Annotated in this window: 156 protein-coding genes and 1 tRNA gene (1 of these 157 cut by a window edge); 79 read left to right on the forward strand and 78 right to left on the reverse strand. The window is 55.8% G+C overall.

Translation table 11 applies throughout. The features are described 5' to 3' along the window. Positions 1-694, forward strand: the 3' portion of a protein-coding gene (locus tag K239x_RS14715) for a phosphate ABC transporter ATP-binding protein (RefSeq protein ID WP_145418934.1). It extends 65 nt beyond the left edge of the window; 694 of the gene's 759 nt are visible here — the last part of the coding sequence; its start codon lies beyond the left edge, outside the window; it ends in the stop codon at positions 692-694. Between the two features lie 43 nt (positions 695-737). Here the strand turns inward: K239x_RS14715 and K239x_RS14720 are convergent, their stop codons facing one another. After that, positions 738-1619, reverse strand: coding sequence for a helix-turn-helix domain-containing protein (locus tag K239x_RS14720; RefSeq protein ID WP_145418936.1), 882 nt, complete (start codon positions 1617-1619; stop codon positions 738-740). Between the two features lie 271 nt (positions 1620-1890). Between K239x_RS14720 and K239x_RS14725 the strand changes: the two genes are divergently transcribed. The 4 genes from K239x_RS14725 (at position 1891) to K239x_RS14740 (ending at position 8110) form a co-directional block, all read left to right on the forward strand. Then, a complete protein-coding gene (locus K239x_RS14725; RefSeq protein WP_145422374.1) occupies positions 1891-2613 on the forward strand; it encodes a PIG-L deacetylase family protein in 723 nt (240 codons plus the stop codon). A gap of 134 nt (positions 2614-2747) precedes the next feature. Further along, entirely contained in the window at positions 2748-3533 is a 786-nt protein-coding gene (gene nagB / locus K239x_RS14730) for a glucosamine-6-phosphate deaminase (protein WP_145418938.1), read from the forward strand. A gap of 283 nt (positions 3534-3816) precedes the next feature. Next, positions 3817-4473, forward strand: coding sequence for a hexitol phosphatase HxpB (hxpB, locus tag K239x_RS14735; protein WP_145418939.1), 657 nt, complete (start codon positions 3817-3819; stop codon positions 4471-4473). Positions 4474-4702: 229 nt separating this feature from the next. Continuing rightward, a complete protein-coding gene (locus K239x_RS14740; protein WP_419188969.1) occupies positions 4703-8110 on the forward strand; it encodes a mechanosensitive ion channel domain-containing protein in 3408 nt (1135 codons plus the stop codon). A gap of 7 nt (positions 8111-8117) precedes the next feature. On the opposite strand, the gene K239x_RS14745 is transcribed toward K239x_RS14740, so the two are convergent. From K239x_RS14745 to K239x_RS14760, 4 genes are all read right to left on the reverse strand, one after another. Further along, positions 8118-8753, reverse strand: a complete 636-nt coding sequence (locus tag K239x_RS14745; RefSeq protein ID WP_419188970.1) for a DUF3124 domain-containing protein — start codon at positions 8751-8753, stop codon at positions 8118-8120. Positions 8754-9008: 255 nt separating this feature from the next. Continuing rightward, positions 9009-9617 (reverse strand): DUF3124 domain-containing protein, encoded by a 609-nt coding sequence (locus tag K239x_RS14750; protein ID WP_145418943.1) that lies wholly within the window; start codon positions 9615-9617, stop codon positions 9009-9011. A gap of 199 nt (positions 9618-9816) precedes the next feature. Further along, a complete protein-coding gene (locus K239x_RS14755) occupies positions 9817-10179 on the reverse strand; it encodes a hypothetical protein (protein ID WP_145418944.1) in 363 nt (120 codons plus the stop codon). 107 nt (positions 10180-10286) lie between these two features. Continuing rightward, positions 10287-10469 (reverse strand): hypothetical protein, encoded by a 183-nt coding sequence (locus tag K239x_RS14760; protein ID WP_145418946.1) that lies wholly within the window; start codon positions 10467-10469, stop codon positions 10287-10289. A gap of 529 nt (positions 10470-10998) precedes the next feature. Here K239x_RS14760 and K239x_RS14765 point away from each other — a divergent pair. Next, positions 10999-11178 (forward strand): YqaE/Pmp3 family membrane protein, encoded by a 180-nt coding sequence (locus K239x_RS14765; RefSeq protein WP_145418948.1) that lies wholly within the window; start codon positions 10999-11001, stop codon positions 11176-11178. 104 nt (positions 11179-11282) lie between these two features. On the opposite strand, the gene K239x_RS14770 is transcribed toward K239x_RS14765, so the two are convergent. The 3 genes from K239x_RS14770 to K239x_RS14780 all read right to left on the reverse strand — a co-directional run bounded on the left by K239x_RS14770 (position 11283) and on the right by K239x_RS14780 (position 14877). Continuing rightward, positions 11283-12704, reverse strand: a complete 1422-nt coding sequence (locus K239x_RS14770; RefSeq protein WP_145418950.1) for a DUF2254 domain-containing protein — start codon at positions 12702-12704, stop codon at positions 11283-11285. Between the two features lie 77 nt (positions 12705-12781). Next, complete coding sequence (locus K239x_RS14775) at positions 12782-13699, reverse strand: YihY/virulence factor BrkB family protein (RefSeq protein WP_145418952.1); 918 nt, start codon at positions 13697-13699, stop codon at positions 12782-12784. A 53-nt stretch (positions 13700-13752) separates the two neighbouring features. Further along, the gene (locus K239x_RS14780) at positions 13753-14877 is read right to left on the reverse strand and encodes an endonuclease/exonuclease/phosphatase family protein (protein WP_145418954.1); all 1125 of its coding nucleotides are present in this window, start codon (positions 14875-14877) and stop codon (positions 13753-13755) included. Between the two features lie 610 nt (positions 14878-15487). Here K239x_RS14780 and K239x_RS14785 point away from each other — a divergent pair. Beyond that, a complete protein-coding gene (locus K239x_RS14785) occupies positions 15488-16240 on the forward strand; it encodes a response regulator (RefSeq protein WP_145418956.1) in 753 nt (250 codons plus the stop codon). A 113-nt stretch (positions 16241-16353) separates the two neighbouring features. After that, positions 16354-19185, forward strand: coding sequence for a response regulator (locus K239x_RS14790; protein ID WP_145418958.1), 2832 nt, complete (start codon positions 16354-16356; stop codon positions 19183-19185). A gap of 10 nt (positions 19186-19195) precedes the next feature. Here K239x_RS14790 and K239x_RS14795 read toward each other — a convergent pair whose 3' ends face one another. Beyond that, positions 19196-20407, reverse strand: a complete 1212-nt coding sequence (locus K239x_RS14795) for a mechanosensitive ion channel family protein (RefSeq protein WP_145418960.1) — start codon at positions 20405-20407, stop codon at positions 19196-19198. A gap of 396 nt (positions 20408-20803) precedes the next feature. Here K239x_RS14795 and K239x_RS14800 point away from each other — a divergent pair, with 396 nt between their 5' ends. Further along, complete coding sequence (locus tag K239x_RS14800) at positions 20804-21091, forward strand: hypothetical protein (RefSeq protein ID WP_145418962.1); 288 nt, start codon at positions 20804-20806, stop codon at positions 21089-21091. A 127-nt stretch (positions 21092-21218) separates the two neighbouring features. On the opposite strand, the gene K239x_RS14805 is transcribed toward K239x_RS14800, so the two are convergent. Continuing rightward, positions 21219-21641 carry a response regulator gene (locus K239x_RS14805; protein ID WP_419188971.1) on the reverse strand — a complete coding sequence of 141 codons (423 nt, stop codon included), beginning with the start codon at positions 21639-21641 and terminating at the stop codon, positions 21219-21221. A 361-nt stretch (positions 21642-22002) separates the two neighbouring features. On the opposite strand from K239x_RS14805, the gene K239x_RS14810 reads away from it, so the two are divergent. Beyond that, on the forward strand, positions 22003-22380 hold the full coding sequence (locus K239x_RS14810) for a hypothetical protein (RefSeq protein ID WP_145418966.1): 378 nt from the start codon (positions 22003-22005) through the stop codon (positions 22378-22380). A gap of 160 nt (positions 22381-22540) precedes the next feature. Here K239x_RS14810 and K239x_RS14815 read toward each other — a convergent pair whose 3' ends face one another. Next, positions 22541-22870, reverse strand: a complete 330-nt coding sequence (locus K239x_RS14815; RefSeq protein ID WP_145418968.1) for a hypothetical protein — start codon at positions 22868-22870, stop codon at positions 22541-22543. A 274-nt stretch (positions 22871-23144) separates the two neighbouring features. Between K239x_RS14815 and K239x_RS14820 the strand changes: the two genes are divergently transcribed. The 5 genes from K239x_RS14820 to K239x_RS14840 all read left to right on the forward strand — a co-directional run bounded on the left by K239x_RS14820 (position 23145) and on the right by K239x_RS14840 (position 27247). After that, a complete protein-coding gene (locus K239x_RS14820) occupies positions 23145-23603 on the forward strand; it encodes a hypothetical protein (protein WP_145418970.1) in 459 nt (152 codons plus the stop codon). Between the two features lie 158 nt (positions 23604-23761). Next, positions 23762-24589, forward strand: a complete 828-nt coding sequence (locus tag K239x_RS14825; RefSeq protein ID WP_419188972.1) for a CvfB family protein — start codon at positions 23762-23764, stop codon at positions 24587-24589. A gap of 361 nt (positions 24590-24950) precedes the next feature. Next, the gene (gene hflK, locus K239x_RS14830; protein WP_145418974.1) at positions 24951-25952 is read left to right on the forward strand and encodes an FtsH protease activity modulator HflK; all 1002 of its coding nucleotides are present in this window, start codon (positions 24951-24953) and stop codon (positions 25950-25952) included. Continuing rightward, the gene (gene hflC, locus K239x_RS14835; protein WP_145418976.1) at positions 25949-26929 is read left to right on the forward strand and encodes a protease modulator HflC; all 981 of its coding nucleotides are present in this window, start codon (positions 25949-25951) and stop codon (positions 26927-26929) included. The genes hflK and hflC overlap by 4 nt, the downstream gene beginning before the upstream one ends. 21 nt (positions 26930-26950) lie before the next feature. Further along, positions 26951-27247, forward strand: a complete 297-nt coding sequence (locus K239x_RS14840) for a hypothetical protein (protein ID WP_145418978.1) — start codon at positions 26951-26953, stop codon at positions 27245-27247. A 118-nt stretch (positions 27248-27365) separates the two neighbouring features. On the opposite strand, the gene K239x_RS14845 is transcribed toward K239x_RS14840, so the two are convergent. From K239x_RS14845 to K239x_RS14875, 7 genes are all read right to left on the reverse strand, one after another. Next, positions 27366-28820, reverse strand: coding sequence for a TonB-dependent receptor (locus K239x_RS14845; RefSeq protein WP_145418980.1), 1455 nt, complete (start codon positions 28818-28820; stop codon positions 27366-27368). A 244-nt stretch (positions 28821-29064) separates the two neighbouring features. Further along, positions 29065-30345, reverse strand: coding sequence for a Na+/H+ antiporter NhaA (locus K239x_RS14850; RefSeq protein WP_145418982.1), 1281 nt, complete (start codon positions 30343-30345; stop codon positions 29065-29067). Positions 30346-30608: 263 nt separating this feature from the next. Continuing rightward, the gene (locus K239x_RS14855; RefSeq protein ID WP_145418984.1) at positions 30609-31304 is read right to left on the reverse strand and encodes a potassium channel family protein; all 696 of its coding nucleotides are present in this window, start codon (positions 31302-31304) and stop codon (positions 30609-30611) included. 72 nt (positions 31305-31376) lie between these two features. Beyond that, positions 31377-32216, reverse strand: a complete 840-nt coding sequence (locus K239x_RS14860) for an HDOD domain-containing protein (RefSeq protein WP_145418986.1) — start codon at positions 32214-32216, stop codon at positions 31377-31379. Between the two features lie 96 nt (positions 32217-32312). After that, complete coding sequence (locus K239x_RS14865) at positions 32313-33062, reverse strand: flagellar motor protein MotB (RefSeq protein ID WP_145418988.1); 750 nt, start codon at positions 33060-33062, stop codon at positions 32313-32315. A 2-nt stretch (positions 33063-33064) separates the two neighbouring features. Continuing rightward, positions 33065-33712 (reverse strand): flagellar motor protein MotB, encoded by a 648-nt coding sequence (locus K239x_RS14870; RefSeq protein WP_145418990.1) that lies wholly within the window; start codon positions 33710-33712, stop codon positions 33065-33067. Continuing rightward, positions 33712-34503 carry a motility protein A gene (locus K239x_RS14875; RefSeq protein WP_419188973.1) on the reverse strand — a complete coding sequence of 264 codons (792 nt, stop codon included), beginning with the start codon at positions 34501-34503 and terminating at the stop codon, positions 33712-33714. The genes K239x_RS14870 and K239x_RS14875 overlap by 1 nt, the downstream gene beginning before the upstream one ends. Positions 34504-34799: 296 nt before the next feature. Here K239x_RS14875 and flgB point away from each other — a divergent pair, with 296 nt between their 5' ends. From flgB to K239x_RS14950, 15 genes are all read left to right on the forward strand, one after another. Beyond that, complete coding sequence (gene flgB, locus K239x_RS14880) at positions 34800-35162, forward strand: flagellar basal body rod protein FlgB (RefSeq protein WP_145418994.1); 363 nt, start codon at positions 34800-34802, stop codon at positions 35160-35162. A 46-nt stretch (positions 35163-35208) separates the two neighbouring features. Next, positions 35209-35643 carry a flagellar basal body rod protein FlgC gene (gene flgC, locus K239x_RS14885; RefSeq protein WP_145418996.1) on the forward strand — a complete coding sequence of 145 codons (435 nt, stop codon included), beginning with the start codon at positions 35209-35211 and terminating at the stop codon, positions 35641-35643. Then, complete coding sequence (gene fliE, locus K239x_RS14890; protein WP_145418998.1) at positions 35643-35939, forward strand: flagellar hook-basal body complex protein FliE; 297 nt, start codon at positions 35643-35645, stop codon at positions 35937-35939. Before flgC ends, fliE begins: the two co-directional genes overlap by 1 nt. Before the next feature lie 61 nt (positions 35940-36000). Then, positions 36001-37527: a flagellar basal-body MS-ring/collar protein FliF gene (fliF, locus tag K239x_RS14895; protein ID WP_419188974.1), complete on the forward strand. Its 1527-nt coding sequence runs from the start codon at positions 36001-36003 to the stop codon at positions 37525-37527. Between the two features lie 27 nt (positions 37528-37554). Continuing rightward, positions 37555-38568 (forward strand): FliG C-terminal domain-containing protein, encoded by a 1014-nt coding sequence (locus tag K239x_RS14900; protein ID WP_419188975.1) that lies wholly within the window; start codon positions 37555-37557, stop codon positions 38566-38568. A 1-nt stretch (position 38569) separates the two neighbouring features. Next, positions 38570-39100 (forward strand): FliH/SctL family protein, encoded by a 531-nt coding sequence (locus tag K239x_RS14905; protein ID WP_419188976.1) that lies wholly within the window; start codon positions 38570-38572, stop codon positions 39098-39100. Between the two features lie 59 nt (positions 39101-39159). Further along, positions 39160-40455: a FliI/YscN family ATPase gene (locus tag K239x_RS14910; RefSeq protein WP_145419006.1), complete on the forward strand. Its 1296-nt coding sequence runs from the start codon at positions 39160-39162 to the stop codon at positions 40453-40455. Continuing rightward, a complete protein-coding gene (locus K239x_RS14915; protein ID WP_145419008.1) occupies positions 40452-40886 on the forward strand; it encodes a hypothetical protein in 435 nt (144 codons plus the stop codon). Before K239x_RS14910 ends, K239x_RS14915 begins: the two co-directional genes overlap by 4 nt. 3 nt (positions 40887-40889) lie before the next feature. Continuing rightward, a complete protein-coding gene (locus tag K239x_RS14920) occupies positions 40890-41609 on the forward strand; it encodes a MotE family protein (protein WP_145419010.1) in 720 nt (239 codons plus the stop codon). A gap of 104 nt (positions 41610-41713) precedes the next feature. Continuing rightward, positions 41714-41983 (forward strand): flagellar biosynthetic protein FliQ, encoded by a 270-nt coding sequence (locus K239x_RS14925; protein ID WP_145419011.1) that lies wholly within the window; start codon positions 41714-41716, stop codon positions 41981-41983. Continuing rightward, positions 41980-42750 (forward strand): flagellar biosynthetic protein FliR, encoded by a 771-nt coding sequence (locus K239x_RS14930; RefSeq protein ID WP_145419013.1) that lies wholly within the window; start codon positions 41980-41982, stop codon positions 42748-42750. Before K239x_RS14925 ends, K239x_RS14930 begins: the two co-directional genes overlap by 4 nt. 71 nt (positions 42751-42821) lie before the next feature. After that, positions 42822-43889, forward strand: a complete 1068-nt coding sequence (locus tag K239x_RS14935) for an EscU/YscU/HrcU family type III secretion system export apparatus switch protein (RefSeq protein WP_145419015.1) — start codon at positions 42822-42824, stop codon at positions 43887-43889. 116 nt (positions 43890-44005) lie between these two features. Further along, positions 44006-44398 carry a GntR family transcriptional regulator gene (locus K239x_RS14940; RefSeq protein ID WP_145419017.1) on the forward strand — a complete coding sequence of 131 codons (393 nt, stop codon included), beginning with the start codon at positions 44006-44008 and terminating at the stop codon, positions 44396-44398. Continuing rightward, positions 44395-45345 carry an ABC transporter ATP-binding protein gene (locus K239x_RS14945; RefSeq protein WP_145419019.1) on the forward strand — a complete coding sequence of 317 codons (951 nt, stop codon included), beginning with the start codon at positions 44395-44397 and terminating at the stop codon, positions 45343-45345. Before K239x_RS14940 ends, K239x_RS14945 begins: the two co-directional genes overlap by 4 nt. After that, on the forward strand, positions 45338-47029 hold the full coding sequence (locus tag K239x_RS14950) for a hypothetical protein (protein WP_145419021.1): 1692 nt from the start codon (positions 45338-45340) through the stop codon (positions 47027-47029). The genes K239x_RS14945 and K239x_RS14950 overlap by 8 nt, the downstream gene beginning before the upstream one ends. 88 nt (positions 47030-47117) lie before the next feature. On the opposite strand, the gene K239x_RS14955 is transcribed toward K239x_RS14950, so the two are convergent. After that, positions 47118-48470: an SGNH/GDSL hydrolase family protein gene (locus K239x_RS14955; RefSeq protein WP_419188977.1), complete on the reverse strand. Its 1353-nt coding sequence runs from the start codon at positions 48468-48470 to the stop codon at positions 47118-47120. Between the two features lie 120 nt (positions 48471-48590). On the opposite strand from K239x_RS14955, the gene K239x_RS14960 reads away from it, so the two are divergent. The 4 genes from K239x_RS14960 (at position 48591) to K239x_RS14975 (ending at position 52586) form a co-directional block, all read left to right on the forward strand. Next, positions 48591-49019 carry an SRPBCC family protein gene (locus K239x_RS14960; protein WP_145419023.1) on the forward strand — a complete coding sequence of 143 codons (429 nt, stop codon included), beginning with the start codon at positions 48591-48593 and terminating at the stop codon, positions 49017-49019. Positions 49020-49061: 42 nt separating this feature from the next. Next, the gene (locus tag K239x_RS14965) at positions 49062-50387 is read left to right on the forward strand and encodes a Gfo/Idh/MocA family protein (RefSeq protein WP_145419025.1); all 1326 of its coding nucleotides are present in this window, start codon (positions 49062-49064) and stop codon (positions 50385-50387) included. A 123-nt stretch (positions 50388-50510) separates the two neighbouring features. Next, a complete protein-coding gene (locus tag K239x_RS14970) occupies positions 50511-51647 on the forward strand; it encodes a M20 family metallopeptidase (protein WP_145419027.1) in 1137 nt (378 codons plus the stop codon). A gap of 12 nt (positions 51648-51659) precedes the next feature. Next, on the forward strand, positions 51660-52586 hold the full coding sequence (locus K239x_RS14975) for an amidohydrolase family protein (protein WP_145419029.1): 927 nt from the start codon (positions 51660-51662) through the stop codon (positions 52584-52586). A 7-nt stretch (positions 52587-52593) separates the two neighbouring features. Here K239x_RS14975 and K239x_RS14980 read toward each other — a convergent pair whose 3' ends face one another. The 3 genes from K239x_RS14980 to K239x_RS14990 all read right to left on the reverse strand — a co-directional run bounded on the left by K239x_RS14980 (position 52594) and on the right by K239x_RS14990 (position 56515). Further along, complete coding sequence (locus tag K239x_RS14980; RefSeq protein ID WP_145419031.1) at positions 52594-53931, reverse strand: Gfo/Idh/MocA family protein; 1338 nt, start codon at positions 53929-53931, stop codon at positions 52594-52596. A 170-nt stretch (positions 53932-54101) separates the two neighbouring features. After that, entirely contained in the window at positions 54102-55667 is a 1566-nt protein-coding gene (locus K239x_RS14985; protein WP_145419033.1) for an SHD1 domain-containing protein, read from the reverse strand. Positions 55668-55738: 71 nt separating this feature from the next. Continuing rightward, positions 55739-56515, reverse strand: a complete 777-nt coding sequence (locus K239x_RS14990; protein WP_145419035.1) for a HEAT repeat domain-containing protein — start codon at positions 56513-56515, stop codon at positions 55739-55741. A gap of 433 nt (positions 56516-56948) precedes the next feature. Here K239x_RS14990 and K239x_RS14995 point away from each other — a divergent pair, with 433 nt between their 5' ends. Next, a complete protein-coding gene (locus K239x_RS14995; protein ID WP_145419037.1) occupies positions 56949-58280 on the forward strand; it encodes an SAM-dependent methyltransferase in 1332 nt (443 codons plus the stop codon). A 164-nt stretch (positions 58281-58444) separates the two neighbouring features. On the opposite strand, the gene K239x_RS15000 is transcribed toward K239x_RS14995, so the two are convergent. The 9 genes from K239x_RS15000 to K239x_RS15040 form a co-directional block, all read right to left on the reverse strand. After that, positions 58445-58648, reverse strand: coding sequence for a cold-shock protein (locus K239x_RS15000; protein ID WP_145419039.1), 204 nt, complete (start codon positions 58646-58648; stop codon positions 58445-58447). A gap of 242 nt (positions 58649-58890) precedes the next feature. Next, positions 58891-59916: a zinc-binding dehydrogenase gene (locus tag K239x_RS15005; RefSeq protein WP_145419041.1), complete on the reverse strand. Its 1026-nt coding sequence runs from the start codon at positions 59914-59916 to the stop codon at positions 58891-58893. Between the two features lie 162 nt (positions 59917-60078). Next, complete coding sequence (locus K239x_RS15010; protein ID WP_145419043.1) at positions 60079-63081, reverse strand: PVC-type heme-binding CxxCH protein; 3003 nt, start codon at positions 63079-63081, stop codon at positions 60079-60081. 189 nt (positions 63082-63270) lie between these two features. Then, complete coding sequence (locus tag K239x_RS15015; RefSeq protein ID WP_145419045.1) at positions 63271-65829, reverse strand: PVC-type heme-binding CxxCH protein; 2559 nt, start codon at positions 65827-65829, stop codon at positions 63271-63273. Positions 65830-66033: 204 nt separating this feature from the next. Then, complete coding sequence (locus K239x_RS15020; RefSeq protein WP_145419047.1) at positions 66034-68217, reverse strand: HlyD family efflux transporter periplasmic adaptor subunit; 2184 nt, start codon at positions 68215-68217, stop codon at positions 66034-66036. Between the two features lie 59 nt (positions 68218-68276). Next, on the reverse strand, positions 68277-70232 hold the full coding sequence (locus tag K239x_RS15025) for an efflux RND transporter periplasmic adaptor subunit (RefSeq protein WP_145419049.1): 1956 nt from the start codon (positions 70230-70232) through the stop codon (positions 68277-68279). Continuing rightward, complete coding sequence (locus K239x_RS15030) at positions 70233-71054, reverse strand: efflux RND transporter periplasmic adaptor subunit (RefSeq protein WP_419188978.1); 822 nt, start codon at positions 71052-71054, stop codon at positions 70233-70235. 142 nt (positions 71055-71196) lie between these two features. Continuing rightward, positions 71197-73122, reverse strand: a complete 1926-nt coding sequence (locus K239x_RS15035) for a preprotein translocase subunit SecA (RefSeq protein ID WP_145419053.1) — start codon at positions 73120-73122, stop codon at positions 71197-71199. A 101-nt stretch (positions 73123-73223) separates the two neighbouring features. Continuing rightward, positions 73224-93092, reverse strand: a complete 19869-nt coding sequence (locus K239x_RS15040; RefSeq protein WP_145419055.1) for an Ig-like domain-containing protein — start codon at positions 93090-93092, stop codon at positions 73224-73226. A 793-nt stretch (positions 93093-93885) separates the two neighbouring features. On the opposite strand from K239x_RS15040, the gene K239x_RS15045 reads away from it, so the two are divergent. The 3 genes from K239x_RS15045 (at position 93886) to K239x_RS15055 (ending at position 98640) form a co-directional block, all read left to right on the forward strand. Further along, the gene (locus tag K239x_RS15045; protein WP_145419058.1) at positions 93886-94518 is read left to right on the forward strand and encodes an RNA polymerase sigma factor; all 633 of its coding nucleotides are present in this window, start codon (positions 93886-93888) and stop codon (positions 94516-94518) included. After that, on the forward strand, positions 94515-95918 hold the full coding sequence (locus K239x_RS15050; protein WP_145419060.1) for a zf-HC2 domain-containing protein: 1404 nt from the start codon (positions 94515-94517) through the stop codon (positions 95916-95918). Before K239x_RS15045 ends, K239x_RS15050 begins: the two co-directional genes overlap by 4 nt. A gap of 112 nt (positions 95919-96030) precedes the next feature. After that, positions 96031-98640 carry a hypothetical protein gene (locus K239x_RS15055; protein ID WP_145419062.1) on the forward strand — a complete coding sequence of 870 codons (2610 nt, stop codon included), beginning with the start codon at positions 96031-96033 and terminating at the stop codon, positions 98638-98640. Here the strand turns inward: K239x_RS15055 and K239x_RS15060 are convergent. After that, positions 98531-99088 carry a methylated-DNA--[protein]-cysteine S-methyltransferase gene (locus tag K239x_RS15060; protein ID WP_145419064.1) on the reverse strand — a complete coding sequence of 186 codons (558 nt, stop codon included), beginning with the start codon at positions 99086-99088 and terminating at the stop codon, positions 98531-98533. The genes K239x_RS15055 and K239x_RS15060 overlap by 110 nt on opposite strands. A gap of 345 nt (positions 99089-99433) precedes the next feature. On the opposite strand from K239x_RS15060, the gene K239x_RS15065 reads away from it, so the two are divergent. From K239x_RS15065 to K239x_RS15075, 3 genes are all read left to right on the forward strand, one after another. Next, entirely contained in the window at positions 99434-99940 is a 507-nt protein-coding gene (locus K239x_RS15065) for a lactoylglutathione lyase family protein (protein ID WP_145419066.1), read from the forward strand. 36 nt (positions 99941-99976) lie between these two features. Then, entirely contained in the window at positions 99977-100438 is a 462-nt protein-coding gene (locus K239x_RS15070) for a DinB family protein (protein ID WP_145419068.1), read from the forward strand. 160 nt (positions 100439-100598) lie between these two features. Then, the gene (locus tag K239x_RS15075; RefSeq protein ID WP_145419070.1) at positions 100599-100985 is read left to right on the forward strand and encodes a hypothetical protein; all 387 of its coding nucleotides are present in this window, start codon (positions 100599-100601) and stop codon (positions 100983-100985) included. A 19-nt stretch (positions 100986-101004) separates the two neighbouring features. Here the strand turns inward: K239x_RS15075 and mnmE are convergent, their stop codons facing one another. The 5 genes from mnmE to tsaE form a co-directional block, all read right to left on the reverse strand. Further along, the gene (gene mnmE, locus K239x_RS15080; protein ID WP_145419072.1) at positions 101005-102381 is read right to left on the reverse strand and encodes a tRNA uridine-5-carboxymethylaminomethyl(34) synthesis GTPase MnmE; all 1377 of its coding nucleotides are present in this window, start codon (positions 102379-102381) and stop codon (positions 101005-101007) included. A gap of 36 nt (positions 102382-102417) precedes the next feature. Further along, positions 102418-102651, reverse strand: coding sequence for a hypothetical protein (locus K239x_RS15085; protein ID WP_145419074.1), 234 nt, complete (start codon positions 102649-102651; stop codon positions 102418-102420). Between the two features lie 72 nt (positions 102652-102723). Then, positions 102724-105297, reverse strand: coding sequence for a protein-disulfide reductase DsbD family protein (locus tag K239x_RS15090; protein WP_145419076.1), 2574 nt, complete (start codon positions 105295-105297; stop codon positions 102724-102726). A 124-nt stretch (positions 105298-105421) separates the two neighbouring features. Further along, a complete protein-coding gene (locus tag K239x_RS15095; RefSeq protein WP_145419078.1) occupies positions 105422-106540 on the reverse strand; it encodes a phosphotransferase in 1119 nt (372 codons plus the stop codon). Beyond that, positions 106537-107043, reverse strand: a complete 507-nt coding sequence (gene tsaE, locus K239x_RS15100) for a tRNA (adenosine(37)-N6)-threonylcarbamoyltransferase complex ATPase subunit type 1 TsaE (protein ID WP_419188979.1) — start codon at positions 107041-107043, stop codon at positions 106537-106539. The genes K239x_RS15095 and tsaE overlap by 4 nt, the downstream gene beginning before the upstream one ends. A 376-nt stretch (positions 107044-107419) precedes the next feature. Between tsaE and K239x_RS15105 the strand changes: the two genes are divergently transcribed. The 4 genes from K239x_RS15105 (at position 107420) to K239x_RS15120 (ending at position 114725) form a co-directional block, all read left to right on the forward strand. Further along, positions 107420-108505, forward strand: coding sequence for an MraY family glycosyltransferase (locus K239x_RS15105; RefSeq protein ID WP_145422377.1), 1086 nt, complete (start codon positions 107420-107422; stop codon positions 108503-108505). Continuing rightward, positions 108484-110973 (forward strand): O-antigen ligase family protein, encoded by a 2490-nt coding sequence (locus K239x_RS15110; protein ID WP_145419082.1) that lies wholly within the window; start codon positions 108484-108486, stop codon positions 110971-110973. The genes K239x_RS15105 and K239x_RS15110 overlap by 22 nt, the downstream gene beginning before the upstream one ends. A 99-nt stretch (positions 110974-111072) precedes the next feature. Beyond that, the gene (locus K239x_RS15115; protein WP_145419084.1) at positions 111073-112326 is read left to right on the forward strand and encodes a DUF1573 domain-containing protein; all 1254 of its coding nucleotides are present in this window, start codon (positions 111073-111075) and stop codon (positions 112324-112326) included. 77 nt (positions 112327-112403) lie between these two features. Next, entirely contained in the window at positions 112404-114725 is a 2322-nt protein-coding gene (locus K239x_RS15120) for a multiheme c-type cytochrome (RefSeq protein WP_419188980.1), read from the forward strand. Between the two features lie 62 nt (positions 114726-114787). Here K239x_RS15120 and K239x_RS15125 read toward each other — a convergent pair whose 3' ends face one another. Together K239x_RS15125 and K239x_RS15130 are read right to left on the reverse strand one after the other, a co-directional pair. Further along, positions 114788-115270, reverse strand: coding sequence for a GNAT family N-acetyltransferase (locus K239x_RS15125; protein WP_419188981.1), 483 nt, complete (start codon positions 115268-115270; stop codon positions 114788-114790). Beyond that, positions 115267-116133 (reverse strand): PhzF family phenazine biosynthesis protein, encoded by an 867-nt coding sequence (locus K239x_RS15130; protein ID WP_145419086.1) that lies wholly within the window; start codon positions 116131-116133, stop codon positions 115267-115269. Before K239x_RS15130 ends, K239x_RS15125 begins: the two co-directional genes overlap by 4 nt. A gap of 269 nt (positions 116134-116402) precedes the next feature. Between K239x_RS15130 and K239x_RS15135 the strand changes: the two genes are divergently transcribed. The 5 genes from K239x_RS15135 to K239x_RS15155 all read left to right on the forward strand — a co-directional run bounded on the left by K239x_RS15135 (position 116403) and on the right by K239x_RS15155 (position 122400). Further along, positions 116403-117299 (forward strand): EF-hand domain-containing protein, encoded by an 897-nt coding sequence (locus K239x_RS15135; protein ID WP_145419088.1) that lies wholly within the window; start codon positions 116403-116405, stop codon positions 117297-117299. Positions 117300-117320: 21 nt separating this feature from the next. Further along, positions 117321-119723 carry a DUF1592 domain-containing protein gene (locus K239x_RS15140; protein WP_145419090.1) on the forward strand — a complete coding sequence of 801 codons (2403 nt, stop codon included), beginning with the start codon at positions 117321-117323 and terminating at the stop codon, positions 119721-119723. Between the two features lie 56 nt (positions 119724-119779). Beyond that, positions 119780-121039 carry a DUF1552 domain-containing protein gene (locus K239x_RS15145; protein ID WP_145419092.1) on the forward strand — a complete coding sequence of 420 codons (1260 nt, stop codon included), beginning with the start codon at positions 119780-119782 and terminating at the stop codon, positions 121037-121039. A 323-nt stretch (positions 121040-121362) separates the two neighbouring features. Further along, positions 121363-122145: a zinc ribbon domain-containing protein gene (locus K239x_RS15150; RefSeq protein WP_145419094.1), complete on the forward strand. Its 783-nt coding sequence runs from the start codon at positions 121363-121365 to the stop codon at positions 122143-122145. 18 nt (positions 122146-122163) lie between these two features. Continuing rightward, a complete protein-coding gene (locus K239x_RS15155) occupies positions 122164-122400 on the forward strand; it encodes a hypothetical protein (protein WP_145419096.1) in 237 nt (78 codons plus the stop codon). Here the strand turns inward: K239x_RS15155 and K239x_RS15160 are convergent. Both K239x_RS15160 and K239x_RS15165 read right to left on the reverse strand, forming a co-directional pair. After that, a complete protein-coding gene (locus tag K239x_RS15160; RefSeq protein WP_145419098.1) occupies positions 122397-123371 on the reverse strand; it encodes a hypothetical protein in 975 nt (324 codons plus the stop codon). The genes K239x_RS15155 and K239x_RS15160 overlap by 4 nt on opposite strands. A 279-nt stretch (positions 123372-123650) precedes the next feature. Beyond that, entirely contained in the window at positions 123651-125336 is a 1686-nt protein-coding gene (locus K239x_RS15165) for a S1 RNA-binding domain-containing protein (protein WP_419188982.1), read from the reverse strand. Positions 125337-125553: 217 nt separating this feature from the next. Here K239x_RS15165 and K239x_RS15170 point away from each other — a divergent pair, with 217 nt between their 5' ends. The 4 genes from K239x_RS15170 to K239x_RS15180 all read left to right on the forward strand — a co-directional run bounded on the left by K239x_RS15170 (position 125554) and on the right by K239x_RS15180 (position 128366). After that, positions 125554-126060 carry a hypothetical protein gene (locus K239x_RS15170; RefSeq protein ID WP_145419100.1) on the forward strand — a complete coding sequence of 169 codons (507 nt, stop codon included), beginning with the start codon at positions 125554-125556 and terminating at the stop codon, positions 126058-126060. A gap of 10 nt (positions 126061-126070) precedes the next feature. Next, on the forward strand, positions 126071-126235 hold the full coding sequence (locus K239x_RS28680; RefSeq protein WP_419188983.1) for a hypothetical protein: 165 nt from the start codon (positions 126071-126073) through the stop codon (positions 126233-126235). A gap of 526 nt (positions 126236-126761) precedes the next feature. Next, positions 126762-127610, forward strand: coding sequence for a hypothetical protein (locus K239x_RS15175; RefSeq protein ID WP_145419102.1), 849 nt, complete (start codon positions 126762-126764; stop codon positions 127608-127610). A gap of 198 nt (positions 127611-127808) precedes the next feature. Next, complete coding sequence (locus K239x_RS15180; RefSeq protein WP_145419104.1) at positions 127809-128366, forward strand: hypothetical protein; 558 nt, start codon at positions 127809-127811, stop codon at positions 128364-128366. Between the two features lie 70 nt (positions 128367-128436). Here K239x_RS15180 and K239x_RS15185 read toward each other — a convergent pair whose 3' ends face one another. Beyond that, positions 128437-137937 carry a beta strand repeat-containing protein gene (locus K239x_RS15185; protein ID WP_419188984.1) on the reverse strand — a complete coding sequence of 3167 codons (9501 nt, stop codon included), beginning with the start codon at positions 137935-137937 and terminating at the stop codon, positions 128437-128439. A 789-nt stretch (positions 137938-138726) separates the two neighbouring features. Between K239x_RS15185 and K239x_RS15190 the strand changes: the two genes are divergently transcribed. Further along, the gene (locus K239x_RS15190; protein ID WP_145419106.1) at positions 138727-141573 is read left to right on the forward strand and encodes a protein kinase domain-containing protein; all 2847 of its coding nucleotides are present in this window, start codon (positions 138727-138729) and stop codon (positions 141571-141573) included. Positions 141574-141618: 45 nt separating this feature from the next. Here the strand turns inward: K239x_RS15190 and K239x_RS15195 are convergent, their stop codons facing one another. Continuing rightward, positions 141619-142341, reverse strand: a complete 723-nt coding sequence (locus K239x_RS15195; RefSeq protein WP_145419107.1) for an RNA polymerase sigma factor — start codon at positions 142339-142341, stop codon at positions 141619-141621. Positions 142342-142618: 277 nt separating this feature from the next. Here K239x_RS15195 and K239x_RS15200 point away from each other — a divergent pair, with 277 nt between their 5' ends. Beyond that, a complete protein-coding gene (locus K239x_RS15200; RefSeq protein WP_419188985.1) occupies positions 142619-143605 on the forward strand; it encodes a DUF4331 family protein in 987 nt (328 codons plus the stop codon). Positions 143606-143764: 159 nt separating this feature from the next. After that, positions 143765-145105: a tetratricopeptide repeat protein gene (locus tag K239x_RS15205; protein ID WP_145419109.1), complete on the forward strand. Its 1341-nt coding sequence runs from the start codon at positions 143765-143767 to the stop codon at positions 145103-145105. A 177-nt stretch (positions 145106-145282) separates the two neighbouring features. Here the strand turns inward: K239x_RS15205 and K239x_RS15210 are convergent, their stop codons facing one another. Together K239x_RS15210 and K239x_RS15215 are read right to left on the reverse strand one after the other, a co-directional pair. Next, on the reverse strand, positions 145283-146950 hold the full coding sequence (locus K239x_RS15210) for a BBP7 family outer membrane beta-barrel protein (RefSeq protein ID WP_145419110.1): 1668 nt from the start codon (positions 146948-146950) through the stop codon (positions 145283-145285). Positions 146951-147799: 849 nt separating this feature from the next. Beyond that, positions 147800-148411 carry an RDD family protein gene (locus tag K239x_RS15215; protein WP_419188986.1) on the reverse strand — a complete coding sequence of 204 codons (612 nt, stop codon included), beginning with the start codon at positions 148409-148411 and terminating at the stop codon, positions 147800-147802. 227 nt (positions 148412-148638) lie between these two features. On the opposite strand from K239x_RS15215, the gene K239x_RS15220 reads away from it, so the two are divergent. Further along, positions 148639-149910 carry a valine--pyruvate transaminase gene (locus K239x_RS15220; protein WP_145419112.1) on the forward strand — a complete coding sequence of 424 codons (1272 nt, stop codon included), beginning with the start codon at positions 148639-148641 and terminating at the stop codon, positions 149908-149910. Between the two features lie 89 nt (positions 149911-149999). Here the strand turns inward: K239x_RS15220 and K239x_RS15225 are convergent, their stop codons facing one another. From K239x_RS15225 to K239x_RS15240, 4 genes are all read right to left on the reverse strand, one after another. Next, entirely contained in the window at positions 150000-151055 is a 1056-nt protein-coding gene (locus K239x_RS15225) for a peptidase M42 (protein ID WP_419188987.1), read from the reverse strand. A gap of 75 nt (positions 151056-151130) precedes the next feature. Further along, positions 151131-153242, reverse strand: a complete 2112-nt coding sequence (locus K239x_RS15230) for an ABC transporter permease (RefSeq protein ID WP_145419113.1) — start codon at positions 153240-153242, stop codon at positions 151131-151133. Between the two features lie 233 nt (positions 153243-153475). Beyond that, on the reverse strand, positions 153476-154945 hold the full coding sequence (locus tag K239x_RS15235) for an efflux RND transporter periplasmic adaptor subunit (RefSeq protein WP_145419114.1): 1470 nt from the start codon (positions 154943-154945) through the stop codon (positions 153476-153478). Positions 154946-155161: 216 nt separating this feature from the next. Next, a complete protein-coding gene (locus K239x_RS15240) occupies positions 155162-157732 on the reverse strand; it encodes a TolC family protein (protein WP_145419115.1) in 2571 nt (856 codons plus the stop codon). 485 nt (positions 157733-158217) lie between these two features. Here K239x_RS15240 and K239x_RS15245 point away from each other — a divergent pair, with 485 nt between their 5' ends. The 3 genes from K239x_RS15245 to K239x_RS15255 all read left to right on the forward strand — a co-directional run bounded on the left by K239x_RS15245 (position 158218) and on the right by K239x_RS15255 (position 163244). Continuing rightward, positions 158218-159867, forward strand: coding sequence for a putative transporter (locus K239x_RS15245; protein ID WP_145419116.1), 1650 nt, complete (start codon positions 158218-158220; stop codon positions 159865-159867). 140 nt (positions 159868-160007) lie between these two features. Further along, entirely contained in the window at positions 160008-160535 is a 528-nt protein-coding gene (locus K239x_RS15250; RefSeq protein WP_145419117.1) for a hypothetical protein, read from the forward strand. A gap of 201 nt (positions 160536-160736) precedes the next feature. Continuing rightward, complete coding sequence (locus K239x_RS15255; RefSeq protein ID WP_145419118.1) at positions 160737-163244, forward strand: hypothetical protein; 2508 nt, start codon at positions 160737-160739, stop codon at positions 163242-163244. A gap of 228 nt (positions 163245-163472) precedes the next feature. Here the strand turns inward: K239x_RS15255 and K239x_RS15260 are convergent, their stop codons facing one another. From K239x_RS15260 to K239x_RS15270, 4 genes are all read right to left on the reverse strand, one after another. Next, positions 163473-164456, reverse strand: coding sequence for a CvpA family protein (locus K239x_RS15260; protein ID WP_145419119.1), 984 nt, complete (start codon positions 164454-164456; stop codon positions 163473-163475). A 115-nt stretch (positions 164457-164571) separates the two neighbouring features. Further along, on the reverse strand, positions 164572-164745 hold the full coding sequence (locus K239x_RS28685) for a hypothetical protein (RefSeq protein ID WP_419188988.1): 174 nt from the start codon (positions 164743-164745) through the stop codon (positions 164572-164574). Between the two features lie 145 nt (positions 164746-164890). Next, complete coding sequence (locus K239x_RS15265) at positions 164891-166546, reverse strand: ABC transporter permease (protein WP_145419120.1); 1656 nt, start codon at positions 166544-166546, stop codon at positions 164891-164893. Next, positions 166543-167739 carry a hypothetical protein gene (locus K239x_RS15270; protein WP_145419121.1) on the reverse strand — a complete coding sequence of 399 codons (1197 nt, stop codon included), beginning with the start codon at positions 167737-167739 and terminating at the stop codon, positions 166543-166545. Before K239x_RS15270 ends, K239x_RS15265 begins: the two co-directional genes overlap by 4 nt. A 402-nt stretch (positions 167740-168141) precedes the next feature. Between K239x_RS15270 and K239x_RS15275 the strand changes: the two genes are divergently transcribed. Together K239x_RS15275 and K239x_RS15280 are read left to right on the forward strand one after the other, a co-directional pair. Continuing rightward, entirely contained in the window at positions 168142-169209 is a 1068-nt protein-coding gene (locus tag K239x_RS15275) for a hypothetical protein (RefSeq protein ID WP_145419122.1), read from the forward strand. A gap of 302 nt (positions 169210-169511) precedes the next feature. Continuing rightward, complete coding sequence (locus K239x_RS15280; protein ID WP_145419123.1) at positions 169512-171302, forward strand: hypothetical protein; 1791 nt, start codon at positions 169512-169514, stop codon at positions 171300-171302. Between the two features lie 87 nt (positions 171303-171389). Here K239x_RS15280 and K239x_RS15285 read toward each other — a convergent pair whose 3' ends face one another. The 5 genes from K239x_RS15285 to K239x_RS15305 all read right to left on the reverse strand — a co-directional run bounded on the left by K239x_RS15285 (position 171390) and on the right by K239x_RS15305 (position 175184). After that, the gene (locus tag K239x_RS15285; protein WP_145419124.1) at positions 171390-171839 is read right to left on the reverse strand and encodes an outer membrane protein assembly factor BamE; all 450 of its coding nucleotides are present in this window, start codon (positions 171837-171839) and stop codon (positions 171390-171392) included. Positions 171840-171896: 57 nt separating this feature from the next. After that, a complete protein-coding gene (locus tag K239x_RS15290; RefSeq protein ID WP_145419125.1) occupies positions 171897-172727 on the reverse strand; it encodes a transglutaminase-like domain-containing protein in 831 nt (276 codons plus the stop codon). 82 nt (positions 172728-172809) lie between these two features. Continuing rightward, positions 172810-173532 carry an Ntn hydrolase family protein gene (locus K239x_RS15295; protein WP_145419126.1) on the reverse strand — a complete coding sequence of 241 codons (723 nt, stop codon included), beginning with the start codon at positions 173530-173532 and terminating at the stop codon, positions 172810-172812. A 373-nt stretch (positions 173533-173905) separates the two neighbouring features. After that, positions 173906-174295 carry a VOC family protein gene (locus tag K239x_RS15300; RefSeq protein ID WP_145419127.1) on the reverse strand — a complete coding sequence of 130 codons (390 nt, stop codon included), beginning with the start codon at positions 174293-174295 and terminating at the stop codon, positions 173906-173908. Between the two features lie 76 nt (positions 174296-174371). Continuing rightward, a complete protein-coding gene (locus K239x_RS15305; RefSeq protein ID WP_145419128.1) occupies positions 174372-175184 on the reverse strand; it encodes a sugar phosphate isomerase/epimerase family protein in 813 nt (270 codons plus the stop codon). Positions 175185-175439: 255 nt separating this feature from the next. On the opposite strand from K239x_RS15305, the gene K239x_RS15310 reads away from it, so the two are divergent. Beyond that, positions 175440-176714 (forward strand): PQQ-binding-like beta-propeller repeat protein, encoded by a 1275-nt coding sequence (locus K239x_RS15310; protein WP_145419129.1) that lies wholly within the window; start codon positions 175440-175442, stop codon positions 176712-176714. 135 nt (positions 176715-176849) lie between these two features. Here K239x_RS15310 and K239x_RS28690 read toward each other — a convergent pair whose 3' ends face one another. From K239x_RS28690 to K239x_RS15325, 3 genes are all read right to left on the reverse strand, one after another. Further along, positions 176850-178037, reverse strand: a complete 1188-nt coding sequence (locus K239x_RS28690; RefSeq protein ID WP_419188989.1) for a hypothetical protein — start codon at positions 178035-178037, stop codon at positions 176850-176852. Positions 178038-178476: 439 nt separating this feature from the next. Then, on the reverse strand, positions 178477-178692 hold the full coding sequence (locus K239x_RS15320; protein WP_145419130.1) for a BON domain-containing protein: 216 nt from the start codon (positions 178690-178692) through the stop codon (positions 178477-178479). A 363-nt stretch (positions 178693-179055) separates the two neighbouring features. Continuing rightward, positions 179056-179556, reverse strand: coding sequence for a DUF4112 domain-containing protein (locus K239x_RS15325; RefSeq protein ID WP_419188990.1), 501 nt, complete (start codon positions 179554-179556; stop codon positions 179056-179058). A gap of 467 nt (positions 179557-180023) precedes the next feature. Between K239x_RS15325 and K239x_RS15330 the strand changes: the two genes are divergently transcribed. Together K239x_RS15330 and K239x_RS15335 are read left to right on the forward strand one after the other, a co-directional pair. Continuing rightward, positions 180024-180956 (forward strand): EamA/RhaT family transporter, encoded by a 933-nt coding sequence (locus K239x_RS15330; protein WP_145419131.1) that lies wholly within the window; start codon positions 180024-180026, stop codon positions 180954-180956. Between the two features lie 308 nt (positions 180957-181264). After that, positions 181265-182611, forward strand: coding sequence for an excinuclease ABC subunit UvrC (locus tag K239x_RS15335; RefSeq protein ID WP_419188991.1), 1347 nt, complete (start codon positions 181265-181267; stop codon positions 182609-182611). A 14-nt stretch (positions 182612-182625) separates the two neighbouring features. Here K239x_RS15335 and K239x_RS15340 read toward each other — a convergent pair whose 3' ends face one another. The 3 genes from K239x_RS15340 to K239x_RS15350 all read right to left on the reverse strand — a co-directional run bounded on the left by K239x_RS15340 (position 182626) and on the right by K239x_RS15350 (position 187966). Beyond that, positions 182626-184629, reverse strand: a complete 2004-nt coding sequence (locus K239x_RS15340; protein ID WP_419188992.1) for a redoxin domain-containing protein — start codon at positions 184627-184629, stop codon at positions 182626-182628. 75 nt (positions 184630-184704) lie between these two features. Continuing rightward, positions 184705-185925 carry a serine hydrolase domain-containing protein gene (locus tag K239x_RS15345; protein WP_145419133.1) on the reverse strand — a complete coding sequence of 407 codons (1221 nt, stop codon included), beginning with the start codon at positions 185923-185925 and terminating at the stop codon, positions 184705-184707. Next, positions 185909-187966, reverse strand: coding sequence for a hypothetical protein (locus tag K239x_RS15350; RefSeq protein WP_419188993.1), 2058 nt, complete (start codon positions 187964-187966; stop codon positions 185909-185911). The genes K239x_RS15345 and K239x_RS15350 overlap by 17 nt, the downstream gene beginning before the upstream one ends. Positions 187967-188491: 525 nt before the next feature. Between K239x_RS15350 and K239x_RS15355 the strand changes: the two genes are divergently transcribed. Continuing rightward, positions 188492-189034, forward strand: coding sequence for a DOMON domain-containing protein (locus K239x_RS15355; RefSeq protein WP_145422384.1), 543 nt, complete (start codon positions 188492-188494; stop codon positions 189032-189034). A gap of 256 nt (positions 189035-189290) precedes the next feature. After that, entirely contained in the window at positions 189291-189680 is a 390-nt protein-coding gene (locus tag K239x_RS15360; protein ID WP_145419135.1) for a hypothetical protein, read from the forward strand. 42 nt (positions 189681-189722) lie between these two features. Here the strand turns inward: K239x_RS15360 and K239x_RS15365 are convergent, their stop codons facing one another. Next, a complete protein-coding gene (locus K239x_RS15365; protein ID WP_419188994.1) occupies positions 189723-191714 on the reverse strand; it encodes a Y-family DNA polymerase in 1992 nt (663 codons plus the stop codon). 1179 nt (positions 191715-192893) lie between these two features. Here K239x_RS15365 and K239x_RS15375 point away from each other — a divergent pair. Continuing rightward, complete coding sequence (locus K239x_RS15375) at positions 192894-193214, forward strand: lipopolysaccharide assembly protein LapA domain-containing protein (protein ID WP_419188995.1); 321 nt, start codon at positions 192894-192896, stop codon at positions 193212-193214. A gap of 96 nt (positions 193215-193310) precedes the next feature. Here K239x_RS15375 and K239x_RS15380 read toward each other — a convergent pair whose 3' ends face one another. Then, on the reverse strand, positions 193311-193604 hold the full coding sequence (locus K239x_RS15380; protein WP_145419139.1) for a hypothetical protein: 294 nt from the start codon (positions 193602-193604) through the stop codon (positions 193311-193313). 513 nt (positions 193605-194117) lie between these two features. Between K239x_RS15380 and K239x_RS15385 the strand changes: the two genes are divergently transcribed. Next, positions 194118-195113, forward strand: a complete 996-nt coding sequence (locus K239x_RS15385; protein ID WP_145419140.1) for a hypothetical protein — start codon at positions 194118-194120, stop codon at positions 195111-195113. A 225-nt stretch (positions 195114-195338) separates the two neighbouring features. After that, entirely contained in the window at positions 195339-195686 is a 348-nt protein-coding gene (locus tag K239x_RS15390; RefSeq protein ID WP_419188996.1) for a DUF4430 domain-containing protein, read from the forward strand. A 114-nt stretch (positions 195687-195800) separates the two neighbouring features. On the opposite strand, the gene K239x_RS15395 is transcribed toward K239x_RS15390, so the two are convergent. Next, complete coding sequence (locus K239x_RS15395) at positions 195801-197180, reverse strand: DUF1501 domain-containing protein (RefSeq protein ID WP_145419142.1); 1380 nt, start codon at positions 197178-197180, stop codon at positions 195801-195803. A gap of 4 nt (positions 197181-197184) precedes the next feature. After that, positions 197185-200076 carry a DUF1553 domain-containing protein gene (locus K239x_RS15400; protein WP_145419143.1) on the reverse strand — a complete coding sequence of 964 codons (2892 nt, stop codon included), beginning with the start codon at positions 200074-200076 and terminating at the stop codon, positions 197185-197187. A 189-nt stretch (positions 200077-200265) separates the two neighbouring features. Between K239x_RS15400 and K239x_RS15405 the strand changes: the two genes are divergently transcribed. Beyond that, positions 200266-200958 (forward strand): NAD-dependent deacylase, encoded by a 693-nt coding sequence (locus K239x_RS15405; protein WP_145419144.1) that lies wholly within the window; start codon positions 200266-200268, stop codon positions 200956-200958. Positions 200959-201130: 172 nt separating this feature from the next. Here the strand turns inward: K239x_RS15405 and K239x_RS15410 are convergent, their stop codons facing one another. The 3 genes from K239x_RS15410 to fae form a co-directional block, all read right to left on the reverse strand. Further along, complete coding sequence (locus K239x_RS15410; protein ID WP_145419145.1) at positions 201131-203341, reverse strand: carboxy terminal-processing peptidase; 2211 nt, start codon at positions 203339-203341, stop codon at positions 201131-201133. A gap of 472 nt (positions 203342-203813) precedes the next feature. Beyond that, entirely contained in the window at positions 203814-204677 is an 864-nt protein-coding gene (locus K239x_RS15415) for an NADP-dependent methylenetetrahydromethanopterin/methylenetetrahydrofolate dehydrogenase (RefSeq protein ID WP_145419146.1), read from the reverse strand. Between the two features lie 151 nt (positions 204678-204828). Further along, positions 204829-205326: a formaldehyde-activating enzyme gene (fae, locus tag K239x_RS15420; RefSeq protein WP_145419147.1), complete on the reverse strand. Its 498-nt coding sequence runs from the start codon at positions 205324-205326 to the stop codon at positions 204829-204831. A 251-nt stretch (positions 205327-205577) separates the two neighbouring features. Between fae and K239x_RS15425 the strand changes: the two genes are divergently transcribed. After that, the gene (locus tag K239x_RS15425) at positions 205578-207110 is read left to right on the forward strand and encodes an ATP-grasp domain-containing protein (RefSeq protein ID WP_145419148.1); all 1533 of its coding nucleotides are present in this window, start codon (positions 205578-205580) and stop codon (positions 207108-207110) included. A 54-nt stretch (positions 207111-207164) separates the two neighbouring features. Here K239x_RS15425 and K239x_RS28695 read toward each other — a convergent pair whose 3' ends face one another. From K239x_RS28695 to pilM, 3 genes are all read right to left on the reverse strand, one after another. Then, positions 207165-209243, reverse strand: a complete 2079-nt coding sequence (locus K239x_RS28695) for a hypothetical protein (RefSeq protein ID WP_419188997.1) — start codon at positions 209241-209243, stop codon at positions 207165-207167. A 149-nt stretch (positions 209244-209392) separates the two neighbouring features. Beyond that, positions 209393-211204, reverse strand: a complete 1812-nt coding sequence (locus K239x_RS15440; RefSeq protein WP_145419149.1) for a hypothetical protein — start codon at positions 211202-211204, stop codon at positions 209393-209395. Positions 211205-211323: 119 nt separating this feature from the next. After that, complete coding sequence (gene pilM / locus K239x_RS15445; protein WP_145419150.1) at positions 211324-213519, reverse strand: type IV pilus assembly protein PilM; 2196 nt, start codon at positions 213517-213519, stop codon at positions 211324-211326. 760 nt (positions 213520-214279) lie between these two features. On the opposite strand from pilM, the gene K239x_RS15450 reads away from it, so the two are divergent. The 3 genes from K239x_RS15450 to K239x_RS15460 all read left to right on the forward strand — a co-directional run bounded on the left by K239x_RS15450 (position 214280) and on the right by K239x_RS15460 (position 221903). Beyond that, positions 214280-217144, forward strand: coding sequence for a hypothetical protein (locus K239x_RS15450; RefSeq protein ID WP_145419151.1), 2865 nt, complete (start codon positions 214280-214282; stop codon positions 217142-217144). A 90-nt stretch (positions 217145-217234) separates the two neighbouring features. Continuing rightward, positions 217235-218548 carry a serine/threonine protein kinase gene (locus K239x_RS15455; RefSeq protein ID WP_145419152.1) on the forward strand — a complete coding sequence of 438 codons (1314 nt, stop codon included), beginning with the start codon at positions 217235-217237 and terminating at the stop codon, positions 218546-218548. 190 nt (positions 218549-218738) lie between these two features. Continuing rightward, a complete protein-coding gene (locus K239x_RS15460) occupies positions 218739-221903 on the forward strand; it encodes an FG-GAP-like repeat-containing protein (RefSeq protein ID WP_145419153.1) in 3165 nt (1054 codons plus the stop codon). A 75-nt stretch (positions 221904-221978) separates the two neighbouring features. Here K239x_RS15460 and tilS read toward each other — a convergent pair whose 3' ends face one another. Both tilS and K239x_RS28700 read right to left on the reverse strand, forming a co-directional pair. Next, entirely contained in the window at positions 221979-223124 is a 1146-nt protein-coding gene (gene tilS, locus K239x_RS15465; RefSeq protein WP_419188998.1) for a tRNA lysidine(34) synthetase TilS, read from the reverse strand. 294 nt (positions 223125-223418) lie between these two features. Then, the gene (locus K239x_RS28700; RefSeq protein ID WP_419188999.1) at positions 223419-223718 is read right to left on the reverse strand and encodes a hypothetical protein; all 300 of its coding nucleotides are present in this window, start codon (positions 223716-223718) and stop codon (positions 223419-223421) included. 59 nt (positions 223719-223777) lie between these two features. Here K239x_RS28700 and rny point away from each other — a divergent pair, with 59 nt between their 5' ends. Further along, positions 223778-225382, forward strand: coding sequence for a ribonuclease Y (rny, locus tag K239x_RS15475; RefSeq protein WP_419189000.1), 1605 nt, complete (start codon positions 223778-223780; stop codon positions 225380-225382). A 182-nt stretch (positions 225383-225564) separates the two neighbouring features. Here the strand turns inward: rny and K239x_RS15480 are convergent, their stop codons facing one another. Beyond that, a complete protein-coding gene (locus K239x_RS15480) occupies positions 225565-227457 on the reverse strand; it encodes a hypothetical protein (protein ID WP_145419155.1) in 1893 nt (630 codons plus the stop codon). A 788-nt stretch (positions 227458-228245) separates the two neighbouring features. Between K239x_RS15480 and K239x_RS15485 the strand changes: the two genes are divergently transcribed. After that, positions 228246-228947: a redox-sensing transcriptional repressor Rex gene (locus K239x_RS15485; RefSeq protein WP_419189001.1), complete on the forward strand. Its 702-nt coding sequence runs from the start codon at positions 228246-228248 to the stop codon at positions 228945-228947. A 220-nt stretch (positions 228948-229167) separates the two neighbouring features. After that, a tRNA-Gln gene (locus tag K239x_RS15490) sits at positions 229168-229239 on the forward strand. Here the strand turns inward: K239x_RS15490 and K239x_RS15495 are convergent. Then, positions 229214-230479, reverse strand: coding sequence for a tyrosine-type recombinase/integrase (locus K239x_RS15495; RefSeq protein ID WP_145419156.1), 1266 nt, complete (start codon positions 230477-230479; stop codon positions 229214-229216). The two genes, K239x_RS15490 and K239x_RS15495, sit on opposite strands and share 26 nt — an antisense overlap. Positions 230480-230686 lie beyond the last annotated feature (207 nt).

Here is a 230686-nt window from a genome sequence, read left to right on the forward strand (position 1 = left end):
TCATGCGCCAGCGGGAAAGATCACTGCGATCGTGGGCCCCTCGGGATGTGGCAAATCCACGTTTCTATCTTCGCTGAACCGAATGACGGACTTGATCCCCAGCGCTCGTATCGAAGGCCAAGTGATCGTGAATTGCTGCGATGTTCAGGATCGGAATCGCTCCCCGGCGGAACTCCGGCGCTGTGTCGGAATGATCTTTCAAAAACCTAATCCGTTTGCCATGTCGATTCGCAACAATATTCAATTGGCAGTGCGAGAACACGGGCAGCGTGACCGACAACAACTGAACCAAATTACTGAATCAGTCCTGCGAGATGTCGGGTTGTGGGACGAAGTAAAAGATCGGCTGGATGATTCCGCCTTGAAACTCTCCGGTGGTCAGCAACAACGACTCTGCATCGCCAGAGCGCTGGCGTTGAAGCCGAGTATCTTATTGATGGACGAACCGTGTAGCGCCTTGGATCCCATTGCATCAGCGACTGTCGAAGCTCTCATCCTGAGCCTCAAAGAGCGCTACACCATTTTGATTGTGACCCACAATTTGGCCCAAGCACGACGCATTTCGGACGAAGTCGCGATGTTCTGGATGAACGACGGAGCCGGCGAGATTATCGAACAAGGTCCAACGGAAACCGTCTTTTCCAAACCCAACCACCCGATCGCAGCAGCTTACTTTGCGGGAACGTCGGGATAGAAACTCAGCTCGGTGGAGCACACTGTGATCGCTTGGTGCTGTTCTAAACCGAAGTTCGAAAACCCGTGCGATATTCGCTCGGAGTCATCCCACGCAGTTGTCGAAATCGCCGATTGAAATTGGACAGATTTCCAAATCCCGCTTGATGGCAGATCGAAAGAATCGCATCGGAACGATCGACCAACAGTCGACACGCCAAACCGATTCTTAGTTCATTGATGTAAGCCGAAACGGTGCGACCGGTCGATTGTTTGAAAAATCGGCTGAACGCAGACGCGTTCATGTTGGCAAGTTCCGCCAGGTCGCGGTGCGACAGTTCTGGGTCTGACAAATGTTGCGAGATATGATCGCATACCTGTTGGATCCGTGACTCGGCTTGATCGCTGGCTCCGGACGTAGAAAAGTAAGGCAACTGTTCACTCGCCAGCGGCTGGCCAACACCGCTGTCAGCGAGTTCGCTCAGAATCGACAACAGCCCAATAAAGCGTGCGGCCCCCGAGCTAGTGACAAGCCGCGTCATTTGTTGACCGATCGTCGCAGCGATATTGGCCGGAAAAAATAGCCCGCGGCTTGACCTCTGCAACAAGATCGCGACTTCGCTCATTTCCCCGCACGCAAAAAAATCAGGTCCCAAAAATTCCGGATGGAACTGCAACACAATGGCAGTGTGACGGTCGTATCGCTCTCCGCGATATTCATCCGATGCCCACGTGTGCGGCAGGAACGATCCGATCAGCACCAGATCGTGATCGCCGTAACTGCCGATATGGTCGCCCACAATTCGGGAACCGGAGCCTTGGGGAATGTACGTCAGTTCCACTTCCGGATGCCGATGCCACTTGGTCGGTGAATCCAGCGCCGATCGATCAAAACAGCGATAGGACTGTCCGGAAGTCGGAACGAGCTTTTCGAAAGATGGTTTCATCACAAAACACCAGTGCGCAAACAAAGTATCAGACTAGGCGAATGGGCGCAAGCATTAGCCGAAAATCTCCCCCATGCGCAAAGAGCGTATCAGAAACCGGCGATCGTGATGAGGAACCGAGTCGATCCGCGTTGATAAAGTGCGGCTGAACCATTCCGTGTTCGTGATCCGATGCGGTGAATCCTGCCCATCGAAATCCTTGACCTAACTACTGGAGAACCCTGTGGTGCATTCGACTGAATCTGCCGATCGTAAAGTCGCGTTGGCTTTGATGGCCCATCCTGACGATGCCGAAATCACTTGTGCAGGAACTCTGATTCGCATGGTTGAATCCGGCTGGGAAGTTCACATCGCTTCGGTCACCGCAGGAGATTGCGGTGCTCTGACAGGGTCGCCTGCAGAAGTTTCGGCGATACGCATTGCCGAAGGCACTGGAGCTGCCGAAAGCGTTGGCATGAAATTTCATTGCCTGGGCCAACCCGACGGCAGGGTTGTGTACGACCGCGAGACATTGCAGGAGACGATCGACCTGTTTCGGCAAATCGCACCGACGTTGGTGATCACCATGCCAATGTCCGACTACCACGCCGACCATGAAATCACGGGACAACTTGGACGCGCAGCTAGTTTTGTGTACGCAGCTCCCAACGCGTCCCAACTGCCACTGGTCGACGGATCAGCCGTGCCGCATTTGTACTACTGCGACGGACATAGTGGCGAAGATCGACTCGGAAATCCTGTGGAGCCGACCACGTGTATCGAAATTACTGAACAACTCGATCGCAAAACCAAAATGCTAAGCTGCCACGCCAGCCAACGCGACTGGCTAAAGGCGCACAACCGTATCGACGAGTACCTTTCGGCGATGCGCGACTACGGCACGCAGCGCGGCGGTCAATGTGGTGTCGAAGCAGCCGAAGTGTTTGTGCAGCATCGAGGTCATGGACATCCAAACGACGACGTATTGGCGAAGATGTTTCCACTGAAAACTTAGCACGGGCCTAAGTTAGCACGGGCCTAAGTTTGCACGGGCTCAACTTAGCACAGCCTCAGTGCAGCAACTTTCAAGACGCCGCAACAGACCAAGACCTCTTCCCTCCAACCACTGCACGAACATTTTCGTTTCTGATGCCAGACCGACCCCAACACCATTTAATCAATGGAATCGACCTGCAAGCTTTCGCAGTCGCTGCAGATGCCAACCATAGCGTCGCCACCGAAATCGCGAGCTTGATTCGCCAACGACAAGCCGATGGACGCCAATGCGTGCTAGGTCTGGCGACCGGGTCGACACCGCTGGGTGTCTACGCAGAACTGATCGGCATGCACCGCGATGAAGGACTCTCGTTCGCGAATGTCGTCACGTTCAATTTGGACGAGTACTTTCCGATGCGGCCGGACGCTCCGCAAAGCTACCATCGATTTATGAACGAGAACCTGGTCGATCATATCGACATCGATCCCGCCAACGTTCACATCCCCTACGGCCTGTTATCGACCGGCGCAGTCGACGAATTCTGCCACAACTACGAACAACTTATCGATGACTCCGGCGGCATTGATTTGCAGCTCTTGGGCATCGGCCGCACAGGGCACATTGGCTTCAATGAACCAGGCTCCGATCGAAGTTCGCTCACCCGGCTGGTACAGCTCAATTCGGTCACGCGAGTTGACGCAGCAAGTGATTTTGCCGGCGTCGACAATGTCCCTCAATGGGCAATCACGATGGGCGTCCAAACCATCCTGGACTCACGTCGGATTCGACTACTTGCGTTCGGCAAACACAAAGCACCCATCGTCGCCCGCGCTGCGGCAGGCAAACAAAGCGACAGTGTCCCCGCTACGTTCCTGCAAAATCACGTCGACGTCCGCTACCTGCTCGACTCGGATGCGGCATCGGAACTGCCAGGCTGAAGCTTTCACAATTTCAGGCCCCGGAAAAACCACATCCTGTCTGGGCTGCCCCTAAATCGAAAATCGCTCCACTATTACCGGAACGGCGCAAACCGTCCGGTGCATCCAAGACCGGATGGCTTGCGCAATTCTGCTAATTACAAACCTTCTCTGTTCGTACCCTGATTCGTCCTCGCCGCGCACCGCAAGGGCCTGTCCGATCTGCCTTTGCATCGGTAGGGTTCATGCATTACCCGCTCAACCTCTGGGCGATACACAGGACTCCCCAAACTGACACAGTTCGATGAACATCCAAGCTGCGGTTTTCGACATGGATGGGCTGATGATTGATTCACAGCCCTACTGGCAAGATGCTCAGTTGGAGGTGATGCAAAACCTGGGCGTACCGATTACACGCCAGGACACCATTGAAACGACCGGCATGCGAGTCGATGAAATCGTGCAATCGTATTTTGCCAAGACACCGTGGGAATCGATTTCCACGGACCAAGTCTGCCAGCGAATTGTGCACCGAGTGGTCGATCTGGTCCAAGAACACAAACCAATCATGCCGGGATTGCACCACGCCATCGAAACTTGCCAGCAACTTGGCTTACAACTGGGGCTCGCTTCGTCTTCGCCGATGTCGTTGATTCGGGCAACGATCGACTCGTTTGATCTGCACGGCATCTTTGAAGTACAGGTCTCCGGAGCTGAGCTGAAACGTTCCAAACCTCATCCCGAAGTTTACTTGAACGCCTGTGATGCGCTGGGCGTTCCGCCGGCGAGATGTGTTGCGTTGGAAGATTCGTTCGTAGGATTGTTGGCCGCAAAGTCGGCTGAAATGAAGGCGATCATCGTGCCTGAGGCGTCAGCCTTTGCCGAACCGCGATTCGTGATCTCCGACAAGAAACTGTCCTCGCTCGGTGAATTGACAGTCGACTTGCTTGAATCGCTCTAAGGCTCCTGCGTCCCACCCGAAAGCGAACGGGCAAAACTAAGGACGTGAGCAAGCCAAGGACGTGAGCAAGCCAATCCCAGCCGAACGCCCGGAATCTTGCCTGTCGGCCTTTTCTATGGTGCCGAATCTCGGGCTCTCGGAGCCTTCTCTGGGGGCCGTCGTAATCCGCATCCAATTTCGCTACCGTTTGAATTCTTACGCACGGGAGTCTTTGCTAACCAAATTTGCCATGTCTTTGAATACATCTCTACGCCTGCTCGCAATCGTCGCCTTTACAAACGGTTTGATGGCATTGCCCTGCGTTTTTGCACAGTCCGAGCTGAATAAGCCGGGCCAAACAACGGCTGCAGAAGTCACCGAAGTGAGTGCCGAGTCGATTGCGGAGATTGCTGATCAGATCGACTTGGACACTGAACTGAACGACGAACTGAAAGCCAGTTTGAAGCAGCGTTTGGAGCGAACGAAGCAATCATTGCTGAGCGTCGAAAAATCAAAGAAGGAAACCGCCTCGTTTGCCGAGATGACGAAAGGTGTCGGCGACGAGATCAAGTCGCTGACACAAAAGATCGAGCGAGAAAAGGCGAGCCCCATCGCTTCGATTGACGCTCTGACTGCCGATCAACTTGCCACGCAGATTCCTGATGCCGAATTGCAATTAGCAAAGGCCACCAGCGAAAACCAGCAGTTGAGTACCGAGCCGACTCGCCGACAAACCCGATTGAGCGAGATCCCGGCTCAGTTGATCGAAGCAACGGAAGAACTTGCCAGTACGCAAAAGCAGTTGGCCGAGGGCAAAGCTGGCAACGAAACTGCCGTCGAAACCAAAGCGCGAACGCTTTGGCTGACCGCTCGTGCTCAAGAATTGAAGCAAGTGCTCGAACGCCTGGGGCAAGAACGGGCAGCCTATGCAGCGACTTCCGAACTGCTCCCACTGCGGCAGCAATTGGCCAACCAATCGGTCACGCTTTTGCGAAAGAAAGTCGACGCGATGAAAGAACGTCGAACCAAGCTGCAGCGTGAACAGGCAGCCGACACGGTACGCCACACGCAAGATTTAGTCGATCTGATTCCCGATGCTCTCAAGAGTCTGGCCGCGGACAATGTCGAACTTGCCAAACGCCAGCGAAAATTGATTTCCGAATCGGCAAAGGCAACGAACAATGTGAGCGAGATCGAAAATGCCAAAGAAGAAGTCGAAAACGAATTGGCGACCTCGATCAGCCGTGTCGAAACCGTCGGCCTGACAGACGCGCTGGGGGCGATTTTCCGAGAACGCCGCGACACGTTTTCGAATCTAGGCAACCAGTACCAACCGGACCTTTCGATCGGCGACAAGATCGCGGAATATCAAACGGAGTCCTTCCGGCTAGAAGATGCGATCCGAAAAGTGGATTTGGAACTTCAGGAACTCGAGGCTCCCGCGATTGAGTGGAAATCGAATTCCGTTGATTGGAAATCACTCTCGCCACCCGAAGCCCGCTGGGTGCTGCTTAAGAAGCATCGCGCATTGATGTCCGACACGCTGGAAGAACTCAATTCGATGATTCTATCGATTGGAACTGGCGACACCCGGCGTCGCGAACTGGCCAATGCGATCGAAAACTACAACGACTTTGTCAATCGTCGTCTGTTCTGGACGCGCAGCGCGCCGGTTGTTTCGATCGATGAATTGCGTCAATTGCCCGCGGCTGTCAGTTGGAGCGCCAACCCGGCAAAATGGCTTTCCGCTGCCGGCGCGATCGGACGTAGTTTTCGACTGCGGCCCGCGCAATCCGCTCTGGTGGTACTTTTGGGACTGGCGCTGATTGTTTGGCGTTCGCGGATGCGTCGCTTCATCGCCGAACAGGGAGTGCTGGCAAAACATTCGCACTCCACCTTTCATCCCACCTACCGCACGCTTCTAGCATCAATCGTTGCAGCGGCGGTATGGCCAGGCGTTTTGTTGGTCTTGGGGTTTCTACTCTCAAAAGGGGCGGACGAACCGTTCTCGCATATTCTCGGCTCCACGCTCAAATCGATCGCCATCTTTGTCGCGTCTCGAGAAGTACTGCGCGAGATTTGCCGCGATGGTGGACTTGCCGACGCGCACCTGAACTGGTCGGCCCAATTGAGATCCCACCTGCGGTTTCATTTGCACTGGTACACGTGCTTGGGAGCCGCCTGCCTGTTCCTAATGCTGATGCTGATGGGACACCCCGACTCCAACGCTCGGACTCTTGGATTTCGATGGCCAGCCACGATGCTGTTCGCAATCATCGCAGCGTTTCATCACGTTATCTTCAATAAGAAAAGCCCGCTGTATAGCGACGTGGTTCGCGGCAACCCAAAGTCCATTGTCTACCGACGACGCAATATCATTTGGGGCGTTTTGGTTTTGCTGCCTCTGTCCTTTTCGGTGCTCGCCTTGGTCGGCTATCTGGACACGGTTCTGAAACTGGGACGGTTGGTCCAGATCACATTGCTGTGGCTCTTGTTTGTCTTGCTGATTCTGGCCTTGGTTTATCGGTGGATTTCGATTCATCGCCGCGATGTCGCGCGACGGCAAGCCAAGGAAGCACGTCAAAGAAAACTCGCTGCACTGGCTGCCGAGGGTTCAAATGAAACAGGCGTCACGACGGGGGAAACCATCGACGAACCAGAGGTCGCGGATCTCCCCACGCTGGATCAACAGACACGTCAGACCGCTTGGGTGCTGGCTGCGTTTATCGCCGTCATGGGGCTGGGCGTGATTTGGCGTGACATCATGCCGGCGATTGAGTACTTCGACGAACTGACGCTCTGGAGAGTCGGAACGGGTGACAACATCGAATTCGTTTCACTGCTGGATCTGATGATGTCAATTCTGGTGGTGCTTGGATTGGTCTTTGCCGCTCGCAATTTTATCAGTCTGCTGGAACTGGTCATCCTCAGCCGCACGTCACTGGATTCCGGAGCCAGGTACGCGATGTCGATGCTGCTGCGATACGCCTTGTTCATTATCGGTGCGGTCGTGGTATTCAAGCTACTCAGTATTCCCGTGCAACAACTGGGATGGCTACTCGCAGCCGTATCGGTCGGCATCGGCTTTGGCCTGCAAGAGATCATCGCCAACTTTGTCTGCGGAATCATCTTGCTGCTTGAACGACCTGTCCGCGTGGGTGATGTGGTCACGATCGGCGACACCACCGGATCCGTGACGCGGATCCAAATGCGAGCCACCACGGTTACCAATTGGGATCGCAAAGAACTCTTGATCCCCAACAAAGATTTGATCACTCAGAACGTGCTCAACTGGTCACTCAGCAACGTCATTAATCGAATGACCTTGACCGTCGGTGTTCAATACGGCGTGGACCCTGATCGCGTCCGTGATCTCTTGCTGGAGGTCGTCGACGGACACCCCGAAGTGATGAAAGACCCTGCGCCGGCGATCAACTTGGAATCGTTCGGCGATAGTTCGCTCAATTTCATCGTTCGTTTTTACTTGGCAAACTTGAACAACCGAATCGCCGTCACCCACGAAGTGAACACGTCCATCGCGAAAGCGCTGGCAAACGCGAGCATCGAAATTCCGTTTCCGCAGCGTGATGTCAATTTGACGGTACTGTCCGATCAAGAGCCGATCCCTTTTCAGGCCAATCGCCCTGACGGAAACTAGTTACACGCTACTTCGCCGACTCGTTCGCCTGTGACGTCGATTCGCGAATGACCGAACCACGACGTGCAAAGGAGATGCCCTGCTGCGAATCCGTATCAATCATCACGGCTTCGATGATAGGCGCGGTGACTGGATTGTCGGCAAACCATTCCACCAAGAAATTTGCACCGCTTCCTCCCGTCGCGTCGTCCCGTGCGATGAGAATTTCCGTCGTCCCTAGCGCGGGCAAACGGACGGGCTTTGGCAAATACGACTTCACCAGCTTGCCTTTGGTATCGAAATAGCGAACCGCTTTCACCACGATCTCCTCATCCATGCTCGTATTGCGGACACTCAACGTAATCGTCAGCAGATAGGGAGCTCCATCGCCGTGATAGATGTGCGAATAGGCAGGAACGTAAACGACTTGGCCCTGGACAGGACTGGTAGCCAAGTGGAATAGGTCCGTGCGAGCGGCGTCATCGACCAGTAGAGTCTGCGGTCCGCTGTACTGCAGAGTTTCGGCAAAAGCGTCCAGTCGCCGTTGCATGAAGACCGCGTAGATGATCAGCGGGACGACGAAGAGCGCGACCACACCGGCCAAAAGCAGCTTGAACTGCCGCATGAAACGAGTGACTTCTTCGTCCGTGATATTCGTTGGCATGGCGTGTCTTCCTGGAACTCATATTTTCAGCGGGAAGTAGCGAGGGCCTGAAACGCCGCCTGCCGTGATCGCCGAACAAGGGATCACCAAAACAACATTCCGACAGAACGAATTTAGGGCGCCGGCGATGATTGATAAAGACGCCGCAATCCCCGTCGTGAATCTCCTTGCGAATCTCGTCGCAAATCCGTTCGCCAACCTCATCGGCCCACCAAACAGACCGACTGCGGCAAATCACTCAAACAAGCAGCAAGCTCACTCAGGCTTGGCAACTTCGTCCAGGACCGTGGCCGAACGCACAAACGAGATGCCTTGGGCGTTGCTGGTATCGATCATGACCGATTCGACGACTGGATGGCTCACCGGCTGACCGCTTTGCCAATCGACGATGAAACTGGCTCCGCTCCCGCCCTTCTTGTCTTTCTGTTCGACAACAAACTCCGTCGATGCCAACGGACTCAGTTTTAACGGCTTTCGCAACATCGAACGAACTTCCTTTCCGCTGGAGTCAAAGTACTTGACTGACGAAACAATAATTTCATTTTTGCGATCCGTGTTTCGGACACTTAACGTCACCGTCAACAATCGCGGCACGCCGTCCTGGTGAAAAATGTGGGAGTACGCTGGAACATAGAGCGTCTGTCCACTCACTGGATGCCATGGCAGTGAATCAATATCCACCCTGGCGGCGTCCCTGACGCTTGGCATGTGAAAGTTTGGATCTTCTTTCACTGACTGAAAACGCAATTGCATGATCGCCGCCAAGGCCACCATCGGAACGATCACGATCAAAAAAACGATCAATTTCAGGTAGCGAACGATCTTTTCAATCTTCTCGATTGGTTCGTCGGTAGCGTCAGACATGGTTCCCATTGGGGTCATCATAGAACGGCCCGTTGATCGGACAGTCGATGGGGCCGTCGATCAAAACTTTCGTAGCTCGACGGATCACAACGAGGAAAGGCTCAGCTCAATTCACAACGCACGTGTCATCACGCCACATCGCTTTTGGAACCGAGCCATTCAGTTTGTAAAACGCCGAATCAATTCGCGATTCGCTACATTAAACTTCTAACAGTTCGCTGGCTTCAAGCAACCTCCCCTGCTTTGCGCGCCGCCCGATATCCTGCCGACGTTTCAGTTTGGCGACGACGATACGTCGCGTGCGGCGGGCAGCTTCTGCGACTGCGGCCATGACTTTTTCATGTTTTGCACTCGCCGTAACCAACCCTAATCCGGGCATCATCAAATTGACGCGGCAGATCTTGTCTTCGCCTCCCCGTGGACCATTTTCGTCGATGATTTGCACTCTCACTTGCGAGATGCTGGACGAAAATCGAGCCAGTGTGCCTTGAATCATCTGGCTTATCGATTCGCGAGCATCAGAACTGATACGGTCGATTGACGAATTCACAGAAACGTGCATCTTAGCTTCTCCAATGGCGGTCGAAAAATAAGAATGATCGGTAGCTGATCTCGTTGACGAGGCTTGCGTTGCTTTCGTTTCGTAGTGCGGTGAAGTCAACTGATTCGCTACGTGCAAATCGAACGTAACAGTATCGCAATCAAGACTGCGGATATCAGTGCGACCAGGCCAGTGACCTGTTCGCTATATAACTGCTCACGCTGCGAAGGCTCACGGCGCGAATCGATTTCGCTGTGTGAACAGGCTTCTCCGTGATCTGTTTCGGGGTAGTTGGGGTCTCGTATCAACATGACTGTGGTCCCTGAGAAAGAAGTACGGTGACGTCCTCCTGTGACTTTCTGATCTCAAAGAATGCAACAGCCGTACCGCCGACACCGCGTGCCGGACGGCATTGTCGATTGCCCCACGATTTGCCGTATAAGTCATGTTTGTTCTCTCAATGGCCCCCTTCTTTCCCATGTCAACTTGCGTGCTTCGGCGTCAACTGTGGTTGACACTGCCAAGGCCAAATCGACGAAGTTGAATTGACCTGTCAGTCCCATACCGCAGCACGACAGCGCTCGCGCCGCATGAGTTCGCATCCCTAAAGAAATACGCTTCGGAAAATGTCCGACAAGTGTGCGTTTGTTCCGGGATCAACCGACCAAGATGTCCGCGCGATTTGACACCGCTCTGGCGGTCCAGCGACCATGCCATGGTGCTTCGACGCGGATGTCCCCCCTATATGCACGCGTATTGAGGCGGTTGACTGGTTTGGCACGACTTTCGCTGTCCTCTAGCTGTCACCAATTCAATCCTTCTGAAATCCGGAGCCCAGCCATGTCAGCGACTATCGCCAGCGAAAACAAAATCCTTAAAGTCATTCTCGCAATCCTACTTCCACCGTTGGCAGTATTCATGGACTCGGGATTGGGAACCCAATTCTGGCTCAACTTGGTGCTAACCATTGTCGGGTTCTGGATCGTCGGCGTCGTCCACGCACTGATTGTTGTGCTGTAGAAGTTCAGACTGCCATGGGCGATCTCAACGCTCTAACGATCGCTTAACTCTGCAAAGGTCTTGCCCATCCAGGTAAGACCTTTTCTTGTAGCGAGAGATAGCGTCTATCTTTCTGCTGCGCCGACCCACACTCCCGAAGCCTTTGCGTCGGCACGCGCGTCGACATCGCTCGCCAATCTCAACACATCGCGGTACCTTTGCCTCAATGCATTCAACGTCCTCGTGTCGTCCAACGCCTGCCGACACTCGCGAAGTAAGGCGCATGCGTGCTTTGCCAGAATTCGACGATCCTGCTTGTCTTCAACGTTCATCACGAGGTTGCCAATCATCTCGATCAGTTTGACGGACGCATTACGATCGACGGCGACATAGGGACGGAGTTGATCAAAAACCAACGAAGCAAACGCTGCAAACGTGACCGGTTCTGCGACCACCCGCAGTTTCTGGTCTTCATCATATCGGTGAGCATCGGGAAGCTCTCGGCTGGCTAGATTCTCCAAACAAGCCTGCACCCAATCCATGCAATTAAATGCCGTGAATGGATCGTTAACGCCAGGCGATAAGGCGCGCATTGCCACTTCGACTAGTTGGTCAATTTGGAAACGCAGATCCTGCGTCGCAGTCCGCTGCGTCCCCAAAATAAACATCGATGTCACTTCCTTTTCGACCCTATCGTCGATGCCACTTTCCGGAGACACCAAGGCCAACAAGCTCTGTTCGGTAATGAAATCTCCCGGACTAGGAAGCACTCGAATGACCAAATCGTGCTCGACGGCGATCTGCATCAGTCCATCACCGTCGACATAGTCCACGTAGCCAACGCTGACGGATGGAATCGGTTTCGCATTTTCACGAAACGAATCTCGCAAATCAGCTTCGACGTTGCGCTGCGATTCATCGTCGTTGGGAGATCCCACCCGGGCAGGAAACTGCTTCTCGATTCGTTCGTTTAGCCCACGCCCCACCCCTGCAACGATATTCGAAACGTGGATTGATTCGGGGATGTGATGTATGAAAAAGATCAGCACGCCGACACTCGCGATTGCCATCATCACTCCGATGATCACGGCGATTTGCGGCACAAAGGCGGCGACTAGTTCTGCACTCTGCGAATTATCAGCCGGCGTCGTTTCGGCATTCCGAACGGTCCGCAACACCATCAGGCAGTAGAGAAAGGTGGCGATGAATACTCCCAGCGTAAACTGGTTGGCTTTGTCGCCCATGAAGTTGTTCAACAACCGCGGTCCGACTTGGGAGGTCGTGTGCGAGATCGACAGAATGGTCATCGAAAACGTCACGCCGGCGACCGTAATCATCGAACCAGCGACCGTAGACAAAACCGCTCGAGCTCCAGCGGGTTTGTTCGCATAGAGCATCCCGATGCCTTCCATCCACTCGGATCCGATCCGACTATCGATCGCGGTCGTCAAAAAAGACAATGCGATCGCGGCAAGCGCCATCAAGGATGGCACAAACCAATAGCTCTTGCGAGTTCGTTCCCAGAGCGTGATTAGAAGTGCGTTCATAGAGGCGGCTAAATGCGGTAGATGGCGAGTTTTATACTAAGCGGGTGGATCATTTGATACGATCCAGCGTGCAAAAACTACGTCGCAGGCTCGCGGATCACTTTCTGCACCACTCGAACCGCGTTGCCTTCGGGCCGAATACCGTCGCCGAACATGACCGCGTAGACCTGCGTGGCTTCGGCCCCCAACAACACGATCATGGCGGTGTAGTAAACCCAAACCAATAATACGGCTAGCGATGCAGCAGCCGCGCCCAATTGCGCGCCAGGCTCGCTGAACGAAAAGTAGACTCCCATTGCGAAGCGACCGAGCAGAAATAGTGAAGTTGTAATGGCCGAGCCTACGAAAACGTCCCGCCACTGCACCTTCGCGTCGGGCATGAATCGAAAGATCGCAGCAAAGATTACGAAAACGACGACCGCCTGCACCAAGAAATTGATTGCGGCAGCGAATGTATCGGACAGCCCGAACCAAGCTCCCGCTTGGTCACCGACCCCGGCCAAGACTGATGACACCACGAGCGATACGAGTAACAAAAAGCCGAGCCCAAGAATCATTGCGAACGAAACCATGCGTTTGAAGACCAAGGTCAGAAATCCACTGGCATCCGGGTCCGGTTTGACTTCCCAAACTTGATTCAGGGCCGACTGCAGTGCAGCGACGACCCCTGTCGCTCCCGCGACAATCCCCAAAAAGCTCAGCAACGTTTTCCACCATTTGCCACGCGACTGCTGATTGTTTTCGATGATGGTAGTGATCTGATCCGAAACCATCGGGTTGCCAAGCATTTGAGCGGCTTGGCTAGTCAACACCGTCTGCGCTTTCGCTTCTGCCTGTTCGCTGTCATACATCGTCGACAAACCGAACGTGAGAATCGTCAGCAAGAGGTATAGCAGCGGAGGCAATGCGAACGCCGTGTAATACGCCAGCGCAGCCGCCAGCGAACTGCAATTATTCTTGGAAAATTCTGCCAGCGTTTGTTTCAGGAAATTCATGATTGTGTATTTGATTTTCTTTCGTCGGTGGATTGGCCAAGGCAATATGGGTTCTAAACGCTTACTGACTGTTCAGGTCTTTGTTCCGCGTTTTCGTCCGCACGCTCGATGCGTTCTTCGACCCTTTCCTGGTCCTCGTTCTTTTGATTCAGAGCACCATACGCGCGGACGTCTTCTGGTTCGCAGGGTTTCTCCGGCTCCAACTGCAGATCAATGAGGATTGGAAAGTGATCCGACCCGATTGACGGCAGACGCTGGATTCCAACGACCGTAAAGTGCGACGAATGAAACACATGGTCCAAGGGAAATCGCATCCACCAGCGTTCCGCGTGGAACGTGTTGAAAAGTCCTCGCCCGCGACGGGGATCCAGTAGTCCGGATGTTCGCAGAAAGAGACGTGTTGTTTGCGACCAAGCCACATCGTTCAGGTCCCCGCCGATGACAACCGGCCCTGATTCGTCTTTCAGCTTGCGTCCCCAGAGACTGAGTTCCGCATCGCGCGGGGTCGAATCGTTACCACGAACCGGCTCCGGAGGTCGGGGATGGACGCCGACAATTCGTACGGTCCGGCCGTTCTTCATTCGCAGAGTGGCGTCGATCGATGGAACGTCATCTTGGACCAGGAAGTGGATGTGGTGTTCCTCGATGGGACGACGCGACAGCAGCATCATCCCGTACCAATTTTCTTGATCGTAAATCACTCGATACGGAAAGTGTTTCTGCAGCGATCTGGTCTTTTCCACCCACCGCTTTCCCGGTTCTAATGCAATAACCACGTCGGGATCGGCCGTGCGAACACATTCACTCCATTCCTGACACGAATCATTCTCCAGCTCCAAGTTTGAAACCAAGATTCGCAAGCCAGCGTCATCGCTGGCTCGGCTGGCGAGCGTCGATTCTGCCTGCGGACGCATTAGTCGCGTGAAGGGGAGAATGCGGAAGGAATGCCAAAGCAAAACCGCCAGTGTCAGTAGGCCAATCGCCCAAGCGACTTCCACCGCGGGCGTGATCCACTGGGCAATAAAGACATGCAGAGCAAAGAAGCCTAAGGTGATCGCGACAATCTGTATTCGCGGAAAATCCCAAGCCCGAACAAACCAGTGAGAACGAGAGCTCAGGCTGAGCAGAGAACCACTCATCAGAAGGGCGATAAGCAACAGGAGCACACCGTGAATCATTCTGATCTCCTCATGAGGTCGACGGTGCACGACGGGCGCTGACAATCGGCTTGCGTGCTACTGGTGGGCGAAGGGCTGATAGCAACGACTACATTGCAAAACAAATGCCAACGTCTTTTCGGAGCCGATTCGTTGACGAAAACGACCTCAAAACGCAGATCTGGCGTATCATTGGTCGCTGCCAAAGCACGCTGGTCCAATACCAACCAAGTAAGACGCCTGCCCCCTTTTCATGCTGGGCGTTTGAAATGTTCCAAGAGCCGTGAATCGGCCCCAGTAGCCAAACAATCAAACGGATCGATACGGCAGGCACTGCGCTGTAGGTGCCCGAACCGCCGTCAGTACCCTCGTTGGAAGACCCGTCACCTGTCGCAAAATGCAGAGTGAGAGCTCCGCTCCGCATTGACACAAAATTTCCGCAACGACTAAAATTTCGGTGGCGAGTGCATGGAAAGACTCCGTGCTTTTGCATCAAAGGTTTTCGGCAAGATGTCGATCACTTGCCAACCGCACAATCGGTGGGCAGGTCCACCCAAACTTTGATTGTCTGGAAGCGTTTTGGCATCAACGAATACGTCCCCATGGGTCTTGGTTCGGAAAGGAGTCCACCATGTTAATTTTGTCGCGGAAAGAGAATCAGCGAGTTGTCTTCCCAAATCTCGGCGTCGCCATCGAGATCCTACAGCTGGAAGGAAACCGGGTTCGCGTCGGAGTCGATGCTCCGGACCACATCCGTATCCTTCGCGGCGAATTGATTGACGAAAAAGAGCTCGCTGCCGAAAGCGATGCGACACGCAAACGAGATCACGATCTTCGCAATCGACTCAATAGTGCAAACTTGGCCATGCATTTGCTTCAAAAACAACTTGATGCCGGCATGATCGAAGATGCTGAGATGACACTGGCCAGCGCGATCGATTCGTTTAAGGAACTGGATCGCCTAGCGTCGGACAGCGCGACACAGCGTTCCAACAAAGCATCAAATGGCCGTCGCGCTCTAGTCGTCGAAGACAACGCGAATGAACGCGAACTGCTGGCCGGTTACTTGCGTCTGTGCGGCTACGAAGTCGACACGGTTCGCGATGGCATCGACGCCATGCTGCATTTGGCAAATCACAACCAGCGTCCAGACGTCGTCTTGCTGGACATGCACATGCCTCGCATGGACGGCCCGAATACGATTCAGGCCATTCGTAACAATCCCGACTACAGAGACATCAAGATTTTTGCGGTCAGCGGTTCGGAGCGTGCGGCGACGGGTGTCGCCATGAGTCACAACGAAGGCGTCGACCGCTGGTTTTCCAAACCATTGCAGCCCGCAGACTTTGCAAAGGAACTCGGCCGAGAATGCTCCACGTTGTAGCCAGGACACTGTCGGCGCGACTACTAGCAGCAACAATCTAGCTGCGCCTCCCTGTGCAAGTGGAACTCCTACCGAGTTAGCGATTCCGCTGCTTCCAACCCGTTTGACCCCCGATGCCCGAACAACCATCGCTCGAATCGCTTCACATCGCGGCATTGTTTCTGGACAGTGATTATCGGATTCGTAGCTTCACGTCTGGAGCGACTGAGTTGTATGGGCTGATCGAATCGGACATTGGTCGACCACTGACGCAGTTGATGCCGCTGGTCGACGGCATGCCTGCTTTGCCCGAATTTGATGCATTGGTCGCTGATTCTCCGCTCGAACACTTGGTAAGTAACTCGTCGGGCAACCCGTCAGGCAAATCGTATATTCGCCGTGTGTTGCCGATTGAGTTTCCGGATGACACGTCTGGGATCGCAATCACTTTCACCGAGGTGAGTCAATTGTGCGCCAGTTACGACGCGCTCTCCCAATCGCATGCTGAATCACTACGATTTGCTCGGCGTCTAAAAACAATCACCGACGCGACGCCGACGATGATCGCGTACGTCAACGCTGACTTGCGTTATGAACTGGTCAACAAACGGCACGCAGAGCGTTTTGGAAAGTCTCCTGACGAAGTGCGTGGGCAAAAAGTCATCGATACGATCGGTGAGAAAAACTTTTCGATCGTCAAGCCTTACATGGATGCCGCGCTCCGAGGCGAAGGCGTCACGTTTGAATTTGAGCTGCAGACGCTCGAACACCCCGAGGCGATTTTCAAGAAAGTGACCTACGTGCCAGACGTCGACGCCACGCACACGGTTGTTGGGTTTCATGTCTTTGCGACCGACATCACCGATCAACGCAACACGCTGGAGAAGGTCACGCTGGCCGAAGAACGCCTTCGTTTGGCAGCCGAAGCTGCCGGATTCGGGACCTACCAAATCGACTTAGTCCTTGGCCGTACCTTTTGGTCCGCCGAATACAAAAAGTTGGTCGGTGTGCGCGACGACGCAGACTCGCGACTTGGCCCCTCCGAAGTCGCCAACTTTGTCCATCCGGACGATCGAAAACAGGTTGCTCGCCACCTGTCGCGTGCCAAGCGTGTTCTGGACGGGGGCGTGCATTCGTTTACGCACCGTATCATTTTGCCCGACGGTTCCTGCCGCTGGGTTCGGCGGCAGGGCCAAACCGTACTTTCACCTGATGGTCGACCGGTAAAGATTATCGGTACTTTGCTGGACATTACCGCTCAGAAAGAGATTCAGCAGTCACTGGAAGACGCCCGCCGAGTGGCCGAGGCAGCGAATGAGTCGAAGTCGGAGTTCTTGGCCAACATGAGTCATGAAATTCGCACGCCTATGAGCGCAATCATGGGTTACACCGACATTCTGAGCCGCCAGCTAACTGACCCAGACGACATCAAGTGTGCGTCGGTGATCCGGCACAATGGCAAATTCCTGCTCGAGATCATCAATGACATTTTGGATATCTCGAAAATCGAAGCCGGCAAACTTGAACTGAACAAGAAACGGTTTCGGCCAGACCGCTTGGTCGCGGACGTTTGTTCGCTGATGGAGATTCGCGCAGCAGAAAAATCGATTCCGCTTGAAGTGACGTTCAGCGGCGAAATCCCCAAAACGATTCGCAGTGACGATAAACGACTGAAGCAGATTTTGGTCAATCTGATCGGAAACGCCATCAAATTCACCATGGATGGCGGCGTCCGCGTCGTTGTCTCATTTCACAGCGGTAGTGAGCTCAAGTCATCTGCAAAAGCTACGACAGTCGGCCCCAGCCAGTGCATGCAATTCGACGTGATCGATACTGGCATCGGGATGGACGCCAAGCAGATCAAAACGATCTTCGATCCCTTCACGCAAGGTGATTCGTCCGTGGTCCGAAAGTTTGAAGGCACGGGGCTGGGACTGAGTATCAGTCAGCGGCTGGCCCGAATGCTGGGCGGCGACATTACGGTCGAGAGCACGGCGCAGGTCGGAAGCAAGTTTTCGCTCACGATTGCGACCGGATCGGTCAAGAACATTCCGATGAACCGGCCCAAGCTCAACGCAACTCGCATCACGACACCATCGAAATCGCTTGAATCGTCTGCCATCGCCGGTCACGTTTTGGTCGTTGATGATCGCCGCGACATGATCTTTCTCGCGCAACACTTAATCGAAGACGCCGGCGGTACGGTCACTTCTGCGGAGAACGGCGAAGTGGCCATTCAAAAAATCGCCGAGGCCAAGAAAGCAGGTCGTCCCTTTGATCTGATAACGATGGACATGCAGATGCCGGTGCTGGATGGATACGAAGCCACGCGACGGCTGCGCGAAACAGGTTGCACCACGCCGATCGTTGCCGTTACAGCCCATGCGATGCAAGGCGACCGCGAAAAATGCATCGACGCAGGATGCACGGACTACATTACCAAACCGCTCGACGGCCCCCGCTTTTTGGCACTACTGTCTGATCAACTTGTCATGCACCCTAGCCAGCCCGGTAGCGAGCCCCGCGATCTGCCCCATGACGATGCTGTTTTTTCGCCGATACTCAATCCAGCCAAAGTTGACTGGCAATCGCCCGACCAGCGGTGCAATGTCCTGCTAATTGATGACGCCAAAGACGCCTGTCATTCGTTGAAAACTCTGCTTGGCTTTAGCGGACACAAAGTCGTTATCGCACTCGATGGTCGCACGGGAATGGACATGGCAGTTGCGCTGTCACCCGCGGTGATCATTCTGGATTTAGGGCTCCCTGACATGAGCGGTTTTGATGTGATCGCTCAGTTAAAGAGCCACGAACTTCTGCAAAACACGATCTTCATTGCTGCAACAGGACGCGACAACCTTGCCGAAACAAAAGCGGCCGGCTTCGACCACCACCTAATCAAACCGATCGACGTCGAAGAATTGGAATCATTGATTGATGCCCAGTTGGCAAAGTCGCCTTTGTAGTTCAGCTCCTTTACGCCAGTTCCTCCAGACGCGTCGCGACTTCAGGATTCTTGAAGGTCAAAGTTCGATATGGGAACGGGATTTCGATTCCGGCATCGTCCAGAGATCGCTTGATCGTTGCGACGACTTGGTCACGACTGCGACGCAGGTCGAGCGGTTTGGAGCCAGTCCACCACGAGACTTCAAAATTGATGCTCGAATCAGCGAACTCGTTTGCGAACACTTCAACCGTCCGAATTCCTTCCACAGTGCTACAAGACTGGACGGCCTCGGTAATGACCTCGCGAGCTTGGTCCACGTCCACGTCGTAAGCGACCCCGCAGCTGATACGAACACGCCGTTGCGGCTGATTGGTCAACACGTCGACATTGTTCTTGAACAGGGTCGCGTTCGGAACAACAGACAATTCGCCATCAAGACGCCGAATCATCGTATTGCGTATCGTGATCCGTTCGACTTTTCCCGTCACGTCTCCACAAGTAATAAAGTCTCCGCGATCAAACGGATACCGCCAAAGAATCAGGATGCCGGCGAAGAAGTTTTCAAAAATGTCTTTAAACGCGAAGCCTATCGCCACGGATCCTAGCCCCAGAACGGTCAGTGCCTTGGAGGGCGTCATGCCAGGAAAAGCAACGACGGTGGCGGCCAGGATTCCGACGATCCAAACACCAATCGAAGTCAGCTGGTAGATCAGATCCTTCAGACTCGATCGCATGCTCCGCTGCTCGAACATCTTTGTCGCAGCCCACCCCATCAGCCTGGCCATGACGCCTGTCAAAAACAGGATCAAGACTGCGGCGGCTAGCAGCGGTGATCGAACCAAGAAATCCTGCCAGAGTGTGCTGAGACTTTTCTCGACCGTCTCCTTGCTGGACGTTAGGTCAACGACTGACTCAACGTCTAACTTGTTGATGACCGCGACAACATCCTCGGTCTTCTTGGCGACGTTGGTTGTCCATTGACTATGTTCTTCGCTATCACTGGTGCCTTCGATGGTGACGATTCCGTTGTCTGCTTTCACCATCAGATCAGTGAACCAACCCGATGAAGTGAAAATTTCGTTCAACCGTTGTTCGATCGAGGAGTCCTCCACGATGTCGTCGACCGCAACCGTTGCCGACGGACCGTTGTCATCGACCGCAACCGGATCGCTCGCTTCTTCTTGCGCATTCAGAGGAAGGGCGAGCAAAGAGATGAAGCAAATCGCTAAAAGTCGAATCATGGATATCTCACGAGGGTAGGTGTACAGCCCATGCGAAAGCAAATGATGTGCCGTCGCCGATTCGTCTCGCTTCACACGCTAGACTGGTCGCAAATCGCTCCAGTGTTCGATTGGCCACCACGCCGGCAACAGGCGGGGCAGCCCCATTGAGGTCAAAGCACGCAACGACGATTAAGACCGCCGCTGTGTCGGCATTGCACTGCTTACCTTGGCACCGAGCGAAGCTCAAACCGGCGGACGTCAAACGCTAGGTATTCGCGTCTCATTTGACGATCTGCTGACTGCCTACGTTCCGCGAGCAAGAAACGCACGCCCATCACCGGCAAAGAAGCTCCAGCATCCGCTCACATTGGCATGTGATTTGCGATTCTCACTCTCAACAAAACGCCAGTCGGCGTGACCAACTTCAAACACCGCATCGACACGGAGCAACAGATGAGCACGACGCAGAACGACGAAACCAACTTCATAGAAGAAACCAAGAAAGCAGTCACAGTAGATAATGAGGTGCCCATCGACAAGAAAGCCCCTGGATCGACCTTCGCTCTCGTCGCGTTGTCGTACCCCATTGTGTTGGCGGCGGGTGCATTGTTGTTCGCATTGGTGCTCTGGATGTCAGGCGTGTTCACTGGCGCCAGCCCCGGCCTAGACGCACCACTGGGCTGGTCAGCGTGGCTCCCTTAAACCCGGCATCGGGTCGGCTGCGAGCGACTTAACGAAGCCAACTTGGCTTGTAGTAGCACCACGTCCGCGCTGTGATCGCTTTCACGACGGTGTCCGCAAGCAATGGCTAAAGCAGCTGAACGCAGGACTATTGGTCCTTCAGCATCCCCGACCATCGTTTCACAATTCCGATCAACTCGCGGCGGTCAAACGGCTTGGCGACGTAAGCATCAAACCCCGCCTTGCGGCATTCTCTCGCTTCCATCGCCCCCGCTGTCATCGCAACTAGCGGCACATCAATGCCTCGCGATCGTAGCTCTTTCGCCGCCTGAAGCCCCGACATGACGGGCATCTGCAAATCCATCAACACGACATCAAACGGCGTGGCAGATTCGGTTGCCTCGACAACCTTCTGCACGGCTTCCAATCCGTTCCTGGCGATTGCAATGTCATCGCAGAAACCGCTAAGAAAGTGACTCAGCAGAAACACGATAGCCTCGGTATCTTCGACGATCAGCAGTGCGATACCGTTTTCACTAGGCGGCACCAGCTTTTTCGACGAATTGGGCATCTTGTGAATCATAGAAATCAGTCGGACTCGAGAAGGACGAATTGATTCCCAACGCAAATCATGTGCCAGATAGAGCGCAGAGTCCGTTAAGCCGGAGAGTAAGAACAGGGCCAGGCGAAATTCGATCGGTAGCGGTGGGCCGTCGGCGACAGGCGCCTAGTGATTCAATTCATGGTTGATCAAACACCGACCAACAAGGACTCGTGGCGAGCATCCATGGCTGTTCTTCACCCAATTTGATGGGGCTAAATGAAGTTATGCCGTCTGGCACACTGTTTGCATTTTATTTCATGCCGACGCCCGTGACGTCTCACGAGCCTGAACACTAAGAAGTCGCCCATTCCTCCCTCGGAGATATGAAATGAAAACTCTACAACTCTGTGCTGCAGCGCTGCTTACCTTCGCCACCATCGGTTGCGATGAGTCGGCACTAGAACGCGAAGCCGATGCGGTCCGCGACCAAACTCAGCAGCAGGCCGATAACATCCGTGAAGGTTCCCAGTCAGCCGCTGAAGCAACACGTGATGCGAGCCAGAATGCTGCTGAGGCAGTCCGTAACGCAACGGACAACGCATCCGACGCGGTACAAGATCGTGCGGAAACAAAAGCCGATGCCCTAGAAGAACGCGGCGAGACCGTCGCAGATCGCCAAGAGGAACTGGGCGAGAAGAAGGCTGACGCAGTTGAGAACAAAGGCGAAGCCAAAGCGGATGCTTTGGAAGACGCCGACGACAAGTAACCGTGGTCGGTAGCCGATCATTGCCGGCAACGCATTAGTTGGACACGGCAAGATAAACGTAACGCGGCCACAAGTAAAAGTGGCCGCGTGGCAATATTCACACGAAGCATGCCCCCCGTAGCCCGACGACTCGCCCGAGTCGCCGGGCTTTCTTTTTGATCTATGCCAACCGACGCGAACGGTTTGTCCAACCGTTCCATGCAGCGCGACCAGCCAGAGCCAAAGCAACCACCGCAATCAAACTGGCAATTGGGATTGTGTATCCGATAACCGATTCGCGAGACGCAATTTGTCCGAAAATCTCAACTTCGTACACAGCGTACGGTCGAGCTTTTGTCAGCAAGCGTAGACCTGGAGACGCAACTGCCCACGCTAGCCAAAACATGGCAACGCTAGCCAACACAAATGGCCGAACACGTCGTTTCGGGATGCCAGCCGATTCGCCGGCGGGGTTTGAAGAGATGATTTCGGCTGGTTTATACGGGTTCATGGCACGGATTCCACCGCGCGGTGACTTCGTAGCGAACGGCTCTGTGTAGCGGTGATCGTCGGCTAGACGCGTTCAACATCCAAGGTGACCACAAAAAAGGCACACTCAAATTCATTCGGTAACGCTCGGCTCTCAAGAGCGTCCAGCTGTCGCACCGTTTCGTTTGCGAACCGCCAATGATACGTTGAGCACCTCGGACGACTCGACAATTGTCGGGAAAAGTCCGCACGGGTGAAATTTGTTCCGATCAACTGTCATTCAGATTCAAGACGTCATGAAAGCCGCCACCATCAGCCAACTGAAAAAGGAACTGGTCCGATTAGACTACGACGACTTGATGGATGTGTGCGTACGTTTGGCCAAATTCAAAGTCGAAAGCAAAGAACTGCTGACGTATCTCCTGATGAGATCAGATGACGAACTGGGGTACGCCAACGATTTGTGTGACGAGATTGATCTGCAACTGACCACACCCGGTCGCATCCACAAAAAGACGCTTCGCAAAGTCGTTCGCTGGATGGACAAGTCGCTACGATTCTCCGGCAACAAGGAAACCGAGTTGCAAGTGCGAATTCATTTTTGCCGCCGAATCAAGGACAAGAAAATTCGCTTTGGAAATTGCCGTATCAGCGCGAACATGTACGCGACCCAAATAAAGAAGATCGACAAGGCAATCGGCAAAGTACACCCGGACCTGCAATTCGATTTTACTCAGCAGATGCAAGGCCTCTGAAAACGACTCGCTGTACGGCGTGTCGTCCAGCGCGGTTTCCCGAGCAATGCGTCCCGCCACAGCCTTGCCTGACAATCGTCTATCACGAACAACGTTCTTATTCCCCTCCGAACATCCAGTCGCATTCTTCCGCGGCGTTTTAGTGCCCCCACCAAATCATGATTGAAATCGGCAAGACCTATGACTTAGAGGTCATCAAAGAGACTGAGTTCGGCGTCTTTTTAGATGCAGAGGATCAGGGCGAGATCTTGCTCCCCGGCAAGTACATGCCGGACGACTTAGCGGTCGGTGACGTCATCGAAGTCTTCCTCTATTACGACTCAGAAGATCGACCGATTGCGACCACGCAAGTTCCCAAGGCAGAGCTGGGCGAATTCGCTTACTTGCAAGTCAAAGACAACACCCCCGTCGGTGCGTTCTTAGACTGGGGATTGGACAAAGATGTCTTGGTCCCATTTGCAGAGCAGCATCGGCCGATGGTCGAAGGAAGTTCTTACATCGTTTATCTCTACCTTGATAAACAGGGCCGAATCACAGCGACGTCCAAAATCGACAAGATCGTTTGTGAAGACAACGAGCACAATTTTCGTGCGGAGGATAAAGTCGAACTGATCATCGCGAGCAGCACCGACCTTGGTTTCAAAGCGATTGTGGATCAAAGCCACTGGGGTTTGCTTTACAAAGACGAAGTGGACCAGCGGCTCAGTTTCGGACAAACCATCCACGGCTACATCAAACAAGTACGAGCCGACGGAAAGATTGACCTGAGCCTCAAGAGCGGTCGACAAATCCGCGACGCCTACAGTCATTTGATCCACGAATACCTCAATGATCACGACGGCTTTGCCCCCGTTCATGACAAGTCGACACCGGAGGAGATTTCCGAACTGTTCGGGATGAGCAAAGGGCAATTCAAAAAGGCGATCGGTGGTCTGTACAAACGCAAAGTCATCACGATCGAGCCAGATGGAATACGTCTGCTGTGACCTTTTCGCAGCTTCAGCGCGATGTTCGAAGCAAAAGGGCAAAGCAGGACACTTCGTCAACACAAAAGCTGAAACAAGCGCAGAATGCAGGTTGGGCGGCGACACCCCCACCTTGCGGCTTCAAACACATTGGCATCCACTGCCAGCAGTGTTCTCGCTGATTAGCCGACGCATGCTGGCCAGGGGGACTCAATGTTGGCAAAGCCGACTATACTGCCTCCCGTCCTCCGACTGACCACACGTCGGGCGGATTCTTTTCCATCCTGCCCGAGTGCAACCCCGAGCCGACTGTCATCTTTTGTTGACGACTTGCTCCTGACGCGATGCACTGGCAACTCCTTAGTCACAATCGATCTTCTAGATGAGTTTTGACCGCGGCGACCGACGAGACATTGATTGGCGCAATATCGAATGGGGCAGGATCGAAGAAATTCGTCCGTACCTTTGGGCATTGCCTGTCATTCTGTTGGGCGCACTTGCCTACACGTCCATCTACACCGTCCAGGCGGAATCACAGGGAGTGGTGCTGCGATTTGGCAAGTATGTCAAAACCGTTGATCCCGGCCTGCGATTCAAGTTTCCTTTTGGTATCGATCGCGTGTCCGTTCTCCCCGTGAAGCGGCAACTGAAACAAGAGTTTGGTTTTGGCACCGCTGGCGGCACCGACGCGACGCAGTTCTCTACCGAACAAAACGAAGAACGCAGCATGGTCACAGGCGACCTCAATGCGGCTACAGTCGAATGGATCATTCAGTATCGAATCCGCGAACCGCAACTGTTCTTGTTTGAAGTCCGGAACCCAGGCGAAACACTTCGCGACATCTCCGAATCGGTCATGCGTACCGTCGTCGGTGATCGAACGGTCGACGAAGTGATCACGGTGGGACGTCAGGAGATTGAAGCCGACGCTTTGCTGCAGTTGCAAGAAGTCGTCAATAAGTACCGGCTTGGTTTAAGCATCGATCAAGTGCAACTGAAAAACGTCAATCCTCCATTGCCGGTTCAACCATCGTTCAATGAAGTCAATCAGGCTCAGCAAGAACGCGAAAAAATGATCAACGTCGCCAATGGCGAATACAACAAAGTCGTGCCTCGTGCCAGCGGCGAAGCCGAACAGAAGATCCAAGCTGCAGAGGGGTACGCGCTTAAACGCGTCAACGAAGCCGACGGCGATGTGTCGCGTTTTAATGCGGTTTTGACCGAATACTTAAAAGCCCCCGAGGTGACCAAGCGACGGATCTACATCGAAACGATGCGAAAAGTCGTTCCCAATATGGGCAGGAAAATCATCATCGACGAACAGGCCAGTCAAATTTTGCCGCTGCTACAACTGTCAACCGACACCCAAGGAGGCAAACGATGAAACGCTTCTCAATCCCCCTGCTCATTTTTGCGTTGGCATCGATTGCATTCCTTGCTTTCAGTTGCGTCTACACGGTATCGGAAACCGAACAAGTCATCATCACCCAGTTTGGCAAACCGGTTGATGAGCCGATCAGCGACGCCGGCCTGCATCTGAAGATCCCGTTCATCCAGGAAGTGACTCGCATCGAAAAACGCATTCTGGAATGGGATGGTCGGCCCAACGAGATGCCGACCAAAGACAAAACGTACATCTTGGTCGATACGTTTGGCCGCTGGCGTATCAGCAACGCAAAACAGTTCTTTCTACGACTACGTGACGAGCGAAGTGCCCAGTCCCGACTCGACGACATCCTGGGCAGTGAAACTCGAAACGCAATCGCCAAGCACGAACTGATCGAAATCATTCGAACGACCAAGGATCGCCAGCCCGATCGCGACGCGACGTTGGCCGGCGCACCGGGAAACCTAGGCATGCTTTACCCAATCGAAACGGGCCGTGCCAAAATCGAACACGAAATCTTCACCAAGGCGGCTGGCAAGCTGACTGATTTTGGAATCGAACTGCTAGACGTTCGGTTCAAGCGAATTAACTATAACGAAAGTGTGCGGATGCGAATTTTCGAGCGCATGATCAGCGAACGCCAGCAAATTGCTGAGCGTTTCCGCAGTGAGGGCGCTGGTGAAGCGGCCAAGATCATGGGCAAGAGCGAGCGTGATCTGTTGAGGATCGAATCCGAAGCGTACAAGAGCGTGCAAGAAATCCACGGCGTCGCGGATGCCCGGGCGACAGAGATCTACGCCAAGGCGTACAACCAAAGCGATGAATCCGTTGCGTTCTATGAGTTCATCATGACGATGGAGTCGTACCAAGAGATGCTGGACCAAGAGAGCACCCTGATTATGACGACGGGAAGCGACATTTTCGGATTCCTGAAGCACATCGATTTGAAGAAAACCGATGCGGCAGGAAATTAGCAAGGCAGCGATTGGGAACCAATGATCCAACCCACTCAAATCGTTCCCGGCATTTGTGTCGACGAGTCTGGGCAAGCGACGGTGGATCCGTCGATGCATGACGTTCTGTTCGATCTTGCTCTAAACTTAGAAGAGCCAACCGATTTGGCCGTCGACATGCAGCATGTAGTTGCGGCATTGGTGCTTGCACGTCGCGATGAACAGGTCGACGAATCGGCCCGCATCAAAGCCAACGATCAACAGCTCATCAAATTGCTGGTGCCTCACATCAAATCCGTGTTCTCTCTTTACAACGGACAACTGGGCGCCGACGAATAGGCGTCAACGAATAAGCGATTGGCCAAGCACTCCCTTGTGTCATCGCCTTTCACAGCATCCAGTATCGGAGCAGCGTGAGCTGTCCGATCTGGACCAGGACGACTAACCTGCCAAGGCACTACCGTACCGCGTAGCAGGCTTCTGCTTCTTCACGCTGGTAGCCAAAGAAGCAGTTGGCTTTGATGACTTCCGCGACCTTTGGCGGCACCATCGTTTCCCAGGTGCTGTCACCGTCTTTGATCTTTTGCAACACGTCGCGCGAGAAGATCTGCAAGCACTCGGGATCGAAATTGTCCAACGAATTAATAACGCCGCGGCCTTGCAGATACCCATACAGCTGACGCAGGTCAGGAGAAATTTTCAGGTCGTCGCTGGTCATCAGTTCGCCTGTGTCACGATCTTCGCACGGATAGCAGTAGATCTTCAGTTCGTTCTTAAACAGTTTGCCAAACGACTCCAGCACTCCGCCTTCGAGTTCGGTGTAGTACTTTTCGTCAAACACCTGACACAGGCTGTGGGCCCCCATGGTCAAGGCGATGTGTTCGCGAGTGTAGCGGGACAGGTAAGCAGCCAAGCGGTAGTATTCAAAGTAGTCGGAGATCAAAACCGTCATACCGCACGCCGCCATGACATCGGCACGCGCCAGGAAATCTCGCAGGTCAATTGTTCCGTCGGCTTTCAAGTTGCTCATGGTCAATTCCATGATCTGAGCAACTTCCTTGCCTTCGTTTTCGGGAAGCTGCGAAAATTTCTCGTTCGCACAATGCAGCATGTCCATGTTGACATTGCAGACCGGGCGAAAACTGCCACGTTCGATCAAGATGGGTTTCTTGTAGAAAAACTCCGATGGCTGAAGCACTTCGCCATCACTGGAGAACATCGCCGCACCGCTCAGTCCCAATTCCACCAAGCGTAGGCTCATCAATCGGTTGTCGACGTTGCGAAACGCGATTCCCGAAAATTCGATCATGTCGATTTCGATCCGGGAGGTTGACAGTCCATCCAACAACGAAGCGACCAATTGATCGGGTTCGTGATTGAGTGCAAACGCACCGTGCACCAAATTGACGCCGACGATCCCCAGAGCTTCCTGTTGTAAGGCCGCATCATTATCGAGCATGCGGACGTGGATAATGATCTGGCTGTCTTCGTCTCGCGGATGGGCTTGGAATTTGATCCCCATCCAACCGTGACACTCATTGGTGCCGCGGAAATTCCGAGCGGACACAGTGTCTGCAAAAGCGAAGAACGACGTCGTTTGGCCTCGTACATCGCTCAGTCGATCGAGGTTCAGCGAATGCTCTTGGTCCAGCATCGCTTGCAAACGTTCGCGGCAAACATATCGTTTTGCCCGACCGTAAATGGCATCGCTGACTTGCATGTCGTACGCCGACATGCTTTTGGCGATCGTGCCTGCTCCGCCGCCCACACGGAAGAACCAACGCACAACTTCTTGTCCCGCACCGATTTCAGCAAACGTGCCGTAGCAGCGAGGATCCAAATTAACTGCGAGTGCTTTCTGGCGAGTGTCCAGCGATCGCGTTTCGTTCTGATTGAGTGCTGTGCGATACATGGTGAGTTTGCCCCGATGGAAGTTTGTTTAGATGAAGTGTATTGGTCAATAAAACTTTTCTGTCGCGTGACCTCTCCCATCGGGAAAGTGCGTCGGATGCGACGAATGCTATGAGGCGATACGCCTGAGCCTTGTATTGTCTCGGTCCGCGTCCGCCCTCCTGAAACCAGCAGGGCAAACTTGGGATTTTAATCACGGGCGTTCGCATGGAATGTCTGTGATCGTTTGCTCAGTCGAGCGTCAATCAAACAGCAGCTTGGCTTTTCGACGGACGAGGCGCGGCCAAGCGTTTTTCGCCGAAGACGACGGGCCGAATTCCTAGCAACATGGCTGACCCGAACGCGGCGATGGGAGCCAAGAAGCTCAGCAACGCGCCCATTTTGATCGAATCCTGGATGCCACCGGGAACCGGGAATGCGGCCGTGGAAACAAACAGTGCCACCGTGAATCCGAAGCTTGCGATACAGCCCAGGACGATGACGTGTTTCATCGTCATTCCGCTTGGCAATTCCAACTTCAGGAAACGCACAGCAGCGTAGGTAAATAGTCCGATGCCAAGAGGTTTGCCCAGGAACAATCCGGCTGTCACCAGCCACGTGCCGGCGGCAAAACTGGAGAACACCACGCCTGCATTGGCGAGAGCAAACAAGCCCAGGATCAGTTCGACGGGGTTTTTCCACCAATGTTCAAACTGGTTCAGAGTATCGGTTTGCTTGCTGTCGTCAGCAAACAGTCCTTTGTCGGTTGCAGCGTGCGGTAGCGTGGGAATGATCGGAACCAGCCCCAGAGCCGCATGAATGCCCGACATGTAAAACGAGATCCAGCTGAGCACACCTGGGATGATCAGATACCACCAGAAACTACGGACTTTGAAACGTCGCATCGTCAATCCGATGCCAATAGCGGCAACGGTAAGCAGCAACCACGAAAAGCTGGTCGCGGCAGTCGGATAAAACACAGCCAAAATTGCTAACCCAATTGCATCGTCGGCGATCGCCAGCAACAGCAAGAACGAAATCGCGGGGTGACCGGGACCAAAGATCAGCTTTGCAATCAGGTAGCTAAAGGCGATGTCGGTCGCACAAGGGACGGCCCATCCGTTTCCGAGATCGTCAAAACGCCCCAGTAACAGTGCACCGCCAAGGTAAACAACAGCGGGCCCAATGACTCCACCTGCAGTACCGATCAGCGGAGTGGCTGCTTTGCGAATGTCCGAAAGTGCTCCTCCAGGCAGGACGGCTTCCCAGACTTCTTTTGCGGCAATGGCAAAGAACAATGCCATCAGAATATCGTTGACCAAGAAGTGAAACGTTGGCCCGTGACTTCCATGCCCATCGGCATGAACGGCACCGAAGAGCGCACGCAAGTCGAAGTGCATGAAGTGGTTGTACGTATCATGCCCCCACGCTGCGTCCAGGTTGGCCCACAACAGTGCGACCACCGAACCGGCGACAAGGAAGATGGAGTTTTCGTAGAGAAAATTGCGAATTCGGTCTTTGGTCGTCGTCGCTATTGGATCGTGCATATCGTCGTGCCCCGAAGAGTTTCCATTATTTTGCAAGGATGATCGATCCGCGATCGAACAATCGCATCGGCGGATCTTTGAACAGTAGGTCGGACAATCCTTTGTCGCTGCGATGTTGTGGGGTTTGTCCGCGATCCCTCGCGAAGGTCTGATTGATTGCTGCGAATTGTCGTTTGATGGGCAAAAGCGTGTTTCCGACGCGTGACGTTCGTCAAAAGTCGAAAACTTAGATCTACGTCTTGGTACTCGGATGCGGTCTGGCGCTAAGATTCGGATCGAATGAGTTGAGCAACGTGTTCGCCACCGATGATCAGAGGACAAACGACATCGTCGGCGCCCACTTTGAACATCCTGCTAGCCAATTCGTTGCTGTGCGCAAAACTGATCACTTGCAGATCGGTCCCTAGTCCTTTACCGCTGATCGTGATCAATAGGTTGTCGTAATCCGATTCGGTCGCCGCCACCAAGTATTTTGCCGCCAGCGCGTTAGAGTCCACCAACGCCATTTCCGATTTGGGATCGTCATCGATCACGGGCATTTCCGGTGCAATGCGACGGATCGATTCAATTTCGTCTTTGCTGTCCGCGATCGCGACGACCGGAGTTCCTTCGGCGATCAAGCGTCCGATGACCGTCATGGCTGTGACGCCACCGCCACACACGATGACGTGGTCTTTCATTTGGCTAATCATCTTCTTTTCCTTTTGCATCAAAAAGCGGCCACTCAGTTCGCCGCTCACCAAAATGGTTGTGATTCCGGCAGTCCAACATGCCATCAGCACGATCGAAACCGTGATCAGCATCGAAGTAAATATCCGACCCTGTGGCGTCAACTCTTGCACTTCGCCGAACCCCACGGTCGACAACGTGATCAATGTCATGTAAATCGAATCGGCGAACGGCCAGCCTTCGATCAAGACGTACCCACACGTTCCGCCGATGATCAGGATCGCGACCATCGATGTAAGCGTTCGTTGAAAACTGTTTCCAAACACCGTTGTCCCCTTTGCTTTTTGGCTATCAGCCGAGTGTTAGGCCGTACAAATTTCACGGATCGCGGCGTACTGTTCTGTTGATCGGGCGCGAAGTTCGTCGTCGTCCAGCGCAGTGATGTAGTCATCCAACGCAACGACGGGTTCAAACGAATCGACGGGGTCAAATCCGATGCCCCAACAACGTGCCGCGTAGTTGGCGGCAATCAGCGACATCGACGTTTGATCTGTTACGGCGTCGATGTTGGCATGGTGATTGTTGATGGCAAGCACGATCGAAGGAGGCAGTCCCCATTTTTGTCCGCATGTCTTGCCAAGTGCCGGGTGGGTAGTGCCGAATCGATTGCTTTCATGCTGGGTTGTATCGCCCTGAGCGTCTTCGGTGATCAGGTCGGCGTAGTCAGTGCCAGCTGCGTTCAGCAAAACCAGCTTGCCGATGTCATGCATTACGCCAGTCAGAAACGATTCGTCCGGATTGGGAGCCTTGCTTTTCCAAGCGATCTGGCGTGCAAGCGTGCCGATGGCCAACGACTGATAGTAGGTCTGTTGGCGTATCGCCTGGCATTCGCAGTCGCCTTGATCAAACATGGCGCCCGCCGCAGCGGTGAGTGCCAAGTTGGAAACCGATTTGAAACCCAGAATGACAACCGCGTGTCCGATCGTCGTGATGCTCCGCGAAGCTCCATACAATGGACTGTTGGCGATGTTCAGCACTCGCGAACTAATGGTAGGTTCGCATTCGACTAGTGCGATGATATCGCGAACGTGCGTTTCGTCGTTGTTCAGTGCGGCCACCAATTGAGCAGCCGTCGCGGGAAACGGCGGTAACGCGAACGTAAACTCCGTCGAAGGTAGCGGTGATTTGATCGTCTCTAACATGGTTTGCCCCCTGCAATCACGTTCAAATGTTTTCGTTTGACATCGGTTGAGGCTGAACCGCGTGGTTCAATCCCGTGCTATCGATTGGCGTGTCGCTCAAGGCGACGTATCTATTTTGGACATGACGACCGATAAAGTGGGCCGCTTGGCATCCGAAAACAACCAAGGTTTGGTGCGGTGGTTGATGCGGCCGCGGTCTTCCGGCTTCACCCAGAACAGCTTTTCGACTTGCCCTCGAAGAGCCACTGATTTTGACAGACTTCGTTGCAAACCCGTTTGGCTGGGGACGCTGGCCCAGACAATGATTTCGATCCGCATGTCAGGTTGCCGAAGCTTGCTGATCGATTCAGAAAGTAGCTCCATCGCATGACGGCTCATATCGCCGGTGTCAGGATCAAACGGTTCAAAAGAATCAAAAACGACTTGCCCTGTCAGCGGACTGTTCGTTTTCAGACCGATCGTCTTTTCCATCTCTTCCAAGAACTTCTGAAAGTTCTCTTTATCACGATCCTTGACCCGATCCTTCTTGTCGGAATCGTCCGGGCCGACGTTGCCGGCTTGGTCCTGATTCTTTTCCAGGTTTTCGGCGAGCGCGTAAATCGGTTTTTGCGATACCTGTTGAATCATGTCCGAAGAACGTTTGCCCGGCATGTGCCCAGGCATTCCGGAACTGGAGAACGCTTTGACAAACGACCCCGTGCCGGAGTACATGTTGGCGCCGGTTTGTTCTTTGGCCAGCGAATTGAGCACGATAAAGAACGCCAGCAACGCAGTCATTGTGTCGCCAAACGACACAAGGTACGCCTTGCTGGGCATGCTCGGTTCGATTTTTTTTCGTTTGCCCATCTTTAGCTCTCGTACCTTTCCATCACAAACCGGACGACTTCGGAATTCATTTCGCTGACAATTCCGATGCCGACTTGTCCAGGACGAGTCTTTTCGACGTGATAGAGGTGATGTGCAAACGCACTCGCACGCGGGGCCATGGACTGACTTGATATCTCAATCGCGCAATGCACTGGCAATGCTCGCAGTTGCTCGGACAGCTTGTTGGCTATCTCGACACCCTTGCGAGTCAGGTTGTTGTTTTGGTTGACCAGTTCAGACAATTTCAGCTCGAATGAAAACGAATTCATCACGTCCTTCTTGGCCTGTTCTTCGCTGACCGATTCCAATCCACGCCCGACCGCTTTGGTCACGCTGTCTTGAACCGTTGGTGGCATTTCGCTGCCATTCAGCGCGATCCGTGCCGCTCGCGGACGAAAACGCTGGCTCCAAGAATCTTTGTCGATCTGTTTGTGTTCATGGCCCGCGACCCCGGTCGATCCGGCTTCGCCATTAAAACTGACCGTGATTTTCTCGAACCGCTCCGGTTCAGTGGTTGCAAACGTCAGTAACAGAATGAAGAACGTCATCAGCAACGTGATCACGTCGCTGTACGTCATAAACCACGCTGGGATATCCTCAGGTGGATCGGATTTAATTTCCTTCTTCATCAGGCAGCCTGCTTGCTTTCGGTAGCGCGAGACTTAGGTGCCAGGAAGGTAACGAGTTGTTCTTCGATCGCACGTGGTGTGGCTCCTTCGCCCAACAGCGCAACACCACGGATAATCAATTCGCGCACCATGGTTTCTTCGGCGCTGCGTGCTTCCAGTTTTCCCGCCAACGGAATGCAGCAGACGTTTGCCACGATCGCGCCGTAGAGTGTGGTCAACAATGCCGTCGCCATACCACCACCGATCTTGCTGGGGTCGTCAAGTGCTCCCAACATCTGAACCAATCCGATCAGTGTACCGATCATGCCAAACGCAGGTGCAGCGGCCCCCATTGAATCGATCATTTTTTTGCCACCCTGGTGCCGTGACTGGATGTAACCCAGTTCGGTTTCCAGCATGTCGCTCACTTCGGTTGCCGACGAACCACCGACCAAAGATTCCAGCCCACGTCGCATGAAGTCATCGCTAACGTCAGCGGCCTTTTCTTCCAGAGCAAGTAGCCCATCTTTACGGACAACTTCAGCAAACGCTTTGAACTGCGCGATGGTTTCGGCTGGCGCGGGTAGTTTGAAAAGAAAACATTTCAACACGACCCCAAACGTACCGAACACACTTTTGAGTGGGAAGTTGATGAACGTTGCCGCCGTCGCACCTCCAAACACAATCATGCCACTGGGGATGTCAACAAACGGCATCAGTCCGCCGCTGCCCATCATGATCGAAACGAGGATCAATCCGAAGCCGAGGATCAGTCCGATGATGGTTGCAATGTCCATGAGCTTGTTTGTCACTTATCGCGAGTTTCACGCGAACAGAGGGATTGGTGTGCAATCGCACCGATTGAAAGTGCATCGGATGCGGGAGGTAGACCGAACAACCAAGGCGTAATGATTGAGTCAACTTGGTCGATCAATTGACTCTTACCCATGGCTTGCGTAAGAAGGCCGCAAATCGGGTTTTCACCCACTACATTGGCGACTTTGAGGGAATACCCTCAGCAGGAGAGTGCGGATATCACGTCTTTTGCGGGCCTGGACCAACACCGGGCATCTCAAGTCCCGTCGCCCGCAATGACGATACAAGTGGTATGACCGGAATCTTTTCACAACTGAATTCGTTGAACCATGCTCTGCAGGGAACGCAAGAAAACCATCGCGTTCTCAGTCAGAACATCGCCAACTACAACACGCCGGGATACAAAACCCAGCGGTTGGATTTTGACCAACTGATGAGCCAACTTCAGGCCGCCGGGAAGTCTCCCGATGAAGCTGCCAAGCTGATCGCCCAGGCCCCCGTCGAAGAAGCTCAGGGACTGGCCGAGCGTGTCGACGGCAACAACGTGGACCTGGAACGCGAAGTATCCGAACTGAAAAAGAACGCACTGACATCGCAGGCCTACACGCAATTGATGGCGTCCAAGCTGGCCATGATGCGTCGAGCCATTTCCTGATACACCCGAGCGGCTTCGGCTGGCACGACGAACTGAGGTATTCAACATGTCTGGTAACTTTTCTTCGATCGACATCAGCGCGTCCGGTCTCGCCGCCGAACGTCTGCGGATGGAAGTGGTCGCCAATAACATCGCCAACGCTGGCACGACGATGACCGACACCGGTGATCCGTACCGTAGGCAGAGTGTGGTGTTTTCCGCTGCGATGGACCAAGCAGCCGGCGCAAACGGAAACGGGCAACGCTACGGCGTCGAAGCGATTGGTTTGGAAGCCGATCAGTCGGAATTTCCGATGGTCTACAACCCCGGCCATCCACACGCTGACAAAGACGGATTTGTGAAGATGCCAAACGTGCAGATTTCACACGAAATGGTCGACTTGATCACCGCAAGCCGTTCCTACGAAGCGAATACGAAGGCGATCAGCGTCTACAAAGAGATGATTCAGCAAACCCTGTCGCTGCTGCAAGGAGGCCAGTAATGGCTGCGTTACCGCCAATTGGAGGTAGCCCTCCGGTGGCGCCGACGACTGCGGTATCACCTAACAAAAAGTCCGAAGGCGCGTCCGACAATCCGTTTGAAAAACTTCTTACGGAAACGGTACAGGATCAAAAATCATCGGAGGCCGCCGTTGCCGATTTGGTGGCGGGGAAAAATGACAACGTGCAACAAGTTGTGATGCAAGTTGTCAAATCCGAAATGTCGTTTCAACTGTTCATGGAAGTCCGAAACCAGTTGATCGAATCCTACAACGAACTGATGCGGATGCAGTTCTAAACTGCTCTAGCTGCTGGTCCATCACCTTCGACTGCCACTTAAACAAAGTCCCCCTGACCACGTGAACATCGTCAAACCCTCCATCGACGCCCTGCTAAAGATTTGGCAGGAAAATTCGCCCGCGGCCAGGATAGGCATCCTGTTGCTGGCTGCGTTGTGCGCGGTCGCCATTGGCGGGGTTGGATACTGGTCGGTGCAACCCAGCTACGTCGTGCTGGTCAGCGAATCAGAAAGCGGCAAAGTCGACAAAGTGGTCGACGCACTTGATAAAGCTGGCATCGACTACCAACTCTCGGGTGCTGGCGGCAATCTAATGGTCGATAAACGCGACTACGCCAAAGCACGCCTATTGGCTCGCAGCAATGGCGTTGCTGATTCCGCGACCGCGGCGGTGGGAAGTCTTGGTGGCGCCTTTGGCAGCCCCACCGAACGACGCAACATGGCTCGTGTTCAAAAACAATTGAACCTTGCCAGCACCATCAAGAAACTGACCGTCATCGAAAACGCCGACGTTCACTTGAACATCCCCGACAAGGGACCGTTCGAGCGAAAGAAATCAACGCCATCGGCCAGCGTACTGCTGACTTTGACGCCCGGTGCACGCTTGTCCGATCAACAAGCGCTGTCGATCGCTTCGTTTGTCGCCTACGCAGTCGAAGACTTGGCACCCAAGGCCGTTCAGATTACAGACAAGGATGGCCGCAGCTACACGATTCCGGATGACCAAGTCGCACAAATCAACAGCCAAGTCGAATACGTGGCCGAAGCGGAACGAAAACTGGAGCAAAAAGCCCAGACACAACTGCTGCATTTCCTGGGATTCGGAAATGCCAGCGTCCAAGTCAGCTTGGACTATACATTCAAATCCGGGTCGATCACCAAAACGGACTACGACCCGGACGGCAAAGTCGCCAGTGAAGAAGATCTGGTGTCCGAAACCACGTCCAACGTCGATGCCCCCGCGGTAGGCCCCGCCACCGTCGCGGCAAACGTGGACGGCAAACGGCGTGCAAAATCAAATGTTCAGAGCAAAACAGAGAACATCAAAACAACTTATCTGGTGCCCAAGACGGAAGAAACGCAGGCCAATTCCACTCCGGTTCGCAATTTGATGACCGTCAGTGTTCTGGTCAATTCGTCTGCCGAAGGCTTGAACGACAAGGACGGCAATCCACTGCCTGGCTTGAACGAGAAAGTCGCAGCGATTGTCAAAAACGCCGTCGGTTTTAAAGAAGACGTGGATGCCATTTCCGTCGAACTGCTGCCGTTTCCCTCAAACGACATCAGCGCCGAAGCCGTTGCGGCACCGTTTGATTGGTCCGGCCTGAAATCGATTATTGAAAGCGCGTCTTTGGCGATCGCTGCTTTGGCGGCATTTGTCATGGGCATCATGATGCTACGTCGATTTCGCCCCATGCCGGAACCCGAAGCAACCGCGTCCAGTCCTCAAATGGACCGTCAGCGGATGGAGAACGTCAATCAGTTGTCCAGCTTGATCAAGGATAACCCCGAAGTCTTTGCACAGATTGTTCGTTCGTGGTCCGGTGCCGAAGAGACCGATTCTTCCAAGGAACGCCGCGCGGCGTAAGGACGGGGGAACCGCTCAACCATGACCATGCTGACTCGACCCGAAAAACTCGCTCTGTTGCTCAATTTATTGGGCGACGACGCGGTTGCGCTGGCCAAAGACGGATTGCCCGGTGGGCTGAATGCTGACCTAAACACGGCGTTGGAGGACTTTAAACAGTATCCTCCCAACCAAGACGAAATCGATTTGGTGCTGGACGATTTCGAGGCGTACTTTTCGTTGGCCATGAAAGCCGTCGACAATCTCCAAGGTGACGAACCAGGCAGCGAGCCCGAGCCGACACCCACGCCGGTTCCGAAAGTACTCCGACTTCCTGAAGAACAGTTTGACGTTGAGTTCGGCCCGACCAAAAAATTCAATCCGCCCAAGCTAAGCGGCAATGCGGTCATGGATCTCAATCGCCTGCATCCGTATCAGGTCGCTCATGCACTTCGCAACGAGCGCCCCGAAATCATCGCGATCGTTGTCGGCAAACTGGCCAGCGAACACGCGGCAAAGACGTTGGAGAACTTGCCCGATGCACTGCGAGCAGGGGTGTTCATCGGTTTGGCAAAACCTCCTGTGACCAAACCGCGAATTCAAGATATCGTTTTGGAAAAGACCCTGGAGATGGCGTTGGCTGTCGAAGAGCGTCAAAGCGAAGAAGAGTCGTCGGAGAAAATGGCAAGCCTGATGCGATCGCTGCCAAAAGCCGTTCGCGGACCGATGCTGGAACAACTCGCCGAATCCGACCAAGCACTTGCCGATGAAGTCAAAAAGAATCTTTACCAGTTCGACGACCTAACGCGTCTGGAAGATCGAGATCTGCAAAAGATTCTGGGCCAGTGCCAAACCGATTCGTTGGTTGTCGCGTTACAAGGATCCGACGAAACCCTGTTGGCTCGCATCTTGGGCAACATGTCCAAACGAGCCAAGGAATCGTTGCAGGAAGAAATGGAATTCAAAACCAACGCCAAGGAAGAAGAGATCGATGCCGGACGGGCCGAAGTGGTCGCGATCCTGGTTTCGCTCGATGAATCCGGGGAGATCACGCTGGAATAACATGTCGCAATTTCATATCACTTTTCCCAAATCACTCGCATCGATTTCCTCGGTCGACTCTCGATTAACCGTGATCGATCGATCCAAGCTAGGCAGCACGCCACACGAAGAAAGGGCGGACGACCAAGCCATCGGCGCGCTTAACGCAATCGCGCGACGATTACATGAGATGCAGGATTCACTGAACACGCAGACGCATGACCTAAGCGAACAGGTTTCGCAAGCCGCCACCGAGATCGCCCGCGCCGTACTGAACGATCAAGAACTGGTCCAAAACCGAGCCTTGCAGTTTGTGCAAATCGCCATGGAACAGATTCAATCCGATGTCAAAAAAACAGCCTTCGTCCATCCGACTTGTGTGGAAACCATCCAAGCCTGGGTCGATCAATCGGACATGGATCAACTGAACGTCGTCGGTGACGCGATGGTCGCTCCGGGTGACTGCCGCGTGGATTGTGGCGACACCGGCGTGACCGCAACACTGGATGCCTTTTTGGAATCCATTCACGCTCAATCTCAACAACCACACTAACAAAACCAATCGTTCGCTCCATCGCAGCAAAGCCTCCCTCCCCCACAATCAACGACACGATGTCAGCTATTCAGCCAAGCCAATGGATTCGCGCCACCGGTCGCCTCAAGAGCGTCAGCGGCCGAATCTGCGCCAGCATCGACGCCGGTTTGGGCGAACTTGTGCAGATCATGTCATCGTGCGACAAACCGGTTTTGGCCGAAGTCATTGGGTTTGAAGACAACCTGGTCCAACTGATGCCGTTTGAATCGGAGAACAATTTCCGACGTGGCAACATGGTCATCGGCACGGGTCGCCGGATGAGAATCCCCGTTGGAATGCATCTACTGGGCCGCGTGCTTAACGCCGTCGGCCAGCCGATCGACTCACTCGGGCCGCTTCGTCGCGACCAAACGACTCCGTTCGTGATGCAATCACCCGATCCACTTTCACGACCAGCGATCACCGAACCACTGGTCACGGGCGTTCGAGCGATCGATTCGATGTTGACGATCGGCAAGGGCCAACGCGTTGGTTTGTTTGCTGGCAGTGGTGTCGGCAAGAGCACACTGCTTGGCGAAATCACGAAGCACGCGCAATCCGATGTCAACGTCGTCGCACTGGTCGGCGAACGGGGACGTGAAGTGCGTCCGTTTATCGAAGAAAGCTTGGGCGAAGAAGGCCTTCGGCGCAGCGTGGTCATCGTGTCGACATCGGACCAACCGCCATTGGCAAGAATTCGTGCCAGCGAAGCCGCCGTCGTCATGGCCGATTGGTTTCGTTCGCAAGGCAACAATGTTTTGTTGATGCTGGATTCGCTGACACGTCTGTCGCACGCCCAGCGTGAACTGGGTCTGCTGGTGGGCGAACCGCCCACATCGCGTGGCTACACGCCAAGCGTGTTTCAAAAAATGGCTCAGGTTTTGGAACAACTGGGCACTAACGAAAAAGGTTCCATCACCGGACTGGTCACTGTGTTGGTCGATGGCGATGACATGAACGAACCGGTCGCCGACGCAGCCCGTTCGATCTTGGATGGGCACATTGTTCTAAGCCGCAAATTGGCTCACCAAGGGCATTTCCCTGCCATTGATGTACTCAGTAGTGCCAGCCGTCTGTTCAATGACATCACCACGGACTCGCACAAATCGCACGTCAACCGCGCTCGCAACATCATTGCACGCTACCGCGAGGTCGAGGATTTGATTCAGATCGGAGCCTACAAACAAGGCGTCGTCCCGGAATCGGATCTTGCCGTCGCGAAGTTTCCAGCAGTGACTCAGTTTTTGCAGCAGCCTCTCAATGCATCCAGCGATTTCCCGACGACGCTGGCGGAACTTGACCAGCTAAACAGCATGATCGGAGTGGCGTCATGAGTGTTGGCAAACAAAAGATCACACGCGTTCAACGACTGCAATCGATCGAAGAAAACAAACTCAACGCTTTGTCGGTCGAGCTAGCCGTCGTCCAGGCTGAACTGGCCAAACTTCACGAAAAGGCTCAGTCCGTTCAATCCGCAATCAATTCAGCGACACTCCCCGACGACGCTCATCAAGTCGAAAGCCATCAGCAAAGCCTGGTCTGGCTCAGCCACCTAGAAAAACAACTTCAAAGCATCGCCGCCAAGGTCACTGAATCGGAAGCCATTCGGGACGACACTTTGCAGCGAATGATCGCACAGAAAGTAAAGGTCAACGGCTGGGAAAAGCTCACCGACCGGATGCAAACGGAACTTGACCACGAGACTCAAGCCGTCGAATCCCTTGATGCCGACGATCGCTACCTAAACAATCCAGTCAAGAGGTAAACCATGAAAACTATCATCGCCGCCGTCGTAACGTGCATGGTCTTGTTTGGCGTATCGGCCGCAACAACGCACCTATTTTTAAGCGAACCGCCAGCCGACGAAGAAACGGAAGTGGCAGAGAACGCCGAAGGCGAGGAGATCGCCGACGAATCGCCGGTCCGTGCGATGCCAGTCGCGTTTCGCCCGGAGAGTGCCGTTTCGGTCGAAGCGGTTTTGCAGATGAGCGATTCGATCAAGAAAATGGAGCAGCAGATGGCGACTCGTCAGCAGCGACTTGCCAAAGACGAACAACGCGTGCAGCTGCTGTTTGACGATCTGGCGACCGAGCAAGATGAACTGCGTGCATTCAGCGAAGGCATCGACGCAAAAGTCGACATGGTCAAGCGTTTGAATTCATCCCTTCGCGAGACTCTGGACCAACTGGACGCTCGCAAAGCAGAACTACAGAAACTGGAAAAAGACACCGGTTCGGACGAACAATCGCAGCAAGAAGACATGGACAGCCGCGTCAACGATGTCAAAAGTTGGTTCGCGGGTTTGGAAGCCGAACAGGCCGCAGATTACCTAAAGGAGTTTGCCAACAACGGCAAGCTTGCGTTCGCGGCGTCGCTGCTACAAAAGATGCCTGACCGACAGAAAGCAAAGATCTTAGAGGCAATGAGTGACCCGATTTTGGTCGATCAATTAATAGACGCACTAACGATTCGACCAAAGAAAAAATAGCCGAACCATCGAAAGGTCCCCTCGCGAAATCGCGTAATGTACGGGACTTGGCGAAACCGCCGAATCGATGACGTTGTTCGTTTACCCCACCTAAGGAAGCAACCATGGAATTTGAAGACGCAGTGGCGTTGGGGCATCAATTCTTTTGGATGGCATTGATACTTTCGGCGCCCGTCGTGATCGTCAGTCTGGTCGTTGGTTTGATGATCAGCATCGGTCAAACGGTCACCAGCATTCAAGAACAAACGCTTTCGTTTGCACCACGAATCGTTGCCGTGGCGTTCGTGCTAATGGCACTTGCAAACTGGTATCTGACGATGTTGCAAACCTACACCGTCAACTTGATGACTCAAATGGTCGAGTTTGTCAGATGATCCCGGCCGAGCAACTGACGCTCTTTATGCTGGTGCTGACACGAGTCTCCGCATTCATCGCGTTTTTTCCCCTGTTTAGCAAACGACAGCTCCCCAATCTGGTCAAGGTTGGAATGGCGGCGTCGTTGGCGATCTTCTGGACGCTGGAAGTGAATACCAGCGTGGATACATCAGAGATCGGCGACTTGGCCAGCCTGATGGGCATGCTAATGATCTTCAAAGAGATGATGATCGGGACCATTTTATCCATGGCTCTCGGACTATTCTTTTGGCCCTCCAAGATTGCCGGGGCCTATGTCGGCCAGGAACTGGGTTTGTCGTTGGCGTCGATCAGTGACCCGGGCAGTCAGGATTCGTCAACGTTGGTGACGCGACTGTTCGACACCTTTTTGATCCTGATGTTCTTTTCGCTCAATCTGCACCACTTCATCATCTTGGTGATCCACGAATCCTTTCAACACTTTTTGACCAGCGCCAATCTCTTTGAACTACCAACGGAGTACATGGCGCAGTGCATGAACGTGGTCAACGACTATGGCCTGCTAATCGCTGCACCGCTGATGATCTTGTTCATGATGGTGACACTTGTTTTGGCATTTCTGAACAAGGCCGCGCCCAGCTTGAACCTTTTCACCGTGGGCATGTCGCTGCGAGCCGGGTTGGGCGTGTTTTGCCTTTTCCTGTTCTGTCCCATCGTATTTGCAGCCATGCAAACGTACTTGTTTCGCGTTCAAGACGATATCGAAGAACTCTTGCGGATGATGTAGTCGTGCTTGCCGCCGACTGACCTGTTCGCTCCCGTCCCACACCGCAAATCCTAGCACCACACGATTGACCGATGGCTGGTGATCAAGATCGCGATCAACGTACCGAAGACGCAACTCCGCAGCGGATCGCGAAAGCCCGCGAAGACGGACAAGTCGGCTTCAGCGCAGACTTCATGAGCGGCATTGTGATCGCGACGGGTGTGTTGATGTTTTGGACGATGGGAGGAACTTTCTTCCAAGCGATTTGCGACGCGATCACCAATCGAATGACTGACTTCGAGGCGATGTTGGTCGATCCTCGCATGATGATCCCCGCGTTTATGGGCGACGCTGGTGCGATCGGCATTGCTTGTGGCGCTGTGTTGTTGCCGATCGGCATGGTCGCCGGCGTGAGCGGATTGATGCAGACAAGTTTCAATCTAAGCATGAAACCGATGGAACTGAAGCTTGACAAGATGAGCGTCAAGTCAGGGTTCGGCAGGATCTTTTCGACCAAGAGTTTGGTCAAAGGCGCTCAGTCGATCGCCAAAGCGTCGATCATCATTTACATCGTCTACTTCATCGCAAACTCCAAAAGCGACGAGATCGGTTTGGCGGGCTTCGGATCGTTTCGCGATCTGATGTTCTTGATGTGCGAAATCTTGATGTACGCGTCCGCCGCCATCGCCGCCATGATGCTGGTGTTGGGAATCATCGACCTTGGCTACCAGAAGTACAAACATTTGCAGGACCTGCAGATGAGCATGCAAGACATCAAGGACGAACACAAAGAGTCCGACGGTGACCCGATGATCAAGGCTCGTATTCGACGATTGCAAATGGAAATGGGTCGCAAGCGCATGCTGGACGACGTGCCCCAAGCCAGCGTCGTGATCACCAACCCGACTCACTTTGCCGTCGCGGTCCATTACGATCGAGACACGATGCAGGCCCCCGTGGTGCTGGCCAAAGGGGCCGACCACCTGGCTCGAAAGATCATTGCCATCGCCAAAGAAAACGGTGTCGAAGTGATCGAGCGAAAACCAGTCGCGCGATTCTTGTACGCAAACGTGGATATCGGCGGCGCCATCCCAGCAGAACTCTATGCCGCCGTTGCCGAAATTCTGAACTTCGTCAATCGCCTGCGTGCGGGAATCTAAACGAAGCGTCTCAGTTGCAAGACACCGCGTCACGGACGTGATCGGTGGATTTTGCAGAAAGTGCTTGACACGGCTTCGCGGCTCTTGTATTACTACAGTAACACAAGGGTGCAAGCATGTTATTACACATCTCTTCGGACGGGCCTCCAATCTATCAACAGATTGTCGAGCAAATTCGTTTTCGAATTGTTTCGGGCCAACTTCGTGTCGGCGATGAATTGCCAACCATTCGCGGCTTGGCGGAAACCTTACGGGTCAATCCCAACACCGTGGCGCGAGCGTATCGCGAACTCGCGCACGATTCTCTGGTCGAAAAACGCCGCACGACCGGGACTTTCGTCGCTGAATTGCCCAAACAAAAGGGCATCGCTCAGCGTCGAAAAATGATTGCTCCGGAAGTCGATCGACTGCTGATCAGTGCCCGCCAATTGGGCATCGAACTGAATGATCTAACGCAAATGCTAACCAAACGCGACCGTGAACTCACCGACAAAGAGGCCAAGTCATGAGCGATTCGATTCACACCAAAGTTGCCGTGTCCGTCGAAGGCCTTTCGCGGTCCTTTCGCGGCAAAGCGGCTCTTTCGGACGTCAATTTGTTGATCCCCGAGGGCAGCGTATTTGGGCTGGTGGGTCTAAACGGTGCGGGTAAAACGACGTTGATTCGGCATCTTATGGGACTCTTGAAAGCCAAACATGGCACCGTGCGTGTGTTTGGCCAAAACCCCGTCGAATCGCCCGATAAGCTGCTTAAACGCGTCGGCTACATGACCGAAGAAGACTCGTTGCCCAAGTGGATGCGAGTCGGCGACATGCTGGATTTTTCACGTGCGATCTATCCCAGTTGGGACAACGCTTACTGCGTGGAACTGTGCGACATGTTTGGATTGACTCGCACTGCCAAGCTGAGCGAAATGTCCAAAGGTCAACGTGCTCGAGTCGGTCTGCTGATCGCGATCGCGCACCGGCCCGAACTGTTGATCTTAGACGAACCCAGCAGTGGCCTGGATCCGATTGCCCGCAGCGACATCTTAGAAGCAATCATCCGTACGGTCAGCGAAGACGGCCGAACGGTTCTCTTTTCCAGCCATCTGTTGGACGAAGTCGACCGTGTTTGCGACAGTGTCGCGTTAATGCTTAACGGCACGATCATTGAATCGATCACGGTCGAAAAACTAGAAAGCCGATACAGCGAGATCATCTGTCGTCCAAACGAATCTTGGGCGCATGCTCCCAGTGTACCCGGTGTTTTTGGCTGGAAATCATCTGTCGATGAATGGTCTGCTGTCGTGGATGACACGGCCCTAAAAGATCGCTCGCAATTGGACGCTCTGCCAATCACACAGACTCGCGACATTTCGTTGCTTCGCTGGTTCGCGGCGAGAACGGGAAAAGTCCCCGTCGATGACGCCAATGAGTCCACAGCGAACGACGCGGAGGAACCAAGCCATGTCTGATGCAATTGCCCTGGCACGACTGATGCTGGCCCGAACCCGTTTTCAAATGGTGGCTTGGTCGGCTTGGATCGCACTGAGTCTGATGATCACGTTTATGGTCGGAGAGATCTTTGGCGACAAGAACGCGATTCCCATTTTGATCCTGCTGACCTTTCCAGCGATGCTTTGGTCGCTTGCCATGTTTGAGTTTGGCAATGTCGAAACTGCGTTTGCTGGTCAAAGCGGATACAGCCACTGGCTGATGCGATTGCCACTGTCGAACCACACGTTGGCCCTGGTGCCGTTAACGCTGCGGTTCGTTTGGATCATCGGATTCTTTGCGACGCTCTACGGCGTATCAGCCTTTTACGCTGAAGCGAAGGTTCCGTTCTGGTCGTTGTTACTGGTCTACATGGCTGGCGGCGTTTGGACGTCAGTGATTGCTTGGCGTCCCTGCCGAAATGCGTTGACGCGAATGATCATGATTCTGGTTGCCGGTTTTCTTTACTACTGCTTGTTCGCCTGCGTCATTCTGGCTGGCAGCCCCAGACGAATTGATGGATGGATGGTGCGAGACTATCCGGATTTAGTGCGTATCGTCGTTTACGTGGTAACAGCGATCGCGTTCGGCAGCGGACTTCTGATGGCACTGCGATCCCTTTCTCTTGCTCGCACCAACCACAATGGGCTGGTGCCCGAAACGAAAACAAAATTTGCTGGCTGGTGGGGGCGGATGGATGAGTTCTTTGCGCCCGACGCGTCAAAGGAAAAGTTCCACCCCAATGCACGGCGTGCACTCGCGTGGCATGATCTCCGACGCGCATTGCTAGTGAACGAGCAAACGTTACCGATTGTCATCGCCACCCTGATACTTTTGGGAATGGCTTTTCTGCCTTTGCAGGCGGCCAACTTTATCTTCGCGTTCCTGCTGCTTACGAACCTGGGAACGATCGCAGGAAACGGGTTAATTGAACCGACCAAACTGCGAGGCTCCAGCTTGCCTCCTTACATCGCTGCAAGCCCAATGACCTGTGCCGAGATTGGGTTTACGCGAGGAGCAACCACGATTCGGTTTGCGTTTGCCTGCTCGATGCTCTTTTGGATCTCATACGGTATCTGTTTGTTGATGCCGTACAACCAACCAAGACTGTCGGCTTGGATCAACAGCAACAACGTGGCATACGGCGACGACTGGGCCGGCTATCGCTGGATGGCACTAGTAGCGTTGGCTTGCGTGGCCATTGTGCCTTCTCGAATCCTGGGATTCGTTTGGCCGACGTTGACTGGCCGATCGCGATTAGCAATGTTTGCCTTGGTCGCGCCACTCTTGCTAGTTTTCGGCGGGATCTTCGTCGTGACCTTTTGGTTTTTGAAACAGACGGATTGGGAATCAGCTCAAGCCAATGCGCTTTACTGGGCCACATGGATTCCAACTGTCATTGCCGTGATGCTGGCCGTCAAGCTGGCCGCGACCTTCGCCGCCGCAAATCGCTCGCTGGCCAAAGATCTGATCACCTTCAAAACGGTAGCTCAAATCTCAGTCGTCTGGTTTGTCGCGACCATCGTCGTGGCGGGCATCAGCCAATGGTTGATTCCCGACGTTCGAGTGCATTTCGTTTGGACGTGGATGGTGACAGCCGTGGTTTTACCGATCGGAAGAATATTGATATTGCCGTATGCGGTTTGGCTCAATCGCTATCGATAGCCGCGACAGCGACGGGTGCGGTGATGCAACCGTTCGTCACCGATGCGGTCCGGCATGCGATCCAATCATCGCGTGCGAATCGCTGCATCTAGTCAACCGGCACGACTTGGATGACATGCGAAACTGGCACAAACGCTTGAGCGATCGCTGCAGCCAGCGGTGTTCGCTCGGCTTCCGTTTCCTTGACCGCCTTTTCCATGTCTTGCTTACCAGCTTTCCCGTGAAAGACTTTTTTGATTTGGTGAGTCTCGAACGCCTGTTTCTTGGCAACGGCTTCGTCAACGCTTCTAAAGGCTGATGAGAACGGATTGACCACAAAGCGGTCCGCCAAATTGATTCCCGCAGTCAATTCATTTGCGCTGAAGGTTTGCGACTGATCGCCCCAAATCACTTTTGCGCTGGCGGTCTGCAAACCGGTTACTTTGAGCATCAACTGGTTAAGTTCTTGGTTGAACGGGACCAATGTCATCCCGGAGCGAATTGCGTTTTCGTCGTCAATCGCTCCCGTGGCACAAAACGGATAGCGCGTGCTGGTGATGGATGCTTTGCCATCGGAAAACGAATCGACTGTGTGCCCGTTCTGCGCCGTTGCCTGCGAATCAGCCAAGCTAATCGTGATCGTTCCCAGGTCGCCGCTGAGCCCCATTGAGTGAAGGAAACCGTACGCCATCATTACATGACCGGCCCAACCCGGATGAATCCCGTCCTTGCCTGCGACACGGTAGGGTTTTTCTGGTGTCGAGTACTTTTGGTTGGCAAAAACTTGCTGTTGGTACATCGGCCAAAAGTGGTCTGTGAACCGGACACCTTCTGTTTGGGCAATGTCGATCGCGATATCACGCAACGCGCACAGGTTCAGATTGTGCTCGTCTAGCGTACCGCTTCGTTGTTTGACCCAAGTCGCGATCTTGCCACTGCAACCCGGCGATCCGACGACCACGCGGCAGTTGGCCGATTTCAGTTTCCGCACGACTGCGGTGTAATGATCGCGATACCAACGACCATTGGTGACATCAAACGGACGATAGCGAGCGTCGTTCATGCCGTAGCAAAGGGTGGCCAGCGTTGGTTCGAATCGCAAACAATCTTGATCCATCCGCCGCAGAAATCCGTCTGCTTTTTCGCCGCTCCAGCCATACTGACGAACCGTGACGGCAAGTTCGGGTTCACACACGGTCAAGTAAGTTTCGATCATTCGCGAATACATCAATTGCTGTGTGATCGAATCGCCGATAATTGCCAGCTTGTCGCCTTTGCGAATCAGCAGTGGCCCCACTGCGGGAGCCTTGCGCGGAAAGAATTTCGCAAACTGGTCACCATCGGGTTTGGCTTCGTATTCATACGGTCCGAAGGTGACGGCAGGTGATTGGTTCAATTTTTCTTGAGCATTGCCGGCGATTGCGCAAAGCAAAACGGCAAGCGTCATAACAGTACGAAACACGTAGAATCCTGTATTCAAAACGAGGGTGGTGTGCGATGGCGTCCCACAGCTTTGTGCTGGTGGCATATGATGGCCCCACATCATACTGAAAATTGTTCGTCTCGCTTCGGAGTCTCCCCCATGGGTGTTTGCTACAACTCGACCGTCGTCAACGCCCCCATCGATGTGGTTTGGCATCAGCTCCGTGATTTTCACGACATGAGCTGGGGTGTGGGCGTCATTACGAGTTGCGAAGCGGTGGGTGAAGTACCAGGCCATCAAGCCGGTGCAAAACGCATCTTGAATGGTTCATTTCATGAAACACTGCACCGGATGGAGGACAATAAATGCGCACTGAGTTACAGCATCGACGATGGTCCCGAGCCGGTGTCCAGTGATTCGCTTACCAGTTATCGAGCCAGTATTCAGTGCCGACCAGTGACCGACATCAACGGGACGTTTGTGCAGTGGGAATCCGTTTTCGAGGCCAAAGATGACGAACTGGTTCTGGCGTTCTGCACTCCCATCTACGCTGCGCTTTTAGAAGCCCTGAAATCCCATTTCGCTTAGAGTTACCTTTCTTCCTTCCCTCCCCCCTTCGGAGCCCCCACCATGATTCGTCGACGCGAATTTTTAGCTCAGACATCCGCCGCCGCGACCCTCTTGGCTTGCCCGGCCATCGTCCGCGGACAGAACTTGAACTCTCGTCTGCAAGTCGCCGGCATCGGCTGCGACGGCAAAGGCTGGTCGGATATCAAAGAGATGTCGGATCACGCCCAGACGCAAATGGTCGGGTTTTGCGACATTGATTTGGCACGGACCGAAAAAGTCAAACAGCTCGCTCCGGACGCGCCCGTCTTTCAAAATTTCAAAGACCTGTTGGCCGATCAAGGCGACAAGATTGATGCCGTCACGGTGTCGACCCCCGATCACATGCACGCGTACATCACGCTGGATGCTCTTGCCCAAGGCAAGCATGTGTATTGCCAAAAACCGTTGACGCACAATGTTGCCGAATCCCGCGCGGTCGCAAAGGCCGCCAAAGAGTCAGGTAAGATCACACGGCTTGGCAACCAGATTCATTCGCACACTTTCTACCGCAGCGCGGTGGCGGCGATTCAGGCCGGTCTGATCGGCAAAGTCAAACGAGTCCATTCTTGGTCATCTGCAACCGGGCACGGAAAATCCGGGCACATTTCCGTGCCTAAGAATCCGCCTCCGTTGCCGACCAGCGTCAATTGGGATTTGTGGGTCGGCGTGGCTCCGATGCGTGACTATGGCGGCGATCGCGTTTACCATCCATGGGGCTGGCGCGATTGGCAAGACTTTGGAAACGGCGCATTGGGCGATTTCGGTTGCCACATTTTTGATCCCGTCTTTACGGCCATCGAAATGAACAAGGCCCCGTTAAGCATGAAGGCCGACCACTCGGGCATGAACGATCAAGTTTGGCCAGCACAAACCCGAGTCGAATACCAATTTCCTGGCACCAAGTGGACCGCAGCGGACACGCTGGAGGTGACTTGGTATGACGGTGGGTTGCTGCCATCGGTTAGCGGATCGCATGTTCCGCCGACCGACGCACTTCCTAGCCAAGGTTCGTTGATCATCGGAGACAAAGGCACGATGGTGCTCAAGCACATGGGACGTGCCAAGCTGTATCCGCTGGATCAATATGCCACGGACGCGTTTGACGACTTGCCCAGCCTGAACCACTACCACGGCTGGGTCGACGGCTGCTTGAGCGGTCAACAGCCCAGCGACGGTTTCGACTACGGGGCCAAACTGACCGAATCGGTACTGCTAGGAAATATCGCAGTTCGGTACGCGAACAAGAAACTGCTTTGGGACGAACCGGCGATGAAGATCACGAATCACAACGAAGCAAACCAGTGGCTCCGACGCGACTATCGCGCCGGCTGGAAACTGGACGTCTAAGGTTTGCGACGCCTCAGTCTGGCGACGCGAAAGCCACGTGCGCGCAACCGTTGCATCGATCGGGCGGCACTGCCAATCACGATCGCCAATTGACCAACGGACTGTTCTTTTTGGACTTCGCTTATGGCCCCCGTTCTTCAAACGCTCGCTGACCTGATTCGCATCAACAGTGTGAACCCGAACTACGAAGGCGGTGTAAACGAATCGAAGATTGCCGGCTACGTGCAGGCCTTCTTCGATAGCCGCGGTATCGCCGTGCAATCTGCCGATGTATTGCCCGGACGTCCCAACGTGATCGCTAAGGTGCCCGGCGCAGACGCCGATCGACGCGTTGTTTTTGAGGCGCATCTGGACACGGTTTCAGTAGCCGACATGACGATCGATCCTTTTGATCCGGTCGTTCGCGATGGCATGATGTACGGCCGGGGAGCATGCGACACCAAAGGCGGCATGGCGGCAATGATGCATGCGGTCGCCCAGATTGCTAGTTCGGAGGAACCGCCGCCCTGCGAGATCGTGTTTGCCGCCACGATCGATGAAGAATACTCGTATCGCGGTGTCGTCGATTTCTGCGAAGGCTTGCAAGCTGATGCCGCGATTATCGCCGAGCCAACGATGCTGGCTCCCGTCATCGCCAGCAAAGGGCTGGTGCGGTTTATCATCGAAACAAAAGGCGTCGCCGCGCACAGCGCCAAGCCTCATTTGGGAAACAACGCGATCGAACAGATGATGGTCGTGGTGTCGCATATCGCGAAGGACAACGAAAAGCTAACCCGTGCTGTTCACCCTTTGCTCGGTTCTGCCACGTGTAACATCGGGGTCATCCGCGGAGGTGTTCAAATCAACTTGGTGCCGGCGACCTGCGAGATCGAAATCGACCGGCGAATTCTGCCGGGTGAAACCTACCAAAGCGTGTTGGCCGGATACGAAGCCCTGTTGCAGGCCATCATGACGCAGCATCCCAACATTGACGCGGTCATTCACCCGCCGCTTTTGACCGACTTGCCGCTGGAGACAGATCGCGAGAGCCCTGCGGTCACCTCGATGGGGGACGTGCTCAGCTTGCTTGGCCACGATCCAACTCCCATCGGGGTTCCGTTTTGCAGTGACGCCAGTAAGTTTGGTGCGATTGGAATACCAAGCATCATTCTTGGTCCCGGTAGCATCGACCAGGCGCACGGTGCGATCGAGTACATTGATTGCCAAAGTGTGGTCGATGCCGTCGAAGTGTATCGGCAGTTTGCGATTCGATTTCAATAGACAGGTCAAAGCATGTCAGGCTCTCATCTTTCCCGCCGACAATTTCAGCTAGCTACGGTTGCCGGTGTCCTGGGTTGCTGTTCTCCAGTTTCATCTGCCGAAAAGCACAAAGGGTTCATCGACGCGCACGTTCACGTTTGGACGCCAGACATCAAGAGTTACCCGCTTGACCAAGCTTTTGATGTCGGCGACATGCAACCGACCAGTTTTACGCCCGAAGAATTGTTTCGACACACCAAGCCCAGCGGTGTTGACCGAATCGTTCTGATCCAGATGAGCTTTTACAATTTTGACAATCGTTACATGCTCGACATGATGGCGAAGTTCCCCGGTGTGTTCGGAGGAGTCGGAATTGTTGACCACCAAGCCGCCGATGTCGCAAAACAAATGAAGAAATTGGCGTCAGCGGGCGTCAAAGGATTTCGGTTGCACTCGCGAGGCGGATCGGCCGCACAGTGGCCCAGCGATGCCGGCATGAAAACAGTTTGGAAGACAGCCGCTGACGAGAATCTTGCCGTCTGTCCGCTCATCAATCCCGAAGAATTGCCCCACGTGGATTCGCTGTGCAAGCAGTTTCCCAAAACCAAAGTCGTGATCGACCATTTTGCTCGTGTTGGCATCAGCGGCCAAGTCGAAGCCGAGCAATTAAAAACACTTTGCAGCCTTTCCAGGCACCAGCATACGCATGTCAAGACATCTGCGTTCTACGCGCTGGGCAAAAAGCAGCCGCCCTACACGGATCTGGAACCGATGATCAAAACCGTTGTCGACGCCTACGGTGCGGATCGATTGATGTGGGCCAGCGACTGCCCTTATCAAGTGCAGGGCGACCACACCTACGAAGCTTCGATTGCCTTGATCCGTGATCACTGCCAATTTCTTAGCGCCGAACAAAAGAGCGCAATCCTTCGCGGCACCGCCGAGAAGCTGTTCTTTTAAGGGGCGTTTAAGACACGCGCGGAATTTCGTAGCCGGCGCGTTGCTCTCTGGCAATCAACGCCGCTGCCACTTCGTCGCCAACGATAGTCTCTGCCTTGGGATCCCATTTGATCTTGCGGCCAAGTCGAGCCGCAATGGCAGCCAGATGACAGACGCTCATCGCCTGCGTATGGGTGAAGACATCGGAGACGGGCAAACCTCCTTCGCGGATGCAGCGATAGAAATTGCCTTTATGCCCTTCGACCACCTTGCCCTTGAAAAGTCGCTGTAGATCCGAATCATCGAACGAATCCTTGTCCCAATTTTCTTCGATCGGCGTCCCGACGATCTTGCTTCGATTAACGAACACGCGGCCTTTGGTGCCGGTAAACAGAATGCCGTTATCGCCACGGCTTTCGATGTCCATTTGGATTCCGTTGGCGTACTTGCAAACAATGTTGTAGTCGTGTGCAGTATTGAACGTGTCGTCGCTGGTCGGGTAACCGTCCTTGAATTCCACGGGATGCTTCGCGTCCGCCCCATCGATCGATACTGGCCCCTGTCCTTTGCCCTGCTGATCGATCGCCCACGTTGCGATGTCGACATGGTGGGCTCCCCAGTCGGTGAATTTGCCACCTGAATATTCGTACCACCAGCGAAACGTTCCATGGCAGCGTTCTTTGATGTAGGCGACCTTTGGAGCCTGGCCCAACCAAGCATCCCAATCTAAATTGGCAGGCGGCGTGGATTTCGTAAAATGTTTGCCCACCGATCCACCATTGATCCCGATCTTGATGTGTTTGATGTCGCCCAGCAATCCTTTTTGAACCATGTTAACGGCACGCAAAAACTTACTGCGCTCACTACGCTGTTGCGTTCCCACCATGAACACTCGGTCGGCATACTTTGTGCAAGCGGCACGAATCAGTTGGTTCTCTTCCAAGGTCAACGTCAAGGGTTTTTGGCAGAACACGTGCTTGCCGGCCTGGAGAGCTTCGATCGCAATCTTGACGTGCCAGTGGTCGGGAGTGGCAATACTGACAACGTCGATGTCATCGCGATCCAAAATTCGGCGATAGTCGGCGACCACGTCGGCTTTGCCTTTGCCGATTCGCTCATCATTCCGAGCTCTCTGAGCATGATTTTCGTCGACATCCGCAACCGCGACAATGTCGCCAAACTTGGCGTGACCGCGGCAGTCCCCCGAGCCCATTCCTCCCAAACCAATTCCGCCGATCACCGGGCGGTCATTCTTGGATTGATTCGCAAACGCAGATTGCGACCAAGGAAAGTAAGGCGTCAGACTAGCCAACCCGGTCGCCACGGCTGTTTGTTTCAGGAAACGACGACGCGTTTTCGGTTTCATCAGGAGGTGGCTTTCAAGCTGGCGGAGCACGGATGACGTCAGGAACACGTCATCAATTGTAGCAAATCGCCAAACGCTAATAGCACTGAACCAAGTCAACCCACGCCGGCATCACTCAGCAATCGCCAATGCCGCATGCAACCAATTGCACTCCGAATTTTGCATTCAGCCTATTTCAGGGACCGCAAACTTTGCGTGCCGATGCGTACATCACGGTCGCTCCAACTGCCAGATCCCCAGACGCTGCGCCCGGGCAGTTGCCAGTTGCTATTGATGGAGTCCGACACGTGCGAATCAATCCACTCCATCGCTTCGACCGCTCCGTCGTGCGGCATATCGACGATCGCGAGGGCTGATTCAGGGCGTTTTCGAAAGAGCGCTAATCGCCCGTCGGCTGACAGGATTCGCGTGCCGTTGAGATGGTAGCGCCAGAGTGCCGATTGGCGTTGCAAACTGTACAGGATGCCGCTGCTGGTCATGACCAAATCGGAATCGATCCATGTCGCTGAGCCGCTTCCCAAGCTACGTTTGCTGTCGATCTGCACTGCTTTGGCAGCCGATGCGAGATCCCAGACGACCATGCGACGCTGGCTGGTAACGGCCAATGCATGCGACTGTGACGAAAAGCTAACGGACGGAACAATCTTGGGCTCACTCGCGATCCGCCCCAGCACTTTTCCTTCGACAGAATCTACCAATAGCACTCCACCGGCGACCGGCACCGCAAGTTGTCGGCGTCCACCAGAGAGATCCGGGACGCTACCAGGATCGATCCCATCGATACGAAACGTCATGTCACCACTGACAAGATTCCAACCCATCAAAGAACGGTCGACAATCGCGATGACGTGCTCTTCATCGATCCAGCGTGCCCAACGCAAGTGCGCCTGCGAACCGATAATCCCTTGGGTCGCCTGGGATTCGGTCGGCAGCTTGCGCTGATAATTGATTTCTAATTCGTCGGCGCGCCAGCCGGTCGCGATTGCCAATCGCCCGCCCTTGCCAGCCGGACTGTGCCCGACCAAAACCAACGAACGCTTGCTCCTGATGTGATGATCCAACAACGTCAACGCTTCTTCGCTCTGGTGGATCACACTACTAGTGCGACTTTGCAAATCGAACTTGACAACGCGGTTGATCGAGTGCGAACCGGACAGAACAAACCCAACTGTAATCGACATGCCGATTGCGGGACTGCGGTCGGTCCCTACGTTGACCAGTTGTGAACATCGATCGTACGTATTGACTCCATCGAGCGAAAATTCAGCCAGAGGAAACGCGGGCGCGTCCGGACTGGGATCGGGCGTCTGAGGTGCTGGCGGATCAAAACTGGCGGTGGTTTCGGTGACCACACCCATCTGCAACTCTGAGTTTTCGCTGGCGATGGTCAGAGAGCGAGGCAAGTCCAACCGAGGCAAAGGCTGGTAGTCGGGCGTGTCAGTCAAAGTCGCTTTCGGCACCGACACCAAAGCGTCTCTTCGATCATTGTAGTTAGCCAAGTAGTCTTGATCGCGTTTGCTGATACGGTCGATCGGCATGGTTGATTCCCCGCCGTCTTTTCGGCGCAGAATAACGACCTGTCCATCGCGTCGGACCAAAGAAGCTTCGATGCTGTATCGTCCCGACGAATCAACCCAGATTCGCATGGGTTCGGCGGCAGTCGATTGAGCAGTTGGCAACCATGCAAGGCAAAGAGCCACCATAATGGCGCAGGACAACGCGGCGCGGATATTCATCAGAGTCGTGTTCGCCAGTTCGTTCAGGATAAGACACAATGATAAGAAATGACAATCAGCACCAATTTGCACTATCGAAGCTGAGTCGATCCGTTGCTATCAGCCGGAAGCGACGGGAACGACAGTTTTCCGTCGGCGACCTGGACGGCAGGGCCAGCACTAGGCGGCGCGCCGATTCCCGATGGCGAAGTCGTCGACGATTCTGATCCACCGATCGCTTTGAGCCACGCATCAGGTCGCTGTCCAAAATCTTTGCCAGTCACGCCACGCAGTGATTGCATGGCCAGACTTTGTGTCGCGGGGTTGCGATCGTTCAGAGCGATGCGAAGTGAATTGAGTGGAACCTGGCCTTTGTGATTTGCCAGAGCCGCTAAGGCAGCGTGCTGAACATCAAGCTCGGTTTCGCTGCCATACGTCGACGCCAACAGACTCGCTGCTTGGGCTTCGCGGCGATTCCCCAGAGCCCGGCATGCTTCCATGCGGACTTTTATGCTGTCGTCTTTCAAACCTTTTTCAATCAACCCAATCGCAGTACCGGTCCGCATTTTGCCAGCTGCACTGATCGCCAACCGACGCATCTCCGGATTGGGATCCATTTCCACCATTTTGCTAAGGTGAGTAGACCAATACGCTTGGCGATTGGCCGGAAGACTATCGATCGTGTCGGCCAGTTTCAGCAGTTGATTTCGACGTTCATGATCCGTGACGCCCAACTGATCGTCTGCACGCCATTCTTTCATCGTGAAATAGGGATTCACGTGTTTAAGAGCGTACAGAGGGCCATCATGGCATCCGCTTATCACACTGGTGACACCAAGCAACACACAGGCGACGAGGGTCCGTGCCATCAACTTTTGCATTGTTTGATTCCGCATCCTTGCTTCCAATTTTTGATGTGAAAAAGTGCTGGGCAATTCAGTTGTCCGCGACTTTCCCAGCGGGATTGCCAACGTCACCACCAGTCCAAATCCGTCGTCATCGTTAACCACGCTGGCGACGACGATGGGAATTGCCTTTCCATCTGCACTCTGCTGGTTGCCTGTATCAAAGTAATGCGATCATTTCCAAGGTCAGTTCCGACGGGAACGAAGACCGCAATGCTATCTTTGGAGGCGACTCAAGATTTGCAGTGACTTTGTACGCAGATTGGACTGAGTTTGGCAGCATCAACTTGCTACTCTTGCGTTCAGGTCTGGCAATGATTGCCAGCGAACAGTGAAAACCAGCAATCGCGACTGGCTGCAGCAGCGATCTACTCTTCTCAAGGTTGGAGTTCCAAGGATGGGCCATCTTTTTTCTGCCGAAAAGCAACTCAATTCGGTCAAAGACATTTTGGACCAAGTTGCCGGTCCACTGGACCTGAATGCGTCGGTCAAACTCTGGAACGGCGACATCATTCCGCTTGGAAACAACGCGGACGGTAAATACACGATCGAAATCACCAGCCCAGGTGTGATTGGCCGCTTGATGCGTTGGCCCACGTTGGAAACTTTGGTGCGACTCTACGCGACAGGACACGTCAATTTTGATGGTGGTGATCTGATCGAGTTTTCCGAAGCCCTCAATACGACTCGTTCGACCAGCAGTCGCAAACAGCTGAAAGAAATCAGCAAAACCATGTTGGCCAAGAACACGCTGCCATTCATGTTTGCCAACACTCCCAAACAGAGCTTGGAACACGGTTTTGACAGTGACGAAGTCGGTCGCGCCGAACAACGTCGCAACAACAAGGATTACATCCAGTTTCACTACGACGTCAGCAACGAATTCTACGAACTGTTCTTAGGTGAACAGATGCAGTACACGTGCGCGTATTTCACGGACTGGAACAATTCGCTGGATCAGGCGCAATTGGACAAGATGGAAATGATCTGCCGCAAACTACGGCTCAAGCCCGGCGATCGCATGCTGGACATCGGATTTGGCTGGGGCGGACTTCTGTGCTACGCCGCTCAGAATTACGGAGTCGTTGGACACGGAATTTCGCTCTCACAAAACCAGTTGGAATACACGCGGGCAAGAATTGATCGCCTGGGCCTGAACGACCAAGTCACAGTCGAACTGTGTGACTACGCCAATGTGAAAGGCGAGTATGACAAAGTCGTCAGCGTCGGCATGTCCGAACACATTGGCATCAAAAACTACCCTCGCTATTTCAACAAAATCAATTCGGTGCTGCGTGACCGCGGCATCTGTTTGAACCACGCGATCGCGCGTCGTGCCAAGAATACGCGACGAGGCGTCAAACGAATTCGCCCCGAACGCAAGTTCTTGTTGAAATACATTTTCCCAGGCTCCGAATTGACTCCCGTCGGGATGACCACGGACTTCATGGAAAAGAGCGGCTTTGAAGTCCACGATGTCGAATCGTGGCGAGAGCACTATGCATTGACGCTGAAGTACTGGTGCAAGAATTTATCAGCCAACAAAGAACGTGCGATCGAGCTCGTCGGCGAAGAACGTTATCGCTTGTGGGTCGCTTACTTGGCCGGCGGATCGGGCGGATTCAAAAATGGATCCATCAAGATCTTCCAAGTCCTGGGAACCAAACGTTCCAAGAAGGGGTTGTCGGGAATGCCACCCACGCGTGCTGACCTGTACCGTGCTGCTTGATCAACCGGCGTGATCCTCCGCGGCAAACTGCTGTCGCCGACGACCACCGCTTTGGTCGGCGCAAAAAAAATGCGTCTCGAAGCAGGGCTGATGGCGACATCATTTCTGCTTGGAGAGCGCAATACTTTTTTCAGCAAAGAAACTTTGCTACGCCGTCTTGCTCACTAGCCTTCGCTAGGAGTGACGTTCTCAGCACGAGGTCCCTTGGGGCCTTGTCCTTCGTTGAACGTCACGCGCTGACCTTCTCGCAAATCGTCGAAAGTAACTTCTTCAACGTTCGAGCAATGAAAGAACAAGTCTTTCTCTGATCCGGTGTCAATGAAACCAAAACCTTTGTCGGTCAACCGCTTGATAGTGCCTTCAGCCATCTAACTCTAATCCAAAAAACGAGATCTTGTGGTTTTGCCGCCGCAAACGCGCGTCGATCCATCCACCACATGCGTGAAAAGTGTAACACTGCCAGGCTTGGTTTTGCACACTCTGACGCGAAAAACTTTTGACATCGCTCCGGTGAAAGCATCAATGTGGCCGCAAATCGCCGGTTTTAACGCCAAAAACCGCCCCAAACGGTGCATTTGTGCAGTACGAAAAAGTCGACGGCTGGCGATGATTATTTTGGAGCCAAAACGCTTTTGACAACGTCACCTTGGTGCATCTTTTCAAAAGCTTCGTGCCACTGATCCAACGGCCAAACGCCACCAACGATCGGTGCGACGTCCAACTGACCACTGGCAAGCAGGGCGACGACGCGCTCCCAAATCGGCCAATTGTGGCTAAAACTGCCTTGCAAACGAACGTTCTTTTGCACCAACGGATCTAAGTTAAAACCAAGCGGCTGCGGTCCCCAGCCCACTTTGCTGATCCAACCAGCAGGCCGAACAATCTGCATCGCGATTTGCAAAGTCGCACTGGCCCCGGCCGCATCGATCACGCCGTCGCAACCCAAACCATCCCGTTCACGCGCCCATGGTTCAACGTCACCGATAATGGTTTCGCATCCATACTGCTGGGCGATTTTTAATCGATGCGAATCCGACTCCAATCCAACAATCGCGACTTGGGCTCCGCAAAGTTTGGCCATCGCAGCGCAGAGGATGCCGATGGTTCCTGGGCCCATGACGACAATGCGATCCCCCGGTTCGATGTTCGCGTTCCGGACGACTGCGTTGTAAGCGACGCAGCATGGTTCCGTCAGACAAGCGTGTTCCATCGGCAGCGAATCCGGCACGTGATGCAGAATTCTTGCGGGCACTTTAACGAACCGCGTCATCGCACCGTTGACGCCATACCCAAATCCCTTGCGAGTCGGATCCAGATTGTACAATCCCCGCCGCGTCATCGGATTGTCTTGAGAAATGATCGCAGCGGTTTCGCTGACCACGCGATCATCGACGTTCCAGTGATCGACGTGTTTGCCCACTTGCACGATCCGGCCACCAAATTCGTGCCCCAATACGACCGGATAGTTGACGGGCCACGAGTGGTTGGCGGTCCACTGGTGCAAATCACTTCCGCAAACCCCGACATTGGCAACTTCCAATAGCACGTCGTCGTCGCCAATCTTCGGCGGATCGACTTGCCGAATTTCCACGGCGCCGGATTGATTGGCGAAGTTCACCACAGCATCAGATTTCATCGTTCAGTCTTTTAGATAAAGGGGAAACGTTTGTGCCGGCACGCAGGCGGGTGTTTGCCAAAACGTCGACGGTTGTCGTAGACGCAGACGCCAGGTGTCATTGCACGAAACTTGGCACTTCAATCAACCGACGCATGATTTGCAGCGCCTACGTCGAGACGCCTAAGAATGGTCGCCTTTCAAATAGGCCAATAGATCGGCCATCTGCTGTGGAGTAATGTCCTTTTCAATGCCTTCGGGCATCATCGACACTTTGCTGACTTTGATCTCTTCGATCTCAGCGCGTCCGATCGTCTTCGACTTGCCCTCGGCCATCTTCAACACCACCGCCTCGGAAGACTCCGAAACAATCAGCCCGTTAAAAACTTGTCCATCGACGGACAGGATCGAATACGCCGTAAACCGCGGCTCGACTTTGGCATTGGGGTCCAAAATGTCGTACAGCAACGCGGCTTTGGAGCGATTCTGTGTGTCGCTTAAATCTGGTCCCGCGTCGTGCCCCACGCCGTTTCGACGATGGCAAGCAGCACAGATTCTCGCGAACACTTTGGCGCCTTCGCCGCCCGAAGCTTTCAGTTCCAACGCCGATTCGTAGTCCTTGGCCACCTGTTGCCGGTTCGTCGACACGGCCCCACCGAACAATTCGCTGGCTTGATTTTTGATGGATTCATCGCTGTGTTTCAGCAATCGCACGCGTTGGTCAATACTCAGTGTTGACGCGGACATTTTGCCAGCTGCCATTGCCTGGAGCGCCAACTTCGTCGAATCCGACCGCCGCAAAACCAGTTCCAGCGCCGGGCCTCGCACGACGGACCCCAGTTCTGACCACCGCTGCAACACGATTTCTGAAGCAGCGGTCGTGCCATTTTTTGCCAACGCACGGATGCTGGCCAGTTGCACCTCGACCGGTTGGTCACTGAGCAGCAAATCTGCCAACGTCGACGATGATTGCGAAAGCGGTTGATAGGCCAACACATTGACCGCGGCCGCACGTGCAACAGGATCTTGATCAGAATCGGTTGCTGTCAGCGAACATTGTTCAAAGAACGCCTGCGTCTGCGAGGCTGATTCGGCAAGCCGACTGGGCGGATCACTCAATAGTTTTGTCAGGGACAATCTGCCCAGCTTACCGCGGTATCGCGGCAGACCTTCGCCAAGGCCGCTTACGATTGCCGCACGCCACCAAGTCCCTTCGGCATCGGTCGCTACGTCTTGGTTTAATCTCTCAAGCAGCGTCGCCAAGGAATCCAAGTCGGCTCGAGCACCGATGACCGATGCAAAACGCTGCACCATCATGATCCGCTGAGCATCGCCGGGTTGCCGGAACTGGTCATCTCGGATCATCAAACTGAGCACGCGTTGTGATGTTGTTTGCGTCGATGTGAGCAAGCCATCCAAGAAATGTGTGTCCGCGCCGTCACGCAAAGCCAGTGCAGCGAGCAACTCGATCGCTTTGTCACTGTCTTGGTCGGCCAAGGCCAAAGCAACCGCATAGCGATCGGTGACCGTATCGCTTGTGGCAGCCTTTCCTAGTGCAGCAAACACGTCGGCTTGATCGATCCAAGTACGCGACAAACCGATCGCGTCGGAGCGAACGCGGGGATGAGCATCTTGGATCGCCGCGATCACGTCTTCCTTGGTCAATGCCGAAAGCCCATCGAGCGTCCACATCGCGTGCAGCCGCGTCGTGGGACTTGGGTGATGCAGTAGTTTGCCAACGGAGTCCACCGCGCGGAGGTCTTGCTGTTCGCAAAGCAGACGTTGACCTAGAAATTGCCGCCAACCGTTTTGATCGGCCAGCAAGTCAACTGTCTGGGCAAGCGTGCTGGGCGGACTGAAGGGACGTGTTTTGGCAGACGTTGGCACAATCCGGTAGATCCGCCCACGATCCTCGCCGGCACGCCAGTCCAACTTCGCGGCGATCTCGGGCGGCAAAAACTTCGGATGTTCGACCCACAATCGGTACATGTCCGCCAAGTACAACGCCCCGTCAGGCCCGGTCGCCAAACTGGACGGGCGAAACCAAGTATCGTCTGACGCTATAAAGTCGCTCTTCTCTTTGGCACGCGTGGCCACCAACCGGACTCCGTCGTTCTGCACGATGGATCGCGTCACCAGGTGACCGATCGGCTCGCAGACAAACACACTTTCGCCAAACGACTTTTCGCCAAGTTCTCCCAGGTAGGCCGTGGTTCCACAGGCCGACGTGTGAGTCCCAGCGTGCGAGAGGTAGTTGCTTTTCATATCGACGAGCGGGTAGACCCTCGTTTCGCCGCCTGCTTTTCCGACGTCGTAGTACGGCTTGGCGACCACATGGAACGGATTGCGTTTCAGAACGTTGGGAGCCAAGAAGGTCGTCATGATTGGATTTCGATTGGTGCAGTAAAAACGTCGCCCCCAACGATCGACCGTATTGCCAAACTGGCCCATCCCGCTGTCCGCCTGGAATTCTCGGGTCCCTGGGTGGAAGCGAAAATCTTTACGCGGCAACTTGGTTTTCTTATCTGGTGTCTTGGCGTCGAAAACTTCACCGGGCCCGTAGTTCATATAAACCCAGTTATCGATTCCCCAGCGAGGGTTCCCGATTTGCATCTGAGCATGAGCAGGCGTGAAACCGTCAAAAACCGTCTCGCGCACGTCGGCCACGTTGTCGCCGTCCGTGTCTTTCAGAAAAAGTACTTTGGTTTGCGCGCCAACCAGGAGGCCGCCGCGATAGCACATCATGCTGTGCGCAAAGTTCAGTTTGTCGGCGAACACAATCCGTCGGTCGGCCACCAGATCCCCGTCGGTGTCCGACACCATCACAATCTTGGACAGCGGGTCTTCGCCTTCGGGTGGCCCAATCGGGTAGTCACTGTATTCGGCAACAAACATTTCGCCGCGATGATCAAACGCAATCGCGACCGGGTCTCGCACCAACGGTTCGGCCGCAAACAATTTGACTTCGTATCCCGGTTCGATCTGCACGTGCTGCAGAGATTCCTGAGCTGATTTGGGCGGGGGCGTGTCACCGTCGACCCAGTGCCGGCCTCCACGCGTGCCTTCGATTACGTCCAAAGCCTTGGTTTTGGTGGACGGCTCAACCGTGTGTCCCTGGATCGCTGTCAACACGACCAAACTGAATGCCAAGGAACAACGAACTGCGAATCGGGTGGAATGATGCAAGGGAACAGCTCTTGGGGAACGCAAAGAGAGAGGGCGCAGAATGGCTGCAGTGGGATCAATCGATGCACGCGGTAGGCAGGACGTGCAAAAGGTGGGCAAGCTACGGGAGGGCTTCAGCGTATCATTTTACTGCATCGATCGGCAGCCAGGGGCAACCTCACCGATCGAGTCGGCAAACAAAAAACATTTCTACCGAGCACCGGAATCGGGCTCTGCGTCGAACTCGCGATCCAGGAACGCCAAGACGTCGCGGATTTCACGGCCGGTCATCGTGTCAATCAATCCGTCAGGCATCATGGACGTGCTGAGCTCTTTGCGAATCTCGATATCGGACGTCTTGATCATGCGTTCTTTGCCTGCGCTGTCACGGTAATATTCTCGCCCTCCGCCTCCGTCGCGAAGCATGATGCCGGTGAATGCTTTTCCTCCTTCCAGAATCAGCAACCGCGGGAAGTACTGCGGGTCAACGTCCAAACTTGGCTGAAGCAGTGCCTTGAGCAAACGATCGGGATCGCCCTGCGTCGACGCGGCACTCAGATCAGGCCCGACCACCCGGCCGCGTCCCGTGTGACGATGACATTTCCAACACGCTCCAATGGAGCGATGATGAAAGATCCGTCGTCCCGCATCGACATCGACGGGCTGCTCGATGGCCGCCAAACGATCACGCCATTGGATCGTCTGACTCGTTTCCGGCCGACCGCGCTGAATACTATCGGGATCAATCAATGCGTCGAATAAGTCTGCGGAGCCAGGGAAACGATCTCGCTGGCTGGTGAGTGCCGAAATCTGAGCCGCACTTAGTTGTCGCCCCCTGAGGTTTCGCAGAGCTTCTTCGCGGACCGCCAAGTCTTGAATCTGCGAAAGATCTCTAATCCAGTCGTCCAGCTCATCGTCCGCAACGGTCCTGGCTGCCATCGCGTCGGCTCGGATAACAACCGGCATAGATTGGTCTTTTGAAAACGCGACCAACTGCTCTCTGTGCCGATCAGATGATTGACCTTGGGCATTCAGCGTTGCGATCGCTTCTTGGACAAAAACATGATCGCTCGCAATTGCAGACTCGCTCCATTGCTTTGCCAGTTTCTTGCTGTCGGGATCTAACAGCCTCAGTGCAAACGCCCGCGACCGGCTACTCGCCTTTGGATCGAGCACTCGTTCCAGCAGCACGTCCTCGTCAACGATCCCCGCACGCGGATTTCCACTCAAAATGTTGTGCGCCGCCAAAGCAGCCTCAAACAACCGGTAGTCCGTCTCCGGTTCGCTCAGAATCGCTTTGACTTGCGGCAAGAACGAATCCAGTTGTTCATCAGCGATCCAGCGTAACGCTTCAAAGCGAACGCGCGAATCTACAGAATCCAAAAACACCGCGGCGTGCTCTTTGCTTTTCGGATTCGCTTTGCGTGTCGCCAACAACCACGACATCTGATCGCGGTCGATTCGCTGATTATTCAGGAGAGAGTCGTCTTGAGCGACCAGTGTCGCCAACGCGTCAATGGCTGCGCGAGCGATGAACGCATCGGTCGAATGTGTTTTCGCGAGCAAATCGGTGACGTCAAACGCGGATTCGCCCGATCGCAATTGCGTAGCCAGCGTGGCTTCTTGGGTTGGTTCGTCCAAATCCAAATCACCCAGTCGTGCATCCGCCGATGGGTCGATTTCCAGTTTCCAGAGCCGGCCTTTTCCGTGCAAGCTGTAAGACCCAACGACCCAGTCTGTCAAATAAAACACGGTCGGCGAGACTTGCGTGATACACGTGGGACGGAACTGATTCGATCCGGTGACTAAAGAGATGCGATCGGTTTTGAACGTCGCTCCTGACGGAGTCAGCGGATAAAAATCGATGCGATGGTCGGTCCAGCTGGTCACCAACAATCCGTTCCCCATCGGGGCAATCCCACAGGGGGCTTCGCCTAAACTGAAAAGCATCGGCAACGTTCCCGGCAGCTCGCCGTTCCAACAGACAAACGGATGATGCGGTGCGTTTCCGTATAAACGCTGATAGCCATACTTTCCGCCTTCGACGATCTGCAACAACCGACAAGGCGGCCTGGCACCGGGATCGTTTTCGCAGGCAAACATCGTGCCGTCACGACGAACACAGACGCCAAATGGATTCCAAAATCCTGCTGCGATACGCCTAAGTTTGGATCCATCAGGCGAGCACCGAAAAATGCCTCCTTCGCCCGTTCCGATCACATTTGCCCCGTCGGTTCCGGTCAGCGTCCATTGCTCCCAGTGGTTCTCGCCCAGAGCAAACACGAGGTCGCCACTGGGATGCCACGCCATTCCGCTCAGACCGTTGTGCGGATACGTCCCCTCGGTCACCAGCGTGACCAGAGTCTGTTCGGCATCACCCACCGAATCACCATCTGTGTCACGCACCACCAAAATCCGATCGCGCTGAGCCAGGAATACCGAACCGTCGGACGCGAGTTCCAGATCCATCGTCGCATCGGTCGCGTTGTAAAACACCGTGCGATCACCGTCGGGCGAAAGACGAACAACTTCATCGTGCTCCGGACCGTCGTAGTCGTCCGGACGAAAATGCGTGTGGCTGCATACAAAGAAAGCATTGCCATCCCGATCAACATCGACGCCCGTGGGTGTCATCACGACCGGATGCTCGGCAATCATAGTGAGCTTGACGCCCGGAACCAACGTCTTGATGTCTGCCGAAAGATCCACGTCGTCACACCAAGCCGGCGTTGCAATTAGGATCAACAATAGCGGGAGCGTTTTATGCATAGGTTCAGCACCGGGTTTTCGTTGCAAGTCGCGCAAGACGGGCCACTACAAAGCAGGTCACCACCGACTTGGCGAGATTCTCGTCCAGCATGATAACTAACACAGTCACCGCTGACGGCAATCTACTGAATCACCTGCGGCGGCAGAGTGTTGAAAGAGACATTCTTTCTACCGATCGTATGCGGCGGCAGAAACTTGACTGACTTAGAAACCGTGTGTTTCTTGCAAGCGATTTCCGACCCAGGATTTCGCTTGCTCCCAGACATAAGGACCAAGGCGTCCTGTACGAGTTCGCAGGTACGCGACCCCGGTCTGGCCGCTACGAAGCCGAGACGCGGTGGCTTCGTCGATGTCGATGTGCATCGCGTAACGTGGTTGCAGCAACACCAACTGCGACGTGTCGGGAGTAGCCACCGCGTCGGTGTACTGCGACCGATCGACGACCGTCAGCGGACCGCCGTACATGCCAGCAAACGAGAAATGCGGCAGATCGTTTTGCACTCGCGGCGTAATCTTGCTTACCTTGCCCGACAACGTTTCACCGTGCCCCCAGATCTTAAGCTTGACGGCTTGGCCGTTCGTATTGGTCAAGAAGCGTGCGTCGGACTGCGATACCAAGGCGACCGCTTCTTTTTGTTGTTCGCTTCCGACCGTAAACAGTTCCGTCCCGGGCGACACGTAAGTGCCAAGTAGATCGTTTGGGTCGTCGAACAAAACTTGCCCATCCATTGGTGCCTTGATCGTAAGACGCTGCACGCTGCGACTGGTTTCCAGCATTTGTTTTTCCAATGCAGCAATCGTCTGTTGCTGAATCTGCCAACCACCGATGTTGCGTTCATTCTGGCGAGCGGATGCGGACAGTTTTGCGGCCGCCAAACGGCTCTTTGTATCGATTAGCCTGGCGTCCAATTCCGGATTGAGCATTGTGGCCAGCAAGTCGCCTTTGCGAACCGATTCTCCAGGCACCACATGCACTGCGTCCACAAACCCAGTCGTCTCGCTACGAATCGTCATCGATGGTTCATAGTCGATCACAATTGGCGAAGTGATCACGCTGGGACTTGGGACAAGTGAACCGACACTCAAAGCAAACAACACGCACGCGATCGACACGGTTGCGAAGCGTAAGCGATTGGGTTGTTCAAACTCGTTCCCCAACACCACGAACTTTGCCAATTTCGCGACCGGTACCGCAAGCCAAAGCACGACCGCCAACAACGCAATCAAAAAACCAAAACCCGGCAGCAAATTCGCAGCCCCAAACACCAGCGAAGCACAGATCAGGACTTTCCAGATGATACTTGCAAACCCGTATCCTTTGACAATCGTGCCGCGTAACCCGGCCCAAGGAAGAGGCGATGCTCCCAGACCAAGAAAGAATCTGCGGCAGACGCCGATCACGTGCTGGTTGCCGTATTTGGCAAGGTTCGGCATCTCCAGGTAATCCGCCAGCATGTGGTAGCCGTCGAATTTCATCAGCGGGTTCGCATTGAACAGCAGCGTATTGACGCTGGCCGCAAACATCACGTTCGCCGCAATCTGACTGACCAGCCCCGCATCGACTCGCAACCAAACAATCGCGGCAATCGCGGCCAGAAAGATTTCCGCAATCATGCCTGCCGCTGATACTAGAATCCGATGGTACTTATCGGGAAACCGCCACGCACTCGTCACATCGACAAAGGGCAACGGAATTAGCAGCAGCAGTAACACACCGCAGCTTCGCACGCGTCCACCAAAACGTCGGCAAGTCAGTGCGTGCGCAAATTCGTGCACGATCTTGAGCACCATCCAAGTCAAACCCAGCAGCAACCAGTCGTAACGGCTAAAAACGGAGATGCTACCGCCACCGAATCGATCAAAGTTGGCACCCAGCGAGATTGCTGCGTAGATGCACGTCACTAGCCAAATGATCGCAGCGGGGCGACTGACCAGCCAACCGATCGATTGATTGGCGATCGCGACAATTCGATCGGGGTTCATCAACGGGATTCGCACCGAGATCGGATTGAGCATCCCCAGTATCTTTGCGGAATCGGAATTCTGGCGCCGCTCATTCAACCGCGCTGCCGACGTCGACGCGCGGGTTGCAGCAAGCCCAGTGTCGACCAGCCATTTGCAGATTTGCGCGGCGTCCTGTTCATCAAACGCTTTGGCACCCACGACGCTACAAGTCTTTGACAGAGCCGACGCGAGCGTGGTTTTGCCATCCAGCAGAGACAGAAAGGTGTACTCGGCTTCGCCCACTCGGTAAAAATCACCGGTCGCAAGATCTTCGATCAAAAATGTCTTGGAGTGACGGCCCCGTTGAGCCGAGAAACGCAAGTCATCACGCAGCGCGAGCGTCGCTTCGCCTAGCTCGAATGTCGTTGCGTCGTGCTTTGTCATGGATCTATCTTACGTGTCGTGCGAGAGGCAATCACTGCCAACATTGCTGGCCGAGTGACCTACCACCATGTCATTCGGGAAGCGACGTAGTCCCACGGTCCGTGAAAGAGATTCCACGCCAGCGGGTACTTTCCGCAATCGATCCGCACACTGCCCGTCATCCCTGGGCGAAGCAGATCGTTTTGATTATCAATCATGATCGTGGCCACAAACACATTCTGACCTTCGCGAAGTTCGCTACGTGGATGGATTCGATCGATCAATCCAACAAACGATTGCCCCGACATGCCGTCAATCCAAATCCGGACCATTTGACCTGCCGAAACGTGGGTGATTTCATCGGCGGCAATCGTCGCTTCGACTTTCATCTTTTCCAGAGGCGCGATCTCATAGATCACTTCGCCCGTATCAACCGCGGCCGCGTCGGAACGCTCCAAGGAACCCGACAGCACAACGCCTGCGATGGGGCTGCGGATTTCGACTTGGGATGCCTGATGTTGCAGCAACTTTGTTTGCGCCGCGAGTCGCTCGGCGTCCAACTGTGACAACAGGGAATCGGTGACATTGCGATCCGCCAGTGCGATCTCGCGTTTCTTGGCAGCATGTTCTTGTTCGGCGATCACGCTGGCCAATTCCCATCGAATCGACTGACCGTCCATGCGGGCAAGCAACTGGCCTTCGGTGACGACGTCGCCCGGTTTCGCAAATCCCTTTTCGATGAGGCCTTGAAACGGAGCGACGGCAAACCGCTGTGTGATTGGCTCCGTCGTGCAGTTACTGCGCACTCGGTAGCGGACCGGCATCAGACCGCTCGCGATTACCAGCAGAGCGATCAGTGCAAAAGTAAATCCACGCAGCGACGGAACCGCAGCCGAAATTCGCGACAAAGTCTGTCGCACCCTGCCAGCTTGTGCGCGTGACACGACTTCGATCGCCGAAGCGATTCGTGGGCTGGACGCGCGAACAAAGTTGGGAAGTTTTTCACCACGCACGAGCGTTTCATCGCCCGTCAACAAGATCGCACCAAACGCTTCTCCCTCCGGCGTCGTTAATGGCGAAGTCAAAACGGCGGGCACTTGCAGCGTACTACACAGCTGGCGGTGAGCGACCAAGAGGTGCGATTCGTCGCCTGCGGCAGGAGGATAAACGCCAACGCTCTGACGCAAAAGACTCTCGGAGAGCGTTAATTCGACTGCTTGATAAGTCTCGCCAGCTGGGTCCAGCTCCAATGTGCCCGAGAGCGATCGCACAATCAACTGACCGCCCTGGACCGTTCCGATCGCGACTTGACGAGCCCCTAGGTGCCGCACCAATTCGTTGGCAGCGACTTCGCAAGCGCCGGCAACCGTCTCCTGCGATTCAATTTGCGAGACCAATTCGATCAACGCTGCCAACGAAACAAGTTTCCAATCGTTGCCAGCGCTGCGGTGCGTCTTTCGGTAGAGCCGCAAGTATGCGTTGACGATCTCCAAAACAAAGATCGTGCCGGCAGTCTTGGATTCTTTCACCAGCACCAACAAAACGTCAGGCGATTCGTCGGCGTTATGAATCGGTGCATAGATCGCTTGCACCCCTAGGAAGTGCTCCAGCTGAATCGATCTTCTCGCCACGGTCACGTTGCATGACGCGCCGAATTTTTCGACGAAGTCAGCTCGCCGTGGAAGTCGTCCGGTGCTGTTTTCCTGAGTCAGTTCCCAGTTGTAGTTGCCGTCGGAAACCTTGCCGATCGACGTGATCAATCCCACGCCCATCGCGCCGGTATGCTGCATCACGATCTCGCGGATCTTCTGCAACACCGTGGCTTCATCCGCTTTTGACATCGTGATGTGATGAAGCTGCGAATGGAGTTCAGCAATGTCGACCGAACTGGGGTCGGTCGCTGAACCTTCGACGCGGCGGCTGCGCGGTCGCGTGCGTTTCGCGTCTGGATTCCCCGTTTCGCTATCACGGATCTCCGGCGTTACGATCACCGGTTTGGCCGGCACACCAGGCTCAGTCGTGTCGAAAGATGCCATCTAGCGCCGCGCCACCTTCGCTGCAGGGAGGCCAATCCAACGACAACGCGAACCACTTCGATAGTTCCCGGGCGCATTGTCGATCACGACGTCAACCCGTGCCGTTCCGCTGTCAGCGTCGGTCACAGGCGAAACAAACCGAATCGTGCCTGCAATTTGTTGTTGCCGATCGCCGACACGCAAAACCAAGGAGACTTGCTGATCTTTGGCCAACTGCACGACGGTGTCTTCAAACAAGTAAAAGCGCACCAACAGCTGATCGAGCTGCACGACGGTGGCGAACTGCGGTTTCGCGGTCGAAACGTATTCCCCCAAGCGATAGTGAAGTTCGCTGACGACTCCATCAATAGGCGATGCAATGGTGCGAGCTTTGATCTGTGCCTTGATCCGGTCGACCTCCAACCGATACTCGGCGTGTTTTTCGCGTGCGATCTCCACGTCCGACATGGCGATTTCGTGCTCGACGACAGCCTCTTCGACTTCGGCCGGGTTTGCATGGCCCTTTTCTAGCAGCGGCTCCAACGTGTCACGACGAGTTTTGCGGATTCGCAACGTCGCTTCGGCAGACCGAATTTCGGAAGTCGATTTGGCTCGTAACTCAGCGATCCGCAAACTCTGACGCAGCGCGTCGTGATCCAACATCGCCAGCGTGTCACCCCGACGGACCGTCTGACCTTCGGTGACGACGATGCTATCGATCACACCGGATTCTGCGGCGGCAACGTTGCTCTGCTGAACCGGTTCGGTGAAGCTATCGATGACTTGAGCGCTACACGGAGTGACCAACAACGCAAACGCAAGCACGGGAAAGATTTTGAGCATGTGCATCCTTTCGTTGTTGAAATCCATTTTTCCAAATTCCGTGCCGGGACCACAAAAGTCCTGCCGTCTCGTCTCTTATCACCTTCCAGCACGGTTGGCTCTGTGCGAGTCAATCGCGAGGCAGAGCAATCGTGTCTAGTCGTTACACCATGGTTTCGCGGATGCTGTCCATCCAGTTGTCGTGCTGCACCAGTTTGCACCGGGAATCAAAACTCACCCGTTCGATCATCTGTTGCAGAGCAAATAGATGGGCAGAGAAATCTTTGGGCGATTCACCCGTGGGTGTAGCTGCCGTTTTGATTTGTTCGCTCAGTTTTTCGCCGTGTTGTTGGAACAAGTCGTCATCCGCTGCTACAAAAAACTGACATGATCCGGGATCACCTTGGCGAGCCGACCGGCCAGCGAGCTGACGGTCGACACGATGAGATGAATTGCAGGACGTAGCTAAAACATGCAGCCCGCCCAGCGCGCGAGATTCCTCGCTTAATTTGATATCGGTTCCTCGACCGGCCATATTCGTGGCGATCATGAGCGATTCAGGTTGTCCGGCCTTTGCTATCACCTGGGCTTCGTCGTCATCTTGAACGCCATTAAGGATTGTGCCGATGATGCCGTGATTACCGAGCAATTCGCTGAGCAAAACGCTTTCGCGGATCGTTCGAGTGCCAATTAGAATCGGGCGGCGTGTTGCGACCAGGCGTTGCACTTCCACGACGATCGCTTTGCACTTGGAATCCCAACTGTCAAAGAATCGCGTTGGCATTTGAATTCGTTTGCAGGGCACGTTGGGCGGCAACGGAACGATCGGAGTCTTGTAAAAGTGAAGCAATTCGGCTTCGCTACCGGACGCCGTTCCCGTCATTCCGCAGACGGTGTCGTACATTTGGAAAAATCGTTGCCGTGTGATCCGCGCCAGCGATCGCGTGGGTGGATTGATCGTCAGCGTCTCCTTTGCTTCGACGGCTTGGTGAAGTCCACCGCGCAGGGTGCGATCGTCAAAGATTCGTCCGGTCAGTTGGTCAACCAGCGCGATCTCGTCTTCTTGAATGACATAGTGCTCGTCGCGGACCAGCAAGTACTGCGCAAACAGAGCGTTTTCGACGTAGGCTGTCCAAGGCCGACTGAGATCAAGTCGCCCGACATTTTTCAAAAAGTCATAACTCCGGTCGCGACCGGCATCGGTGAGTTCAATCTGCCGTGTTCGAAAATCGATCGTGTAGTCTGTATCGACTTCCAACTCAAACGCCAAATGCAGTGCGTCAGTGTAAGCTTCGGCCGATTCGGCGTATGTTTCGCTGCCACTTAGAATCAGCGGCGTCGCGGCTTCGTCGATCAGCACACTGTCGGCTTCATCGACGATGATGCAGGGGTGCGTCGTCTGAATCAGCGAATTGCGAATATCGGTTCCGTTGATGCACTGCAGCGTATCGCGTCCCAGTGTCAACGATTCAAATTCACGAATCGTCAGCTGGTCGCGAAGGTAGTCGAATCCGAAAGCATACCCCGGACCGTAGACGATGTCGCACTGGTATTTCTGTTTGCACTGCTCCGGTTTGTCTTCGCTTGAAAGTGCCGCCGAAGTCAAACCCAACAGAGCAAAGATCGGCTCGACGGCTTCGTGATCACGTTCAGCCAAATAGTCGGTCGTCGTCGCGACATGGACACTTTCGTCGATTGACGCGCGGATCACAGCAGCGACCCCCGACACGACCGTTTTGCCCTCCCCGGTTTGCATTTCGATGATCGCACCGCGTGCCGTGGCCAACGCGCCTTTCAATTGCACGTCGTGCATCGAAAACCCCATCGTTCGCCGCACCGCTGCACTTCCCAATGCCGCCGCACGAACCATCTTTTCGTCCAGAGCAACGTCGTCCGTTCGCAGCTGCGCAAATTCATCTGCCAGCTGCTTGTCCGTCACTGCGTCCTCCTGCGGATCATCTCCCTGCGATTCACACCATTGCAATTCGCCTCGCCGCGCAGCCGCCACCAGCGTGTCCAAGTCCTGGGACTTGAATCGGCTGGGCAACAAGTAGTTGCCGATGCGGTGCAGAGGAGTGGTCAGTTGCATAGGAGCGTGTGAAGACCGTCGAGGAATGCGTCGTCGTTTAAGCCGCGGATCGCCGCTGGAAGCTAGCCCCGGACGAATGTCCAGGGTTCGCCGGCCGATTGCTACAACAAACCCAGCGGATTCAAGTTCTGGCCAGCATGGGTCTCCAACGTTTTGCTCGCCGTTCCATCCAAGATCGAACCGGCCGTTGGTGACGGTTTGGAAGCCGCATCAAGTTGCATCGCACGGTAGGTGTCGTCCGTCAACTTCAGCGCCGTATTGCCCAACGCCACGTTCTCCGTTGCCACGTGTTCGATGACAACACGGGCGTGTGTCGTTGTTTTCGTTCCAAAGAAATGCATCGTCCAGTTTCCGCTTGGACCGACGGTCAGATTCGTCTCGCCAATGATACTGCCGCTGGAATCATAAATCCGTCCGATCAACACCGATCCCGGTGCCGCGTACCCAGCCAAAATCGGTTCGGGAGCCAGACGATCGATTTGCTCGGATAGCACCACGTCGCGGTGATGGATGTAGTCGCCGTAGCGGAGCTCTTTGCCTTCGTCACTGAAATCGTTGAACGAATCAAACGCAAATTCAAACGTATCAGTTCCGGAGATCGTCCAAGTGAATGTCTGCGAAGTACTTCGCCCGGTCGTATCGGTCGCCGTGATCGTAATCGGAAAGGTACCGATCTCAGCGGTGCCGATATCCGGGGTCCCCGTAATCTGCCCTGTCACCGGATCGAGGGTGAGGCCCGATGGCAACGTGCCTCCGTCGCCGAAGGTCAAGCTGTCGCCCGCGTCGGGATCGTCAAACCCATCTGCAATGCTGACCGGGTCGATCGGTTCGCCTTCGATGTCAACTTGATCGGGCAAGCTGAAGACGACTTCGGGACTGTCTTCCAACCCGCTAACGATGATCGTCACGGTCGTCGAATCGACTCCGCCTTCATCGTCCGTGATCGTGTAGTCGACTTGCGTAACGCGACTCTGGCCAGGCAAAAGATCGTCGAATTCACCGTTCGGATCGAACTGCAGACTTCCGTCGGATTGGATCGTAAACGAACCGCCGTTTGTCCCTGCGATTGGTTGCCCAACAGCGTTGGAATTTCCGTTGACATCGCTGACTCGCAGTGCATCTCCGTCGGGATCACTATCGATTCCGCTGCCGTTATTGTCGGTCAATACATTGAATGCCACCAGGGTGTCTTGATCCGTCAAATCCGAATCCGATTCCGCGATGGGCATCGGGTTGATGACCGCCCAGACAAATTGCTGCGTCGTCGATTCGCCCAGATCATCGGTCGCCGTGATCACGACGGTGTAAGGACCTGCCACGGAAGCGTCAGCAAGGTAAGTGCCTGTGACTTCGCCGGTGGTCGGATTGATCGACAATCCGGGAGGCAACGTGCCGCCATCGCTGAAGGTCAACACGTCGCCAGAATCGGAATCCGTGAAGTATCCTGCCAGGGGAATCGTTGGGATCGTATTGGCATCGACACCTTGTCGATCCGGAATCGTCCCAACCGTGGTGGGAGCATCGTTGGAGCCGACGACCGTAATCGTCAGAACAGCGGTGTCCGTGCCGCCTTCGCCATCGCTGACGCGGTACGTGAATGATTCGCTGAGCGTATCGCCTTCCGCAAGAGCGACGACCGAAGAATGCGAAACATCCAAATCGTAGCTGTACTGTCCAGTGGAATCGATCGTCAGCACTCCATAGAACGCCGAAATGGTCGCGTTTGGGTTGACCGACATGCCATCGATTTGCGTAACCACCAGATCGTCGCCGTCAGGATCGTTGTCCGTTTGCCCGGCCACGTCTTGGTTGGCAATCACATTGCCGCTGGCTTGCGTGGGTCCTGAATCGGACACCGTGTTGGTGTTGTTCTGGGCGGTTGGATTTGGATTGGTGACATCCCAGGCAAACGATTGCGACACACTGCCGCCTTTGCCATCCGCTGCCGTAACCGTGACCGCATAGGGACCGCTCATCGAAGCACTGTTATCGATCACTCCCGAGATCACACCTGTCGTCGGATGAATCGTAAGACCGCTCGGCAAATTGATCGCTGTAAACGTCAGCGTGTCGCTGGCATCAGGATCCGCAAAGCTACCACTGACATCAACCGGCGCGATGTTTTGACCGTCAACGTGGGCTTGAGGAGCAATTGTGGTCAAGATGACCGGAGCGTCGTTGGTTCCATTGACCGTTACGGTGACCGTCGCGGTGTCGCTGCCGCCTTCGCCATCACTGATGGTATAAGTCACCGACGTGGTTGCAGATTCGCCCACTGTCAAGGAAACAAAGTCGCTCAGTGGGTTAAACGCGACAACTCCTGCGGAATCAATCGTGAAACTACCGCCGTTGTTACCCGCAATCGGTGACGCAACGTTTGCGGCCAAACCATTGACAGCCGTGACCGTCAAATCGTCGCCGTCGACATCGCTGTCAATCGAATTGCCATTACTGACGGTCACAACTTGACCGGTAATCGCAGTGTCTTGATCCGTCGTAAATTCGTCGTCAGTCGCTACAGGACCTGGGTTAACGACTTCCCACGTAAACGTGCGAGTCAACGTGCCGCCTTGGCCATCCTCGACCGTGATGGCGACCGTGTAGGGACTGCCGACCGAAGCACTGTTGTCGAGGGTTCCGGTGATCACACCGCTCGATGAATTCAGCGAAAGTCCCGGTGGCAAGCTGCCGCCGTCGGCAAAGGTCAATACATCGGTGGTGTCCACGTCGTCAAAGAACACGCTGATATCCAACGGCGAAATCACGACATCGTCCGTTGACGATTGCGGCGGAATCATCCCGGTCGCGGTCGGCGTTTGGTTTGTGCCGTTGACGGTGACCGTCAGCGTCGCGGTATCCGTGCCGCCTTCGTTGTCAGTGATGGTGTAAGAAACGGAGGTCGTCGCGGATTCGCCCGCCGCCAACGAATCGAAATCGCCTTGCGGGTCAAAGGAGTACGATCCATCACTGGCTAACACAAATACTCCGCCATTCGTCCCGTCGACATTCGCCCCGACGTTGGCTCCCGTTCCGTTTACTTCATTCACGATGATGACATCGCCGTCAATGTCCGTATCGACTCCATGTCCGTCGGCATCGGCGATGACGTTGCCACCGATCGCCGCGTCTTGGCTGGTCGCGCGATCATTGTCCGTCGCGTCGGGTCCGGGATTGTTGACATTCCAAGTGAACGTTTGATTGACCGCGACTCCTTCGCTATCAGTCGCGGTGATCACGACCGAGTAAGGACCGCTTTGGCTGGCATCGGCGTCATAAGTGCCCGTCACCACGCCCGAAACAGAATCGATCGACAAACCTTCAGGCAGTGCCGTTCCCTTGAACACCAGTGCCCCGTCGACGTCGTCAAAGTACCCGGACAAATCCAAAGGTGCGATCGTCGTCGAATCGACGCCTACTTGAGGAGGAATGGTGCCATTGGTTGTCGGCACGTCATTGGTGCCGGTGACGTTGACGGTCAGAGTCGCCGTGGACGTGCCGCCTTCGGCATCGATGATCGTGTAAGTCACGCTCGTCGATACGACCTCGCCAGCCGCCAAGGAATCAAAATCCGTGCCCGGCAAAAACGCGTAGCTACCGTTAGGACTGACCGTGAAGGTTCCGCCCGAAGAACCAGCGATTGGCGCTCCGACATTTGCGGCTAAGCCATTGACCGCGTCAACACTCAGTACGTCTCCATCGGGATCGCTGTCGACGCCGCTGCCATTGTCGTCAGTGATGACATTACCGCTCCGTGAAGCGTTTTCTGTCGTCGAAACGGTGTTATCGGTCGCGATTGGAAGCGGGTTAGTTACCGTCCAATTGAAAGTCTGTTGTGCTTGTTGGCCGGTCAAGTCCGTTGCCGTAATCGTGACGGTGTACGGTCCGTTTGCCGATGCACTGCTGTCGTACGTTCCCGTGACGATGCCCGAAACGGGATCGATCGACAATCCGTAGGGAAGCGTGCCGTTGTCGTCAAACGACAGCACGTCGCTGGCATCTGGGTCAGCAAAGTAAACGCTCAGATCCAAAGGTGTTTCGGTGGTACTGTCGACGCCTGATTGCGGCGGGATGGTACCAACAGATGCCGGCGCTCCACTTGCACCGGTCACGGTAATCGTCACTGTCGCCGTCGCCGATCCGCCTTCATTGTCCGTGACGGTATAAGTCACCGAGGTCAAAGCCGATTCGCCGATGTTCAGATAACCAAAGTCGCTCGCCGTATCAAACGTGTAGCTACCGTCACTGGCGATCGTAAACGTACCGCCATTGGATCCGCTGACCGAATTGCCAACATTGCCCGCAACTGCGCCGACATGGCTGACCGTCAACGCATCACCGTCGGGGTCGTTATCAACTCCGGATCCTTCATCGTCGGTGATCACATTCGCCGTGTGCGATAGGCCTTCCTGAATTGTCGCGTCATTGTCGGTCGCCGTCGGAATCGGGTTGCTCACTTGCCAAGTAAACGTCTGGTCGATGACTTCGCCATGATCGTCCATGGCGGTGATCGTGACGTTGTAAGGTCCGCCTTGGGAAGCGTCGGCGCTAAGTGTCCCTGTGATGATTCCGGTTGTTAAACCGACTGACAGCCCACTTGGGAGCGTTCCATTGTCGCTGAAAGTCAGCGTATCGATTCGATCCACATCGACGAAGTAACCGGACACGTCGACTGGCGTAATCGTATCGCTATCGACATCACTCTGATCAGGAATCGTGCCAGTCGCATCCGGCCCGTCATTGGTCCCGGTGACATTAACCGTGACCGTCGCAGTCGATGTAAGGTCTCCGTCGCTGATCGTATAGGTGACCGTCGTATCGCGAGTTTGCCCCACAGCCAGATCATCAAAATCGTTTCCAGTATTAAACGAATAGCTGCCATCCGAATGGATGGTGAATGTACCACCGTCGGATCCATTTACGGATGAGGCCACATTGCCAGCGACACCGCCCACGGCAGTAACAGTGATCGCATCGCCGTCGACGTCACTATCGACACCGCCACCGTTATCGACGGTCATCACATTGCCAGAGATCGTGGCGTCCTGGTTGGTCGCAAATCCGTCATCTGTCGCGACGGGGCCGGGGTTCACGACGTCCCAGTTGAACGTTTGCGTGATACTGCCGCCGTTGCCGTCATCCGCCGTGATCGTGACCGTGTACGGTCCGCTGTCCGAAGCATCCGCTGTCGGAGTTCCCGAGATAATGCCGGTCGCCGTATCGATTGACAATCCTGGTGGTAGCGTGCCGCCATCGTCGAACGCAAACACGTCGGTCGTGTCCGTGTCGCCGAAGTATCCCGAAACGTCGACCGGAGTAATCGTGACCGAATCAGTATCACTCTGCGGTGGGATCGTTCCAATCGTAAACGGATCGTCATTTACGCCAGTCACCGTTACGGTGACCGTCGCGGTGGACGTGCCTCCCTCGCTATCAGTGATTGTGTACGCAATCTGCGTATCGCGCGTTTCACCGTTGGCCAAATCGTCAAAATCGTTGCCCGTTGCGAAGCTGTAGCTGCCGTTAGACGCAACAGTGAATGTTCCGCCGGCAGATCCAACCACTGCCGAACCCACGTTGCCGGTCGCTCCATTGACGTCCAACACCGTGATGGTGTCGCCATCGATGTCGCTGTCCACGCCGCTGCCGTTGTCGACAGCGATCAAGTTCCCACTGATCGTCGAATCTTGCGTGGTTGTGAAATCATCGTTCTGCGCGACCGGTCCGGGGTTGGTAACCGTCCAAGTAAACGACTGGGTGGTGCTGGCTCCATCGTTGTCCGTCGCCGTGATGACGACATTGTAAGGACCACTCTGGGACGAATCCGAGTCGTAGGTACCCGTGACAACGCCGGTCGCCGAGTCAATCGATAGCCCGGCTGGCAAAGTGCTGCCTGCCGAGAACGTTAGCGTGTTGGTTGCATCAACGTCACCGAAATATCCACTCAGGTCCAACGGAGCCACCACGGTCGAATCGACGCCTGACTGCGGCGGGATGGTTCCAATCGCGGTGGGGGTTTCGTTGGTTCCCGTTAGGGTAATCGTCAAAACTGCCGTGTCCGTGCCGCCTTCGTTGTCCGTGATCGTGTAAGCGACGGTTGTCGTTGCGGTTTCTCCCGTACCAAGCCAATCGAAGTCACCGCCGGGGGTAAACGTGTAGGCTCCTGCGGCATCAACGGTGAACGTTCCACCAGCGGATCCCGCAACTGAGGCGCCGACCAAAGCACTGCTGCCACTGATTTGCGAAACAACCAGCGTGTCACCGTCAACATCATTGTCCACGCCCAGCACGTCGACGTCCGTCAAGACGTTGCCGGTCGCTGCGGTGTTCTGGTCAGTCGTTTGACTATTGTCAATCGCGTCAGGACCCGGGTTGGTCACGGTCCATACGAACGACTGGGTGACCGTTGCTCCTTGATCGTCCGTCGCAGTGATCGTGACCGTGTAAGGCCCGCCGACCGAAGCACTCGCATCGTAAGTTCCGGTGACGATCCCGGTTGTCGAATCAATCGCCAGTCCTGGTGGCAACGTGCTGCCTGCCGTGAATGCAAGCGTGCTGCCATTGTCGACGTCGCCGAAATAGCCGGTCAGATCCAACGGGGAAACAACGGTGGAATCCACGCCCAATTGTGGCGGAATGGTTCCTTCGGCCGTCGGCGCGTCATTGGTTCCCGTGACGACCACGGTGACGGTCGCAGTGTCACTGCCGCCTTCGTTGTCGCTGATCGTGTACTGAATCGTCGTCGTTGCTGTTTGCCCCGCGTTAAGTGAATCAAAATCGCTGCCCGGTGCAAACGTGTACGCACCCGTCGAATCGATGGTGAACGAACCGCCGCCGCTGCCAGCGATCGCTGCGCCCACATCGCCGGCCGTTCCGTTGATCGCGACCACCGTGATGGTGTCGCCGTCGATATCACTATCAACGCCGTTTCCATCGTTGTCGGTCATCACGTTGCCCGACAAAGCTGCGTTTTCGGTCGTGCCTAAATCATTGTCCGTCGCGTCGGGACCAGGGTTAGTGACTGACCAAACAAAAGTCTGTGTCACAGTCGCACTGTCATCGTCCGTCGCGGTGATGACAACGGTGTAAGGACCACTTTGAGATGCGTCGGCATCGTAGGTGCCAGTCACAACACCGGTGGTAGAATCAATTGACAATCCGCCCGGCAAAGTGCCGCCGTCGGAAAAGCTCAACGTGTTGGACGTGTCCACATCGTCAAAGTACCCGCTCAAATCCAGCAGCGACAACGCAGTCGAATCGACTCCGGCCTGCGGTGGAATCGTGCCGGTTGCCGTTGGCGTATTGTTCACGCCTGTGACAACGACGCTGACGGTTGCCGTGTCCGTGCCGCCTTCACCATCGCTGATCGTGTACGTCACCGTGGTCGTGGCTGTTTCGCCTGCGGCCAGATAGTCAAAGTCACCCAGTGTGTCAAAAGTGTACGCACCTGCTGAATCGATCGTGAACGTTCCACCTGCGGATCCAGCCACGGTCGAATTGACGTTCGCAGCGGCCCCGTTGACTTCGGTGACCGTCAGCGTGTCGCCGTCAACGTCGCTGTCGACACCGCTGCCGTCGTTGTCCGTCATCACGTTACCGGTCAGCGTTGAACTTTCGGTCGTTCCCAGCAAGTTGTCGGTCGCGTCGGGGCCAGGGTTGGTGACCGTCCAAGTAAACGACTGGGTTACCGTAGCTCCGCCGTTGTCCGTCGCAGTTACTACGACCACGTACGGTCCGCCTTGAGAAGCATCGGCATCATAAGTGCCCGTCACCACACCCGTGGTGGGATGGATCGACAGTCCACCCGGCAACGTGGTTCCGGTCGAAAACGTCAATGTGTTGGACGTATCGGTGTCCGCAAAATAGCCACTCAAGTCCAGCGGCGCGACAACGGTTGAATCAACTCCCGCTTGCGGTGGGATCGTGCCAACAGCGGTGGGCGTGTCGTTGGTTCCGGTCACCGTCACCGTGACCGTCGCCGTATCACTTCCGCCTTCGTTGTCGCTGATCGTGTAATTGACGGTTGTCGTTGCCGTTTCGCCGGCTGCCAAGTAGTCAAAGTCTGCACCGGTGGCGAACGAGTAGGATCCGTCCGACAAAATCGTGAACGTCCCTCCCGTTGAACCCGCAACGCCTTGGGCCACATCGCCGGCCGTTCCGTTGATCGCGACCACCGTGATCGTGTCTCCGTCAATGTCGCTGTCGACGCCAGATCCGTCGCTATCGGACATGACATTGCCGCTGATCGTGGAACCTTGCGAGGTGCTTCGAGCATTGTCGGTGGCATCGGGCCCCGGATTGGTCACTGTCCAAGTAAACGATTGTGATACCGTCGTGCCGGCATCGTCCGTCGCGGTAATGACAACGGCGTACGGACCGCTCTGCGATGAATCGGCGTCGTAGGTTCCCGTGACGACTCCAGCTGAGTTGATCGAAAGTCCTTCGGGCAATGTGCCACCGTCGGTGAAAGTCAACGTGTTGCTGGCGTCGACGTCACCAAAGTAACCGCTTAGGTCCAACGGCGCAGCGACCGTCGAATCGACCCCGGTCTGCGGCGGAATCGTGCCGATCGCGGTGGGAGTGTCATTCGTTCCGGTGACCAAGACCGAAACGGTGGCCGTGTCTGTGCCGCCTTCGTCGTCTGTGATCGTGTGAGTAACGGTCGTCGTCGCCGTTTCGCCGGCTGCCAAGTATTCAAAATCACTGCCGGTCGCAAATGTGTAACCACCGTCGGCGTTGATCGTAAAGTTGCCGCCGTTGGATCCTGCAACAGCCGTCGCCACATTCGCAGCCACGCCATTAACTTCGCTAACCGTGATCGTGTCGCCATCGATGTCCGAATCGACACCGTGACCGTCGCTATCGGTCATCACGTTGCCGGTGAGTGTGGAACCTTCGCTGGTTCCCAAGTCATTGTCGGTCGCGTCCGGCCCCGGGTTGGTGACGGTCCAAGTGAACGTGCGAGTTGCAGTCGCTCCGGCAACGTCTGTCGCCGTAACGGTCACGCTGTAGGGGCTCGTCTGCGAAGCGTCGGCATCGTAAGTGCCAGTGATCACACCGGTCGCCGAGTCGATCGAAAGTCCGCCGGGTAGAGTCGAACCGGTGGAGAACGTCAGAACGTCACCAGAGTCGCCGTCGGAGAAATATCCGCTGACATCTAACGGTGCAATGACTGTGCTGTCGACGCCGGTTTGTGGAGGAATCGTGCCGCTGGCCGTCGGAGCTTGATTCGCTCCGCTGACCACCACCGTGACGGTCGCACTGTCCGTTCCACCTTCGCCATCGCTGATCGTGTAGGCGACCGTAGTTGTCCGCGTTTGGCCGAAACCAAGATCGTCGAAATCGCTACCAGTCGCAAATGTGTAGCTACCGTCAGCGGCAATCGTAAACGTGCCACCGTTGCTGCCAGCAACACCGCTAGCCACATTTCCAGCCACACCATTTACAGCGCTAACGACAATCGTATCGCCGTCAACATCGCTATCCACGCCGTGACCGTCGGCATCCGACATCACGTTGCCGGTCAGCGTTGAACCTTCGGCAGTACCCAGATCATTGTCCGTTGCCGTCGGGCCAGGATTGGTCACCGTCCAAGTAAACTCCTGCGTCACGGTGGCGCCGTTATCATCGGTCGCGGTGATCACCACCGCGTACGGACCACCTTGCGAAGAATCGGCATCATAGGTTCCGGTGATTACACCCGTGGTTGGATTGATCGACAAACCACCGGGGAGCGTCACACCATCACTAAACGTCAGCGTATCGGTGGCGTCGACATCGGCGAAAAAGCCGCTGACATCCAGTGGCGACTCGACCGTGCTATCCACGCCAGATTGTGGCGGGATCGTGCCGTTGGCTGTCGGAGCATCATTCGTGCCCGTAACGACTACGGTAACCGTGGCCGAATCGGTGCCGCCTTCGTTGTCCGTGATCGTGTAATCGACTGTCGTGGTGGCCGTCTCGCCAGCATCCAAGTATTCGAAATCGCTACCGGTCGCAAACGTGTAGCTACCGTCAGCGGCAATTGTAAACGTGCCACCGTTGCTGCCAGCAACACCGCTAGCCACATTTCCTGCTGTACCATTTACAGCGCTAACGACAATTGTATCAACATCAACATCGCTATCAACGCCATGACCATCGGCATCCGACATCACATTACCGGTCAGCGTTGAACCTTCACTGGTGCCTAGATCATTGTCCGTTGCCGTCGGGCCAGGATTGGTCACCGTCCAAGTAAATTCCTGCGTCACGGTCGCGCCGTTATCATCGGTCGCCGTGATCACGACTGCGTACGGACCACCTTGCGACGAATCGGCATCGTAAGTTCCCGTGATCACACCCGTGGTCGGATTGATTGACAATCCACCGGGTAGAGTCCCACCATCGCTAAACGTCAACGTATCGGTGGCATCAACATCGGCAAAGAAACCGCTCACGTCGAGTGGCGACTCGACCGTACTGTCGACCCCAGTTTGCGGCGGGATCGTGCCGTTGGCCGTCGGAGTATCATTCGTACCCGTAACGATCACGGTAACCGTGGCCGAATCAGTTCCGCCTTCGTTGTCCGTGATCGTGTAATCGACTGTCGTGGTGGCCGTTTCGCCAGCATCCAAGTATTCGAAATCGCTACCGGTCGCAAACGTGTAGCTACCGTTAGCGGCAATCGTAAAGGTACCGCCGTTGCTGCCAGCAACACCGCTAGCCACATTTCCAGCCACGCCGTTCACAGCGTTAACAACGATTGTGTCGCCATCAACGTCGCTATCCACGCCATGGCCATCGGCATCAGACATCACGTTGCCGGTCAGTGTTGACCCTTCACTGGTGCCCAGATCATTGTCCGTCGCCGTTGGACCAGGATTGGTCACCGTCCAAGTAAATTCCTGCGTCACGGTGGCGCCATTATCATCGGTCGCCGTAATCACGACGGCGTACGGACCACCTTGCGACGAATCCGCATCATAGGTTCCCGTGATCACACCCGTGGTCGGATTGATTGACAATCCACCGGGGAGCGTCCCACCATCGCTAAATGTCAACGTGTCACTCGCATCGACATCGCCGAAGTATCCACTCACATCGAGTGGCGATTCAACGGTGCTATCCACTCCAGATTGCGGCGGAATCGTACCGTTGGCCGTCGGTGTATCATTCGTACCCGTCACCACCACTGTGACCGTGGCGGAATCGGTGCCACCTTCGTTGTCCGTGATCGTGTAATCAACCGTCGTTGTCGCTGTCTCACCAGCATCCAAGTATTCAAAATCGCTGCCAGTCGCGAACGTGTAGCTACCGTTAGCGGCAATCGTAAACGTACCGCCGTTCGTACCAGCCACGCCACTCGCCACATTTCCAGCCACACCATTGACAGCACTGACCTCAATCGCGTCACCATCAACATCGCTATCCACGCCATGACCATCGGCGTCCGACATCACGTTGCCCGTCAGCGTTGAACCTTCACTGGTTCCCAGATCATTATCCGTGGCTGTCGGACCAGGATTGGTCACCGTCCAAGTAAATTCCTGCGTCACGGTCGCGCCATTATCATCGGTCGCCGTAATCACGACCGCGTACGGACCACCTTGCGACGAATCGGCATCGTAAGTGCCCGTGATCACACCCGTGGTTGGATTGATTGACAATCCACCGGGGAGCGTCCCACCATCGCTAAATGTCAACGTGTCACTCGCATCGACATCGCCGAAGTATCCACTCACATCCAGTGGCGACTCGACCGTGCTATCCACGCCAGATTGTGGCGGAATCGTGCCGTTAGCTGTTGGAGTATCGTTGGTACCCGTCACCACGATCGTAACCGTGGCCGAATCGGTTCCGCCTTCATTGTCTGTGATCGTGTAATCGACTGTCGTGGTAGCTGTTTCACCAGCATCCAAGTATTCAAAATCACTACCGGTCGCAAACGTGTAGCTACCGTTAGCGGCAATCGTAAACGTACCGCCGTTGCTGCCCGCCACGCTGCTCGCCACATTTCCAGCCACGCCGTTCACCGCGTTAACGACGATTGTGTCGCCGTCAACGTCGCTATCAACGCCATGGCCATCGGCATCCGACATCACGTTACCGGTCAGCGTTGACCCTTCGCTGGTACCCAGATCATTATCTGTTGCCGTCGGGCCAGGATTAGTTACCGTCCAAGCAAATTCCTGCGTTACGGTTGCGCCGTTGTCATCGGTCGCCGTGATCACGACTGTGTACGGACCGCCTTGCGACGAATCCGCATCGTAAGTTCCGGTGATCAAACCCGTGGTCGGGTGAATCGAAAGTCCGCCTGGTAGCGTTCCACCATCGCTAAATGTCAACGTATCGGTGGCATCAACGTCCGCAAAGAATCCGCTCACGTCGAGTGGCGACTCGACCGTGCTATCCACGCCCGATTGCGGCGGGATGGTTCCGTTGGCCGTCGGTGTATCGTTGGTGCCTGTCACCACCACCGTAACCGTGGCCGAATCAGTTCCGCCTTCGTTGTCCGTGATCGTGTAGTCGACCGTCGTGGTAGCTGTTTCGCCAGCATCCAGATATTCAAAATCGCTGCCAGTGGCAAACGTGTAGCTACCGTTAGCGGCAATCGTGAACGTGCCACCGTTGGTGCCCGCCACGCTACTCGCCACATTTCCAGCCACGCCGTTCACCGCGTTAACAACGATTGTGTCGCCATCAACGTCGCTATCCACGCCATGGCCATCGGCATCAGACATCACGTTGCCGGTCAGCGTTGAACCTTCACTGGTGCCTAGATCATTGTCCGTCGCCGTTGGGCCAGGATTGGTCACCGTCCAAGTAAATTCCTGCGTCACGGTCGCGCCGTTATCATCGGTCGCCGTGATCACGACTGCGTACGGACCACCTTGCGACGAATCGGCATCGTAAGTTCCCGTGATCACACCCGTGGTCGGATTGATTGACAATCCACCGGGTAGAGTCCCACCATCGCTAAACGTCAACGTATCGGTGGCATCAACATCGGCAAAGAAACCGCTCACGTCGAGTGGCGACTCGACCGTACTGTCGACCCCAGTTTGCGGCGGGATCGTGCCGTTGGCCGTCGGAGTATCATTCGTACCCGTAACGATCACGGTAACCGTGGCCGAATCAGTTCCGCCTTCGTTGTCCGTGATCGTGTAATCGACTGTCGTGGTGGCCGTTTCGCCAGCATCCAAGTATTCGAAATCGCTACCGGTCGCAAACGTGTAGCTACCGTTAGCGGCAATCGTAAAGGTACCGCCGTTGCTGCCAGCAACACCGCTAGCCACATTTCCAGCCACGCCGTTCACAGCGTTAACAACGATTGTGTCGCCATCAACGTCGCTATCCACGCCATGGCCATCGGCATCAGACATCACGTTGCCGGTCAGTGTTGACCCTTCACTGGTGCCCAGATCATTGTCCGTCGCCGTTGGACCAGGATTGGTCACCGTCCAAGTAAATTCCTGCGTCACGGTGGCGCCATTATCATCGGTCGCCGTAATCACGACGGCGTACGGACCACCTTGCGACGAATCCGCATCATAGGTTCCCGTGATCACACCCGTGGTCGGATTGATTGACAATCCACCGGGGAGCGTCCCACCATCGCTAAATGTCAACGTGTCACTCGCATCGACATCGCCGAAGTATCCACTCACATCGAGTGGCGATTCAACGGTGCTATCCACTCCAGATTGCGGCGGAATCGTACCGTTGGCCGTCGGTGTATCATTCGTACCCGTCACCACCACTGTGACCGTGGCGGAATCGGTGCCACCTTCGTTGTCCGTGATCGTGTAATCAACCGTCGTTGTCGCTGTCTCACCAGCATCCAAGTATTCAAAATCGCTGCCAGTCGCGAACGTGTAGCTACCGTTAGCGGCAATCGTAAACGTACCGCCGTTCGTACCAGCCACGCCACTCGCCACATTTCCAGCCACACCATTGACAGCACTGACCTCAATCGCGTCACCATCAACATCGCTATCCACGCCATGACCATCGGCGTCCGACATCACGTTGCCCGTCAGCGTTGAACCTTCACTGGTTCCCAGATCATTATCCGTGGCTGTCGGACCAGGATTGGTCACCGTCCAAGTAAATTCCTGCGTCACGGTCGCGCCATTATCATCGGTCGCCGTAATCACGACCGCGTACGGACCACCTTGCGACGAATCGGCATCGTAAGTGCCCGTGATCACACCCGTGGTTGGATTGATTGACAATCCACCGGGGAGCGTCCCACCATCGCTAAATGTCAACGTGTCACTCGCATCGACATCGCCGAAGTATCCACTCACATCCAGTGGCGACTCGACCGTGCTATCCACGCCAGATTGTGGCGGAATCGTGCCGTTAGCTGTTGGAGTATCGTTGGTACCCGTCACCACGATCGTAACCGTGGCCGAATCGGTTCCGCCTTCATTGTCTGTGATCGTGTAATCGACTGTCGTGGTAGCTGTTTCACCAGCATCCAAGTATTCAAAATCACTACCGGTCGCAAACGTGTAGCTACCGTTAGCGGCAATCGTAAACGTACCGCCGTTGCTGCCCGCCACGCTGCTCGCCACATTTCCAGCCACGCCGTTCACCGCGTTAACGACGATTGTGTCGCCGTCAACGTCGCTATCAACGCCATGGCCATCGGCATCCGACATCACGTTACCGGTCAGCGTTGACCCTTCGCTGGTACCCAGATCATTATCTGTTGCCGTCGGGCCAGGATTAGTTACCGTCCAAGCAAATTCCTGCGTTACGGTTGCGCCGTTGTCATCGGTCGCCGTGATCACGACTGTGTACGGACCGCCTTGCGACGAATCCGCATCGTAAGTTCCGGTGATCAAACCCGTGGTCGGGTGAATCGAAAGTCCGCCTGGTAGCGTTCCACCATCGCTAAATGTCAACGTATCGGTGGCATCAACGTCCGCAAAGAATCCGCTCACGTCGAGTGGCGACTCGACCGTGCTATCCACGCCCGATTGCGGCGGGATGGTTCCGTTGGCCGTCGGTGTATCGTTGGTGCCTGTCACCACCACCGTAACCGTGGCCGAATCAGTTCCGCCTTCGTTGTCCGTGATCGTGTAGTCGACCGTCGTGGTAGCTGTTTCGCCAGCATCCAGATATTCAAAATCGCTGCCAGTGGCAAACGTGTAGCTACCGTTAGCGGCAATCGTGAACGTGCCGCCGTTGGTGCCCGCCACGCTACTCGCCACATTTCCAGCCACGCCGTTCACCGCGTTAACAACGATTGTGTCGCCATCAACGTCGCTATCCACGCCATGGCCATCGGCATCAGACATCACGTTGCCGGTCAGCGTTGAACCTTCACTGGTGCCTAGATCATTGTCCGTCGCCGTTGGGCCAGGATTGGTCACCGTCCAAGTAAATTCCTGCGTCACGGTCGCGCCATTATCATCGGTCGCGGTAATCACGACGGCGTAGGGACCACCTTGCGACGAATCCGCATCGTAAGTTCCCGTGATCACACCCGTGGTTGGGTGAATCGAAAGTCCGCCTGGTAGCGTCCCACCATCGCTAAATGTCAGCGTATCGGTGGCATCAACGTCCGCAAAGAATCCACTCACGTCGAGTGGCGACTCGACCGTGCTATCCACGCCAGATTGTGGCGGAATCGTGCCGTTGGCTGTTGGAGTATCGTTGGTACCCGTCACCACGACCGTAACCGTGGCCGAATCAGTTCCACCTTCGTTGTCAGTAATTGTGTAGTTAACGGTCGTGGTAGCTGTCTCACCAGCGTCCAAGTATTCAAAATCGCTCCCGGTCGCGAACGTGTAGCTACCGTTAGCGGCAATCGTAAACGTGCCGCCGTTGCTGCCCGCCACGCTGCTCGCCACATTTCCAGCCACGCCGTTCACCGCGTTAACGACGATTGTGTCGCCGTCAACGTCGCTATCCACGCCATGACCATCGGCATCTGACATCACGTTGCCGGTCAGCGTTGAACCTTCGGCCGTGCCAAGATCATTGTCCGTTGCCGTCGGTCCGGGGTTCGTTACTGTCCACGTGAACGCTTGGACGACCGTCGCACCGTCGGGATCTTCGGCAGTGATGACGACGCTGTAGGGACCTCCGGTCGAAGCACTCGGGTCATAGGAGCCAGTCACGACACCCGTGGTCGGATTGATGGCTAGTCCTGGTGGCAGGGATCCGCCCGCGCTGTACGTCAGTGTGTCAGTTAGATCGGGGTCACCAAAGAATGAGCTCAGATCGAAGGTCGAAAGCGTTGTTCCATCGACGCCCGACTGCGGTGGAATCGTTCCAAAGGCAGTTGGGGAATCGTTGACTCCGGTGACGGTCACGGTCACGGTTGCCGTGTCGGTTCCGCCTTCGCCATCGCTGATCGTGTAATTGATGGTCGTCGCTGCTGTTTCGCCAGCTGCAAGATAATCAAAGTCCGTGCCGGGATTTAACGTGTACGCTCCGGTCGAACTGACCGTAAAAGCACCACCGCCGCTTCCAGTCACCGGGCCGCCCACATTGCCAGCGACGCCGTTGATCAGGGTGACCGTTAGTGTGTCGCCGTCGGGATCGCTATCGACGCCGTTGCCGTCACTGTCCGTAACGATATTTCCCGAGATCGATGTATTTTCGGTCGTCCCCAGGTCGTTGTCAGTTGCCGTTGGCGGCGGGTTGCTGATCGCCCAAGTAATCGTTTGCGAAACCGTCGATCCGTAGGCGTCTTCGGCCGTGATGGTCACGCTATAGGGACCACCCGTCGATGCACTAGGGTCAACCGTGCCTGTGATCAAGCCACTGGAATTGATCGATAGTCCGGGTGGCAAATTGGTTGCGGAGAATGTCAGCGTACCGGATTCCGGATCGCCAAAGTAAGTCGCCGCATTCACGCTGATGCCGGTTTCTGCATCGGCATCTGACTGATTGGGGATCGTCGAAGTCACCGTGGGGGCATCGTTGGTACCATCAATCGTGATCGTCAGCGTTGCGGTGTCGGTCAGCCCGGTGCCGTCGTCGATCGTGTACGTAAACGTGTCCGTCAAAGAATCGCCAGGGCCGAGCGCATTAACCGCGGCCAGCGTGTTATTCAATGTGTACGTGTACGATCCGTTCGCATTGATCTGAACCGAACCGTAAGAGCCAGCGACCGAACTGGCGACGCTGCCAGTTGCTCCGTCGACGGCAACAACATTTACCGTCGATCCGTTGGGGTCACTGTCGACTCCGTTGCCATCGTTGTCCGTGATCACGTTTCCGGTTTCGGTCAAATCCGTGTCTTCGGTGACCGATCCCGAGTTGTTGGTGGCGGTTGGCGGCGCGTTGACGAAGATCGAGATCGTGCCTGAATCGCTCAGCCCGCGTGGGTCCGTGACCGTGTAGTCCAAATCAGAAACGTTTCCGACAAAGCCACTGTTGGGCGTAAACACCAACTGGTTTAGCTGATCGGCAGTCAGCGTGGTGGATGTGGTGACAACCGGCCCGCCAACTCCGACCGTATACGTCCCTTGGCTTGACGGCGGAACGGAATCAAACGTGATGGTTAGCTCGGCGGACGAATTATCGACATCCGTGGGAGTCGTGATTGAGATCGGATTGTTGGTTGACCCAGCGACCACGGTCGTCTCGTAGTCAGACGCTTGGGGCGGATCATTGTCGCCTTGGATCGTGATCGTCAGTGTCGTCGTAACCTCGTCGCCATCGTCATCGACGACCGTGTAGGTAAAGGATTCCGTTAAGACCGTGCTGGGATTATGAGCACCGCTGATAGCGCCCGATCCATCCGTCGCTTCCAATACCGTGTTAAAAGTCGCTCCGGTAAGATCCCCGGACTCCAAATCGACTTGCTGAACAACATTGCCGGTAACTGAGAAAATTCGGCCGTCTTCGGTAGCCATCAATTGGCCGCGATATTCGGAGTTTAGTTGTTCAAACACGCCGGACGTCATGTCAAAACGCCAATACCCAGCGACCGTCGTTGATCCGTAGATTGCTCCGTTGGAGTAGATCAAGTCGCCAAAACCACCGACGTCGGGAAAACCCGCTGCGGCCGCAGCAGCATCGATGTTCAGTGCCGTTGTCGTTGCGACTAATTTGCCATCGGTTGAAAGCTCAAGTTCGTAGACATCCACCATGGGGCCGCCACCTACCGGTTCAGTTCCGATGAACAACGATCCGTCAAAGTAGGTTCCGCCACCGCTGAGCATGCCTTCGCCAGAAGGAATCCCCAACGAAACAAGTGTGCCGATGGTGTGATGAGTATTGGCGGCGACGTCCCAGTAGTAGAGATTCGTGTCGTCGCTGTAGTAGGCCAGATTGTTGTCCGCGTTTGCAGCCAGACCGTTGATGTAGGGAACTAGAGGCGAGGACGTAACGACCGTCGTTGCACCCGTCGTCAAATTGACCGCTTCGATCTGACCGGACGAACTGGACGCAGTGCCGCTGCCATCGTGGCTGCCGATGTAGACGACGTTGTCGAGTTCGTTGAGCGATTGAACTGCCGCATCGCTGTTGTCCAGGATGTACGTATAGTCGCCGTTTTGATCCAGTTGCAACGTGCCATGATTGCCAGTGATCGTCACCCCAACATTCGACGCGTTTCCGTTTACTTCGCTCACGGACAAATTGCCGATCAGTGTCGAATCGTTGTCGAGCACGTTTCCGGTGATTGGGTTCGACGCGTCGTCTTCGATGACCAGCGCCACATCCGCTGTCGCGTCGGGGAGCAGCCCGGATAGTTCCGAAATCGCCGTCCCACTCGTTACGGCCCAGTACTGACTGGTAATGGTAATCGTAATGCGACCGTTTGCGTCGGCCGTCATCACCGTCGCGAAATCTTCCAAGTCCGTCGTGCTATTGCCGATGCTTCCGTTGACCAACACATCGTCGGCACCGAAATACTTGTCCGCATGCGTGACCGTACCGTTGCCACCCGTGATCGCAACCGTCTGGAGAGAATTGAACGATGCATGTGAAAACGAATAGACCGCGTACTCCTGACCAGCCGTCAGTCCACTCCAGCGCAGTTGAACCTGTTCGGTACCGCCAGAATTGTCGTAAAGGCTGCCATCGATTCCCGTCAAATCATTGCTGTGATTGGGGATCGTTCCGGCCGTAGGATCGTTGTCTTCATTTGTCAGCGACCCCGTCGTCGTGATTCGCAACGAATAGCCGCTATTGATTCCGTTTTCGTTGACCAAGTTGTTGATCGTTCCGGTGCCGGTCGCATGCGTCCAGTTGGTCGGACTGGTCGTATCGCTACCGGGACCAATATCAACACCGGTCAGAACACCGGGCGTGAAATCCGCAAGGAATCCGAACCATTGCTCAAACGTCAGCGTTTCCGCTTCGATGCTGCCGGTTGCCACTTCCAAATCCCAGTCACCGCCCAATTCAGCGTTGCCGGTTCGATCGTCCGATGCCGCCACATCAGCGCCGGTCAGTTCGGCCAACGATTCTACAAACGCTTGTCCAGCCGAATCGCCAGCCAAGTCGCATCCGTAGAACAAGATGTCGGCATCGGTGGTCAACGAGTCTGCCCAGCCGACAAACTGCCCCGCGTAACCTGGCAGCGATCCGGCATTCAAGGTCGACGACCCCAGTGACAGGCTGCCTTCGCTACCGTGTGACAGAACATGAATGGCATCGTAGGACTGTCCGGAAGATTTAAGGATCTCCGAAATTTGATCGATCCCATCGGTGTCCACGTCCAACAACCGGACTTCCACGGTTCGATCCTGCCGTTGCTGCATGATCTCCGCAATCATCGCGTCAGCGTTGTCCACGTTGGCGTCGACCAAGATCAGTTCGCGAGGATACGTCTGCTGATCCGCGGCGACTGTCGTCTGCGTCGACATCTCTTGCGCGGGCAGATCGCGGGCGGCGTCGACCGGATTTTCCATACCGTCGGGCTGAAAGAGAAACCCACCGTCGGGGACAGCGTCAAAAAGGACGCGATCTTCCAGTTGCTCCATAATGCGGTGGAGTTTCTGATTGGGTTGATTTGACATGACCAGTTCGTTCCTAAAGTCGAGCCGTTAAGCGAGATATCCATAATTCCAGGCTGCCCACGGACGCAGACCAGGCGAATCCTTCGATAAGAAGCTCCACCCGTGCGACCACCGCGCACCGTTTTCGGCGCGCAGACCAAGAGTCAAATGAAAGATATGACACGCACGTTCACCTTGCGGGATATTTGCAAAGCGAAGTTTGCAGAAGGCACCCTGAGTGCGGGTGCTGTGCGTTTAGTGCGGGTCAATTCACTTTTTGATTTTTTCTCAACTTTTAACCCTCATCGGATGCGCCGGTCGTAACGATTATCACGGCGACCGGATCGGCCCCCCAGTCGCATTCGCCCCCTCGCTTTGCGTCCGCTCCCTCGCGCAGCGTGACGATCGACATGCAACTCTCTCCGCGGGATCCTAGCTGGCGACGGGGCGATCGATCGCCCATGGGATACCGCACGGAGGCCCGCTGCCGCATAAAACAACTAACCCAGCAGAGTGGCCCGTCAGAATCGCCCCTCAGCCGTCCCCGAGCAAAGTTTTCCCAAGCCATTTGGCCCTGCGGCATCGTTGCTGCGCCGTTACTGGCTTCAATTCATCTCAGCGGACTGGCTCAGTGGCCAGACAGCTCGATCGCTGTCAAGTCACCACCGACAACCTGCCCCAACAAGCTGCGAAACCATCGCCTGTCTCCGGGGTTGGATCTAGGTAGAATGGCATTGCGAAGGCCCAACGACGTGGCCATATTTCCTTCCTGAAAACCACGACAGATCGTTTGGCAGTCAGCGAATCGACCGCAATGCGTTATCAGCAATCCGACCCGGATGTTCGATTGATGCTGCGCGTAAAAGAAGACGACGTGAACGCATTTACCGACCTGATGCGAAAGTATCAACCTCGGCTCATTCGCCTGATGCATACCCTGGGCCCGCGTCACGATTTGGCCGAAGACTTGATGCAAGAAACCTTTATGAGGGTCTATCGGGCTAGGAAATCTTACGTGCCCGGAGCTAAGTTTTCGACTTGGCTATTCACGATCGCCGGCAATGTGGCTCGCAATGCGAATCGTTCGGTGGGACGTCGCCAAGAAGTCAACGAAGTCGACGCCCCCAAAACACCTGACACTCCCAGCGGCGCCCAGCTGTTGGCTTCCAAAGCAATCGACGCGAGCGGCCTGATGCCCAACCGGCTGGCCGAAGGCGTCGAGCGGGCCGAATTGGTTCGTGCGGCCGTCAGTACACTTGGCGAACGCCAACGGATGGCACTGATGCTGTCGCGTTTCGAGAACATGAGTTACATCGAGATCGCCGAGGCCATGGGATTGACCACCAAAGCAGTGAAATCGTTGCTCAGCCGCGCACGGGTCAATCTGCGGGAGATCCTTGAGCCGTATGTTGATTCAGGCTTGTTGAAACAGGAGGACGACCAATGAGTACTGACACATCGACCGAAGAAGTCAGCCCGCTTGATCCAGACGACGAGCTACTGGTCGCGTACTTGGATGGCGAATTGGATTCGCGGGAACGTGACGAACTGGAAGATCGCCTACTGCAGGACGAATCATTGCGTCAGAAACTGCAGAGTCTGCAAACCGGCTGGGAAATGCTGGATGAGCTCCCCGCCCCCACTACCAATGAACGCCTGGTCGAATCGACTCTGGAATTAGTCGTATCGGACATCCTGAAAGCCGCTCCGGAACAACCCGAAGAAAAGTCACCGCAACGTTTTCGTATCCCGCTGTTGATTGGAGCGTTTGCCTTATTGGCCGCCATCGCCGGATGGTCCGCTGGCTTTTTCAATCGAAGTTCGATCGAACACCATCAGTTGCAGAACCTTGCTCTGGCCGAAAACTTGGACGCGTATCTCTGGGGCAGCGACCTCACTCTGATGCGGATTCTGCAGAACGATCCCGCTTGGCTGAACATGGTGTCGACCGCCAAAGAAATGGGCCAACTGAACTACGAACCGATGACCAAGATCCAAACCACGCCGGTCAGCGGGCGGTTCGAGGTGATCGCGTCGATGGTACCAGAGAGTCGAGCGATCTTGGAAACTCGCTGGGAAGAACTGGCACAGCTGGACGCTGACTCAAGAGAGAAAATCAAACAGACAGCTGCCAAGATCGAGATTCAACCCGAATCAGAATTGTTAATCAAAACGATGTCTCAGTACGCGGCTTGGCGATCAACCTTGCCGGCTGAAATGCGAGACGCGATCGAGCAAACCGAAGGCATCGAGCGAAAGAAGGCAATCGCCGAAGCCATCACTTACACGCTGGATTCGGTTTCGCGACGTTCCGGCGGCATGCTGTCCGAAGAAACGGTGATCAGGATCGACCACGCTTTGGAGACATTCTTGGCGGACCGTACCGATGCGGATCCCAAGCTGAAAGCGGCAATCGATAAGCACGCCGAACGTTATTCCGAAGGCGCGCACGTGTATGCGATCATGGTTATGCTGGCCGACGAAAATCAAAGTCGATCCCGAAGTCGGTTTTCGCGCCCACCTGGATACGACGCGATCGCGCCCATCACGATGTCCGAATTGGATTCCATTATTGCGATCTTAGACGTCAATGCGTTGGATGATTTGAATTTGCTGACGAATTGGTCTCCCTATAGTGGCCACGACCCACGTTTGCTGGAAAGCACGCTGCGGACTTGGGCCGAAGAAACGGCTCGCCGCAAATTCGACCAACTCCGTCCTGAGCGCGGCACCCTGATCGAACGTTACTCGGAACTTAGCAACGCCGAACGTGACCGAATCGACCTTCTACCTCCGTCGGAAATCAAACGACGACTGTCCGATCGCGGTCGTTCCTTTGGTCGATAGCCAACGAACAGGAAACGTAAAGTTCACCGGCGACGATTCACGCCGGGTCAAGAGCCGTTAGACTGCATCGGTCCCGATCCGTTTCCCGCTGTGCCGAAACTCTTTCGCATCGATGCTTTCTTCCGAAATCCGCTCTCGAGTAAATTGGTTGCTCGTGCCCATCGCATTGGCGGTTTGTTTCGGTTCTGTCTTAACGGGTAGCCAACGACTTGCGTTTCGCGACGTCAGTCATTTCTACACTCCGCTGTATCGATACGTTGCCTTGCGGACAAACCAGCAATGGCTGCCTCTGTGGAATCCGCTTGGCGCGACCGGCATGCCATTGATGGGCGAGACAACCACCGCGGTGTTGTATCCGGTTCGATTCGTCATTTTTGCGTTGCCTGTGGATGCCGAAACGGCGATCGGAATCTACGCGGTTTTTCACTTGCTGCTGGCTGCGATTGCCGCAGCATGGCTGGCAAAACGCGCGGGCGTCAAACGAGAGTTCACTACGATTGCAGGCATCGTCTATGCGTTTAGCGGCAGCGTGTTCTTTCTGCATACGAATCTCCCCTTCTTAGTCGGCGCCTCTTGGTTGCCGTTTGTTCTGGGTTTGCTGATTCAGCCAGGTTCACCAAACGCGACCAGCCCAAGCAAACGGACGCCGATCCGAGGACCCGCATTTGCACTCGCGATGATGGTGCTTGGAGGTGATCCTCAGACCGCACTGCACTGCGTCATCGTGTTGGCAGCCGCCGCACTGGTACGTTCGGTCGCCCATCGCGACGTTTGGACCTTGCCCCGAATGCTGATCCCGGTTGTGTTGGCGTGCTCACTGGCCGCGCTCATGTCGGCTCCTCAAATCGCGGCGTCCCTTTCTTGGAGCCAACAAAGTAGCCGCGTAGTCGATTTCAGCGCAAGCGACGAAACACGTTTGCAAATCGCAGCCCAGCGGCGGGACGAAGCGTATCAATTTTCGCTGCCACCTTGGCACCTGTCCGAACTGGTGACTCCGTGGGCAAGTGGATCGTTGTTCCCCAAAAACCAACGCATCAGTTCCGTGATTGCGGGCGACGGACGCATGTGGACGCCGACCATTTACGTCAGCATGCTGGGACTGCTGGCTCTAATGTGCTCTGTAGCTGATCGCTGCGGTTTTAGGAAACGCCACCAGCAGAAACGGCAGCCGGAAAAGGATCTCTGGTTAGCCCTGGCCGCGACATCGCTTTTGCTGTCCTTGGGGCACTTCGGTTTTACTTGGCTGATTCAGCAGTTTGGCTTTCGCCCCCAAGCCGATAGCGCAGTCGGCGGACTGTACTGGTTCCTGTATCAATACTTTCCGTTTTACGATTCGTATCGCTATCCAACCAAATGGTTACCGTTTTTTTCGATCGCGGCCGCTGTCCTGTCGGCACAATGGGTCCAGTCCAATTTTCACCCGGCATCGGAACAGCCCACCGAAACGCCGCTGGTCCGACGTTCAACGTGGCTGATCATTGCGACGATCCTGACGGCATCTGCCGGGACGTTGCTATTACGATTCATGGACTGGCAACCTGAGGCGGCCGAGTCTTTGACGGACGAGTACTGGGGACCGCTCGATTATCGCGGCGCACTGAACCTCCTCTCGTGGTCATTGTTTCACTCGGGCGTCGTCGTGGTGCTAGTCGTTTTGCTGGTCTATCGAAACAGAGTTTCGGCGCGGATCAGTCAGCCCACACGACTGAGCCTGCTGTTGATTTTGCTGGCAGTGGACCTTGTCGTTTGCCATTCGCAGCTGACCGCAAAAGTGAACCGAAGCGAAGAGCAGGCGATGATTGCCGCCAACGGCATCGCGACATTCCCGGACCACCTGCGTGCTTTGCGAATGCAGTCGGGCACCGGCTGGCCGAAGCAGTGGCGGCAATCCGCAAACCTCAATCGCTTAGCGGAAGTCTCGGCTAGCGAACGGGTCGCCTGCTTTGGTCGCTGGCATTTGGATCATCAGATCAATGTATTCAACGGGATGTCGTCCATTCGCAGCCGTGACGTCGATCTCTTTTGGCGTTCTTCGGCTCGACTGACCAAAGCAATGAACAACGCCGATCGCGAAGTATTTTGGCAATCCGTCCAAACGTGGCTGCAGCTTAACCACGTGATCTTTGTCGACGCCGATCAACCGACCGAAGCAAACGGATTGGTGGTCCCGACGGTCAAATTGCGAAGCCCACTTCGCTCGCAGTCGATGGACGATCCCGTCATGGCAACGTTTTGCGATCGAAGCGAAAAGTCCGCCGCGCGGTTTCTGCAGTTACTTGATGAGATGGCCGCTTCGGGTGGCCGGCAAGATGCGGTCGTTTTTTCCGATCAATTGCCGGTGCCAAGCGGAGCCACAATGCTTGTCGCGCAAAAGGATACGGCGGCGAATTTACAGATCCACGCAACACAGCATCGTTTGTTGACACGTCCGGTCTACCAGGACGGCCATTGGCACGCGACGCTGACGCATCGACCAACCGGCCAACGAAGCATCGCTGCCGTTCACAATGTGGACTTCCTAAAGCAAGGCGTCATCGTTCCTCCGGGCGACTGGAGCGTCTCGTTCACCTACCAACCTGGGTGGTTAAAAGCAACGATCACAATCTCCGTGATCACGTGGCTTGCATGGTTGCTGTATCCGCTGCGAACAATGGTTGGCTCTCGACGCAGTTCTCCAAATCCAACAACGACTGCTTCGTCGCCAAACCGCCCGGGGCACTGAAACCACGAAGCTGCCCATTGGCGGCAAGCACGCGGTGACAGGGGATCACCAGCAAAATGCGATTTCGCGACATCGCCGCCCCCACCGCGCGACTCGCCTTTTCATTGCCCGCTGCCGCTGCCAGTTGTTTGTACGTCATCGTATCGCCGGGCTGAATTTGTCGGCAGCACTGGTACACTCGCTGCATAAACGGAGTCCATCCTGCGGGGTCGACCACGACTTCGTCAAACGTACCTTGTCCCGTCCGGCAGTAGTCGACTATGTGTCGATCAAAAGTATCAATCACCGATTCATCAAATTCCCAAGGATCGACGCTTGAATCGTTGGCGTCACGACGGTCGGTCAAGCGTGACGGATCATCACCAATCGCAACGCTATAGAGCCCTTTCGCGGTCCAGGTCGACGAAACGCTGCCGAGAGCCGTCGAATGTCGTCGTGTGATCAGCATGAATCGAAACGCCCGCAAGAGACCGAAGGATGAAAGTGCGTCCCCGAGTATACCAATTCACCGGCCAAGACGCGGACTGAGAAAAGTCGATCGATTGGACTTGGCAGTAAATCGTCCTACAGATTCGTTCCAAAGGATTCTCCCGCACTGATATTTCGACCACGTGGATGCAGATACGTCAGGGAGCTACCATTGGTGAACCGCCCGCCATCCAAGACGCGACAGTGGCACTTGCCATTCGGCGGTCGATGACTGCCAAGCGTCCCAGGGAGTGTTGTCGCTTGCTTGTGACCTGATGTTTTTGCCGATTGTCACTCAACCTGAACCTCCGTCCGAAGACCAGTCATGACCTATCCCCGATCGTTTTCTCACATTGGTATCTCGGTCACTGACTTGGACCGAGCCGTCGAGTTCTACACGAACACGTTGGGATGGTACGTCATCATGCCGCCCACCGAAATCGTTGCCGATGACTCTGCGATTGGCGAAATGTGCAATGATGTTTTCGGCGATGGCTGGGAGCGATTTAGGATCGCGCATCTGGCCACCGGCGATAAAATTGGAGTTGAACTGTTTGAGTTTAAGAATGCCGAGAAGCCGGAAAACAATTTTGAGTATTGGAAGACCGGTGTCTTTCACTTTTGCGTCCAGGATCCCGACGTCGAAGGTCTTGCGAAAAAGATCGTCGAAAACGGCGGCAAGCAGAGAATGCCAGTCCGGCACTATTTTCCGGGCGAAAAGCCATACCGAATGGTCTACTGCGAAGACCCGTTCGGCAACTTGATCGAAATCTACTCACACAGCTACGAACTGACCTATTCCGCAGGTGCCTACGGCGGCGATCCTGCCTAAGAAATCCCTTCTCCTCACTACGTTCCACTGCAAACCATGCAACCTTCTGCGCTGATCGAACAGTATGCGAGCGGATCGAACCTGCTTGCCGATGCGCTTCGCGATGGGGAGGGCATCGACATTGACGCTCATCCGGTTCCTCAGGCTTGGTCGATACGCGAAGTTGTCTGCCACCTCGCTGACGCGGAGATCATTTACGCCGACCGAATCAAACGCGTGCTGGCAGAAGACAACCCGACGTTTTTCGAGGCGGACCCGAACGATTTTATTCCAGCCCTGCACACAGCCGCTCGCCCCTTGGATGCGGAACTTCAGTTGATCGCCGCGGTACGCACTCACATGCTGCCGATCTTGCGTTCGCTCAGCTTGGATGATTTTCAACGGTACGGCCAGCATTCGCTGGCAGGTCAAATGTCCTTGGAAACACTATTGCAACGCATTACCGACCACATCCCCCATCACCTGAAATTCATTCGCGCCAAGATTGACGCATCGTGACCTTGCCTCACCAGAAGACCTCAACGGCGTCGCCTAAACTACAATCACCTGCGATTTTGGTCGCGGAATTTCCACCGTTACTTATCATCTAAGTTCGACGTCGTGCGGTGCGCGTGAATCGATCGCTTCCTTTCCCATATCAATTCCCCTCGGGCCTACCATGAGCAAAGATTTCATTGCGTTTGACGCGTCTGATTTGCAACCTCCTTTGTCTGCGGCCGAACTGAGCGAGTGGATTGATTCGGTCGTTGGAGCAGGGGATGCCAGTCCGCCGGACAGCGCCACGCCAAAGATCGGCGAGCTATTGGAATGGGCCAGCGGCAAGTATGGAGCGACCGTTGACGAACAATCTCAGTGGACTCTTTGGCCGCCCGCCTTGTTGGCCGACGGACGGCATTGCACATTCAACTTGAGCGTCAAGGCAGACGCGATGACTTTCATGATGCTGATGAGCGATCAATGCAAACGATTGGGGCTAATCATGATCGATCCATCAGGACGCAATCCATTCATTACGACCCCCGGTGGCGCCGGAATTCTGGATTAAGCGCATTCAACGGCAATTATCATTTGCCGATACAGAATCGCCCGAAGACTCGGTCCAGAATATCGTCGGTGTAAACCGCACCGGTGACTTCGCCCAGACACTGCGCGGCCAAGCGTAATTCGGCGGACACAAATTCGTGCCCTTGTTGACCCTGAGTCAATGCGACGGCTTGATCAATCGCGGTGATCGCACCGGCCAATGTTTCGCGGCAACGGGCAGCGGTCCCGACTACCGATCCGGTTTCTTCTTGGTCCACCATCGCGATGGCGCTGACGATGGCCTGCTTGAGCAAATCGATCCCGTCGGCGGCCACGCTACTGGTCTTGATCCAAGTCGGATCCAGATTGGTCGAATCACACAGATCCGTTTTCGTCGCGACCCAAAGGTCGACAGCGGACTGACGGCGTGAAGCAGCCAACTGGCGCATTCGATCAGCGGCCGCATGAAAGTCACTTCGAGTTGCATCGAGGCACCAGAGTCGCACGGCTGCTTCGTCACTGGCTCGCGTGGCTTGCACCTGAGAGGCCTGCGAAATCAGAGCGTCGACGTCTTCGCCCTGCTGCGTTTCAATACCAGCAGTGTCGACCAACTTGACTCGGTGACCTTCGATAATCGTCTCGGCCGTCACCGCGTCGCGAGTGGTTCCGGCGACATCGGCCACGATCGCGACTTGACGATCGGTCAAACGGTTCAGCAAACGACTTTTGCCTGCGTTAGGTTCACCACGCAGCGACACTACCGTGGTGACATCGGCATCGCCACGAGTCCGCATCAATTGCTGTGTCTGTACCAACTGAGCTTTGATCGACTGCAGCCGATTGACCAGATCATCGTCGCTGATGAACTGAATGTCTTCATCGACGAAATCCAAACCTGCTTCCACGTCAGCCAACAGGTCCAACAAATCGCTTCGAAGTGTTTCGAGCGGTCGAGACAGGTTGCCCGCAAGTTGCCGGAGGGCGTGGTCAAGCGATCCGCGCTGCTGAGCATCAATGACACCTAAGACGGCTTCGGCCTGCGTCAGATCCAGTCGCCCGGCCAAGAACGCACGCATAGTGAATTCGCCCGGACGTGCCAATCGAGCGCCCGCGGCAACGCAGGCATCCAATACAGCGGCCAGGATGGGCTGCGAACCGTAAGTATGAAATTCGGCCGATGGCTGACCCGTATAGCTTCGACTGGTCGGCCAAAGCGAAAGACGCCCATCGACCGCGCCGATCGGCGATTCCGCTTGGATCGTGGCATCGATCGCAGTAGCGGCGTTGCTTGAGGGCAACATGACGCCCAGAGCTTGGAGCACAGGCAGCACTTCATCGCCTGAAAGCCGAACGACGCCGCGCAGTGCGGGCGTCGTCGGCGAAGCGATGGCGACGATGGTTTCGCTGGCGTCACTCATAACACCAACCGTTTGCAATCGTCATAGGGCGTCACACTAATGGTTCACTGCCAAGCGTGAAGACGCCAAATTGTTTTGAATCTTCTCCATCCGCTCCAAAACCTTCAGAGCATCCGCTGGTCCGATAAACTCGTCCAACAAGATCGCTGGTTCTTCGGGATAATTCGGTGGATAGATCAAATTCACAGGCAGGATCTGTCGATCGGCACGAGCCAAGTCGCGAGAAATTCGCTCTTCGCGCAACGTGTCATCGACGACAATCAGTTCCACATTGAGGTCGGCTAGTTTCTGAATTACTTCGGCGTTCGAGAAGACACGCTTCTCGTTTACTTTACAAGTCGGTCACCAATCGGCGGTGTAGTCAACCCACACCGTTTTCTTCTTTCGCCGGAGAGTCTGTTCGACCTTGCCAGGATTCCAGTCTTGCCAAGCCAGTCCGCCAGCGTGGTACGAGGATTCTGCGGTTGATCGTTCGTTGGCGGCTCCGTAGCACATCCACGCGCCGAGCGAAAAGATCGCCAAAGGCATGATGTAGCCAAACGCCCAACGCTTGCCATCAGGCACATGCGGAGCCGAATAGTTACCGTAGTAATAGGCGGCCAAAGCGATCACCACCAACGCCATTGCCAACCAAGACAATCCGCTTGCACCGGTCTGCGATCCAAACGCTTGCATGAAAAACGCGACGGTCGCGAACAACGCAAACGCCATCGTCACCTTGAAAGTTTCCATCCACGCACCGGGGCGCGGAAGTCGATTGATCAGGGCGGGAAAGAAGCACAGCAACAAATACGGCACTGCGATGCCCAGCCCAAACACCGTGAACAAAATCATCGCGATGCCGGCCGGTTGCGCCAGCGTATAGCTCATCGCGGCACCCAGAAACGGCCCTGAGCAGGGCGTCGCCACCAGGGTGGTCAACACGCCCGAAAGGAACGATGAACTGTAGCCTTCTTTGCCTTGGATGCTGCCGCCCACGCGAGTCATCGAGGTGCCGAATTCAAACACGCCCGCCAAGTTCAAGCCGAGCAAGAACAGCAGCACGATCATGGCACAAACAAAATACGGTTCGCTCATCTGAGCGCCCCAGTTGATGTTGGTACCGAGCGAAATCTTGATCGTCAGGATGATGCCGGCCAGGACCCACATCGCGACCAACAATCCTCCGGCAAACGCGATCCCGTGCATGCGGATCTTTGCTGGATCGTTTCCCGCTTGCTTGACAAATCCCATGACTTTCAAACCGAGCACGGGAAAGACACAAGGCATCAGGTTCAATATGATCCCGCCGACAAATGCACCGAACAGCGCCGACCAAAACGTCATCGTGTCCGACGAACTGACGCCGCCCGAACCGATCGGATTGGAATCCATGTCGCTGAGCGTCAGGTAGCGAATCTTTTCGTCAACGTTGTATAGCTTCGCCATCTCCGCAATCTCTTCCGGGCTGTCTTTGACAACAACCGAAGAGATTGCGGAGGCAGCGGAGGCTGAGTCAGCAATGCGAGAATCCGCTTTTGAATTTGATCCCGAACTATCCGGCGATGGAGGTGATTCCGCCGCGGAGACCTGATCCGGCGTCGATGGATTGATTGGCGGTGCTTGGCTGGTCGAAGCGTCACTTTGCGATTGATTGCCCGCCGCAGGTGCATTGCCAGCCGCGTCCAACTCGTCCACCCACTTGTTGCCGTCGGCGGCATCCAGAGCGACCGGACGCTTAGCAGGCTTCATCGAAACCACCGTCGAGCCAGCAGCCCCGTCGCCAACGACGATCACGGTTTCAAATTTCAGTGCGGTCGGTGGGTAGCATGCACTCTTGGTACATGCTTGGTAGACAATGAATCCTTCGATCTTGTGTTCGCCAGCCGCCGTTCCCGCGGGAACTTGGACGGGCAACGACCAAGTCACATCGCCATCGTGATACTTCATTGGCAACGTCGGCAGCGTATTGTCGACGATGATTTTGGTCGGCGTCGTCGGCATCCCGACTTTCAGACCGCTTTTGTTGGTCACGATGAAGTTGGTCGATGAATTGGCATCGTCCACGGCTGCCGTATAGACGTGGTATTCGGGGTCCAGCGTCGCATTGAATTGAAGCACGCCGCGATCACCTGCCGCGATCGATTTCGACGCAGCTGCTTTCCACTGAACGGGATTTTTGGGTTCGCGGTACGGTTTAGCTTTGGCAAGGTCCAGTTTGGTGACTTTGGCGGTCGCGGTGTCCGCAACAGTTTGAACCGGTTTCGCTTCGCCAGTGTATTTTGCGACCAGTGATTCTTGGACTGGCGTGCAAGACCCTGCTTCTGAACAGGTTTGTCCGTCGACTGCCACTTCGATGTCGCCTTGGTAGCCCGGAGGCAAAACAATTTTGGCGGACCAAATCACCGAGTCGTGAAATTCTTCGATCGTGACGCCTTCAAAAACGTCGGACTCGGCTGACTCTGGTTCATGGTCGGGTTGAAACGCACCGCTAAGCTGGACGGCTTTGGGAGCTGCGATAGTGATCGAAGTCGGGATGGGACCGCCGCTCTCTTGCGTGGTCGAAAAAACGTGCCAGCCTTGCGACAGAACCACTTCGACTTCCAACACACCTTCGTCCGTGCCGGGAACGACGCGATAAGTGGCCGACCAAGTCGCGGGGTCTTCGTTTTGTATGCCTAACGATCGGACGGACATCGGCAATTTGAATCCGCCCTGAGCCATTGCCGGCGCGAGCGACAATTGGGGTGCAGCCAACGGCAGCCCAACCAGCGTGACCAACAACGCGACGACGAACTTGATGGCAAACACCGACGGCCGAATCGTTCTACGTGCAGACTTTGCGGACGTCGATTTAGTGCGTCCGAATACACGACTCGACGAACCAACACTGGGCTGACGCGTTTCGTTGTTTGCTGGCATCAAAATGTCTTGCATTGGGATTGGCGAAACAAAAAAGGATTTCGGTAAAAAACGGCCGGCGAAATGACGCTGTTCGGCACGTTCTCATTGCGGATTCTACGTTTGCGACGAAGCGAGAGTCAATGTTTATGTAGCCTGCCTAGAGCTCCAGGTCAGCCAGATCGGCCAATTCATCGATTCGGCGGGCCACCATTTGGTCGTTGGTCGGAAATTTTCGTTGCTCGATGGTCAACCAGTCCAGCCAGTTTGCCAAGCTGATCCAGGTCGAAATCCGATGCAGCTGTCCGGCCAACAGTCGAAACTCGCCTGCCCGCCAACTCTGCAAAGATGTCGATTCTCGCTGATGGCCCGCCAAAACAGAGTCCCAAATCGCATCCGCCCCACAATCACCAAGGTGATGGCTGTCTAAAAAACTGCCTCCCCATCGAACCAAGTCCGTCACGGGCGTGTCAACGCGGACGGCGTCAAAATCAATCATGCCCGTTGCTCGGTAACTGGTCGCGGCATCGTCAGTTGCATCGGTCTTAGTTGCCGTGGTTTCCATCGCTACCGATTCGGCTACTTGGTCGGAGTCCGTCGAAGTGAACAAAATGTGCCCCCGATGAACATCCCGAATCACGTACTGAGTCAAAACGTCAGCATCGTGATAACCCCTAATAGATCGGGCAAATTCGTGATGGACTGAAGCCCATTTTGTCTGCAATTGGTCTCGCGCGCGTGCCAGCGGGCGGATCAGAATCTCCGGGCACGCACTCCAGTCAACACCTTGCAGTCGGGGCAACAAGCGGTCCACTTCAGCGGCTCGGCTCAGCCGGGATCGCACGGCCGGAGCTGGCTGCATTCGATTTCCCATGGTCGCGACGGCTTGATGGAATCGACCGATCGCTGCGGCGCCTGCTGCGATTTGCTGCACGGTGGCGTCGGCGGGCAAGGGACTGCCGGTGACCCAAGTCGCCAGATCCCAGGTCGAACCGTCGAAAGACGGACAAGTATTGCCGTGAAAATCCATCGGCAATTGCTGCGGCACCATCGTGCATCCATTGCCGTACGCGGACGCGACAATGCGATGAATTTCGGCAATGCGTTTTGGCGAAGCCTGAGACTGCCACCGACGAAGAGCAAATTGTCGACCGTCGTAGGATTGGCAGCGAAAAACCCTGGCGCCGCTCATCCCCGGCGCGACCGCGACCACTTCGGTGACGCCGTGAAGCGATACCAGGCTGCGGGCGATCGCCGGCGGGAGCGTGTTGTCAATCAAGCGTCGGCACCGAGTTGGCGAGCCACTGCAGTGATTTTTTCGCGGGTGGCGTCGTCGTCACAAGTCAGACGCAAATCGCGCCGCGCGTCATCGCTGGTCAATTCAATGGTGATCCACAACGTCTCGGTTGGCATGACGTCGGCAATTCGGTCGGCCCATTCGACCAAAGTCCACGCGCCGGGTTGTTCGAAGAGCTCGTCGACGCCCAATTCCAAAAACTCGTCTTCGTCCGCCAACCGGTACGCGTCCAGATGATGAAGCGTCAGCGTGCCGCGATGGGTCTGCAAAAGTGTAAACGTCGGACTGGTGACTTCGGCGACGTCGATTTTGGCAGCCGCCGCGATCGATTGGACCAAAGTCGTTTTTCCCGCCCCCAATGTTCCTACCAATCCGATCACCAGCGTGTCCGGAAACTGACTCACCAGCTGATCGGCAAAGCGCCCGATCGCGGGCAGGTCCAGCGCGGAGATCAAAATGCCAGAGGCGGAATCAGGTGTTGTCACGAGGTTTGTTTTGCAGGGAGCAAGGGATGGTTGGCGAAGCGACAGAAATCCAAATCGCGGTGAGGTAATTTACGCCGGAAGAGTGGTTCGGCAAAGCGAGTATGAACTCAATGAATGAACTCTATGGCCAGTCGCTGCGTTTAACGACTGCAGATGTGAAGTGCGATGGATAACGCACGGCGTTTGGATGGGTAGCCGAACCGGTTCGCTAAACCAGCACTGCATCGGATTACGATCAACGCCGGCACGCGTTAGACTCTGTGTTTTAACGAATACGCCGTTCTACGGAATGCGTCGGGTATCAACCCCAGGAACAAACGAGGTGGAACTGTCGAATTGGATCGCGTGGTTTTTGGGTGTGACAGTGGTCCCGCCAATGCTGATCTGCGCCCTATCGCTGTATCCGGTTCGTCGATTCGCCGTCAAACTTGGCCTGATGGATCTGCCCGGCGGCCATAGCTCGCACACTCAAGTGACACCCCTGGGCGGCGGAATTGGCATCTGGCTGGGAATCGTGGGAACGTTTGCCGCGGGAACATTTGCCGTCGCACTGGCTCGAGGATCGGATTCGATCCAAGCAAAATTGCCCCCCGGCGTGGTGCCTTATTTGGAAGGCGTCTGGATACGAGCGGGCGAATTCTGGTGCTTGCTGGCCTGCGCGACCGTCTTGTTTGTACTGGGCATTTGCGATGATCGCCGGGGCGTCAACGTGGCGATTCGGTTGGGCGTCGAATTTGCCGTGTCAGCCTTTGTGGTCTACGGACTCGGTTTTGGGCTGACCGCTTTCATCGGCGTGCCGTGGCTGACAAACCTGCTTTCGGTCGTCTGGATTGTCGCGGTCATCAATTCGTTCAATATGCTCGACAACATGGATGCACTTAGCGGCGGGATCGCTGCGATCATTGCCGGATCGATGGCCGCCGTCATGCTGAGCACGCCCGACCCCGGTACCGCTCGCCCGCAGCTTTTCGTCGCCGCACTGTTGCTGGTCGTTTGCGGTTCGCTGCTGGGTTTTCTGTGGCACAATCGTCCGCCGGCCAAAATATTTATGGGTGACGGCGGCAGTTACTTGGTCGGATTCCTTGTGGCCGTCGCCATGCTGATGGCGACGTTCGCGGGCGGCGGAGACCAACCACGTCCGCACGCGGTGCTGGCGCCTCTGTGTGCGATGGCGGTTCCGATGTACGACATGGCGACGGTGCTGTGGATCCGAATTCGCGAAGGCCGCAGTTTGGTCAAAGGCGACCATAGTCATTTTTCGCACCGGTTGGTGGGACTGGGGCTCAGTCGCGGCCGCGCCGTTGCGACGATCTATTTGGTTACCGGAACTTGCGGGCTGGCCGCCGTGTTGCTGACTCACGTTTCGTTGTTGCAAGCCATCGCGGTGCTGGGCATCGTTGCTTGCATGTTGCTGTTGGTCGTTATTTTGGAATCAACGCAGTGGCGAAAAAACGACGCGTAAAACCCGCTCACAACCATTCGCCCGAGCGCGCGAGCGTATCGGCCGCTTCTAGCGATTCGAACGCTTCAAGCAGCCAATCGGTTGCCGATGAAAGTCTGCCGCCAGCACGATTGGAACCGATCGCGATCGCATCGGCACTTTTGGCCGGGGCGCTGGTTTATGTGACGTATCACCCCAGCGATAGCGTTGCGGTCGAACGCGGGGATGCGCTGTGGTTTGGCGTGATTGCCATTGTGATCGCGACGTTGACGCTCGCACGCATGGCTTGGTTGGGGCGTTTGCCCCAACAATTGAAATCGCCTGCCGTGGTCGCCGACGCGTTGGCGTGTGGTTTGGCGATCTGGATGATGCTGGCCGCGTTTGCGACGTGCCCGCCCGGAAACCTGCGGATGGCGACCAACGAAGCCTGGCTGTGGGTATCCGGTGCCGCGATCTTTTGCGCGTCGAGGCGTTTGATGAGTTCGCTGGCGGTCCGCCAAAGCATGACGGCTTTGTTGATTGTTTGCAGCATTGGCGTGGCAGTTCACGGGCTGCATCAAAACTGGATCAGTTTGCCAGCCAGCCGCGCGGAATATCGCGCCGATCCGGACAAACTGTTGGCCAAGGCACAGATTCAAGCACCGCCGGGAAGTGTCGAACGGATGGTTTTTGAAAACCGCTTGTTCGACGGTGGCCCGACCGGCACGTTTGCGTTGGCCAATTCGCTGGCGGGAATGTTAGTCATGGGCTGCGTCCTGATCGTCGGCGTGCTGCGTTTGCAGTGGTCAACCATGACAAATTACCAGCGTGTCGGATGGATCACGGGATTAGTGATCGCCCTGGTGTGCTTGTGGGCTGCGCGAAGCCGGTCGGCGACCGCAGCGTGCGTGCTGGGAATGATTGCCGTGTCGATCGGACCGTCGCTTTTTGCCCTGAGCGATCGATCGTCGCGCGATCAAGATTCCGACAATGACGCGGCCAGCACCGTCGGTCACGCGAGAAAATCCAAGCGGTTTCGTGCCGTGATCATGGGCGGAGCGGCATTGATCGCGTCCGCGATTGGCATCCTGAGCTTGATTGCGGCGGTGGGAAACAAGGAATGGTTTGAGCAGGCCCCCGCGTCCATCGCGTTTCGGCTGCAATACTGGCGATCGACTTGGCAAATGACCCTGGACCACCCTGCCTTTGGCGCAGGGCCCGGCAACTTTCAATCGATCTACCAACGTTACCGCGAAGAAAGTGCCAGCGAAGAAGTCGCGGACGCACACAATTTTCTCTTTGAAACCTTAGCCGCCGGCGGGTTCGTCAGCTTAGCGTTGCTCCTGTGCCTCTTGGCTTGGACGGCATGGACCATTTCTCGCCGCCTGATCAACCCAACACGAGAGTTGCCAGCTGACAGTACGGAGGAGGCTTCGGGAGATGATTTGGCAAAGTGGGTTTGGCTGGGGAGCGGATTATCGCTGCTGATGATTTGGCTACTGGGTGCTGCGTCGGGACACACGCCTGACTTTCAAGCACATCGGTTTGCCGTGCCGATTGCGTGCGTGGCCGCCGTATTGCTTTGGCCCGCCGTCAGTCGATGCTCATCGGCCGCACTGGATCTCTTTTCGATTGTCGCTTGCGGATCATTGATGGTGCACCTGTTAGCGGCTGGCGGCTGGACGGTTCCCGGCGTGGCGATGCCGATTTGGATTCTGGCCGGCGCAATGACTCGGATACCGGCGACTCGGACAGTGGCGACTACCTTGCAAAACGATGCGCGGACCGATAATCAGTCCCGCAAACATCGTTGGCCCGCGACGCTGGGCGTGATCGCGATCGGCGCGGTGCTCTTGTTGGCTCATCGCACCGTTTCGCTGGGACCGGTCGAAAAGAACCATCTCGCGATGCGGATCGCCGATGTGGCACGCTCGCAGCAGCAGACGGCGGCACTTGGCAAGGCAGTCGACCAAGCGATCGCGGCGGACCCCTGGTCGCCCGAAGCCAGTTTGTACAAAGCGGATTTGTTGCGTTGGGATTTGATTGTTCGCGGCGATCAGCCATCCATGCGATCAATGTGGCATACGCAGTTACAAGACATGTTGCTACGGGCGGGCGAAAATCCGACGCTCTATCGTGCCGCCGGTCAACAGAGTCTGCATCTGTACCAGCGTTTCGGCGACGACGAGTACCTTCAAATCGCCGCTGACTATCTGACGCAGGCAACGCAGTGGAGCCCCTCCGATCACGCCCTGTCCGCACAGTTGGCTGCCGTCGCCGATCGTCAGGGTGACGTCCAACTTGCTCGTACGTTAGCGGCCAAAGCAGCCCGATTAGCGAATTTGGGCGAAAACGTCGAACGCCAGCTTTCACGGCAGATGATCTATCTGGCAGAACCGGTCGGGCGACGTGCCAATTCGAGCCCTGTGATCGGGCCCGCTAGCGAGGTACTGGCCAAATTGCTGACGCCGAACCAAATTGACGCCGCTCCCGTAGTAAACCAAAATTAGATCTTCGATCGAATGTTGGTTGTCCGATCGATCCGGCGGATCGATTGACGTCAAGTTGTCACGACCATCCCATTTTCCATTGCAGAAAACGAAATTACCGTGAAGCATTTCTGGCTCTTATTGACACTCTGTGGCGGCGTGGGACTCTCAGCGGCGTGGGCCCTCAATCAAGCCAAGTATGGTCATCGCGACGCTTATCTGGATCGTTTGAACCTAAAAGATGTCACGGCGGATAACGTGATCGAATTGGTCAAAGCCGACCAGAAAAGCTCGGGCGCACGGGTGGAATTGCTGAGCGAAGAGAGTCACCATTTCGGATCGATGGCTCCCGGCGACGAAGGCGAACACACTTTTCGCATCAAAAATGTCGGCACCGAGCCTTTGTCGCTCAAAGAAGGCGCGTCGACGTGTAAATGCACGATCGGCACGCTGAACCAAAACACGTTGGCTCCCGGCGAAGAAACCGAAATCGTCGTGTCTTGGACGGTAAAGACCCAGAAAAAGGACTTTTCACAAAAGGCTCAGGTGATCACTAACGACCCGCACAAAGTCGTGCTCGATTTTGTCATCCAAGGCGACGTGGTTCGCGATATCGAATTTGCCCCACGTGCGATTCAGTTTGGCGAAGTCGCCGCGGGTGAACCGTTCGAGGTCGAAGCTCAAATGTACAGCTTCTATGACAACGAGATCGAAATCTCCGAGGTCAAGTTCTTGAGCGAACAGATGAACAAACTCTCCAAATTCGATGTGGAGCCATTCGATCCCACTGTAGGCGAAGGCGAATTTTCCAAAGCCACGCGAGGCTACAACATCAAGGCCCGAGTCAGAAGCGGGCTCTCCCAAGGTGCCGTGGCGACGCGGATGCAGGTGGTTTTCCACGTCCGCGACAACCAAGGCGAGTTCGTCAAAGAAGACGAATCGAGGGTACCGGTCTCATTCTTGTCCGACGTCGAAACGACTGGTTTTATCGCCGGTCAGCTGAGCATGGTCGAGAGCACCAAGATCAAATCTCGGCAAGGCGCGTACGTCATCGAACTAGGTGCTTTGGAAGACGACGATTCCAAGAAAGCGCGCGGTTTCATCAAGCTTAAGGGTAGCGAGAGAGACAACACAAATCTTAGTATTGGAGAAGTTGAACCCGCCGAGGCAATTCAGGCAAAGCTGGGGAAACCGATCAAGCAGGAAAGCACGGTGCTTTATCCGCTGGAATTAGAAATCATTCCGGGTGATAAACCCTTCGACCTTCGCGGTAAATCTAAAGGCGACTACGGAACCATTTGGATTGAGACCGATAATCCAAAGGTGCCCCGCATGCTGATTGGTGTCAAATTCTCCATCGACGCAAAGCAGTAGCCATCGATTGCGTCCCGTCAGGGACGCTCGGTCTGGGTCACATCAATGAATGCATGCATTGAAAACTAAGTGCGAAAATGAGTGATCCAATGGTTGATCCAGGGACCGACGGAATGGAAAAACGAGCTTCTTTTTTTAAATCGCTTCGTATCAATCAGCTGCTACAGCTGAGTCCCCGTTCGCAGACAATGCGGCGGATGGTCGGATTGTCGCTGTGTGCGGCCATTTTGCCCGGATGCTTCGAATCGTCGCCTCCGCCGATCGTGCCGATCGAATCCGAATTACGCATCGGGTTGCCGACCGGGGGCAACGATACCGGCGATCTGCACGCTCAGACAATTCGTTTTCCGGGTGACCAATCAACACCCGCGCGAACAGTCGGTTTCCGTGCAGACCGTTCCCACGCTAGCGACGCCATCGCTGAACAAGACAGCGCCAGTGAAAGTGGTGCCGGTGCAAGTGGTTCCCCAACCAACAATCACCGTTTCGCGTTTCATTCGCCGATGACCGTCAATGGCGCGAATGCGCGGTTGGCAAAGCGCGAACAAACTGAACCGTCGCGTGATCGGATCGAATGGGGAATGCAGCAGCTGCAATCCAGTCTGCGACCGCCCGTGACGACGCTCCGCCCCGCTGACGTGACGTTTGTGCAAATCACGGAGCCTGCCCCGAGCCAAGTTCCGATCGAAATCATCGATCCGCCTGCTCCCGATGCCGTGCCGCCAAATGCAGTGCCGCCCAAAGCAGTGCCGCCCAAAGCAGTGCCGCCCAAAGCAGTGCCGCCCAAAGCAGTGCCACAGACCCCTTCCAAAATCATGAAGCCGGAGCTGGTCCCGACTCCCGAAGGCGTGCCGGACACCGCCAAGACGCCGCCCGCGATGAATCCCGACGCTCCGCAATTGGCGCCGCTGCAGCCTGCCACCCCCGCGAAAACGGATCCGACCAAAGACAAAGATGCGCCGATGCCCGGCGGTCTCAAGAGCGTGACCGACGAAGGAACGTCCGCGATTCCGGTTGAACTGCGGCCCGAAGCGTATTCGACGTGGGAGACACCCGACGTCACACTGTTTGTCACCGGTCAACAGAACGGCTACATCGAACCGTGCGGCTGCACCGGATTGGAAAAGCAAAAAGGTGGCGTTGCCCGACGATTAACGTTCATGAATCAGCTTCGCGATCAAGGCTGGGATTTGCTGCCCATCGATGCCGGCAACCAAGTGCGACGCGTCGGACGCCAGGCTTCGATCAAGATTTCGTGGTCCACCGAAGCACTGAAAAAGATGCAGTACGAATCGGTCGGATTTGGACCGGACGACATGCGGCTGCCCGCGACGGATTTGCTGCAGCTGGCGTTTGCCGACAGCCCCGAAGAAGCAATGTACATTTCGGCAAACGTCGTTCTGTATGACGAATCGTACGTCCCGATCATGAAGGTCGTCCAGCGAGGGAAGCACCGCGTCGGCATCACCAATGTGTTGGATCCAGACGCTTTGGAAACAGGCGTGACGACGGAAGCCTTGATCAAACCGGCGATCGAAAGCGCCAAAGCTGCTTTGGCCGCCATGGAAAAAGACAACGCAACCTTTAAAGTGCTGTCGTTTTACGGCAAAGAAAAAGACGCCGTCGAATTGGTCAAAGCGGTGCCAGGGTTTGACTTGTTAATTGCAGCAGGCGGCTATGGCGAACCGACGTATCGTCCTCAAGCGATAGAAAAATCAAAAACCCAAATGATCGTCGTCGGCAACAAAGCCATGTATGCCGGATTGATCGGTCTGTATTCCAACGGCCCCTTCAAATACGCACGTGTCCCTCTGACGCACGAGTTTGCCGATGCCCAAGAGATGCGAAAGATCATGGGCCAGTACCAAGATCATCTCAAACAGGTGGGATTCAGAGAGCTCGGACTAGATCCGATTCCGCACCTGTCGGGCGAAAAGTTTGTCGGTACCGCGACCTGCGCACAGTGCCACGAAGATGCCTTTGATGTTTGGTCGGGATCAATGCACGCGACTGCCACGGACAGTATCGCGGCACCTCCGGAAGATCGCGGCGACGTGCCACGTCATTTCGACCCCGAATGCATCAGCTGCCACGTCACTGGTTGGAACCCGCAAGGGTATTCGCCCTACGCAAGTGGCTACGAGAGCCTGGAAGCCAGCAAACACCTGCTGGGCAACGGATGCGAAAACTGCCACGGCCCCGGCGAAAGTCACTCCAAAGCCGAACGCGACGATTCAGGTGTTTCGGATGACGAGAAAGCTCGCCTGCGAAAATCGATGCAGTTACCGCTCTCGCGTGCGAAAGAACACTGCATGAAGTGCCACGACTTGGACAACAGTCCTGATTTCCACGAACCCGACGCGTTCGAGGACATCTACTGGCCCGAGATCGAACACTAAAGCAGACGTGACCGACCGGCGTGCTCACGCCGTGCAACCGTGCTCACGCTGGGAACAACTAATCAGCTCAGCGACAGCTGCATCTGGAAGTTGATCATTTGGACTTGGCTACATTCCACGACTTGTTGCTTGACGACGGCGAACCCCATGGATTGAAAGAACGGCCTGGCAGTCAGGCTAGCTTCCGTCTTGATCCGCTGGCAGCCCAGCCGTTTTGCATCGGCGACGACTTGGTCGACCAACCGCCGGGCGATGCCTTGGCGTTGATGGTCCGCCGACACAAACAGTCGATCCAGGTAACCAAAATCGTCCATGTCGATGAATCCCACGATCGCGTCCCGCTGGCAAGCAACATACGCGCTCCGATTTTGGAAACGCTGCGCCCAGTCGTCAAACACGATTTGCGGCGATGCCCACGCATTGATTTGCTCGGGCGTGTAGTCGTCGGCACAGACACGGCGAATACAATCGCGAAACAGCGTCAGGCAGTCCGCCGAATCACTGACTGTCCAAGACCGGAGCATCGTTGATGACGAAGTGTTCATTCAGGCGCAACCAATAGCTGGCCGCTCATTACCGTCACAGCGTGCCCGGAAAGCTTGACTCGGTCCCCGACGACTTCGCAGTACACGGTGCCACCGCGCGGTGACGCTTGGTAACCGGCCAACACGGATTTGCCCAACCGCTGCCCCCAGTAGGGCGCCAAGCAACAGTGCGCTGATCCGGTGACAGGATCTTCATCGATGCCGGATTGAGGAGCGAAGAAACGCGAAACGAAATCGACGCCCTCAATATCGCCTGGCGCTGTGACCATGACGCCTCGAGTATCAATCTGCGCGAGCAGGTGCAAATTGGGCGTCAAGCTGCGAATCGATGCGGCGTCCCTCAAGACAACCATGATGTCGTAGATCGTTTTGCGGACTTCGATCGCGGGCACGCCAAGGGCAGCCTGCAGTTGGGCGCAGACAGAATCTTCGACTCGGTTAATCGATGCGGTCACCGGAAAGTCGACGGCGATCCAAACCTCGCCGCTGTTTGATGACGACTGATCAAGCGAGGCGGTAGGATTTGAAACGGCCCTGCAAGCGAGTTCGCCACTGCGTGTTTGAAAACGAATGACCGCATCGGTGCCGACTTTGTTCTGCTGAAACAAGACATGTGCCGCAGCGATCGTCGCGTGACCACACAAATCGACTTCGATAGCTGGCGTGAACCAACGCAGGTGAAACACTTCGGCGTCATCCGTCGGAACCACAAACGCTGTTTCGGCCAAATTCATTTCCGCCGCAACGTTTTGCATCCATTGATCCGAGGGGTACTGCGGCAACAGACAGACCGCAGCTGGATTTCCAGTGAATGGAGCATTTGCAAAGGCATCGACCTGCCAGATCGGGAGAGAATCAGTCACTCGTTTATCGCTTCCCTTTTGTTTCGAATCGGGCGGTAGCCAAACCCACTGCCCGGTCAACGAATGCGGACATCGCGTGAAGGATCGCTTCAATTCATACGTGTCGATCGCCACATCGCGTCAGGTCCTACGCAATAAGCCCGCCTTAACAAGCCCGCGGACCAAATCCCTCCGCCTTCTCAGTTAGAGACAACAACGTTGCGGTGGGTTCGGTTTACAATAGCGTTCTATCAAGCAGCAAACCTACCAGAGCAACGACAATTTTGACAATGAATCCAGGGCCTCTCAACGCAAAGTTTTCGGCCGCAGCGAGCTCTGGCGTTGCGCTTGCCATCTGCCTTTGCTTTGGCAACGTTTTGGCTGACGAACCGATCGAAATTTTCGAGACCATCGCCCCCTCCATCATCGAACAGGCTCCCGTCATCGAACAGGCTCCCGTCATCGAACAGGCTCCGGTGGTCGTCGAACAGGCTCCCGTCATCGTCGAATCGGCTCCGGTGGTCGTTGGCCAAATTCCGGTCGTGATCGAAGCGGCTGATACGGCGCAACAAGACGCGACCCGGCAGACTGCCGCCAGCATCCTGCAATCATTCGATCAGAACCAGGACGGCAGCATCAGCCGCAAGGAAGCGTCGCAGGACCTGAAGTTGTACTTCTCTCAATACGATACCAATGCCGACGACACCATCGACGCGGCGGAATCCATTGCGATCGCTGAATTCATGCTAGGGCTCTCGGCCAACAAAACCCATCTGGCCAAACGAGAACAGTTTGCCCAGAAAACTCACCAAGCACGCGAATTGATCCGATCGGTCGACACGGATGACGACGGAATGCTGAACTTGAACGAAGCACCGTTAGAACTGAAGCCCTACTTTGCAAACTTTGATGTCAGCGGTGACCGCCGAATTGACGCAGACGAAATCATGCCTGTCCTGGATCACCTGCTCGCAAACCAACAACAGACATCTCCTTCCATGTTGCCGGACACGCAAAGCCCCGTCGCCCAAATCATTCGGTTTATGGACAAGAACGGAGATTCAAAAATTGACCGAACCGAAATCACGGCCAGCTTTGATGCCATCGACGCGAATCGCGATGGCTTCGTCGACGCAGTAGAAGCCCAAGTGATTGTCGATATCGCGAAGCAACCGCCCCAAAAGTAGTTTCGTCTGACCAATCCATCCATGATAAGTCTCCGCCATTTTATTTTCGTTTTCGCAGTGATCGCTTCGGGTCCGTTGCGAGCGGCGACGCTGCGTGATGAACTTGCTCCCCTGATCGATTCATCGTGCGTGGATTGCCATGACGCTTCGACCGAAACCAATCTCGATCTCACATCGCTAGGCACGGACCTGACGGACGATTCCACCCAGCGACAGTGGGAACAAATTTTTGATCGCGTTTGGACGGGTGAAATGCCGCCTGCTTCGGAAGACCGACCGCCGACGGAGATTCGATCGGCCGCCTTGACCACGCTCAAGCACTCGCTGGCTGAAGCAAGCCTGGCGAAACAGAAATCCGGCCGCGTTCCAGCCCGACGCCTAACCAAGTTGGAACTGCGCTACACTCTGCAGGATCTGTTTTTGATCCAAGGTGATGTGACAAACGGCATTCCCGACGAAAGCGAATCGGGTAGCTTCGACACGGTCGGAGCGAGCCAGCGGATTTCCGCCGTTCACTTAGAAAGCTACCTGGCCGCCGCCGACGAAGCCCTCGATCTGGCCATCCGCTTGGACCACAATCCCTACCGCGATTTTGGCGACAAAGCCGACGACGACTTTGGGTTTTTAGAAACCTGGCACGACAAACCACTTAACCTCGGTGGCAGTATCACCCGCAAATTGAATTACGGATCCGGCGTGGTATTGTTTGCCGACGTCGACTATTTGACTCAGTTTGTAGCGAGTGTCCCCTCGCCAGGAAGGTATCGACTAACGGCCAAAGTCGCGGCCTACCAATCGACGGAACCTGTCACCGCAAAATGGATCGTCAAGAACCAATCCGGAGGTGCCAAGCTGGCCAAAACCGTCGACTTGCTGCCCGGTGAACCCACAACGATCTTGGTCGAAACGACGATGAAGCCCGGGGACATTCCCTACCTGACGTTTGACAATCGCAACGCAAAAAACGACAGCGTGTTTATCGCGGGCGGTTCGCAGGTTTTTCAAGGCGCGGGGCTGGCAATTCTGTCTCAAAGTGCCGAGGGCCCGCTGAACCAGTCTTGGCCACCACCAAGCACGATGCACCTATTGGATGGTTTGGAGATCTCCGAGATATTGGGTTGCCAAGACGGTCCTTTTGAAGTGATCGCAACCGCCAATCCGATTGACGACATCAGACGCATTGTCAGCCGTTTGGCACCAAGCATATTTCGTCGTCCCGTTTCCGAAACGGAGCTGGAGCAGTTTGTCTCGTTAGCTTCTCCCGCGCTTGATGCTGGCCGCGATATCACCGACGCACTTCGCATTCCGCTGCGGTCGATGCTAAGTTCGCCGCAGTTCCTGTTGCTGGGCGGACGCTCAGGTCAATTGGACGACCATGCACTTGCGAGTCGGCTTTCGTACTTTCTTTGGCGAAGCATGCCGGACCCAGCGTTGCTGCAGCTTGCCGACCAGGGCCAGCTGCGAGACCCCACGGTGCTGGCTCAGCAAGTCGATCGAATGCTGGCAGATCCCAAAGCCGATCGATTTGTCAAAGACTTTGTTGGGCAGTGGCTTCGGCTGCATCAGATCAACGCGACTTCACCCGACGAAAGCCTGTACCCGGAATTTGAAGAACTCTTGGCCGCTGCCATCCCCAAGGAAACGCAGTGGTTCTTTGCTGATCTAATTCGCAGGAACCTCAGTGCTGACAATTTGATCGATTCCGATTTCACTTTCGTGAACCGACGCCTGGCTCAGCATTACGGGATCGACGGAGTCGACGGCCAGCATTTTCGCCGCGTCGCTTTGCCCGACGACAGCCCACGTGGCGGAATTTTGACCCAAGCCGCTGTTTTGAAAACGACGGCCAACGGCACCACCACTTCACCGGTCACACGAGGCAACTTTGTGCTGACCAATTTTCTGGGGACACCGCCCGCCGCTCCGCCGGCCAGCGTGGGATCGATTGAACCTGACACGCGCGGCAAAACGACGATCCGCGAAATCCTATCGGCTCACCGGGACAATGAATCGTGCAATCAGTGCCACCGCGAGATTGATCCGCCCGGTTTTGCTCTTGAGAGTTTTGACCCCATCGGCGGTTTCCGCACACACTACCGGGCGTCCGGCGGAGAACAGACTTTTGGCGATTTCACGACCAAGTTGCCGCCCAAGCAAGGACCACCGGTCGACCCAAGTGGCGTGACGACCGATGGCACCCCCTTTCGAGACATTCGACAATATAGGCAGCATCTGATGCAAAACCGCCGAGCGGTGGTTCGCAATTTCATCTCGCAGTTGATCGTCTTCAGCACCGGCGGCGAAATCGCGTTTGCTGATCGCGATGTTGTCAAGGAAATTACTGATGCCACGGAAGCAGATGGTTTCCGCGTTCGCGATATCATTCACGCGATCGTTCAAAGTCGCCTGTTTGATGAAAAGTGAGTTTCGATTCCTTGAGTGTTTCGCAGATCGCGATTCAACCGCAACGAAAGATTCCGATGACATCTAGACTCCCTCGCCGAACCCTTCTGAAGGCCGCTGGCGTCTCGCTGTCACTTCCGTTTCTGGAATCGATGACGGCCGTTCAGGCAGCCAGCCAGGTGGCGCCGCCCAAGCGGATGGTGTTTGTCTGCACGTCACTGGGATTGCACTCTCCCAATCTTTGGCCCACCACGACGGGCAAGGAATACGAATCGACGCCTTATCTTGATTTGCTGAACCAGCATCGCAACGATTTCACGTTGTTCTCCGGGTTGTCGCATGAAGACCAGATCGGACGTCAGCCCCACGACAGCGAAATGACTTGGTTAACGGCGGCGCGCAAACCCGGCGTCGCTGGATTTCGCAATTCCGTCTCCGTGGACCAAGTTGCGGCCAAACATTTTGGCAATGCGACTCGGTTTGCATCGGTGACCATGGGCACCATCAAGTCTCAAAGCCAGTCTTACACGGACGGTGGCGTGATGATCCCAGCACAGACCAGCCCGGCGCGGCTGTTTGCCAAGATGTTTCTCAATGGCACGCCCGATGAAATCATTGCGCAGAAACGGCGTCTGTTAGATGGACGCAGCATTTTGGACGAACTTGGTTCGCAGACCAAACGGCTGAAGCAACAGGCCAGCGCGGCCGACAATCATTTGCTGGACGACTATTTCCATTCCGTTCGACAAGCCGAAACGAACATCGCAGCGGCGGATGGGTGGAGCAAGCAACCGAAACCTACTGTCGATACGCAGCAGCCCAAGGACATCAACGACCCGACTGATTTGATTGGCCGGTCACGACTTTTGCTGGACTTGGTCCCGCTGATTATCCAAACCGATTCGTCGCGAATCATTTCCGTGATGATTCAAGACCACTTCGTCGTTCCCAAAATCGACGGCGTCAGGGGGACCCACCATAATCTTTCGCACCACGGGCAAGATCCGTCGAAGATTGCGGAACTGCAACGGATCGAAACGGGCATTGTCCAATGCTTTGGTGGCATGCTGGAAAAAATGAAATCGGGACAGGAATCCGGCACCCGTTTGTTGGATAACACTTCGGTTGTGTTCGGCAGCAATCTGGGCAACGCCAACGCTCACGAAGCGAAGAACTTGCCGATTTTTGTAGCCGGCGGTGGCTACCAGCACGGTCGATACGTGGACATGAAGAAAGAGCACGAAACACCGCTTAGCAACTTGTTTGTACGGCTACTGCAAGACACCGGCATCGAAACCGAATCGTTCGGGCAGAGCTCCGCCGCGATGTCTTGGTAGAACTGGCCCAATCGCCAATCGCGTTGCAATCGCTCCAACTGGTTTTGATAGGCTGGACACCTACCTCATCCGCTCTGCACGCCACAGCCAGGGCAGGTCACTTTTAAAACGGGGTCAACTGCTAGCGGAAGGGGGCAACGGTTAACGGGACGCCGCTTAATGCGAAGCTCCTATCTTCAAAACATCATTCGCCCTGCACGACACAGCCCGACGTCTCGACGAACAAGACCGACGCGAACTAGAATAGCGGGGTGGGAGATTTGTTCTCCGATCGACTATCGCCAAGTTCGTTTCGTTATCTCGTTTTCGATTGATCGCTGCTGATGCCAATCCAAGTCAAATGCCAGTGCGGCAAAGCTCTGAAGGTGAAGGACGAACTGGCTGGAAAAGCGGTCAAATGCCCTGGTTGTGGCAAGGTGATCAAGATTGGTCAGAAAGCCGCTGCCCCCGTTAAACCATCCGTAAAACCATCCGCGAAGCCGGCGTCCAAACCGGCGGCAGCGCGACCTCCCGCAGCGGCCGCCGCACCTGTCGGCGGGGGAGATTCTCTGGATGATCTTTTCGACGAAGAAGGCTTCAGCGATCATGTGGCGAGTCTCTGCCCGAATTGCCGCGCCGAGATGTCCACCGGTGCTGTCTTCTGCACCAAGTGCGGTTTCAACAAAGAAACCGGCGACCTGATGCAGGCGCATAAAACCGCCGGTGTCGACATTGACGCCGGTACGATGGCGTTGGACAAAGCCGAAGCGGACATGAAAAAGGCCGATCGGCTGCAGCGTGAGATGGAATCCAAGGCTGGCATGCCCTGGTGGATGTTGGCGTTGGTGATATTTATGATGGGATCGGGCACCGCCATCGCCGTAATCGCGGTCAACATGGCCAACCGAACCGAAGAAGGTTCCGCGAGCGAGTTCAGCGCGATGGCGTTGTTCTTGCAGGTATGTGCCGGAGCGGTCAGCTTTTTGTCGGTAGGAGCCCTGCTGAAGCTCGGAATCCTGTTTGCCAAAAAGGAAGCCCAGAAGAAGGACATCATCAAACTGACGATCGGATTTTTGCTTTTCGGTGGCATCGGGATCGGCCTTTTGGTTGCCGCATCGCGTCAGTAGGAACGCTGGAGATCGATCGTGCCCTGGCCTGCTTCCATCGCTCTGATTTGCATTACCGTTTCGATGTTCGCGACCTTGCTGCTTGAGCTATGGACAGGCTTGGCGGTCGCGGGATGGGCCGGTGACTTTGCCCTGGTCGACCGGCAAAAGCAACCGATTATCTACTGGGCAATCATGCTGTTGCAGATCAGTTCGTTAGTCGTGACCATTGCCGTGGCATACTACTTTGTCGTGGCACCCGCGGCAGCTCTTTAGCGAACACATCGCCATCCGCATTGTCGCAGCCAGTAGACGCATGCGGACGTAAACGCACCGATGATCGCGGCGCCAAATAGCGATAACGGTAGGGTTACGTGAGCTTGATAGACTACACTCTGCCAGCCGAATTCGACGGTGGCCAGGCACGCGACAAAGGCAAACGACATCGCGAACGCGGTGACGCAGCTTGCAATCACTCCCTTCCTGCCGACCGGTGCGTCTCGCAAATACGCCACGCACGCCACAATGCCCATCACTGCGCCTAGAGCCGATACGCCGCCAAAGGCCAATGTCGCTTCGATCGGCACTTCGCTTTTCAGAACAGAAACAAACGCAAACGTGATCGCGACGATCGTGGTGAGCTGAATGAGCGTTTGAATTCCCAGCCGCGGAAGCTGTTCGCTGGTGGTGCGTAGATGGGCTAAAGTCCAGGGCGTGCAAAGCTGAGCCAGGATTCCAACGGTCGCTGCGCAAACAAACACGCTTGAAAACAGAACCGCAACGGACGGGACGATGTCAGCCCAGTCGACCGTTTCGACCATTGCCAAGCTGATAGTGAATCCCACCACCGACGGGACAAACAGTGCGATTGCGACCGCGTAGCGAATCACCAGCGGCACATGCCAAAACATGGCCGCCGCAATCGAAAACGACCCGACCGATCCCGCGGGAAATATGACCAACATGGCAACACCGCCCATCACCCAAAACGCAGGGCGACCGGAAAACACGTCCTCGACAAGTTCAATCCCCAGCGGGATCGCGACACTCAAGCAAAACAGAAGGACGCCCAAGCCTGCTAAGCCCAAGCCCACGCTGGCTCGGTCCGGGTCCGACGAGGTATTCCCATCGAACCGGAATAGAAGCGGGGCGTTTTCCGCCAAATCGACCTCGACGACGTCCATCGCCTGATGTGACATCGGGACATCCTGCGAAACATCATCAAACAATCGAGGTGAAGCGTTCACGCAAAATCCTAGGGAGCTTTGCTTAGATGCAATCGCCGTGTCGACGTCTTGCCAGCGCCACGTAGACGCCTCGCCAGCGCCGTACCGTAGCAAGCCTCAAACGTAAGCCAACACGACCCAGCATGCAAACACGCCGCATGCAAGTAACACAACAGGCGACGATCGCCGCGTGCAATCTCTACTGACGCAAAGCCAGATCCCACGGTCGCGGCCTATTGTGCAGCACACGACTGCACAGACCACAACGGGATCTGCTTGAATGCACGCTGCGGAACCATGCTACCAGCGAAGACCAAATTTCTCACCACCCGCACTCGCATTGTTGCCGCCTTTGAGCGGGCCACTGTGAGTTGCTTTGACGACAGGTTCGCGTGGCGGCTCGTCGACTTCTTCGACGTCTTTCTTCCCTTCGCTTTCGGGGACGTGTTGGGCGGCTTTGATCGACAACCCGATCTTTTGCGCGTCACGATCAAAGCTCAGAACCTTGACTTCGACTTCTTCGCCTTCGCTGACGATCGAATCGATTCGCGAAACACGGTGATGAGCCATCTCGCTGATGTGGACCAGACCTTCGACTCCAGCGGCCAAACGGACAAAACAACCAAACGCCGCGATGCGGGTCACGCTGCCTTTGTGATTGGTCCCTACGGCAAATTCTGCTTCGGCGGTGTCCCAGGGATTTTCCTGAAGGTCGCGGTACGACAAGCTGATCTTGCCGGTTTCTTTGTCGACCGAATCGACCACGACGGAAACTTGCTGTCCCATTTCCAGCAGCTCGCTCGGGTGTTTGATTCGATCCCAGCTCAATTTGCTGATGTGAATCAGTCCATCGCATCCACCCAAATCGACGAACGCGCCGAAATCTTTGATGGTTCGCACGACGCCATCCATCTGGTCGCCCGGCTCCATCTTTTCGAGTTGTTCTTTGCGTTTGACCTCGCGTTCGCGTTCCAAGATCGCGCGACGGCTGAGCACCAAGTTGCCGCGGCCCGCGTTGGCTTCGGTGACCAAGCAAACCATTTTTTGATCGACAAATTCGCTCAGGTCTTCGACTCGGTATTCAGTGATCTGGCTAATCGGCATGAACCCGCTGACGCCGCCCACTTTGCACTCGAGGCCGCCTTTGTTGTGTCCGGTGACGGTCGCCGTTACAACAGCGCCTTCGTCGATGTCGCCCAAGTCGGCGACCGCAACGGTTGAACCCGGCAATGATAGAGCGTAGAGACCGTCTTCGGAATTCAATCCCCGCACGACCACTTCGATCGACTGGCCAGGCACCGGCTCTTCGCCAGTGAACTGCTCAAACGCGAGCGTGCCTTGATCGGGTCCACCCAAACTGAGAAAGACCGTGTCGGTTTGGATCTTGATGACTTGACCGTGAACCGTTTGGCCTTCTTCGAGCGGTTCTTTGCGTTCGGGCATTCCTGCCGGCCCGCTCATGATGGCGTCGAAATCTGCTGCCGCTAATTCGGCGTCCAATTCCGCTTGGATATCGTCGGGAAGTTCCTGGCGCAAACTTGGCACAGCGACTTTGACGCGAGGTGTTTTGGGAGCCGTGTTCTGGCCCGTCACACCGGACGTTTTCACTTTGTGTTGTTTTTTCTTGCCAGCACCCGGCTTCGCCTTGGGTTTGTCGATGGTCGCATTTTGCGCTTCACCGGCTGCTTTCAACAGTTCGGGTGACACCGACGGCGAAGCAGGTTTGGCAACGCCCAGCCCGCGAGCAGCCAACGGACCGGTCGGACGCGCTGCTGGTTTGCCGGCTGCAGCAGCGGGTTCGGTTACGGTCGGTGCTGTCGCAGATGCTGCTGTTGGTTCAGCAGGACTTTGCGCCGGAGAAGTTTCGACAGCCGCTGCATTGGATGCCGCAGTCGTTTCAGTGACGTCTGAACTTTCGGGAGTTTGGTCGCCAGTTGTCATCAATAGTTTGTCGTCGTGAAAAGGCAGAATAACGAAATTGGTCAACGGATAGGTCTGTCAGGATAGTCTTAACAGATGCCCTTTGCCGTCGATCAAACGCAGATCAGTTGAAAGCGGGCGGAGTTTGGCGACGCCATCTGGTCGTTGCCACCATCGGTTGGTGGATTGACGCCCCCATAGCCCGCCCCTCAGTCTAGCAATAGGCACGGAAGATCGGTAGTCTTCGTTGCTTTAGTTCGTCCCCGAAACTAGGCCGTTTGTAATGCCTGAAATCGCCGGCTTTGCGTCAATTCTAACGAATGCACTTTCACCCCAGCTGGCCAGCGCGGTAACCCAATCCGCGATGCCTGGCTTAGCAGATGGGCCCCGCAATGACGCCCTGGCCACGATTTTGAGCTCCGGTGATTTGCAGACGCACCTCGCCGGCGCAGGGGATCGTGTCGACGAAATCATCAGCGGGCTCTGGTTATTGGCCGGTGACTTGGATCGCAGTCACACGATCAGCCAAGATCTGCCCAGCGCCGAAGGCAGCTTTTTGCATGGGATCATGCACCGCAGAGAAGGCGATTTTGGAAATGCCAAATATTGGTTTCGCCGCGTGGGTGATCATCCAGTCTTTGACCAAATTGCCCAAGCCGCCGGGTCCGTTTATGACGACCCTAGCGATTTTGTCGATTTATGTAGTGATGCGATTCGCCGTGGCGAGCCGGACGACTGCATGGCGGCTCAGTGGATCGAATGGCAATGCATAATGGCGTATCTTTGCTAATCACTTCACCATGCTTGCGATGCGGCTTCTGAAGGCAGCGCTGGGCGATGTGAATCCCGTAGCCGACGCCGACTTTGAGCCGACGTTAAGTGGACAGTCAACTTCGCCGGTAAAGTCCGAGCGACATTTGACGCGGGCCGCTGCGTTCTTGCTGCTGTATGTTTGTCGCAACTGACTTGGCCGAAACAATCGCGGCTTATGAAAGAACGTGAAAACTGTGGCTGACCACAGGTCACTTGAGCGCGATTGCGTGGGGGTTGCCCCGCATTCATGCCAAATGGGCGGGTGGCCGTTTGACTTTGCCCGCACCATGTCCGATATCTTTCTAGGTTCAGATGATGAATGTTCGTTGCATGTGTGGGGCAAGCAGCAAGCGGGCGTCATTCGAACGACTAACGATCTGAATTTTGATCAGCTTTCGACCTTTCGGGGAAGAGACGCTGGGGCACAGAATTCAGGTCGTTTTTTTATGCGCCGCTGGTGCCTCGATCGCCCCCGAAGTGTGTTGCCTTTTGGATCGCCACGTTGCGTCAGTGCAACGTCATCGAAAGCAGCCAGCCACCTTCTGCACGCGGCAATCGCCGTCTATCCGGCAATTTGCAGTCATAACGCGGCAACCGACCCCTTGCGGCACGGCAGATGCATCTTAGCAATCGCAGTATTCACGCTGCCCAATCCGATTGCTTCCCCCGATCATCTGAATGCACTGCATCACCTTGGCCGAAGTCGCCGCGATTCTATCGCAGCACGGACCCGATCTCATTTCTAGCCAAACGGAAATTCGGTCCGAAGCGGTCACGTGCTACTGGGCCAGTTCGCGTCGCCGGATCGCAATTTGGCACGGACTGTTAGCGGAGCACCGCGCTGCTCAGCGAGTCGGTGACACCGTGGACTTGCGATTCTGGTGGGATCGCAACATGCCACTACTGGAAGAGATCATCGTATCGGAAATGCTGACTCGCGTCGTCGCGGCCGTCACCGCCGAGATCGAATCCGCCAACGCGTCGGCCAAAGGACGCGATGAAGTGTCACCCGTCACGCACACGATTTTTCTGGCGCACTTGGACGTCAGTCACCGCGTCCATCGGCTGATGATTCACCGCGAAGGATACTCGGTCCATCACGCTGTCCGGCTGAACCGATTGCGTCAGGGGGTGCAGCGGTGGAACGATGCCTTGATCGGACGTCTTTCGATGCAACCGTCCGAAGCGTTGGCGTTTGCCTTTGATCATGACAGAGCAGCGACCTTTGCAAAAGAATCGCGCGAACGCGGAGTGCATGCCGTGCGCAATGTCAGTTGCTGGCTGATGAATGCGTCCATGCGAGACATGCTCAGCCGACGCGTTTCAACGGAAGCCGCTTTTCCCGAAGCCAACCAGGACGTTGCCGATTCGGTCATGTCGATGTTGCAGCCAGAACTCTTCGACGACTTGGGGACGCTAAAATCCGGCTGGTTACACCGCATCGGACAAGAACAGAGTTCCCCGGAATCCATGCCCGAGTTCAAGAAACCGAATTTAGACTGGAGCATGGGCAACAAAGAACTCTAGCAGGTTCGCCCCCTAGGGATTGCCCTGGAGATTGCCCTGGGGATTGCCCTGGGGATTGCCCTGTGCACAGGAACCGCGGGGCAAGCCAAACGACATTGCTCTGCTGCGATCGACGACGAAACGATACTCTGTTGGGATCGATTCCCAGTCGCGAGAATCCGCTCGCGAGGGCTCCGGCGTAAAACGAAGAGTGTCCGCATGCTGCGATACGTTCCCACCGCTCTCTCTTGCTTAATGGTTTTGTCGTGTGCGTGGGCGGACGAACCGTGCTCGGGCGTTGACGCACCGAAGAGCAAGCCGAACGCTAAACCTTCGGCACGAATCACGGCGACGACTTGCAAATTCACGTTTCCAGTGGACGATCTGGATCAGACGTGGGAATGGGGTGTCAGCCCACTCAACGCATGCGAATACTCGTGGATGGTCACGGTCAAACTCAAAGAAGCCACCTTCCAGATAGGTGTCTCGCACTTCAACGCTTTTGGCATTGCACAGTCGGGTTCGTTCGACGATTTCCTGCGGGCCAGCCAAGCCGACGTTTGGAAATTGAAACCGGACAAGCAAGGCGCCACGGTCGTCGACGGCATCAAAGTCATTTGCAAATCCAACGGCCCAGCTTTGGAAATCACTGTCGACGACGCAGACTGGTCCGCCGCTGTATTTGCGCAGCGTCCTGCCTTGGTCAAACTCCAGACGACGGGTACTCGGCTTAAAAAATCCGAGCACGCCGTCAAAATAAAATACAAATCCGACTGATCGACGTTCACCGGGTCGATGCCCCTCCATTCACTTAATGGGCATCGATCATTGCTCAACTACGCAAGCTCTAGCGGCTCAACAGTTCCAGTTCGTCATCGACCAAATCTTGTTCGCTTTCATCATCACCAGCAAAAATCCGGTCAATGGTGTCCAGCTCGATCGGTGACGATTGGCCGGCTGCCACTTCATCGATACCGTTATCGACTGAGTCGCTGGAGTCCAACAGCGCCAATGCTTCATCTCGGACCGCCGTATCATCCGCATCGGATGACGGACTTCCCAAGAAATCGCTTGGCAGCTGTTCGCCGGACGCTTGATTCGCGTTGGCTTGATCGGACAGATGGTTAAGGACGACCAACACATCCGAAGGCGTCAATTCACCGTCGCGATTCACGTCCACATAAAATTCCGAATCGATCAACGCGGCCGATTCACCCTGCGCACCGTTGCCGCGGTTCGCTTCGGCTTGGCTTGCCAGCGCGTTAAGCACCGCCAAAGCATCCGCCGGACTAGTCTGACTATCGCCATCCGTGTCGGTTGGTTGCAACAAATTCGTTTTCGGCTGGCCCTGCAACGCGTTAGGACCGGCCGACGATCGGATCGAGTACAAGCGATCTGTCGTGGACGCTTCGAAGATCACCGCATGAAAACCGAGTTCCGACGCGTCCGCCGAAGCAAACCCGTCGACGTAAGTAGCGATGTCAAACAAATCGTCATCCAAAATCCGCACGTTGTCCGTAAACGATACCGCCCCGATCGGGACAACCGAAATCGTCGTCGGCGATACGACTCGAAAAATGATCGCCGTCGGCATGGTGGATGCCGGAATCGAATGAGCCCGTGCGACATCCAACGGCGCGATGACTCGGGATTCGATAATCACGGAACTGTCATCGTTGCGAATCGTGCCAATCGCAGATGGTGTCGCGATCACATTACCCGCGGCCGCATTGACCAATGTCACCGTAAATTGTTCGCTCGGTTCGACAACCATGTCACCGGAGACATTCACGGTCACCACTCCTGTCGACTGACCGGCATCAAACACAACGGTCCCCGTTGGCAAGGTACCGCCAAAATCAGACGCGCTGGCGTTCGCCGACGAAGTGCCTGCGACGCTGTAATCAATCATCGCTGCCGAATCCAGACTGCCGCTACGCGTCACCGTAAAGGTAAACGGCGTGGTGCCCGTGTCACCTTCGTTTCGATCGCTGTCGGTTGCGGCAATCGCAAAACTTGATGTAGTGTCGCTGACATCGTCATTGCGAATCACACCCGACGCGACTCCGTTTTGCAACACCACCGACGTCGATGCATTGGACAGCGTGACGTCGAAGGTTTCATCGGGTTCGACTAACGTGTCGCCAGCGACGTTGATCAAAATCGTTTGAGTGGATTCTCCATCCGCAAACGTCACCGTTCCAGTTTCAAACACTCCGCCAGCAAAATCATCTGCGTTTGCGGCATTGGTGCCGCTACCGGTCACGGTGTAGTCAACAGTGGCAACACCATCGGTGTTGGCCGACCGCGTGACGGTAAACGACAGCACCGACGTACCAGTATCGCCTTCCGCTTTGTCACTGTCTGTCCCGGCGATCGAAACCAGCGGAGGCAAGGTGACCGGGTCCATGTCATCGTTGCGAATGGTTCCCGCAGCGGTTGCCGTTTGGATCACAAACGGAGCCGCGGCGTTCGACAAGGTCACGCTAAAGGTTTCGTCATTTTCTGTCTGATCATCACCGGCAACGGGGATGGAGATCGTTTGAGACGATTCGCCATCGACGAAGTTCAAAGTTCCCGACGGCAACACCGCACCAACAAAATCGTCAGCAGTTGCTGCATCTGTTCCTGTCCCGACGACTGCAAAATCGACCGCCGCATTGCCAACCGCGCTGCTGCGGTTCACGACGAACGTAAAGATCGCATCGTCAGCGTTTCCTTCCAGTTCATCGCCATCAGCCGCCGTGATCGACAACGTGGGTGCCGGAGCAACATCGTCGTTGGTGATCGTCGCCGTGGCCGAATCGACCGCGATGTTGGCTCCGCCTGATGGATTGGATATCTGCACGGTAAAGGTTTCCGTGGCTTCCACATCGTTGTCACCCAGAATGCTGATCATAAAATCGACTTCCGCTTGCTGGTCAGCAAACGTGACAGTCCCCGCCGGCAACTGGCTGGTGGTCGTAAAGTCGCCGACCGACGCCGGGTTGTTGCCCGATCCGAACGCACGGAAATCAAACATCAGTTCGCCGTCAACGCTGCCCGAACGCGTGACACGGAACGTGAAGTTATTCATTCCGCTGTCGCCTTCCGTCAGTTCCGAATCGACTGCGACCAGCGTCAGCGAAGCCGTGCCAGCTAAATCCGATTCAAACGCTCCGATGTCCGCCTGCCCGCCTTGAGGACGAGAGACACCACGTTGATCGACGTCGCCCGCCATCGCGACGCCGGCATTGATGGCTGGACTACCAGCGAGCAACGCGATTGTCGGTGTCAGCCCGCCGTTGTCCGTCAAGACGCCGATTCGCGCGTCGACGTTCGTCAGGTCGCTGGCACTTGTTCCGTCGACCACCGCATCGGTGGTGTCAGCAATCAAATTATTGCCCGAGCTTGTGACGGTACCGGAGATGTTTGGCCCCACCGTTGCGTTGTTCGACGCGATCAGTGTTTGCGACAAATCCACATCGCCACCACTGACTTCGATTCCGCCACCGCTGGGCGCCGTGTTGTACGCGATGGTCGCACTGCTGATTGTCAGACTACCGCCCTCGGTCGCTAGACCACCGCCGCTGCCGGTCGCAAAGTTGTTGGCGATGGTCGAGTTGTTCAAGCTGATGTCACCACCAGAACCGTCATTGAAGACACCGCCGCCGGAACCTGACAGGTTATTGGAGATCGTTGACTGCGAAACACTGATGGTTCCCGACGCACTGTTCCACAATCCGCCGCCTTCGTTGTCCGCCGAATTGCGAGCGATCAGCGAAGCGTCGATTTGGACGGTTCCGTCACCGGTTAGATGGAGACCACCACCGTTGCCTGGAGAGGATCCCGCGTCGTTTCCGGTCAGTTGCACACGAAGCAGCGAGAGGGATTGGCCCGAATTGTCTTCGATCCCGCCACCGGCCCGATTGGCAACGTTTCGCGAGATAACGGTGTCAGTCACGGATACCGTTCCGTCAAGGTTAAACAGACCGCCTCCGCTGCCCGAGCTACCTTCGGCAAAGTTACGCGTGATCTCCGACTGCGAAATCTGCAGGTTGCCGCCGCTGTTGAAGATACCACCGCCACCATGGACAGCCGAATCTCCGCTGGCGACATTCTGATTGATGTCGGAATTGAATACCGTCATCACGCCGCTGCCATTCCACAATCCGCCGCCTTCACGCGCCGCGACGTTGTCGACAATCGAACTGTCGGCGATCGTCGTCGTTCCAGCCCCGGACACATGCAAGCCACCGCCGTTGCCAGGTGCGGCGGTCCCATCGGGTCCCGCTACGTTCGCGTTGAGTGAGACGCCTACCAGTGTGGTCGTCGACGTATCAGTCGCTTCGATGCCGCCCCCAGCACGGTTTGCAACATTTACGTTGATGGTCGAATCGGAGATGCTTGCGATGCCACCATTCCAGATTCCGCCACCGCTGCCGGCACTACCCGTCGCCGAGTTTCCGGTGATATCGGAATCAGTCACGCTGAGCGAACCGCTATTGTGAATCCCGCCGCCGCCTTCGGCCAAGTCATCGCCAGTTGCGATGTTGCCTGAGACCGATGCATTCGTCACGGTCACACCTCCGCTAACGGGCGTGATCAACGAAACGCCCACCGGCGCGGTAATGCGAAAACTACTGCCGTCGCCCAAATCGACTCCGCTCGGAGCGGTGCCCATCGCAACGGCATCGATCGCATCCGAGATGGCTGTATCGACGGTTTGCCCATGCAACACGATCTCGCGAAGGCCTGCTGGAGCAATGTTGTTGAACTGACGAGCTTCATCGGCATTGGTCAAGTCAAACGTATACGTCGTATCGAGGTCGAACTCCGTGCCGCTGGGGAACAGGGCAGCGGGATCGATGTCGCCGCCTCCAACCAGTGCCAAGAAATGCCCCAACGGCGGAACTCCCTCGGGCGGGTTCGACGACGTCGCTGATGCATCACGAAGCTGAACGGAAGTCAGATTCAAAACCACCGGACCGTACTGCGGCCGGCCTTCCAAGAAATCCAAGAACCCGTCGGCAATCGTTCGCCCGTCGTCGTTTGCCAAGGAAGGCGGCACCGATGCGGTGGGTGGAAAACCATTGGCCGCGCCACCGTCACCATCAAAGAACGGTCCGTCGCCTTGCTCCAAAACCGGACGCGTCGCATTTCCCGCGAATTGTCCATGAATGTGTGCCACATGCAGGCCGCCAAACGCGCTGACGTCCTGCAATCCTTCGGCATCGATCACAACGCGAATGGTTCGCGTCGTCGCGGTTGGCGAACTGACCGTGACCGATCCCGTTCCCGTCACACTGGAACCGTTCAGCGGAATGAAGTCCAGCGAAAACGTTTGATCGGCGTCCGCAGCGGCAGCATCGTTGTAAATACCGCCGCCAGCGACGGCCGTGTTGCCGCTCACAGTAGTGCCGTCGACCGTCAAAGTTCCCGCGGACGAGTTCCATAGACCGCCGCCTTCGATCGCTTCATTGTCGGACACCGAGCCTCCCGAAACGGTCACCGCGCCGTCGCCACCGATGTGGATCCCACCGCCGTTACCCGGAGCAACCGTTGCCGCGACCAGCGAGTTGAAATCGATCGCACTGTTGGTGATCGAAACCGTAGATCCGCCGGTGGTTTCGATACCGCCGCCAGCTCGGTTCGCTTCGTTTCCGGTGATGGAAGAATCGACCACGCTCAGCGAACCGCCCAAGTTCAAAATGCCGCCGCCGGAGCTACTTGCGCCGTCGGCAGTGTTGTTAGCAATCGAAACAGACGTCAGCTGCAGGTCACCACCATTGTTAAAGATACCACCACCGCCATCGTCGGCCGCGGGACCCGACGCAGTGTTGTCGCTGATCGTGGTACCGTTGACGGTCATCACGCCGCTGCCATTCCACAATCCGCCGCCTTCACGCCCCGCTCGGTTGTCGTTGACCGTTCCGCCGCTGATGGTCGCGTTTCCGGCGCCGGTAATATGCAGTCCACCGCCGTTGCCGGGCGTCGCTGCACCGCTCGCCCCCGCGATGTTGCGGTCCAAATTGACACCACTGAGTGTCGTTGTTCCAACATTGCTTTCGATACCGCCGCCCGCACGACTGGCGACGTTGTCCGAGATCGACGAATTCAAAATCGTCACGCTACCTTGATCATTCAGAATTCCGCCACCGGAACCCATCGTCGCGGGGAAAGTCACTTGCCCGCGGACTTCGCCGCCGGGATTATTGGTGCTGTGAATATTCAGATACGTGCCGCCGGCCAGTAGCTCCGATACGTTCGCTGCGGGCACCGCCACATCATCCGCCAAGAACCGAATCCCGCCGTCAACGGTTTGCCAGGTATCGATCCCCAAATTGATGATCACGTCGCCGTTTGTACCCGCGTCACCTAAGTGGATGTGGGCTCCTGTCAATTCAGGCAAAGCCGTTTGATCGGTCAGCTCGATTCCCGATACAAACGCATCCAAGCGAAACGTGCCGCTGAGCGGGTTATACTGCAGACTGGCTTGTCCCATCGAAGTCGTCGTCACTGACGGGACTTCCTGCGTCCCGCTTAATGCAAACGTCGTGGCCGAAGCAGCCAGGTTATTGCTGATGGTCGCCCTAGCGATATCGACCGCTCCGCCAGCATTAAAGATTCCGCCGCCGCCTTGATCCGATGCGTTGCCAGCTGCCGAGTTGTCCTGGATGGTCGTGCCATCAATCGTCATCGTTCCGGTGCCGTTCCAAAGTCCGCCACCTTCGGCGGCCGCAAAGTTCCCGGACACGGTACCGCCTACGATGGTTGCGTCCCCCGCGCCAGTGATGTGCAATCCACCACCATTGCCCGGAGCTGCCAAGCTGGCTGGCCCAGCGATGTTGTCGTCCAGATTGACATCCATCAAATTTGTCATGGAATTGGCAGCCGATTCGATTCCGCCGCCCGCACGATTGGCCGTGTTTCCAGTGATCGCCGCCGAAGTAACCTCGATCGTGCCACCCAGATTCAAGATACCGCCGCCGCTGCCAGCCATTCCATTGGCGACGTTGTTGGTGATCGCACCTCCGGTAATCCGCAGCAGCCCGTCGCCGTGAAAAATGCCGCCGCCACCTTCGGTCGCCGCATCGCCAGTCGCTGTGTTGGCATTGACAATAACATTGACCAAACTCGTCCCGCTTCCAGCATCTTCGATGGTGACTTGCAATAGTTCGTAGCCGTCAGACGTGAAATCCGCGTTAGCGGTGCCAAAAGTTCGCATCGGACCGACACTCTGTGTGCCGCCCAAAATGATCGATGTTCCGCCTGGGTTGCCGACCGAATTGATGAAGCCAGCGTGACTAGTGACCGCGGCTGATTCGGCAGTCCCCGTATCAGCAGCCATTTGGTCAAAGAAGGCGGCGTCGGTTTCGTCGTTGAGCTCAGTCCCCGCATCCCAAACCGCTGCACCAGTCACGGTGAAGTCAATCGGCAACAGATTTCCGTCCGCATCGAACAGCTCCAACATTTGAGCATCATCATTGGCGATGAATGCGTCGTTCGACGGAATCACCATCGAAGCGTAGGAGTAATAGCGATTGTCGACCGGATCGAGCACGAACACTGCCGTCTCAGTCGCACCGGGAGAAAATGGGCCGCCGGGCAACGATGCCGAAACTCCGTTTGCCTGACCTGCAGCGAACGCGGCCGTGATTGGCCCGTTGTTTCCATCTTCGGCGATGCGCTCAAGTTCCGCCGAAGCAGTTTCCCCGGCATTGAACAAGTCAAACCCGCCATCGTGGAATGCCGTGAACACGGGTGTCAGGAAAAGCCCGCTATCGGTCGGTCCACCGTTGGGAGCCGAGTTCACCATCGTCAAACGCACTGCCTGTGCGCTTCCACTTTGCGTGAAAATACCGCCACCGACGACTGCGGTATTGTTTTCGATCGTGGCGCCGTCGACACCCAAGATACCGACGTTGGAATTCCACAAACCACCGCCTTCGTTGGCCGCCGCATTTCCACTGACGGTGCCTCCCGAAAGACCGACGACCGCGAATCCAGAGATATGCAGCGCACCGCCGTTGCCGGGTGCCGCCATCCCCGCACTGCCATTGACGTCGTTGTTCGTCAAATTCGTATCATTGATCGTCATCGTACCGCCGGCAATTTCGATCCCGCCGCCGGCGCGGTTAGCCGCATTGAGATCAAAGTCAGCGTTGTCGATCGTTACGTTGCCGCCGACTGACAACAATCCACCGCCGCTGCCACTCGTTCCCGAAGCAAAGTTGTCGACCACGGCAATCGCCGACGCCGTACCGTTGATCGCAAGTGTGCCGCCGTTGTTAAAGATACCGCCACCACCTTGATCCGCGCTGTCGCCCAGCGCTTCGTTGGCCTCAATGATGGTGCCATTTCGGATCGTCATCGTGCCCGTACCCGAATTCCAAAGTCCACCGCCTTCGGCTTGAGCGACGTTCCCAAACACGCTGCCGCCGTCAATCACGGTGGTAACCGCGCCGCTAACGTGCAGTCCGCCACCATTGCCGGGCGCCGCCGGTCCTCCTGTTGCGGTTCCGTCGACGTCGTTGTTCACCAGATTGGATCCGGTTAGCGTCAAGTTGCCTTCGACGATCTCGATACCACCGCCCGCCCGGTTCGCGCCATTCAAGCCGATGGTGCTGGACTGAATATCAACATCGCCGTCGGTGCTGAACACTCCGCCGCCGCTGCCAGACGCGCCATTGGCCAAGTTCGCCGAGATCGTGGCACCGATGATGTCCAGTGTCCCCCCATTATTAAACACGCCGCCGCCGCCGTCATGCGATTCGTCACCACTGGCCGTATTACCAGTCACCATGGTGCCGTCAATCGTCATCGTGCCAGCGTTGTTCCAGAGACCACCTCCTTCGCGCATTGCGACGTTGTTTTGAAACGATCCGTCATTCACGTTGGTCGTGCCCGCCGCGCTGACATGAAGCCCGCCACCATTGATTCCCGCAAGGTTTCCATCAGCCCCCGCGATGCCACCGACCGTGACTGCATTGAGAGTCACCGCTCCATCGTTGTTCTCGATTCCGCCGCCAGCGCGAGCCGCTTCGTTTGCCGTGATTGTTCCACCGGAAATGACCACGCTCCCGCCTAACGAGAGAATCGCGCCCCCATTGCCCAATCCGTCCGTCGCAAAGTTGGCTGTTAGGTCCGTGTCCGTCAGCGTCACCGTACCTCCGTTATTAAAAAGTCCTCCACCGCCATCGTCCTGCGTCGCGCCAGCATCCGGATCAAGCGCTTCGTTGTTTGAGATCGTCGCATTGGAGATATTCAAAATACCGCCGTTATTGAATACACCTCCTCCGCCCTGCGCATCGGCGTCGCCCCCGATCGATTCCACAAAATTGCTGTCGATCAACGTGCCATCGATCGTCATCGTTCCAGCGTTGTTCCAAAGCCCACCACCTTCGCTGGCGGCTTCATTCCCAAACACGGAGCCGCCTGTCAAACTCACGTTGGCCGCTCCGGTCACGTGTAGACCGCCACCGTTGCCAGGGGCGGGTGCCGTCGCCAGCACGCTTAAGCCATTTACGTCATTGTTGGTCAGCGCTGAATTGTTTTGAAAGACGAACGTTCCCACGCCGACTTCGACCCCGCCGCCAGCGCGGTTGGCACTATTAAAACGAACGTTGGTCGCATCGAGCGTTGTCGAACCGGCTGCGCTAAAGATACCGCCACCACTGCCAGACGCACCGCTCGCTTGATTGCTTTCGATGACCGAATCAGAGATCGTCAAGGAATCGGCTTCGCTGTAAACACCGCCTCCCCCTTCGGTCGCCGCGTCGCCCGTCGCAACGTTACCACTGATGTTGACGTTGCTTAGCGTCAGCGTTTGACCGGCGCTGACAAACATTCCGCCACCGTTCACGTCGTTACCACCGGTGATCGTCAATCCGTCGATCGATGATGGCCCACCCCCGTCAATCAAAAACACTCGCGAGTCCCCCCCACCATCAATCGTAATGCTCGACGCATCACCCAGTGCAATGGCCAAGTCGTCACTGATGGAAAACTGCCCGCCAGAGAGCGAAATGGTTTCGCTGCTAAGGGCGGCCGCAAACGTAATCGAATCACCCGGCGCCCCTGCGACGGCTCCGCTGACACCGGCAGCGGCGTCACCGACCGCTGCGTTGGTATTGGATGCCTGAATCGCTTCCCGCAAACTGACCTCACCATCGGCGGCCACCGTGTCATCGAGCGTCGTGACCAAGTAAGCAGTCAAGACACGACGAGCTTCCAAAGTCTCGCAGCTCAATCGTCGCGTCCGAGCGGCACGTCGACTGGAAATAGGCCGTGAACGACGACGCTTGTGTCTTGAACTGGTTCTCAATGATGCGGGAGTCTCAGCAGAAGCGTTTTCGGTGGACAACATAGAATTTCCGGTAGAAATAGTGGGGTGAATCAAGTTGTGGTCAATCAAGACGCAGTTGTGTTTGCTCGAGAGCGTGTTGCAAGATGCAATCCGCACCATCATGCGAAATACGTTCCGCAGCACTCTGGGAAGTACGCTCTGCGGGGCGGAAATCGCGGGACGTGGGCCTGTGATCCGGAATCTGTGGAGTCCGGCAATTACGGACACGGGATCCGTTTAAACGCTTGGCGTGTTCGCGACGGCGCACTGTTTGGGAGCTTCTTTCCAATGTTCCCGGTTGCGGGCCAGGGCATTTGCAACGCAGTGTTATAACGCGAAGCAAACCGCTGTTTGGCAAGTTTGTCAGCAATCCAAGTGAATGGTTAGCATTTCTAGTGTTGGACGTTTGGAGGAAGGTGTTCTTCAAGTCAAAGCTGGTCGGTATTGATTCGCAACGGTCGCAAAACGACCAGCCTTGATCTTCTCCCAGCAGCACCTGACGGCGTACTCGGGGCATCTTGGGGTTCAGTCCATTCCCGCCACTGATACGTTGACAGGCTGATTCTGTGACACACATTGGAGACATTATCCGACACAAAGTTTTCGAAGGCTGCGGCAACGTCGCAATTGTCCGAATAGACGCTGTCTGATGCAACTAAAAGCTCGTTAACAGGATTCTCACTAACGCCACATCTCGGGCCCAAGACCACTACAATTTGGCACCGACCAAGCTACTGGTCGTTTTCACGATACGGATTCACACTACGGAACGAAAGTTTCCCGGCCGCAGACCCTTCGCAGGAAATCGCTTTGCCCCTGGACGATGATTCGGAGACGTTCGACGACGCTGATGAACTGGACGATGCTCCCAGTTGGTACGGCGAGACGTTGGAATGTGACAGCAGCGAAGCGTCCGCGCCCATCGACCGGCTCCGTGTCGCTTTGAATTCTTCGGATTCGCCTGGCCCGGATTCGATCCTGACACGCGGACAAATCGGTTCGTATCGCCCGATCGAATTGATCGGACGCGGCGGAATGGGGTCCGTCTACCGCGCTGAAAATGCAGACGGCAAACCAATCGCTTTGAAAGTCCTGCGACAAGATATCAACGGAAGTAAACTGGCTCTGCAAAGGTTTCGAAAGGAGGCGACACTGCTAGGCGAATCGGCCAGCCCTGCGATAACTAAATTGTACGAGATCGGCGAAGACGACGGATTGTCGTTTTTGGCAATGGAGTTGGTCGACGGCATCAGTTTGCACCAACTGATGAAAGACCACTGTCCGCTGCCCGAACGGGTCACCTTAATGATCATCGCCGAAATCCTGCGCGGGCTGGCGACACTGCACGAAAAAGCGACCGTGCATCGCGATTTAAAACCCGCCAACATTTTGCTAGTTCAGTCGCTGGCGACGGAGATCGGTGCTTTCGATTCGCAAACACTATCCCCTTCAAATTCGAATGCGGACGCCGTCGTCAAAGCGCCCATCAGCAAGTTGGTAATCGCCGCTGGCACAGTCAAGTTGACCGACTTTGGATTGGCGCGGCACGTCGACCAACCCGAATCGCTGGAATTGACCAAGACCAACGCCGTACTGGGGACACCGCAGTACATGGCCCCCGAACAGTTTGCCGCTGGCCACGACATTGATCCCACGGTCGACATCTACGCGTTGGGTGCCACCCTGTTTGAAATGCTGTCTGGCCGTCATGCCTTGCCGGCTGATAGTTTTATCGAAGTCGCTACGCAGCATCGCCAGACGCGTCCGCCTCTCATCAGTTCGCTCAACCCAGCGGTCAGCGACATTACCAGTCAGTTGGTCGCCAAGGCGCTGGAAAAGAACCCGGTCGACCGTTACGCCGACGCCAGCGAAATGCTGCACGATGTTCAGCAGATTCTGCAAGGACGACCGACGCAGATCGTCTCCCATCCTCACGTGCCGTCGACGCAGCCCAACGAATTCGATGCCAACATTCGTACATACGAACTAGTCTGCCATTTGAAATCATCGCCCGAGGTTCTCTGGCCGTACGTTTCCAATACCGAACGTATCAACCGCGCCGTTGATTTGCCGGCCGTCAACTTTCACGTCCAGACCGGCGAACACGGCGATGTCCAGCACTATGGCAGCACGCGCTTCCTGGGCATGAATATGAGCTGGCGTGAGCATCCGTTTGAATGGATCGAAGCAAGCCGCATGTCTGTGCTGCGACAACTGGATAACGGACCACTGGATTGGCTGATTAGCGACGTCCAGTTGCAACGGGGGGATCAAGGCGGCACGATCTTGACGCACCGATTCCAAGTGCGACCGCGAGGTCTAATGGGACGACTGGTCGCGCGACTGCAAGTCGGCTGGCATTCACGTCGCGCCTTTGATCGGGCGTATCATCACATCGATGATGTTCTGACTTGGGAGGCAAATCAAGACGATCGCGAAAGTCAAACCCCCACCGACACTCGATCCACTTCGCTGGCTCGCGACGCTTTTGAATCGCCCAATCAGTTGACAGCGGCCCAGCGTAGGAAGCTGGACGGTTTGATCCGCGAATTACGCAATCGGAACCTTCATCCCGATGTACTACTGCGTCTGGAAGACCACGTGGCTCGCGGTGCCGCCCAATCCGTCGCACGGCTGCAACCTTTCGCACTGGCCAAGCAATGGGGATTGCCCCAAGAAAACGTGATCGCGGCGTTTCTGCATGCAGCACACGTCGGACTACTGGATCACTGCTGGGACATTCATTGCCCAATTTGTCGTGTGCCGTCTGCGCGAGTCGATGAGCTGCGGGAAGTCAAAACGCACGGTCGCTGTGACGTTTGCAACGAAGATTTCGCAGCCGACCTCGTCCACAGCGTCGAATTAACGTTTCGCGTCCATCCGTCCATCCGCGAAGTCGACCAGCAGACGTACTGTATCGGCGGTCCATGGCACTTGCCGCATGTCGTGGCCCAGGCACGCCTGGATGTGGGCGAAGTCTTTCCGCTGTCACTGCGTTTAGACGAAGGTGACTATCAGATTCGCAGCCCACAACTCTCCGACGCGCTGCCATTGTCCGTCAGCTCTCAATCGCGACAAAAGTTTCACCGTCTCGATTTGTCCCAGGAGTTCAAGGACCATCCACCGCTCGTCTTCTCTGGTACCGGCCAACGTCTAACACTCCACAACCAATTCCCATGCGAACTACTTATCCGCGTAGAACGAATGGCACAGCATCGCGTCCTGTTGAACGCTGCCAAAATCGCGTCGCACCCTCTGTTCCGCGAACTGTTCCCCAATGAAGTGCTGGCAACGGACATTCCCGTCAGCATTCCCAAGATAACGTTTGTGGTCAACGAACTGAAACGAGAAGCCGATTTTGATCGGGATGCGTTGCCGAATGATGCCGATCGTTACGGCGGCGTGCAAACTTACCTGGCCGCTTTTCGCACACGGATTGCCAGCGGAGGAGGCTTTTGTTTCAAAGTCGTTGGCGACCAAGCGATCGCTGTGTTTTACGACCACACCCAAGCCGAGCGCACCGCCGCGTCGCTGGGCGAAATCTCGCCGCCCGGTTTTTCTAATCAAGTCCGGATTCAACAGGGCCCCGCCGTGATGGCGACGGTAAACGATCAATTGGAGTACTTCGGCGAGACTCTGAATGAAGCGTTGAGATAGCGGGCCGGCTAACACGGCGCGAGTCGTTCCGATTCGGAGCCAGACTTAGCGGGTATATTTCAACAAACCGAGTTCACCCAATTCGCCATCGACGTTCTCGTCGCTGACCACGCCCAAGGTCTTGGCGACTTCTTTTCGCAGCAGTTCGGCAAAGCGGACTCGGGCCCGTCGCAGAGTCTGCCGTGCCCACGCCGCGTTAACCTCACGGCTGAGTTGATCGCTAATCTTTACCGCGAGATCGGACGAATTGAACGCCGGGTTCTGTGCCCGTTCACGCAACACCAACGCGTAGCAAGTCCCCGATGCCTGGTCCGCTTCGTCCATCGCATTCCACGTCTGGCTCAGCAGTTCTTTTCGCCAAACGTGATCAAAATCGTCGTTGACTACAGGCGAACTGGCGTCAGCGATCTGAGCCATCTGGGGCGACAGAGATGCGGGACGCTTGTTCTGCTTGCGAAAATAGTCCGTGACCAAATTTCGCAGTGCCCGTTTGATGAAGTCACGGAACCGCCCGCGACCAGGATTGGCATTTCGAAAATCTCCGCGAACGATGCGAAATGCAAATTCTTGCGCCAAGTCGTCGGCAACATCGGGATCGCGAACGGCACCGCGCAGGTAGCGATAGACGGGTCCCGCATAACGGACCAACAAATCTCGCTGCGCTTGACTGGCCACGCTGGGTTGTTCGTTGCAGCTGCCAAACACCTCCGTCCAGTTGGTCTGAATTTGGCTCAATCGCCCTTCATCTCGACCCTGGGGTAACGCCATGACAGAACAAACACAAATTGATCAAGGGATAAAAAAAGTAGGACGGCGAATCGCTGCCAAAAACAGATGCGGCCGGACAAATCACCAAGATCATCAAAACCGGCATAGCACTTATTCGTGAATCAACTGTCACAACTCGATGATGGACGCGTATCAGTGGTGTGAATCGAACAGGTGCACACATTGTGCCGGACTTATTGTACTGCAAACGCCCCAGATCGTTTCCACCCAAACGTTTGCCATTCTGTCTCCTCCTTTCCCAAGAAGTCGCCCCGTAATGCTGCTAAATGCCCGATTCAGTCTTCCACTCACCGCCTTGTTCGTGATTGCGTTATCCATTGCGACTGCCCCCTCCAGCGAAGCCGCAGATCACCTTGATTCGCCGTCCGTCACCGCAGATGGAACGCTTGACATCAACGATGTATTCGCCTTTCAATCGCCATCGAATCCCTCAAATAGCGTGTTGGTGTTAAGCGTAAACCCGGCTGCTGGCGTTCTGAGCCCCACGACCTTCAACAGTCGCAGCGTTTACGAAATCAACATCGACAACACGGGCGACGCCGTCGCGGATGTTCGGTACGAAGTTCACTTTGCACGATTGCGCCGCGGCAGCCAACGGATGCTTGTTTTACGCGATGACGGATCGGTTGCGGCATCGGGCAGCACCGGACAAAACGTCGCCATCAGTGGTGGTGGACAGGTCCGCGCCGATCTTTTTGAGGATCCGTTTTTCTTTGACCTCGACGGATTCAATAATGGTTTCCAATTCACGGGCACCGACTTCTTTGCTGGTTTGAACGTTTCAGCGATTGTTTTAGAACTGCCAAGCAGCCAACTCAATGGAGCATCGTCCAACATCGCTGTGTGGGCCCGCACAATCAACGGCGGCCAGCAGTTTGATCGAATGGGACGCCCAGCGATCAACACCGCGTTGATATCCAGTGATCCGCTGAAAGATCTCTTCAACGCATCGTTGACCACAAACGACACGCAAAACTTCGCCGCTGAAGTTCAAGCGAATATCGAATCGCTCAACGGTGGCGACACTGCGACAGCAGCAGCCCTGACAGCAATTCTGCTACCAGACGTGCTGACGTTTGACACTTCAAGCACCGCCGGATTTCTAAACGGTCGGCAGCTCGCCAACGATGTTATCGACGCGGAGCTAAACCTGCTGACCAACGGAGCGGTCACGGAAGACGGCGTTGACGCCAACGACGCAACGTTTCTGACCACGTTTCCCTATCTAGCGGCACCCAACTGATCAACGTCACATACTCACCGTCACATGGGGCGTTTCATTGCGGAACCAATTCATTCATTCCGTGGCTTTCATTATTTCGCAAAAGTCACGCATGCCGGATCAGTCCATTATCCAGACTGATTCGGCATTTTTCTCGCTTCCACCAACGACCGAAAGACTATGAGTTTCAATCCTCTCAGCGCTGCTGCCATCATCTTTTCACTCGTCGCTTTCTTCGACACCAACGTTACTAGCGCCCAGACGGTAATCCCATCGGCCGGTCTGGCAACTGTCAGTCTTTCGATTGACAGCGCGCCGTTGAAGTTGGGCGAGATGATGCCGACGGATGATGCCATCGATCTGTTCACAAAACGTATTGACGGAAAACCTCAGGACGTCGCCAACCGCGTGACGCTGGGACGACTGTATCTACGCAAGGCAAAAGAGGAAGACGACTTTGGTTCGTTCCACAAAGCCGAACAAAATTTGCGTCAGGCAGTTGAGAACAACAAGAGCCATTTGCCCGCCCGACTGTATTTGGCACAGTCTCTGATGGCACGCCATGCGTTTGCAGACGCATTGGAACTGGCTGACCTCATTCTATCGCGCCGTCCAGACAACGCCGTCGCTTGGTCGATCCGGGGTGATTGTCAAATGTCATTAGGGCGGTACGACGACGCCGCACGATCCTACGCCGAACTTCTGCAACGAGAGAAGTCGGCAGCCACGATCGCACGCAACGCACATTTACTTGAAGTCCGCGGTCGTTCCGACGAAGCATTGACGTTGATGCTGAAGGCTCGTCACGATGCCGAATCCCTGGGGCTGAGTGATCGTGAACTAGCCTGGTACGATTTGCGAGTTGCCGCCATGCATCAGACCCGAGGGAGACTTGCGCACGCATTAAGAGAGCTCGCCCAATCTCTGTCGCGCCGTGCGGACTATGCACCAGCGATGGCAGCAAAAGCACAAGTCACGGCGTTGCAAGGCGATCTACCGCTGGCACTAACGCTCTACCAGGAAGCTGTTCAACGGCACGGCGAACCTCCGATGATGGCGGGCTTGGCCGATGTCTACCAAGCGATGGGCAAAACGGAACTGGCCGAACAGTGGTACGAAAAAACCGACCAGGCAATGGCGGAAGAAGCACTGACTGCGGCAGCCGCGCACTACCGCGAAGTTGCGAAGTTCTATTGCGATACGGACCGAAAACCAGAACGGGCCTTGGAACTCGCGAAAGAAGACTTGAAACTGCGCCGCGACGTCCAGTCATTGGACACGCTAGCGTTCGCGCAGTATCGAAATGGTCAGTTTACGCAGGCCGCGGAATCAGTCACCCAAGCACTGGCACCAGGGACACGCGATGCGAACCTGTACTACCACGCGGGATTGATTCTTGAAGCAATGGGTGAATCAGTTGATGCCGCCACGTCCTACCGCGAGGCTCTCGCAATCAATCCCACGTTTTCACTGCTGTCGGCTCCAGATGCAAAACGCAGATTGTTGGCGTTAGAAAAATGATACGGTGGCGATTCGGACGAGAGCCGGCGTAGTCCAATCGGATTATCGATGGCTGCTACTTCGGCACTTCGGCCCCACGTTTCAACGAAGCAAGTTCCCAGCAAACGCAAAAAAGCCCCGCCCAGTCTTTCGACTCGGCGGGGCGATCTGTTTGCTATTAAGTCAGCGTCATTTCGACTACCAGTTGTACTGAAGTCCGACGTATCCGCCGTGCAGGATCAAGCAATCGTCAGCGTTGACTGCTCCGACCGAGTCCAGAGACGTGAAGTCTGCGGTTGAACCAGGAGCCGTTGCAACGCCACAAGCCGATAGCATGCGGTAGCCGCCGGTGAGTGTCCAAGCATTGTTCAAGCGATAGCCCAGACCCAGATCCAATTCAGCCAATGCCGAAAGAGCAGTATCATCGTTGTCGGTCAGCACATCGTCCACACCTGCAGTGGTGTAGTAGGCCAAGTTGGTTTCGGTTCCCAGACGTTGACGCACGTTGACGTCGTTTCCGTAGATACCAATCTTACCACCGGCGGTAAGCATCAAACGCTCGGTCAAGCAGTAGTTCAGCTTCGATCCAAACTGGTAACCGAACAAGTTGTTTTCGGTATCGACGTTGTAATAGACGTCGTCAGCTTGGTAACCGGCAGTACCATCGACGTTCGATGCCACTTCAAGGGCATCTTCCAACTGGAACCAGCGGAAACCGTGGCTGGTCGTGACTTGAACGCGACCGCTGCGTGTCAGTGGTCCACCGAATCCGCCATAACGGCCGTTACCCATCCGATTCGCAAAGCTGCCGTGGCCGAGTCCTTGGTTGCAGGACTGACCTTGGCGAACGCCACCCATCCAACCAAAGCTAACCAAGTTGGCTTCCAGTCCGCGGAAATCCAGATCACGGCTGATCCGGTAGCCTGCTGCTGGTGTTGCCGAGGCTCCATCGTAGTAGTCATAGACACTTGCTGCAGGGTTGGCACCCGATACAACCAGCGGAGCGGCTGCAGAGCTCATTCCCGTAAACGTTGGGCGATAAGTAACACCCGTTGCTGGAATGAAAATCTGTTGCTCGCGGTCGGGATCAAACTGGAAGTAACGGAAATCCAAGCCGTACAGTCCGCCTGCAAGGTAGCGACCGACGTTGAATTCGAAGGCAGTGTTGTCTTCGGGAGCCACGTCTTGAGCGTTCAATCGGCGAGTGCCGACGGCGTCATCGATCAAGAAGTTGCGACCATTTCCATTTTCGTTGACGTCCAAGAACAGCAACGATGCGCCACCGAACCAAGGCGAAATGCTACTACGGCTGCTACGTCGAGCGAACGTCGATCCCAGCAAGTTTGATCCATAGCCACGAGCGCGACGTGCGCCACTGTGGATGTGCGACCCGATGGCCCCGCGATACTGCGGCTGTGAATACTGAGGTGCGTAACCATGATGGACATGGCTGGTCATCGGAGTACTGGACACTACTTGCGGCTGCGACTGGTGAATCAAGTTGTCGCTGATGATCTGGCCTTGAGCGACCGGTGCCGAATGCGTTTGACCTGACACGATCGGTGCCGACATGATCGGTGCAGGCGAGGACATCACCGGTGCTGGCATCGACTGATACGACTGCACTGGAGCGGAAGGATGGATGATGGTTTGGCCGGTGATCGCTCCGCTCAAGCCGTTGTTGCATGGGGCACAGTTCGCACCGCCAGTCCCGACCGTGCGAAACACATTGGGTTGTGTTTGAGTTGTCTTTGTATTGAAATTATTCCACTTGGCAGGTGACGTGTAGTCAGCAGCTTGAACGCCTGTGGCGACAAAACTTAGACCCATGGCAATTGCGACGTGACGTAAAATATTGGTTCTCATTGCTCGACTCCTAGCGTTTTCCGATTCGTCAACTTCCGTGCGACGGTTCACAATCCACGCAAGCTAATCAACACCCTGCACTGTCACCGACCCTTGTTTCCTCCAATGGTCTGTTTCAGCCTTCACCGGGTTTCCCCGGATCAAATGTGTGATCAACTCCGATAGCGTTCCGCGGCAGGAGATTCGACGAGCGAACCTATTAATTGGCGGGAAATCCTTCTTCCCTTATTTACGCAATCCTTTGTGTCAGCGATCCAATTCTGGATGGCCCGTTTCTCGGCCCCGTCACCCCCTCCTGCCTGGCTTCCTGAAAGAGTCGATTCAACACTTCCCAGAATCAGGCCGCACGTGACGGACGAGAAACAAGCCACAACCGCGACTTGGTTTCGCTCACGCAAATACGAATCGGAACGTTGATAGCTAAATGCACGCTTTGATTGCAAAAATGCCCCGCAATGGCCAACGGTGCTGCTGGACAACAGGCACACGAAATGAAATCAAATCAATCATCGATTGACGACTAATCCATCGCGTTGCCCCAGCCCGCAGAGTCACAAGAAAACAATCCGGTCAGGAAATTTATGCGGCCCGATCAACGGCACGCATCGCACAACGCGCCGCTATCCTCAGCCAAGCAGGCTCACCACCCAACCGAACCAATACGGCAAAGCAATTACGCGGAGCACACGAAATACGGCCCCCAATCGAGTTGCCAATTCGCAAACTTGCCGTAGTCCGCAAAGATTAATAACGGCGTTTCGCCACACTCTCGGGTCGATGCGGTAAAGGATGGAGAAGAAAGCGAAGGGGGCGAATTCGTGGAACGAGCGCTGCCGATTTGCACCGTCTCTATTCCTTGTTGGCGTTCGCAACCGGCCGGCAAACTCGCGGATACGCCAACGTCATTCCGGCCCCGTTGTACCGCGTCAGATGCTCGGGCGCAAAACCGATCGGCTCTGCACCGTGACGCACCACATATGTACTGGCGTAGCAATCTCGCAGCGTTTGGCCTTCGGTATCCGCGCCCAGCCAGATCAAATCCACGACGAAATTGAACGGCCAGCAGATCCACATTAGTATCCGCAACGTCATGGTGAACAGCGTCGGGCGGCCTCCCTTGGTCGTCACAATCGTCAGCCCAAGCAATCGATAGGCCACCGTGCGAAACCGCGAACGTTTCAGCGGAGCCAAGTAGACCCAAATGCCAACGATCCATAGCAGCATAAAAATGCCCGACAGATCCAGTGCCGCGCCCAATTTGCTTGCTCCAATACTCTCGGCCAGAACCATCACGACGCTTCCTAGGACAGCGCCCATCAACAGCAGCACGGCGCCGTCGATGAATACGACCGCAACGCGTTGTGCAAACCCTGCGTAATCATCCTTGTCATAGTACACCCCCGTTCCCAGCGATCGATCGACTCTCAGGGCAGGACTCTCAAACACAGAAGGATGTGACACCAATCAGGCAGGCCTATTGTCTCATACTTTCTGCTCCAAAGCGAAAATTTCGGCACAACGCCTGTCAACTTCGCTGGTGAACGACAGTGCCAGGCATGAACGCGAAACCGTTTGGCCACACAGATCTTTTGCCGCCCCCCGGCGTGGCTTTTCGACAGCGGTGCCCATCGAATCATCAAAAACCATCGGGCCTGTTGGGATAGCATCCCGTCGCTAAACTTACTTGGATGACATGGGAACTCTCAAATTTTGGACAGCACCTTTGCGGCGGTAGTGGCATTGGTGAACTGATGGACGACCTCGGCGACGCTTTGGCTCGCGGTGGTGATCGCATTTGCATGCTGGGCGGTGGACAACCGTCGCACATTCCCGCGATGGATGCGATTTGGAAACGCCGCATCCAAGAAATGGCGTCGACCGACGGGGTGCTGGAACAAGTATTAGGCGACTACGAACCGCCGAGCGGAAATCTCGCGTTTCGCCAAGCCGTTGCAGATCTGTTCTCGCAGCAATTTGGTTGGCCCACGACGACCGACAACATCGGCGTATCCGCCGGCGGGCAAACGGCGTTGTTCTTGCTCTTCAATTCGCTGGCGGGCCAGATGCCTGACGGACGCCAAAAGAAGATCTTGCTGCCGTTGGTTCCCGAGTACATCGGCTACGCCAGCCAGTCCGTGGGGGGCGAAATGTTTTGTGCCGTCAAACCACGGATCGAATTGACCGGTGACCACGAATTCAAATACCGAGTTGATTTTGATCGCTTGACGGTCACCGACGATGTCGCGGCCATTTGCGTTTCGCGGCCAACCAATCCCACCGGCAACGTCCTGACCGACGACGAAATCTCGCGATTGGCTTCTTTGGCGGAGCAGCACGAAATCCCCCTGATCATCGACAACGCCTACGGTGCCCCGTTCCCCGGAGCGATCTTTACCGAAGCGACTCCGATCTGGAACGAACACATCATTCTGACGCTCAGCTTGTCCAAATTGGGACTACCGGCGACACGTACGGGAATCGTCGTTGCCCGCGACGAAGTCATTCGGTCGATGTCATCGATGATGTCGATTGTCGGACTGGCCAACACGAACATCGGCCAAGCGATTACGCGTCCCCTGATTCAAAGCGGCGAAATCCTAAAGCTGAGCCAAGAAGTGATTCAGCCCTTTTACCGCGAAAAATCACTGCGAACTCAGCAGGTCGTTGCCGAAGTCTTTGACGACGCGTTGCCCTACCGAGTGCATCGCAGCGAAGGAGCGTTCTTTTTATGGATGTGGTTCGAAGGGTTGCCGATCACGTCTCGCGAATTGTATCAACGACTGAAGGCTCGCGATGTGTTGGTTGTTCCGGGAAGTTACTTTTTCTTTGGAGTCGACGAATCGCCCTGGCCCCACCGAGACGAATGCATCCGCGTCAGTTTTACGATGCCAGACGAAGTCGTCGCTGACGGGCTAAAGATAATTGCCGAAGAAGTGGCCCGAGCCTACGCCACAGCCTAAAGCCCTGCCACCTAGTTAGCCGCCACATACTTAGCGGCTGGCGCTAGCCACGGGCCAGCAAAACTTGATTGCCACCCAATTCAACCCGCTTAATTCAGCCCACACAATTCGCACAGCAAATGCAGCATGGATTCGATGCTGCTGATTTCGGCGGTCTCTGACGCGGTGTGGTACGACGATGTGGGAAGCTGCAATGTGGTGCCGCGAATCTTGCCGTCGCCCGCCGACATGAGCCGTCCTAGCTCGGTTCTGCCAACGGACAGTTTCTTTTCGCGAGACTGATTGAGTTCTTCGACATACGTGTCTTTGAATCGATACGGAATCTTCAGTCGATCGCACAGACACACCAGTTCGATCGTCAATTCAGCATCAAACGAACTGATCGAATCGCGGTTTCGCAGCACCACCTTCTGTCGTTCGATTTCGCCCAAATCAGGAAACGGACTCGTATCCAACACGACAAGACGATCCGTCTCGATCGCGTTGCGCTGAAACCATTCCATCGCGAATCGCCAGCTTCGACCAGCCTCTTCGCCGGCGGTAAACATTGCGGTGCCGCGGAAGCCGCGGCGTATCAGTTCGATCAACATTGCTACCGAAACGACGTTGTCTAACTGTGCCGACACCAACCCACCATCGATAAACAATCGATCCAAAAACGAAACCGGAAAACCGGGCTGCAGAAATTCCAATCCATCAATCTCGAAGATCAAATTCTTGCGGCGGGGACACACAAACGAACGTGTGATTGTCCCCTGCCCCAAATAGGATCCCGCGTAGGGCGTATGAGCTTGGACACGCTGACCTTCGAAACGTCCGGCAATCAAATCCATGAACTGTTCGGAAATCGAATCCCCCGTCAATTCGCCTCGGTTGCCGGCAATGAACGCAGCATATTGAAACTCGTTGGGCCCCGTGCACAGCAAACCATGCCGGTCGACGTGTGCGGAAAGGTACACGCTATCGGGGTCGGGACCTTGGGCGACCAAAAGCCCGTGGTATCGCTGGACTTCGACGTCGTACTGCTCCAATTCGCGACGGACGACACGAAAAAAAGCGTCTTCGACACCCACCACCGACGGTTCGCGAACCAGCGCGCGCAGCAGGTGCAGGTACTCTTCGATTCCTGGGGGCACTTCTTGCAAGGCAGAATTCTTCCGTGTGACCAGTCCAAATGCACTGTATCTGCGGCGTCCTTCGCCCACAGAGATCGGGCCAAACTACCCGACGTGACGCAGTGCATCGATAGGACTCATCGCCGCCGCTCGCATCGCCGGATAGAGTCCAAACACCACGCCGACCGTGACAGAGATACCAAATGCGATCGGGATTGACCAAGGGATAATGATCGGTTCCATCGACTGAATGGTTTCGGGCAGCGATTCCATGAGTTCGGGAAAACTGGTGTTCAGGAACCAGCGAAACAACTCCAACGCCTTGCGACACGTGATCCCGCCCAGGATTCCCGTGATCCCGCCCGCGACGGACAGCAGAATGGTTTCGATCAAAAACTGCCGCGTAATGTCACGCTTGCGAGCCCCCAGAGCCCGCCGAATGCCGATTTCGCGAGTTCGCTCGGTCACAGTGGCCAGCATAATGTTCATGATTCCGATCCCGCCTACCAGCAGCGAGATCCCTGCCAGCAAACCCATCATCGCCATAAACATGAGCCGCGTGTTTTTGGCCTGTTCCAGCAGTTTCAACGGGACACCGATCTCGAAATCGTCATACAAGTGAGTGCGTTTCAGGGCTTGTTCGACGGCCTGGCCGGTCGCGATCGCATCGTCCTGATTCTTTAGACGCAGCGTCACTTGCGAAATCGCCCGCCCGCCGTTGTTGCCCACCGAGTACGCTTCCCCAAAACGAATCCAGTACGTTTCCAAAGGCACGTACACATTGTCAGAAAAGTCCTGACGCCGGCTGGTGTCAGCCACGCTGTCCATTTCCGCTCGCGGTGCGACCACACCGACGACGCGAAAGAAATCATCAAAAATGTGAATTGATTTTCCGATCGGGTCTTCGTGTTTGAACAACGATCGCGCCACATCGCTGGACAGCACGCAGACGTTGGCTTTGTTTTCATTGTCGGCGTCGATCAAGAAACGCCCTTGCGACACGTGCAACGAATACAGATCGCGGTACTCGGGGGTGCAAGCGTTGATTTCGCCCAACACCAATCGATCCGCGTAGCGAAATTCACGTTGGGTCCGTCGATAAAAAGGAATGGCCAAGTCGACCGACGGGATATTTTCTTTCAGATGCCAGCAGTCTTCTTCGGTAAGCCCGTAGAAGTAAATCTTTTTGCCTTGCAGCTGATCGGACGACGGACGCGACGTCGTCACAATGATGTTGTTGGCACCCAATTCCTGAATCTGCGAATTCGCTTTGGCCGCGATGCCTTCGCTGATCGCCAGCAACCAAATCACGCTGGCGACGCCAATAAAAATGCCCAAGATCGTCAGCAGCGAACGCAATGGATGCATCAAAAGCGTTTTCAGCCCCACACGCAAATCTCGCGCTCGCAACCGTAGCTGCGATGGACGCCCTGTCCGCGGCATCACGTGGTCTTCGCGTCGACCATCGCTCGGTGGCCGCACTCGCTGGTCGACTTCGATCACTCCGTCGCGAAGTCGCACGATTCGGCGAGCCCGTTCGGCCACTTCTTCCTCGTGCGTGACCATCACGATCGTGGTGCCCTTTTCGTTCAGATCATCGAAAAGGTCCAGAATCTCTTCGGTCGTCGCGGTATCCAGATTTCCGGTTGCTTCATCGGCCAAGATGAACTCGGGCTGATTGATCAAACTACGTGCGATGCCAGCACGCTGCTGCTGTCCACCAGAGAGCTCCGTCGGACGGTGATCGGTTCGTTGATTCAGACCGACCAGGGACGCCAAATCGTTGGTCCGATTGCGGTCGTCTGCGGTCATGCCGCCGTTGTACGTCAGCGGGACTTCGATATTCTCCAGCACGTCCAACTGTGGCAGCAGATTGTAGGCTTGGAAAACAAAACCAATGCGCTGAGCGCGGATCTTGGACAGTTCGTCGTCCGTCAATTCAGAAACATCGCAGTCGCCGATCTTGTAGACACCGGACGTCGCCGAATCCAATCCGCCTAACAGATTCAGCAGCGTACTCTTGCCAGATCCCGATGGCCCCATGATGGCGACGTAGTCCCCTTTGGGAACCACCATGTCGATGCCCTTGAGGACATGCACGACTTCGCTGCCAAGATCATAGTCCTTGCGCAGATCCGAAATGCTCAGCGCAGCTTCGCGCTGGCTGTCGCCGGATTCCGCGTCAGTCGCGTTCGTTTCGGGCTCTTTTTTCAGCATGTGACTCGGGGGCGAAATGATTCACTCTTTCGGTAAATACCGTCTTGATAGACCCCAAGGAAGCGAACAGGCTGCAAACGCGGCACGGCCCCACATTCTGACGGTCTGCGGGAATCACGACGGAAGACACCGATTTGATCTCAGCCATTCCGACTTGGCAAACCACGCCATTTGGCGTGGCTCGAATCTCCAAGCTCGAGTCTCCAACGCGTCGCAAGACCCTGGATCCCCGACTATTCCTGTTCGGGGAGTTCCAATAGTTCCAGCACGGTCGGGTCAGTGACATTGAGCACGATGCTCTCGCCATCGGACAACCCATCTTCGATGATCAAATCGGTTTCGTTTGCGATTCCGACCGTCACTTCGCGAGTTTCGACGCCGCCAGCAGCCAGTGGTACCGCACAGAAGAATTCTTCACCGCGTTGCACAATCGCTTCGATGGGAACTTGCAACGCGTTATCGATCGCGTCGACCAACAAGTTGACTTCGGCAGTCATGCCCGGTCGCAAATCAGACGGTGGCGCGTCGACTTCGATCATCACTTCGTATTCTTTGACGTGCGACATGTAAGCACTGATCGGCGGCAGAGGATACTCGCTGACTTCGATGACGGTGCCGGTCAAAGGCAGCTCGGGCATCGCGTCCAATTTTAGATCCGCCGTCTGGCCAATTTTGATAAAACCAATTCGCGATTCGTGAACCTTGGCCGTCACCTGCATTTTCTTTGGATCAGGCAGCTGAATGATCGCCTGTCGTTCGCGAACCGGCATGCCTTCTTCGATCAACACACCAGAACTGCTGGAACGGCTCCGTTTGTTGGCGTACACGACTTGCCCGGCAATCGGAGCGTGGATCATGCACTTTGTAATTTGGTCTTCGTATTCAGCAAGTTGCTTTTGGTCTAATTCCAACGTTTTTCGGCGCGACTGCAATTTGGCGGTCGCGGTTCGGATCGCTGCCTTGAGCTGAGTCAACATTTTTTCACGCGTAAACTTGCTCAGCACTTCCAACTTGGTCTCAGCCACGCCCAGTTCTTGCTTGGCCTTTTCCAGAGCGAACATGTCCGCTTCCAGTTGGGCTTCGGGGATGTACCCGCGTTCGGCCAATCGCTTGCTGTAGGTGATGTACTCTTGGGCGCGTCGCTTGTTTTCTTCGGCGACAAACACGGAGCTTTGCTGCGAAGCAAGTTGCTCTTTAAACGTGCCTTCGTCGTATTCGCTCAGCGCCAACCGAGCGGAATCCAAGGTCGCTTCCGCTTCGATCACGGCCGCTTCGCTATTGCTGCTGACGATCTGCTGCTGGATCAATTGATTTTGGAGTTGCGAATCATCTAGACGCACCAAGAAGTCGCCTTTCTCCACCCACGAACCTTCGGGAACGATTTCCAAGATATTCACGGCTGATGACGATGTCCGGCCACGCACTTGGCAGCGAACTTCAATATTGCTGGAGCTCTGGATTTCGCCGCGTTCCAATACGCTATGCACGAACGGTGCCCGAACGGCTTGCGTCATCAGCACATCCAATTCGACGGTTTCGTCCATGAACCCGCCCAGCAGGTTCGAAATTCCGCCGACCAAAAAGTGGCCGACTAATCCCATTGCAAGGACCACACCAATGCCCAAGGCAAGCGGTGAGGTGATGGCGCCACGGCGGCAATCGGCTGTGCGTGTTGCGAACGACCAACTGGCTGATGAATTCATCAGTGACAGGCCTTTGTAGGAGAGACTGGGGGGAGGGATCACTGAAGGTGGGACAGTGTGTGATCCCGGCGGGTGGGTCGTCTAAGTATAGTCGATTGCTGAACGTCTGTCAGCATCGAAGCTCAGGCGGGCAGGGTAACTCGAAGGTTACATTTTTGCATTGTTTCAAAGCGTCCAGAAGTTGAATTCTCGGCAGATTTACGGCTCCGCGACCAGTTATCTGTCTTCGTCGATCATTCCCAACTCATCCAGAGTGTTCGGATCAGCTAGCTTCAGTGGCGAATTTATTCCCAATGGTCCAGCCGGATCGACCGGAAGTCCGTCGCCGTAAGCTTCGCCATTCGGCAATCCGGGCGTATTTTCTGCTTGCACTTCGCCGGTATCGATCCACACTCCCGTCGGGTCCAGTTCCATGGTGCCCATCTCAAAATCCAACAGCACTCGCAGCACTTCATAGCTGACCCAGACGTTCAACAAATCATTTTGGGCGTCCAGCAAATCCGTCAAAGCCGACACAAGGTCACGCGCGGACGTGGGCGACGCCTTGGCTTGTTGGCCGACACGCACGGGTGGGTTCAGTCGAAGCCGTGCCAAGTCAACCTGCGAGATCGCGACTTGCACCGCCGTCCGTCGAACTTCCAAGTTGATCTGGCTGAGTTCGATGATTCGCAAAGTGTTTCGCAAACTCTGCGTCACGCGATCCTCGAACAGCATGTAGTCGCGCCGCGATCGCTGGTAATCGATCAACGATTCACGATAACGATTACGTTCGGCCAACCGGGCCGTCGGCGAATCAAATTCGATTCCCAAACGAAGGCGACTGTTGTCGGTTTCGAAATCAGTGACGCGTCCCGCTGGGGTGCCGATTTGACCATCGACGACGACATCCAAGTTGCTCTTCAGGTCGTTGGCAAAGAATTCGATCTTACGCCACGAGTCGACCAAATTGGCGCGAGCGTTCATCCAGTCCAGACGATTCAGCCGAGCAACATCGACTGCTTCGGGCGCCGTAATACTGACCGGCGGCAAACTGATTCCTTGCAGCCGAATCTCGGCATGCACCAACGACAACTCTAAAAGTAAATCCGACAGTGTCGCCGCCAGATCAATGGTACTGTCGATGCTTTCGGACAATCCGCCGTCTTTGCCGTCTTCACTTTTGTTCTTCGAGTCTTCTTTTTCGGCCACCTGATCAGAGCTCTTTCCAAGCGATTGACTCAGTTCCGCCGTCTTTGCGATGTCGGCTTTGATCTGCGGAAGTCGCATACTCAGGAAGTCGATTCGCTTCATCAACCCTTTTTCGTCATACACTCTTGGATCGACATCGGCGCCAGTGCTACGAATCCGCGCGCCGACTAGAGCGATCGCTTTGCGACGGCCCGGAAGTTTGTCATCTAGCTTTTCCAAGTCAGCATCGGCGGCCGCGATCCTTTCTTCCAATCGCTCCGACAACTCGCCAATCCGCGATTTGGTGCGATCGATCAATTCCTGCGTCGGCTCTTCGGCGCCCTGGCGTGCTTCCAGCAGGATGTCGGCCAGTTCGTTTTGCATCGCGCTGAGATCCGGGTGGATCAAAACGAATCGGTCCAACAATGAATCGGCAATCTCCAGCGGCAAATCGGGCGGCAATCCCAGCTCAATTTTGAAATCATCAACGCGGCTTTCGTAAGCTGCCTTCGATGCCAGCTGGCTACTCTGTGCGTTTAGCAACGCCTGACGCGCTTGGTCGACTTGCAATCGATTGGCAATTCGGTTCGCGGCAAACTGAGCTTCCAATTGCGCCAAACTGTCTCGCAGCGCGGCGATGTTTGCATCTTGGTTGCGAATTTGCTGCTGGTCCTGCAGCAGTCCCAAGTAACCCGATGCACTCGCCGCTCCGTTACGGCCACTGGGAAAACCCGCGATCACGCCCAAGCCATTTTGCCCGACATTGTTGGCCAGCGACGGACCGCTTCCTGAGTTTCGGCCCGTGATAATGTCGACGTAGAACCCTTGCCGGAACTGCTGCATCTGACGCACATTGGCCAGCAAGTTTCGTTCGGTTTGGGTTAACTGTTCCAACACTCGAGCACGGCCGCCAAGTCGCAACAGCGGTTGGACCAATGAAAAGTTCAGGGTCGATGTCAGTGCATCACTGCCGCTGCCCCATGAATCCCAGACCAACGAATTGGCTAGCCCGACGACCATCTCGCCGCCGGTCGCCGTCAGTTTGTTGAACCCGACTCCCGAGTTCAACGCGGATTGCGAAAGCTGACCGGCATCGCGACCGCGAAAGTCTTGGCCAAAATCGCTGCCGGCAAAGAACTGATGGTCAAACCGAAATCGCTCGAACGTGACGTCTAAAGCGGAAAGGTACAGCGTTTCGAGATTGTTCTGATACTGACGCGAGTGCAACCGCGCCACTTGCATGGCATCTCGCAAGTCCAGCTTGATCTTGCCTTCGTCGGCTCCCGGCAAAGACTGCATCCACAGGGCCGGTTCAACGCTGCCGAGACGTCCATTTTGGTTCCAGTGGGGATAGCCTTTTTTGCCGTCGACACAAACCATCAATCGATGCGAGCGTGCATCGTCGGGCGGCATCGGCGGACAGTCCACCGCGTTGGGGTCCGCCATTCGCGAATCGGCTCGCGCATAGATCGAACCGTGGTCCAAGTGACCGCCTTTTTCCGCGATCACGCAATCGACTTCCTGGTCCGCGTCTTTGCGAAAATAGTGACGCGAGCAACCCTCGGCACTGACCATGAGTACCGTCGCAGCGATTCCGATCGTCAACCTTCGCTTCTTCATGTGCGATCCGCGATTCACTCAGCAATAGCGACATTTTGACAGCAAATACTCTTGCGCAGCTTCCCATACGCAATGCATTTATCGTCCATCGAAGGTCCAGTTATGAGGATTGTTTGGCGTTTGCGGGCCTAATCCCCGTCAGAGCAAGAACTTGAGTCGGCACACGCCTGATCACGTTTGCACTCGGCGCGGCTGATTGCATGGCGAACCAGATCGCATGCGACAGCAGTTTGAGATTCAGCGGACGCGGCGTGCCCCCCACCCGCGACGTGCCCCGTGCGCTGCCACCCACTGATACCGCATCCGAGAAGTGTGCGAATCTGACCAACCCCACTGCCAGTCCTCCGCAACATCGCGTTTAGGTTGCGATCCGTGCCAATGTTAACGGACTTCGGATATCCACCTCGTCATCGCGATTTGCTTTGCCACAATCGGTCGATGACAGAGAACGTCGTCCGCCCGAAACCCTTTGCCAGAGAAGCCTCTTGTCCTCCGTCGCGCACTCCCTGATTGTCTTTTCCGCCGTAGCTTTCCTCGGGCTTTCCTTTGGAAGGATTCGCTTGCGTGGCATCGGGCTCGGATCCGCAGGCGTTTTGTTCGCCGGCATCGTATTTGGCCACTTCGGGATGACCGTTGATCACGAAATCGCACACTTTGCCAAAGAATTTGGGCTGGTGCTGTTCGTTTTCACAATCGGGCTACAACTGGGCCCCGGCATCATCCGGCTTTGGAAAGCACAGGGCTTTTTGCTAAACGGTCTGGCCGTCGCGATCGTGGCGATGGGCGGCGCCCTGGTCGTCGGATTTGACTACTTGATTGGACTGGCCCCTGGCAGCGGCCCCGGTCTGTTTTGCGGAGCCACCACCAATACGCCGGCGCTCGGTGCGGCCCAACAAGCTGCCGCCAGTCTGGCACCCGATTCAGAAATCTCGGTCGACACGCTCGCATCGGCCTATGCCGTCGCCTACCCCGGCGGCATCTTGGGCATCATTACGTCGATGCTCTTGCTGCGACGACTATTCAAAGTCGACGTCGATGCGGAAGCCGAAAAAGCGGAGCAAGCATCGGGGACCAAAAACGACCCTTTAGAACGCCGTAGCCTGCTGGTTACCAATGACCGCATCGGTTCGATCGCGTTCGGCAGCCTGCCAGGCGTTGATGAAACCGGCGTGCGAATTTCTCGGATTCAGCGGCACGAGCAAACCGAAGTCCAACACGCCACCGAAGAAACCACGATGCAGGTCGGCGACATCGTGCAAGTGGTCGGAACGCCCCAAGAATTGGCGAGATTCGAACCGCTGGTAGGACGCCAAAGTGATGTTGATTTGATGGAGACGCCCGGCGATGTCGTTTACCGCCGAGTGGTCGTCACCGAACCGTCCGTGTTAAACCACTCGCTGCGGGAACTGTCGTTGGACAAAATCTACAGCACCACCGTGACACGCGTCATGCGATCGGGCGTCGAAATGACTCCGCGCGGATCGATGCGTTTTCAGTACGGTGACATCACTCACATCGTCGGCGACAAAGACGGCGTCGAACGAGTCAGCAAGGTCATGGGCAACTCGCTCAAAAGTCTCGACGAAACTCAGTTTGCGTCGCTGTTTTTCGGTGTCGCTGTTGGCGTCGCCGTTGGCATGATTCCCATCGCACTCCCCGGTCTTCCCTTCCCCGTCAAACTAGGATTGGCCGGTGGACCACTGATCGCCGCCATCCTCTTCAGCTTGGTCGGCCACCTGGGCGGATTGATTTGGTACATCCCCTATTCCGCCAACTTGGCACTACGCGAACTGGGGATCTTGTTGTTCCTTGCCAGTGCCGGGCTGGGCGCGGGAGAAACCTTCTTTTCCATCGTGTTCACCCTGGACGGAATGAAATGGGTGCTTGCGGGAATCGTGATCGCCATGCTGCCGCTATTGACGGTCGGCATCGTCGCGAGAAAGGCTTTCAATCTAAACTACCTGACCCTGTGTGGTGTCTTTGCCGGCAGCATGACCGATCCGCCTGCGTTGGCGTTTGCCAATTCGCTTTCCGATTCGCAAACCAGTGCGACCGCCTACGCAGCCGTGTACCCACTGACGATGATCCTGCGAATCGTCGCCGCACAAATCCTGGTGTACTTGCTACTGAGCTAGTGCATCGCTGCGGCAACTGAAATGATCCGTTTTGGCCGGATGTGATTCCCTGGCGCTGGTCACCGCTTCGCCCCACTGCACTCGTTACAATGATGGTCCCCGCTGGATGGATCATCACGCAAGCAAACGAGCGTTCGACCATGCCCCACTCATCGACTCGCTATTCCACGTTCGCGGAAAGCTCCCGTCGCGAAACGGAAGCGATCGCGCACGCGTTGACAACACTGACGAACTGCGGATTCCGAATCGAACACAAGAGTGACGACACCGCGACCGTCACAGGTCCCGGCCTGAACAGTTCCAGACAGAATCCCCTGCTCGGCGCCACAAAAGTCCATCTGAACGCGACGGACGGTCGCCTGAAACTGGACGCCGAACTGGGTGGCGTGGACCGAATGGTTCGTTTCGTCAAACGCTTTCCACCGATGCTCGGTTTGGGGCTGGGGCTGTTTTTTGCCGTCGCCACTGGCCTGATGGCTTGGCTGCAACTCGGGGCCGGAAATGGCGTTCCGTGGGCACGCGTTTGGAGATGGATCGCGATTGCCTTCGTGACGTCCCTAGCTCCGGTCGCGCCGTGGCTGTTTTTGTCGCCGATAATCGCCCGTTCAACGCGTCGCCGAACTGAACAAGCACTCGACACGCTGGTCCACAACGCGGTGATGCAATAACTGGTCGTGGCAACCAAACTTTGCCGGGTGCGATATGGCGGGAACTTCACTGTAGCTCGCTGTCTCATTTCGCTGTCTCATTTCGCTGTCACATTTCGGTGGCCAAATTCGTTGCCTCGCCACGCTGCCCAGCAAACGAACAGTCACCACCGCTGCACCACATCCTGCTCGGGCCTGACAGGACAACCCAAAAGTCCCCCGATGAATGCCGATCAAACAGCGACGATTGTTCCAACTGATTCCCAACAGCGGTCCATTGGCAAGAGACGCTCCTTCTTTCGCTTTCTGCATCCTGCACCGCTGGACGCCTGGGTGCTGACGACCTTACTGCTTTGGGGCATCGCGTTCGTCTGTTCGCTTTTCTTGCACTTGAATGACCGGCGTACGGACCCGCTTGATCTTTCCATGCCGCTCGCAATCGGATCACTTGCGATTGGACTGGGCATTGGCGCGACGGCGATAAGCAGCAAGACGCCGCGAGTCGCCTGGATCCTGCTTGGGTTCACGCTTGCCGTCGCCATTTTGATCTACGTCTTTTCAGGCAGATGGCTGGACATGCAGCAGCCTCAGTGGATATCGATGGACTACGGCGAATCCAAACTCCGAAGCCGCAGCGACTATGTCATCGCCTACTGCCAGCTAGCCGCTATCGGCGCGGCCATCTTGTTGGCACTACTGCTTGCTCAATTCGCTCTGGTCAAATCGCATTCCAAAGCGATCGTGTTCACGGACGCCCTGTCGGCAATCGCTTCGTTCTTGAATCGACACCGTACCCGACTGATGATTGCCTTTGTGGCGATCATGTTGCCGGCGACCGTCTTACGCAACATTTTTGATCCGCACATGCAATCCGCCTCCTTCCTCACTTCGGCATCGCTAATTCTCACAGCCGGGTTTGGTTGGCTAGTCGTCTTCTACATCTTCGTTCAATTCGCTTCGACGCCGCGTTGGCCACGAACCAAACGGATCGCCATCGTTCTGGTTGGCCTGATCGGTGGCATTGTTTTTGTCAGCAACTTTTGGAACACGCAAACTGAGTCGTCCGGTTTCTTCTTTGCCATCTGCATCTCGCCCTTTCTATTTTTGCTGGCAGTCATCACCGGCATGGGACTGAAACAGCGACCAGGGAATGCTGCCGAACCGCGACGGTGGATTTCGATTTGGTCGTGGCTGCTAGTGATTCCGGTGTTCGCGTTCGCTGGCTGGACAATTTATCGCTATGACCTGCGAATCTGCACAATGGCACTGCTGGATGACGACGATTTTTTTGCCAAGCCAAAGTGGATCGATTTTGCCAAACGATCGCGTGAGTTCCAACGCGCAACCGGTGGATCGGCCAGACTGGTCGATTATTACTCCAGCGCATTGCTGCAAGTCCGAATCCGTGATCAGCGTGATGCGGATTGTTTGCAAAAGCTTTTTCGGCACCAGCCCATCATTTCTGCTTGGTTAATAATCGACAACCTTCAACCGTTCGTCGACACCAAACCGCTGCGAACCCACGGGGGCGATCTGACGTTAGTCGGGGGCGAATGCACTTCAGCGCAATTCGCTGACATCGCCGTCAAGATTCCAACACTCGGTGTTCAGTCCGTTCGACTCCCCGGTCAAAACGACCACCAACCGACTAGCTTGCCGAAAATCCAAACCTTCGGGAATCGTCGTATTGGCGGGCTAGCGAATTTCCTGGATGCTTACGTTCCAGCGGGTTTGAATGATGTGGTGATCTATTCGCCCTGCAACGAAGAGGACTGGGACGCGATCGTTCGGCACAACCAAGCGTGCAAGTTTTTGATTTACGAGACCAGTGAAGCTACGACGAAAATCGGCCTCCGCATTTTGGAAGCAGCTCAGCAGCAATCGATCAGTGGCATTCATCTCCAAGGTTCCAACGCGAGCCCAGAACGACTGCTGCGGTTGAATCTGAACAGCGACATCCCAACGGTGTATTTGACGCTGGGTGATGCTCGGTCATTCTGGGATCTTGCCTTTGTCAAACACGAATCACCCATCAGCGATTGGATTGACGATCCGCCAGGTTCTTTTGCGGAACACTGCCAGAACTTCCACTGGAGTTACGGAGAGAACAAAAATGGCAAAATCACTCGGCTCTGGTTGCCGGATCTCGACTTGGTGCGGCAAAACTCTGTCGATTTGATCGCGACCGAGACGCTCCGTTTGGATGCGAAGGGCATATGCGGCTTCGAGGCGTTCCCCGAAACTGACGTGAGCGATCTGGCAAAGCTTGTCAATTTGAAACAGCTCTACCTCAGTCGCAACCACTTTGTCAGCGACCTGGCTTTCCTTCGCAGCATGCCCCAGCTTGAACATCTGCAGATGCAATCGCAAGATCGAGCGGTGATGGCAACCACAGGCCTGGAAGTCTGCAAAGCCCTGAAATCGATCCGCATCTTTTGCCGTCCCGATCCACAAACGATCGCGGATCTTGCGACTCTGCCAAAGCTTAAAACGCTAGAGGTCGTCGATGACGAACACGAGTTTGCCGACGAAAAGGCGATCGAAAGTTTGCGTCAACAACTCCCAAGCGTCGACGTCCAGATCCTTTCAGCGGAGACCTACGAACCGGATCTATCAAGCGACTTGAAAGAGCACCTTACGCGAGTGCGCAAGGAAGCACGCAAACGGCTGCTGAAGTTGGCCGACGAACTAAAGGAAAGAGAGGAACTGGAGGAGCGAGAGATTCCATGATGCCAGCACGGAGTAAAATTTCAGTCAGCCGCTGGCGCTAGCCACGGGCATTTTCAAGTGCACCCGAATGCAGTACCGCCGCACCAACGTCTCCCGATCGCATATGAGTCCCATCCTGGCCCAGGCAATCAACGCTCGACAAATGCCCGTGGCTAGCGCCAGCGGCTGACTGCTGCGGCTAACGGCCTTGGACACCGACGTTTTACGGAATGGCCTTGTACGTTGGCTCTAAATCTGGATTTTGACGTCGGCTGCTGATTCGCGAATGATTTTGCCGGCTTCTTCTAAGAAACCTGGACGGTCGATCAACTCCAAGACGGCGGGATGGCTTAGCAATTGCACCGCCGTGTTGCGGTCCATCGAAGCACCGCTTTGCAACACTTCGCGAATCTCGGGATCGTCCATCAAGTTCGCGACAGCCTCTTTGATCTCGGGTCGCTCTTGTAGATTGTTGATCGCGGGGTGATGAAGTAGATCGTTGATTTTCTGGGGATCACTCAAAACCCGAACGCTCTTTTGAATTTCGTCGAACCGTTTCAGCGGCTCAAATTTTTCGAACGGATTGTTCTCTTCGATCACCGGTCCCAGTCGACTCGAGTGGGTCTGATCAGCGACCTTTAATATGACTTCCGTCATCTGCTGAGACGCGACCGGACGCGCTGAATCACCCGCGGCGGCATCGGCGTTGGCCAATTGCAACTGCATGGGTTCGACCATCAGCAGACCCCCTAAGAACAATAGGACTGCCAAGCCTCCTTCGGCGGCACCCACCGTGAATCCCAACCAGCAGTTCAATCGCGCCAGTCGCGGCCGTGAACGCAGGATTCGAGTCGTGATCATCGACAGAACGATTGTTGCCAACATTGCGATGCCAAACCCGATCGCAGAAATCGCGATGATCCGGTTCAGCAAGCCTGTGGTGCCAAACCACTCAAAGAAGTGGTTTTCGTAGGTGATCCCTAACTGTGGCGCGTACATGAAGGCGACCGTCAGTGCACCCAGCGAAGCAACTACCCGGCTAAGCCCCATTCGGTAACCCATCATCGCCGTGATCAACACCACGCCCACCGTTGCCGCGACCACGTAGTCGCTCAGGTAAACGCTGTACCCAATCGCTCCAGCCGCTGACGCAACCAACAACAACCAAGCCGACCAACTCATCCGTGGAGGTTCAAAGTATGTCGATTCCAGGGAGTCGTCAAAGTTCGTCATAGGAAGGCGATGGGTAGGCGTAGAAAGCGGATTCAGCGAAACGAAAGGCGCGCACTTGCGCGTGGTTTAGCTGAAATCTAGCTCACGGTTTTTCCACGAGACGCCCGAATAATCGCTACTTGGACGCTTTGATTTCCTTGGCCTCGGCCTCCAATTTGCCGATTTCATCCTCCAGCTGCTTGATTTCGTCCAAATCGTCCGCCTGCTCACGGGCACCCGCCAGCCTTGGTCGCATGGTTTGCAGCTTCTTGTTGATGACTTCCAGACGCTTTTTCTGCTTCTTGTCCATTCGTGCTTTCTCGTAAAGGAAAATTTCTAACTGCCATTACCCGCCGCACCTCTCCGCAGCCCGCCATCCAAACGGCAGACATTCCGCAAAACGTAGGCCTTTAGCAAAACGTAGGAACTTTGGCAAAACGCAGGCAACGACTTCATCAAAACTCCAGCAACGCCACCACAAAATGGACGACCAGGACATACAAAGTTGTCCAGAGCACGGTCGACGTGATCGCGTGGCTGACATCGCTGGCAGATTGCTTCGGTGCGATCCCACGATAATAACCGATGGCGGCCGTTCCCACACCGCACACCAGATTCTTCAGCATCACCCAACCCCATCCGTCGAATAGCCTGGAGTCGGATTGGATCAGATTGCGGTAAAAATGCTGCTGCCAAAAATGCGGCCCGATCTCGTCGTGGCTCAGCGTGAACGTCACCAGACTGATCGCCTTGGCCGCCGAGAACGCCAACCACTCCAGCATCGGCGTCGCGATCAAAAACGCCAACACGATTGGCACCAACAAATACGCTTGCGGCCGCACGCCCAACGTCTTCAGTGCATCGACTTGACCGCCATAACGCTTCACTCCGACATCGGCGGCGACTGCGGCACCACAACGCGCGGCAATCAGCACGGTCGCCAAAACTGGCACCAAAATCCGATAGAGCGCAAACCCAATCGACGACAATAGTTCGTCGATCAATAGTGGCTGGGTATACAACCGAAATGGCAAAAATCGAAACGTGAAATACGTCCCCGTAAATCCAACGATCAGCCCCGCCAGCACCAAATAGAACCAAGCCGACGGGCCACCTACCAACCGCAGGTAGTGCATCAAAAACCGCGTGCCCCAACGGATCCGTGGCACAATCGGCAAGGCATCGATGGGCAATTTTGCGGCCGCCACCAAAGCGCCTCCGGTATTGGTCAAAAACTGATCGACCGTGCGGCTGACTGACGAGCGAATCTGGCTGCCGACCGTTTGGTCGCTGGGTTCTTTGGGTTCTAAAGCGACCGATTCCATCCGGTCCGCGATTTGGTCCCACTGCGATTCAGGAATACTGACCAGCTGCCGCGCCGCGGAATCAAGCAGCAAAACTTCGTCGGCGATCGGCAGCAGAGTTTCGTAGTCATGTGTCACCACGATGCTGGTGCGACTGTGATTGGTCTGAGTTTGACGAATCAATTCCGCCACTTTGCGGCCACTGGCTGCATCCAAGCCCGAAGTCGGTTCGTCATACAGAATCACGTCGGGATCGGCCGCCAAGGTTCGCGCGATCGCAAGCCGCTGCTTTTGTCCGCCGCTTAAACCTGCGATGGGTGTTCGCGCCGGCACGCCCAATTCGTCCAACCAAGCCTTTGCCGACTGCAGCGGTCGTTTGCGTCGATTGGTTCGGTGATCAATTGCAAATTGCACATTTGCGGTGGGCGACAATTCGTCGAACAATGCAAACTGTTGAAACACAATTCCGACTCGCTGCGTCTGATCCATCGCCCCTCGCCCCGACGCTTTGGTCGCATCGATATTCTCCGGCGCACCAATCTGCCCTCGCCAAGAAATCACGTCGCCGTCGTGCGGCAACAGCCCTGCCAATACTCGCAGCAGCACGGATTTTCCTGCACCACTGCCACCGACGATAACCGTAATCTTGGCGGCCGGAATCGTCACCGATGTGTCGCTCAGCAACACACGATCGCCTGCTTGGACATGCAATTCGTGCAAACACAACGGACGCGTCGGCACGCCGTCTCCTGCGGTTTGTTCGCCGCTCTGATGGCGATCGTCTTCGGCGTTAATTGAATCGTTCATTCGGCGGACTGCTCCTGCGTTGCCATGTAGACAATGGGGTACGGCATACGCTTGCTGGCGGATTTGATTTCGCCACGGGATGGTTGGCCGGTGTGCCACGCCACGATCCAGCGCCGGTCTTTGCGAAGGATCTGACTTCGCAGCACTCGTGCAAAATCCGGATCGATGCCCGTCTCTTCGTTGCCGAACAAATCATCCCCAATCAAACGCACGACCGGTTCCAATCGGTCCCCTGCCAAATCAATCGCATCGCTTGCTTCTTCACTGGACCACACCTCGCTCCAAACCGCGCGTAGCCGTTCGTTTTCGACCAACGTTTCTTTCAAGATCTGCCGGACCAGTGCTCGCGCGGCTGGATCGCTGGCCAGATCGTCCGCCACTTTTCCCATTTCGCGTCGTACCGCCCGGTTAGTTGCCACATCGGCCAAAATCCTTTGGATCGCGGTGACGATGTCGTCCATTTTCGCTTCGATAACCGGCACCGCTTCGTTCTGCACGAATCGCTTCCATTCCTCCTGGACCAATCCTTTCTGCGGCAGAGGCGTCTTGTCGTAAACCGCTCGCCATCCAAACCGCCACAACGATGCGCGGTTCCAAATCTCACGCCCGATCTCTTCCGCGGGCGGTTGCCCATGCTTGCGAACGATCGGCATGATTTCTCGCTTGGCAAGCGGAATCAGCCGATCCGATACAATCTCGTCGTTCAATCGTTCGGCCAACGCATCGATCTCGGCTCGGTGGTTTTCGACCGCGACTCGAAACTCTTCTTCGATCACCGGCATCGATCGCTTGATACTCTGCTGGACCAGCGGAACAAACGCCGCCGACAAATCGTCGCCGTGCTGTGACATCGCCGACGCAATGCGTTCTTGGATTCGCGCTCGTTTCTCTGGGGGCAGCATCGTCGTGACGACTTCTTCCAAACTGCCACTGCTACGGTACTGGTACAAATCACATTCATCGATTGGGACTGAGTGTGAATACCACGTCAGCTGAACCTGAGCCCCGGAGCCGGAACCAAGTCCACGATCGCCAAGGTTAGGGGCCTTTGGGGTCGATCCGTCGCCGCTTGCCCTTTCATCCGACTTATCGCTGATTCGTCCGCTGACGTATCCGACTTGTCGCCAAACGCCTGCATCATCCTGGTAAAAGATTGGATCGTTGATTTCGGCTCCCCGAGAGCGATCGGCCACGGTAACTCGCTCCGCCGGGCCCCTCCAAAAACTGATCAGCGACGACGTTTTCGATCGAGGCGCAGGGCTATCGTTTGCATGCGTATCGCGGGAGAGCGAGCTGGATTTCAGTGCGAACGCCGCCCCCAGAATTGCGAGCAGCCAAAAAGCGATTCCGACTTTGCGTTTGATAAATCGGCTCATAAATTGCAACACGAGTAACAAGGGCGGACAAACGCGGCCGTGATCCGATGCGTTTGGCGGTTAAACATCAGAGGCGACTTTGATACGCTAACGGGGCGCCATCCATCGCAAGACGGCAAATATATTGACGCTGATGGCTCGCGGGGAGTATCGGCGATCTCGTGGATGGTGCAATAGAGCAGTTTTTTTGTAACGGATTTGTATCCCGGAGTCAGCCGAGTGGTCGATCAACCCAACGTCGCGAAACACACCTTCAAAGAGGGCGTCACGGAATTCTGGGATTGGTACGAACAGGTCGCTCAGCGTTTTTACGAAACCATCGAAAGCGGCCAGTGCGAATCGCTGACCAATGAAACCGTCGATTTCATGGAAATCCATCTGCCGGCAATGAGCTGGGTGTTCGGTCCCGGCGAAAACGGCGGGCATTCGTTTACGCTTTCCGGCGAAGGGGTGCTGCCCAAGCAGTTGCTGGCCCAGTACTGGCAATCTCGCGCCAAAGAAATTCCCGGCTGGACGTTCTACGGTTCCCGCCAGAGCTGTAGCGTCGATGATTTGAAATCGATGGCGATCGCCGTCACGGATCAGGAGCAAGTTGATTCCGAGACATTCTTAATCCAGACCGACGTCGATGACGAAGAACAACTGATTGACATCGTGGCATGGCACCCGGCGTTGGCGATCGTTCCGCAAGAACACCACTATCAAATTTTGTTCCTGTTGCTCGATGAAGCCCTGGGTGAATTCGGGACTCAGAATTGGCTGGGCGAAATCAAGATCCAACCCATCGACGAAGGAGTCGAAACGCGGCCACTGGTTCAATTGCCGGAGTTCATCGAACAGGTCAACCGCTACCACAAGTGGGAAAAGCTGCCTCCCCTAGAAACGTTTACCTTGTACCGAATCGAAGAACAACGCGAAGGACCACGAGGCGATACGATTGTCGGCACCAGCGTGATCCCCAATGTGATCGGCAAGTACATTCATCATCAGGGCAAGTTGCCCGAAGATCCGTTGGAAGGCACCGGCGCTCGTTTGGCATATCTATCGATCGATGGCGATGTCTTTCCCGAAGGCCAGCAGAGCGATGTTCGTGGCAACATCGAAGACGCCTTGGACGAAGCGTTAGAAAAAGAACAAAGCGGCCGAACGCTTGGCGGCGCCTTTGGCACCGAAATGGCCTACATCGATTTGTTGTTGGTCGACGGCGACAATAGTGCCGACATTGTCCGCCAGACTCTCAAACGCATTCAGCTGGACGGCAAATCCAACCTGCACTACTTCGCGTAGCCGCGACGCAGCACCCCAGCACGATTCCGCGGCATCGGCCCGGTCGCGTTGATTCTGATGCATTCGCAGCAGAGCGCATTCTTGCTTTCGGCCTTGCTTCCGACGACGACCGCAGCAGCTTCCGCGCGGCGGATTTTGCTCTCTGCACGGCTCTTTTTTACTCACTGCGTGGATATTCAGGCTCTCTGTGCGACGTTTTTTTCGATCCCCCCTCTCGACTCCCCCCGCAGAAGGAAAACGTGACCTAGTGTTTTTTTGGTGCACATCCACTACGTCATTTTCCTCCGCAGAAGTCCAATTCGATGGGTTATACCGGTCATACCTCGACGCCGCCTCGATCAATTCGCGTCATCCTTGGCGCCAAGATCGCGCTCGCATGCATGTTCTTTGGCAGCACCATGCTGACCAACCGATACCACAGCGCCCTTTCGATGAAAGACGCGCCGGTCGAAATGGAGTGGCAACAGCTAGCCGACCAAGGTTTGACCGACAATTCGTTCGTTACTCTGACCGACGTGCAGCTGAAGCAAGCGGACGACAATTCGTTTGATCAGTTCATGGACCAATTTGGCGTTGATGCGGACACCGAAGAAATCGAAGCCCAGTTTGCCGCTGCCATGGAAGACATGGACGCAGCGGAAGTCTTTGCGATGTCCATGGCACCGATTCAAGTGATCCCGATCGGCGCGGACCCGAATTCGACTCGTGAATTGATCGCCATTCCTCGCAACGAAGCTTGGATGACGGAAGCCGAGTACCAGCTGGATGAATACGGCACCCTGTCCGGCTACGTCAGTTCGTTTAGCGGCGACGAAATTGCGAAGGCGATGGTCAAACTGTTTGACGTCGAAGACGCAGTCTTAGAAGAACGACTCGCCGGTGCCGAAAAAGTCTACGTCCTGCAACCGATGCGTGAACCGCTAGACAAATCACAAGCGTCAACGAATTTTTGGTTCTGCGGGCTTGGTGTCTCGTTTGGTTTGATCCTCTGTTGCAGCGGCGGACCGTCGGCATTGTGCTGTGTCTTTTTCATGCTGCCTTCGCTGATTAGTCTGCTGGGCTATCCGATGCGATACGGCCGCGGCGGAAACTTTGCCAAACTGGTCTACCTAATCATCGGCGGCGCATTGGCAGGCGTCGGCTATCAATTCCTGATTGCGGAAGGACAGCTTGGACAACCCAACGGTAACCCGTTCATGCACGCGATCGGATTCGTCGCACTGTTCGTTGGTTTTGGAGCCATGCTCAGCGTTCCGACTCAGATTCTTTGTCGCAAACTAGCAGCCAGCGTCGAACCGCCATCGAACCGAAAAGCCAGCAAGCGACTGTCCTACGAAGCCGCTTGTTCACTGACGCCCCCCGAACCCGAAGAAGACGCCGTTACCCCCGCATACATCATGCGGACGCAGACCAACGCAGCCGACGCGCTTCTGGACAGCACCGGCAATTCCGCCGACACACAGTCGACGTCCACACAGTCGACGTCCACGAGTGCTTCGGCAGAGAACGCTGTCGATCCCACCACGTATTTCGACAGCAAGCTGACGGAAGCCGACGCGTATTCGTTGGATGATGAATTGCAATCGATTTCGGATTCGCTGGCTCCGCTTGGCTTTGCCTCGCCGCTCGCGATCCAGTGGAATCATCAAGGACAAACGACGCCAACATTGATTCAACTGGGCTGCGAAAACATGGTCGTCTGCGATGTGGAGATGATCAAAGGCGACGCCTACACGCGTCTGGTGAGTGTCTTGCACGATGGCATTGCCGTCATCACCCTGTCCAAAGGCTATCCGGTCAAACAAGATCAACGACTCGGGACCAGCGGCTACTACAGCGTCGCGGACAGCCATCAGCCGATCGACATGATCGGAATGCACCTGCAAGAAACCGTCAGCAAGGCCGAAAAACGAAACACTTCGGTCGTGCTGATCGACACGTGCGAAGTCCAACACGCTTGTCATTTCGGTCGTCGAGTATTGGCCGAGATCCAATCGCAATACGGCGAGATCGATCAAGAAGTCGCGAGCAAGAATTACGGCCGTTTCAATGTTCCGGCCAAACGCGTTATCGGCGAGCTAACGACCGCGTAACTTCTTTGCCGCGTCGCCGACCAAATACGCGGTGACGCTGGTTCTCGAAATCGCTGTCTCGTTCGGCGATCGTGCGCTCTTGGCCCGTCAATGGTCGTGAACGATCTGCTCCACTTCGCCGCTGGCATCGAAGGACACAACGACGTGGCACCAAGTCGATGCCGAATAGACCCACCGACTCCCCGCTGGGTCGTTCGTGACCGACGAAGGTGGCCCCAGAATGGATTCGACCTCGGCAAAATTCGCGCCCGGCTGCACGCGGTTTAGACGATAGGGCGAAACGCAATGTCCCTCCATCATAAGATACGGCATCGCCAGCACCCCCAGGCTCAACATCACCGCAAATAAAACGCCCCAACCACGGCTATCCCGTTTACTTGCCGTCGCGCCGACAACGCCGACCCAGCAAAACCACGCCACCAACGGACCATAGGGATAGGCGTCCAAGCAAAGCCAAAAACTAGTAGCAGCGACGGTGACCAACACAAAAAGCGAGGTCAACGAAAACTGCTTGGCAATGCTTGGCGAATCATCCAACCGGCAGCGAGCTCCTGAGACATTTGCGGGGCGCTGCAGCGAGTCCGACGCGTAACACTAAGCGGTCGATACCGCCGAGTTACCTTGATTTGCGTCGTTGATTGATCCCGCCGTAGCCCAGACAGTGCTTGACTTCAAAACAGCATCGCCGGTCAGCGTCGCAAATGCAACATCCGCCGCGTCGCGTCCAGTCGCGATCCGAACCAAACCTTTCGTTTCAGCAAGCTTGGTAGGGTCGAACAGGTACCAGTTCCCATCCAAAAACGCTTCCATAAAACCATGGAAATCGGGCGGCTGCAAATCCACCGCGTAGCCCGACACATAGCGAGCAGGAATGCCCAAACCACGGCAAAGCGAAATCGCCAAATGAGCGTAGTCGCGGCAAACACCGGTTCGCTGCAGCAACACATCCGCGGCGGTCGTAGTCGACGTCGTGCTTCCGGGCGTGTAATCCAAGTGAGTATTGACCCAATCGCAGATCGCCTGCACACGCTGAAAGCCCCGCGGTACCTGCCCAAATTCTTCAAAGGCAAAGCGTCCCAGCAGGTCGCTCTCGCAATAGCGACTGGGGTTCAAATAGGTCAGCACGTCAGACGGGACCTGCGCGATGTTTGATTCCTGGACATCCAACTGCATTTCGATATCCGGCGTCAACTCAACCGTCGCGTTGTACTGGATTTTCAGTGTGCACGGATCAACGACGACACGCTGCAATCGATTGCCATCCAAACCAACCACGCAGTCTTCGACGTTCTGCATCGGGTCAAACGTGTACGTCTCTTGCTCAATTCGCTGATGGTTTGTTTGACCGACGGCAATCTTAAAGAGAAACACCGTGGATCGACGGACTTCGTAAATCAGCTCGCTGCCGACATCGATTTTTGTCATTGGGGTAGTTCCGATCGAACGGAGAAAATGAAGTGGTTAGAAAAGTTTGTATGCACCACGGCCGCCGCCGCGAACCGCCAAATCATTGAACCGGGAACAACGATTCGGCCCAATCCATCGGCGTTGCTTTGAGCGCGCTGGCCATGCTCTGCGACCACCATTCCAGCGCCGAGTGCAACTCTTGCTCGGTGAAGCGTCGAAAAATCGGCTCACTGCTTGCCGCCGTCATCACAGCAACGTCCACCGGGCAGTCAACATCCGTCACACTCGATCGGGTTGCGTCAAAGGCCAGCAGTGCCAGCGTCAGAGCTTCCTTCAAGGGCGTTTCATAAGTCAACAACCGATCCAACACGGGTTTGCCGTACGGTGTTCGGCCAATGATAAAGTAAGGCAGATCGACCGCAGCCTCGACCCAATTTCCTTCCGGGTAAACATAGAAAAGCTGTGGTTCGGCATCGTCGGGCAGCCGTCCGCCAATGATTGCGTGAAGATTGAACGCGTGGCCCGTCGCCGCCAGCGATGGGCCGTCTTCCGTCTTCACACGCCGGAGCTCTTCCCCAAACAAGTTGGCGACCTGATACAACCGCGAAACGGGCTGCTCGATCTGACGAAGCGTTTCGTCCAAATAGATGACCGTCTTATCGCGAACGGATCTGAGTCCACTGGTCATCGTAAAGACGACGTCGCCAGCATGCTGCAGTCCCGCCAACTTTTGCTTGTTGGACTGCTCGCTGCCCTTCACGATCCGCGTGTCAGCCAGGGCAACGATCCCTTCGCGAACTTTGATCCCAATACAGAATGTCATTAATGTCGTCGCAAAAGAGATGAGTGCTGCTGCAAGTCAAAATGGTGAAGCTGTGCGGCTGAAACCAAAGTACGGGCAGGAGCGGTAGTTTGTGAATTGAACGATTCGTACAAAGTCCAGCAAATCACGTGCCGAAGTAGGGCAGGCACCAGAAGGATTTCGAACAGGTTCGCTGCAGCGCAGGCTAAGTCTTTTTCTAAGCCGGGGTCAACTGTTAGCGGAAAGACGCGAGCCGTCCGGTACGCCAAAAACCGGATGGCGTGCGACCTGCCGCTAAGAAATACAATCTTCCAAAAGCGCGGCAACCGACCAAACTGGAGCAGCACCCATCAATCCGTACACCACCGCCTGCCGCCGTATCGACGAAGACGACCTAGCCGGCAATTGGTTCGTTGAAGTAATAGCACAAACCATCGGGCGCAACGACAAAGAAGACATTGAACTTCTTGCCATCGCGTTCGTCGATGCGAGTGTTACCGATATCAATACCGTTTGATTTCAATTGCGTTTTGATACCGTCCAGATCGTTGACGCGGATCGCGGCACCTTCTTGGGCCGGGTCGCCACCATTGACTGCGAAACCGATTTGAACGTGATCTCGCTCCAAGATGACGGATGGATTAGGCGACTTGCGACGTTCGACTTCGATCATCCCGAAGTGCTTGCAGTACCAGGCCGCAGCGGCATCTAGGTCCGTGACGGGCAACGCGAGCACGTCGTCTTTGTACGGAGACGCTGATTGAAACGTTGGTCGATCATTCATCGTAGATTCTGCCATTCGAGCGGCCTCGCGGAACAAATTGGAGTTGGACGTCTTCCTTCAAACGGCTTGCTGGCGACTATGCGAGCGCGGCTTTCATGTTTTCCATGCTTTGTGTCACCAGCGTTTCGACGCCGGGATCGTAATCAAACACTTCAACGCTGACCCAGCCGTCGTAGGCGATGTCCTGCAGTGCCTTGAAGATTGGTGCAAAGTCGACGTCTCCCATTCCAGGTCCCTGGCGATTGGGATCGTTGGCGTGGAAGTGCAACATCGCGTCGGCATTGTCGCGAATCAACTGATCGATCGGTGTCGATTCAGTGCTCATCGCTTTGACATCCAAGTGCAACTGAATAGTTGGGCTGTCGATCATCGCTTGCAGCTGTCGCGCCTCGGCAGCCGTATTTAGAAAATTGCCTTCTTGCGGTCCGAGCGGCTCCAGTGCGATCTGAACGCCGCATTCTTCCAACACCGGCACGATAGCCTGAAGAGTCTCGGCGGCGTTTTGCATCGCGCTGTCCATGCTTTGACCGCTTGGCAGATTCCGCTGCTGAGGCGATCCCAACACCATGACTTTCCCTTCCAAATCGCGGCACAACTTGGCCAGTTCACCCAAGTACTGGGATGTTTTTGTACGCACGGCACTGTCGTCGGTCGTTAGGTGCAGGCCTTCGGTTTTGGCCAGCAACCAATGCAATCCGATCACCTCGAATCCTGCCTCCAACACGGTGTCGCGATATCGCTTTCGATCCTCCGCCGAGTAGCTAAAAATATCGTCGGTCAGCATAAACGGAGCCACTTCCCAGCCCGTGTATCCAGCGTTCTTGGCGTATTCGAGCGATTTGTCCAAAGGCCAGTCGCCGAAGGTTTCGTTGCAGATGCCAAATTTCATATCGTTGGAACTCAAGCAGTGGTGGGACGTTAGCGAAAGTGAGAGTGGAAGCCGGATTGTAGCCCGGCGAACGTCAGGTTTGCAGCGGGGAGACGGATGTGATGAATCGAGAACCAAGATGCAGTGTTCCAAAAGCAAATCCGTTCGCACAGAGACAGCCATTTCGTCGGTCGTTGTTGCCGTACACTGTCGGTTTCGCAAACAGTCTCTCCCTGGCCCATTTGCGGCCGATTCCCCTTCGCGGTGGTACACAAGATGCAAAACCTGGCTCGAAGTCTTTCCGTCACGTTCCTGTTCGGCTCGCTCTTTTGCATCAGTGCAATCCGTGCTGCGGATTGGCCGCGATTCTTGGGCGACGCTGGCAACGGCGTGTCGTCGGAAACGAATCTTCTGGATCAACTGGGCACCGATTCGCCGGCCGTCCGCTGGCAAGTCGCCGGTGGAATTGGAATGTCGGCGGTCGTGGTTGCCGACCAGTCAGCGATCACCATGTGGAACGACGCCGGCGAGCAAAAACTTGTTGCCTTGAACAAGGACACTGGCAAGACCCTTTGGACGACAGCATTGGCCCCCGCCTACAAGAACGGGCAAGGCGACGGGCCGCGTGCAACGCCGACGATCGCCGACGGTCGAATCTATGCATTCACCAGCGACGGAATGCTGGCCGCGGTCGATTTTGCAACCGGCCACATCGTTTGGAAAGTCGACTCGATGAAACTGACAGGTGCCAAACCCGCGGAGTACGGCCTGTCATCGTCGCCGCTGGTGACCGAGACATTTGTTATCGTGCATGTGGGATCACCCCAAGCAGCCGTGGCAGCCTTTCAAAAATCCACGGGGGAACTGGCGTGGACGGCTGGCAGCGGTCCGGCCGGGTATTCGTCGCCGACTTTGCTCCAAGTTGCCGGCGAGACGCAAGTGGTCAGCTTTGTGGGTTCGGGCGTCATCGCAATGACCCCAACTGAAGGCAAAGAACTTTGGAGCTACGATTTTGAAACACCGTACGACTGCAATACCGCATCGCCGATTTCACTTAGCACCGGCTCGGGCGACACCAGCGGAGTGTTCATCTCCGCGGGCGAAAACCACGGCTGCGTGTTGCTGAACATTTCAAAACGCGACGACGACTTCACCGTGACCGAGCAATGGGCTTCGGTCGACACCAAGAGCGTGATGCGAAACGAATGGCAAACGTCGGTCATCGTCGGCAATCACTTGTACGGTTTTAATAATGTCGGCAGCGCGGGACCGACGACGCATCTGGCCTGCATCAACGTCCACTCCGGTGAAGTCGTTTGGCAAAAAACACGTTTCGGCAAAGGAAACGTTGTCTTGGCTGACGGCAAACTTTGGATCACCACGATGGCCGGCGAATTGGTCCTGGTCAAAGCTGACCCAGCCAAGTTCCAAGAGCTTGGCCGAATCAAACTGTTTGGCAAAACACGGCAATCGCTCTCGATCGCCGACGGTCGCGGCTACATCCGCGACGATGCCGAAGTGGTTTGCTTGGAACTGCGACGGCCGAAGTAAATCAAGCTTCGCCACAGTCCCATAGCCACAGTCCCATTGCCACAGTCCCATCGCCGCAATCGCATCGCGACGTTGACCATCGCGACATGGACCATCGCGACATGGACCATTTCGGGCGATCAGAATCAAACCGATCTAGTTTCCGAACGGATCGGCATCACCGCCGCCGCCAAATGGATCGGCATCGCCACCACCGCCAAACGGATCCGCGCCACCGGCGTTGGCCGGCACAGGCGGTGCGTCCATCGCATCGCCGCCGAATGGGTCCGCACCGTTTCCGGGCTCCATTCCGGCACCGGGGCCCATGCCGCCTCCCATCATCATCATTTGCGAAACGGCTCCACCGATCGCTTTCTCGAAACCAGCGGGTCGCGGCAGAATGATGTTCACGTCATTGCCTTCGACTTTGGTCGCCAGTGCCGCCAGCAGTTCGCCGCCGGGGCCTTGTGCGTCCGGCCCCGCCATCGGCAATGATTGTTGTCCAAAACCTTTGGCCATCGCCAACAGTCCGCCCAACGTCGCGTTGATCTGTCCCGTCGCCGATTCATCACGTCCGGTCGCGGTCAGCCACAGCAGGTCGTTGCTGGAAAAGTCCAACCCAATTCGCAGCGCGGCCATGTTGTTGACCATCGACAGAGCCGGCTGAGCCATCGGTGGCACGTTGCCTTCGGCCATCTTCAGGCCTTCGTCAATCAAATGCCGCGAGCCGTCCAAATCGGCTGCAACGCGGATCGCTGCTTTGGGCATTTTTATCCACGCCTGAGTCAAGTTGTTGCTGAACACATTTCGATCGGGCAGCGTCATGTAGGTGTCCGTTGCGATCTCGATCACATCGGACGACAATCGGTGAAACAGAATGTTCTTGGGAGTGCCTTCTTTGACCGGCGGACGATGGTACTCCTTGCCTCCTACAGATACCGCTTCGCAATCCTTGCTCATCTCAGCAAAGGCAGTGTCGGTCGCGGCAGGTCCTTTGAATTGCAACCTTGCAAAGAAATTAAAATCCAACTGCTCAGCACCGTCGCTGAGTCCTTGGATCGATGCCAAATTAGGCGGCGCGCTGATCGCGCCCATCACGCGGTAAAGTTCGTCGGGTTTGATGGCGTCATCGGGTGCCCCCGCGGCAGGTCCCAATGCTTTGCTGGGATCATCCATGCCGGTCGCTTTGGCCAAGTCGCTGGTGGCGAGTCGATCAAAGTAGATGTCAAACGCGAGCACCGCTTTTTGGTTCTCCGCGATTTGCGCAAAGGAATTATCCGAAGCGACCATCACGCACGCGAGCGCCGCGATGGCAGAGAAGCAGGCAACTTGTTTTCGCATCATCGTGACCCTCAGGTGGAATTGAATTGGTGGAGCAGTTACCGATGTGCACATGACATCGAAGCGAAAGAAGCGGCGGGCGGAATTTTCGTCCGCCACATCGACTGGTGCAATTCACTCACGCCGTGGCAAATGCCAACGAAGCAATTCGCCGCTAGCTGGGTGACGATTTTTGCCTCCCCAACATTAGGCGGAAAACTACCCCAGCGGGGGCGCTCAATCCCACTGGATTCTTTCGCTGCCCAAGATTGTACTTGGCCGCGGACCGCGCAGGGGGGATTCGCAACAACCCCATAAAAGCTGGTAATGATGCGTGATTCGCAGCAACCAGCGTGCAAAAGAAAAAGCAACCAGCCAGATCAACCGGCAAGTGCGACGTGCGAGATCGATTTGCAAAGCAGGCGTCGAACCCGATGCAACTGAACGCCGTTCGTCGGCGCTATTACGCGCTATCGGATTTGATTTGGTTGACCACCGTGCGGATACCGGGCACCATTCGTGCAACGACGCCGCACGTGGTGGCATCATCGCGAGTGCGTGCGCGTCCGGTCAACGTGATTTTTCCGTCATCCGCCGTGCAAGTAAAATCGTCAGGAAAGTCTTCGCCCAAGACGCGTCTGATCGATGATTCAATGCGATCACAGATCGATTCGGTCATAGTACATTTTTCTAGGTGGGGGATGGGGACGCCTAAGCGTACTGATTGGGTGGGGTGGCCGAAGCTAAACAGCGACCGAAGTCTAGCAACAACCAACTCCCGAGCCTAACGCGCATCGCACGTCATTGCGCAATTTCATCTCGCGTTCACGTGTACGTTTTTCGTCTACGTGAACGCATATCAACGTTCATGATTCGCGACTGAGAAAGTCGTTGGAAAGTTACGAACACCAAACAAAGTTTTGGCTTTCGAAACAATAGCGTGATTAGCAGAATGCAACGACCTATCTGCATTCGTCCACCACGCTGATGACTGAACATCGCACGGTGACCTTTTCTGCAAAGGTCAGCGCCAAGTTGTGACTTACAACAGTTGCCACAAGTAGCGAAACAACACTACCAGTAACCATACAACAAAACTAACTATCAGCAATATCGTCGCGACAACACAGAGGACAATCGGCCAAACGCTCCCCTGATGTTTGTCCTGTTCGTAATACTCGCGCATCAAAATCAGATTGCGCGAGTTGGCTTTGTAAAACAAGTCGAACAGATTCCCCAGAATTGGAACGGTGCCAACAACAGCGTCCAGTACGACATTAATCAGCATCCGCGCAACTAGACGTGGGCTGGCACCATTCTTTGCCATCGTCGCTACCAGCACTCCGGACACACCCAGGCTAGTGACGTCCCCCACTCCAGGAATGATTCCTAAAAGAAAATCGATGCCGAAGCGTGTTTGAGTTCCCGGGATTCGAAACTTGGTATCCAGAAGCCGCGTCACACCATCGACCCAGCGCATTTCTCGCGACTCTTCACGCTGCTGAGCCGTCAAAATTAGCTGATCGTCGTTGTCACTACTCATGCTGACTCTCAAAGGACATCGGGGGAAGAACGCATTCCGCGGATGATGGCAAAGCCCCTAATACAATAAAGCCAAGTGAACCCTTCGGGCAGATCCCTACCGGACCGAGTCCGCGGAATCGCTGTCGCAAATCTGCGGTACTCGGGAACCGATCTGTCAGACCGTGACCGTTGGGGGAGCCCTCTCCGGAAGATCGGATCGACGCGGTTCGATTGGATACATGGAAAGAAGCCGACCTGAAATTCGATCGACCGTGACGCAATTCGACCGCGTTACGGAAACGGCAAGCCACCGTTCCCCTGCTTTTCTGCGGTGTCGATCGTCGTCGCCAATCAAATTGCAGAACAAACTGCAGATACCAGTGGGCTGACCTGCGGGCTTGCGTCGCAATTCGGTGCATGCCCGCCGCCGGGGTTCGCCTTTCCGCAGGCCTCGCCATCAATTGGCGATCTCTGTATTCTTCCGCCATGCATCTACTGCTCCCCCTGCTAGCGAGTGTCCTACTGATCTGCGGATTGATTTTGATCAAACGCGCCGGGGATCTTTACAGCGACAATTCCTGCTTCAAAACAGCCAGCGAAGGATCAGCCGGTTCGGTTCGAACGATCGGGTCCATCACACCGATGTTTTTGACCAACACGATGTCGGCCGTCGTGTTTTCTTGCTTGTGGGTGCTTGGCGGCGACGGCCAACCCGCCCACATGCTTTGGCAACCAGCGATCATCGCTGCGTTGTTTACATCCGGACTGGTCAGCACTTATCTGGCGATTGGCCACGGCGATGTTTCGATCGCCACCCCCGTGCTAGGCGTCAAGGTCTTGTTGGTCGCAGTCATGTTGACACTTTTCTTTGGTCATCAGCTTCCCGGCACCGTTTGGATCGCTGCGATCTTGGCGATGATCGGCATCGGAGTCATTCAGTGGACAGGTCGCATCGAAGCCAAACGGGTTGTGTTGACGATTACGTTTGCGTTGATGGCTGCGATTTCGTTTGCGACGTTCGACGTGCTGGTGCAGCACTGGGCCGGCGCGTGGGGAGCTGGTCGATTTCTTCCGATCGTCTACTGGATTGTCGGTGGGCTTTCGTGCGTCTTGATCCCCTGGGTCAAATTTGACGTGATCCGCGATCCCCGCGTGGGCCGACTGCTGTTGTTGGGGTCGCTGCTGGTGGCACTGCAAGCTTGCTGCATCACGGTCGCGGTGGCGGTCTTTGCCGACGCAGCCAAGATCAATGTCGTCTATACCCTGCGAGGACTCTGGGGCGTGCTGCTGGCCTGGGCCGCAGCCAAGATCTGGGGTGGATCCGAAGCCCACTTGAGCCAACAAGTGATGGTTACCCGCGTGGCCGGCGCCGCGTTGCTGACGGCCGCTGTGGTACTTGTGATCTTGTCGACGAAGTAAAATCCCATGTTAGATCACTGACCGAAAGTGACACGGCGGTGGTTGCCAAGGACACATGTCCGCCTTGCTATCGGCCTTCGCAGACAGCGGATTTTGATCGTTCTGGTTGGCTGACGTTCTGGTTGGCTGACGTCGCTAGGAACCGTTTGGATCGACAGCCCGTGCCAACGCACTGTGGCAAGTTCGATTGGCGACTGATTAGCGGTTAGTAGACGCGGCCCGAATTGGTACGCTATTTTGCACCTGGCTGACCGTGTATTTTTGTTCGAGCGCCCGACTCTGTTCCTCCCTCCGGCTGACTATTTCGTTTGACTAAAAAAGACGCTAGCAACGACACACCGGCTGAGCTTGGTTTTGATCACGCGGCTGCCAAAGTGCGTACGTTTCCGACAACGCCAGGCATCTATTTGATGAAAGACGCCGCAGGTGTCGTCATCTATGTCGGCAAGGCCAAGAATCTGCGAAGTCGCGCGGGCAGCTATTTTTTGAAGGCCGCTGCCGAGGACGCTCGTACTTCGCCGTGGATTGGCGAGATCGCTGACATCGATTTCATGGACTGCGAAAGTGAAGTCGATGCGTTGCTGATGGAGTCGCGGCTGATCAAAGACATCCAGCCAAAACACAACAAGGACTTGAAGGACGACAAGTCGTTTCCGTACTTGATGATTACCACGCGAGACGAATTTCCGCGGGTGGAAGTGACCCGTGAGCCGCGATCATCGGGCGTCAAACTGTACGGTCCGTTTCCCAGTGCCGGTGCTCTGCGTGGTGCGATCCAAGTCCTGCAGCGGATTTTCAAATTTCGCACCTGCACGTTGGACATCAGCGAATCCGACGAACGCTGGAATTGGTTTCGCCCCTGCCTGCTAGCCAGCATCAATCAATGCACGGCTCCGTGCAATCTACGCATTGGAAAAGAAGAATACCGCCGCGATATCAAACGGCTGCAAACCTTCATGGAAGGCGGCAAAAAGAAACTGCTCAAGGAGATGAAGAACGAGATGCTTGACGCCAGCAAGGGCCTCGATTTTGAACGAGCCGCTGTGTTGCGTGACGAGATCAAAATGCTCGAACGCTTGGAGGATCGTGGCGAACTGGACACACACGCTCAACCAGAAGTGTTCTATATCGATCCAAAGAAGGGGCTGACGGGGCTGCGCAAGGTCTTGGAACTGAAAGAAACGCCGCGAGTGATCGAAGGCGTCGACATCGCGCACTTGGGCGGCGGCGAAACCGTTGCCAGCTTGGTCCAGTTCATCGACGGCCTGCCGTTCAAACCGGGTTACCGGCGATATCGAATCAAAGACGTCAAAGGGATCGATGACTATCGCAGCATCTACGAAGTCGTGTCACGTCGTTTTCGTCGCTTGAGTGACGAGGGCGATTCGTTTCCGGACATTCTGTTAATCGACGGCGGCAAAGGCCAACTCAACGCCGCCCTGGCTGCCTTTCGCGACCAAGACATCACGCCGCCCACTTTGATCTCGCTGGCCAAACGCGACGAAGAAATCTTTCGGCCCGGCATCTCCGAACCACTTCGATTAAGCAAGAACGCGTTCGCTCTCCGTTTGCTTCAGTATGTCCGCGACGAATCGCACCGATTCGCTCAGCACTACCACCACATCCTTCGCAACAAATCAACGCTCGAGCGTTAAACCAAACGCCGAAGTTAGAAACGCCAGATGACTTGGCTGATGATTTCGTCGCGCGAAACAACTTCATCGCGATTGTTGTCCAGCGACGAAAACAAATTCATTCGCACTGAATCAGGCAATTCGTGCTTGGCAATGTATCCGTCCCCATTCTTGTCAAATCGCTGCATGTAATCATCCGCGAACTTTTTGGCTTGTTTCATTCCCGCTTCGCGACGAGCCGCCAAACGATCTTCGATTGCCTGCTGCTCGCTGGATTCTTTGGCACTAGGCGTTGTCTTGCCGGGCGAGTTTTTCACACGCGGATCTTTCACACGCGGTTTGGCGACGGCGGCGAACACGACGGCCATTTCTTGCCATGTCTGATCGCCCCACGTCACATACTCCGTCGGAGCGGGGTTGGTCGGGTTGCCTGCTGAATTGTCAAACACGGCCGTAAACTTCAGCCTGTCGACTCCATCGAGCGGGAGCGGTTGGGCGAGTTCATAGTTGTGCTGCCAGTTGAAGTCGTACGTGGGGACTTCCAGCAAAGTCGTCGCCTCCCCATCGACCTGCTGGCTCATCCGAAACGATTTGCCTCGCAAATGCATGTGCGGCATGATCGACAACAACCGAGCGTCTTTGGGAAAACCCGACAGCACTCCGTTGACTTCGTGGCTGGCGTCACCCGGTGGAATTTCAAAGTCTTGCTCAATCGCGCCCATCGCAAACACTTCGTGAGTCACATCGCTTTCGTCGGCAAACAACAAACCGATCCGGCTACGGTCTTCCGTCTGCGCCCCTGTCGGCGTGTAGTGCATCTGAAACACGATCCGCGATCCCGCCGGAACTCGGCGCGCATAACCGTCGGGCAACGGCGAAACGATCTGGCCAGGCACGTAGGCACCTAACATGCCATAAGACTGGATCGACTGTCCGTCGGGCGGTCGAATGAACGCGATCACGTGATGCACCACCGATCGATTTCCTGGCACGATCTGAGTACTGGTGACCCATTTGTCTTCGGTAAACTTGGGGTCGACGATAAAGTACTGATACTCCACCGTGCCTTCGGCTGGTACTTGAAACGGTTGCTTGCTAACCGAAAAAACCGCATCGGGCTCGCGTTCCAGACGCCAGCCCGTTGTGTAGGCGATCGGTTCGGGAAGATCACTGGCTTGGCCATACGGCATCCCACCGGCAACCCACTCGGCAAGCAACTCTTTGTCACGGTCGCTCATTTTTCGAGCGTTGGCGATCTTGGCATGGTCGTCGCTAGCATGCCACGGCGGCATTCGTTTTTGGTCGATGACCTCCAACATCATTTCGCTCCAGCCGACAATCTCGTTGTAATCGGTCAACGCAAACGGACCGATCTCGCCGTCGCGGTGACATTCCACACAGTGTCGCCGCAATACTCGCGAGACGTCTTTGCAATAAGTCACTTCGCACTCCGCGTCGATCTCACGTCCCGGCATGGCAATCAAGCAGCCCACCGCTTCGGTCGCCGAAACCGCAACCGTTTCGCCGGCGATCAATTGTTCGATCGCGTCACGAAGATCTTGTTTGGAAGGTGCACTACGCGCGATGCCAGGCTGGTATTGATCATCGATTCGGCCGCGGTAACGAATCAAGCCAGCGCGATCAATCACGATGACTTCCGGCGTCCGGGTAGCGCCCGCCGATTGAGCCACGGAACGATCAAAGTCTTTGGCCAACGGAAACGTCAGGCCCGCGGTGCGACCAAATTGGGCCCACTGTTCCAGCGAATCTTGCACATTGCTGTTGATGCCGATGAAACGGACGCCGTCGTCGTGATACCGCACAGAGAGTCGCTGAAGTCGTGGTCCGTAGAGTTTCGCCAGTGGACACTCTGTCCCCAGAAAACACAGCACATGAAAACGTACGTCGGCGTCGGTCGACAAAGCAACCGTGGATTCGTCGGTGCCAGGCAACGAAAACGGCGGTACCCGATCAGCCGCATTGCCAAAGGAACCCGCCGACAGCAGAGCGAAAACGATTACAGGGAACAGGTATCGCATGAGGGTTTTCAATTGGACGTGATGTTTCCGTACAGAACAAGTTTCACTCAGCATTCAGATTCGGCCAAGCTCGTTTTACCAGTCCTTGCACATGTCCGTGGAGATTTGGCCGGCCAAATCGTTGACACTGCCTTTGCCGTCGGGATGCAGCCGTGTGCTTAGAAAAATAAACACCAGTTCTTTAGCAGGATCGATCCACATCACCGTTCCCGTAAAACCACCGTGTCCAAACGCAGCCGGCGAGAGCGACTTGCCGCGATTTCGGGAATACGGGGATTGGTTGTCCCAGCCGTACGTCCGCGTACCGCGTTTGATGTCGCGCGGCTTGGTCATCAAATCAAACGTGGCAGCCGTGAAGAGCTGCTGGGGCGAATCGCCGGTTGCGTCCGCCAATTTGCCTTTTCGCAGCATGGCCTGTCCGTAGCGAACCAAGTCGGCCGCGGTCGAAAACACACCGGCGTGACCGGCGACACCGTCCATCAGGAAAGCGCGAGGGTCATGCACGACGCCTTTCATTGGCTTGCCGTCGCGTGTCTCGGTGGTGGCCGCTCGCTCGCAAAGCTTGGCCGGTGGGTTGTACATCGTCTCTGTCATTCCCAGCGGCCCAAATACTCGCTCGGCCGCAAAGGCATCCAGACGCCTGCCACTGATTTTTTGCACCAGTTTTCCCAACACGATAAAACCCACGTCGGTGTACGCGAATTTCTCGCCCGGCGCCGAACGCAATTTCAAATTGCAAATGCGATCCCAGGCTTCGTCGATTCCGTGCTGGTAGTCCCCCAAGGCGTTGTCGGGAATCAAGCCGGCCGTGTGCACAAGCAACTGATCAACTGTGATTTCGTCTTTGCCATGTTGACCAAATTCGGGCAAGTACGTCGCGACTTTCTCGTTGACATCGATTTTGCCTTCGTCGACCAAGACCATCACCGACGTTGCCGTGCCGACTGGTTTGCTGATCGACGCAAGATCGAACACCGTGTCTAGTGTCATGGGTTCGACGGTCGGTTGGACTTGGCGGTCACCAAACGCGGACGCATAAAGCACTTTGTCCGCATTGGCCAATACGACTACCGCACCGGGCGTCTGTCCGTCAGCGATTGCCGCCGAAACCAAAGGCGTCACCGTGGCGAATCGCGGGTCACTACTGTCAGTGGGAACCAAACCGGGGGCCGGTTGATCGGGCAGCGAGCTTTCTTGTGCAATCGTTTCGCTGGCGAACATGCACAACGAGACAGACAAGAGTGTCGACAGAAAAAAAGTTGCCTTCATCGGAATGTCGCTATTGGTTAGTGTCATTTGAAATCGTAAACCCCATCACCTTTTTTTCTCCGACCGTTGCGACGGGACGCAGATGCAACGGACCTCCCCCTAGTTTACTCAGATCGATTTCGACAGCACCACTGGCACCGTCAAGCGAAGCGACAATGGCGCTCTGATGCATCACTTCGATTTTGTCCGCACCGGCGCAGTCCAACTGAACCGTAAGCGTCTTGGATTTGCTGCCATCATCCGCCGGACTCTTGTCCGATCGATCCAGTTCCTTACGCCCCACCAACACCACAGCTTGCGGCGTCGGCAGCGGGCCCGCCAATTCGATCTGTTTGTAAAACGTGAGTTTGGGTTCCGAATCTGCGAAACCGACCAAGACGCTGCGAACATCCACGACTCCCGACAGACCGCCATTGATGTTCATGTCCACCGACTTGACCGCTGGTACCGCTTTGACCAAACGGCCTTCGATATAGATCTCGTAGGACGCCACGGGGGACGGTTTGCGATGCGGCGACGCCGGCTGATAGGGAGCCCCCGTTTTGGGTTCAGCGCTGGGTTGCCGAGTGAACCGTACTTTCGTGCCATCGGATTCATCCAACGTAATCTGCACCGTCTCGGCTGGCGGATTGGCAAACGGTTGGCAAGCAGGATCGCCCGCAATCAACAATTGATAGGGCGATTCAACCGACAAGTAATACGATTCGATCGCCGTCAGGCCCGACGCGTAGTAGCCGTGCATCATGGCTCGCGGGAATTTTGGCTGCAACGAATACGGTTCCGTGACCGAACCGCTACTGATCGCCGCGCCCCCGGCCAAGTACTCTGTCAACTTTGTCTGACTACTGTTGCGAAAGTCGCCGCCGAGACTGGTTAGTGATTCAGCGATGGCACCGGGTTGAAGTTTCCATTTCGTGTTTTTGAAATTCACCGTGGCCGCCCCGACGAACAAGCCAGCAACGTCGCCCGGCTTGGTCGGAAAACTGGATCGATACACATCGCTGTCGAATCCGGCCAACTGCAAATACAACAGCGCGTCGCCGACGCCGGGGAACCGTGTCGTCGCACGCACATCGGTTCCTGTGCCAAAACGGAATTGCCCATCGGGAAAGGTTCGGTCCGCCGCGACGGCTCGCTGCAAAATCGTCACGGCTTGGCTAAGTGTATTGCCGCGTGGATGCACGATGGCCAGCGAACACGAAAGCATAAACGGCATTCCGCCTTGCTTGATCGGGACAGGATAACCGCAATCCGTCCATCCTTTGATTGCGGAGAACGCCATCGGTCCTTGAACGTGCGTCGGGTGATCCGAAAGAGCTGGCAGCACACGTTTCAGATCCGCGTCGGACAGCAGAGGATTCAGCGCCGGGTCTTCTCTGAAAAACTCCGCCGACCACCACCCCGCTTTGATCGCGGCTTTGATCATCCGCGTCGCCGGCTCGGTTTGCCCAGCCGCTGCGTAACCACGAGCGGACAGCACCGCCAAAGGCGCCAAAGTAGGATGCTGGACAAACAGCTGCTCGAATTGCTTGGCTGCGTCGGCGGGCTGATCACCATCGATCCCTGCTTTGGCTGTGTCGAACGTTTCTTTGTGTTCGGTTTTGAACGGATTGTTAAACGAACGCTCAAATGGCCCGCGAGCGTAGATGTTGGACGCAAAGCTCAAGTAGCTTTCGCTATCCGCTAGCAAATACTTGTAGAAGTACGTCGCTCCGGTGATCGATGCCAGCCGCCCGATCAGTTTCTTGGCTTGAGCGTTGGGCAGACGCTGGAAGTGTTCGCGGATATCAACGCTGGTTGGGAAATCGGCCGAGTAAGCGATGCAGCGAGTCTGTGCGACGAGCCCGCGTTTTTCTATGGTTTGCAGGACGGGTTTTAGGATCACCGTTTTGAAATCTTCCAACCCGATCGACAAGGTGCCCGGAATGTCCGAAAGAAAGATCACGTTGTTGGGCGGGATCTTGCGAAGTGCCACGTAGTGGTTGGCAACGGTGCGTGAATCGAGCGAATCAGCGTTGACGACGACCATGATGTTTTCGCCGGTGATGCCAGCGACGGCGTCGGACATCGGCAAACAGGCCCCTGCCAGAGAAGCCAGAGCGAAATTCATCCAAGCAAAACAAACCCGAGCCGATTGAATCCACTGACAACGGGACCGCTGAGAATGGGTCCATTCAAAACGGCCCCCGCGTGATACGGAGGAAAGATTCCGACGGAGCGATAGGTCGTTGGCAATCATTTAGCGAATCCGTCCAGTGGTGGGTGGCTCGTCGTCCAAGACAAAAGGGAGCCGGGTACCACTTCAAAGAAAATAAAAATACAGTAGTGCTCTAACACGATCAGCTAGCCTCGGCGTCTGATCATGCGATTGCAAGTGACGTCACACGACCGTGACATCACCGATTGCCTGATTGGGGTAGGAGCAGCGATTGGTTTATCTTAACAAATTTGCATCTCCCGGAGGTCCACGCTGAGCGACGAGCCGACAACCCGATTGATTGATCCTACGTTCCTGTTTCGTTTTGAAGTGACGCTGCGCAAGCATGCTTTGAAATGGACCGCGAAGGGACTGGACCTACCTCCCAAGTGCAAACTGCCATCGTTTGGTGCGTTGGGCGACCGGCCTGTGTTTGCCGATGTCCGTATGGCGTGGCATACCGCTGGAATCGGAATCAATGTGACCGTCAACGGTAAACGGCAAGTTCCGTGGTGCCGCGAAACACGTTTGGACGAAAGCGACGGGTTCCACGTTTGGATCGATACTCGTTGTAGTCCCGGCATCCACCGCGCGACTCAGTACTGCCATCGATTTTTGTGGATGCCAGCGGGTGGCGGTCCGCAACGCGAACGCCCGGTCGCGGCGCTGGTCCCGATCAATCGGTCGCGTGGAAATCCCAAAGCCGTCTCGGCCAAAGATCTGTCGATCGCGGCCTTCCCCCGACACGACGGCTACCAACTCTCCGGCTTGATCCCGGCTTCGGCGCTGACTGGTTTTGATCCCAAAGATCAACCGCGCATTTCGCTTTACTACGCCGTGATCGATCGCGAACTGGGTTGGCAGACGCTGACGCTGGGCCCTGAGTATCCGGTGGCAGAGGACCCAAGTCTCTGGGGCGAAGCGGCGCTGGGCAAATAGCTGGGGGCAACTAGCTGGCGACGTGACAGCAAGACGCGGTGACTGTGAGCGAGGTCCGTGGACGCAGCGAAGAGTTGACCGAATTGTTGATGGCTAGATCCTGCGCGAAAAGATGAAGGTAAACCCTCACACAAAATGCCTAATCGGCGTCAAACTTTGCCCAAACGCGTCCTACTCTTCTATTGAGTAGCGAGTGGGGTCGCTGCCGAGTTCACAACACAAGCAACCACCGAATTTGGTTGCGGGGCAAGACAAAATGAGACGTTGCATTTACCTAGTCGAAGCGGGGCACATCACGGCTGATCAAGCCATGCATGCGATTCGACATCAGCTGGCAATGCGACGTCCCATCGGACAGCTTGCAGTTGAACAGAACATGATGACCATGAACGAGGTCTTTGATGTTCTCTCTAGTCAACTGGATTGCGATCAACCCTTCGGGCAACTTGCCATCGAAATGGGGCACCTGACGCACGAGGACCTGGGCCTGCTGATTTTGAAGCAGCTCGATGGCGTCCCAAGCTTGGAAGACATCTTGATCCAAAATGGCGCCGTCACCGCGAAAATTGTGATGGAAGCCGAAAGTCGATACGAAGCGCTGCCGGGCATGGTTCGCAGTCGCGAAGGCGCCGTGCAGCTCGATTAAAAAGTTCTACCGAACGTAGAAAGACACCAGAAAAGAAAAACACTAAGAAAAACGTCCGTGCAGCATCCACGCCACCACGGTACGAACACAACTGGGATGCGGCGCCGCTGATCGACGCGCATCAGCAGTGGCAATCGTTTTTCCAAGTCGACGATAGATCCACCACCAGCCGCCTGAATCCATTTCGACGCGGTAATAGTCACGACGAATCGACGGACCGTTCCACCAACCGGTTTCGATTCGCTCGGGACCCCAAAAACGAACCACACGATGCAACCGGCCACCCAGGTGGAAACCGGCGGGAAGCGAAGAAACAGAAGAGACACCGACGGCCGTCAAAGGCATCGGACTGTCCAAAAGAGTCAGCGGACGGCGCAAGGCATCGGACCGCATCGGATGAATCAAAGAAACAGAGTGTCCACGAAAGTGGCGAGACGCTTGCTTCGAAGGAGACGTATTTTTAGAAGTGGATTTGCCAGTCGATTTGCGTTTACGTTTTGCCTGGCCTGTCAGTGGTGCCAGACGAAAGGCTTTTTCTGGCAAAGGATTCTCGGTCGGCAAAACCTGCTGAACCGCATCACGACCTAAACGACCACTGAGTGAATTGATCAAACGCGGTAGCGATGAACCACCCGCTGCGGATGGTGATCCGACACCGTTACCTAAACGAAATAAAGAGTCTGATTGGAACAACGACGGCTGAGCACTTTGTAGACGATCACTGAGCGTGACCGATAATGTGATTTGCTTGACGTCGCTTTTTAAACGACACGATTCCAAACGACCAACCAACAAACCAATTAGCTGTTCGCGATCCGCCGTCGGTGCGAACATTCCAATCTCTAAGATTAGTGGCGGGTGATCCGAAAGGGTCAGGTAGCAAGCCATTCGTAGTGCCCCACGGTGGCTTGCTGCCAACCCGTCCTTAATCTTTTCGGTCAACCGCTCGATCCGATCCGCCAAAATGCGTTGATCGGTCGTCGGATATTCTAGCTCCAGCGACTGCGTGTGCTCTGCCACCGCACGATGAGCATTGCAGGGTTCGTCAACCTCGCCCAACAATTGCTCGATCCGCTGAACCAACGGCTGTCCCAACCGAGTTGCCAAACCGGACCGAGGCAACGACAAAAGCTGTGCCATGCTTTGCACGCCCAATCGATCGAGTGTCGCAACCGTTTGCGGCAAAATCCGCAGCGCCTTGATCGACAAACGACTCACCGCCGCGACGACGTCATCGACTGGAACAATCGTTTGAATCGGACGAGCGTAGTGCGCCATTGCCCAGGCCGCCCCGACGGTCGGTGCGATCGACATTCTGGCAACAAGACTGACGCTGGCAAATAGTTTCTCGGCCGCGTCTAAAAGCCCCGCTTCGCCATCAAACAAATGCGTCACCCCGCTGACTTCGCAAATCAACGAATCGGCTTGATGCAGCGGACGGCCCGCCCAGGCGTGTTTGCCAAGTTCTTCGACAGCCACCATCGGACACAAATTGGCTTGGATCAGATTGGCAACACGTTGTAGCGATTCGTCGTCCAAATGCGGATCGTGTTCGTAGACTTGTAGCTGAGTCGCTGAGCCAGATCGACTTCGTGCCATTTCGCCCCGTGCCATTTCGCCCCGTGCCATTTCGCCCCGTGCCATTTCGCCCCGTGCCATTTCGCCCCGTGCCAACTCATTCGCCAGCTCATTGGCTTGCGCGATCGGCATGCCCACTCGAATCCCCATCGCCGTCGACTTGGGGCAAGCCGCCACGACCAACCGACCACGCCGCGGATCGTTTCGCCAGACGATGACGGGGCTTTCCTGGTCGCGATCGAATTTGGTTTTTCCCTCCGCGCAAGAATCCGCACAAGAGCTCGCCAGCGGCGTTACTTCCGACGCCCCCCTAAGCTCGGCGTTCTCGGTTTTGTCCCGATTGCTGCGCGGCGCCCGATTGCTGCGCTGTTTCGCCAGGTTGCTGCGGTGGCGTTGGATGGGCCAATTGGTCAGCCAGATGCACAGCAGCCGTTTGGTTTGAGTGGGCTGTTTCATGAGGTGCGGCGTCACGGTGTGCGGCAGGTTGTGGTGAACGAAGCGGAACAGAGAGCGGTGGAATCGACAGAGGCGTCATGCGAGCACGGTCATCAACGGCCACCAGAATCGTTTGCCCCGTTGTCCCGCCGCGACAACGATCGACCGTCAGACGCGCCGTCAAACTTGATGGAGCAATCGGCTTGTCCGACTCAATCGTCGCCGACGAAACTTGAGCAACATGAAAACGCACGTCCGCAAAACTCGGTCGACCGCGAACCGCCGCTGGGCGGACCAACAGCCCCGGCGTTTTTCCCTGCTCGGCCGCCAACTGAAAACGCCTCGCATCGCGATCATCCAACCACGAACCAACGTTTGCCCAAACCGCGCCCACAGCATCGCAACGCAACGCTTGGTCGATCGCCCAAACCACATCGGCGTGTCGCTGAGTCTGAACCAAAACGATTTGATCCGCCGGAATGCCCAACGCGATCGCAGCGGGCGGATAGAAATCGCCTTGGGTATCGATCACCACTAGCGGCGATGCCGACTGACGCAGTTGATTTGCCGCCGCGATCAGCGATAGCACGCCAGCACTGCTGCTGGTCGACGCGGCCACCCATTCGGTCAAGGCATCCACGCGAAGACCACCGCTGGGCAGCAAGTCGTCGATCGCTTGGCAACCGGCCGAACGTGTTTGGCGATCGTCGTGCGGAACCGTCGAAACACACCCGACTTGGTGACGAAGCCGTTTCAGAATGGAAGCGGTGTCGGTGAGATCGGCTTTGACCGGTGTTTGACCAACCAGACTCTTTGCTTTTGCTGCTGAGCCGTTTGCTGCTGAGCCGTTTGCCAATGCCAGCGACTGTGACTTTAGCTTCGACTGGGATTTAGGCTTCGGCTGGGATTTAGCCTTCGGCTGGGCTTGGCGGGAGCGTTTGCCAACCGATTCCCCGGTTTGGAAAAACGCAAATGTTTGCTGAGCCGCCATCGTAGCGCCTTGAAATCAGTCGAACACGAATAAAAAAAGCGTGGCCATGCTTAGCCACTGTCACAACGTCGCCCCACTGCTAGGATTGGGACTGCACCGGCCAGTGAAGCACTGGCTGATAGAAAGGGGCATCAATGCTATCATTGACGGCGGGATTGTCACTCCATTTTGCTTCAGAATTGTCAAAAATATCCATCGCGAGCCAAACCATGATGCAGCGAATCCGCTGGGCACTATTGATTTTGGGAATCAGCGTTTTCGTGATCCTGTCGGTCTGGAATTCCGGCACCGTCACGGTTCAGTTTCCTTTCATGGAAGATCGCGAATTGTCGTTGTCGAATCTCTTACTGATCACATCGGCAGGCAGCTTTGTGTTTGGTTCGATCATGACGGGATGGATGTTGCGGGGTGCTCGCAAAGCGAAGGCGGCCAAAGAAAAAGCCGCCAAGGAAACACTTCGCGTGGAAGAGCCCAAAGCCGGAGCGGCGAAAGAAATCGAAGGCGCCGAAAGGTCACCGCTGCAATCGTAGCGTCTGCTTGTTCGGCTCAACTAACTGTTGCAGCACGCACTGACCAAACGCACCAGCAGGATCCGATCTCAGCGTTGATCCAGTTCAATGGGGCTTTTATTTCGCTGGCTGGCCGCGGCGTGCTTCCATCTCTTCGCGGTACTTCACTGCCAGTTCGTATCGCATGATGACAAAGCGAGCGAGGTCTCCCATTCGCTGCACGCCTTCGATGCTGTCTTGCGAATCGGACGATGAATTTTTGCGACGACGACGGCGGCGATTCGGTCGTGTTTCTGTTTTGGCGACGGGAGCAGCCACTGTGTAAGTCGCTGGTTCAACGGCCACGATGCCGGCAGTCGTGCTGTCAGCGGCCGAAATCGATAGCGAATCGAAAAGATTTAGTTGTGTCATGGATTTTTGCTCCCAGAAAGAAAACTCAACCGAGGGGTTCAGGTCGCACGCTTGCTTCCCCACCCGACAAAAGGATTCTTGGCTGGGCCCGTGACACGTCTGGTCCGTTACTAAATGAAAAAGCTGGATTGACCGCAAAATCGTCAAAAACAGCATTTTCACCAACAATGGAGACACTCCGACAAACCCTTAGGGAAGTCAGTCAAACCCGATCATCTACGCAAAAACCGTCACCAAGCGTCCGAAAAGTAAACCATCGGGTTCCATTGAGTCGAATAAATACCAGACGGAACCGTCCGCAATTTCGGCAGCACACTTGCCCCAGACGAGTGGTGCAGACGAGTAAAAAAGAGGTGAAACTTGGACACTCTTCCTGGGTCGACCGACCTAAACTATTCCGTACCGCTTGTTACTCCCACGGAAACCAAATCCCGCAAATCATCCCGCGGAACAAGCAACAAACGCTCTCAGCCGAAACGACCGTCGCAATCATCGCATCCCGAAGCATTTACTTTGGCAACTGGCTTAACCTCAGCCGACACGACCGAGCAAATCTTGGTGAACCCCGTTGCGGGCACCACGGCGAGGATCCATACGCCTGCCAACTCCGCTGGAGTTGATCCAACCAGCGATCAACCAGTCGAACAAGTTGCTCCGCGTCCTTTCCGCTGCACGTATCTGCAACGACAGTGGATGCGAGCCGGCCAGATGATCGGCGTGTTGACTCCGTTGGCTGTCGCAATCGCCTTGGTGACTCCCGCGTACCTGATCGCCATCGCCACCACCGATTCACTTGCGTTATCCGCGGTGACCAATCACTTCACCGTCATCGGGTGCGTTACTGCATGGATGATCGTGACCGTTGGCGTCACCGGTCTGCTGGCACCGTTCTTGTCGCCTTCGTTTGGCTACCGAATCCGCCGAACGTTTTTGCCGATCAGTGTTACGCCGGACAGCATGCATCGCTTGTTCATCGAAATGCGATTGATGATCGCCGCCTTTGTCGGTTGTCAATTGACCGCCGCGGTCGTGGGCTACTACTACCTTGGTTCCGAAGGCCCCCTGCAACTGTTTGCTAACTGGCAGCCAGTCCTACTTGGGTCAGCAATTTTCTTGGTGATGGGCGTCGTCATGCTGGTCTTTGGCCATCAAGCGTTCCTGCACACTCGCGGTCGCAAAATCCGTCGCTGGATGAACCAGTGCTGGCGAGGCGTCGCACTGCGAAGTTTCATTCCGGCGTGGGACAACCAACGCCGGGCGATCTTTCAGTCATGTCGCGCAAGTCGTCGTTTGGCCGCCGCGTATCGTTCGATCAAACTGGGCGCCGCGGGTTCATTCGCCGCCGCCGGTTGTTTGGCCGCGATGTCGGTCGGTGATTCGATCGTCGGCATGGCTTTCGTCGCCGCGTCAGTCGTCGCAACGATCTCAATTTGGCCGACCGCCAATCGCATCGTCGATTGGAGCAAGTCGATTGTCGATCCTATCACTGGTGGACACGACGACGATTGATCGGCAAGGGCACCGCGATCGGTCGCAGACAATCCGAAAAAATGTCACTTTGCCTGGCCAACAAACGTGACATGTTGATAACATCTCAGGATGATTACTCAACTTAAAAACCCAACCGCCCGCCCAACGCGACAACCATCAACTTACTCCGCGTTTGGCCAAGTAAGTTGTCTGCTGGTTGTCTCTCTGGCAGCCGCGTGTCTCTTCACCGGCTGCGATCGTTCCGTGGCACCAACTGCCGCACCATCGACGACTTCGCAAGAAGCGGTTTCGGCGGGGACAGTAACGATCCAGATCAAGACGGACGAGGAGGACCAGACGTTTCAGGCCGAAGACATCGCTGATGGTGCGACGTTGGAATCGGTTATGCGAAGCATCGAGGACCTGGACGCCGAAATCTCGGGCAGCGGCCTGACTGCATTCGTCAATCAGATCAAAGGCAAAGCGACCAGCGGCACGGAAGGCTGGACGTTTACGGTGGACGGCGAATGGGCCAACACCGGCATCGGTACAACGACGCTCCATCCACCGACGACCGTGACGTGGGAATTCGGCAAGATGAAAACGCCGTAGCGCGGTAAACGCCGTCGCTTGAAAATCACGTCATGCGAACCAGCGATCGGTTGGCCCCTAAGCAATTGATGCAGCGCGTCGCCGTGGCTCCGATGCGTGCCTGTTCCGCTTCCGCTACGCGAGAATTCCTTTGACCACGTCACCATGCACGTCCGTCAATCGAAAATCACGGCCGGCGTACCGATACGTCAGACGCTCGTGATCGATGCCCAAGAGATGCAATATCGTGGCGTGCAAATCGTGCATGTGAACTCGGTCGTGCAAGGCGTAGTATCCGTAGTCGTCGGTTTCCCCATACGAGAATCCACCACGGACGCCGCCGCCACCTAGTACCATCGAAAACCCCTGCGGGTTGTGGTCGCGACCATTCTTGCCTTGCACTACCGGTGTGCGGCCAAATTCACCGCCCCAGACGATCAGTGTGTCATCCCAGAGACCGCGTTGTTTTAAATCAGCAATTAGTGCGGCAATCGGCAAATCGGTCGCGCCCGCGTTTTTTGTGTGACCTTCGACCAAGCGGCTGTGCTGGTCCCAGACTTGGCCGCTGCTGACGGTGATGAACCGCACCCCTGCTTCGGCAAGCCGACGAGCCAAAAGGCAACCACGCCCGTAGCTTTCGGTTTTCTTGTCCGTGATCCCATAGGCTTGGTGAGTCGCTGCGGATTCGTTGGCCAGATCAAACACCTCCGGAGCGGCCAAACGCATTCGCGCGGCCAAATCGACGGCTTCGATGGCCCCTTCGATTTCACGATCCGGACCGCTCTGGTCCAAGTGATTTTGATTGAGTTGCTGGATCAGATCGAATCGCTGCTGGATCATGTTGCCCTGCACGGGGCCCTGCAAATACGGAATTCGTCCATCGCCGAACTTGCCGTTGCTGCCCACCACGGTCGCTTGATGCATCGCCGGCAAAAACGCCGCACCGTAATTGCGCGGGCCACCATGAGCCGTCGCGGGGCCGATCGCGACGTGCGCCGGCAAATCGGGATGGTCGCTGCCCAGGGCATAGCTGATCCAGGCGCCGATGCTGGGACGGACCAAATTGTCGCTGCCTGTATTGACCATGCCGACGGCCTGTCCGTGCGACTGGCCGTTGGTGTGCATGCTCCGGATGACGCACAAGGAATCCGCCTGCGAAGCCATGTGGGGCAGCAGGTCGCTCACCCACAAACCGGATTGACCACGTTGCTTGAATTTCCAAGGACCGTTCAGTAGCTTTGGCACGGCATCCAAATTGGGCGGCAAAGCGAACGGCAACTCCTTGCCGTCGTCACGAGCCAACAGCGGTTTGTAATCAAACGTATCAACGTGACTGGGGCCGCCATGTTGAAACAAGAAAATGACTCGGCGGATCTTTGGCGGTACGTGAGGCCGCAGGACCGTTCCGGACGCTTGCAGACTGCGATTGGGTGCAAACGCCGACACGGCCAGCGAGCCCAACGTGATACTGCTAACGGTTCCGAATCGGCGACGATCCAGCGAGTGGGTATTCATGCGATCAATCCAATAATCGAAATTCGGTACTGGCAAAAATGCCTGCGATGTATTCTCGCCAAGCTGCCGGATCGTTTTCACGGTCGGCAAAAAATTGCGACGCCGTGTTGCGATCCACCGCCGTCGGATCACGTTGTAGCGTCAGTAAAAACGTGTTATGCAATCGGGTATCAAATCCGGTCGCCGAATGCATCACGCGTTTGGAAGCTTCCGTAGCCCAATGATTGACGTCCGGGCTATTGATCAACACCAGTGCTTGGGCGGGAACGTTCGTCGTTGGGCGGCGACCAACCAACAAATCCGGATCGGCCACATCCAGCATCGTCAACAAAGGCGGCATGTAGCTGCGCACGGTCGGCAAATACACCGATCGGCAAGGTTCGCTGACGCCCGCGAATTCCGCTTTGCTGTTTGCATCATTGCTGGAAACCAACGTACCCCGCCCCGCCATCTGCTCGATGCGACCGCGTCGATCTAGTTCCCCGGCGACTTGCAGCATCGTATCGCGAACCGCTTCGGCCGGCAGACGTCGCCGATGGGCTCGCCAGAGCAAGCGATTTTCGGGATCCAGTTCTGCGTTTGCCGCGGAGTAGTCCGTCGAACGCTGGTACGCCGATGACGTGACGATGTCACGAACCAATGCCTTGAGATGCCAACCTTCGCGAACAAAATCCGATGCCAGTGCATCTAACAATTCCGGATGCGTGGGACGTTCTCCTTGAGCACCAAAGTTGTCGACCGTACGCACGATGCCTTGCCCCATCAAGTGCATCCAAACACGGTTGACGAACACGCGCGCTACCAGCGGGTTGTCAGGATCCGTCAGCCAGTCAGCCAGTTCACGACGGCCGCTGCCAGACGGATTGGCAATGCGAGCGTCACCGGGACTGCAAACTTGCAAGAATCCGCGTCGAACCACATCGCCCAAATTACGAACTTCACCGCGAATGTGAACGTGCGAATCGGTCAGTTCGGAATCGGCAACGTCGGCCGGAGCCATCGCTTCGGGAAGCTTTGGAGGTGCCGCGGCCTTGAAAATCTTGATCTGCTGTTTCCACTTGTCGACGACTTTCTGCTGCGAAACGCGTTTCTGCTTGGCCAGTTTTTCCGTTTCCGTTTCTCCTGCCACCTCCGAATCGGCGTCCTCTTGGGAGATAAACTGCACGGCGTCGGCGATCACATATCCGCTGGTACCTGCGTTGCTGATCGTGACGACGGCATCCGTCTGATCCGAAAAGCGAAACTTCCCCAGGGATCGCCACACCGGAGCGATCGGAGCGGTCCGCTGGTCGACCGTGACACGCTGCTTGCCGTCAGCTGTGGTGACCGTAACAGGGACGGCACGATCGCGAGTGGATCCGTAGGCGTAAGCGAAACGAACTTCGTAGATCCCCGACTTGGGCAACCGAGTCGCAAATTCAATCGAAAGTTTGCCTTTGTTTTTGTTGTTGTCGTGGACGTAACCGGGCCCGACGAAGTCATCAAAATACGTTGATTCTTTCCAAACACCAGTCTGCTTGGCATCCACATTATCAATGACCACACCGGCCAACGACTCTTGGCCAGATTGCCCCAGAGATTTCAGTGCCGTCTCGGCCTCGCCGAGATTCTTCTCCAACCGCCGCAGTTCGGACTGGTAGCGTTCGATCGATCGCAGCTGTTCGTCGGACACCGGCAATTTCGTGCGATTCCAAGTGCTGACGTACTTTTGACTCTCGCCTTTCAACGTCACGGTGTTTTTGAAGATACCCGCCAATGCGTAGTAGTCTTCCGTCGGCACGGGATCGAATTTGTGGTCGTGACACCGAGCACAACCCAGTGTCAGCCCCAGGAACGCGCGTCCGACCGTGTCAATCTGCTCGTCGACCACGTCCATTTGCAATTTCGATTTGTCGCGTTCGCTAAGCATCTTGGTGCCCAACATCAAAAACGTTGTCGCCACGATGTTGTCGTGCCTCTCGCGGTCATCCACCGCTGGCAAGAGATCGCCAGCGATTTGCTGCGCGATCATCGTGTCGATCGACCGGTCCGACGCAAAGGAACGAATCAAGTAGTCACGGTACCGCCACGCTTCGTGATGCGTCGCATTGAAATCACTGCCGTTGCTGTCGGCGTACCGAGCTACGTCCATCCAGTGACGGGCCCAGTGTTCGGCAAATTCAGACGACGCCAACAACGAATCGACGATTCGGTTCCAGTGTGCCGTCGAAGGATCGGCAATCCAATCCGCCAACTGGTCTTGGTCCGGCGGCAGTCCGGTCAAATCAAACGCGAGTCGCCGAAGCCGGGTGGTATCGCTGGCGATCGAATTGGGCACCACCGCAGAATCGTTCATAGCGTCGATCAAATACTGATCAATGCGCCCCGTTGCGGTTGTCGCCGCGGCAGCCGATTGGGAACCAGTAGCCGATTTGGAACCAGTAGCTGGCGGTTGCGCATCGATCGGCTGAAACGCCCAGAACTCTTTTGCCTGATCCAGATCGATCTCGGCACGCATCGGCAACTTAGCCGTCACACTGGATCGCGGGTCGGTCGCGCCCGCGGCGATCCATTTCTCGAAATCCTGAATCACTTCGTCCGGCAGTTTCCCACTGGGCGGCATTTCGGATGACTCGTATCGCATCGCAGCCACCAACACGCTGGCATCGGCATTGCCGCTTTCCAAAACCGGGCCACTATCGCCGCCAACCACCATTCCCTGCTTGGAATCGAGCAGCAGGGCACCGCCCACTTCGTCGGCGCCCGCGGCGTGGCATTCGTAGCAATGCTGGACCAGAACCGGACGGATCTTGTTTTCAAAAAACTCCACCGTGTGCGGCGACTGAGCAACCGTCTGGCTTGCCGCCGCCAAACACACAATCGCGATCAACGACCAAATGATGCAGCAATGACGCATAAGGCGAAACACTTTGGGCGGATGGTGGGGTGGGAGACAGCAACACGAAATTTTCGCGATCGGTCTTTCAGGCCAACGGCGCTGTCAGGCGGGACGTCCAGGATAACACACCGCGCCCTCGCTTGCGAAAATCATTGCCGTACAATCACTCCGCTGTGTCGCAAACCAGTTCAAAGCAAGGATTTAATAGTGAACGTACTGATTCTGACGGGCGCCGGCATCTCCGCCGAATCTGGAATCCCGACCTTCCGTGGCCCCGACGGACTTTGGGAAGGCCACCGGGTCGAGGATGTTGCGACGCCCGAGGCGTTTGAACGAGACCCGGAATTGGTGCAGACGTTTTACAACGGCCGCCGCGCGGCACTGCAGTCAAACGAGGTTCAACCCAATGCAGCGCACATCGCGTTGGCGGAATTTGAACGTTCGCACCAAGGTAACTTCTTGCTGGTGACGCAGAATATCGACGATCTGCATCAGCGATCGGGCAGCCAAAATATCTTGCCGATGCACGGTGAATTGCTCAAAGCCCGCTGCGTCGATTCAGGCGACCTGTTTGACTGGACGGGCGATCTGACGGCCGACACGCCGCATCCACGCAGCGACGGCAAGCCAGGCCGCCTGCGTCCGCATGTGGTCTGGTTCGGCGAGATGCCCATCGGATTGGACGAAATCGATGCGGCGGCACGACAAGCTGATCTGTTCATTGCCATTGGAACGTCGGCGTTGGTCTACCCCGCAGCGGGCATTGTCCAAGCCACCGCGCCACTATGCCGCCGAGTGGAAATCAACCTGGATGACACGCCACAATCACCCGCGTTTGACCAAAAGATTCGTGGCAAAGCGTCCGTCGAAGTGCCCAAGTTCTTGCAAAGCCTCGGTTAAACGCGACGGCAGTTGGTCTGAAATGACGGGGCGAACGACGGTTCAACCAGACGCTTTTTTCCAAAACGCTATTTTCCAAAACGCACTGATTTCGGTCAGGCCCGCGGGCGCAAAAAACAAGCCGATGGTAACCACCACCGGCTTGTTGCATTGATCGTTCTAGTCGCAAAGATCAGTTGGCTCGAGCCAGATTCTGTTTCTGCAGACCGTTGATGTATTCGTGAGCCACATTGATGACTTCACGGTTGTAGAACGTGTCGCGGAAGATTTCGTCCTGCGTCTTCTGCAACTCTTCGCCTTCCTTTTCGTCTTCTTTCTGGGCGTCCAGTTCGGCACGACGCTTCATAAACTTCTCTTCGTTCAGCGAAACGGTCGACTGCTCTTTCTGGGCGACGTACAGGTCCACGCGGCGAATCAGATCCACAAACTCTTTGTCGGCCGCCACGCGTTGCTGCGAATTCTTGCGAAGTTCGCCTAGCAAATCAGCCGGCACCATGCTGTAGACATCGTGACGCGTTGAACTGACTCGGTCGTGATCCAAAGCGTATTTCAGATCGCCTTCGCCGACATCCATTTTTTGCGTGATCGATGGCAAAACCAAATCGGCAGCCACACCGTGTCGCTGCGTGCTTTCGCCATCGGGCAAGTAAAACTGTTGCAGCGTGACTTTCAGAGCACCGTAGTTGTTGCGGTTGTTCTGAAACAACTGCTGGCCGATGTCCATCAGCGTCTGGACCGTGCCTTTGCCGTGCGACGCTGGGTCACCGACGATGATGCCTCGTTTGTAATCTTGGATGGCACCTGCGAAAATCTCGCTAGCACTTGCGCTGAACTTACTGCACAGCACCACCAATGGTCCGTCCCAAGCGGTACCTACATCATCATCGGCGTACTGCTGAACTTGACCATTGCTGTCTTTGACTTGCACGACCGGTCCACGGTTGATGAACAATCCCGTCAGATTGATCGCTTCGGTCAAACTACCGCCGCCGTTTTTGCTGAGATCCAAAACGATCCCGTCGACGCCTTTGGTCTTAAACTCTTCGATGATTCGATTGACATCGCGAGTACTGCTGCGGAAATTAGCTTTCTGCTGACGGGCACCTTCCATGTCCAAGTAAAAGCTTGGCAGGGTGATGAAACCGATTTTTTTGACCGGACCGTTTCCGAGGCGATGCTCCAGCACTTCGCCACGAGCGGCTGATTCTTCTAGTTCCACACGGGCGCGGATGATCTTGTAGACCACCAAGGTTCCCGAACCGCCAGGTTTGACGCCCAAGCGAACCAGCGTGCCTTTGTTACCGCGAATCAAATCCACGACGTCTTGAAGCGGCATTTCGACAATGTCGACCATCTCGCCATCTTCACCCTGACCGACACTGACGATTACGTCGTCCGGTTTCAGTTTGCCATGTTTGTCGGCCGCACCGCCGGGGATCACACTGGTAACGCTGGTGTTGCCTTCTTTTTCGCGAAGAGCCGCGCCGATGCCTTCCAAATTGAGTCGCATCTGAATTTGAAAATCATCCAGTGTTCCGGGCGACATGTAAGTCGAATGCGGATCGTAGCTCATCGTCACGGCCGTCAAATACATCTCCAGCAAATCGTCGCTGTCGGTTTGTTTCCAACGTCGTGCATAGCGATCGTAGCGTCGCTGAAGTCGTTCGATCGGATCGACTTCGGTGATCTCAGCAACATCGTCGCCTTCGGCTTTCTTCTTCTTGGCCGATTCAGCTTGTTCTTTCATGTCCAACAAAGCGTACTTGATCTGTCGGCGCCAACGATCGCGTGCTTCGGCGGGTGTCTTGGCGTACGAAGCGGAATCGGGATCGATGATGATCGTTTCGTCTCTGGAAAAATCAAAATCGCTTTTGAGAAGTTGCTGAGCGACCGCCACACGTTCGTCGACACGGAAAGTGAACCGACGAAAGATGTCGTACGCCAACGAAAGATCGCCAGCGCGAACCATGTCATCGATGCGAGTCGCGAACGGCTGAAACTCATCCACATCGCTTTGGTAAAAATACAATTTCAATGGATCGAGCGAATCGATAAACAAGTCCAACGCACGTTTGGCGTTTTCATCATTGAGTTCGACAGACGATATGTGGTGCCGTGGCATCAGGCTGGCGACCAGACGAGCCACGATGCCATCGCGTGGCGACGGGACCGCGTTAAACGAAATCGGCGGACGTTCGACTTTGGCAACCGCCGGGGGCGCCGGCTGCAAGGCCGGCTCGATTTCAATCGTCGCCGCAGGACCTACGGGAGGCTGAGCAGGAAGTGGAGGTGCAACTTGAGCGGCACATTCCTGTCCGACGGCGAATGCCAGCAGGGCACTTAGAACAGCGGCGGGCAAAAACGGGCGTCGGTGGCAATCCATAGCTTATTCCTGTTAGGACATTGATCTTTGAGGTAACGCATCGAACCGAAGCTCTCTTTCACGGCTTAGGTAAAATACAGCCGCGTAGAAAGAAGTTGATGCGATGGAATAGTAGGAAAGCGGCAAAAGTTGAGCAACTCCGTTTCCCAGCCCAGTTTACCAATGCAGGGGGTCACATGGGGCAACTGGCCGCTCTGGGCAACGTGAAATGGCTGTTTCGGCGCAATCATTTCCCAAGCCAGCCGCCGGCGTTCGCCGAGTCGACTTTTGCAACTTTTCTGATTCGCTGAGACAGTCGCGTGGAGTTGCGTGCAAATGCAGGTTGCGGTGCCCGCTGTTGAGCTGTTCGCAGTCTTGTTGCAGTGCGATTGCGGTGCTTTTGACGTGCGGCTGCGGCGCGATCGCCTGAGCCGCAACCGGTGCGATGCGCAGCGCCAAGTCACAGGTCGTTTTACAAAAGACGATTCTTTGTCTAACCGATTTCTTTGGCAATCGCGTAGATCTCGGCGGCGTCGAGCACTTTGTCGTTTGATTCAAACAGCGACTGAATCGCTGCCTTGTGGGTTTTCATTTTCAGTCCCCCGACACCGATCGCACCGTAGACGACGGCATCGCCCAACGCTGCGGCTTGGTCGGTGACGCCGACACCGCCGATGCCCGCGGGTGGCACTGCGTTCAGGTCGATCGCTACTTTCAAGCTAGATACCGCTCGAATCGTCGCTTCGTTGACCAGTTCGTAGCCCGCCGCTCCGCAAGCGATCACGATCTGGGCACCGTCCAACGTCGCGCCAATTTCGGCGGGTGTCGATGGAGCCGCTCCCGCAAACTGAGCTTCGGGCAGCTGGGCCTGGATTTCGGCACACGCTTTTTCAGCTCGCTCGATGCTTCGGCTGGTCAGCGTGACCGCCGCTCCGTCACCGGCCAACAAGCGTGCGACGCGTCGTCCCACCGGGCCGGTTCCGCCCAAAACGACCGCACGAGCACCGCTGAGATCCACGTGCCGCCCCGCCGCAACGACGGCTGCCGACGCGGTGGTATTGCAACCGTTGGCGTCCAACATCAACGACACGCGAATGTTTCCAAAAAATGCTGCAACAGCCGCGTTCATGACGTCTTCGGCATTCCCCACATCCGAACCGCCGATGAAAACGGCTGTGTTTTTGAGATTGTTGCCACCGCGTGTGAACATCGCTCCGTGAATCAGCCCGGTCACAGTCGTGGTTTGCACATCGCCGTAAGTCAGCAAGTGATCCACGCCGGCATCGACGGCGACGACGGAGTCAAACGAACTGGGAAGATGATCGCAGTCAAGTTGCAGCAGGATTCGTTTGGACATGATCGGCGGATACGTAAAAAAGGAAAAAGAATCGTGTTGAGCCGTTCGCGTCCTTCGTGACGACGACGGCAAAAAAAGAGCTTCCCGGCCTTAGTGGACCGGAAAGCTCTCAAAAAGTTTGTGTTGCAGTTAGTCCGCAACGACCACTCGATTAGAAACCCTTGAAAGGGTGAGCAGCCGAGTCTTTCTTGGCGATCATGTCGTCAGCGGTTGGCTTGCCGGACATGGCAGCGACCAAAGATTCTTTGGTGGCTTCGTAGTTGTACTTGTAGATCTTTTCGTCGTCTTCGGCAGCAGGGTGAATGAACACACCGCAGACGCAAACTAGATCTTCGCACTGGTCTTTAGGAATGATCCCTTCGCCAACTGCGTCGGCAACCGCTTTGGCAACAGCAGCTTGGGCAGGGCCGAACATTTGAACGGCTTGCTTCATGCCTTTGATTGTGACTTTGGTGATCATCACGGTCGAAGGTTTAACGGCGACGTTGGGTTCCAACACGGCCAACAAGTTGGAGTGACCTTCGCTTTGAGTCGAAAGAGCGTTTGCAAATGCAACGCCAACAGGTCCGTCTTTGCTACCGATCATCAAGTCGATGTGTGCGACTTCGTTACCGTCGCCGACGAGGGCTTCACCGATGTTAAACTGCATGGAGAGGGTGCTTTCCGTTGAGGAGCTGGGGAGAGACCGGTAGGGGAGCTACATCTCCTTTACCCCGTCTTCACTCAATCGGCCATCCTGACCATCTGGTCATTTTGAACGAGCCACAATCAAACCGGTATCGACGCCGACCACTTGGTCGGCAAAGGTGTGGTTGTCAGGTCAGCTTGAGGCCGAAATATTGAGTTTCGACAATTCGGGTGGGTCTTCGCGAAAACAGAAATTATCAAACCAAACTTTTGATGCAACCACCCCAGCCCCCAACCGATCCCACGACGATCGATTTGTCCCTTGGCGAGAACCCACTGATTTTGATTGGGGCCTCTGTAAGGGCAGCAGCTCAGTCGGCGAATCGTGCCGGTTTTGACGTTTTTGGCATCGATTTCTTCGGAGATGTCGACGCCCAAGATGCCTGCCGTTGGTTTGCGTCGTTGGAACAAATCGACCAACTTTCCGACGACCAGCTCGCCGAATTGCTTTCCAAATCCACTCGAAACACCATCCAGTTAGACTCCGCGGGTGACAGCGACCCGTCGTCGATGCGGCTGCGCGGGATCCCCGTCATGGTGGTCGGCGGTGACCAAGGTCTCCGCATCGAAGAAAAAATTCCGGACAAAATCCAATCAAACTCCCTACTCGGTTTTTCGTCCCCCAATGACGCCGACGACCTGGCCTGGATGGGCGAAACCGTCCTGGGGCGAGTACTGCGTCGCCTGAAACCGTTTACCAGTCGCATCGGATCCGATGAAGCGATCAGTCGCCAACTGAGTTCTCCGCCGACGCTGGCGCGGATTGCGATTCGATCGCGGACACTGTTCCCGCCTTACCGAATGAATGAAGCGGCCGCTTCAAGTGGCGATTCAGCCAGGGCAGCGACTGACGGTCCCACTAGCGAATCTGTCCCCACTGGCGAATCTGTCGCGGCCAAACCACACGACACACGGTCCGATTTGCCTGGGCGATGGCTGACCAAACGTCGCCTGTCCTCGGGCGGGCTGGGCGTCACCTGGTCGTCCAGTGCTACCAGCGACGATCCCAAGGGTAGCGGAGCATCCGATAGCACCATCGACGTCGCGGAACTACGACAACTGTGGCGTCCCGGACGCAACTACGGTGTGACGTTCCTGAGCGATGCTGAGGACGTTGTTGTGCTGGGGGCATGCCGGTCGATGTTTACTACCAAAGGCCCGCATCGGTTCGTCTACGCGGGCTCCTATGGGCCGCTGCGTCTGCCGCAGGCGATTCAGAATCAGTTGCGTTTGATTGGTCAGCAAGCTGCGGGACAAAGCGGCATTCGAGGCGTCTTCAATGCCGATGTGCTGATCGACGATGATCAGCAAGTTTGTTTGCTGGAGATCAATGCGCGTTGGAGCGCGTCAATGGAGTGCGTCGAACGATCATTTGTGGCCGCGACCGCCCAGACTCGCAACGAACTGTCCCTGATCAAACTGGCCATGGATTGCGAAGAAACTCGCCGGACCGAAATGACCCAGCGCCGCGTCGATTCGATGCTGGCCGATGCACCGCGTTTTTTGAAACGCATTATCTATTCGCGAACGTCGGGTACCGTCGACGGGCGGGTCCTGAAAGAGATTCAAAAATCGACGGGCCACGGGTTTAGCAAGATCTGGGTCTGCGACCGTCCGTGGGATGGTAGCTCGATCGAAGCTGGCGACCCGTTGGTCAGTTTGGTGTGCCAGTTGCCTGCCAGAAAATCATTGAGCTGGCGCAAAACAAAACGGCTGATTGCATCGCTGCAAAAAGCCGTTGTTTGATCCATCGGAGTCGTTCAACACCGTAGTGCTGAAGCGACGTTCTTGGCTGCAATCTTATTCGCCACGTTCATCGGCGAACGATTTGTTTCGGTACAGCTCTTGATCACCGACTTCGTCGTGAACTTGCAGGCCGCCGTCGGGATCAAAGATCAGCATCAATCCTGGTTCCCGCATGTCTTCGCTTTCTTGGATCGTCATTGGAGCCCCCCCGTCGATATCGATCACGGTGGCCATGCTTTTGATGACGGGCTTTTCCATCTTTTTGACTTCAAGCGAAATCGGATCCACGACGTCCAGTGATTCTGGCTCCATGCCAAAGACGAATCCTTCGGTGACGTCGACCAAGGCGTCGATCTTGGCGCCCAGCTGAGTATCGAATCGCGAGATCACCATTTTGGCGGTTGGTGAATCCGCCTGATACTCCCAGATCCGGCTACCGACTTTGACAGGTTTGGGAGCCGACGCGGAGGTGGGGCCAACGAAAAACTCATCCAGTGATGGCAACGAAACCGTATCGCCCGGTTTGCTCCAATCCGACCAACGCTTGTATTCGCGTTTCTTGGTCGCTTCGGCAACCTTGACCAGTTTCAGATAACGGTCGTAAACGTCCGGTGCCAACGTGTTTCCGCGGGGCTGTAACGACGGATCCTTGGGAAAGTTGGGGTCGTTCACACAGAAACGCACGCGGTAAACATACTTGCGTGACGTCTTGGGCGAATCGGGGTCGCGAGCATCTACAAAGTCGTAGAAGCGGATCAATTTGTAGTCCACCGGATTGCGATCCATCATCATCGCTGGGCCACTGCCGCCGCCCATTCCCATGTCCATGCCCATATCCATTCCCATGTCCATCCCCATGCCCATATCCATGTCCATCCCCATTTCCATGCCCATTCCCATGTCCATGCCGCCGCCAACGGGGCTCTGACCTGGATCGACCAATTCAAAGTCGTCTGCCGTGACCGTGCTGTCTTGGTTTTCCAGAGCTCGCGCGGCTTCTTCGGCAGCCAATTCGGTGGGCGTTTTCATCGGGATCAACGGATGCAGTGCAAACTTGGAATAATCGTCCAGCAAGACCGGTGGGATCCACATCGTCAGGTAAGTATCGACGCGATACTCCTGAGAAACCAATTCGGGTGCGAAGCCTGACCACTTCAAAATTGCGTCGCGAAAAGTGTCGATGTTGCCGTCGCGTTTGACCCAATCGGCATCCGTCAGTTGGTCGACGGTTTTGTCAGTCACGTCAGCACGCTGGACTTCAAACCCCAGGAAGACAGGACGATCACGGCGCATCGGTTCAAAGTTGCTTGTGGTGGACAACGCCATTTTGTACGACTCGTGGATCTCTTTGTAGGGAACCACGGCAGTGCCAGCAATAAAGCGGCCTGGACCACCGGGAACCGGCGGCTGTTCTTTTTTGGTTTTGAAGTTCTTGGTGGGCATAGGACGAAATCCAAAATCGGATTCACTGGCCAGTTTGCGCACGGGTCCGGTGCTGCTCATGCCGCCCATCTCCATTCCCATGTCCATGCCCATATCCATTCCCATGTCCATGCCCATCTCCATTCCCATATCCATGTCCATGCCCATATCCATCCCCATGTCCATGCCCATATCCATGCCGCCGCCACGTTGCCGGCGTCGTTTTGGTGGTTTGGGAGCTTTCTTTTCGACCTTTTCGACAGGGTCAGCAGGCTCAAAATCTGCCAGCGGGTACATGCCGCTATCGGAGCGATAGGCCATCGCTGCGACGACCCCTTGAGTCCGGACGGCCAGTGGTGCCGAGATGGTTGGGTCTTGTCGCTTGATTCCGCTCTCGGTTCCGATGACTTCCCAAGGGATCAAGTCGTTGTAGCCATTGGGATCGACCGATTGACGGCGAAACACCAAGGCTTCGCGGACGTCAAAATCGTCCGTCAAGCGTTCTTTCAGAATCGCGTCGGAGTGGTCTTCGTCCACCGCCGCTTTGACCTGCTGGGCGTCTTGCGCCAGACGGTCAGGCTGATGCGAAGCCGTGATGTGTTCTTTGCCCAATCCGGAATAAACCAGAAACGCTGACACGCACACGACCACTGCCAGGATGATCTTTTCCACGTGGTAAATGAAAAAGTCTTTGATTCTGTCTAAATCCATCTCACTTGCTCATTGGTTTTAGAAAAGGGAGCGAAGTCACTGTCGGTCATCGGTCGCGTCGTATTCATGTTATCAAATTTACCAGGCCAGAGGCTCTTTTTGCCTCACTGGTTCTTGCTGCGGCTTGTTTGTCGCAGCCAACAAGCCGGCTAATTCGGCGTCGCCAATGCAGTCGGGGCTGCTGGCGTGGTGGCGGTCGGCGCTCCCACCGGAGCACCATCGGGTGCGGTGCCTGCATCGGGAACCGGAGCTGTCGTGCCAGGAGCAGTCGTCCCCGGAGCGGCAGGCGTACCCGGTGTTCCCGTTCCCGTAGCATCAGGAGTGGCAGTCCCCGGAACCGTCGTATCCGGTGCAGTGGTGCCTGGCGCCGTGGTGGCTGTTCCCGGTGCAACTGGCGTGGTGGCCGATGGAGCCGGCAGGGCTCCGTTTTCGATGATCGGCGTGTCCTGTGTCACTTGCTGTACGCCCAAAGCTTCTTCGTCGGGCGGGTTGTACAGGTGGATCAGGCCGTAGATTTCGACCGTGACATCCAGAGGAAATTCGTCGGTGCCTTTCGCAGCCATTCCGCCGCCGCCCATGCCTCCTCCCATACCGCCGCCCATGTCCATGCCCATATCCATTCCCATGTCACCGCCTCCCATGCCCATGTCGCCACCGGCCATGGCACCGGATGAACTCTTTGGCAAAATCCGGGCCTGCTTGACTTCCACCATCAACGGGGCGCTACCACAGGCGGCAATCAGTGCCGGAACGTAACGCTGATCGATCTGCAGCGACATCATTACGGGAATTCGTTTGGCAACTGCGATCGGAGCATCGCCCGGTGTTTTGCTGGTCAGAGCGCTTCGTAACGCGTCAGCCAAAATAGGTTGGTTCAGGGTGTCAACGTAACGGTTGTCGCCTGGGTCGGGAAGCTCCACGTCCATGCCGCCTCCCATGCTGCTCATGTCGCCCATGTCCATTCCCATGTCCATGCCCATATCCATTCCCATGTCGCCCATGTCCATGCCATCCATGCCGCCCATTCCTCCGGCAGCCTTCATGCCTTCGCCAGGTTTTGCGATGGTCCCGATGCCTTCTAGCTTGACGGACTTACCAATCCGCAATTGTTTGATCTCGCGAATTTTGGCCTCAAACGGCATCCGAGCTTTGCCGTTGACGCTGGAAACAATCTGCAACAGTTGTTTCAAAATCCAAAGATTCTCTTGCGAATAATAAACCTCCAGCGTCGACGGACGCTTTCCTCGCCACGGGAACAAATCCGAAAGCACGGCGTCTTGGCTACCGCTACTCCATTTGACCAAAGGACCTTTTTCGACACCGGTGATGCTGACGTCGCGTCGCGTCGTCGCCATGCCCATCCCCATGTCCATGCCCATATCCATCCCCATGCCACCGTCCATTCCGCCGCCAGGGGCCGCGGCAAAGTCGGCAGTCCATTCGGCTTGCGCGATCGCGGCGATATCACCTAGCACGTCACCGATGTAGCGGGCGTAACTGGCGCGAATCGTCGGCGCGACTTCGTGCTGCGGATTGTTGTGTTCGACGTAGACCTCAAACGGCAATTTGCGGCGTTTCTTGTCCAACTGGCCCGTGGTTTCGTCGCGTACATACCGAAACTCGTCGATATAGCTTTCCTTTAGCTCTTCGGGCCAAGTCAAAATGCCCAGTTGATCCTGATAGATTTTGGTCCAAGCATCGACGACTTCGCCCATCCGCGTGTCGATCAAAGTTTGCATCTTTTCGTGCGAAATTTCATTGGGCTGGTCCGACAAACTACTCCGCAGCGTCTGGACTTTTCCCACGTCCGCATTGATCGTCGACACTTGCCGCGAATTTTCGCTGTCCAATCGACTGGTCGACATCCACCAGACCGCTAGCGATCCAAGCAAGACACAGCCGCAGCCGATCCAGAATCCATACTGCAGCACGACGGCAAGGTTCTGTTTGAGTTTATCCATGTGAATTCCGCGTCGATCAAAAGGCTGGTGAGTGTCGTGTCTTGGTCAAGTTCGCGGGCCGCGGCGTAAGCCGGTCTGCGATGTTCTGCGTGTCAAAGTCTGCGTGTCTAAGTGCGTGATCAGCTGGTGGGGGGTGTCGCTGTTGGCACACCATCGATCGGTGCTCCGGTTGTATCCGTTGCCGCCCCATCGACTGGCATGTCGTCTATCGGAGGTGCGTTTGCATCCAACGCGGCTTGTTCCGCCTGAGCCACTTTGCGGGCTTCGATTCGTTCGGACAACGTTTTGGGTTGCCAGACAATCTGATAGGTAAAGTCCTGTCGGGGGACTTCAAAGAACGCCGGCGCCGGTGCATCTTCGCCGTCGGCTGGTTCGCCCACCGGGGCGGCCATTCCTGGGATCGCCGTCGTGGGATCGTAATCCGGGTTGGGGATCTTAGTGATGTAGGGTTCGGTATCGTTTAGCAGCAGCGGAAAGGAAAGGCCCATTTCCTGAGGCGTCCACGTCAACATCTGTCCTTTGTTGCGTGGATCGGGCAACCGAATCGGGCTCTCTTTGAACGCCGTCGTCAGGTACTTGCGAATGTGGTTACTGCCTTCTTCGCCCATTCGCTCGGGGCTGTTGTAGTAGTGAAAGCCTTGCAGCTGGATCACCCATCCTTCACCCGTGGGCGGTTCAATTTCAACTCCCGCGTCGGCTTCGGGCATCGGCCGCTTGGTGACTTTGTGCCAGTCAATCATTTCCTCTTGGACACGCAGTACCACCTGATCGGTGTACCACTCAGCCAAGTCCGCGTAGTGTTTGGTTTCAAATTCGGTGATGTGAAAATCGATCCGATCGACCAACGGTTTTTCGGCCGGCGTCGGGACCTTGCCTTCGGGATATTCTTCGCGAGGAATCAAGCCGTTGACCGCGCGAATAATCTCCAGCCACATCAAACGCTTCTCAGCATTTCCGGTGACTTCGTGGCCGACGGTATCCAGATAAACCAGCTGGCTACTCAGATCACCATCGGTACTGCGGTGGCCGCTGGCGTAGCTGTCCATCGTCGAAACGGCACTGGACGCTCCTTTCCACACATCGGGATGGCTGGTCGACCAAGCGCGCTGGGTCATGGTGTAGTGAGCCGACATGCCAAACATCAACGCCGTCAGCCCCATCAGCGCCCAAGGTTTCTTGGCGCGGATCATTCGCGTACGCAGAATTTCTGCGGGCACCAAACTGGCGTGAACCTGAGCTTGGCCCAATCCCTGCAGACACAATCCGTAGCAAACAGCAAACGTCGATGCGTTGTCGCGGAACGTCGGAATGCTCAATACATCGTCGCCGCCCAGCCGGTTGAATCGGTCCATCGTGTGGACCTCGAAACCCAAGTTTTTGCCCAAATAAGCCGCCAAACCGGGCATTTTCACGGTATTACCGGTCACGACCAAGTCTGCGATTTCGGCTTTGCGATCGATACTGCGAAAGAAACCAATCGAACGCTGGACTTCGGTCACCAAGTCATTGAACACCGGACGCATGGTCTGGAAAATCAACTTGGGATCCACCGCTTCGCGAGCGTTCCGCTTGAGATGTTCGGCTTTGGCAAACGTCAGCTTCAAGTCCTTGGACAGCTGACGTGTAAAGTGGTTACCGCCGATCGGCATGCTTCGTTGCCAAATCCGGAAACCATTGGTCACGATCAGATCGCTGCTGTCAGTGCCGATCGAAAGCACGACGGTCGATGGCGGTGGATTGTCGGCGTCGAACGCTTCGTTTTCTAAGCGATCGTTCATGCGGTCGTATGCGACCATGTTGTACAGAGCCAACGGAGCCAACTGGACCACGTCGACTTCGACATTGGCGTCATCAAACGGAGCCAGTTGCCGGTAAGCTTGTTCGCGCTTCATCGCAAACAATCCGACTTCGCTTTCCAGCGCATAGCCTTCTTCGACCATGCTGCCGGGCATCATCTGAAAATCCCAGACCACGTCGGCCAAATCAAATGGGATCTGCTGGCGAGCTTCGTAGCGAACAATGTCCGCGATCTTTTTGACTTCGACCGGAGGCGGTTTGAAGAACTTGGCCAGACCGCTTTGGCCGGGCACACTGATGCAGACTTTTTCGTTGAACGAATCGTTGCGTTCCAAAAGCTGCGCCATCGCGTCAGCAATCAGCTCCTCGGGCACCGCTTCGGGCTGACTCAGGATTTTTGGATACTCGATGAAGTCAAACGCGCTGGCGACTACTTCTCCGTCGACCAGAGAACACCGAAGTGCCTTGATCGCGGATTGTCCAATTTCGATTCCCCAAACGGGTGCGCTGCTTGCCATAGCAAAAATCTGTTGAGTGTAGAAAAGACGGCTTCGATAAGTCGGCGACAAACTGAGCGGCTGGCGCTGCAGTTCGTCGCAATCGGATTTGTCGCGTTGGTTTCCGCAGCAACGTCGTCTGGCAACTCGTACCCTGACGCTCGTCGGTGTACGATGTTGTTTTGGCGATCGTCGCTGCGATGTTGTTGCAAAATCCCCGGAAAATCCCGACCGAGAATCTGCTTCCTAGATTACTCGATATCCCCTCTGACTCCAAACAAATGGCTGCAATGCGGCAAATTGAAGTGGGATTCAGACGGATAAAAGGGCCAAGCGGACAAATCGATCAGAGGGATAAACCGGATTGTACAGCGTTTCAAAACTCGGATGTCTTGCGATCGTCGCTGGCCGTCGTCGAACAAGGGCAAACAATTCACGCTCGGATTGCCTCCCGCCAGTGACGCCAGCACTTCGTCTGTGCCTGCCATGGTGGCCGACCCAGCGGGCGAACCTTTTGGATAAAAACACAACCCATCGCCGCCGGATCCTGGATTGGATGGCATCACCGCCAACCGCTCCCTCCATGCGACAAAAACCAAACAAAAAGATAAGAACTTGATAAGACGAGGCGATCCGAATCGCCTGACGAATTGTACGAAATCGAGACCCATCGCGTCAAATTTTTTCTTGCCCGTTTCGCCGCTTCATCTGACCGTTTCGCTCTCACGATCGCGTTCCTCCTCTCTGCCCTTCCTCTGTTCCGCTGCTGAACTTCTTCGCTATGGCACCATTTGACGAGTCCAGTGTCCTCATTCCAGTCGCGACGCTGGAAGACTTCCCGGCCGACGCCAGCGACAGTGATGCTCGCAGTCTACTTGCGGGCTGGACCGTGCTCTGGCATCCGCAGTTGATCGCTGCGACCGAGCAATTGCCGACTTGGTTTCGCGCCGATGCTCCGCCCGAACCCGATGGGCCTCGGATCGTCGTGGTCCCCGATTCCAGTTTTTTGCAGTTGCCCAGCGCGTTTGAGCAAAAGTGCAAGAACAACAAGGATTGCCAGTGGATCACCGGCAGCGACCGCGCCGCGATGCTGGCCCAGTTGGGCTTGCCGACCGAAATGCCGACGTTGCAAACCGATCATCGTACGATCGGCGTGGACGACTTTTTTGCCGCTGCCTACGCTTCGCTGCAGATCCAGATCATGACGCGGCGATTGCGTTACACCAGCAATCTGGACGAAATCTATCTGCAAAAAGAAGTCGTCAAAGCCGCTCAAGCGTTTATCGCCGGCAACGCGTCGGAAGCCGCCACGGCGTTTCACAATGTGTTTGACTGCCTGTCGGAAGAACGCGATCACTACTTTTCGTCCGATCCGCATCTTATCGATTTGACGCTCCTGACTCCGGCGACTTTGGAAAACCTAGTTCAAAGCGACGCACTGAGCGCGGAACTAAGCCGGGATCCACAACAGGCAGATCTGTCGTGTTTGCCAACGCCAGGAAACGTGTTGATCGACGTGCCGGTCGCGCAGGCCATTCAGAATGACAGCGAAGGACGGTTTGCTGATTTTGCCACGTTGGTCCGCGAAGGCCACGTCGGTTGGATCGGCGGTTCGCCGGACGACGGCGTATGTTTTGACGCAATGTCGTTTGATGATGCCGCGGCGGCGGTGCAAGCCAGTCACGATTTTATGCAACGCGTGATCGGTAAATCGCCCACAGTCTATGGACGGTTTACGGGATCGACGCCGGCGGACATGACGCCGACGCTGGTTCGACTGGGATACGAAGGCATTGTTCCGATTGATTTTGCACGCGGATCGGGATTCGGCGAAGAAGCCAAGGTGCTGCAACAATCCGGCGGCGTCGAAATCGAATCGCTCACTGCCAAACCCATCGATGCATCGTCGGACAGCGGTTTTTTGAACATCGGTGCCCGGTTGGGCGAAGCGATCGATAGCGGCGAAATCGCCACCGGCCTGTTCGCTCATTGGCCAGGCCAAAGCTGCGATAGTTTTCGCGACTTGCGCCGAGTCGCGTCGTGGTGCGTTGCGTTGGGACGGTTCTGGAAACTACAGGACTACTTTACCGAAGGCGAACATCCGTATCACCACGCGACAGCTCGTTCGGTTTCGTCCGACGCACACGAATTGCTGACCCAGCGAGTCGCCGATGGATCCGACGACCCGATCTCCCAAACGGCGGCCAGCACCCGGCATTCGGTCGCGTCCGAAAGCGGCGGTTTGCTGATCGGTATGCGATCGTTGATCCAAGGCGAACCGTGCGATCCAGTCGAACGCCGCGACGCGCATGCGAACGACTTGGCCGGTCAAGTCGCGATCGCTTCGGGAGCTAAACTTGCCGGCTCCGGCTCGGACGCTCGCATGATCATCAACCCGCTCTCGGTCAGCCAACGCGTGGCGGTCACGCTGGCCAAGTCCGTGGACGAATCGCCCGAACATATCTTTGCCGTCGATTCGGAATCCGGAAAATCTCACGTATCGGTCGATGTTGTCGCCGGTGGTTTTACCGTCGTGCAGGGATCCGCTTCCACTGCTTCAAAGCAACCGTTTTTCAAACGATGGATGGCTCCCAAAGGAATCGCGGACGGCGAAATTCTGCGCAACGAGTTTATGGAAGTCGCGATCAGCTCCGAAACGGGCGGGATCGCGGGCGTCTACAGCGGCGGGACGCGTGGCAATCGTTTCTCCATGCGGTTGGTTTGGACCGACGCGTTGTCCAAAGCCGCCCAAGACGGATCGACGATGAAATGCAACCGCGTCTCTGTCGCTCATTCGTCGCCATCGGTTGGCCGCATCAACGCCACCGGCATCGTGCTCGATCGCGATTCCAACGAAGTCGCCACGTTTGATCTCAATTACGAACTCCGCCGCGGCAGTCGATTTGTCCACGTCAGCGGAAACGTCACCCCCAAAGGCGAACTGACCGACGCGCCTTGGGATAGTTATTTGGCGGCCCGCGTTGCGGTGGCGTCCGAATCTGCCATCGGTCGCGTGATTGTACGCGACAAACTGCACCGAGCACGCGGCCGACGTTTGGTCGCTCCGCTGGGCGTGGTGCTGGACGAATCGGAACGCCAAACTTTGATCGCCAGCCACGGAAATGCTTTTCATCGGCGGATCGGTGATCGGTTTGTCGATACGTTACTGAGTGTCAAAGGCGAAACCGCCCACGACATCCGATTGTCGTACGGATTCGATTGCCCCAACCCCGTCGGACATGCCAAAGCCCTGATCAGTCCGCCCACGGTCGTCGACATCGCTGCCAATGCACAGCTGCCACCGCGCGGCTGGATCACACACGTCACTCCGAGTTCGGCAATGATCAGCGAAATGCAAGTGCACCGGCGCGACGACGGACGACTTGCAGCGACGGTTCGCATCATCCAAACGCGCAGTCAATCGGCGACCGGCACGGTGCGATTTTGCCGCGACGTCGCTTTCGCCAACAAACTGACCACCGGCGACACGGACGAAATCAATCAGAAAATCCCGCTAGAGAACGCTTCCCCGGACGACGACGCCAACGATGTTGTCGCAAGAGGCCTAAAATGCAAAGGTGACGCGGTCACGGTTCCGATCGCCAGCCACCAAGTGATCGATTTGCTGGTCGTGTTTGCAAAATAGACGCCCCGAATAGACACTCGGCCGCGTTGACGTCACAGCTTGCCGAAACATTCAAGCCTTCGGGCTCATATCACCTCTGCTTTTCTTTTTATGAATCAGTCCGAGCCGAAACCGAAACTGACGTTCTGCGAAGCCGCGGTCGTCAGCAAACTGGTCAAGCCTCGGCAGCTGAAAAAGGTCATGGAGCTGACCAAAACGGATGACGAATCGATCATCGCGGCGACGTTGGTCAAAAGCGGCGTCATTACTCAGTATCAATCGCAGCAGCTCGAAGCCGGCCGCACCAAATTAAAACTCGGGCCTTACCTGGTCACCGACTGGATCGGCCAAGGAGGCATGGGCCGTGTCTACAAAGCCGTGCACGATGTGATGGGACGCGTTTGCGCCGTCAAAGTGCTGCCGCTGGAGAAAATGACGGACGAATCGCGCGACGCGTTTATCCAAGAGATTCGTGTCCAAGCTTCGCTGGATTCACCTTACGTCGTTCGTGCCTACGACGCCGGACAAGACGGCAGCATTCATTATTTGGTCACCGAATTTGTCCCGGGCATCGACCTGCGGCGACTGGTTCGCAACAACGGCGTGCTGTCGATGAACCATGCCGCTTCGATCGTTTCGCAAGCCGCACTGGGTTTGCAGTACGCACATGAAATGGGGTTAATCCACCGCGATGTCAAACCCGGCAACATTCTGGTTACGCCAGACGGACACGCCAAAGTGTCCGACATCGGTTTGGCCGCGTACAGCATGGGGCTAAGCGGTGACGTTCGCGCGGGAAAAATCGTCGGCACGGCGGATTATCTTTCGCCCGAACAGATTCGCCATCCGATGGAACTGAGTCCCGCCAGCGACATCTATTCTCTCGGCTGCACGCTGTACTACTGCGTCACGGGCAAAGTCCCGTTTCCCGGCGGTGATTCCAAATCCAAGTGCAAACGCCACTGCGAACAAACTCCCTGGCACCCGCGGCGATTCAACCCCGATCTGAGCGAAGACTTTGTCGACGTGATCGCCGACATGATGGAAAAAGATCCCGCTCGTCGGACTTCATCGGCTCAAGAAGTCGCCGAGCGTCTGGAGCCTTGGACCGACAGTGCGATCGAAGCGATCAATCGTCCGATCGACCGCCAAAGCTGGATGCCGCCACCGCCGCCCAACGAACCCGTCGCGTTGGAACCACCCAGAAACGAAAACACGGATTCGGACCCCGCTACGTCAGGCGGTTTCAGTGTGCCAGGACATTCGGGAGTCGCCCCCAGCATTCCCGTCGCGAAAGACGTCGAAATCGCAAAGACCAATCGCCCCAGCCACGCACTGCCGATCGCCATCGCACTTGCCATCGCTGTTCCCATCAGCGTCCTGATCGGCGCCATCATCGGGTTTGTCGTTCGCGGCTATGGGTAAACACGAATCGTCTTCCCACGGTCAGAATGCAGTGTCCAAACTGCAGTATCCAAAGTGCACTGCCGCCTTATTCACTGCCGACTTGCTCACCCACCCGCCTTTCAATTCCGCCCCTCAAGCCGCCCCTCGTAGCACTACCTCAAAGCAGCCCCTCAAAGCAGCCCCTCAAAGCAGCCCTTTGTAGCGGAACATGATGGCCAGAACCCACCTCTCCTGTCTGATCCTCGTCGCCACGCTCACTTGCGTTGCGATCGGCTGTCGCGATTCGGGAATATCCGCAGTCAAGGAACCCGCCGACCCACGATCCGAAGACACCACGCCGGTCGCTGAAACACCGCGAATCGCAATGCGCCGCGCGATGGACGCCCAGGATTGGAAACGGGCCGATCAGTTCGTTAAAGCCGCTTTGATCACCACCCCCAGCGATCCGGATCTACTGACTGACGCCGCAAAAATCGCTGCCATGAGCGACCGCAAACGCGAAGCCGCCGGGTTGATGGTCCAAGCCGCTCAGCAGGCCGGCTTTCTCCCGTCGACTCGAGTCGACCATGCTGTCCAAGCTCTGATCGACGTGGGTCAACTGTACGACGCGATCGATTTGATCGAAGCATCGTTGGCGGTTCATCCCGACAACACCGCGCACCGCAAAATGCTGATCGGGTTTCTCGGCGAAGCTCAACGCACAGAATTGATTCCGCCGCACTTGAAAACCCTGATCCAACAACGCGGTTTTGACTTGCAGTTGCTGTTGGCGTTTACGGAAAATTCGTCGCGACGGTTTTCCAAAAAGACCGCTGACTTTCTGATGCAGCGAAACCCCGACGACCACCGCGTTCGGCTCGGCAACGCCCAAGAACAGTACGACCGCCGCGATGCCACCGCGTGCGCAGAAACTTTACGCGAAATCCTAAAACATCATCCCGATTTTGCCCCCGCACACGCGCTGCTGGGACAGGCAATAGTCCTGCAAGATCAGCTCCATGACATTCCCGCTTGGCTGGCCACGGCAACCGCCAACGCAGCGCCGATGGTCTACCAGTACCCGCACTACTGGCTGACGCTGGGTGACTGGTCGGCGGCAAACGAAGACTATCGGCAGGCCGCGCGCGCTTACTGGGAAGCCGGCCGGAGAGACCCCAACGACAGCATCGCGTGGACCCGATTGGCCAAGGCTTTGCGTAGTTTGCAGAAACGCAGTGCATCGAAAAAAGCTGACGATTCATCGCAGTCCGTTGCCCCGCAGTCCGTTTCCCCGGCGTCACTGGGCGCCATCGATCAACGCATCACCCGCCTGCTGCGACTGCGTGAACTGTACGACCACTTTTCTTGGGAAGGACGCGACAGCCAATCCATTGCGGTCGATGTTGCCGAGATCCTGTTTGACCTGGGGCGGACGTGGGAAGCCGAAGCGTGGACGGCGGTCGCGACGACGATGACGAAAAGTCCCAGCACCAAACTGGCTCCGTTGCGAACGGCGATCGTGGCCCAATTGGGGCAGGATCCCGAGTGGATTTCGACGATCAACCAACCCGCGCTGCGGCTGGATCTGTCGGATTGGCCCGAACCGACGGTGCTGGCAAACAGCCCGCGACTGCCTGCCCGGCCAAAAATCATTCCAACGATTACTACCCACGATCACCTGCGACTAGTCGACGAAACGCAGCGTTGGAACCTGGCTGGCTTGGGAGCCAAGAGCATTCCAGGCGACGCGACCCTGGCGCCGCTGATCCGCACCCTGGGTGTCGGAGGCGGAACGATCGACTACGACTTGGATGGCTGGCCCGACGCTGTGATCATGGGCGCCGGCGGCACGCTGATGCAATCGGATTCGGCGCCCAACGAATTGATGCGAAACCTGGGACAACAGTTTGCCAACGTCACGACGCCTGCCGGTGTGGTCGACCGAGGATTTGGACAAGGAGTCGCGGTCGGTGATTTCAACGAAGACGGATTTCCGGATTTGTTTTTCGCCAATTTGGGCAAGAACCGCCTGCTTCGAAACAACGGCGATGGCAGCTTTACCGATTGCGCCGATCTGCTGCACGACAACGACTGGAAACAGTGGAGTACCTGCGCGGCGTTCTTTGATCTCAATCGCGACGGCATCGCGGATTTGCTGACGACCAACTATTGCGAAACCGCCGCGAACATGGACGAAGCCTGCCCCGATCCCAGCGGCAAACCCGGCCCCTGCCATCCGCTTAAATTCGCTGCCCACGGCGACCAGTTTTTTGTCGGGGCAGGCGACGGTCGTCTGGACGATGTGTCAGTTCAATGGATCACCGATGTCCTGCCAGGCCGGGGACTGGGCATTGTCGCCGGAGCGTTGGCGGCCAGCGAAGATGCCACCTCATCGATGGGTGTTTTCATCGCCAACGACATGTCCGCCAATCACTACTACCAGCACCTCGAACGCGACCAACGCGCGCCGCTTCCAAACGTGAATGCCGATGCATCGTCGGGGATTCTGCCAGAATCCGGTGTCTTGCAAGAAAGCGCCACCGCACGCGGTTTGGCCGTCGACGGACGCACGCTTTCGCAAGCCTCGATGGGGATTGCCAGCAGCGACTTTGATGGCGATGGGGACCTGGATTTTTACGTCACCGGTTTTGGGTTGGAATACAACATTCTGTACGACCAAGTTTCGCCCGGCGTTTGGCAAGACATCACCGGCAAGCTGGATTTGGTGCAACCGACCCTGCCGATGGTCGGGTTCGGAACCGAAGCGATCGACTTTGATTTGGACGGCATCGACGAACTTATCGTCACCAACGGACACATCGGAGACTTCAAAAAACCTGACATGCCCTACGAACAGCCGCTGCAGATCTTTCGTCGCGGCAAGGCGGGAAAATTCCAGTGGGTCGACGACGCCAGTTGGGGCGACTACTTCGACAGCAACCACGTCGGCCGCGCCCTGTGGACCATCGATGCCAATCGCGACGGACGCCCCGATTCGATGATCACTCACACTTACGAACAAGCACGCCTGCTGATCAACCGCACCGATTCGCCCCATCACCGCATTGCGTTTCGACTGGTCGGCACCAGCGACAGTCGCGACGCCGCCGGCGCGATCATCCGATTCCAGTGTGACGGACGCGCACGGACTCTTTGGGCAATCGCTTCGGGCGGCTATCTGTGCACCAATGAATCAATCCTTCGCGCAGGAACGGGACCGGCCAAAGAAATCACCGACGTTAGCGTGATTTGGCCCAGTGGAGAAACCCAGTCGTTTGGAAACTTGGCAGCTGACCAAGAGTATCTGATTGTCCAAGGAGACGCGCAACCTTTTGCCACTCCCTTCGCGGCGGACCATCCTGCAGCCGACAAACCCGATGGCAACGAAAACTAGTCGCTGCTAACAAGCTTCACTGGCATCTCTATCAAGCTTCACTGGCATCTCTATCAAGCTTCGCTGGCTTCTCAATCAAGCTTCGCTGCGACGTTGATCCCGCGGCAATACCTTGACGGTGACCAAGTCGCCCTCGGCAAGGACATCGATTTCGCCGGGAAGTGAGTAGCGATGGTTGGATGTACTGACCAGTGATTCGACAAGCTGCTGCCAATGACGCTGACCCATCGCGGTACGCGACCAACCGCTTTGTTTCCACAGCATTTGCAGCGCTGCGATGGTGACGCTGGGATCATGGTCCGCGCGGCGCTGCAGTACGATCGGATCAATCGACGCGTGGGATGCGATCCACTGATCGGCTTGTTGGTCGATCACCGATCGCCATTGACGCTGCGAATCAATCGCGCGCCCGATCGCGGGGATGACTTCGGGAAATCGCGTCTGCATCAACGGCAACAGTTCACCGCGAATCCAATTGCGTTGGTAGTCCGTGTCGGTGTTGCTGGAATCTTCCCGCCACGCTTGGCCGATCTCACTTAGCCCGTCGCGAATCAGCTGCCGCCTGACACTGAGCAAAGGCCGAGTGATCACAAAATCATTCTCCGGTGGCCTAGTGCCGGCTTCGCGTGCCGGCGCGATCCCCGCCAACCCAGCCGGACCGGTGCCACGCATCAAATGATGCAGCACCGTTTCGACGTTGTCGTCCAGCGAATGCGCCAGCGCGATGTACCGACATCCGGTCTGACCCGCGGCTTGTTTCAAAAACGCGTAACGCTGCGAACGCAAATAAGCTTCGTCAGCCCTCGTGCTACCAGCTTCCAGATCATCGGGCGAATCCGATGTCCCCAACCGGCAATCGACTCCCAATCGGGCCGCCAGATCGACCACAAAATCCCGGTCTCCTCGCGATTCATCGCCTCGCAATCCATGATCAAAATGGGCCAGCACAATAAAACCGCGTCGAGAGATTCCGTCGACCGATTCACGGGAGATCGTGTGCAGCAGCCTCGCAAGCGCCACGCTGTCGGCGCCCCCGCTGCAGCCCACCAGGACTCCCACTTCGGCCCACCGCTGCGTCGGCCAGGCACCAAGCAGTGAATCGATCAGCTCTTGCCACTTGCTCGATCGCGTATCGCTCGCCGCATTCCCCGATTCGCCTTGCGAGCGATCCGAATCATCGGGCGGCGAGTTCAAATCGAGATCGTTCACGATGGCAGACACGCTGGCAGACGACGGAGGGAGAGGACTAAGGACAAGTGGGAGACGGCTTTTTCGTATTTCTAAGATCGCACTCACCGCGAGCCACCCACTGCAGGGTTAGAAATGTGTTAACTTCGTCGTTGATTGGCGAATCCGCGAAATTGTCGTGCGTCAATCAAGAGCGTAACAACTCCTCCGGACAATAAAATCACCCCGCGCGTCGGCCGCCCCCCTGCTCCTGAGGGATCTTGGCCACGTGCTATGACACGTCCAAAATCGCTGCTTACCTATTCTTCGTTTCTCATCCAATCACTCTCAAACTGCGGCCGGTCCGATGTGGAATTTCTTCCTCTCGCTTTTCGCCGCTCGCAATTGGATCCGGTGGTGCGTCGACTGCGTTTCGATGGTTGTCGGACCGCGACGCCGTCTGCTAGTCGCTGATCGTCGGACTTCGGCGCTCAGTGCTTCCGCAGTGCTCAGTGCTTCCGCAGTGCCCAGTGCCTCCGCAGTGCCCAGTGCCTCCGCAGTGCCCAGTGCCTCCGCAGTGCTCAGTGCCTCCGCAGTGCTCAGTGCCTCCGCAGTGAATCGACCGCGAACTTGGAATTGGCAAATCATTCAGCGACCAACAACCCAGCCTAGGTGGTTTTTGCGTCCTCCCTCTCGAGGACATAAACATGAGTTCATTGCTAATGCCGCCAGCGATCGCAGGATTGTTGGCGGATTCAAATCTCTTTCTGCTCTACTCGTTAGCCGGCGTCCTTTCAGGTGCCGTGCTAATGCTGGGCTACAGTCGGTGGAAGCACTCTGTCCGTAAGATTCGGTTGCAAGAACGCGCCGACAAAGTCCTGGACGAAGCGAATCGCGAAGGCGAAACCCTGAAGGCTCAGTTATTGATTGAAGCCAAGGAAGAAGTGTTGCGACTGAAAGAAGAAGGCGAACAAGAGATCAGCCGCGAAAGACGCAAAGTGCATCAACGCGAAGAGAAACTCGATCGCCGCGAAGAACAACTGCTGCAGCAAGAAGACGGCCTGCGAAAACAGCAACGCGGCATGGAAAGCAGCCAGTCACGACTGGAAACCCAGATCAAGGCTGCGATCGAAGAACGACGACAACTGCAGACGATCACCCAAGAACAGCAAGACGTTCTGGAAAAAGCCAGCGGCATGTCTCGCGAACAAGCGTCCGCCCACCTGATGGAAGTGCTGGAGCGGGACCTGGAACACGAACGTGGTTCAGCCGTGCTGAAACACAAAAAGCAGTTGGCCGACGTCGTCAAAGCGCAAAGCCGCGAAATGCTGCTTACCGCGATCCAACGATACGCGTCGCACTTCACCGCCGAAACCACGACCAGCAGTGTCGATGTTCCGACCGATGACATGAAAGGTCGCATCATCGGCCGCGAAGGTCGAAACATTCGCGCGTTTGAAAAGGTCACCGGGATCGATTTGATCATCGACGATACGCCCGGCGTGGTCATCGTCAGTGGTTTTGATCCCGTCCGCCGCGAAATCGCTCGCCAATCGCTGAACAAACTGATTGCCGACGGGCGCATTCACCCATCCAAGATCGAAGAAGTCGTCGAAGAAACGACCAAAGAGATCGACGAATTCATCATGCTGAAAGGTCGCGAAGCCGCGGACGAAGTCGGCGTGCCAGGACTGACCGACCGCGTGGTCGGGCTGTTGGGCCGATTGCATTTCCGGACTTCCTACAGCCAAAACGTCCTGCGGCACAGTGTCGAAGTCGCTTTCATCTCCGGCATGGTGGCCGAGATGATGGGCATGGACGGCGATCTGGCTCGGCGCTGTGGTCTGTTGCACGACATCGGCAAAGCAGCCGATCACGAATTGGAAGGCGGTCACCCCAAGATCGGTGCCGATATTCTGCGTCGCAATGGCGAGTGCCCCGAAGTCGTCCACGCCGCGTTTGGGCATCACGACGAAATCGTCACCGAGCATCCTTACACCATGGTCGTTGCGACGGGCGATGCCTGCAGCGCTAGCCGGCCGGGGGCGCGACGCGAATCGCTGGAACGCTACGTCAAGCGAATGGAAGAACTGGAATCGATTGCCAAGCGTTTTGAAGGGGTACGACAGGCGTTTGCCATTAGCGCCGGCCGCGAACTGCGAGTCATCGTCAACAGCGGCAAAACCGATGACGAGCGGGCCGCCGCCATCTGTCACGATATTGCCAAAGCATTCGAGAAAGAACTGACCTACCCGGGCGAGATTAAAGTTACCGTGGTCCGAGAGTCCCGGTTCACCGAAACCGCCAAGTAGCCACCCGCCAAGTCGCTAAACGACGCCTAGCAACCGTTTGGGTTGCGATGCGATGGGGACATTGCATTAGCGCGCAAAAAAAGGCCGGGTGAGTCTGACGAATCAGTCTCACCCGGCCAAAATGTCGCGTGCATCCTATGCGAACGTGACCTGCCCGTTGCGTCGAGCAAATTCAGTTCGGTCTAGCAGCCGCAAGCTGGTGCAGCTTCGCAGCCGCATGATGGAGCTACGTCACAACCACATGATGGTGCAACGTCGCAGCCGCTGTCGCAGCTGCTAGCACATCCGCCACCGCAGCTGAAGAGTTTCTTCAACAGAGTGCGAACTGGAGTTGCCTTGGGAGCCGAGCAGCAAGTTGCTGCTGGAGCCGAGCAACCGCAAGAAGCTGCTGCAGGTGCACATCCGCAAGCCGAAGCTGCTGGAGCACATCCGCCACAAGCACCAGCCGAAGCACCCATGCTGCTGCAAGCAGGAGCAGGAGCACAAACTTGAACTGGAACTTGCTTGCAAACTACTCGTGGAACGCAGCGAGTTACTGTGTAAGGCTCGCAAACTTTGCGGCACTTAGTAACACACTTGTTCACGGTGTAGCACTCTTTGCGGTAAGTCGTGTTGCAGACAGTCTTGGTGCGACACTGTGGGACCATTTTGCAAACGCGGTAGTTGCAGGTCTTGGTGCGGCACTCAGGAACCATCTTGCAGACGGTGTAGTTGCAAGTACGAGTACGTGGTTCGCATGTGTAGCCACAGCAAACGGTGTAGTTAACAGTCTTGCAACGAGGCTCGCAGACGTAGCTGCAAGTCGTGTAGTTGACAACTTTTGTACGTGGCTCGCAAACAGTGCTGCAAGTCGTGTAGTTGACAGTTTTTGTACGGCACTCAGGTACCAGCTTGCAAGTTGTCCAGTTGACAACTCGTGTGCGGCACTCGGGAACCATTTTGCAGGTCGTGTAGTTGATTACCTTGGTGCGGCACTCAGGAACTCGCTTGCAGACAGTGTAAGGGATGACGCGGGTGCGGCATTCGCTACGGTAACGTGTGCAAGTGACAGTCTTTTGCTCGCAGGTAGGAACCCAAACTTTCTTGCAGATCGTTTGTGGGCAACCTTGGACACAGATCGTTTGGCACTTGCCGGGGCAAGTTACAGTGCGGCAAGTAGCAGCATCGTAGTACGAAGTGCTTGGACCGCGAACGGTCTTTCGCATCATTTTCCCAGGGATCGTCTGGGTTGTCGTTTGCCATGAGCCACCAGCAACGTTGATCGTCTTGGTGTAAGTCTCAGGAACCGAAACTCGGTAGTTTTCGGTGCGAGTCTTTTGCTCTTGAACTGTGTTGTACACGGTGTAGTTGACCGTACGCGACTTTTGCTCACGAACAGGAACCATCACTGTGTAGTTGACGTTCTTGCTGTGGTTCTGAGTCACGCGGCGGTTGACCGTGTAGTTCACTTGCTTGGAGTGCTGTTGGTAAACAGGCTTTTTGACCGTGTAGTTGATCGTACGCGAGTGAGTCTTGTACACAGGCTTTTTGACTGTGTAGTTGATCGTGCGAGTACGTGTTTCGTACTTAGGCTTGCGTACGTTGTACGTGTGAACCTTCGTGCGTGTTTCGTAAACAGGCTTGTTTACGGTGTAGTTGATCGTTCGGCTACGAGTTTCGTAGGTCGGGACCATCACGGTGTATTGAACTTCACGTGAAGTCGTTTCCGGAACCATACGAGTGGCCGGGACAGCGACGTTTTCGGTGTAAGTTTCGTTGCGTGTGCGATAGCGAGTTTCTTGAACTTGCTCGTAAACCGTTTCTTGAACGTTACGCATCACGGTGTAAGTACCGCCGGCAGCAGGAGCAGCCATCGGTGCAGCGGCGACAGCGCCACCGTCAACGATTGTGCCTTCTGCCATTGGTGCGCTCATGATGGCACCGTCAGCGACAACACCTTCACCGCTTACAACATTTCCACCACAGCCATTACAGCCTTGGTAGCTGATAGCACCACAATAAGCAGCGCTGGCTGAGTTTGCCGTTGCGACGATCATAGCGATCGTGGCGAACGACAGAATACATAGCCTTTTCATTCTTCTTCTCCGTAGGAAACAACTTGTTTGTTGCGAGGACGCAGCATGCGACACCCACACGGGCACTCACCCAGGTGGGCAGTAACGAGATCCAGTGAACCAATCCGGCCTGATGTCCGGGAGGAACGGCAAGCCGGCTGACTTCGCCAACCTTCGTGCAACGCAATGCGTGTGGGAGGATGGGTTGGTCGTGCGAACCTTGTGCACCAGGACAATGGACCTCGATACGTAGAGTTAATCGTCTACGGAGCAAGGGTTGATTACGCAAAGGAGCAAAGGGTGGTAAAAAGCAACGACTGCGGGGACCTGTCTTGCAGTCATTACAAGCTGTAGCGGATATGCCAATTGTGCCGTGCGCAGACGACCAAAATGCTGTTCAGATGCGCAGCGGTTCGGACAAGACACCGCTTTGCGGTCTAGAAGCCCCCGCATTTGCTACCTATCTGGATTCAGAGAGCTGACTCTCCAAGCCAGCGAACGGCGGCGGCCAACTGATTCTGACCATTCCCATGTTTTTCGCCGCCACTTGTTGGTCGCCACCATTCCCCTACACCAGCCGCCCCTCCTAACCACATCGCGGCGAGAATTCAGCATCGCCGGACTGCTCACGCATCGCGGCAACACTTAAGCGGCGCGGTACCGTTGACGCAGCGACTCGCTCCGCGCGCTTGATCACCCGGGTCTTTAGCAACCTGATAGAATTCACAAGCCGCGATGGCATCCGGTCACCCCACCCACATCTACCCCACCCACATCTACTTCGCCCGCATCAAACGGCATCCATTACTTTGCCCGATTCATCTGACGCCGCTCCAATTCCTGACGATGAATCCCCATCGCTCTCTGCCAGCGATGCCGCGATCAGTCGTCGCAATCTTCCCGAGCCCGCGGTCGGCCGGCTCAGCCTGTATTACCGCGAACTGTATCGGCTGCGTGACGCCGGGACTCATTCGATCAACAGTCGGGAGCTCGGCAAATTGGTCAACGTTTCGCCCGCGGTGGTCCGTCGTGACCTGAGTGCTCTGGGGACAATCGGGCGGCGAGGTGTCGGCTATACGGTGGAGCTATTGATCGAAGCGATCGGCGGCGTCCTGGGGTCCGGGCACCAGTGGCAAGTGATTTTGGTGGGCGTCGGATCATTGGGCGATGCTCTGCTGCGATATCGCGGATTCGAACGACTGGGTTTTCGCCTGGTTTCCGCTTTGGACGCCAATCCCGATCGGATCGGAACTTCGATCGGCGGCGTGCGAGTTCGCGACGCATCGGAGCTTGCACAAGTTTTGTCGGACTTCTCGCCTGATCTAGCCATATTGGCGGTGCCGGCTGAGAAGGCGGGGGAAGTTGCCGGTGAACTGGTGGCAGGGGGAATCACCGGCATCTTAAATTTCGCACCGACGACTTTGCGACTGTCATCGGCGATCGCCGTGGTCAACGTCGACTTGGCCAGCGAGCTGCAGCGATTGGCGTTCAGCGTGCAGCAACGCAAGTGAGTGCGAAGCGGCTAGACCCGTGGAAGCACTAAATCCGAGGAAATAGCTGCGATTCGTATTGAACCCCCGGTTCACGATCTTTAAAAGTGTCGTAGAATCGTGTGTTCGTCGGACAGAGCAACCAAGTCCGCCAGTTGTCAAACGAGTGAACCCAAAAGAACTTTGGGAGTCCTCTTTAGCAGGTGGCGTCAAATTGCTAAGATTCGCCGCACACGCTCACTACCCCGTGGTGTAATTGGCAACACAGCTGGTTTTGGTCCAGCCATTCAAGGTTCAAGTCCTTGCGGGGTAGCTAAGGGGGCATATTCTGCCCCTATGAAACCGGCCACAGCCGTAAACGCGGCGTTTTCTATCAGGCCCGTTTCCCTAAAGGGCTGTGTGGGTGCAGGTGTGGCACCACTCGCGACCCCACAACCGGCCTCCCAGTGGTCGTCAGTCACTTGCAAATAGTGCTTCGCAGCGGTCGCACTCGAATGGCCAAGCCAAGCGTTGACGACGTGGTCGGGATGACGCTCCTGCAACTCTGTCCGTCGTGTCGCTCTGAGATTCTGAAACGTCTTAGGCCACGGTGTGATGCCTGCGGATTCAATCACGCGATTCATAAGCGTCCCAAGTCCGGAACGATTCCGGTATCGGTGAATGCAACGCACAGCACCATCGGGTCGGTCGTTGAATGCTTCGCGAAGATATGGAAGCAGTTCCGGAAAGATTGGACATTCACGCAAGCCAGTCTTGGGCGAGTCGATACGCAACCGGCCGATGTCCCACAGCACGTCGTCCCAGGTCATCACCAACACTTCGCACCGACGAAGTCCGCCGTAGCGTGCAAGGGCAAAGATCAAACGCCACTGTGAGCTTGGGCAGGCGTCCAGCACGATCTTGGCTACCGATGGTTTGATGAAGTGGTCACGATCACGATTCACTTCACTACCGGTCTTTAGATCGGTGAACGGGTTCGAGTCAATCAATCGATCCTTGACCGCGTGGTCAATCATCGTCTTGGCTCGCTTGACGTGTTTACTGACGGTTGCCTCTGCCATCGTCTTGATGACGTTGCCATCGGCGTCCCACTTCACCGGAATCGTCAGCAGCCATCGACGCCACTGTTCAGCGTCGGCTACCGTAATCGACTCAATCAAACGGTCCTCGCCAAAGTGTTCCACAAGCAGTCGTCGGGCGTGGCCATAGTTGTCAATCGTGCCTTGGGCCAAGTCTGTCCGCTTCGCAATGTACGAACCACAGAACGAGTCCAGCAGTCTGTCAGCATCGTTCGTGACTCGCTTCGCTTCGATCAATCCCCACTCTTGCAGCTTGTCGCGAATCTTGCCGGTCAACTTGTCGGCCCACAACGCGGTAGCGGGTTCAGGCTTGCCGCCCGATCCGCTGGCCCGCAGCAACTCTTCCACGTGGCGTTTGACCGTTTCACAACGTCGCTTTGATCGGTCTGCGATATACAGCGAACGGCGTTTGCCGTCTTGTCGAAATTGCAGGCGGTGCCCGGTGCGTCCGGTCTCTTTACTCAGTGTGGCCATTCAGTTTCTCTCCTTCAATGCTGCAATCACCTCGTCCACGTCATAGCGTCGGCTGGAACGAATCAGGATACTTGGGATGGTCCCATTCCCTCTCAGTTTCTCGATGAAAGACAGTGAGACGCAGAGTTGACGGGCCAATTCTGCACCATCGACCAATCGCGTAGTTGGTTTTGGCTTAGGTTCCGGTTGTGGCATCCTCGCGACAAT

This window comes from Stieleria marina, assembly GCA_007741555.1.
Classification (GTDB): domain Bacteria; phylum Planctomycetota; class Planctomycetia; order Pirellulales; family Pirellulaceae; genus K23-9.

Coding starts and splice junctions, on each gene's coding strand:
- K239x_RS14720 (WP_145418936.1), bottom strand. CDS start 1,619: ATGAAACCATCTTTCGAAAAGCTCGTTCCGACTTCCGGACAGTCCTAT.
- K239x_RS14725 (WP_145422374.1), top strand. CDS start 1,891: ATGGCCCATCCTGACGATGCCGAAATCACTTGTGCAGGAACTCTGATT.
- nagB (WP_145418938.1), top strand. CDS start 2,748: ATGCCAGACCGACCCCAACACCATTTAATCAATGGAATCGACCTGCAA.
- hxpB (WP_145418939.1), top strand. CDS start 3,817: ATGAACATCCAAGCTGCGGTTTTCGACATGGATGGGCTGATGATTGAT.
- K239x_RS14740 (WP_419188969.1), top strand. CDS start 4,703: ATGTCTTTGAATACATCTCTACGCCTGCTCGCAATCGTCGCCTTTACA.
- K239x_RS14745 (WP_419188970.1), bottom strand. CDS start 8,753: ATGCCAACGAATATCACGGACGAAGAAGTCACTCGTTTCATGCGGCAG.
- K239x_RS14750 (WP_145418943.1), bottom strand. CDS start 9,617: ATGTCTGACGCTACCGACGAACCAATCGAGAAGATTGAAAAGATCGTT.
- K239x_RS14755 (WP_145418944.1), bottom strand. CDS start 10,179: ATGCACGTTTCTGTGAATTCGTCAATCGACCGTATCAGTTCTGATGCT.
- K239x_RS14760 (WP_145418946.1), bottom strand. CDS start 10,469: ATGTTGATACGAGACCCCAACTACCCCGAAACAGATCACGGAGAAGCC.
- K239x_RS14765 (WP_145418948.1), top strand. CDS start 10,999: ATGTCAGCGACTATCGCCAGCGAAAACAAAATCCTTAAAGTCATTCTC.
- K239x_RS14770 (WP_145418950.1), bottom strand. CDS start 12,704: ATGAACGCACTTCTAATCACGCTCTGGGAACGAACTCGCAAGAGCTAT.
- K239x_RS14775 (WP_145418952.1), bottom strand. CDS start 13,699: ATGAATTTCCTGAAACAAACGCTGGCAGAATTTTCCAAGAATAATTGC.
- K239x_RS14780 (WP_145418954.1), bottom strand. CDS start 14,877: ATGATTCACGGTGTGCTCCTGTTGCTTATCGCCCTTCTGATGAGTGGT.
- K239x_RS14785 (WP_145418956.1), top strand. CDS start 15,488: ATGTTAATTTTGTCGCGGAAAGAGAATCAGCGAGTTGTCTTCCCAAAT.
- K239x_RS14790 (WP_145418958.1), top strand. CDS start 16,354: ATGCCCGAACAACCATCGCTCGAATCGCTTCACATCGCGGCATTGTTT.
- K239x_RS14795 (WP_145418960.1), bottom strand. CDS start 20,407: ATGATTCGACTTTTAGCGATTTGCTTCATCTCTTTGCTCGCCCTTCCT.
- K239x_RS14805 (WP_419188971.1), bottom strand. CDS start 21,641: ATGCCCAATTCGTCGAAAAAGCTGGTGCCGCCTAGTGAAAACGGTATC.
- K239x_RS14810 (WP_145418966.1), top strand. CDS start 22,003: ATGAAAACTCTACAACTCTGTGCTGCAGCGCTGCTTACCTTCGCCACC.
- K239x_RS14815 (WP_145418968.1), bottom strand. CDS start 22,870: ATGAACCCGTATAAACCAGCCGAAATCATCTCTTCAAACCCCGCCGGC.
- K239x_RS14820 (WP_145418970.1), top strand. CDS start 23,145: ATGAAAGCCGCCACCATCAGCCAACTGAAAAAGGAACTGGTCCGATTA.
- K239x_RS14825 (WP_419188972.1), top strand. CDS start 23,762: ATGATTGAAATCGGCAAGACCTATGACTTAGAGGTCATCAAAGAGACT.
- hflK (WP_145418974.1), top strand. CDS start 24,951: ATGAGTTTTGACCGCGGCGACCGACGAGACATTGATTGGCGCAATATC.
- hflC (WP_145418976.1), top strand. CDS start 25,949: ATGAAACGCTTCTCAATCCCCCTGCTCATTTTTGCGTTGGCATCGATT.
- K239x_RS14840 (WP_145418978.1), top strand. CDS start 26,951: ATGATCCAACCCACTCAAATCGTTCCCGGCATTTGTGTCGACGAGTCT.
- K239x_RS14845 (WP_145418980.1), bottom strand. CDS start 28,820: ATGTATCGCACAGCACTCAATCAGAACGAAACGCGATCGCTGGACACT.
- K239x_RS14850 (WP_145418982.1), bottom strand. CDS start 30,345: ATGCACGATCCAATAGCGACGACGACCAAAGACCGAATTCGCAATTTT.
- K239x_RS14855 (WP_145418984.1), bottom strand. CDS start 31,304: ATGGTCGCGATCCTGATCATCGGCGGAACGTGTGGGTACGTCTTGATC.
- K239x_RS14860 (WP_145418986.1), bottom strand. CDS start 32,216: ATGTTAGAGACGATCAAATCACCGCTACCTTCGACGGAGTTTACGTTC.
- K239x_RS14865 (WP_145418988.1), bottom strand. CDS start 33,062: ATGGGCAAACGAAAAAAAATCGAACCGAGCATGCCCAGCAAGGCGTAC.
- K239x_RS14870 (WP_145418990.1), bottom strand. CDS start 33,712: ATGAAGAAGGAAATTAAATCCGATCCACCTGAGGATATCCCAGCGTGG.
- flgB (WP_145418994.1), top strand. CDS start 34,800: ATGACCGGAATCTTTTCACAACTGAATTCGTTGAACCATGCTCTGCAG.
- flgC (WP_145418996.1), top strand. CDS start 35,209: ATGTCTGGTAACTTTTCTTCGATCGACATCAGCGCGTCCGGTCTCGCC.
- fliE (WP_145418998.1), top strand. CDS start 35,643: ATGGCTGCGTTACCGCCAATTGGAGGTAGCCCTCCGGTGGCGCCGACG.
- K239x_RS14900 (WP_419188975.1), top strand. CDS start 37,555: ATGCTGACTCGACCCGAAAAACTCGCTCTGTTGCTCAATTTATTGGGC.
- K239x_RS14905 (WP_419188976.1), top strand. CDS start 38,570: ATGTCGCAATTTCATATCACTTTTCCCAAATCACTCGCATCGATTTCC.
- K239x_RS14910 (WP_145419006.1), top strand. CDS start 39,160: ATGTCAGCTATTCAGCCAAGCCAATGGATTCGCGCCACCGGTCGCCTC.
- K239x_RS14915 (WP_145419008.1), top strand. CDS start 40,452: ATGAGTGTTGGCAAACAAAAGATCACACGCGTTCAACGACTGCAATCG.
- K239x_RS14920 (WP_145419010.1), top strand. CDS start 40,890: ATGAAAACTATCATCGCCGCCGTCGTAACGTGCATGGTCTTGTTTGGC.
- K239x_RS14925 (WP_145419011.1), top strand. CDS start 41,714: ATGGAATTTGAAGACGCAGTGGCGTTGGGGCATCAATTCTTTTGGATG.
- K239x_RS14930 (WP_145419013.1), top strand. CDS start 41,980: ATGATCCCGGCCGAGCAACTGACGCTCTTTATGCTGGTGCTGACACGA.
- K239x_RS14935 (WP_145419015.1), top strand. CDS start 42,822: ATGGCTGGTGATCAAGATCGCGATCAACGTACCGAAGACGCAACTCCG.
- K239x_RS14940 (WP_145419017.1), top strand. CDS start 44,006: ATGTTATTACACATCTCTTCGGACGGGCCTCCAATCTATCAACAGATT.
- K239x_RS14945 (WP_145419019.1), top strand. CDS start 44,395: ATGAGCGATTCGATTCACACCAAAGTTGCCGTGTCCGTCGAAGGCCTT.
- K239x_RS14950 (WP_145419021.1), top strand. CDS start 45,338: ATGTCTGATGCAATTGCCCTGGCACGACTGATGCTGGCCCGAACCCGT.
- K239x_RS14960 (WP_145419023.1), top strand. CDS start 48,591: ATGGGTGTTTGCTACAACTCGACCGTCGTCAACGCCCCCATCGATGTG.
- K239x_RS14965 (WP_145419025.1), top strand. CDS start 49,062: ATGATTCGTCGACGCGAATTTTTAGCTCAGACATCCGCCGCCGCGACC.
- K239x_RS14970 (WP_145419027.1), top strand. CDS start 50,511: ATGGCCCCCGTTCTTCAAACGCTCGCTGACCTGATTCGCATCAACAGT.
- K239x_RS14975 (WP_145419029.1), top strand. CDS start 51,660: ATGTCAGGCTCTCATCTTTCCCGCCGACAATTTCAGCTAGCTACGGTT.
- K239x_RS14980 (WP_145419031.1), bottom strand. CDS start 53,931: ATGAAACCGAAAACGCGTCGTCGTTTCCTGAAACAAACAGCCGTGGCG.
- K239x_RS14985 (WP_145419033.1), bottom strand. CDS start 55,667: ATGAATATCCGCGCCGCGTTGTCCTGCGCCATTATGGTGGCTCTTTGC.
- K239x_RS14990 (WP_145419035.1), bottom strand. CDS start 56,515: ATGGCACGGACCCTCGTCGCCTGTGTGTTGCTTGGTGTCACCAGTGTG.
- K239x_RS14995 (WP_145419037.1), top strand. CDS start 56,949: ATGGGCCATCTTTTTTCTGCCGAAAAGCAACTCAATTCGGTCAAAGAC.
- K239x_RS15000 (WP_145419039.1), bottom strand. CDS start 58,648: ATGGCTGAAGGCACTATCAAGCGGTTGACCGACAAAGGTTTTGGTTTC.
- K239x_RS15005 (WP_145419041.1), bottom strand. CDS start 59,916: ATGAAATCTGATGCTGTGGTGAACTTCGCCAATCAATCCGGCGCCGTG.
- K239x_RS15015 (WP_145419045.1), bottom strand. CDS start 65,829: ATGCATAAAACGCTCCCGCTATTGTTGATCCTAATTGCAACGCCGGCT.
- K239x_RS15020 (WP_145419047.1), bottom strand. CDS start 68,217: ATGACAAAGCACGACGCAACGACATTCGAGCTAGGCGAAGCGACGCTC.
- K239x_RS15025 (WP_145419049.1), bottom strand. CDS start 70,232: ATGGCATCTTTCGACACGACTGAGCCTGGTGTGCCGGCCAAACCGGTG.
- K239x_RS15030 (WP_419188978.1), bottom strand. CDS start 71,054: ATGCTCAAAATCTTTCCCGTGCTTGCGTTTGCGTTGTTGGTCACTCCG.
- K239x_RS15035 (WP_145419053.1), bottom strand. CDS start 73,122: ATGCAACTGACCACTCCTCTGCACCGCATCGGCAACTACTTGTTGCCC.
- K239x_RS15040 (WP_145419055.1), bottom strand. CDS start 93,092: ATGTCAAATCAACCCAATCAGAAACTCCACCGCATTATGGAGCAACTG.
- K239x_RS15045 (WP_145419058.1), top strand. CDS start 93,886: ATGCGTTATCAGCAATCCGACCCGGATGTTCGATTGATGCTGCGCGTA.
- K239x_RS15050 (WP_145419060.1), top strand. CDS start 94,515: ATGAGTACTGACACATCGACCGAAGAAGTCAGCCCGCTTGATCCAGAC.
- K239x_RS15055 (WP_145419062.1), top strand. CDS start 96,031: ATGCTTTCTTCCGAAATCCGCTCTCGAGTAAATTGGTTGCTCGTGCCC.
- K239x_RS15060 (WP_145419064.1), bottom strand. CDS start 99,088: ATGCTGATCACACGACGACATTCGACGGCTCTCGGCAGCGTTTCGTCG.
- K239x_RS15065 (WP_145419066.1), top strand. CDS start 99,434: ATGACCTATCCCCGATCGTTTTCTCACATTGGTATCTCGGTCACTGAC.
- K239x_RS15070 (WP_145419068.1), top strand. CDS start 99,977: ATGCAACCTTCTGCGCTGATCGAACAGTATGCGAGCGGATCGAACCTG.
- K239x_RS15075 (WP_145419070.1), top strand. CDS start 100,599: ATGAGCAAAGATTTCATTGCGTTTGACGCGTCTGATTTGCAACCTCCT.
- mnmE (WP_145419072.1), bottom strand. CDS start 102,381: ATGAGTGACGCCAGCGAAACCATCGTCGCCATCGCTTCGCCGACGACG.
- K239x_RS15090 (WP_145419076.1), bottom strand. CDS start 105,297: ATGCAAGACATTTTGATGCCAGCAAACAACGAAACGCGTCAGCCCAGT.
- K239x_RS15105 (WP_145422377.1), top strand. CDS start 107,420: ATGCTGATCTGCGCCCTATCGCTGTATCCGGTTCGTCGATTCGCCGTC.
- K239x_RS15120 (WP_419188980.1), top strand. CDS start 112,404: ATGAGTGATCCAATGGTTGATCCAGGGACCGACGGAATGGAAAAACGA.
- K239x_RS15125 (WP_419188981.1), bottom strand. CDS start 115,270: ATGAACACTTCGTCATCAACGATGCTCCGGTCTTGGACAGTCAGTGAT.
- K239x_RS15135 (WP_145419088.1), top strand. CDS start 116,403: ATGAATCCAGGGCCTCTCAACGCAAAGTTTTCGGCCGCAGCGAGCTCT.
- K239x_RS15140 (WP_145419090.1), top strand. CDS start 117,321: ATGATAAGTCTCCGCCATTTTATTTTCGTTTTCGCAGTGATCGCTTCG.
- K239x_RS15145 (WP_145419092.1), top strand. CDS start 119,780: ATGACATCTAGACTCCCTCGCCGAACCCTTCTGAAGGCCGCTGGCGTC.
- K239x_RS15150 (WP_145419094.1), top strand. CDS start 121,363: ATGCCAATCCAAGTCAAATGCCAGTGCGGCAAAGCTCTGAAGGTGAAG.
- K239x_RS15170 (WP_145419100.1), top strand. CDS start 125,554: ATGCCTGAAATCGCCGGCTTTGCGTCAATTCTAACGAATGCACTTTCA.
- K239x_RS28680 (WP_419188983.1), top strand. CDS start 126,071: ATGCTTGCGATGCGGCTTCTGAAGGCAGCGCTGGGCGATGTGAATCCC.
- K239x_RS15175 (WP_145419102.1), top strand. CDS start 126,762: ATGCACTGCATCACCTTGGCCGAAGTCGCCGCGATTCTATCGCAGCAC.
- K239x_RS15180 (WP_145419104.1), top strand. CDS start 127,809: ATGCTGCGATACGTTCCCACCGCTCTCTCTTGCTTAATGGTTTTGTCG.
- K239x_RS15185 (WP_419188984.1), bottom strand. CDS start 137,937: ATGTTGTCCACCGAAAACGCTTCTGCTGAGACTCCCGCATCATTGAGA.
- K239x_RS15195 (WP_145419107.1), bottom strand. CDS start 142,341: ATGGCGTTACCCCAGGGTCGAGATGAAGGGCGATTGAGCCAAATTCAG.
- K239x_RS15200 (WP_419188985.1), top strand. CDS start 142,619: ATGCTGCTAAATGCCCGATTCAGTCTTCCACTCACCGCCTTGTTCGTG.
- K239x_RS15205 (WP_145419109.1), top strand. CDS start 143,765: ATGAGTTTCAATCCTCTCAGCGCTGCTGCCATCATCTTTTCACTCGTC.
- K239x_RS15210 (WP_145419110.1), bottom strand. CDS start 146,950: ATGAGAACCAATATTTTACGTCACGTCGCAATTGCCATGGGTCTAAGT.
- K239x_RS15220 (WP_145419112.1), top strand. CDS start 148,639: ATGACATGGGAACTCTCAAATTTTGGACAGCACCTTTGCGGCGGTAGT.
- K239x_RS15230 (WP_145419113.1), bottom strand. CDS start 153,242: ATGCTGAAAAAAGAGCCCGAAACGAACGCGACTGACGCGGAATCCGGC.
- K239x_RS15235 (WP_145419114.1), bottom strand. CDS start 154,945: ATGAATTCATCAGCCAGTTGGTCGTTCGCAACACGCACAGCCGATTGC.
- K239x_RS15240 (WP_145419115.1), bottom strand. CDS start 157,732: ATGAAGAAGCGAAGGTTGACGATCGGAATCGCTGCGACGGTACTCATG.
- K239x_RS15250 (WP_145419117.1), top strand. CDS start 160,008: ATGCCCCACTCATCGACTCGCTATTCCACGTTCGCGGAAAGCTCCCGT.
- K239x_RS15255 (WP_145419118.1), top strand. CDS start 160,737: ATGAATGCCGATCAAACAGCGACGATTGTTCCAACTGATTCCCAACAG.
- K239x_RS15260 (WP_145419119.1), bottom strand. CDS start 164,456: ATGACGAACTTTGACGACTCCCTGGAATCGACATACTTTGAACCTCCA.
- K239x_RS28685 (WP_419188988.1), bottom strand. CDS start 164,745: ATGGACAAGAAGCAGAAAAAGCGTCTGGAAGTCATCAACAAGAAGCTG.
- K239x_RS15265 (WP_145419120.1), bottom strand. CDS start 166,546: ATGAACGATTCAATTAACGCCGAAGACGATCGCCATCAGAGCGGCGAA.
- K239x_RS15280 (WP_145419123.1), top strand. CDS start 169,512: ATGGGTTATACCGGTCATACCTCGACGCCGCCTCGATCAATTCGCGTC.
- K239x_RS15290 (WP_145419125.1), bottom strand. CDS start 172,727: ATGACAAAAATCGATGTCGGCAGCGAGCTGATTTACGAAGTCCGTCGA.
- K239x_RS15295 (WP_145419126.1), bottom strand. CDS start 173,532: ATGACATTCTGTATTGGGATCAAAGTTCGCGAAGGGATCGTTGCCCTG.
- K239x_RS15300 (WP_145419127.1), bottom strand. CDS start 174,295: ATGAATGATCGACCAACGTTTCAATCAGCGTCTCCGTACAAAGACGAC.
- K239x_RS15305 (WP_145419128.1), bottom strand. CDS start 175,184: ATGAAATTTGGCATCTGCAACGAAACCTTCGGCGACTGGCCTTTGGAC.
- K239x_RS15310 (WP_145419129.1), top strand. CDS start 175,440: ATGCAAAACCTGGCTCGAAGTCTTTCCGTCACGTTCCTGTTCGGCTCG.
- K239x_RS28690 (WP_419188989.1), bottom strand. CDS start 178,037: ATGATGCGAAAACAAGTTGCCTGCTTCTCTGCCATCGCGGCGCTCGCG.
- K239x_RS15320 (WP_145419130.1), bottom strand. CDS start 178,692: ATGACCGAATCGATCTGTGATCGCATTGAATCATCGATCAGACGCGTC.
- K239x_RS15325 (WP_419188990.1), bottom strand. CDS start 179,556: ATGAGTAGTGACAACGACGATCAGCTAATTTTGACGGCTCAGCAGCGT.
- K239x_RS15330 (WP_145419131.1), top strand. CDS start 180,024: ATGCATCTACTGCTCCCCCTGCTAGCGAGTGTCCTACTGATCTGCGGA.
- K239x_RS15340 (WP_419188992.1), bottom strand. CDS start 184,629: ATGCGATACCTGTTCCCTGTAATCGTTTTCGCTCTGCTGTCGGCGGGT.
- K239x_RS15345 (WP_145419133.1), bottom strand. CDS start 185,925: ATGACACTAACCAATAGCGACATTCCGATGAAGGCAACTTTTTTTCTG.
- K239x_RS15350 (WP_419188993.1), bottom strand. CDS start 187,966: ATGTCCGACGCCGTCGCTGGCATCACCGGCGAAAACATCATGGTCGTC.
- K239x_RS15360 (WP_145419135.1), top strand. CDS start 189,291: ATGAGACGTTGCATTTACCTAGTCGAAGCGGGGCACATCACGGCTGAT.
- K239x_RS15365 (WP_419188994.1), bottom strand. CDS start 191,714: ATGAAACAGCCCACTCAAACCAAACGGCTGCTGTGCATCTGGCTGACC.
- K239x_RS15375 (WP_419188995.1), top strand. CDS start 192,894: ATGATGCAGCGAATCCGCTGGGCACTATTGATTTTGGGAATCAGCGTT.
- K239x_RS15380 (WP_145419139.1), bottom strand. CDS start 193,604: ATGACACAACTAAATCTTTTCGATTCGCTATCGATTTCGGCCGCTGAC.
- K239x_RS15395 (WP_145419142.1), bottom strand. CDS start 197,180: ATGAATACCCACTCGCTGGATCGTCGCCGATTCGGAACCGTTAGCAGT.
- K239x_RS15400 (WP_145419143.1), bottom strand. CDS start 200,076: ATGCGTCATTGCTGCATCATTTGGTCGTTGATCGCGATTGTGTGTTTG.
- K239x_RS15410 (WP_145419145.1), bottom strand. CDS start 203,341: ATGGATTGCCACCGACGCCCGTTTTTGCCCGCCGCTGTTCTAAGTGCC.
- K239x_RS15415 (WP_145419146.1), bottom strand. CDS start 204,677: ATGTCCAAACGAATCCTGCTGCAACTTGACTGCGATCATCTTCCCAGT.
- fae (WP_145419147.1), bottom strand. CDS start 205,326: ATGCAGTTTAACATCGGTGAAGCCCTCGTCGGCGACGGTAACGAAGTC.
- K239x_RS15425 (WP_145419148.1), top strand. CDS start 205,578: ATGCAACCACCCCAGCCCCCAACCGATCCCACGACGATCGATTTGTCC.
- K239x_RS28695 (WP_419188997.1), bottom strand. CDS start 209,243: ATGGATTTAGACAGAATCAAAGACTTTTTCATTTACCACGTGGAAAAG.
- K239x_RS15440 (WP_145419149.1), bottom strand. CDS start 211,204: ATGGATAAACTCAAACAGAACCTTGCCGTCGTGCTGCAGTATGGATTC.
- pilM (WP_145419150.1), bottom strand. CDS start 213,519: ATGGCAAGCAGCGCACCCGTTTGGGGAATCGAAATTGGACAATCCGCG.
- K239x_RS15450 (WP_145419151.1), top strand. CDS start 214,280: ATGGCACCATTTGACGAGTCCAGTGTCCTCATTCCAGTCGCGACGCTG.
- K239x_RS15455 (WP_145419152.1), top strand. CDS start 217,235: ATGAATCAGTCCGAGCCGAAACCGAAACTGACGTTCTGCGAAGCCGCG.
- K239x_RS15460 (WP_145419153.1), top strand. CDS start 218,739: ATGATGGCCAGAACCCACCTCTCCTGTCTGATCCTCGTCGCCACGCTC.
- K239x_RS28700 (WP_419188999.1), bottom strand. CDS start 223,718: ATGATTTGCCAATTCCAAGTTCGCGGTCGATTCACTGCGGAGGCACTG.
- rny (WP_419189000.1), top strand. CDS start 223,778: ATGAGTTCATTGCTAATGCCGCCAGCGATCGCAGGATTGTTGGCGGAT.
- K239x_RS15480 (WP_145419155.1), bottom strand. CDS start 227,457: ATGAAAAGGCTATGTATTCTGTCGTTCGCCACGATCGCTATGATCGTC.
- K239x_RS15495 (WP_145419156.1), bottom strand. CDS start 230,479: ATGGCCACACTGAGTAAAGAGACCGGACGCACCGGGCACCGCCTGCAA.